Source organism: Rhodococcus sp. MS13, assembly GCF_013277835.1.
GTDB classification, from domain to species: domain Bacteria; phylum Actinomycetota; class Actinomycetes; order Mycobacteriales; family Mycobacteriaceae; genus Rhodococcus_F; species Rhodococcus_F erythropolis.
In genome coordinates, this window is record NZ_VBTL01000012.1 from 1 (window position 1) to 164870 (window position 164870).

Here is a 164870-nt window from a genome sequence, read left to right on the forward strand (position 1 = left end):
ATGTGTTAAGCACGCCGCCAGCGTTCGTCCTGAGCCAGGATCAAACTCTCCGTTGAAGACTCTAGATTTCACAGCCGAAACTGCTAATCAGTCATAGACAAAAAGAGTCAAATCACTAGCAAAAAAACTCAACTAGCAAAAAATGTGTCGGCAACCATTCAGACGGAAGAATGAACAATCACCGACGAAAAATACTCACACCACACACAAACCAACCAAACCCCAAGAGGCGGTTGATCATTCGCGGATGTGAAGTACCAAAAAATATTTGGCACTGACATTCATCGACACACTGTTGAGTTCTCAAAGAACACGCACACACCATCACCACGACCCTATGGCCGCCGCTCCGGGGCAACTTTTCCAGCCTATCCCATCATGATCATCGGCGCAAACCGCTGAACATTCGAGGAAGAACTGGAGGTGAAGCATAACCATACACGATGGAAACTACTTCGAAATTTGGTCAGGCACTTCGTACAACCTCGTGTCACTCGCCGTGAAGGCGGGAGTCGGTGTCCGTGTCGCTCTGACTTGGAATAAGTTACGCGAACCTTCAATCAATTCACAAATCGCCTGGTCACAACACCGATTCACTAGCCAAGGCCAGGTCAGACAGTTAAGCCTTTCCGCCAATCGCGAATAGGCCCGAGTGTGACGCCGAGCACCGAACCTATTCGGAGCCCACCCGCTCGATCACTCCCCCGAGTCCACGAAGATTCTCGACGAAACGCGGGTACCCACGGTCGATGTGGAAGATGTCGTGGACTTCGGTGGTTCCGTCCGCGACCAACCCGGCAAGCACGAGCCCGGCGCCTGCCCGAATGTCCGAAGACCACACCGGCGCACTCGACAGCACTGGAACTCCGCGGATCACCGCGTGGTGACCGTCAGTACGAGCGTCGGCGCCGAGTCGGATCATTTCCTCGACAAATCGGAAACGCGATTCGAATACGTTCTCGGTGATCATCGACGTGCCCTCGGCAACCGCAGCCAAGCCGATTGCCATCGGCTGCAGGTCGGTGGGGAATCCGGGGTAAGGCAAGGTTGCGAAATTGACCGCCTTAGGCCGTTCACGCTGGATGACACGGAAACCGTCTACCTCGGGAGTCACCTCCGCGCCGGCTGTCCGAAGCTTGTCGAGGACCAACCCGAGATGCTTGTGGTTCACCCCGCGAACGCGGACGTCACCCCTGGTCATGGAGGCAGCGACACCCCATGTTGCGGCAACGATGCGGTCACCGATGACACGGTGCGTAGTCGGTTCCAACTTGCGGACGCCTTGAATGGTGAGCGTCGAAGTTCCGCCGCCCGATACCTTGGCGCCCATTTCGTTGAGCATGTTGCAGAGATCCACGATCTCGGGCTCACGTGCAGCGTTGTCGATCACCGTTTCACCTCGGGCGAGCACTGCTGCCATCAAGATGTTCTCGGTTGCACCCACAGACGGGAAAACCAGGCGAATGTTCGCGCCGTGAAGGTCGTCTGCCTCGGCAACGACACATCCGTGTTCGATTTCGCTACGCGCGCCCAACAGGCGGAGCCCGGATTGGTGCATGTCGAGTGGCCTCGAACCGATCGCATCGCCGCCAGGAAGTGCGACAACAGCGCGTCGACAACGCGCAACCAGCGGACCAAGCACACACACCGACGCCCGAAACTGCTTCACCGCGTCAAAATCAGCGTGATATTTCGGCTCGGCCGGCGTCGTGATCCGCACTTCGGAGTCTTCGAGTTCGACCTCGCAGCCCAGCCCTCGCAAGACGTCCGCCATCAGGGGCACGTCGAGAATGTCCGGGCAGTTGGTCACCACAGTGGTGCCTTCGGCCAACAGTGCAGCGGCCATCAGCTTCAGCACACTGTTCTTGGCCCCTCCCACCAGTACTTCACCTTCGAGGCGGTTACCCCCGGTCACAAGAAAGTGCTCACTCACGGTTCACAGCCTAGAGCCACAACCTCGTCGGCCCCGCGCCGGTACCGTAGCCCTATGTCTGTTCACCTGACGAAGATCTACACCCGGACCGGCGACGACGGGACCACCGGCCTCAGTGATTTTTCGCGAGTCTCCAAGAACGATCCGCGTCTGATCGCCTACGCGGATTGCGACGAGACCAACGCGGCGATCGGTGTGGCCGTTGCCCTCGGCACACCCCCGGAGAATCTGCTCGCGATGCTGCGCCAGATCCAGAACGACCTCTTCGACGCGGGGGCCGACCTGTCCACCCCTGTCGTCGAGAACCCGAAGTACCCACCGCTGCGAGTGACTCAGGCCTATATCGATCGACTCGAAGGATGGTGCGATGAGCTCAATGAGCAACTGGCACCGTTGAATTCGTTCATTCTGCCCGGCGGAACTGCCCTGGGTGCCCTGCTTCACGTAGCAAGAACCGTCTCGCGGCGTGCGGAGCGTGCGGCCTGGTCCGCCATCGATGCGAACCCGGAAGACACCAGCGTCCTCCCCGCGAAATATCTCAACAGATTGTCGGATCTGCTCTTCATCATGGGAAGAGTGGCAAATCCTGAAGGCGATGTGCTCTGGAAGCCCGGCGCCGGGGCTTGAGCGGGACCGGTCAGGCGGTGCGTCGCCTACGGGCGCGCCCGTCCGGCCGTGATTCGACCCAGGACAGGAATGCTGTCAATGCTCCACTGTCCAAGGCGATTTCGTAGGCCGACGATCCGTCGTTGACCTTGACCACGACGATGTCGTCGCTCATGATGTCGAATTCGGTACCCGAGGGAGAGCGACGGCTCTCGACCTCGATTCCTTGACGATCAATCCTGGAGTCCGGGCCCGGCCGCAGACTCGACAGTTTGAAAAAGACGAAGGTGCTTTCGCCGTAGCGAATGATTCCGTGACGCCACCCGCTGTCCCCCGGGGATGGCAGAACACGAAGCAGTGCAGCGGTACCGCCGCGACGTAGAACCAGCAGACGATACAGAAAAGCCGCGACGAGAACCGCGAGCAGCACAACCAGAATGATCAACACAGTCATTCCGAATGTCACTGTTCGTCGGCTCCCGTCGCGGCTTTACTCGAGTAACTTACGCGCGCTCGACGGCCCGGAGCTGACCCTTGGCGACCGCAATCGCTTCGAGGTCGCCCGAGTTCTCGGCCAAGACAGCCTTGGCTGCCTCGACGTCGATGTCCTGTGCCATGTCCGCGGACTCGGCAAGAATCGTCACCGTCGTCGCAGTGACGGAGAGGAACCCTCCGTGTACTGCAGCAACGATACGCTCGCCGTCGACCGGGGTGATCGACACGGTTCCGCCCTCGATCAGCTGGCCGAGGACCGGCTCATGCCCGGGCATGATGCCGATTTCGCCCTCAGTGGTCTGAGCGCTGACCAGCGTCGCCGAACCAGACCACAAGCGCTGCTCGACGGCAACGAGTTCTACGGTCATCTCAGCCATCGTGGACTACTTCCCGGCCATCTTCTTGGCTGCAGCCTCGACGTCGTCGAGTCCACCGCAGCTGTTGAATGCCTGCTCGGGCAGGTGATCGAACTCGCCCTTGCAGACGCGGTCGAAGGCTTCGATCGTGTCGCGGAGCGGCACGACGGAGCCGGGCTCACCGGTGAACTTCTCGGCAACGATGAAGTTCTGGCCGAGGAACTTCTGGATACGACGGGCGCGGCCGACGAGGACCTTGTCCTCTTCCTGAAGCTCGTCCATACCGAGGATGGCGATGATGTCCTGCAGTTCCTTGTACTTCTGCAGGATGCGCTTGACCTCGTTGGCAACGCGGAAGTGCTCGGCACCGACGATGCCGGGCTCCAGGATGCGGGAGGTCGAGCTCAGCGGATCCACAGCGGGGTAGATACCCATCTGCGAAATCGGGCGCGAGAGCTCGGTGGTGGCATCGAGGTGCGCGAACGTCGTAGCCGGCGCGGGGTCGGTGTAGTCGTCGGCGGGCACGTAAATAGCCTGCAGCGAGGTGATCGAGCGACCGCGGGTCGAGGTGATGCGCTCCTGGAGCTCACCCATCTCGTCCGCCAGCGTGGGCTGGTAGCCCACTGCCGAAGGCATACGGCCGAGGAGGGTGGAAACCTCGGAACCTGCCTGCGTGAAGCGGAAGATGTTGTCGATGAACAACAGGACGTCCTGGCCCTGAACGTCGCGGAAGTACTCCGCCATCGTCAGTGCGGACAGGGCGACGCGCATACGCGTTCCGGGCGGCTCGTCCATCTGGCCGAAGACAAGGGCGGTGTCCTGGAGGACGCCCATCTCTTCCATTTCCAGGTGGAGGTCGGTGCCCTCACGGGTACGCTCACCGACGCCTGCGAACACCGAGGTGCCCGAGAACTCGCGAGCGATACGCGTGATCATTTCCTGGATCAGAACGGTCTTGCCGACGCCGGCGCCACCGAACAGGCCGATCTTTCCACCCTTGACGTACGGGGTGAGAAGGTCGATGACCTTGATGCCGGTCTCGAGGATCTCGGTCTTACCTTCGAGCTGATCGAAGGCTGGTGGCTTGCGGTGGATGCCCCACTGCTCGCCGTCGCGGCCGAGGCCGGGGGTGTCGAGACAATCGCCCAGGGCGTTGAACACGTGGCCCTTGACGACGTCACCGACGGGAACCGAGATCGGCTTGCCCGAGTCGGTCACTGCAGTGCCGCGGACGAGGCCGTCGGTGGGCTGCATGGAGACGGTGCGGACCAGGTTGTCACCGAGGTGCTGTGCAACCTCGAGCGTCAGCGTCTTGGCGACCGAGGGAAGCGTGATCTCGGCGTTCAGGGCGTTGAACAGTTCAGGAACAGCGCCACGCGGGAATTCAACGTCCACGACGGGACCGATGACCCGCACGACGCGGCCGGCTACGGCCGAAGCCGAACCTGCCCCGTTGTTTTCGGTTACTGCTGCGGTCATGTGCTAGTCACTTCCTGCGCTCGAGGCGAGCGCGTTGGCGCCGCCGACGATCTCGCTGATTTCCTGGGTGATCTGGGCCTGGCGAGCCTGGTTGGCCTGACGGCTCAACGTGTTCACCAGTTCGTTTGCGTTGTCCGTCGCGGCCTTCATGGCGGTACGACGGGCTGCCGACTCCGATGCCGCAGCATCGAGAAGCGACGAGAAGATACGAGTGCTGACGTACTTCGGGAGAAGAGCACCGAGAAGCTTCTCGGGCTCGGGCTCGAAGCTGAAGTCCGCGACGGGGCCATTGTCATGGTCGTCGTCGTGGCCGTTGGTCAGCATGTCGTCACCGAGTTCGATGCGCTCTTCCGACACGAAGACCTCGAGAGGAGCCATACGGCGAACCTCGGGAGTCTGCGTCAGCATCGACACGAAGCGGGTGTAGACGATATGGAGTTCGTCGACGCCCTCGATCGTGCCTTCACCGTTCGGAGCGGCAACCTGGTTACCCGAACCAGCCATGAACAGCTCCACCAGGTGGCGGCTGGCCTTCGCTGCATCCGAGTAACCCGGATCCTGCGAGAAGCCCGTCCACGCAGCACCGATGTCGCGGCCGCGGAACGTGTAGTAGCCGAGTCCCTTGGAACCGAGCACGTACACGACCGGCTCCTTGCCCTCGCTGCGGAGGAGAGCCATGAGCTCTTCTGCCTGCTTGAGGACGTTGGAGTTGTAGCCACCACACATGCCGCGGTCACTGGTGACAACGAGGACCGCAGCCCGCTTGGGCTCCGGGCGCTCGTTGAGCAACGGGTGATCGAGCGAAGCAGACGCACTCGCCAATTCGGTGAGTACCTTCGTGATCTCCTCGGCATACGGCTTGGACGCGGCGACGCGAATCTGAGCCTTGGTGATACGCGAAGTCGCGATCAGTTCCTGTGCCTTGGTGATCTTCTTGGTCGAGTTGACCGACTTGATACGAGACCGCAATTCGAGAATGCTCGCCATCGATCAATCACTCTCCCTTCGGAATTCGCAGTGTCATGGGCGCGTACGTCACTTGCTGACGGTCTTGCGCTTGACGTTGATCTGCTCGTTCTCGACCTCGTCGGCGCCCAAAGCGTCAGCCTCGGCCTCGTTCACGACCCGGCTTCCGTCGGATGCGATGAAGCCTTCCTTGAACTTGTTCGTTGCAGCGATCAGCGCAGCAGCGTTGTCGGCATCGAGTGCCTTACCGCCGTTGATGCTGGAGTAGACGCCAGCAGCCGAGTGCTTGAGGTCTTCGAGCAGTTCCTTCTCGAAGCGACGGACGTCACCGATCGGAACGCTGTCGAAGATGCCTTCGCCGGCGAGGTAGATCGAGACGATCTGGTCCTCGACAGGGATCGGGCTGTACTGATCCTGCTTGAGCAGCTCGACCAGACGGGCACCGCGCTCGAGCTGAGCCTTGGAGGCAGCGTCGAGGTCGGATGCGAAAGCGGAGAACGCTTCGAGCTCACGGAACTGAGCCAGTTCCAGACGCAGCGAACCGGAAACCTTCTTCATGCCCTTGGTCTGTGCAGCGCCACCGACGCGGGAGACCGAGATACCGACGTTGATCGCGGGGCGAACGCCCTTGTTGAACAGGTCGGACTCGAGGAACACCTGACCGTCGGTGATGGAGATGACGTTGGTCGGGATGTACGCCGAGACGTCATTCGCCTTGGTCTCGATGATCGGCAGAGCCGTCAGCGAGCCGCCGCCGAGTGCGTCGGACAGCTTCGCCGAACGCTCCAGCAGACGGGAGTGCAAGTAGAAGACGTCACCGGGGTAAGCCTCGCGTCCCGGCGGGCGACGCAGCAGCAGCGAGATGGCGCGGTACGCCTCTGCCTGCTTGGTCAGGTCGTCGAACACGACCAGAACGTGCTTGCCCTGGTACATCCAGTGCTGGCCGATGGCCGAGCCGGTGTACGGTGCGAGCCACTTGAAGCCTGCGGAATCAGAGGCCGGAGCAGCAACGATGGTGGTGTACTCCATCGCGCCCTTCTCCTCGAGGGCAGCCTTGACGCCCGCGATGGTGGAACCCTTCTGACCGATGGCAACGTAGATGCAGCGCACCTGCTTGTTGACATCGCCGGAATCCCAGTTGGCCTTCTGGTTCAGGATGGCGTCGATGCAGACCGCGGTCTTGCCGGTCTTGCGGTCGCCGATGATGAGCTGGCGCTGGCCGCGGCCGATCGGGGTCATGGCGTCGATAGCCTTGATACCGGTCTGGAGCGGCTCTTCGACCGGCTGGCGCTCGAGCACCGAAGCGGCCTGGAGCTCGAGTGCACGATTCTCGGTGCTCTCGATCTCGCCGAGGCCGTCGATAGGCGCACCCAGCGGGTCGATGACGCGGCCGAGGAAAGCATCGCCGACGGGAACCGACAGAACGTCGCCCGTGCGCTTTACTTCCTGGCCTTCTTGAATGTTCTGGTAATCGCCAAGGATGACGGCACCGATTTCGGTGGCATCCAGGTTGAGCGCGACGCCGACGATTCCACCGGGGAACTCCAACAGCTCGTTGGACATAGCCGAAGGCAGGCCAGAGACGTGCGCAATGCCGTCACTGGTGTCGGTCACTGTGCCGACCTCCTCACGGGAGGCCTCCGGGGAGTAGCTCGCGGTGTAGTTGTCGATCGCGCTACGGATCTCGTCGGAGGAGATCGTCAGCTCCGCCATGTTTTTCCTGCTCTCGGTGTCTGGTCTTCGAAAAGATCTGGAGTATGTGTTCGGCTGAAGGACTACTTGAGGTTCTTCCGCAGTGCTGCGAGTCGACCCGCTGCGCTGCCGTCGATAACCTCGTCGCCCACCCGGACGACCAAGCCGCTGAGGAGTTCTGGATCAACCTCGACGTGTACTGCTACCGGCTTCCCGTAGGTGCGGGTAAGAGTGCTGGCCAAGCGATCCGACTGCTCCGAGCTCAACGCCGAGGCGCTGCGAACGTGAGCAACGGTGGTATCGCGCTGCGCTGCGGCAAGATTCGACAGCTGATCGAAAGTGTCTGCGGGTGCAGACTTCAACCGGCCGACGGCCTGTCCGGCGAGTGCCTCGGTGACCGCAGTGACCTTGCCGTAGAGCAAGCGGGAGAGGAACTCACGCTTGCGGGCTGCGGGAACCGACAGATCCGAGAGCGTCTGCTCCAGGCTGGGATCCCCTGCCACGATGCGACCGAGACGGAAGAGCTCGTCCTCAACGGTGTCCAACTGGCTCTGATCGGCTGCGGCGCGGAGCAGAGCTTCGCGTCCGAGCAGTTCGAGCGAGTTGACCAAGTCGCGGGCCGCAGACCAGTCCTGGCCTGCAGCTGCCTTCACGGTGGCGAGCGCCTCGGCGCCGACCTTTCCGGAGAACAACTGCTCTGCCAAAGCCTGGCGACCAGCGGCCGGTGCCGAAGCGTCAGCCAGCGCGCTGCGAAGAGCGCGCTGGCCGTCGAGTACCTCGACCACCGAGAAGAGCTCGGACCCAGCCTGAGCAGAAGCAGCAGTTGCGGCTCCTGCAGAGACGGCGCCCAGGGCACTGCTCAGCGCAGAACGAGTCTGCGCCAAGGCTTCACGGCTCGCTGCGTACATGTTGCTCACTTCCTGGCTGAATCAGCGCTGACGGTGTCGAGCTCGTTGAGGAAACGATCAACCGTTCCGGCGCGCTTCACGTCGTCGGCGAGAGACTCCCCGATGACCTTCTCGGCCAGGTCTACAGCGGTCTTGCCGAGATCCGAGCGGAGCTCAGCGACGATCTGCTGACGCTGGGCGACGAGCTGGCTGTGGCCTGCGGCCACGATGCGGTCGCTCTCGTCCTGCGCCTGAACCTTCATGTCAGCGATGATCTGCTGACCCTGGGTACGCGCTTCCTCACGGATCTGCGCTGCCTCGGTACGAGCTTCGGCGAGCTGCGCGCGGTACTGCTCGAGCGCGGCCGCTGCCTCTGCCTGTGCGTCTTCGGCCTTCTTGATGCCGCCCTCGATCTGCTCGGTGCGTTCGGCCAAGACCTTCTGGAACTTCGGAAGAACGAGCTTCCAGAAGACAAAACCGACTACGACGAGCGCAACCGCGGACCACACGATGTCGTATGTCTCGGGCAAGAGAGGATTGTGTGTCTCCTCTGTTGCCGCGAGCACTGCGAAGGTGGCTCCCATGTCTGTCTTAGAAAATGAAACCGGCGACAAGGCCGATCAATGCGAGGGCCTCGGTGAATGCAATACCGAGGAACATGGTGGTACGAACCTGGCCGGCCATCTCGGGCTGGCGGACCATGCCTTCGATTGCCTTGCCCACAACGATGCCCACGCCGATGCCGGGGCCGATTGCTGCGAGGCCGTAGCCGATGGCTCCGTAGCCGCGCGACTTGGTCTCGACAACTTCCTGAGCGAGGTAAGCGATGCTCATGGTGTTCCATTCCCTTTCTGTTGACCTCTGCCGGATTCGGCAAGAGGCTCAGTTCTTGGTGTAGCTGGTGAGGAGGTAAAAGGTCAGTGCTCGTCGGCGTGGAGCGCCAATTCGATGTACACCGCGGTCAGCAACGCGAACACGTAAGCCTGCAGGAAGATGACCAGCAGCTCGAAGAACGTGAATGCGATACCGGCGATGATCGACGGAACGCCGAAGATCGCCTGGAATCCGCCGGACACGAAGAAGAAGTAGTTCGTCGCGCTGAAGAACAGCACCAGCAGGATGTGGCCGGCCAACATGTTGGCCATGAGACGAACCATCAGCGTGAACGGGCGCAGGATGAAGGTCGAGATGAACTCGATGGGCACCAACAAGAAGTGCAGGGGCAGCGGAACGCCGGGAACGACGATGCTGCTCTTGACGTACTTGAAGAAGCCGTACTTCTTGATTCCGACGTAGTTGAACACGATGTAGGCGAGCGCCGCGAGTACCAGGGGCATACCGATTCGTGCGTTCGGCGAGATGTTCAGGAAAGGAATGATGCTGGCCATGTTGCTGGCGACCACGATGAAGAAGATCGTCGTGATGACCGGCAGGAAGCGCTTGCCCTGTTCCTTGCCCAGGATCTCCTCGGCGATGTTGATACGAACGAAGTCGAGCGCAAGCTCAGCGGCGTTCTGCATCCCACGGGGAACCAATCGAGGGCTGCGCATCGCGATCACGAAGAAGGCTGCGACCAGCACCGACATCAGCAGACGAATCAGCATCAGACGGTCGAGCTCGAAGGGGCCCGCGTGAATCAACACGGAGGGCGGGAAAAAATCGTCTAGTGACGGCGCATGGAATTCATCCGCGGCCAGGGTGGTGACGCTCAGCGTTCTCTCCCGTAGTCGGTCCGCAGCCATCATTGACTGCGGTTCGATCGGACATTGACGATCTACAAGTCGACAAGTTCGACTCGCGCATTCGTCAGCAGCTGGAGAACCCTAGAGGGGCCTGGCGTCTGTCGGTGTCGGCGACTCTCGTCGACTCAGTGGTCAGAATTTCGACCACCTGCGAGCACATGGCATCGTCGGCTGAGTGTTACTCGGCCCACCATTGCTCTCGCTTGAACCGAACCTTATCAAGTCATCTACGACATTGTGTAGATGGGGTACCTGGAAGTCCGATTAGTTACCTCTTGTAGTACTACTCGTCGTCGTCGACGTTGCTGCTGGGAGTGGGATCGACGTACGGAGTTTTGGTTCCGAGAACGCCGTATGTCTCCGCGCCGAGCACGACGACCAGCGACATGATGATGACCAGGACGAGAGCGGTCTTGTTGTAGAAATCCATGTCCGAGAGGACAAAGAGAACAACCATCGCGAGAATCATCTTCAGCAGCCACGTGCCGAGAAGAACTGCGCCGGCCGTGAGCGCAGGCAACTTCGCTGTGAGTAGCACGCCCAGCGCCGTGAACAGGATGAACCCGCCGCCGACGGCTGCGCCTATCAGGGCTCCGTAGACGCCTTCCTTGCCGGCGAAGAGCCCGCCCAGGAGCGCGCCGACCACGGCCAGCGCGATCAGCCCCATCACACCCCACTTCACGGCCGACTTCATGGCGGCGGTCGAATCAGGGATGGGTTGCGAGGCAGGTACAGGCTGCGGCGTGTTCGTCACGATGCCCAAGGGTAATGGATCGGGAAACTTGGCTAGCGACGCTGTTGCTTGCGATCGATCAGGGACGGCACCGCCGTGAAGAACAAGGCAATGACCAACCCGGCCGCAACCAGTACGACAACCAGCTGTCGATTGAGCAGCGAGGATCCGACGGCACCGAAAGCCAGAACGCTGACCCACAGGTAGATGACCAGCACAACCCGTCGGTGCGTGTGTCCGATTTGCAGGAGGCGATGATGCAGGTGCATCTTGTCCGGACTGAACGGACTGACGCCCGCTTTAGTCCGGCGGATCACGGCCAGGAGCATGTCCAGCATCGGGATGAACATCACAGCACCGACCAGCAACAACGGCGCGAGGAGGCCGACCAGGTCGCGGGTTCCGTAAGCAGTGAGCGGAATACGACCGGATGCACTGGTGGAGATCGCGGCAAGCATGAGACCGATCAACATCGACCCGGAATCGCCCATGAAAATGCGCGCTGGATTGAAGTTATGCGGAAGAAAACCGAGACAAGCGCCTGCCAAGGCCGCCGCGATCATCGCCGGCGGGTAGACACTCGCGTCGCCGCCCTGATCGTGGAGCAGACCGATCGAGAAGATGAGGATCGCCAAGGCCGCGATGAGGCCCAAACCGGCGGCCAATCCGTCGAGACCGTCGACGAAGTTCATCGCGTTGATGGTCGCCACGGCGATAGCCACCGTGAACAGTCCCGATTGAATCTGATCGAGGATGATCGTGGACCCACCGTCACCACCGAAAGGGTTGTAGATGATGAACCAACTGACGCCCATCACCACAAGCACTCCGGCAGCAGTCACCTGACCCACGAACTTGGTGAGAGCGTCGAGGCCCCACCTGTCGTCGATCACGCCCACGAGGACGATGACGGCGCCCGCTACGAGCGCAGCGTGTACATCTGGACTACCGAAGCCGAAACCTCTTGTGAGCGCCGGTAATTGCTGCGCAAACAGCAGACCGACAACCATGCCGATATACATTCCGACGCCACCGAGGCGCGGAATCGGCTCGACGTGAACGTCCCGATCACGAGGAATCGCGACTGCGCCGAACCGCAGCGCCAACAACCGGACTGCGCCAGTCGCCAGGTATGTCACTACCGCCGCCGTACACAGCACGAGCAACAGTTCACGGATGGGCACACCCGCTCCCCCGCCACCCTGTGCCAGATATGTGGTCGCCTCGTACGAAGTGATCACTGCGCGAGATCACCCGTCCGGCGGGGATAGGCAGGTTTTGCCCGTACCAGTTCGCGAACGCCGTCGGCAACCGATGCCAACTCGGCCTCCCCTGACGTGGTGGCTGGATCCGCTACGACTGCACGCGCGATCAACTCCCCCACGACGCTCATGTCGGAACTGTTGAACCCCTGGGTCGTCACGGCCGCGGATCCGACGCGGATTCCGGACGTGACGGCCGGCGACTGCGGATCGAACGGAATCGCGTTCTTGTTGAGCGTGATCGAAGCCAGTCCGCACCTACGCTCGGCGTCGACGCCGGTGACACCGCTTGCGCGCAGATCGAGAAGCGCCAGATGCGTGTCGGTTCCACCGGACACGGTGCGCAGGCCGCGAGCTTCCAACGACTGCGCGAGCGCCGACGCATTGGCAACCACTTCCTGTGCATACCAACGATATTCCGGCGTCGACGCTTCTTTGAAGGCAACCGCCTTCGCAGCGATCGCATGCATCATCGGGCCGCCTTGAATGAAGGGGAACACCGCGCGATCGACAGCCGTGGCATGCTCGCTGCGGCACAAGATCATTCCGCCGCGCGGGCCTCTGAGGACCTTGTGCGTCGTCGCGGAGACCACGTCGGCATACGGAACACACGACGGTATCGCCCGGCCTGCCACGAGTCCGATGAAGTGGGCGGCATCGACCCACAGGATCGCACCGACCTCGTCCGCGATCGACCGGAAGGCTGCGAAGTCGATGGTTCGGGAGTACGCGGTCGCGCCGGCGATGATGATTTTCGGTTTGCGCGCCAGAGCCAGGGTGCGAACCTCGTCGTAGTCGATCAATTCGGTGGCCGAATCGACGTGATAGGGAACGGTGGTGAACCACTGCCCCGAAAAGCTGACCCGAGACCCGTGAGTCAGATGCCCACCGTGCGGCAAACTCATCGCCAATACGGTGTCGCCGGGCTTGGCGAATGCGGCGTACACCGCGAGATTCGCGGTGGCCCCCGAATGCGGCTGGACGTTGACGTGCTCGGCGCCGAACAGTGCCTTTGCCCGGTCGATCGCCAGATTCTCGGCTACGTCGACGTACTCGCACCCGCCGTAGTAACGCCGACCCGGATAGCCCTCGGCGTACTTGTTGCTCAGGGTCGAACCCAAGGCAGCCAGTACCGAGGGGCTGGTGAAGTTCTCGCTCGCGATGAGTTGAAGCCCGCCGCGCTGACGCTCGAGTTCGGCCAGCGCAACAGCCGCGATCTCGGGGTCCGCCGTGGCAAGCTCACCGAAATCCGGTCCCCAATACGTGGATTCCCCCGCGCGCTCGCCGCCGGCGCCGACCATCGTTACGAAACTCCCTCTACGAGGCTTTCCGGACTGGTGCCCAATACCTCGGCGATGGATTCTGCCGAGACGGCACCCACTCGCAAGATACGCGGTGAATTGCCGGTCAGGTCGACGATCGTGGAAGCAACGGCGTGTTCGGCCTTGCCTCCGTCGAGATACACGCTGGCAGATCCGCCGAGCTGATCTCGGGCTTCCTCGACGGTAGTTGCCGGCGGACGCCCCGAAATGTTGGCGCTCGAGACGGCAAGCGGTCCGACATCGCGCAACAGTTCGAGGGCAACCGGGTGCAGCGGCATGCGGAGCATGACGGTTCCGCGGGTATCACCGAGGTCCCAGGCAAGTGAAGGCGCCTGCTCGACGACCAAGCTCAGTCCGCCGGGCCAGAACGCGCGGATCAGATCCCGCGCCTGGGGGCGCACGCTGTAGACGAGCCCGTCGATGGTGTTCCACGATCCGACCAGTACCGGGACGGGCATGTCTCGCCCGCGTCCCTTGGCGCGCAACAGACTCGTGACAGCTTCGCTGTCGAACGCGTCCGCGGCGAGTCCGTAAAGGGTGTCGGTAGGGAGAACTACGAGTCGGCCGGCCTTGAGCGCGTTCTTCGCGGCGGCCAAGCCTGCGGTTCGGGAATCTGTCTGACTGCAGTCGTACACGGTGCTCACTCAGCCATCCTTTCACTCTGCACTTCGGGCGTTCGATTCCGCTGCGCTTCCACGTCGGTGGCGACACGTCTCGCGACGACGAAACGCGGACGACCGGCAAGATCGGGATGCTGTGCAACGTCGCCGAATACCCGGCGCGCCGAGAACAGCGCAGCGACGCCGTCGCCGTTGGTGTCGTCGTGCTCGATGCCTGCCGCGCCGCCGATTCGAAGCCACCTCGCGATGTTGCTGATCATGGGTTTGATGACGGACAGACCGTCGGCGCCACCGAACAACGCGGTGTGCGGGTCGTAATCCATGACCTCAGGCTGCAATTGCGCGCCTTCGGGGATGTACGGCGGATTGGACACGACCAGATCGACGCCGCCCTCGAGCCCTGGCAACAGGTTCCGATCAGTGACATCGCCCTGATGCAGATGGATCGGTGTATCACCGGCGGCCTCGCGGTCGGCAGCATTACGACGCGCCCACGCCAACGCGGCGGGCTCTTTCTCCACGGCGTGAACGACGGCGTCTGGACGGGCCTCGGCGATGGACAGCGCGAGTACACCCGATCCCGTGCACAGGTCCAGAACTACCGGCGGCTTGCTTCCGCAACCTTCGAGGAACGAGAGCGCCCAACCCATGAGCAATTCGGTTTCGGGCCGCGGAATGAAGACACCCGGACCGACAGCGACGTCGATGTTGCCCATCGATGCGACTCCGATGATGTGCTGCAACGGAATCCGCTTCACGCGTTGCGCAACCAACTCGTCGAACGCCGCGATGACCTCGGGATCGACCAACGGAATCAGCCCGAGACGCGTGCGTTCGACGCCGAGCAGGTGGGATGCCAACAACTCGGCGTCGGTGCGTGGGCTGGGCACACCTGCGGCGTCGAGCTGTTTTGCAGCTTCGATCAGCGCCAAACGAAGTGGAAGTCGACTCACGGGTACAGCCTGCCACGCTCGACCGACACGCGGTTCACCGAGTTCCCGGCGGGATGGAGGTCAGTCATGGTCTGCATCTACTCGGCCGCGAGACGCGCCTCTCGGTCCGCCTTGCCCAATGCGTCGAGAAGTGCGTCGAGCTCACCGTCGAGCACTGCGTCGAGGTTGTGCGACTTGAATCCGATGCGGTGATCGGTGATGCGGTTCTCAGGGAAGTTGTAGGTGCGGATGCGCTCCGAACGGTCCACCGTCCGAACCTGACTCTGGCGACCTGCCGACGCTTCTGCGTCCGCGGCTTCCTCGGCGACTACCTGCAAACGGGCTGCAAGCACCTGCATGGCACGCGCCTTGTTCTGGAGCTGCGAGCGCTCGTTCTGGCAGGTGACGACGATGCCGGTCGGAAGGTGCGTGATTCGAACCGCGGAGTCGGTGGTGTTGACGCCCTGACCGCCCTTGCCGGACGAACGGTAGACGTCGATACGCAGGTCACTCTCGTCGATCTGGACCTGCTCGACCTCTTCGGGCTCCGGGTAGACCAGAACGCCGGCGGCCGAAGTGTGAACGCGTCCCTGGGATTCGGTGACGGGCACTCGCTGGACGCGGTGAACCCCGCCCTCGAACTTGAGCCTCGCCCACACTCCGTCCGGGGTGTCTGACTTGCTCTTGATCGACAGCGTGGCTTCCTTGTATCCGCCGAGATCGGAGACCGTCGCGTCGAGGATCTCGACGCGCCAGCCGTGCCGTTCCGCGTAGCGGACGTACATGCGGGCCAGGTCCGAGGCGAAGAGCGCGGATTCTTCGCCGCCCTCACCGGACTTCACTTCGAGGACGATGTCGTCGCCGTCATGCGGATCACGCGGCGCCAACTGATCGGTCAGCGTCTGCTCGAGCTGCGCGACCTCGGCTTCGAGATCGGGGATCTCGGCGGCGAAGCTGGAATCGTCGGCGGCGAGTTCGCGCGCAGCTTCCAGATCGTCCTGCGCAGCCGTGAGCTTGTTGTACGTCGACATGATCGGCGAGAGCTCGGAGAACCGCTTACCGACGCGCCTGGCAGCGGCAGGGTCGTTGTGCAGCGCCGGATCGGACATCTGCGCTTCGAGACCGGCGTGCTCCGCCAAGATGTCGTCGATGGCCGAGGGCTGGGTTGCGCCTGCCATGGTTCGCTCCGCTCTGAGTTTCGATTCCTACGGTGCGCGCTTGAAGGTATTTCGACGCCGGGACCCGGGAAACGCGCAAACCGAGTGCAGGCACAAAAAAGCCGACGCCCGATCTGCGCATGGCAGATCGGGCGTCGGCGGAACAGCTAGGACTCGGTGGCCGGGACCTTGCTGTCTGCGCGCTTGCCGTAGCGAGCCTCGAAGCGAGCGACGCGTCCACCGGTGTCGAGAATCTTCTGCTTGCCCGTGTAGAACGGGTGGCACTGCGAGCAAACCTCGACGTTGATGCGTCCGGACTCCTTGGTGCTGTGGGTCTCGAACGTGTTACCGCAACCGCAGACGACGGTGGTCGCTACGTAGGTTGGGTGGATTCCTGCCTTCATGGTGTCCCTTTCAATGGTCGCCGGGTCGACGTCGCCAATCGACATCGTGAACCGGAACCGGACTCGGCCGTTCAGTATGCCAGATGCGGTACCTCACCAGATAATCCGCGTCTCGCACGCCTCGGGGTGGCTGTACGAAGTTGTCAACGCACTGCCCCTCGGTTTTGTTCCGCCCACGCAAAAGGCCCACAACCAGCTGGTTGTGGGCCTTTTTACGTCGAGTCGATCAGTCGTCGATCGCACCCGGTGCGGTCTTGGAGACCTGCATCAGGAACTCGAGGTTGTTCTTGCTCTTCTTCAGTCGATCGATCAGCAGATCGATGGCCTGATGCGAGTCCAGACCGGACAGGACGCGGCGGAGCTTGTGCAGCACAGCAGCTTCGTCCGGGCTCAGGAGCAGCTCGTCCTTACGCGTGCTGGACGGGTTGACGTCCACGGCCGGGAACACGCGGCGTTCGGCGATCTTGCGATCGAGCTTGAGCTCGGCGTTGCCGGTGCCCTTGAACTCTTCGAAGATCACGGTGTCGCCGGTGGATCCGGTCTCGACCATCGCGGTGGCGATGATGGTGAGCGATCCGCCGTTCTCGATGTTGCGGGCAGCGCCGAGGAAACGCTTCGGCGGGTAGAGCGCCGTCGAGTCGACACCACCGGAGAGGATGCGTCCGGACGCCGGCGAGGAGTTGTTGTACGCACGACCCAGACGCGTGATGGAGTCGAGCAATACGACGACGTCCTTACCCATCTCGACCAGGCGCTTCGCACGCTCGATTGCCAGCTCGGCAACTGCGGTGTGATCTCCCGGCGGGCGGTCGAAGGTGGAGGAAATGACCTCACCCTTCACGCTGCGCTGCATGTCGGTCACTTCCTCGGGACGCTCGTCCACGAGGATGACCATCAGGTAGCACTCAGGATTGTTGGTGGCGACGGCATTCGCGATCGCCTGCAACACGCTGGTCTTACCGGCCTTGGGCGGGCTCACGATGAGGGCGCGCTGGCCCTTACCGATGGGCATCACCAGGTCGATGACACGCGTGGTGAGAATGTGCTGCTCGGTCTCGAGGCGCAGACGCTGGTTCGGGTACAGCGGCGTGAGCTTGTTGAACTCGGGGCGCTTCTTCGCGGCCTCGACGTCGCCGCCGTTGACCGTGTCGATGCGGACCAGCGGGTTGAACTTCTGACGCTGGCTGCCCTGCTCACCGTCACGCGAGACGCGGACGGCACCGGTGATGGCGTCGCCACGGCGAAGGCCGTTCTTGCGGATCAGGTTCATGGAGACGTAGACGTCGTTGGGACCGGCGAGGTACCCGGACGTACGCACGAAGGCGTAATTGTCGAGCACGTCGAGGATGCCGGCGACCGGCTGAAGGACGTCGTCCTCGCGGATTTCGGTCTCACGCGAATCGTTGGGTGCGCCACCCTCACCGCGGTCGCGACCACGGCCACGGCGCTCGCGGAAACGGCGTCCGCGGCGTCCGCGTCCACCCTCTTCGTCGTCGTCCGGTCCGTTGTTGCGGTTGTCCGTACGCGGACCGGCGTTGTTCTGGCCGGCGTTGTTCTGATTGCCGCGATCCTGACGGTCCTGGCGATCCTGGTTACCCCGGTTGCCCTGGTTCTCGCGCTGGCCCTGGTTCTCGCGCTGGCCCTGATTGTCGCGCTGGCCCTGATTGTCCCGGTTGCGCTCGCGGCGGGGACGCTCGTTGCCCTGCTCGGCGGGAGCCTGATCAGCGTCGGACTTGCCCTCGGTGCGCGCAGAACGCTCGGCCGGGGCCTCAACCTTGGCGGTCTCGGCGACCTTCGAGGTATCGACAGCCTTCGAGGTGTCCGCGTCGGACTTTGCCGAAGGAGTGTCCTGCTCGATGCTCAGTTCACCCTGGTCGGGTGAACCTGCACGACGAGCGGCGCCGCGACGCTGACGTCCACGACGGGGTGCGCTCTGATCGGAATCCTCGGCGGATTCGGTACGCGCAGGCGCTGCCTCGGCAGGAGCGGATTCTGCCGCGGGAGCCGTTTCGGCTGCGGGGGTTTCGGTGCGTGCGGCGCGGGCGCTCTTGGCACGAGTGCGCGCAACGGGTGCGTCGTCGAGAGTGAGTTCGCTCTGTGCGGGTGCAGCCTTTGCGCTGCCGCCCTGGCGCTCCTTGATGGCTGCGATCAGGTCGCCCTTGCGCATGCCGGAAGTGCCTTTGATGCCCAGTTCACCCGCAAGAGTGCGGAGTTCGGTGAGCACCATGCCGGAGAGTCCGGCACCACGGCGCGTCTCGGCACGCTTCGTGGAGGTCGCCACCGCACCGTTCGATGCTGAAGATGACGCCTGAGAATTGTCGCCTGATTCCGACCCGGCGGGTGCAGAAGTGGCGATGAGGTCCGTATCGGTCACGGAGGTCCTTTCCTTCCCTCACTCGCACTGCGCAGAGTCGAGGGTTCGTCCCGCAGTTCGATTGAATACCGAACTCGGTGGTGCCGTACGTGGTTGCTGTCCAGAACTGCCGGCTTGTCCGCCGTCACATGATTGTCGGAAACTCTCGCCTCAAACTTTTCATGCGCTCGCAAACCTGCCCAACGCGCCTTCGTCGACGATTCACTCCCCCGTGTGTTGAACCCCAGAGATATGGAACCTCTGAGTGTTCGATCCGCGGAGGATTCAAACCTTCGGAGAAGGTACAAGCGTGAGGATCATGCCTGCGAGAATCATGCCAAGGACTGTGGACCCCGATTGGGAAGGAGTTTTGCCCCCTGGTGATGCACCGGCGACTGACGCGCACGATGTACGGACATAGCCCAGGATAGCGTCCAAACCTGAGTCCGGCAAGAATTTGGACGACTGGGTGTGTCAGTTCACTACCGATCGGTAGTGGGCGATCACCAGGACCAAGGCAGGGATCAGACCGTCGTCGTGGATACTTCGACGCCGTCGGCGATGTCCAATTCGAGCACACGTAGTCCGTCTGCCCGCGCCGCTTCGGCGAGCTCGACGGGGAAAGGCTCTGTGCTGAGCGCCAACACGGTGGGGCCTGCTCCCGAAACGGTCGCGGCAATGCCCGCCTCGCGCAGGATCCCGATCCATCGCGTCGTGAGCGGCAGTGCGGGTGCGCGCTGCGCCTGATGCAGGCGATCCTCGGTGGCTGCCATCAACAGATCGGGCCGAGCAGTGAGCGCAACGACAGCCAGCGCGCTGCGGCTCGCGTTGAACGAGGCATCCTGGTGCGGAACCAATTCGGGCAGGAGGCCACGAGTGTGTGCGGTGGACGACCGCTCCTCGGGAACCAGTGCCACAGCACGGATGTCGGGATGGACATCGAGTTTCGCCGCGGAGTAGATCGGCTCGTCGCCTTCGACGGCCGGTGGGCAACTCCACGAGACGACTGCGCCACCGAGAACACTGGCAGACGCGTTGTCCGGGTGACCTTCGAACTCGGACGAGAGCTGAACCAACTGCTCTTCCGTCAAACCGATCTCGGCATCGAGTGCGCGCGCAAGACCGTTGGCTGCTGCCAGTCCGCCGACAGCCGCAGAAGCCGAGGATCCCAACCCGCGCGAGTGCGGGATCGCGTTGCGGCACAACACGTCCAGGCCACTGGCCCACACCCCGGCCGCTTCGAGACCGCGCTCGATAGCGCGAACCACGAGATGCGAAGGACCCCAAGGTACGTCGGCAGCGCCTTCACCTTCGACGCGAATCTGAAGGCCCGAATCCGTTGTGGTGACCACGATTTCGTCGTACAACCCCAACGCCAGACCGAGGGTGTCGAACCCCGGCCCCAAGTTTGCACTCGAGGCCGGGACGCGAGCAGTCACCGAAAGGCCGATAGGCAGGGTTATAGTCATGTCAGACACCGGATTCCGCGGAGTGGTCGATGAATCCACGGACACTATGCAAGCTCGAGGGCAGCCGCAACGGCAACGGGATCGACACCGATCGGCTCGACGTTCGGCATACCCTTCAAAGCCGTGTCAGGATCCTTGAGACCGTTACCGGTCACCGTGCACACGACGGTCAGGCCCGGCTCGAGCCAGCCCTCTGCACGTGCGGCGAGCAGGCCGGCGACACTGGCTGCCGACGCCGGTTCGACGAAGACGCCCTCGGTGGCGGCGATCAGACGGTAAGCCTCGAGGATCTTCTCGTCGGTGGCGGCACGGAACGCACCGTTCGACTCTTCCTTCGCGGCGACAGCGCCGTTCCAGGAAGCGGGGGAACCGATTCGGATTGCGGTAGCGATGGTTTCGGGATCCTTGACGGGTGCGCCGTTGACCAGCGGAGCCGCACCGGCTGCCTGGACGCCGAGCATGCGGGGCTTGACCGTGGTCAGACCGTCCGCGTAGTACTCGGAGTATCCGCGCCAGTACGCGGTGATGTTTCCTGCGTTTCCGACCGGGAGAGCGTGCACGTCGGGAGCCTTGCCGAGCACGTCCATGATCTCGAATGCCGCGGTCTTCTGACCTTCGATGCGCACCGGGTTGACGGAGTTGACCAGACCGATGGTGGGGAATTCCGCCGTGGTCTTGCGAGCCAGTTCGAGGCAGTCGTCGAAGTTGCCCTGGACCTGAATGATCTTGGCGCCGTGCATGACTGCCTGCGCAAGCTTGCCCATGGCGATCTTGCCCTGCGGGATGAGCACGGCGCAGGTCATGCCTGCCTTGGCTGCATACGCAGCGGCCGAGGCGGAGGTGTTGCCGGTGGACGCGCACAGAACTGCGCGCTGGCCACGGGCCAAGGCGTCGGTGACGGCCATCGTCATGCCGCGGTCCTTGAAGGAACCGGTGGGGTTGAGACCCTCGACCTTGAGGTAGACGTCGCAGCCGGTGATCTCGGAGAGGTGGCCGGCCGGCAGGAGCGGGGTGCCGCCTTCGCGCAGGGTGACGGTCTTCCAGTTGTCACCGATCGCGAGACGGTCCCGGTATGCCTCGATGAGACCCGGCCATGCCTTGTGGACGGGGTTGACGATGCCGGTCATTGTTCAGTGCCTTCCAGTCGCAGCACGCTGGTCACAGCGGTGACGAATTCGAGTTCGTTGAGGGCCGCCACGGTCTCGGAGAGTGCCGCGTCGGTTGCTACATGAGTGACGACCACCAGACGCGCGCCGGCGCCGGCGCCCTCCTGGCGGACGACGGAGATGCTCACGCCGTGCTTGGCGAACTCGGCGGCGACTGCGGACAGCACACCTTCCTTGTCCGCGACCTCCATGTTCACGTAGTAGCGCGTGAGGATGTCGCCCATCGGGGCGACCTTGAGCTTGGCGTACTTGGACTCGCGGGGGCCGCGGCCGCCGTGAACCTTGTTGCGCGCCGCCATCACCAGGTCACCCATCACCGCGGAAGCGGTGGGGGCGCCGCCAGCGCCCTGGCCGTAGAACATGAGCCGGCCGGCGTTCTCTGCTTCCACGACAACGGCGTTGAACGCGCCGTTGACCGAGGCCAGCGGATGGCTGAGCGGAACCAGCGCCGGGTACACGCGAGCGGAAATCCGCTCCTTGCCCTTGGGCGTGACGATGCGCTCGCAGATCGAGAGCAACTTGATCGTGCAGTCGAGTGCCTTCGCCGACGCCAGGTCGGCGGAGGTGATCGTGGAGATTCCTTCGCGGTACACGTCCGCGGCTGTGACGCGGGTGTGGAACGCAATCGACGCGAGGATCGCAGCCTTCGCCGCGGCGTCGTAGCCTTCGACGTCCGCGGTCGGGTCGGCTTCCGCGTATCCGAGGCGTCCGGCTTCGGCGAGGGTCTCCTCGTAGTCGGCGCCGGTCTCGTCCATCGCGGAGAGGATGAAGTTGGTGGTGCCGTTCACGATTCCGGCGACCTTGTTGACACGGTCTCCGGCCAACGACTGTGTGAGCGGGCGGATCACGGGGATCGCACCGGCAACAGCGGCCTCGAAGTACAGGTCGACAGAGTTGGCCTCTGCAGCCTCCGCCAATTCACCGGTGTGGTCCGCGAGCAGCGCCTTGTTGGCGGTCACGACCGACTTACCGGAGTTGAGGGAAGAGAGAATCAGCTTGCGAGGGAGCTCGATTCCGCCGATCACCTCGACCACGATGTCGACGTCGTCACGACCGACCAGGGACTCGGCGTCCGTCGTCTGCAGTTCCTCGGGAATTCCGCGGTCCGAGCCGATACGGCGGACGGCAACTCCCCGCAGTTCCAACGGGGCGCCGACGCGAGCTTCGAGTTCCTCGGCCTGCTCACGAATGATCCGGACGACCTCGCTCCCGACGTTGCCGAGGCCGAGAACGGCCACACCGATAGCGCGATGCGCCGATTCGCTCGTCACTGCGATACCTCCAAGCTGAGCAGATCTTCCACTGTTTCCCTCCGCAGAATCACGCGTGAGACTCCGTCACGCACCGCCACCACGGCTGGGCGGGTGAGCAGGTTGTACCTGCTCGACATCGAATAGCAGTATGCACCGGTCGCTGCTACCGCTAGTAAATCACCGGGCCCGACGTCCTCGGGCATCCAGGTGTCCCGAATGACCACGTCACCGGACTCGCAGTGCTTACCGACGATACGTGCAACGACGGGATCAGCCTCGGAAGTTCGCGAAACCAACTTGGCTTCGTACTCCGCACCGTAGAGGGACGTGCGGATGTTGTCGCTCATCCCGCCGTCGACGCTGATGTAGCGGCGTGTCAGCGAGCTACCCACCGTGACGTCCTTGATGGTGCCGACCTCGTAGAGCGTCACCGTGCCAGGTCCGGCGATGGCGCGGCCGGGTTCGACGGCAAGCGTCGGCTCCGGCAACCCGGCCAGGGCGGACTCGTTGCGCACGATGTGGCCGAGCTTTGCCGCCAGTTCGTCGACGGGCGGCGGGTCGTCGGAGGGGATGTACGAGATCCCCATGCCGCCGCCGAGGTCGATGATCGAAATCTGCTTGGTCTTCTCGACTCCGAACTCGGTGACGACGTCGCGGAGCAAACCGATCACGCGGTGCGCTGCCACCTCGAAACCGTCGACGTCGAAGATCTGCGAACCGATGTGGCTGTGCAGGCCGACCAGTCGCAAGTTGTCGGCAGCGAAGACGCGACGGACCGCGTCGATCGCCGCTCCCCCGGCCAGCGAGAAACCGAACTTCTGGTCCTCGTGTGCGGTGGAGATGAATTCGTGGGTATGCGCTTCGACGCCGACGGTCAGTCGGATCAACACGTCCTGAACGACACCGGCCTCACCGGCGACACGATCGAGTCGGTCGATCTCGATCGCCGAGTCGAGCACGACGTGTCCGACGCCCGCGGCGACACCGGCGGCCAGTTCGGCGACTGACTTGTTGTTGCCGTGCATGGCAATTCGCTCGGCCGGGAAGTCCGCGTGCAACGCGATCGCCAGTTCGCCGCCGGAGCAGACGTCGAGCGAGAGGCCTTCGTCGGCGACCCAGCGTGCGATCTCGCCACAGAGGAATGCCTTGGATGCGTAGTGCACCTTGGCATCCGGGCCGAAGGCGCGGGCCATGTCGCGGCAGCGCGAGCGGAAGTCGTCCTCGTCGATGACGAACAGCGGGGTGCCGTACTTCTCGGCAAGTTCACCGACCTTGACACCCGCGAGGGTCACTTCACCGTCGTCGCCGCGAGAAGCGTTGCGCGGCCACACCTGCGGTGAGAGTTCACCGAAGGCTTCGGGGCTGGCAGGACGGTCGGGCAAGCCGGGGGCCTGCAACTGCTCGGCATGCTTGGGGCCGGCGGGGTGCGCGTTCACATTTGCTCCGGTGCGGTGACGCCGAGCAGTTCGAGGCCGTTGGCCAGGACCTGTCGGGTGGCGGCGCAGAGAGCCAGACGCGCGCGGTGCACGTCGGTGGCGTCTTCGTCGCCTTGCGGAAGGATGCGGCACGCGCCGTAGAAGCGGTGGTACGCACCCGCGAGTTCTTCGAGGTAGCGGGCAATACGGTGCGGCTCACGCAGATTCGCCGCGCTCGACACGACGCGTGGGTACTCGCCGATCGTGCGGATGAGGTCACCCTCCTGCTCGACGGTGAGCAGGGCGAGGTTGCTCGCGTCGGCGGACAGACCGAGGTCTGCGGCGTTGCGAGCGATCGCCGAGAGGCGTGCATGCGCGTACTGGACGTAGTAGACGGGGTTCTCGCTGCTGGTCTTGGTCCACAGGTCGAGATCGATGTCGATGCTCGAGTCGACCGACGAGCGGATCATGACGTAACGCGAGGCGTCGACGCCGATTGCCTCGACGAGGTCGTCGAGGGTGATGACGGTGCCTGCGCGCTTGCTCATCTTGACGGCAGTGCCGTCCTTGACGAGGTTGACCATCTGGCCGATCAGCACCTCGACGGTGTCCGGATCGTCGCCGAATGCGGCCGCGGCAGCCTTGAGACGGCCGATGTATCCGTGATGGTCGGCACCGAGCATGTAGATGCAGAGGTCGAACCCGCGGGCGCGCTTGTTCTGGAAGTAGGCGATGTCACCGGCGATGTAGGCGGCGTTGCCGTCGCTCTTGATGACGACGCGGTCCTTGTCGTCGCCGTAGTCGGTGCTCTTGAGCCACCACGCACCGTCTTCGTGGAAGAGGTTGCCCGAACCCTTGAGGGATTCGACGGCCTTCTCGACCGCACCGGATTCGAAGAGCGAGTTCTCGTGGAAGTAGACGTCGAAGTCGACGCCGAAGTCGTGGAGGGTCTGCTTGATGTGCGTGAACATCAATTCGACGCCGATGGCGCGGAAGGTTTCCTGCTGCTCGTCGGCGGGCAGCTCCATGACGTCGGGACGCTGCTTCAGAACCGAGGCGGCGATGTCGGCGATGTATGCACCGGCGTAACCGTCTTCCGGAGCAGGTTCACCCTTCGCTGCAGCGATCAGCGAACGCGAGAAGCGGTCGATCTGGGCACCGTGATCGTTGAAGTAGTACTCACGTGTGACCAATCCACCCTGCGCGGACAGAATGCGTCCGAGCGCGTCTCCGACTGCAGCCCAACGGGTTCCACCGAGGTGAATCGGTCCGGTGGGGTTGGCCGAGACGAATTCGAGGTTGATCTTCTTGCCGGCGAGGGAGTCACCCGAGCCGTACGACGCACCGGCTTCGAGAACCGACACGACGATCGCGCCCTGGGCGTCCTTGTCCAGCCGGATGTTGAGGAAGCCGGGTCCGGCGATCTCGGCGGATTCGATTCCGTCGGCAGCGGTGAGGGCTTCGGCGATCCAGCCCGCCAGCTCGCGGGGATTGGTGCCGACCTTCTTGGCTACCTGCATGGCAATGTTGGTGGCGTAATCGCCGTGCTCGGGGTTGCGTGGTCGCTCGACGGTTAGGGTTTCGGGCAGCACGGATACGTCGAGGCCACGATCGGCAAGGACGCTCGCTGCGGTTCCGCGGAGCAGTTCGGCAAGGTCAGCTGGAGTCACAGGTATTCATCCTATTGCCTGCACACCGGAAGTGGAGACTCGCCTCACGCCTTGCTCTCCGTGAACGTGCGCGGGGCCGCTGTGGCGTGTCGCACGCCACTCTCAAAGTTTGCCCTCAGACTCGGAAAGTACAGTGGTAATGCCCGAGCTACCACCGCGTACCTTCATGCGCGGGCGCGCCACACCTCAAGCCCACACACCGAAAGAGCCCAATCGATGCCAAGCGGTTCCGATAGTCGCGGTCCCAACAAGAACTCCGGGGCCAAATCAGCCAAGGCCATCAAGGCCGCCAACAAGAACAGTCGGCCGGCCAAGAAGGGCAAGGGCGGCGTCCCCGCTCCCCGCCAGATCCCCTGGCTGTCGATCGGCGCCGGTGTGGCTGTGCTCGCACTCATCGCCGTGCTCGGTATCAATCTGTGGCCCAAGGTCGAGGAGCGGCAGGCCCTCGAGCCGTACAAGTACAGCTCCGAGAACAAGGATCCGTCCGACAAGATCGACGGCGTCCTCAAGATCGAGTACCCGGCCGGCCAGCACGTCGATTCCACTCAGCGCGTGGCGTACGACCAGACCCCGCCGTTCGGCGGCCCGCACGACGCCACCTGGGCGAACTGCACCGGAACCGTGTACGCCGACCCGATCCGCACCGAGAACGCCGTCCACTCGCTCGAGCACGGCGCCATCTGGATCACGTACAACCCCGATCTCGTCGACCAGGACCAGATCGACAGCCTCGCCGCGCGCGTCAACGGCAAGTCCTACATGCTGATGTCGCCGTACCCCGGTCAGAGCAGCCCCATTTCTCTGCAGTCGTGGGGCCATCGCCTCGAGATCGACAAGGCCGACGACGATCGCATCGATCAGTTCATCACCGCGTTGAACCAGAACCCGAACGTCTACCCCGAGGTCGGCGCGAGCTGCACCAACCCGCTGTTCACCCCGTCGACGTCGCCGTTCGATCCGACACCTCCGGGCGCCGACGCCATCCAGATGGACGGCACGGGCGCTACCCCGGCCACCGACGAGCAGGTTCCCGCCGGTGGATAGTTCGCAGAGCATCGATCAGCCTTCGAAGCCGAGCCAGCGCACCGCACTGCTGATCATCGGTCTGATCGGCGCGATCGCCGTCGGTTTTGCCCTCGGCGCACTGACCAACCTCCTCGGACCCGATGCGAAGTCGTCACTGACCGTTCCGGCCTCGGATTCGGTGGACGTGGGCTTCGCGCAGGACATGAGCGTGCATCACAGCCAGGCCGTCGACATGGCGTCCATCGCCCTGACGAAGTCCACCGACAACGACGTACGCACGCTCGCGTTCGACATCTTGACCACGCAGCAGAACCAGCTCGGCCAGATGCAGGCGTGGCTGACCATGTGGGATCAGCCGCTGTCCAAGGTGGGCCCGTACATGGAGTGGATGTCGTCCGATTCGGGCTCTGGCCACGGATCGCACGGGACTTCGGCCACGATGGACATGAGTCATTCCGGGCCGGTCGACACCATGCCCGGCATGGCGTCCCCCGAGGACCTTGCGGCTCTCCGCGCGGCGGAAGGCCTGCAACTCGACACCTTGTTCCTGCAGTTGATGCTTCGTCACCACGAAGGTGGGCTTCCGATGATGGAGTACGCAGCTGCCGACGCCACCGAGGGTCCGGTGCGCAGCCTGGCGCAGACCATGGTCAACACGCAGCAGAGCGAGTCCAAGCTGATGACCGACATGTTGGCAGCTCGCGGCGCAGTGCCGCTGCCCATGAACTGAACTGCACTGCACTGCACTGAACTGAGCTGAACCGAGAATGTTCAGACCCAACTGGGCCTGGTCCTGAATTTCAGGACCAGGTCCAGTTTTCTACCTCCGGCATGTCTTCGAGGTGCTCGACGATGTAACGCGAGTGCTTTTCGAGCTGTGTCCGGCAGAACTCCGCCAACTCGGACGCCCCGGCCGGCCGACGCTTGGAGCGTCGTAGCGCCTCGATCACCAGGTGGTAGCGGCTCATCTTGTTGAGGACAACCATGTCGAACGGTGTTGTGGTTGTTCCCTGTTCACTGAATCCGCGAACGTGGAAGCGTTCGGGACTCGGACGCCCGTGAATCAGTTCGTGCACCGCACGCGAGTACCCGTGGAATGCGAACACTACGTCGGTCTGCGCGGTGAACAGGTCGAGGAAGACCCGCTCCCCAAATCCGTGGGGATGTTCGGTTGGCGTCAGCAGGGCCATCAGATCGACGACGTTGACGACGCGGGTGATCAGTTCGGGCGTGTGATCGCGCAGCAACTGTGCAGCAGCCAGGATCTCCTGCGTCGGCACATCTCCCGCAGCGGCCAGGACCACGTCCGGTTCCTGTCCGCGAGCCTCGGTTCCGGCCCATTCCCAGACCGAAGCGCCCGCCGCACAGTGCTCGTGCGCTTGCTCGAGCGTGAGGTACTGCAGATGCGGTTGCTTGTCCACGACTATCAAGTTGACGTGGTCGGTACTACGCAGGCAGTGATCCGAGATCGAGAGCAAGGTGTTGGAATCCGGCGGCAGCCACACGCGGATCACACTGGGTGCCAAGGGAATAACGGCGTCGATCATGCCGGGGCCCTGATGACTGAATCCGTTGTGATCGTTGCGCCAGCATGTACTGGTCAGCAGCACGTTGAGCGAAGCGACGGACGCCCGCCACGGCAGGTCGACGGCATGTTGGAGCCACTTGGCGTGCTGGATGAGCATCGACACACTCACCATCGCAAATGCTTCGTAGCTCGCGAACATCCCGTGTCGACCGGACAACAGATAACCCTCGAGCCACCCCTCGCAGAGGTGCTCGCTGAGGACCTCCATGACACGACCGTCCGCGGACAGCCCGTCGTCGTAGTCGGTGATCGGCAGTTGCCAGCAGCGGTCGGTTGTCTCGAACACGGCGCCGAGGCGATTGCTCGACGTCTCGTCCGGACAGAAGAGTCGGAAGATCCCGCCGCTGTCCTCGGTTTCCGTGGCGGCGTAGATGTCGCGCAGAAGCTCGCCGAGCACTCGCGTCGTCTCGTGGAAGGTCGAACCCGGGGATTGGATGGGAAGCGCATACTTTTCGAGCGGCGGCATCGGGAGATCGACTCGAAGTCGTCCACCGTTCGCGTAGGGAGTGCTCCCCATGCGCTTGTCCCCCGCCGGCGAGAGCGCCGCCAGGTCCGCGACGAGTGATCCGTTGGCGTCGAACAACTCGTCCGGACGGTACGACCGCATCCACTCTTCGAGTTGCCGCAGATGCGATTCGTTGGTTCGCACGCCGGACAACGGCACCTGGTGCGCACGATGTGTGCCCTCGACCAAGATTCCGTCGACGGTGTGTGGACCGGTCCATCCTTTCGGCGTTCGCAAGACGATTGCCGGCCACGAACCCGTCCACTCCTCGCCGCGGCGTGCGGCACCCTGCATCTCGCGGATCTTCTCGTGTGCCTGCGAGATCGCTTGATACAACTGAGGAAACACGACGTCGGGGTCGTCACCGGAGACGACGATCGGCGCCCACCCCTGGCCGCCGAGGTAGGCCTGAATGTCTTCGTCGCTGCTGCGCCCGTACACGGTCGGGCCCGCGATCTTGGCGCCGTTCACGTGCAGGATCGGCAACACCGCGCCGTCGCGTCGTGGATTCAAGAACGCCGGGAGCTTCCACGAGCCGGACAACGGCCCGGTCTCCGCTTCGCCGTCGCCGATCACACAGGCCACCACGAGGTTCGGATGATCGAAGGCAGCGCCGGCCGCATGCGCAAGGGCGTAGCCGAGCTCGCCTCCTTCGTGGATGCTTCCGGGTGTCTGCACACTCACATGGCTGGGCACTCCGCCGGGAGCCGAGAATCGCCGACACATCCGGTGGATACCCTCGGCGTCGTCCGAGACTTCCGGATAGATCTCCGAATACGTTCCCTCGAGATACGTCGACGCGACCAGCGCCGGGCCGCCGTGCCCCGGGCCGGTGACGTACAGCCAGTCAGCATCAGTGGTGACGATGTGCCGATTGAGGAGCGTGTAGATCATCGACAGGCCGGGGCTGGTCCCCCAGTGCCCGAGCAGTCGAGGCTTGATGTGCTCGGCTCGCAACGGTTCCCGCAGAAGCGTGTTGTCTTTCAGATAGATCTGCGCAACGGTCAGGTAGTTGGCCGCTGCCCACCACTTCAGGTCGAGCGCGAGCTGGTCTTCGGAATAGTGGTGATCGGTCATCAACGACTCCCGTACCTCACGAGGGTGCCCGAGCAGTCCGCCCGAGCCTGTGCTCAGAGCCGAGCCTAGGCGTAAAAAGCATCCGAGTCAGTCGGTACAGATGATTCGACGACCATGGTCCCCGGCCGCATCCTCGACTGCCTCCCGCGACGACGCCATGCCGAGACGGGTGCCGGTTTGGTCTTGTCCCCCCGTGATGCGCTACGCTAACGCAGCCCAATCGGCACACCGAGTATTCGGTGCGCCCCCGTAGCTCAGGGGATAGAGCGTTCGCCTCCGGAGCGAAAGGTCGCAGGTTCGAATCCTGCCGGGGGCACCACGAAGACGCAGGTCAGCGATTGATCTTCGACTTCTCCACGGTGCCGCACCAAAATAATCAGGGCAATCTATCCGACTACTGTCGATCTCATGCCTCGCATCGATCCTGCTCCCACGTACACGATGCGTCAGCTGGCTGCGTTTGTGGCGGTAGCCGAGACCGGGACGATCAGCGGCGCGGCCGAGCGCTTGCACCTCTCCCCCTCCGCCCTGTCCGCGTCGCTCACCGAACTCGAACGCGCGCTCAAAGTTCAACTGTGCGTTCGCCGTCGCTCATTCGGCATTCAACTGACCCGCACGGGTGAATCCGTTCTGGTGCGCGCCCGGGCGCTACTTCAGCAAGCCGGGGAGCTCGAATCCGATGCGCTCGGAACCGGCGGAAGCGTGTCGGGGCCCATCGCGATCGGTTGCTATCCCGCTCTGGGGCCGACGGTATTGCCGTCGATGATCGCCGGGTTCACCCGTGAGAATCCCGACGCGCAGGTGGAGTTCCGCGAGGACACTCAGAATCGGCTCCAGACACATCTCGAGAACGGCGAGTTGGACCTCGCGATCGCTTACGACCTGGACCTGTCTCCACAATTGCGCACAGTTCCGTTGGCCATCCGCGAACCCTTGATCGTCCTGGGTGCAGAACACCCACTCGCGCGGTCCGAGCGACCGATCCATCTTCCGGACCTCGCGGACCACCCGATGGTTCTCCTCGACGCGCCGCCGAGCACCAAACACGCGCTCGACGTCTGCCGCGCAGGCGGATTCATCCCGAAGGTTGCATACAGAACCGCGAACTTCGAGACGGCGCGGGCATTTGTCGGACGCGGACTCGGCTGGACGCTGTTACTCCAGCGCCCCAAGATGGACGTCACGTACGAGGGGCTCGAGGTAGTCGTCAAGACCATCGCTTCCCCTGTCGTGCCGTCGGTGCACGTAGTTCTCGCGTGGCACCAGAACACTCGCCTCAGCCGCGTCGCACGCGCTTTCATAGAATTCGTTTCACCCTCGGAACCTGCCCAATAGTCCCACTACCAGGCAGCGGAGCTGATTCCACGCATTTTCCGTGCAAGAACCTCCAATTCTTTCGCTTTTCAATTGTTGTGGCGCACGTCATTGTTTCTTCAAGCCACATTCATCTCGAAAGGCACTTCATGACCTCCATCGCCTCACCGACCGCTACGCGCACCGCCGCGACGGTCAAGGCGCGCAAGGCCGCCCTCGGCAGCTTTGTCGGCACCGCCATCGAGTGGTACGACTTCTTCATCTACGGCACCGCCGCCGCGCTCGTGCTCGGCAAGCAGTTCTTCCCCGGCACGTCCGATCTGGCCGGCACCCTGGCCGCCTTCGCCACCCTCGCCGTCGGATTCGTCGCGCGTCCCATCGGCGGAATCGTGATGGGCCACTTCGGCGACCGCATCGGACGCAAATCCATGTTGGTCACCTCGTTGATGCTGATGGGCTGCGCCACCGTTGCCATCGGCCTGCTACCCAACTACGCCGCCATCGGCGTCTTCGCCCCCATACTCCTGGTGACCTTGCGATTCGTTCAGGGACTCGGTGTCGGCGGCGAGTGGGGCGGCGCAGTTCTGGTCGCCACCGAAAACGCACCGGAGGGCAAGAAGGGGCTGTACGGCAGCGCACCACAAATCGGTGTTCCCGCAGGCGTACTGGTGGCCAATCTCGTCTATCTCCCCCTCGCCGCCTTCATGGACGACGATGCATTCAACTCCTGGGGATGGCGAATCCCGTTCCTGCTCAGCGCAGTTCTTGTGGGCGTTGCGATGTGGATCCGTCTCGGCCTCGAGGAAAGTGACGAGTTCACCGCTTCGAAGTCCGAAGCACCGGCGGAGTCCATGCCGATTCTCGAGGTTCTCACCAGACACTGGAAGACAGTGCTCCTCGCCGGTGGAACCTTCATTGCCACCAACGGAATTGCGTACGCGTACATGGTTTACGTGCTCAAATACGGCGAGACCGAACTCGGCTTCAGCAAAACCACGATGCTCTTCCTCCTCATCGCATCCTGCCCGTTCTGGATGGCGGGAATGGCTTTCAGCGCTCACAAGTCGGACACTCTCGGACGCCGAACCGTCTACATCCGCAGTTCGATCACCCTGGTAGTGGCGGCAGCGGTGTTCTTTCCGCTGATCGACACGGCGATCGTCCCGGTGATGCTCGTATCGATGATCGCCCTCGGCTTCACGCTCGGCTGCTGCGCCGGCCCACAAGCGGCGCTGTTCGCCGAATTGTTCCCCGCACACATCCGCTACAGCGGAGCGTCACTCGGCTACCAGATCGGCGCAATCCTCGGCGGCGGTCTGGCCCCGATGATCGCCACCGCGCTCTACGCCGCCTTCGACACCTCGTTCGCCATCACCGTCTACTTCGCGATCATTGCCGTGATCAGCCTGGTTTCCATCCTGCTACTCCCGGAACCTCAACTGATCCCGAAAAACACTGCCGCACAGAAAGCCTCGTGACCATGTCGACCTACTTTCATCCGAAGAAGTACGCACCCGAGGACTTCGCTTCCATGGCGCCTTCGGCCGACGCACTTCCCGTCGTGATCGTCGGAGCCGGCCCAGTCGGCATGGGCGTAGCCATGGGCTTGGCCCAGCGCGGCATTCCCGTCACGATTCTCGAAGCGGCCGATCAGGTCTCGTTCGGCAGTCGCGCGATCTGCGTGTCACGGCACAGCCTCGAAGTTGCCGAACGCCTTGGTTTCGGTGCCGAGCTGGACGACATCGTTCTGCCGTGGGTGGGTGGTCGGAGTTACTACCGCGATCAGGAAGTACTGCAGTTCCGGATGGCATCCGCCGAGCACGACGCGCGCGGACCCATGGTCAACGTCTCGCAATCCGAGTTCGAACAGATCATGACCGACAAATTGCTCGCCCACCCACTGGTGAACTTCCACTGGTCGTCGTCGATCGCCGGCATCTCCGGCGGTGACGACGAGGTAACTCTGACCGTCGACACCGCGTTCGGAACCCGCGAACTGCGTGCGGCGTGGGTCGTGGCTGCCGACGGTGGACGCAGCAAGATGCGCGAACTCAGCGGAATCCGCTTGCAGGGCAACAGCTACGAGGGCAACTACGTCATTGCCGACATTCATTGGGAATCGGAACTCCCGGCCGAGCGTCTGGTGTGGTTCGACGCACCCAGCAACCCGGGCTCCACGATCATCATGCACCGCCAACCACGGGACATCTGGCGCATCGACTACCAGCTCGACGCGTCGGACGATCCGGAAGCGGAGACGCAAGAAGATCGCATCCGTGACCGCATCACGCGTCACCTCGAATGGCTCCAGAGCGACATCCCCTGGACCCTGGAATGGTTCGGCTTCTACCGCGCCCATGCACTCGCCCTGGAAGATTTCACTCACGGCCGTGTGCTCTTTGCCGGCGACGCCGCGCATCTCGTTCCGATCTTCGGTGTTCGTGGCCTCAACTCTGGCATGGAAGATGCCGAGACCCTGGTGTGGCAACTGGCGGCCGTCATCAACGGAGCTGCCGATACCGCCATCCTCGACGCGTATTCGAAGGAACGTCGCAGCGCGTGGCAGCAGAACGTCGACAATGCAGGCAAGTCGACGCTCATCATGTCGCCCGGCAGTCACGGCTACCGGACCACCCGCGACGCCGTACTCGAACTCGCCACCAAGCGAAGCGAATTCGCGCACCTCATCAACCCGCGCCAGTCGAGTGCAACGCACGCCCGTCTCTCGCCGCTGACGTGGCCCACAGCTGCGGGCACCGAGGGCGTACTGCCCGGGGATCCGTTGGAAGACAGAGTCGTCCAGGTCTCGGTCGACGGTTCGGCATCCTCCTTGAACAGTCTGCGCGGTACTGGATTCGGCCTGCTGGCTTTCGGACTGTCAGCTGAGCTGGTATCCGAACTCGACACGCAAGCCGAAATCCTTGCTCAGGCCCTTGCACCGGAAACCGTACGGGTGATCACCGCGGGAACTACCGACTCCACGATTCCCGATGCCGAAGGCAATCTCGCATCTGCCCTCGGTGCTCGTGTCGGCGAGATCTTCGTGATTCGGCCCGACGGATTGGCGCTCTGCCGCATCAGCGATCCCACGCAATTGAACGACGTGGCCAAGCACCTCACCGCCGGCACTGCGCCGACGCACTTCGATACGGCACAGTCGGCGACAACTGCGGTGATCGACGACGAGGGCCACCGCGAGCACGTCTGGTTGGCACTGTCGAATGCACTGGATCAGGCTGATCCGTCCGACCGCGAAGCCATGTTGGTGCGTCTTGCCTTGATTCTCGGTTCGCAAGCTACGTCGACGAGTTTCGACGCAGCCCTGAAAGACGCAGCCCCGAAAGACGCAGCCCCGAAATCTGCCACCCGATAGTTCAGACACAGCAACTCGGCCGCGCAGGATTGTCTCCTACGCGGCCGAGCGCATTCGCGGATGAAGCAAGTATTCAGTTGACCTCGGCCAATTCCTTTTCTTCCTCAGCGCGCCTTTCACGCACGGATCTTCCCCGCAGCGACCTTCCACGTACCAGCGGCGAGACGGTGATCGCCAAGCCCACCAGCGCGACTCCGGTAACCAGGATCAGTCCGGGATGGAACTGTTCGAATCCGGCGGTACCGGCACCGGACGCGGTGTGCGATCCGGCGGTCACGAGGGCGGTAGTCAGAGCGAGTACGAGCGCCGCACCGACCTGAGCGGAGGTGTTCACCAGCCCGGACGCCAAACCCTGTTCCGAGTCGTCGACGCCCGAGGTGGCCTGGGCCATGATCGAGGTGTAGCCCAACGCGAATCCGAGTCCGAGCAGGATGACGCTCGGCAGAATCGCCACGACGTACGACGGTGAATCGCTGCCCGCGAAGAGGAACCAGAGGTACCCGACGCTGAGCGAGGTCAGTGCCGCGATGATCAGCTTGGCACTGCCGTACAGGTCGACCAGCCGTCCGACGAACGGCGATCCGAAGGCGACGATGATGCCCGCGGGGAGCAGTGCCATCGCCATCTTCAGGGGCGACCAGCCGAGGGCCGACTGCAGGAAGATCGTCATCATGAACTGGAAGCTCAGGTAGGAACCGAAGAGCGCGATGATGGCCAGATTCGCACGAACGATGGTGCCGACGCGCAGAAGCCCAAGTCGCACAAGCGGATGCGCCACCTTCTTCTCCACGAAGAAGAACGTCGCCAGAAGCACGGCAGCGACGGCGAACGAACCCAGCGTCATCGGGTGTGCCCACCCACGGGTCGGAGCCGAAACCATCGTGTACACCGTCAGAAGCATTCCCGTCACCAGGGTGACGGCGCCGACGAGGTCGTGTCCCCCGGCATCTGCGGGACGGTCCCGCGGAATGAGGAAGTACCCACCGATCAGCGCGATGACGGCAAACGGAACCGGCATCAGGAACGTGAATCGCCAACCGGCACTGGTCAACAGCCCACCCAGGATCAGGCCCGACGAGTAACCACTGGCGCCGAACACGGAGAACACGGACAGCGCACGGTTACGAGCCGGGCCCTCTTTGAACGTCGTGGTGAGAATGGACATTGCAGTCGGCGCAGTGAAGGCCGCCGCCAGTCCCTTCACGAATCGTGATGCGATCAGCAGTGTTCCGTTGTCGACAAGGCCACCGACCAGCGAAGCGATTGCGAACACGGTCAGCGCGATCAGGAAGACCTTCCTGCGCCCGAGAAGATCGGCGGTACGTCCACCGAGTAGCAACAAGCCGCCGAATCCCAGGACGTAGCCGTTGATGATCCACTGCAGCGAAGTAGTGGACAGGCCCAGTTCATTGCCGATGGACGGTAGAGCGACGCCCACCATCGACACATCGAGACCGTCGAGGAACAACACGAGGCAGAGCACCGCGAGGATGCCCCACAGCTTGAGGGACCAGCCCTCTCCTGTGGCCGGATCCGTGGATTCCGTAGAACCCGGGGATTCCGGCGAATCGAATGGTTTGAGTGTCGAGTCTGTGCAAGTCACGTCAGCGAGAATAGATGCACATGCACTTAATGCACAAGCATTTAATGCAATTGCACGTAATCGAGTCTTCAACTAGAATGCGGTCGTGACGTCGGAATCGGAATTGCGCAACACCTGGCGCTCGTTGTCGACCAGCTACAACGACATCGCGTGCGAACTCGATCGCCAGATGCAGTCGGCGCATGGGCTGAGCATGAGCGACTTCGAGGCTCTCGACCGGCTCATGGACGCCACGTGCGAACGTCCACGCATGCAGGAGCTTGCCTCGGAGATGTACCTGAGTCCCAGTGCGCTCTCCCGTAGCGTGGCCCGTCTCGAGAAGGCCGGACTGGTTCAGCGAGCACTGTGCGAAGCCGACCGGCGCGGAGTCTTCATCGACGTCACCGACAAAGGTCGTCAAGTACACACGGAAGCCAGCAAAATTCAACTGGCCGTGCTGGATTCACGCCTGCGCGAGCAGTAGCCCTACGTCGGAGCAGCACCGCACCTCGCCCGGCCGCCGGGCGAGGACCGTTCAGGACTAGACTGAGCACATACCGGCGCGCCTTTCTGTTGCCGTCGGCGATCGACAGCAGCGCAGCCGGCACGCCTTCACGCGATCCTGGCCGAGGCAATCTGCCAGCGTTCCTGCGGCTTCTGCTAGTCCCTCAGGCGCCTGCCTGACATCTCTACCTGCTCCTATCGAGAGATACACAATTGAACAACGCACGCACCCTTGGAGTCATCGGACAGTCGAGCAAACCGGCAGAACGCCGGTTGCCGATCCATCCTGCGCATTTCGATCGCATCGATGCCGAACTACGTTCTCGGATCTACCTCGAAGAGGGTTACGGCCACCCCTTCGGCTACTCCGACGACTACCTCTCGCGTCTGGTGGCCGGAATCCGCACGCGCAAGCAGATTTTGGCGGAAACCGATGTGGTTCTGCTACCGAAGCCGTTGGCGGCCGACCTCGCCGAACTACGGTCGGGGCAGGTTCTCTGGGGCTGGCCGCACTGTGTCCAGGACACCGAGCTGACACAGATCGCGATCGACAAGAAACTGACTCTCATCGCCTTCGAAGCGATGAACTTCTGGCACAGCGACGGATCGTTCAATCTGCATGTGTTCCACAAGAACAACGAGTTGGCCGGCTATTGCTCGGTACTGCACGCCCTGCAGTTGATCGGTTCCACCGGAGACTACGGCCGCCGTCTCACTGCTGCCGTGATCGGTTTCGGTGCCACTGCACGCGGCGCTGTCACTGCACTCAAGGCGCACGGTATCCACGAAGTGGACGTACTGACTCAGCGCGGCGTCACCGCCGTCAGCTCCCCCATCCACTCGGCGCGAATGGTCTCGTTCGACAACAACAACGGCGACGTCCGCGGCAGCCATGTCATGCTCGACAACCACAGCGTGCCGGTACCGGGCTTCCTGGCCGAGCACGACATCGTCGTCAACTGCGTACTGCAGAACACGGATGCCCCGCTGACGTTCCTGACCGAGGAAGATCTCATGGACTTCCAACCCGGAAGCCTCATCGTCGACGTCTCGTGCGACGAAGGCATGGGGTTCAGCTGGGCTCGTCCAACCTCGTTCGCGGATCCGACCTTCATCGTCGGCGACAACATCACTTACTACGGCGTCGATCACAGCCCGTCGTACCTGTGGAACTCCGCGTCGTGGGAGATCAGCGAATCACTTCTTCCCTACCTGCCCACTGTGATGGCAGGAGAGACGGCCTGGAAGGCAGACGAGACCGTCGACCGCGCCATCGAAATCCGTGACGGCGTCATCGTGAATCCCGCCATTACGCGTTTCCAGCACCGTTCGGCGGACTACCCGCACGCTGTCATCGCGGAATAGGCGCCCCGATCAGGCCTGGCCGGCTGCCGCGTTGATCGGTGCCATGTCGAAATAGTCGCGCCAGGCTTTGATCTTTCCGTCCTCGACTTCGAATACCCCCATGACCGGGAGCGCTACCTCGGCGCCGTTGATGGTGAAGACGTCGACGCGCTCGTTCATGACGGTGTTGCCGTCCGCGACCTGACGCTTGATCTGAAAGTCGATGTTGCCGAAGGCACCGACAAACTGCTCGATGAACGCCCGGACGGCCTCGCGACCGACCACGGGCTCCATCGGAATGTTGTGATAAACGACGTCATCGGTGAAGTAGTCGACGATCTTTGCAACATCGGCGTCCGCCCACAGCGCACAGAAATCGGTGATCAGCTTATCCGATGTCATTGTGTTCCAGCCTCTTTCGAATCGTTTTCGTAGGGTTCGATGATTGCCAGGATGCTTTCGATCTCGCCTGCCGGTATCCCGAAGTACTCGGTGACGAAAACTGTGACGGCCGGTGCCTGGCCAGGTGTTCCGAGGTCGAGCAGATACCGCGCGACGACGCTCTCGCCCCACTCACGCAGCGCGAGTTCACGTATCGCCACGATTCCGCGATATTGCTGCCCCTGTTCGAGCTCGTTGCTGATGAACGCGCCGGTGTCACCGGTTCGCTGACCGTTCTCGACCCGCCAGGCGTCAGCGGCGAATCGGACCTTCGTTGCGTCGTGAGTGAGCAATGCGTTCACGTATTCACGCGCCATGGCGACGCGCCCACTGACCGCAGACTCCGTGGAGTGCTTGGCAATTGCACCCAGGATCGACTCAGCCAACTCCGGTCGGCAGATCACGAGATCCGGAAGGTAGGGGTGAGATTCGTTGTAGAGCAGCGGTGAACCGTCGATGCGGCTGCAATGCAGCCCGGCCGCCTGTGCGACGCCGACGGGTGCAGCCGAATCCCATTCCCACTGCCCACCGGCGTGCAGGTAGGCGTCGACCTCGCCTCGCACCACCGCCATCGCCTTGGCGCCGGCCGATCCCATGTGCACCACGTCGGCGCCGAGTTCGGCTGCCACCGCTTCGGTGAATGCGGGTGGTCGCGATCCGCTGACTACTACGCGGAGCGGCGAACCCGCGGGAACCGAATCGGCCTCGTCGCCACTGGAGTACACCGCTGCGAGCGCCGGCTGAGCAACCGCGGCTGCGGTAATTCCGCTACCGCGCTCCCAAAGCGCCACGTGCACTGCCCAATCCGCGTGATCCGGCAAGCCGTATTCCTTGGAGCCGTCCAGCGGATCGATGATCCAAACCCGGGATGCGTCCAGACGATTGCGATCATCGGCAGACTCCTCCGAGAGCACGGAATCCTCCGGCCGCTCGGCGGCCAACCGGTCGAGGATGTAGGAATCGGCGGCCTTGTCGCCCCGGCGACCAAGCTCACGACCGTCGTCGACACCCAGGCCCTCGGCTCGGATCCCCAGGAGGATCGCACCAGCGGCCTGAGCCAATTCCGCCGCGAGTGCCTCGTCGGCGATTCTGCTGTGTGTGGATTCGCTCACCGGTCCAACACTTCCATAATTCGCAGCGCAAGTTCGGTAGGCGTTCCGTCTTCGGGTCTGATCACCAGCTCGGCACTGGCTGGAGCCTCGTACGGATCGTCGACTCCGGTGAAACCCTTGATTTCCCCGGCCCTGGCCTTGGCGTACATACCCTTGGGGTCTCGGGCTTCACATTGCTCGATCGGGGTGTCGACGTAAACCTCGACGAACTTCAGCCCGGCGGCCTCGTGCGCCGCCCGCACTCGATCACGATCTTCGCGGTACGGGCTGATCAGGCAGGCCACTGCCACTGCACCTGAATCAGCGAACAACTGCGCCACCGAGCCGACTCGGCGGACGTTCTCGGCTCGGTCCTCGGCACTGAATCCCAGATCCGCGTTCAATCCGTGCCGGAGGTTGTCGCCGTCGAGGCGGTACGCCGGGATACCAGCGGCCACCAAGCGGCGTTCGAGTTCGACCGCGATCGTCGACTTACCCGAGGCCGAGAGACCGGTGAGCCAGACGGTGGCGCCGGCGGTCGCACGTTCCTCGCGAGAAACCTCCGAACTGTGCCAGACGACGCGCGATTCCTTGAGTGTCGGACCGTTGATCATTCCGGCCGCGACGGTATTGCCCGTGGTCTCGTCCACGAGGATGAAGCTGCCTGTCACGCGGTTGCGGCGGTAGGGATCGAACATCAACGGCTGCTGCGTCTTGATCGAGATGCGACCGATCTCGTTGAGGGACAGAGATTCTGCTTTCTCGTCGCGGTGCAGAGAATTGACGTCCAGGCGATAGTCGAGCTTGACGATCTGCACTTTCGTGGAGCGCGTGGTGTGCAGCAACGAGTAGCGGTTGTTCTCCGACAGGGTGGTCTGTTCAGTCAACCAACAGACCATCGCATCGATTTCCTGCCCGACCTGCGGCCGGTTGTTGAGCCGACACAATTGGTCCCCTCGGCTGACGTCGAGATCGTCGGCCAGCTCGATGCAGACGGCCGAGGGCGCAAACGCCTCGTCGATCACGTCACCGCCCGGCCCGTGGACTGCCTTCACCGTCGAGGTGAATCCTGAAGGCAAAGCCACGATTTCGTCGCCGGGTTTGAAGACGCCACTGGCAACCGTTCCGGCGTATCCCCGGAAATCGTGGAGGTCGGCATCCGTTTGCTTCTGCGGACGGATCACGTACTGCACCGGGAAACGCGCGTCGATCAAGTTGCGATCCGAAGCGATGTGCACCTGCTCGAGATGGTGCAGCAGCGAAGGCCCGTCGTACCAGGACATGTTCTCGGTCCGGGCAACGATGTTGTCCCCCAACAGCGCCGACACCGGAATGAACGTCAGATCGTGGACGTCCAGTTTGATCGCGAATTGCCGGAATTCTTCCTTGATCTCCTCGAACCGTTCCTGAGACCAGCCCACGAGGTCCATTTTGTTCACACACAGCACGAGGTGGGGTATCCCCAGGAGAGTCGACAAGAAAGCGTGCCGTCGCGTCTGTTCGAGCACACCTTTGCGTGCGTCCACCAGGATCAGGGCAAGGTCGGCCGTCGAAGCGCCGGTCACCATGTTGCGGGTGTACTGCTCGTGCCCGGGTGTGTCCGCGATGATGAACTTCCGGTGAGGGGTCGCGAAATACCTGTGGGCCACGTCGATCGTGATGCCCTGTTCACGCTCGGCGCGCAATCCGTCGGTCAGTAGCGCGAGGTTGGCGTACTCGTCGCCGCGTTCTCGACTGCTCCGCTCCACGGCCTCGAGTTGGTCCTCGAAGATCGACTTGGAGTCGTAGAGCAACCGGCCGATGAGTGTCGACTTTCCGTCGTCGACACTCCCCGCTGTAGCGACTCTCAGCAGTTGCGGCATCAGAAGTACCCCTCTTTCTTACGATCTTCCATGCCAGCTTCGGAAATCCGGTCATCAGCTCTGGTTGCGCCGCGCTCCGTGATACGGCTCGCCGCAACTTCTTCCACGACAGCGGCCGGTGTTTCGGCCGACGATTCGACGCATCCGGTACACGTTGCGTCGCCGACCGTACGGAAGCGCACCAACGCCTCGTAGGACTCCTCGCCGGCGCGAAGCTCGAGGAAGCGGGTGCGTGCCAACAACATTCCGTCGCGCGGAACGACTTCGCGACGATGGGCGTAGTAGATGCCGGGAAGGTCGATCCGTTCCTTCTCGATGTACTGCCAGATGTCGAGCTCTGTCCAGTTGGAGAGCGGGAAGATCCGAATGTGTTCACCCTTACGGTGTTTGCCGTTGTACAGGTTCCACAGTTCAGGTCGCTGCACCTTGGGATCCCACTGCCCGAACTCGTCCCGGAAGCTGAACACCCTCTCTTTGGCGCGCGCCTTCTCCTCGTCTCGGCGAGCACCACCGAACACGGCGTCGAACTTGTTGTCGCGAATTCCGCGCAGCAACGCGTGCGTCTGCAGGCGATTGCGACTGGAACCGACTCCGGTGTCCTCGATGACGCGTCCGGCGTCGATGTCGTCCTGCACGCTGGAGACGACAAGACGCAGGTTGAAGCGATCGACCGTGTGGTCGCGGAACTCGATCACCTCGTCGAAATTGTGACCGGTGTCGACGTGCATCACGGCGAACGGCAATGGAGCAGGCCAGAATGCCTTGGCCGCTACGTGCAGCATCACGACGGAATCCTTACCTCCGGAGAACAGGAGGACCGGCTTTTCGAAAGTCGCTGCGACTTCGCGGAAAATATGGACCGCCTCCGCTTCGAGTGCCCGCAAATGCGACAACTCGTAGGCGGGCGGGGTCTGGAGTGTTGCCATGTCTTTCGCTCCTGAGCATCACGTACTCCGTGCGGAACACCATTTCCGCATCGGTACATTTATGTACCGGACTGGTTCTAAATTGAACGCAATCACAGAATAGAACTCGTTCTACCCAAAGGTCAATGACCGGCAATCAGACGTCACAAACCGCGAACCGGACTCCGGCCACCAACTTCCGCCGTCACCGCATCCGCCGCCGAAACCAGCGCCGCTGCCCTTCGCTCGATCTCGGCGCCCGTAATCGCCCCGCCCACATAAAGTGTCAGCACAAGGGCCTGATGTCCCTCGGCGTCGTAGGTCGGGGCCGCGATGAGACTGACGGGATGCTCGTCGTCAGAGCTGATGTCGCGCCCGAGGTACACCCTCTCGCCCAGGCTCGACACCATCTCACCGAGCAGTTCACGCACCTCTGGCGGAAGATCGTGCGTCGCAACGCCCGCCATCAACGTGTGCAGTCGCTGCCCGACTGGATCCAGACTCTCGACCAGATACCCCGCAGCGCGACACTCGCGGACCACGTTCCACAGACGCTCGCGATCCAAGCGCACCGGCAGGCTCGGCTCTTTGCTCAGCCAACTGTCCATGTCGTGATCCGAACCCCAGAGGACGTACATCAGTCCGACCGGTGGTGCGAACGGGTACACCTGACCGACCTTGGCAGCGCGACGCGCTCCGATCGGTCCGGTCACTTCGAGAACGCTGATCTGATCACCGATCACACCGGACGCCGTGCACGTCGTTCCGAACTCCGTGCTCACTTTCTCCAGATGGGTGCGGGCAATGGGTCCGACGGCAAATCCTCGCTGAGCTGCACGTCCGGCTGCGATCAAGGCCGGACCGAGCCCATAGGTCTTCGACACCTCGTCCCGAGTCAGGTATCCACGATCAGCCAGCGCCGTGAGGATTCCCAAGCAGGTGGGCTTGCTGATCTCGAGCGCGCGGGCCAGTTCCGACAGACCGAACCGCTGATCAGGGCGGCCGACGAGGTAGTCGAGCACCTGAACCACCCGTTCGGTGGGAGGCGACTGCCTCCCCCGCGGGCGTCCCTCTTCAGGCGTCTTCTCCGGTCCACCCATTGACCACTCCCTAGAACGCGTTCTATTGTCGAAATACCCAACATCTACCAAATAGGTACATATTTGTACCATGACGCTCTGGACCGGCGACATAGTCGGAACTGTGAGGAGCCAGCGTGCTGACGGACCCGTTTGCCGAGGCGATCGCCGAAGCCGAGAAATTGATCGAGACTGCGCCGCACATCAGATCCGAACAGGATCTACTGGAGGGATACCAATATCTGGCCGGCGGAATCATCGCGACGACGCATGCCGCCTGGGCCAGCGAAAAGACCCATCCGAGTTTCATCCAGGGCACCGGACCATTCACCAAGATGGGTCTCGACAACCCGGACACCCTCTACTTCGGCGCCCGTATCAACGACGACAAGGAATACAAGGTCACCGGAAAGCGCGGCACCACAGCCGATCTCAGCTTCCAGGTGTTGAGTGGGAACTACACCAACTCGAACGTTCCCGGCAGCGAAATCGCCTTCGACGACCGCGAGCTGGAGATAGACGACGACGGCAACTTCGTCGCTTGGTTCGGCCCCGGCCCCGCCGACGGACGAGCCAACTACTACACCCTGGCGCCCGGATCCTCGCAGCTGGTCGTTCGCGAGGTCTACAGCGACTGGAGTCAGCAGCGCGGCGTGATCCGCATCGAGCGCACCGATTCGATCGGGATCGCGCCGCCACCTCTCACCGCCGAAGAGACCGAGAAGCGTTACGCCCGGGCTGGGAAGGCACTGGTCACGCGGGTCAAGACGTGGCTCCAGTTCCCGGAGTGGTTCTACCTCAAGCTCACGGTCAACACCATGACCGAACCACGCCTGACACCGGGCGGGCTGGCAACGCAGTACTCGTCGGTGGGACATTACGAACTCACCGACGAGCAGGCGATGATCATCACCGTTCCCGCCTCCGACGCACCGTATCTCGGCTTCCAACTCGGGAGCCTCTGGTACATCTCACTGGACTACGTCAATCATCAGACCTCCCTCAACAACGGCCAGGCACAGGTCGATCCGGACGGGATGGTCCGAATGGTGGTCAGCGAGAAGAACCCCGGTGTCACCAACTGGATCGAAACCGTCGGACATCCGCGCGGCATTCTGCAGTTCCGTTGGCAGCGCGTGTCCCGCGAGCTGACGCCGCAGGACGGTCCCGCCGTCGAAATTGTCGCCGTCGCAGATATTGCGAAGCACCTGCCGCATTTCGACACCAACACCATCACCGCCGAGGACTGGGCAGCGCGCATTGCCCAGCGCCAGGCCGCCATCGACAACCGAATGCTGGGGTAATCATGACCGCCTTGCTCGAAGACCGTGTAGTAGTCATCTCCGGAGTCGGCCCGGCACTCGGCCGCGCTCTGGCCCTTCGATGTGCGTCGGCCGGCGCGAGTCTTGTTCTCGCAGCACGTACGCAATCGCGACTCGACGACGTTGCGAAAGAAATAGTCGATGCCGGTGGGCGCGCCGTCACCGTTGCCACCGACATCACCGACCAGGCTTCCGCCGAGAATCTGGTGGCCGAGTCCATTGCCGCCTACGGCAAAGTCGACACTCTGATCAACAATGCATTCTCGATTCCGTCGATGAAACCGTTGGCTCGCACCGATTACCAGCACATCCGCGACAGCATCGAACTGACCGTTCTCGGGGCGTTGCGCCTGACTCAGCTGTTCACGCCGGCACTTGCCGAGTCGGACGGCTCCGTGGTGAACATCAATTCGATGGTGTTGCGGCATTCGCAAGAGCGTTACGGCAGCTACAAGATGGCGAAGTCGGCCCTGCTCGCCATGTCGCAGTCCCTGGCCACCGAACTCGGCCCGCAGGGAATTCGTGTCAATTCGATTGCACCCGGCTATATCTGGGGTGACACCCTCAAGGGATACTTCGCGCACCAGGCGGAGAAGTTCGGCATGACTGTCGAGCAGATCTACGAGCACACTGCGTCGAACACCGACCTCAAGCGCCTGCCGACGACGGATGAAGTATCCGATGCGGCGATCTTCCTGGCGTCCCCGATGGCCAGCGCGATCACCGGCCAATGCATCGACGTCAACTGCGGCGAATTCCATCACTAGGAGCACCATGACTGAACGCACTCACGTCGGCACCGTCGAGGATCTCCACGCCTCGGCGACGCGGATGACCGGCCTGACGGACTTCGGCGTCGACGATTACACCGAGGCTCTGTCGGTTCTCCTCGAGTCTTACGACCGCGACGAGGATCTGACGCCCTTCGGCAGCAAGATCTCTCGGGTATTCCTTCGCGGCGCCCTGGTGGCCCGTCTCCTCAGCGAATCGGCGTGGAAGGAGCATCCGGAACACGCCGACGTCAAGATCGAGCGGCCGATCTTCGTCACCGGATTGCCACGCACGGGCACCACTGCCTTACACCGCCTCCTCACGGTCGACCCGGCTCACCAGGGCCTCGAGATGTGGCTGACCGAGTTCCCTCAGCCTCGCCCGCCTCGCGATACGTGGGAATCGAACCCGGTCTTCGCCAAGATCGAGGAGACATTCGGTCAACACCACGTCGAGCATCCCGAATTCATGGGCGTGCACTACATGTCGGCCAGCGAAGTCGAAGAATGTTGGCAACTCTTGCGTCAGACGTTCAAGTCCGTGTCGTACGAGTGCCTGGCAAATCTACCCACGTACTCCGCATGGCTGAAGGACCAGGAGTGGTCGAACGCCTATGCACGACACAAGAAGAACCTGCAGCTGATCGGTCTGCCCGATCAGGATCGACGGTGGGTCCTCAAGAACCCGAGCCACCTGTTTGCGCTCGACGAATTGATGGAGGCGTACCCCGACGCTCTCGTCATCCAGACTCACCGCTCCCCTACGACGATCATTCCGTCGGTGTGCAGCCTGGCCGCCCAGGCGACAGAGGGTTGGTCGAACACGTTCACCGACAAGGTGATCGGCGAAAGTCAGCTCGAATTGTGGGCCAGGGGGCTCGAGCAGTTCGACAGTGCACGCGCACACCACAATCCCGCGCAGTTCATCGACGTCGACTATCAGGACTTCGTCACCGATCCACTGGGAACCGTCGAGAACATCTACACGCACTTCGACATCCCGTTGACATCTACCGCCCAGCAGTCGATGGAGGCCATGCACGAGGAAAGCCGCTCGGGTGCTCGCAAACCGTCGCACAAGTACACGCTCGAGGAGTTCGGCCTGACGAAGGAACAGGTGGAGGAGCGATTCGGAACTCGCTGACCACCGTTGGTCGACGACCTCGCTGACGACCTTGCTGACGACTGAAGCCCCCGCCGGACGGCGGGGGCTTCAGTACGCAACTCGGTCAGCTGCTGAAATGCTCGCCGAGCAACCGGTCCAACTCCGTCGGCGCCTCGTCGGGAATCCAGTGGCTCACACCCCGGAGAACTTCGAACCGATACGGACCGTCGACAAACGCGGGAGTGAGGGCAGAACCCTTGGGCCCGATGGCGGCGTCGCCGTCACTCCAGACGTGCAGGGTCGGCACGGTGACCCGGGCAGCTGCCGGGTTCGGCTTGGTCATCCACATCGCGCGGTACCAGTTCAGACCGCCGCGCAGTCTGCCGGGAGCGAGCATGGCGTTCAGATCGCGCCGCGCATTCTCCGGCGTCTGCCCACTCGAAACCAGGAACTTCTCGCCCAGCGATGACGAGGCCAGAATCTTCTCAGGAACGAAGGGCAATTGGAACGCCCCCATGTACCACGATTTCAGTCCCTGAGTGCTGGTCACCATCGCCTTGATGAAGGCCAGCGGGTGCGGAACCGACACCGTGGTAACGGTATCGAGCAAATCCGGCCGTTCGGCAGCCACCTGCCATGCGACCGCGGCACCCCAGTCGTGGCCGACCAGGTGCACCTTCCCCACACCGAGTGCGTCGATCAGCGCGACAGTGTCGGCGGCGAGTTCGGACCCGCGGTAGGCCCAGCGCGCTTTCGGCCGGGCACCGGGTGAGTATCCTCGCTGGTCCGGCGCCACGGTGCGGAAGCCGCGGGCGTGCAGTAACGGCGCGAGATGATCCCATGAGCGGGAATCCTGCGGAAATCCGTGCAAGAGGACCACGACCGGACCGTCTGCCGGTCCTTCGTCGCGTACGTCGAAGGTCAGCCCGGACCGGGAGTACGAGGTGAGGCGATCCGCCGGCGTAGTCATAGCGCCACGCTAGTCTTCGCGGCCCGTGTAATCGGAGCCTTTTCACCTGCGCGCAGGAACTGGCCTGTCTTTTCGATGCCGAATCCCGGGGCAAATTCACCTTCGCGGTAGACGAGTCGGCCGTTGATCACTGTCGCGACGGCCGCATCGTCGCTGCGGTTGACCATTCGACTGATCCCGCCGTACTCGGGAACGGTTGCATCGAACAAGCCGTCGACCGACTCGTCGAGCCCGGCTGGATCGATGACAACGAAGTCCGCGCGGTCGCCCTGGCGTAGATGTCCGGCGTCGATGCCGTACCAGTCCGCCAGTTCACCGGTCAGGCGGTGGATTGCGCGCTCGATGGTGAGGAACGGCTTGCGGTCACTCTGAGCGTCCTTGACGCGCTTGAGGAGTCGCACCGGGTAGTTGTAGAACGCCATGTTGCGCAGATGTGCGCCGGCATCGCCGAAGCCCATCTGCACACCGGAACTCGCGGCGAGTTTCTTCGCGAACTTGGGCCGGTGATTGGCAATGGTGGTGCGCCAGCGAAGATCTCGCCCGTACTTCACCACCAGGTCGAGGTACGCGTCCACCGGGTGCACTCCGCGGATGTCACCGACCTGACCGAAGTTCTTGCCGATCAACGTCTCGTCCGGGCATCCCACGATGACCGCATCGTAGAAATTGCGATGCCAGATGCGGGGTGAGAACTTGTTGTCGTAGTCCTTACGGAATGCGCGACGGTACGACTCGTCCTGGAGCAGTTCGTTGCGCTCCACCTGGTCCTTGAGATGCAAAGCGGCGGCGCCGGCACCGAACTCCTCGAACACGACGAGGTCAATTCCATCCGCGTAGACGGTGAAGGGAACCGGAAGGTGCTGCCACTTGAAATCGGTCTTCGCGAAGCGATTGAGCAGTGGGGCCGCAGCGAGCATGAAGTACACGATCACCGGGTAGGCCTTCGAATCCGCACCGGAGAGCAGCGACGTCTTGAGCGGCTTCTTGCGTCCGATGGCGGAGCTTTCGGCGAAGAACGCCGCGACGTTCGGATGCAGGTTGATGGTCGGAGCGCTCTGCAAGATCTTTCCGCGATCACGAAGGATGCGGTTGAGGAATCGGAACTCTTTCCACCGTGCATACGTCGACGGCAAAGAGCGAGAACGGTATTCGTCGCCGTCGATCTTGTCGAGGGCATTGGTCATCGACGACAGGCCAAGCATCCCCGCATCAATGGCGTCCTCGAGCATCGAGCCCATCCGGCCGAGTTCCGAGCGGGTCGGCTTGACCTTCTTGTCGGTGCCGCGCCCCAATCCGAGTACGTGCGTGCGGATGTCGGAGTGGCCGATGAATGCCGCGACATTGGGTCCGAGGGGAAGGGCTTCGAGTGCGGCGGTGTAGGCCGCGGGACCGGTCCAGGTCTTGTTCGCTTCGAGGATGCGCAGCACAGCGTCGTGGGGAACTGCTTCGACCCGGCTGAACAGGTCAGCGATTTCACGCGGGGTCGAATACACCGTCGACAGTGAGCAATTGCCGAGCACGACCGTAGTGACGCCGTGGCGAACCGATTCCGGAAGGCCTGGACTGACCAAGGCTTCGGCGTCGTAGTGCGTGTGGACGTCGACAAAGCCCGGGAGAACCCACTTGCCGGCCGCGTCGATCACCTCGGTGTCCGGCCCGATCTCCAGGCGCGTCGTGGACACCTCCGCGACCACGCCGTCTCGAATTCCGAGATTTCGACGCAGACCAGGAGCCCCCGTCCCGTCGAACCACAACCCGTCGTTGACCACGATGTCGAAAGCAGACACTGTCGGACTCCTCGCCTCACGTATGTGTTACCTCACGTTATAGACAGCGTTGAGTAAAAGTCAATGAACCTTCCGAACCAATACATAAGATGTCGGAATGGCCGCAGTCCCCCGCTCCCCCGAAGACCGTCAGAGGCAAATCCTCGAGGTAGCAGTACACATGTTGCGGACCGAGCCTTTCGACCAACTGTCGATGGATCGTGTCGCAGCCGAGGCCGGTGTCTCGCCGCCACTGCTGTTTCACTACTTCAAGAACAAGAAGGGTTTCCAGAACGCCATCCTCGAGGCCGCCTCGGCCGATCTCGAAGATCGAATGCGACCGGATCCCGAACTACCGATCACGTCCCAGCTGCGTTCAGGTATCGAAACATTCGTCGATGCCGTTATCGAGCACCCCACCATTTACCTCGCCGTGATGCGTATGGCCGGCAGTGGCGACGTCCGGATGCGCACGATCTACCGCGGGATGCGCCGAACGTTCACCACGTGGATCGTCGCGGCGCTCACAAATCTGGGCATCGAATCGAATGCGACCGTCGAGGCGACCATCGCCGGGTGGCAGGCATTCATGGAGGAAATAGTCGTCAACTGGATCGACGAGCCGACCCTCGAACGAGGCGAGATGGTCGACCTCTGCGAACGAATTTTCTACCACTGCCTACCGGCGGCGGGCATCAGCGTGGAACAAATAGTGGCGGCCACCATGGCTGCGACGGCCAGTGAGTCCGGCGCAACAAAACTGTGATCTTCGCGCCGGGGTTTCACAGGTGGTCACGATTGGGTATCTTGCTTGCAGTGGCGCTGGACCACGACCCCAACACATGAAGGATCCAACATGGAGTCTGTCGAAAACGTATTGCCCGAGGGTGTCAAGCTCGAAGACGTCTTGAGTGTCCTCAAGGTCGCAGTTGCGGGCATCGGCCTCATCAGCGCACTTTCGGCATTCAGCTGATCGCAAAGCGTCATCGACAGGCCGGACTTCGGGGAGTCCGGCCTGTTTTTTGTTTCCGCTCCTGAACAATCCGTGAACTTTTCAGCAACTTCAGCGCAAAGTGGTCATTTCGACCAAAACAAGCGTCCAGTTTGCTAACTTGTGTCTGCGACACAAGGTCGTACAGAAACACCACGCAGACACAACCTTGTACATACAAACCTGTACATACGACACGGAGGACCGAAACATGGGTTCCATCAACACCCTCAGCGCCGTCATCGACATCATCAAGGTCGTCCAGCCGTTGATCGCCAAGCTCAACCTCAGCTGATTCGCTTGCACCACACCCCTGCCAGGGCGTAACTCGAAATGGGGCCGACATTGTCGGCCCCATTTTCCGTAGGTGCTCTATCTCAGCCGAGTGCCTTCTTGATCTCTCCTGCCAGTACCGACGCCAGCTGCGGCGGCACCGCATTGCCGATCATCGTTCGCACCGCTCCCCACTTACCCTCGAAGACGTAGTCGTCGGGAAAGGTCTGGAGGCGAGCAGCTTCTCGAACGGTCAACGATCGCGTGTGTTTCGGATGCACGTTGCGTGAAGCCGAGATCATCCCGAAAGTGGTTCCGACCGTGGACGCCGGCTCGTCCCACCGGAGGCGCTTGTACGTCGTGTTGTACCCGGACGACGGTCGCATGGCCGGATCTTCGTTGTCGTGCGCCGACATTCCTTCCGGTACATCACGCAGCCACCGCAAGACGTGCTCGGGATGCTCGACGGCCCAGTGCAGCGGGTCCATCTCGCAAGCCTGCCCGGATTCCAGCGGGGCCAGGTCGACGGTGGCATCGCGAAAAGTCCTCAGCGGCGCAACACCATTCACGCCGTGAGTCTTCGGCGGAAAACGCAGCGGCCCGATACTACTGTCGCGGCGGGTCGCCACGATGAACACTCGTTCCCGGAACTGCGGGACGCCGTAATCCTGCGCATTGACCGTGTTGACCGACGCGTCGTAACCGCATGCAGCCATCTCGCCGAGAATCCGGTCGACGACCATCCCACCGTCCGGGTCCTTCATGCTGAGCAGCAGTCGCACGTTTTCCATCACCAAGACCTTCGGCTTCACCAATTCGGCGAGCTGCAGCAGGTTCCGGAAGAGATGGTTGCGCGGATCGTCGCGGTCTCGCCGGCCGGCGAGGCTGAACCCCTGACACGGCGGTCCCCCAGCCAACACATCGATGTCCACTTGTGCCAGAAGATCTTTCACCCGTGCTTCGTCGATCGCCCGAATGTCCTCGCCGAGGCACCTCGCGCCGGGGAAGTTCCGATCGAAGGTCGCACGCGCCTCCGGCACGACTTCGATGTATCCCTCCACCGAAAACCCCGCCATCCGAAAGCCTTCGGCCATACCGCCACAACCCGAGAACGCTGTCAATACGGTGGGGCCGCCGCTTCCTGCCCCCGCGACGGCACGCCGGGCCACCGAGGCGGGGTCGTTGACCGGTGTCACTCGACGCGCACGGGTACTGCCGCTCGATCGCTTCCGGGGGGCCGCGTACGTACCCTCACGCTTGGCCGCTTCCAGCGCGGAGAGGGCCGTGAGAACTGCTCGTTCCGCCGGTGGCTTCGGATACGCCTTGTCGAGTTCCCACGCGGAGACGACGGCTGACGAGACTCCCGCTTGACGGGCGAACTGGAACTGACTGATCCCCACGTCCAAGCGCCGTGATCGCAGGTCCTGTCCCGAAATCAATTCAGTGCCTCACTCATGTGGTCCGCTCGCTCCGGCAGCCCAGACTATCGCAGCCGACCCCGTGAACCGGGACCTCACAAGGAAGACCGGCAGGCGGTATGCCTGCCGGTCTCCGACACGAGCGGATGACGGGACTCGAACCCGTGTGAACGGCTTTGCAGGCCGGTGCCTAGCCACTCGGCCACACCCACGAGTCCTGCATCTATGCAGGTTGGATGGCTACGGTTCCGCCAAGTCGCCAGTGCGACAGGTTGTCGTACCTCCCAATACCCCAAACAAAGTCGTGTCTGCAAAATTTCAACTGGTTGGTATGCGAAGATCCGTAGCAACAGAGCAAGCATTCTGCGCATTCGGAGGCACAACAGTTGATACCGGTTTACATGACGCGCGAGGTTTTCGTTGCCGGAGGGACGCCGAAGCAGACCTACAATCCGCGGCAGGCGAGTCGCATCGAACAGGAACTAGACCGATACCTTGAGGGCAGCGGGAAAGCTCTCACAATCTACGGCCCCAGCAAGAGTGGAAAAACCAGCCTGGTCGAGCGTAAGCTCCCAAAAGAAAATCACATTTGGGTGCAAGGTCAGGACATACAAACACTTGAAGATTTCTGGAAGCAAATCGCCGCGCAGATTCGTGTGGCCAACTCCGAAATCGAGGGTGCATCCAAAGAACGCGGCACCGAGGAATCAATCGGCGGCGGTATAGGTATACCGAAGATAATACACGCCGAAACCTCATCTAAGGATGTTGAACGATCAAGCGAAAAAGCAGAAAGTACTTTCGAAATACATCTGGCAGAGAAAGTTCGAAAGAGCTTATCCAAAAATAAATATCCAGTAATTGTCGACGATTTCCACTACATTCCCGACGGCGTCAAAAAATCAATTTCCCGTGCAATAAAATCGATAATTCGAGATAGCCCACTCATCCTTATTGCAGTCCCATCGGAAGCATTCGAAGTCGTTTCCTCAGAGCCTGAAATGAACCTCAGAGTCTGGAGCGTACCAATACCCCACTGGGAAGAAGAAGAGCTCCGCCAGATCGCCATCCGCGGATTCGAGCTTCTCAATATCGATGATTCGGTGAACAACATCGCCTCTCTCCTTGCCTCGTACAGTTACTCGTCGCCATACATCATGCAGCAACTCTGCTTGGATCTCATACGATGGGAACACCAGATAGAGGAGACATTGAGCGCCGAAAAACCACTGTCTCTAGCGGGCCCATCGGATCTGAAGACGTTTCTGTCAGAGTCAGCCGAACGCGCAAGATGGGGAATCCTGCCTAAACTCTTAGCTGGCCCCGCTGGTAGTAATCGGGTAGACCTCACTATTCGCGATGGACACACGAATACTGACATTTACGGCGCAGTTCTCGTTGCACTCAAAAATTTAACTCCACCACTGAACCACACGGAACGAGAAGTGTATCAAGAGGTAAATAGAATTTGCACCAAATCAGTGCAGACCGTACAGGTTTCAAATGCGCTTGAAGGAATGCATAAAATCGCGGACAGAGAAAAAGGTGATAGCGATCCGGTCCTGAGGCGACGGGACAAGATGGTGTTCATTGAAGACTCCGGATTCGCGTTTTACCTGAATCATGGATCGTGGTCACCGCTAAAGAAAAGTAACGGCTCGAACCCTTAGCCGTACACTTTTCAATTTGACTGCGGTTCTGAATTAGCCGGTTGGGAACACATCAATAAGACACTAAGTCAGGAGCGCTCCTGTTGAAGTAATCCGACGCAGTGTCGCCCTGGCTCAACCAAGGCGAACGCCGTACCTCCGTGGTACCTCCGCAGCAGATGCGCAATAGGTAATCCGACAGTAGGCAACCACTCTCCGCAACTACGCAACGGTGCAAGAAATAGCACTCTCACCTGCGAATACGAATCGGGGCTGACCGTGTTGGCCAGCCCCGACGCCCGAGCGGATGACGGGATTCGAACCCGTGTGAACGGCTTTGCAGGCCGGTGCCTAGCCACTCAGCCACACCCGCGTCAGTGAGTAACTCTGCCCTGAGTGACGATCTCGAACCACAGTTCCGCTCAGCATGACTCGAGTGCATTCTCACCAAGCGTTCCAGTCTCTGGGAAAAGTGCGGGCCCTTCGGGAACAAATCGGTCAGTCTCGATGCTGACTCCCTCGGTGGGCGCAGGTCTTCGATTGCGGCCCGAATTTCGCCCGAACGACCGAGCAGTTCGCCAGACCCAGACAACCCAGAAGGTTTCATGAGCGCCGAGAACACCGCCGTTGCCCCGCCCGTGAAGGCAGCCCCGCCCTTGGAGGCAGCCCCGCCCGCGGAGGCAGCCCCGCCCGCGGAGGCTACATCGCTGGATACGAGCAGTGTCGACCGCAAGCCGAGCGTCGGGAAGATTCTTGCCCTCGGTTCCATGACTGCGCTCGGGCCCTTCACCATCGACATGTACCTGCCCGCGCTGCCGGATATCGGCGCCGATCTCGGGGTCTCGTCGTCAACGGTTCAGCTGACGATCACCGGAACTCTCATCGGCCTCGCACTCGGACAGCTGTTGGTCGGGCCGCTCTCGGACACTCTCGGCCGCAAGAAGCCGCTGCTCGCCGGGATCGGTGTGCACATCCTGGCTTCGCTGCTGGCGGTCTTCGCACCGAGCATCGCGGTCCTCGGCATCCTGCGGGTTTTCCAGGGCATGGGCGCGGCGGCCGCGGCAGTGGTCACCATGGCGATCGTCCGCGACCTCTACAGCGGTAACACCGTTGCCGTCGTGATGAGCCGGCTGATGCTCGTGCTCGGCGTTGCGCCGATCCTGGCGCCCAGCATCGGTGGCGCCCTCCTCGTCGCCCTCGACTGGCGCGGGATCTTCGTCGTCCTGGCACTGATCGGCGTCGGAACGGCGATGATCGGTGCTTTCGGACTGTCCGAAACACTGCCGAAGGAAAAGCGTCGCCCGAGCGGATTGAAGTCGGTTCTCCGCACCTACGGTTCGCTGCTCGGCGACCGCACGTTCATGGTCCTTACGCTCGTCTCCAGCGTCGGTATGGCGTCGTTGTTCGCGTATGTCTCCGGCGCGTCGTTTGTCTATCAGGATCAGTACGGCCTCAATCAGCAAGAGTTCGCACTGCTCTTCAGTGCGGGCGCGATTGCGTTGATCGGTGCTTCGCAGGTCAACGTCCGACTGCTCGATCGCTGGACTCCCCAGCAGATCACCAAGTGGGCCCTCGTGGCTGCGGTTGTCTCCGGGGCCGTCGTCATTGCCGTCGCGGTCCTGGAACTGGGCGGGCTCGCCGGATTCGTGATCGCACTGTGGGTCATGGCCGGCGCCATCGGGTTCGTTCTGCCCAACGCCCCGGCACTGGCGCTCGCTCGTCACGGCGAAGCGGCCGGTACTGCCGCGGCAATGCTCGGTGCATTCCAGTTCGGCGTCGGTGCGGCCATCGCGCCGGCCGTCGGCCTGCTGGGAAACACGAGCACAGCCCTGGCCGTCACGATGACGGCGTGTGTGTCGCTCGGTCTGATCGCTCTTCTGGCTACGACCCGAAAGAGTGATACGACCCAAACGAGTGAATCGGTCTAACCGGCAGCGGAGAACCACTCGCTGTAGAAGGTGGCAAGTCCCAGGACGCACGAGATCGCGACGAAGATCCAGAATCTTGCGATCACGACGGTTTCCGGCCAACCGAGTAACTCGAAGTGATGATGGATCGGGGCCATCTTGAATACGCGTCGGCCGGACGATCGGAAGACCAGAACCTGGATGATCACCGACAGGATCTCAGCCACGAACAGGGCGCCGATGATGACCATCAGCAACTCGGTGTGCGTCGTGACGGACAGGCCGACCACCAGGCCGCCCAGCGCCAAGGAGCCGGTGTCACCCATGAAGATCTGAGCCGGGGCGGCATTCCACCAGAGGAAGCCGAGGCACGCCCCGCCTGCCGCGGCAGCGACGATAGCGAGATCCAGGGGGTCACGAACGTCGTAGCAACCGGCGGCAGGCTCGAGGACACACGAGTTCCGGTACTGCCAACCGGCGATGACGACGTAGGTCCCCAGGATCATGCCCATCGAACCGGCCGCGAGACCGTCGAGACCGTCGGTGAAATTGACGGCGTTGGACCAGGCAAACACCAGAATGCAGAAGAAGACCACAAAGCCGATGGCACCCATGGAGAACACCGAGATATCTCGCACATGGGACAGGTACTGGCTTCCGGGGGTGACTCCGTTGTTGTTGGAGAACTGCAGGAAGAGAATGCCGAAGATGATGGCGCTCGCGAGCTGACCGACGGTCTTCGCTGTCTTGTTGAGCCCGAGATTGCGCTTCTTACGGATCTTGATGAAGTCGTCGAGAAAACCGACGATTCCCAGTGACGTCGCCAGCGCGAGAACCAACCAACCGGATGCAGACAGCCGCGGTAGCCGCGAGCCGAAACCGATGATGTGTGCCGCCAGGTAGCCCGCCCACATGCCGGCGATGATCGCGATCCCGCCCATCGACGGGGTGCCACGCTTGCCCTGATGACTCTGCGGACCCTCGATCCGAATCTCGTGCCCGAGCCCCTGCCGCGAAAGCACACGAATGAGAAACGGAGTCAGGAAGAGCGCGACGAACAACGAGACGCCACCCGCTACGAGGATTGAAATCACCCGTGGGACTCTACAGACGTAAGCGGCTGCGACACACAATCAGACAAGGCACCCGACCGCTTGCCAGCATGGGATGATCGAAGTTATGTCTCCCCCCGCGCCGCTCCCCCTCGACCCCATCGAAGAGGCGCATCGTCAGTGGACGAAGCACGGTTGGAGCGATGTCGCCGACGGTATGGCTGCGGTCACGTCGGTGATGCGTGCGCAGCAGATCATGATGGCGCGGGTCGAAGAGGTACTCAAGCCTCTCGGGCTGACCTTCGCCCGCTACGAACTGCTGACGCTTCTCACCTTCACCAGGTCGGGCGCCCTCCCGATGGCCAAGGCAAGCGCCCGACTCCAGGTTCACCCCACCAGCGTCACCAATGCCGTCGACCGTTTGGAGAAAGCGGAGCTGGTCAGACGGGTCCCGCATCCCAGCGATCGACGTGCGACGCTCATCGAGATCTCCGACGCGGGTCGCGCGCTGGCCCTCGAAGCCACTGAAATGCTCAACAGCAAAGTGTTCGCACACCCCGGACTCCAGCAGGACAAGCTCGAGCAATTGGTGACGATCCTCACTGAACTTCGCAAGACTGCGGGTGACTTCGACACCGGCGGCGCGCCCACCAAGTGGTGAACCGACGACCCGTACACGCAAAGAAACTGCCCTCACACTCTCGACGAGTGTGAGGGCAGTTTCAGCTGTTCGAAAGTTCAGCGCTAACGAATTTCAGCGGTGCTTGAACTCGGCGGACCGCTTCTCCACGAACGCGGTCATGCCTTCCTTCTGATCCTCCGTCGCGAAGGTCGAGTGGAACACCCGACGCTCGAAGCGGACGCCCTCGGCGAGTGTGGTCTCGAAGGAACGGTTGACCGCTTCCTTGGCCATCATCGCAATCGGCAGCGACATCTCGGCGATGGTGGTTGCGGTCTTCAATGCGTCGTCGAGCAGATCGGCGGCCGGAACGATCCGGGCAACCAGGCCTGCGCGCTCGGCCTCTTCTGCGTCCATGTTGCGGCCGGTCAGGCACAGCTCCATGGCCTTGGCCTTACCCACGGCGCGCGTAAGGCGCTGTGAGCCACCGATACCCGGAATGACACCGAGCTTGATCTCGGGCTGGCCGAACTTCGCGGTATCCGAAGCGATGATGAAATCGCAGAGCATCGCCAGTTCGCAGCCACCACCGAGCGCGTACCCGGAAACTGCGGCGATCAGCGGCTTACGAGCGGCTGCGACGCGGTCCCACGGGGTGAAGAAATCTTCGACGTATGCGTCCATGTACGTCTTGGACTGCATTTCCTTGATGTCGGCGCCGGCGGCGAAGGCGCGCTCGGAACCGGTGATCAGGATGGCTCCGATGCCGTTGTCCGCTTCGAGGTCGGCAACCGCGGCGACGACCTCGTTCATCAGCTCGGAGTTCAGGGCGTTGAGTGTCTTCGGGCGGTTGAGCGTGATGACGCCGACGCGACCCTTACGCTCGAGGATGATGGTGTTGAAGTCGGTCACTACTGTCCTTCGGTCGAACGGTCACGGATGTCGTTGATGATGGCAGAGAAGTCCTGACCGCCACCGCCCGCGGCGTGGAAGCGACTGTAGAGTTCCGCGGCCTTGAGCCCGATCTCGGCATCGACGCCGTTGTTGCGCAGCGCATTTGCAGCCAGACCGAGGTCCTTGTCCATCAGCGCGACAGCAAAGCCGGGCTGGTAGTCGTTGTTGGCCGGGCTGGTGGGCACCGGTCCCGGTACCGGGCAGTTGGTGGTCAGTGCCCAGCACTGCCCCGAGGCGTTGGACGCCACGTCGAAGAGCGCCTGGTTGCTCAGGCCGAGCTTCTCGCCGAGCACGAATGCCTCGCTGATCGCGATCATCGAAATGCCGAGGATCATGTTGTTGCAGATCTTGGCAGCCTGGCCGACACCGGCGTCGCCGCAGTGAACGACCTTGCGGCCCATCACGTCCAGCAACGGTGACGCGGCCTGGAAGTCAGCCTCGGAACCGCCGACCATGAATGCCAGCGTGCCTGCGGTAGCCCCGACGACTCCACCGGAGACCGGTGCGTCGACGCTGCGGTGACCGGCCGCTTCGGCCTTGTCGTGTGCCTCGCGGGCGTCTGCGACGTCGATGGTGGAACAGTCGATGAACAGCGTGCCCGGTGTTGCCACCGGCAGCAGCTCTTCGTACAGACCCAGAACATGCTTACCGCTCGGCAGCATCGTGATCACGACGTCGGCACCGAGAACGGCGTCGACCGCCGAATCCGCTACCGATGCACCGTCTTTGACTGCCTGCTCCAGCGCCGCGGGTGCCAGATCGAAACCGACGACCTTGTGTCCGGCCTTGACGAGATTGGCCGCCATCGGGCCACCCATGTGACCGAGTCCGATAAATCCAATGGTGCTCATTAGTGATGCTCCTTCGGCGGTGATCAGTTGCCTTGCGGTTGAGGGGTGAGTCCGAGCTCGTTGTCGCCCAGCGGGGCGAAGTAGGCATCGACGGATTCAGCCGTGACATCTTCGAGGGTTGCCGGCAACCACTTCGGGTTTCGGTCCTTCTCGACTACCTGGGCGCGAATACCCTCGACCAGGTCGTGTGAGGCGAGCGCTGCCGTCGAGACCCGGAACTCCTCGTTGAGGACTTCTTCCAAGCTTGCTGCTTCCTTGGCATGTCGCAGGGATCGCAGGGTCACCGACAGTGCAATCGGAGACTTGCCGAGAATCTGCTCCGCTGCCTTCTCCGCCTCGGGGATTCCACTCGCTCGAAGACGCTCGACGATGGTGGAGACGTCGTCGGCAGAGTACGCGGCGTCGATCCAGCTCTGCTGGGCCAACAGTTCCGACACCGGAGCCGGCTCCGCGTACTGCGCCACGGCGTCGGCAACCGAAGACGACGCGAGTGCGGCGATGAACGTCTCGATGTTCTCCGACGGGATGAAGTGATCCGCGAAGCCTGCTGCGATGGCATCGCCGGCGCTCAGTCGCGCCGTGGTGAGCGCGATGTGCGTTCCGAGTTCACCGGGAGCACGCGAGAGCAGGTAAGTTCCGCCCACGTCAGGGATGAAACCGATTCCGGTCTCGGGCATTCCGATCATCGAGCGCTCGGTCACGATGCGAATGTCGCCGTGTGCGGACACTCCGACGCCGCCGCCCATGACGATCCCGTCCATGATTGCGACGTACGGCTTCGGGTAGTTCGCGATCTCGGAATTGAGGATGTACTCCTCACGCCAGAAATCGAGCGAACCGGTCTTGCCGTCCTTGGCGTCGTGGTAGATCGAGACGATGTCGCCGCCGGCGCACAGACCACGCTCGCCGGCGCCCGTGAGTACGACCGCCTTGACGTGGTCGTCGGACTTCCATTCCGCGAGTGCCTTGGCCATCGCCTTGACCATCGAGTGGTTGAGGGCGTTGATCGCCTTGGGCCGGTTGAGGGTGATGAGCCCCAGTCCGTCACGCTTTTCGATCAATACCTCGAGCTCGTCGCTCATGCTGCTCCTTGCTTTCCCTGACCTGATGCGACCACGCTTCGCGCGATGACCACCCTCATGATCTCGTTGCTGCCTTCGAGGATCTGATGAACCCGAAGATCGCGGACGATCTTCTCGATCCCGTACTCAGCAAGATAGCCGTACCCACCGTGAAGCTGGAGAGCCTTGTTGGCTACGTCGAACCCGGTGTCGGTGGCAAAGCGCTTGGCCATCGCACACAACTCCACGACGTCGGACGCTCCGTCTTCGAGTGCGGCAGCGGCGCGCCACAGCAACGTCCTGGCCGCTTCGAGTTCGGTACGCATGTCGGCGAGCTGGAACTGCAGGGCCGGCGACTCGATCAGTGCCGAACCGAAAGCTTTGCGGTCCACCAGATATGCGACTGCCTTCTCCAGCGCTGCCTGGGCCCCACCGACCGAGCAGGCGGCGATGTTCAGCCGGCCGCCGTTGAGACCCTTCATAGCGATGCGGAAGCCGCTGCCCTCTTCACCGAGCATGTTGGCCGCAGGAACTCGCACGTCTTCGAAGATCACCTGACGGGTGGGCTGCGCGTTCCAGCCCATCTTGACCTCGTTGGCACCGAACGACAGTCCGGGCGAATCCTTGGGCACGATGAACGCCGAGATCCCCTTGGCACCGGCAGATCCGGTGCGTGCCATCACGACGTACACGTCGGAAGTGCCTGCGCCGGAAATGAACTGCTTGACGCCGTTGAGGATGTAGTCGTCGCCGTCACGAACGGCCTTGGTGCTCAAGCCCGCAGCATCGGAGCCAGCGCCGGGTTCGGTGAGGCAGTAGCTGCCCAGTTGATCCATCGAGCAGAGTCCGGGGACCCACTTGTGGCGCTGTTCGTCGTTGCCGAACTGGTCGATCATCCACGTGACCATGTTGTGGATGGAGATGTACGCGGCGATCGACGGATCGCCCTTGGCCAGCTCTTCGAAGATCCGGGCAGCGTCGACGCGGGTCAGTTCACTGCCACCGACATCCTCGCGAATGTAGATCCCGCCCATCCCCAGGGACGCCGCCTTGCGGAGAACGTCCACCGGGAAATGCTTGGTCTGATCCCACTCCACCGCATTCGGTGCCAGATGCTCGGCCGCGAAGTCGCGGGCAGTGTCACGAATCGCCCGCTCGTCATCGGTCAGAGTAAACATGGAAGGTAGTCCGATCAGTTCATCGTGGGGATGACGAAGTGATTGGTCTCTTCCTTCTTGCCGGAAGGCCAACGCTGCGTCACCGTCTTGGTCTTGGTGTAGAAGCGGAAGGAGTCGGGACCGTGCTGGTTCAGGTCACCGAAGCCGGAGCGCTTCCAGCCACCGAAGGTGTGGTACGCGATCGGGACCGGGATCGGCACGTTGACGCCGACCATGCCGACGTTGACGCGAGCGGTGAAGTCACGCGCGGTGTCGCCGTCGCGGGTGAAGATGGAGACGCCGTTGCCGTACTCGTGTTCGGTCGGAAGACGCAGCGCCTCTTCGTAATCGGCAGCGCGAACCACCTGAAGGACAGGTCCGAAGATCTCTTCCTTGTAGATGCGCATGTCCGAGGTGACGTTGTCGAACAGGGTTGCGCCGGCGAAGAATCCACCTTCGTGGCCTTCGAGGGTGAAGCCGCGGCCGTCGACGACTGCCGTTGCGCCCTCGTCGATGCCGATCTGCACGTAGTTGTTGACGCGGTCGAGGGCATCCTGGCAAACGAGCGGTCCGAAATCGACGCCTTCGTCGTCACTGCGACCGATCTTGAGCTTCGCGACGCGCTCCTTCAGCTTCGCGACAAGAGCGTCCGCGGTCTCCTCGCCGACGGGAACGGCAACCGAGATGGCCATGCAACGCTCACCGGCACTGCCGTAGCCTGCACCGATCAGGGCGTCGGCAACCTCGTCGAGGTCGGCGTCCGGCATGACGATGGCGTGGTTCTTGGCGCCACCGAAGCACTGTGCGCGCTTGCCGTGAGCTGCGGCCGTCTCGTAGATGTACTGAGCGATCGGCGTGGAGCCGACGAAGCCGACAGCCTTGATGCGATCGTCGGTGAGCAGGACGTCGACAACTTCCTTGTCACCGTTGACCACGTTGAACACACCCGCAGGCAGTCCGGCTTCGAGGAACAGCTCAGCCAGTCGCAGCGGGACGGAGGGGTCACGCTCGGAGGGCTTGAGGATGAAGGCGTTACCGGCGGCGAGGGCGGGGCCGGCCTTCCACAGCGGGATCATCGCGGGGAAGTTGAAGGGCGTGATGCCTGCGACGACGCCGAGCGGCTGACGCATGGAGTACACGTCGATGCCGGTGCCGGCACTCTCGGTGAATTCACCCTTGAGCAGGTGCGGAGCGCCGACGGCGAACTCGATGACCTCGAGGCCACGCTGGATGTCACCCTTGGCGTCGGCGACGGTCTTGCCGTGCTCGGACGAGAGGAGGCGGGCCAGAGAATCCATCTCGGCCTGAGCGAGCTGCAGGAACTTCATCAGCACGCGGGCGCGCTTCTGCGGGTTGAATGCTGCCCACACCTGCTGCGCCTCTTCGGCATTGGCGATGATGGCTTCGGTCTCGGCCTTGCTCGCGAGGGGGACGCGGGCCTGCACCTTGCCGGTGTTGGGATCGAACACGTCCGCAAATCGATCAGATGTCCCGGGAACACGCTTGCCACCGACGAAGTGCGTCAACTCGTGAACCGTCGCATTTTCAACCATTGTGCTAACCCGTTCCTTGCTCGTATGGACCGCCCAGGAGGCAGCAGTGAATATGTCTACCATCCTATAGTTGGATGTCCATGTATGTCTAGAGCCCAAGGGCTGTGCGCCTTTATTAACCGCGGGGGGTTAATAAAGGCGCACAGCGCGGAGCGCGGCTGCCGCTTCCTGCGCGACTACTGCATCGGTGACGTCGTATCCGTCCGATCCCCCGCCCGGGCCACCGGACACCGCGACAACCTTGCGTGCCGAGAGATGCACCGCATCGACGCCGACGGCGACGATTGCCGGGATGTCGTCGACGGTTATTCCGCCACCGGCCATGATCTGGATCCGGCCCGCGGCATGTTCGACCATGCGACCGATCTCGTCGAGACCCTCGCTGCAGGTATCCGCACCCCCGGACGTCAGCACGCGGGTCACGCCCAGGTCGATCAGTTCGTCCAGCGCGGTCAGTCGGTCGGCCACCACGTCCATCGCACGATGTACCGTCACCTCGACCCTCGCACGGTCCACGCATCCGATGACGCGACGCAGCACGACGGTGTCGATCGTATTGTCTTCTGTCAGCGCGCCGACCACGATGCCGGAAGCTCCACCGGCCACGGCCGCACGTACGTCGTGCTCCATCACCCACACTTCGTCGGGTGAGAACACAAAACCTCCGGCGCGCGGACGGATCAGCGGGTGAACCGCGATCCCCACTTCCGACGCTGCCTCGATCACTCCGATGCTTGGCGTCAATCCCCCCGTCGGACCGAGCGCCGCACACAACTCGACTCGAGTCGCTCCTACCGAACGTGCGATCCTCGCCCCCCGCACGTCCTGCACCGCCAGCTCCAGAACCGTCATGTCAGAAGGACTGCCACGACGGCTTGTGCTCGAGCGCATACCGGTAGTAGTCGGCAAGTTTGAGCGAACTGGCCGCAGCTTCGTCGATCACGACGGTGACATGGCGATGCAATTGCATCACCGAAGCCGGGCAGAACGCAGACAACGGACCTTCGACGGCAGCGGCGATCGCATCGGCCTTACCTTCTCCGGTCGCGATCATCACCAGATGCCTTGCATCGCTGATGGTTCCGAGACCCTGGGTCAGCACGTGGTGTGGGACGTCGTCCACCCCGTCGAAAAAGCGTGCGTTGTCGATCCGGGTCTGCTCGGTCAGCGTCTTCACGCGAGTTCTCGAGGTCAACGACGACCCTGGCTCGTTGAAGCCGATGTGACCGTCGGTGCCGATGCCGAGCAACTGCACGTCCACTCCCCCGGCCGCCGCGATGCTCTGGTCGTATCGCGCGATCTCTTTCTCCGGGCACGGGGCTTCACCGTTGGGACTCGACACCATCGCCGGATCCAGATTGACGTGATCGACGAACTCCGACCGAATCACCGAGTAGTACGACTGCGGATGGCGTTTCGGCAATCCCAGGTACTCGTCGAGCAGAAACGCCCGAGCCAGCGAGAAGTCGAGTTCGGCATCGCGATGCCTCGCTGCCAGTTCACGATAGGTTCCGATCGGCGACGACCCCGTTGCAAGCCCGAGCGTCGTCGCCCCGGCTCTGACGTAGCCTTCGACGATGTCCGCGACGGTCGAGTCGACCTCCGCGGGCGTCGGCTGAATTACGATTTCCATGATTTTTCCTTTCCGGCGGCTTTTCCGCCGAGTAGTACACGCCCCAGGCGCAAGTGACGATCGGTGACCACGATGTCGGCTCGGCAGCCCACGGCCAGCGATCCGATCAGGTCGCCAAGTCCCAGCAGGCGCGCTGGGCTCCGAGTTGCCGCTGCGACAGCGTCTTCCAGCGCGACGCCGCCGTCGAAGACAGTGCTGCGAAGCACGTCGAGCAATCTTGCAGTCCCTCCGGCGATGGCACCGGAACTGCCGTCAGTGGTCGCGAGTCTTGCTACTCCGTCGGCAACCGTGACATCGAGCGCACCGAGTTGATAGTCGCCGTCGTCCATCCCGGCCGCCGCCATCGAATCGCTGACCAAGGCGATCTGGTCCGGTCCGACAGCGTCGAAGACCATCGACACGGTCTCGGGTGCAAGATGCACGCCGTCTGCGATCAGTTCCACCACCATCTCGCCTCTCGCGGCAGCCGCCAGGCACGCCGCGACGGGACCCGGAGATCGATGGTGCAGGGGCGGCATCCCGTTGAAGAGGTGGGTTGCGCTGATCTGACCGGCCCAATCCCCTTGCACCGCAGCATCGATGCGCGCCGATGTCGTTGCCGCGTCCGCATCGGTATGACCGAAACTCGGCACGATATTGCGATGACGCATGATCGCGAGCAACTCTTCGAAGTTCTCGGTCTCGGGCGCCAAGGTCATGGACCGCACGGTCCCCCGCGCAGCGTCACAGACGGCTTCGAGAAGGTCCGGATCGCCGGGCACGATCGCCGCCGGATCCTGGGCACCGCAGCGAACGCCGTTGATGAACGGCCCCTCGAGGTGGATACCCAGAAGTTCTCCGCGTTCGACCAGATCGGCGAGCATCGTTGCTTGTCGCACCAGATCTGCGCGCGGTGCAGAGACCAGGCTGGCCAGCATTCCGGTCGTGCCGTGCTCACGATGGTGCGCCGCAGCGCGGCTCGCACCATCGGCGTCGGTGTTCGGGAAACCAGCACCAGCTGCGCCGTGGCTGTGGACATCGATCAGGCCGGGCATGATCACCGTGTCCGTGCGATCCGGGATGACGACGACCGGTGCGGACGCCACGTAGTCCGCAGCCGAGCCGACCCAGCTGATCTTCTCACCGTCCGCGACCACAACTCCGTCGTGAATCTTGCCGATCGGAGATCCGATTACCGTTCCCCGCAGTACGAGCGGATCGCCGACAGCAGCCGAGCCTGATGTACTCATGCTGACTCGCGAATCCGCGCGACAGCTGCTCTACCCTCGAGCGGGTTTCGCGCGCCCCGCGCCGCAGCGGCCATGTCCTTGCACACCGCCAGATCGAGAGAGGCCAGTTTCGCGCGAACTGCACCCAATGCCGGGACCGACATCGACAGACTCGTCACGCCCAAACCGACCAGAACCGGAGCCAACAGCGGGTCCGACGCGGATTCTCCGCACACACCAACAGGTTTCCCGGCGTCGGCGCCCGCCTGACCGACCATCGCGATCAGATCGAGGACCGCCGGCTGCCACGGATCGAGCAGTTGCGCCAGGCCTCCGGCCATACGATCCACGGCGCAGGTGTACTGGCTCAGATCGTTGGTGCCGATACTGACGAAATCGAGGTGCTCGAGGATGTCCTTCGCTCGCAACGCGGCAGCCGGAATCTCGATCATTGCTCCGACCTTGCCGATCCCCCGCGAACGCGCAAGTTCTGCAAAGTCTTTCGCCTCGTCGGCAGTGGCTACCATCGGCGCCATCACCCACAGGTCGGCGCCCGTCGCGTTGCCTGCAGCCGCAAGAGCGTCGAGCTGACTGATGAGTGTGTCGGGATAGACCGTGCCGACACGGAGCCCGCGGATACCAAGGGCCGGATTCTCCTCGACCCCGAGATCGAGAAACGGCAACGGCTTGTCCGAACCCGAATCGAGAGTGCGGACCACCACCTTCTGTCCGGCGAAGTGCCCGAGCACCGACGCATACGTCTGCGCTTGCTCCTCCACCGAAGGTGCGTCGTGGCGCCCGAGATACGAGAATTCGGTACGGAACAGTCCGACGCCCTCACAATCCGCCGCCCCGGCCCGCGCGGCGTCCTCGAGGGTTCCGATGTTGGCCGACAACCTCACCGCGAACCCGTCACGCGTGCGTCCTGGACCATGGGCCGAAGCCGACTGCTCTGCCACGAACGATGCTTCGAGAACAGCGCGCTCGCGCATTTCTGCCGAGGGATCGATGGTGACCGTCCCGGTGGTGCCGTCGAGGATGAGGAGTTTTCCCTCCGCCAGCAGATCGGTTCCCGAGCAGTTGACCACGGCCGGGATTCCGAGCGATTTCGCCAAGATTGCGGTGTGGCTGGTCGGACCTCCTTCGGCAGTCAACAATCCGACCACGTCACTGTTGCCCAGCGTCGCTGTATCCGCCGGAGCGAGGTCGCGCGCCACCAGGATGTACGGATGACCGGGAGCGGGGATTCCTGGCATCGGTTCCCCGCGAAGAACGGCCACGGCTCGCTGCCCGAGATCGCGCAAATCCGTTGCCCGCTCGGCCATGTACCCACCGAGCGCCGTGAGCTTTTCACAGAATGCGTCGAAGGTAACTGCGACGGCGTGTGCGGTCGGCAGCCCCGATTCCAGGTTCGCCTTGGCCGCCTTCACGATGCCCGCATCGCGCGCCATCGCAGCCGACGTCGTCAGGATCTCCGCCGATACGCCCTCGACTGTCTTTGCACGCGAGAGCAGTTCCTCCGCGACGGCGTCCAGTGCCTCACGGATCCTGATCAGCTCCGCCTCGGGACTGCCGGTGATCGGGTCCGACGCCGAAGTCGGCTCAGGCGTGGAGAATCGCAACCACGGCGCACAGACCGAACCCGCGCTCACTCCGATACCTGCGATGCGGTTGTCCACACTCGCCGTCATCAGGCTTCGTCCAGTTCGGAGGCGAGAAGCTCTGCGAGCGAACCGACCGCAGCATCGGCGCCGTCACCGTCAGCACGCAACGTCACCGAATCCCCGAATGCGGCTCCGAGAGTCATGACAGACAACATGCTGGAGGCGTCGACGGGTTCGCCGTCGCCCAGCGAGATGGTGACGTCGACCGGCAGGTCGGCCGCGGCGCGCGCGAAGAGCGCTGCGGGTCGTGCGTGGAGTCCGACACGGGATCCGATTGTCGTGGTTGCGATCGCCATGGTCAGCGTCCTCCCAGTTCCTTGTCGAGCTTGTTTTCCAGTTCGGCGACGAGCGGGGCGTCGGTGCGGCTGTCACCTTCGGCAGCCAGTGCCAGTTCGGCCTCGAGCAGCGCGGCGTCGGGCTCACCTGCGGCCACCTCGACCTCTTCTTCTCGTCCCGGCGTGCGCAGATTCCACTTCTTGATGACGAAGCTGAAAAGGAAGTAGTAGATCACGGCGTAACCGAGTCCGATCGGGATCAACATCCATGCGTTGGTTGCCTTGCCGAAGTTCAACACGTAGTCGAAGAAGCCTGCGGAGAACGTGAATCCGTCGTGAATCCCCAGTGCATTGACCAAGGCCATCGACGTTCCGGTCAGGAGCGAGTGGATGACGTACAGCGGCCACGCGACGAACATGAAGGAGAATTCGAGGGGCTCGGTGATACCGGTGAGGAATGCGGTCAGGCCGGTGGAGAGCATGATGCCGCCGACGAGCTTCTTCTGAGAAGGCTTGGCGTTGCGCCAGATTGCGAAGGCTGCAGCGGGGAGGGCGAACATCATGATCGGGAAGAAGCCGGTCATGAACGTGCCGGCAGATGGGTCGCCGGCGAAGAACCGGTTGAGGTCACCGCGAACGATCTGACCGCTCGCGTCCTGGTAGTCGCCGATCAGGAACCACACGGCGGAGTTCAAGATGTGATGCAAGCCGGTGGGGATCAGGAGGCGGTTCGCTGCGCCGTAAATGCCGCCGCCCACAACGGTATTGGAAGCAACTGCTTCACCGACCCAGTTCAATCCGGAGTTGAACAACGGGTAGACAAATGCCATCAGGACACCGACGACAAGACCGGTGATCGCGGTCAGAATGGGAACGAGCCTGCGCCCGTTGAAGAATCCGAGATAATCGGGAAGTTTCGTTCGATAGAACCGCTGCCACAAGATCGCCGACAGCAAGCCCATCACGATACCGGCGAGCACACCGTAGTTGATCAGTGATTGATCCCCGTTCGGGTCGGTCTTCCCTTCGAGGACGATGGGCGACATCGCCTTGAACACTCCGTCGATCACCATGTAACCGACGACGGCTGCCAAGGCAGTCGAGCCGTCGGCCTTCTTGGCCCAGCCGATCGCGATACCGACGGCGAAGATCAGCGGCAGCCACGTGAAGACTGCTTGCCCTGCCGCAGAGATCACTGCCGCGGCACTGTGCATCGAACTGAATCGCCCGAGCAGGTCGTCCTGGCCGAGGCGGAGCAAGATTCCCGCAGCCGGCAGAACGGCGATCGGAAGCATCAAGCTTCGGCCGAGGCGTTGAACCCCGGCGAACACTTTCGATTCCTTCTTCGGGGTGTCTTCGAGAGTCATCAAGGACCTTCTTCGTTCGCCGGGCCGCGTCGCGATCGGCCGCTGGTTCTGGAAATTCGGGTGTCGTGCACGTGCAGGTTTCGTGAAAATGCAGGTCACGGTTCATGCTCGGAAGTGAGGGCAAAACCGTTTTGTCGAAACTGTTGTGGAGCCGGACTTCCAACGGGTACTGTCCGGTCATAACCAGTTGTAGTTTTACCTGGTGGAGGCGAGTTGTCAACACCCAAATGTGACATACGTAACCGGGATAGCCTTGACCAGCAACTAGTCAGCCCACCTGTACGACCGTTCAACGATCACGACCAACCCGACAATCAGGAGCAGCAAATGTCGAAAGCGGAAGCAATCATCAAGGGCCTCGGCGGCGCAGAGAACATCGTCGAGATCGAGGCTTGCATCACCCGCCTGCGTACCGAGGTCAAGGACGGAGCGAAGGTGAACGAGTCCGCCCTCAAGGCTGCCGGCGCACACGGCGTACTCAAGGCCGGAACGGTTGTCCAGGTCATCGTCGGGCCCGAAGCCGACACCCTTGCCGAGGACATCGAGGACATCCTGTGACGGTCGTCCTCGCCCCGCTGCCCGGCCGGGTCGTCGCACTCGCGGACGTCCCGGACCCGGTGTTCGCACAGCAGATGGTCGGCTCGGGCGTCGCGATCGAACCCGCCCGCGGTCAAGGCCCGCTCACGGTCGTGGCGCCGATCAGCGGAAAGATCCTGAAACTTCACCCCCACGCGTTTGTGATCTTCGGCGAGAAGGCCACCGGTGTGCTGGTCCATATCGGCATCGACACGGTCAAGCTGGAAGGCGACGGATTCACGCTCATCGCCGCCGAGGGTGACACCGTCGATGCGGGCGATCCCATTGTCAGCTTCGATCCAGCGCACATCGACACGACCGGTTACTCGGCGATCTGCCCGGTTGTCGTAATGGATTCCAAACCGGACACCGTCGAATCCCCTTCCGTCGGTGGGGACGTCGCCACAGGCGACACTCTGTTCGACTGGTCGGCGTAACGCAAAGGGCGAGCACACCGGAAGGTGTGCTCGCCCTTTCGTTTCGAACGATGGCTATTGGTCGCCGCGCGTTTTGGGCCGCGCCTGGCCCTGCACTTCCATCTGCAACTGGTAGCGGTCGGATCGGTACCAACTGCGAGTGTGTTCGACCGGTGCTATCTCGCTGAACGACACTCGATCGAAGTACAGGACCGGAGCGCCTTTACGAGTGCCGAGGAGAGTCGCGATCTCCGTACTGGCACCATCTGCACTGACAGTCTGCTCTGCCCGGTCGATCGGCTTGTCGTACTTGTCAGCGGTCGCCCGGTAGATCGAACCCGTCAAGTCCATGTCGAGTAGACCAGGCAACAGTTCCGGATTGAACCAGCCGTCGTCCACACTCACCGGCTCGCCGTCGGCGAGGCGCAAGCGCTTGACGTGATAACCCTCGGAACCCGGTCTCATATTCAGTGCGGCAGCAGTGCTTTCGGGGACCGGCCCCTGCTCACTGACCAGGACCACTGTGGTGGGGTGATGCCCCTGGGCCCTCATCTCCTCGGTGAACGACGCAAGGTGCAGCTTGGACTGGACAGCGCGGTGCGCGACAAAGGTGCCCTTGCCACGCACGCGAACGAGGTGTCCGTCATTGACCAACTGGCCGATGGCCTCGCGAACAGTGATCCGACTGACGCCGTAGTCCTGCATCAGGTTTCGCTCGCTGGTCATCAAGTCGCCAGGCTGGAGTTCTTGGGTGCACTTGCGCAGGAGAATGGTGCGCAACTGCTCATGTTTGGGTATTGCGCTGTCGCGCAAATGAACGGGCATCACAGCGACTGTCCCTCCGAGAAATGAATAGTCGTCTATTCGCCGACGATAACGATCTGAAATCGCGGGCAGGTCCCGACCGGACCGGTCCAATTAACGATACTGGAATTCACGGTAGGAAACTAGCATCAGTCCGGAGTTGTCCGATTTCAACCGTCCAACCGTCGGTAGATGGACCGTATTTCGTCCAAGGCGACGTTCTGCTGAGCCATGTCCAATCCCAGTGCCGCCACCGCCTCACGCAGACGGCGGATATCGAGATCGTCTATCGCCGGTCGAAATTGCACCTTCGGTAGCGCGGGGAGGGCAGCCGCGATTCCGAACCAATTCTCGACGTCTACCGGAACAGTCGACTCGTCCTCCACTCCCCCGATCAACTGCTCCAGGTCGACCCCGCGAAGTCTCAGCAACCTCAGCGGATCGGTGTCGATCCGCTCGGCAGTCAAGAACGCCACGGCCGCAGCGTGTTTGCACGGCCAGCCGACATCGGGGCAGGTGCAGTCGAAACGGAAAGCCGACGGGCCGTCCGGTATCAGTTGGGCAGCAAGCATGTCCGGGACAGTGCCGGACACCAGCGCGGCAAGGCTTCCCGGCACTCGGCGGATCTTGGTGATGATGTCGTCGATATCCGATTGATCAAGAGTGTCGATCGACAGCGTGGAAACAAAAGGTTGAAGTTGGCTGCCCTGAACCTCGGCCGTCACCACTCCCGGTTCGATGTCGAGCGCCAAAACCTGACCCGAACGCGCATACGTTCGCCCGCGCGTGACACGAGGTTTGTCGCCGATCTCTTCGACGACGCGGACAAAAGCCTTGCCCCAGAACGTTCTCCCGAACGCTGGACGAGGCTTGACCGGCGCAGGTGCTCGCCGCCGGGGCCCGGTGTACTCGCTGAAATCGGGGCCTTTACCGCGCGGACTCATTCGCCCACCGCGTCGTCGCCGAGTCGCAACAACTCGTCCAATTGCTCGACGCTCATCTCCGTCACCCAGTTCTCACCGGTCCCGACTGCAAGTTCGGCGAGTTCACTTTTACTCGCGATCATCGTGTCGATTCGCTCTTCCAAAGTTCCGACACACACCATCTTGCGGACCTGCACGTTCTTTCTCTGACCGATGCGGAAGACACGGTCCGTCGCCTGGTTCTCAACCGCCGGGTTCCACCATCTGTCGAGGTGAACCACATGGTTGGCCGCTGTGAGATTCAGGCCCGTGCCGCCGGCCTTGAGCGAGAGCACCATGATGGGCGGACCGTCTGCGCCTTGGAATGCCTCGACCATCGCGTCGCGTCCAGCCTTGGACACTCCGCCATGGAGAAACGGAACCTCGGTGGTGAACCGGTCGGCCAGGTACGGCACCACTAATTCCCCGAACTCACGAAACTGTGTGAAGAACAGAACCTTCTCGTCGTCGGCCGTGACCGACTCGACGATATCTTCGACCAGGCCAAGTTTTCCCGAACGGTGTTGCCCGCGGCGCATCACCGGCGAACCGTCGCGCAGGAAGTGCGCCGGATGATTGCACACCTGTTTGAGTTTGGTCAGCGCAGACAGGACGGCGCCTTTGCGCTTCATCCCTTCCGTTCCCTTGATCTGCGCCATCATCTCGTCCACCACGGCGCGGTACAACGCCGCCTGTTCCTCACTGAGATTCGCTCGAACAGTCATCTCCAACTTCTCCGGGAGATCCGCGATCACGGAGGGATCGGTCTTGACCCGTCGCAGCACAAAGGGTGACGTGACGGCTCGCAGTCTCGAGACGGCAAGTTGATCTTTTTCCCGCTCGATCGGCACGACAAACCGTTTGCGGAACATCTGCTCAGAGCCGAGTACCCCGCGATTGGCAAAATCGAGGATGGACCGCAGCTCGTCCAGCCGGTTCTCCACCGGTGTTCCGGTCAGAGCAACGCGATGGTCCGCAGGAATGCTGCGAGCAGCGCGGGCCTGAGATGTCTTGGCGTTCTTGATGTGTTGAGCTTCGTCAAGCACCACGCGCCGCCAGTCGAGATCCTTGAGCGCCGCGACGTCGCGGGTCATGAGCGCGTAGGTGGTGATCACCAGATCACTCTCACGAACTGCCTGTTCCAACTCCGCCCCGGTAGCGCGATCCGAACCGTGATGAATGTAGACGCGCAGGCTCGGCACAAATCGCGCCGCTTCACGCTGCCAGTTTCCCACGACCGACATCGGGCACACCAAAAGTGTTGCTGTCTTGGACTTCTCGTGCGCAAGTAACGCCAACAGTTGCAGCGTCTTACCCAGACCCATGTCGTCGGCCAGTACCGCGCCGAGCCCGAGAGCACTCATGTACGCCAACCAGTCGAGACCGCGTCGTTGATACGGACGCAAAGTCGCGTTGACCGTCGACGGTACCGCGACCTGCCGCGGAGCCACCGACTGGTCGAGCAGTGCCGAAGCCCATCCGGTTGCCTTCACTTCCTCGACCGGCAGGTCGTTGAGGTCGTCGGCGATCAAATCCTTGATCAGATCGACAATCGCTCGGTCCCCGCTCGAATGCCGCTGACTGACAAAACGAGCCGCGCGGGCCAGTACGTCTTTGTCTGCCTGCACCCACTCGCCGCGCAACTGGACCAGATCGGACTTCGCGTCGACGAGTCGGGTCATTTCCTCGGCGGTCAGTACCTTGTCTCCGAGCGCCAATTCCCAATCGTATTCCAGCAATTGATCCATACCGACCGTGCGATTCTCCGCAACGATCGGAGACGACGCCGAGGTCACCCGCACACGCAGCGAAGGAGACACCACGTTCCAGGCGCGGGGAAGCAGCAGCGTGATTCCCCGCTCTCGCAAGACAATCGCGCCGTGTCCGACCAGGTCCATCACGACCGGCGTGGGCAGCAACAGATCGAGACTGTCTTCGTCGCGCGGCACGTCGCGAAAACGTGGGTACGCCTTGATCGCCTCTTCGAGCTTCCGACTGCCGAGCTGGATGCGTTTAGGGTCGGCCCGGTGCAGTCGAACACGCTCGGGCGCTTCGCCTTCGGGACGCAGGCACACCTGCAGACGCCACAGCGCATCGTCGTCCGGATCGGAATTGTCGTCGAGTTCCGGCTCGATCAGCCGCAGAACCAGGTCCGGCTCTCCGGCGGTGAACGTGGATCCCCATTCGGCGAGTCCCTCGGCCGCTCGTACCGACACGTCGTCGAAAGCGTCCCCGGACAACACGGCCTGCCACAGCGGGGTCTGCACCACCGGATGCGAGTCACCGAGAACACGACGGACGATCGGGTCCGTGAGTTCGTTCGTGATGTCTTCGATCGTCGCCCTCGGCGAGCCGACCGCCCGCTGCACCGGCGGCATGGCCACTACCAATTCGCCGATCCAGGCGCGCTGGCGTTCCCCCACCGACAACTGCCACCGCGGCCACCAACTACCCTCGGCTCGCGTCAGCGCCGGCACCACCCGGCCGGCGCGCACCCAACGGTCGATTCCTCGCGCCACGTGCACGAGAAAGTGCAGGTCTCCCGCGATTCGCTGATCGTCGGCCTTGAACCGCAGCAGGAGAGCGACTGCGTCCGGCGGCGCCAACGCAACAGCTGCGTACTCACTCTGCAAAGGCCCGCCAGGCACGGGCGGCATAGCGACATTCACACGATGACGGAACTTACGATGCAGGACAGCACTGACCGGATCTCGCGGATCGTCGGTTCCGGCACCGTCGTGCCCGTCGACCCACAGTTTGAGCCCCGATCCCGGTGACCAGAGTCCATGCAGCATCCGACCATCCAATCAGGTGCCACCGACACCGCTCTTCGTCACCACCCTTCCGGACCGTCCTTCCGATCTGGCTGGGCAATAGGCTGGCAGTCATGACGACGGCATACGGCTTCACCGAGTACGGCGGACCCGACACACAGTCCTACTTCGACGTCACCCTGCCCCCACCGGGTGCCGGCCAACTGCTGGTGTCGGTCCGAGCGGCGGGCGTCAACCCAGCTGACTGGAAAGTTCGCGCGGGTACTCGAAAAGATACTGTCCCGGTGACGCTGCCTGCGGTTCTGGGCCGCGAAGTGTCCGGTGTTGTCATCGGAGTAGGTCCGCGGGTCACCGAGTTCGAGGTCGGCGACGAAGTGTTCGGCGCTACCGCTACCGGCTTCGGCGGCTACGCCGCGTCGACATTGCTCAACGTCTCCTCGACAGCACACAAGCCGCCGACCGTGTCCTGGGCCGATGCCGCGGTGCTGACAGTTGCGGCGGGAACGGCTTACGACGCTCTCCACGGTCTGGATCTGAAACCCGGGGCAACACTCCTGCTCCTCGGTGCCGGCGGCGGCGTTGGTCGAAGCACGACCGCGCTTGCGGTGTCTCGCGGCATCGACGTCATCGGCGTCGCGAGTGAGTCCAAGCGAACCGCGATCGAGGGAGCGGGAGCACGGTGGGTTGCGTCGGGGGACGCCTTCGCAGGCAAAGTGTCCGCGTTGTCCCCAGACGGAGTGGACGCGGTTTTCGACCTGGTCGGCGGGGACACTCTCACTCGCGGCGCTGAGGTCGCCCGACCGGACGCGCCGATCCTGAGCATCGCCGATCCTCTGGCGGCAAGCCGGCTCGGCGGCGGTGGTGTCGAACGCCGAAGAACTACAGCAGTATTCACGGAGGTCGCGGCGCTCGTGGCCGACGGGACCCTCGACCCGTCCGTGTCCGGCCGTTACCCATTCTCCCGCGCTGGGGAAGCGCTCGCTGCAGTCGAAGACGGCCATGCACCCGGCAAAGTGGTGATCGAGTTCGGCTGATTCCTGTCGGCCCGCGATGGTTCAATCACGGTCGACGACGGGCGGCGTTGAATCACCGTCTACAACGGACGGGGGCACAGGTGGTTGCACGGTTATCTGCGATCCTGTCGACGCTCGCGCTCGTATGTCTCGTCGCGTCCTGCGGATGGTTCGGGGACGAGCGTCTCGATTCGGCCCCGGGCAGCCCGACACGATCGGAGCTCGAATCGCTGCTGTCCCGGACCGCGATTGTCGACAACCGACCACATCCGGGTGGATACGAGCGCGGCTGCGGTAACGGCGAGGCTTGCGTCTTCGGCCCCGCTTGGTCCGACGACCAGGACGCACCTGGTGGCCACGACGGGTGCGATACCCGCAACAACGTTCTGGCCAATGATCTCTCGGACGTGGTGTTCAAACCGGGAACACGTGACTGCGTCGTACTGTCGGGCGCGATGACCGACCCGTACTCCGGTGATCGCATCGAATTCGAACGCAGCCAGGCCGAGTCCGTCCAGATCGACCACGTCTTCCCACTCGCCGCGGCTTGGGACTTCGGCGCGAACTCCTGGACGCCCGCGCTTCGGATGAGGTTCGCGAACGACACGTCACTGAACCTGTTGGCCGTCAACGGCCCCGACAACCAGTCGAAAGGCGACAGCACGCCCAGTGAGTGGTTGCCGCCCAATCCGGCATACCAATGCTTTTACGCCGGCAAGTACTTGACCGTCGCGATTTCCTACGACTTACCGGTCAGCCGGGCGGATCACTCGGCGTTGACAGAACTCGCCACTCGCTGTTGAGCTACCGGCCGTCCTTCACCACTCGACCGCTCTGAATGACGAGTGCGATGCGCTCACGATCGGCGAAGATGGACGGATCAGTCAACGGATTGCCGCGGAATGCAACGAAGTCGGCGAACTTGCCGACTTCGATGGTGCCGACCTCGTCGGCGATGCCGAGAATGTCGGCGTTGATCCGGGTAGCGGAAACCAATGCGTCCATCGGGGTTTCGACCTTGGCGCGCAGGACTAGCTCCATTCCCCGGCCCGTTTGATCGGTACCGATGAGGTCCGATCCCAATCCCACTCTGACGCCGGCATTTCGAGCAGCAAGAAGCCCGTCGATCTGACCCTGCATCATCTGGCCGATCCGAGCCGAAATCGATTCGGGTAGACCTGCTGACGCCGCACTGTCCGAGAGCGCCTGCACCACAGCCAACGTCGGCACCAACGCGACGTCGTGCTCGGCCATCAACTTGGCAGTCTCGTCGTCGATACCTGAGCCGTGCTCGACGCATTTCGCGCCGGCAGTGACAGCGTTTCGGATTCCCTCGTTGTTGTGGGCATGCACCGTGACATAGGTACCGCGCGCATTGGCTTCCTCGACGGCAACTTCGATCTCGTCGACCGTGAACTGGGTATCGGTGAGCTTGTCATGAGTGGATACCACTCCCCCGGTGACACACAGTTTGAGGAAGTCCGCACCCCTGCGGAACGTCTCGCGAACGTTCTTTCGCATTTCGTGCGGACCGTCGGAAAGCAGAGACATACAACGTAATCCGGGGATGTCATGATCGGACCAGTCCGAAGTCGGCTCCCACTCGGCCGCCAGGTGTCCGTGTCCACCGGTCTGGCACTGGATCGGGCCGCACTGAATGATCCGCGGACCCGGAATCTTGCCCGAGGCTACAACTCCGGCGAGTCCACCGTCGATTCCGCCGCAGTCACGAACAGTGGTGAATCCCCCGTCGAGGGTCGATGCGCAGGTCGCGAACATGTCTGCAGCGAGCTCGGCTACCGAGATCTGACGCCGCAGGCTCGGTGCGAGATCGCTCGATCCACCGAGATGAACGTGTGCGTCGATGAGGCCGGGAGTGATTGTCAGCCCGGTGCAGTCCAGCACCTCCGCCCCCGCAGGCGGCGTGCCACCGAGTGCACTGATGCGGCCATCTTCCACGGCAACAGCGCAGTTCTCGATCGGGTCCGCGCCCGTGCCGTCGATGATCGTTGCACCGGTCAGCCATACGACAGACATATTGAATGTTCCTCCGACGTGTACCGATCGCCGGAAGATTCCGCCGACATACCGAATAGGGTTCGGTTAGTATGATGCATACCGGCTCCCGAAATCAAGGAGTTGTCATCAATCGATCAAGTCCGAGATTGCCGACGAATCCCTCACCAGGAGAATCGATGCCGCGTCCCACTCAGCCGATACTGTCCACGGGAAACATCACCGACGCGGCTCTGGATGCTGTCGACGCAACCGGCGACTTCACCATGCCCGGGATCGCCAAGCAACTGAACGTGACTCCGTCTTCGCTCTACACACATATTTCGGGTCGATCCGAGATCGTCGAACTCATGCGCATCCGCGTGATGTCGTCGATCTCCGTCCCCCACCCACCCGCAGGATGGAGCGAACGGATCAGCGCGTGGGGGTGGGCATATCGCCGAGCTGCCGTCGAACATTGGCGCCTCATCCCGCTACTCATGACACGCAGCGTCCGCACCGAGGTGACTTTTGATATCGATACTGCACTGGTTCAAGCATTTTCGGACGGGGGTTTCGATTCGACCGATACGCGTCACGCAATTTCCACGCTGGACAGTCTGGTTCTCGGATCCGTCGTGAAACTCTCGACGCCGGATGTCGCGTGGACTCAATCCTCCAACCCGAGCGAGGTCACGCGTGAGGCCGCGAACCCACTGCGAACCGACGACACCTTCGACTTCGGCCTGCGAACGCTGATCGCTGGATGGATGGCCCAGTGCGTCGTCCGCCTGTATACCGAATCCCATTCGGATCTACCTGTCACTTCACGGTGAACGACCTCGTATGCCATCCAGTGGCTCCACCGGGAATCGGCGGAGTGCGCTCTTCCACCTGAACGTTCCCGTCCAAATCCGTCGCTCTGACCTGCACGGTGTGCAAACCTGAGCCTGCATCCCACATCCACGACCATTGACGCCAGGTGTCGATCGAGTACTCCTGCGCCAGTGTCGCCGGTTGCCATTCGCCGTTGTCGACGCGAACCTCGACCTTCTCGATCCCGCGATGCTGCGCCCAGGCCGTTCCCGCAACCAGCACCTGGCCCGGCTCGATCGGCGCCAAAGCCGCCGGCACCTCGATACGCGACGACGTCTTGATCGGTGCCTGCGCACCCCAACCGCGCTGGGTCCAATAGGCCTCGACCTTGTCGAAACGCGTGAGTTCCCACTCCGTCACCCACTTGGTAGCGGAGACGAAACCGTACAGGCCGGGAACTACCTGCCGAACGGGATAACCGTGCTCGAACGGCAACGGCTCACCGTTCATCGCCACGGCGAGAATCGCGTCACGGCCGTCGGTGACTATCTCGACCGGGGTGCCGACTGTGAAGCCGTCGACGCTGGTCGACAGGAGCATGTCGGCGTCGGGATGGACACCGACTTCGTCGAGCAGGTCCTTCATGGGATAACCGATCCACTTCGCGTTCCCGGCCAGAACGCCGCCCACCTCGTTGGAAACACACGTCAGCGTGATGACTCGCTCGATGGGCGTTCTCGCCACCAGATCGTCGAACGACAACGTCATCTCGCGGTCCACCATTCCGTGAATCCGCAGTTCCCACGAATCCGTCGTCAATTGCGGAACGAGGAGTGCAGTGTCGATTCGATAGAAGTCGTCGTTGGGCGTGATGTACGTCGACGCACCCGCAATCGCGATGTCCGCACCCGCTGGAATCGGCGGCGCCGGGTCAGCGGCAGTGGGCACGACAAAGTCTTCACGATTCGCTACTGCTCCGGCGATTCTCTGCCCCACGAACTTCCCGGCGGCACCCGCTGCCGCAGCCACTGCCAACGCCGCACCTGCCAGCAGAAGGAACTGACGACGAGGCAACCACGAGTCGGCGACGCCAGGCGAGAGCGGCACCTCCAACTGTGTGATCAGCAGCCGCAAGGTTGCGACGCCCGCCACCACACCGACCAGGGTCGGGAACACGTACATCGCATCGGCAGTCGGGCGCTGCATCGCCGCATACACACCAACCGCGCCCAGAAGGACAAGGATGACACTGCCGATCGGGCGGCGGCGCCGTTCCAACAGCCCGGCCACCGCACCGAGCAGAACGATCAATATCGACATTCCGATGAACAGCGCCGGCTTGTCGTTGGTGCCGAAGGTGTCGATTGCGAACTCGCGAGCCCACGCCGGGGTTCGGTCGACGGTCGTTGCCCCGACGGCGTAGAAGGGCGACGCGTCCGGGTTGATCGGCAGCGCCACCAGTTCACCGACGCCCAGGACGACAGCCGCGGCCAAGACCCCGGAGATCGCGTGAGCAGCCCATCTACGACGCGGTGGACGAGATTCGGTGCTCGGATGCTCGTCGATGTTCTGTGTGACCATGTCGTCTCGGCTCTGTCGGTGCGAGTGGTGCTTCGATCGGATACCCGATATTCGGCGCTGCGGGACATCCGGATGGGTGCACTCCTTTATCAAGAACTACGCCGAACTCGCGATTAGAGTGGGGACAATGACCGTCGACCTCAACAAGGACACGCTCCTGTGCATGTCGCTCTCCGGGCGACCGAGCAACATCGGCACGAGGTTTCACAATTACCTCTACGAGGAATTGGGCCTGAACTTCGTCTACAAAGCCTTCACCACCGAAGACGTGCCAGCCGCGATCGGCGGCATCCGAGCACTCGGGATTCGAGGCTGCGGGGTGTCGATGCCGTTCAAGGAACAGGTCATCGAGCACATCGACGTCATGCATGATTCGGCCAGCGCCATCGACTCCGTGAACACGATCGTCAACGAGTCCGGAGTGCTGCACGCCTACAACACCGACTATCAGGCGGTGGCCGATCTACTGCGTGACAACGACGTCGACACGAGCCTGTCCGTCGCAGTCGCCGGCAGCGGCGGCATGGCAAAAGCAGTCGTCGCCGCGGTGCGCGACACCGGATTCACCGACGTCACCGTGATCGCCCGCAACCAGCAAGTGGGGTCGTCGCTCGCGAAGCAGTACGGCTTCGACTGGCAGGCCGAACTCGGCGAGCTTCGTCCCGGTGTGCTGATCAACGCCACTCCGATCGGTATGTCCGGCGGCGCAGAAGCAGATGCACTGTCGTTCCCCGAACAAGCAGTGCGCGACGCCGATGTCGTCTTCGACGTCGTCGCGATGCCTGCGAACACGCCACTGATCGCGTTGGCGACCGAACTCGGCAAGACGGCGATCACGGGAGCGTCGGTCATTGCCCTTCAGGCCGCCGAACAGTTCGTGCTCTACACCGGCGTGCGTCCGAGCGCGGAGCAGATCCAGCGAGCGTCGGAATACTCACGGGCGTAGGAACCACGTCGCCGTGAACGAGACCGGGGAGACTCCACCTCAACAACTCGCGCGGAACTTCAACGAGTTGTTGCAAGAACTGCGCGTCGCGCTCTCTGGCGTTCAGATCCTGTTTGCCTTCTTGCTGGCCGTGGCATTCACCGAACGCTACGAGGAAGCGTCGGCGTACATCCGCGGCATCCACTTGGTGACGGTGATACTTGTTGCCATCTCGTTCGGGTTCCTGATGGCACCCGCGGTCTGGCATCGCATGCTCTTCCGCCGTGGGCACCGCGAGAACATATTGCCCGTGGCCAACCGATTCGCCCTGTGCGGCATAGCCTTTCTCGCCGCCTCCATGACCGGCACGGTCCTGTTGATCGCCGAGGTCGCCGTCGGCGGAGTTGCTGCGAAGGTCTTGGCAGCGTGCGCTGCGATCATGTTCACGGCACTGTGGTTTCTCGTGCCGTCATTCATCGATCGCACCAAGAGCTGACTCAGGCTCCGGTGTCGACGGCGCGAGTGCTGTCGTTCGACCACTGTGACCACGAGCCCGGGAACAGCGTCGCGTCGTAACCGGCGATCGCGAGTGCCGCAATCTCATGCGCTGCAGTTACTCCGGATCCGCAGTACACCGCGACACTGTCTCCGGCGCCCAGTCCGGCGAACCGCTCACGCAGGCGGGTCGCGTCCAGGAACCGACCGTCGCCGGTGATGTTCTCCGCGGTCGGCGCGCTCACCGCACCGGGGATGTGCCCTGCGACGGGATCCATCGGCTCGACCTCGCCGCGGTACCGCTCCCCTGCTCGGGCGTCGAGAAGCACACCGCCCGCACGCGTCCAGTCGCCGACGCCGTCGATGTCGACCGTCGGCATGTTGCCGCCGGCGAAAGTCACATTGCCCGGAGTGGCTGACTCACCGATACCGGCCGCCAACGGCAGTCTCGCGGACTCCCAGGCCTGTAGTCCGCCGTCGAGCAGTCGGACATCCGAGAGCCCGGCCCACCGCAGCAGCCACCAACCACGGGCAGCGGCCGTGTTGCCGGTGGCGTCGTAAAGCACCACCGAATCACCGTCGTCGATTCCCCAACGACGCGCAGCGTCCTGCAGGTCTTCGAGACTCGGCAGCGGATGCCTTCCCTTGTCCGGCGACGGCGGCGAGGCAAGTTCCTCGTCGAGGTTCACGAAGACCGCGCCGGGAATATGGCCGTCGCGAAAATGCTGCTCGCCGTTCGAATCACCCAGCGCCCATCGGACATCGAGCAATCGCGGCGCAGCGCCGGCCTCGATGAGAGCGGACAGTTCTTCGACGTCGATCAGCACGGGAAGTGTCATGAGCCCATCCTGACACGACCACTCATGCAACCCCGAAGAAGGCACCGAGACCCACCAACAACACTCCCGTCACCACGTCGATTCGCTTGCCGACGCCAGGACGACGCAGCTTCTTGCCGGCTCCGGCCGCCAGCACCACCACGATCGCCCACCACAGTGCCGCGGCGACCACCGTCGCGCCCGCCAACATCAACGTGCGCAGCCCTGCGCCTTCACCCGGCTCGATGAATTGCGGGAGTAACCCGAGAAAGAACAACAGCGCCTTCGGGTTCAGCAAGTTCGAGAGGAAGCCGTAGCGAAATGCCGTGGTGACCGCGATCGGTTCTTTCGCTGCCGGAATTCCTTCGTCCGAGGCTCGGGCCTTGAAAGCACTTCGAATCGCGGAGATGCCGAGCCAGGTCAGATATGCCGCCCCGGCGTATGTGAGCGCGGAGAGCAACTGTGGCCGTGTCGCCACAAGTGCGGAGAGACCCAGTGACGCGGCAGCGGTGTGAACGAAGAGCCCGGAAATCACGCCGGCGGCCACCACCGCGCCGGTCCGACGATCTGCCAGGGAATGACGCAGGATCAGGACAAAATCCGGTCCCGGCGTGAACAAGACGATGGATAGCAGGGAGCCGAAAGCGAGCCATTGACCGACACTCATCCGAAATACCTCACACCCGAGCTGATTCGAGACACATGTTCATGCCAGGAGTGTGCAACTGGATCCGGGAAGTTCAAAACGACTCCGGATATAGTTCGGCAGATGACGAAGAATGAGCCTCTGGATCCGGTGGACTGGAAGATTTTGGCCGAATTGCAGAACGACGCGTCGATCACCAACAAGGTGTTGGCCGATCGAGTCGGTTTGGCGACGTCCTCGTGCCACGAGCGCGTACGACGCCTACGTGCCAACGGAACGATCAGCGGTATCCACGCGGTTGTCGATCCGGCAGCCGTTGGCCGGTCGATGCAGGCGATCATCGCCGTTCAACTGCGACCACACCGCCGCGACCTCGTCGACCGGTTCACCGCCGACGCCCTAGCACTGCCGGAAACGCTTGCGCTCTTCAACGTCTCGGGGCCTGAGGATTTCTTCCTCCACGTCGCGGTCCGTGACAGTGCTCATCTACAGCGAGTATTGATCGACCACCTCGCCGCACATCCCGAGGTCTGGCACGCCCAAACGCACCTCATCTACGGCAAAGCGGTCACCTCACCCATCCGACCGGACAGGTAAATCGGGTCTGGGGCGGGTCGGGCAGAATCACTGACCATGTCGGACTCCACAGATACCACCGAACCGGAAGCCGTTCGCAGCAACTCGCAACCGATGAGCGCAGGCATCGTCACGGCCCTCGTCGGCTTCACCAGTTCGTTCGCGGTGGTGCTCACCGGCCTCGCGGCTGTCGGTGCGGATGCGACCGAGGCGGCGTCCGGACTGCTGGTTCTGTGTGTGACCCAAGCGTTGGGAATGCTCTGGCTCTCACGCCGGTATCGGATGCCGATCACCCTGGCCTGGTCGACGCCCGGTGCCGCTCTGCTCGCCGGCGCCGGAGCGGTCGCGGGTGGGTGGCCGGCCGCGGTCGGAGCATTCATCGTCGTCGGAATCGCGATCGTGCTGACCGGACTGTGGCCGACGCTCGGAAGGATCATCTCGGCAATCCCGACGCCCCTCGCGCAAGCGATGCTCGCCGGGGTTCTGATGCCGTTGTGCCTGGCGCCGATCATCGCCGTCCGGGACGCACCGGCAGCGGTCGCGCCCGTCATCCTGGTTTGGCTTGCCGCGCAGCGCTTCTCCAAGCGATGGGCGGTTCCGCTCGCGTTTCTCACAGCAGCGGTCGTGATCGGGATCAGCCTCGTCACGTCGGATCGAGTGCTCGACGCCGGCGCCATGATTCCCCGCATCGATCTCACCGCGCCGTCGTGGACCTGGCAGGCAATGATCGGCATTGCGATTCCCCTCTACATCGTCACGATGGCTTCGCAGAACATTCCCGGTGTGGCCGTGATGAATTCGTTCGGCTACACCGTTCCCTGGCGGCCGTCGATGATCGTGACGGGTATCGGCACCATCGTCGGCGCACCGGCCGGTGGCCATGCGATCAACCTCGCGGCGATCAGCGCGGCCCTGGCCGCCGCCCCCACCGCACATCCGGATCCCAAACGTCGATGGATCGCTGCCTTCACCGCAGGCTGGGCGTATCTCGTTCTCGCTGCCGGCGCGGCCGCGGTGGCCGCTCTGGTAGCCGCCGCACCGGCCGGAGTCGTGGAAACTGTTGCCGGACTGGCGCTCCTGGCAACGCTTGCCGGCGCCCTCACGTCGGCGCTGAGCGAGGCGAGTGAACGTGAAGGCGCCGTGGTCACGTTTCTGATCGCCGCATCCGGGGTCAGTATCCTGGGAATCGGTTCGGCATTCTGGGCGCTGTTAGTGGGGCTGATCGTGCGTGCAGTCCTACAGGGCACCACCCTGCCCTCACTCTCGCGAAAGTCCTCACTACAGTCGAAGCCGTGAGCACAGCGCAGACGCCCCCGTCGATCAGCGAGTTTCCCGTTCTCTGGCCCGTCCCGACGCGGTGGGACGACAACGATCACTACGGCCACGTCAACAACGTGACCTACTACTCGTACTTCGACACCGCGGTCAACGCCTGGCTGATGTCTTCCACTGGAACCGACATCCGCAATCTGCCTGCCATCGGCGTCGTCGCCGAGACGTCGTGCCGGTACCTGAGCGAACTGTCGTTCCCCGAGCAGTTGCAGGTGGGTATCTCCGTCGAGAAGCTGGGCACCAAGAGCATCGTCTACGCCCTGGCGATATTCCACGAGGTCGAAAACGGCCATTGGGAACCTGCCGCGACTGGTCGCTTCGTGCACGTCTACGTCGATGCCGACACCCGTAAGCCGGTGGAGATCCCGGCTGCGATCAGATCAGCAGCCGAGACCTTGACCGAAAACTAGCTCAGACCGAGCTGACCTGCCGTCAAGACGGCGCGTGCAACGATTCCGTCGATCAGCGCGACCGTCGGGCCGCCGTGCTCGGCCTTGTTACGCGGATCGTCGAGAATGCGTCGCAGCACACCCTCGGCGATGATCGAGAGCTTCCACAGAGCGAGTACGTGCCAATATCCGACCGCTGACACGTCGCGGCCGGTCGCCTCGACGTAGGCAGCGACCAACTCGTCGCGGTTCGGGAAGCCTTCCAGCGTGGACGCCATGAACGGACCGGCAACTTTGTCACCGGCTTCCGGCCAGTACGCGAGTAGCGCACCGAGATCCGCGAGCGGCTCCCCCAATGTGCACAACTCCCAGTCGACGACGGCAACGATGCGCCCCTCGACCGGGTCGGTGATGACGTTGTTGAGGTGGAAGTCGCCGTGAACCAAGGTCACTTCGTTCTGTTCCGGAATGTTTCGGTGCAGAATCTCGGCCAACCTGTCGACGTCCGGAACATCGCGGGTCTTCGACTTCTCCCACTGCGCCGACCACCGTTTGAGCTGACGCTCGGCAAAGGGCTTGCGGCTGGCCAGATCGTCGAGGCCGGTCTCTTCGAGGTCGACCCCGTGGATGCTTGCGAGGGTTTTCGGCATCGCCAATCCAACCGCGCGACGCTCGTCCTCGGTCAACTTCTGAGCCACTGGAACGCCGTCGATCACAACGCCGTCGATGTAGCTCATGAGGACCAGCGGAGCGTCCGTGATCTCCGGATCTTCCGTGATGCCGAGGATCTTCGGAACCGGCACTTTGGTTCCCTGGAGCGAGGACAGGATGCGGTGCTCGCGAACGACGTCGTGCGCGGACGCCAACAACGTGCCGAGTGGAGGTCTGCGCAGTACCCACCGTCCTCCGCCCGCATCCGTCACGGAGTAGGTCAGGTTCGATTGCCCGTTACCGATCCTCTCGAAAGTCAGTGGTGTCGTAGCGCCGACCCCCAGTTCGGCGATCCACGCGGAAACAGCTTCTTCGTTCAAACCGACTGCAGTCACCGCACCGATGCTAGCGGTTGAATTCCGATCGGTTGGCCGTACCGACACGTTTGTTACTCGCCAGTTCGCAGTTCGGGTCTTGATACGGCAGTGAAAATACTTGCGGATTTCCCAATCAGGGGGATCCTGATGGTAGAGCGACAACTGCATACAACACATCGGGATTGTGCGGCGTACTCACGAGGCGCGCCGGGCATGAGCAGAAACCGAGGTGAGCGAAGATGATCGACAACCTCGATTATCCGGTCCAACTCATCCAACCGAACGGCGCACGAGTGTGCCGTCCCGAATTCGACCGTCTGATAACAGACATCGGGCCTGACGAACTGCTGTCGTTGTATCGCGATCTCGTCGTGAGTCGCCGAATCGACACCGAAGCTGTTGCCCTGCAGCGTCAAGGCGAAATAGGTTTGTGGGCTCCGATGCTGGGCCAGGAAGCCGCCCAGGTCGGTTCCGCGAGAGCGCTCGCCCCAGACGACTTCGCGTTCACCAGCTACCGCGAACATGCCGTCGCGTACTGCCGGGGAGTTCCCCCCGAATTGCTGACCACCATGTGGCGAGGAATCTCCCATTCCGGTTGGGATCCAGAACAATTCAACGTCACCAATCCGGCGATCGTCGTCGGCTCCCAAGGGCTGCACGCCACCGGATACGCACTCGGCGCACACCTGGACGGCGCCGAGATCGCAACGATCGCGTACTTCGGCGACGGCGCCACAAGTCAGGGCGACATCGCCGAGGCGATGGGATTTGCCGCCAGTTTCCGTGTCGGCGTTGTCTTCTTCTGCCAGAACAACCAGTGGGCCATCAGTGAACCGGTATCCCTCCAGTCACGCACGCCCATCTCACATCGGGCGATCGGTTACGGCATCCCCGCGATCCGCGTCGACGGCAACGACGTCCTCGCCGTTCTCGCAGTCACGCGCTCGGCGCTCAATCGCGCACGCGAAGGCAGCGGCCCGACGTTCATCGAGGCGATCACCTGCCGAATGGGCCCGCACACGACGTCCGACGATCCGAGCAGGTACCGCGCCGATACCGACATGTCGGAGTGGAGAAGCCGCGATCCGCTCGAGCGATTGCGTCTGTTCCTCGGCCGTCGCGATCTTCTCGGAGAAAACGAACTCAGCACCATCGCGGCGGCGGCCGACGACGTCGCAGCTGGACTGCGACGCGCAACCATCGCGCTTGCCGATCCACCCCCGTCAGCGCTCTTCGATCACGTCTACGCCGAGGCACACCCACTGATCGACGTTGAACGCGAAGAGCATCGCGCGTATCTCCGCAGCATGGAAGGGGCTTCGTCATGACCGTCATGAATCTGGTGACCGCGCTCAACACCGGCCTGCGACGCGCACTCGAAGACGATCGTCGCGTTGTCATCATGGGAGAGGACGTGGGCCGTCTCGGCGGCGCATTCCGGGTTACCGATGCCCTGCAGAAGGACTTCGGCGACACTCGGGTGATCGACATGCCCCTCGCCGAATCAGGGATCGTGGGAACAGCTTTCGGTCTTGCCTTGCGCGGATATCGGCCTGTCTGCGAAATCCAGTTCGACGGGTTTGTCTACCCGGCTTTCGATCAGATCGTCTCGCAGGTGGCCAAGATCCACTACCGCACCCGAGGCGCTGCCTCTGCGCCACTGACGATTCGCATTCCCAGTGGCGGCGGAATCGGTGCGGTGGAACATCATTCGGAGTCGCCGGAAGCGTACTTCGCTCACACCGCGGGACTGCGGGTGGTGTACCCGAGCAATCCGATCGACGGCTTTCACATGATCCGCCAATCCATTGCGGCCGACGACCCGGTGATATTCCTCGAACCCAAACGGCGCTACTGGGATACCGCCGACGTGAATACCGATGCCGCGCCCGAGCTTCCGCTCCACCGTGCCCGAGTCGCTCGCTCGGGGAACGACGCGACAGTAGTTGCGTACGGATCCATGGTCGCCACCGCGCTCGACGCCGCGCGGATCGCCGAAGAAGAAGGCCACGATCTGGAGGTCGTGGATCTGCGTTCACTCTCCCCCATCGACTTCGACACGATCGAGGCGTCGGTGAACAAGACAGGACGGCTGGTCGTCGTCCACGAGGCGCCGAAGTTTCTCGGCATCGGCGCCGAAATCGCAGCACACGTCGCGGAACACTGCTTCTATCAGCTCGAGTCACCGATCCTGCGGGTCACCGGATTCGACATCCCCTACCCACCCGCCAAGCTCGAGCGATTTCACCTTCCGGACGCCGACCGGATCCTCGCAGCACTCGACCGGACGCTGGCAGCATGAGTACCGGGCACGAATTCCGGTTGCCGGATCTCGGCGAGGGCCTGACGTCCGCCGATCTGGTCGAATGGACGGTCGGCGTCGGCGACACGGTGGCACTCAATCAAGTTCTCGCCCAGGTAGAGACAGCCAAAGCTCTTGTCGAACTGCCGTCGCCCTACGTCGGCGTTGTCAGAGAACTCCTCGTCGAACCTGGCACTACCGTTCCGGTGGGTACTCCGATCATCCGTATCGAGGAGCCTGCAGATTCACCGTCTCCAAGTGATTCACAGTCTCCGAGCGTGCTGGTCGGATACGGACCCGCGGCGGAGAGACCGAGCCGACGACGGAACAGGATCACGCCACACTCGCAATCCGCGGCGAGTACCGAGCGTCGGCCCGCAACACCCTCGGCGCGGCGCGCGGCCCGCGAAGCCGGCATCGATCTGAGCGAAATCGCCGGAAGTGGATTCGACGGTGCCGTCACGGCAGCGGACGTCGCAGACGCGCTTCGCGTGAAGGCCGCGTCGAATGAAGCTCCGCGGCCGGCCGGATCCGGTATGCAGAAACAGCCGGTCTCGTCCGGCATGCGGAAACAGATGGCGTCGGCGATGGTCGCCAGTACCCGTGCCCCTCAGGCCAGCGTCTTCCTCACCGCCGATGTCACGCCTTCGATGGAACTACTCGGCAGGCTCCGTCCCTCGGACGCATTCACCGGACTTTCTCTCACTCCGCTGACTCTCGCGGCCAAGGCCTTGGTTACGGCGATCTCGTCGCACCCGATGGTGAACGCGCACTGGGACGAGGCCCGCGGCGACGCCGTCATCGACGATCACGTGAATCTCGGCATCGCCGTCGCCTCCGAACGTGGACTGTCCGTGCCCAACATCAAAAGCGCCGAGACGCTGAGCCTGGTCCAACTTGCACGCGCGGTGACCGAACTGACCGTCGCTGCCCGCGCGGGAGTGACCGATGTCCATCACCTGACCGGTGGCACCGTCACGATCACCAATGTCGGAGTCTTCGGCGTCGACGGGGGCATTCCGCTCCTCAATCCGGGAGAAGCCGTCATCCTTTGCCTGGGCACAGTGAGCGAGCGTCCCTGGGTAATCGAGCGCAAGATCGAAGCGCGGAGCGTCGCGACACTGACGTTGACGTTCGACCACCGGATACTCGATGGTGAGCAGGCCGCGAGATTCCTCTCATTTGTCGCACAGATGCTCGCGGACCCGGACCTGTTGCTGTCTCACCTGTAAAAAGGAACGAGTGAGCGTCAACCCCACCGACCGAGTAGTCCCCACCTCCGCCCTGGTACGCGCCCGGGCCGGCATCTTCGGCATCTTCGGCATCAACGGATTTCTGCTCGCGATGTGGGTCGTCCACATTCCGTCCATCGAACACCGTGTGGGAATCAGTCACTCGACGCTCGGCTCACTGCTTCTCCTTCTTGCTGTCGGAGCCATTGCCGGTATGCAATTGAGCGGTCCGCTCGCCGATCGATACGGCAGCAGGCGCATGGTCATCCTGGCGGGTAGCGGGCTGGCATTCGCCACTCTCGGCCCGGGATTTGCCACGAACACCTGGCAACTGGGCGCTGCACTTGTTGTATTCGGCTTCGCGAACGGCGCGTTGGACGTGTCGATGAACTCGCAGGCTGTCGAGGCCGAACAGTTGTACCGGCGCCCGATCATGGCGGCCTTTCACGGCATGTTCTCGGTCGGCGGCGTATTAGGGTCCGTCATCGGATTCGGCACTCTCGCACTGGATCTTCCGCCGTACGTCACGCTCAGCATCGCGTCGGCAATCGGCTTGCTCGCGGTCTGGTTGTGCTCGCGACCCCTGCTCCCTCACGTCGACGTGCATGCCGAAACCGCGTCGACTACCGGAAAGACACACGGCAGATTCTCGGCTCGCGTACTTGCCCTCGGAACCCTCGCCTTTGTTCTGATGCTGGCCGAGGGAGTGGCAAACGACTGGAGCGCACTGCAGGTCAAGGAAGATCTGGGTGTCTCGAATGCCGTTGCTGCACTGTCGTTCGGTGCATTCTCCGCCATGATGACCGTCGGCCGATTCACCGCGGATCGGATCAGCGCGGCAGTCGGCCCGGTGGCAGTGGTTCGCTACGGTGCGTTGCTCTCGTCCATCGGAATGCTGACCGTCGTGGTGTCGGGCTGGCTACCACTGACGTTGCTCGGTTGGGCCCTGTTCGGCGCCGGCCTGTCGGGATGCATTCCGCAGATCTTCACCACGGCGGGAAATCTGGGCTCAGGTTCGGCCGGCACCAACATGTCTCGCGTCGTCGGCATGGGATACATCGGATTCCTCGCCGGTCCGGCAACCATCGGCTGGGTCACCACGCTTGTGCCTCTCACCACAGCAATGTTGATCCCGTTTGCATGCGTCCTGGTCGCAGCGGCTTGTGCGGGTGTCGTTCGGCGCGATTCTCCGACCGCCTACAGACCTCACAGCTGATCCTCACGATCGGCACAGACTCAACAGGGATGCTGGTACTCGTGACCGTCTCGACCTCCACCCAGCACCCCGCTCCCTCCACAACCACTCGTTTCCTCGTCCTTGCTGCGATCGCCGTCGTAGCGCTGGGCGTCTTGTATTTCGTGCGACCCACCTCGCCTGGGGTGAGCGTCCCCGAACAGGTGCGCGCACTTGCCGAGTGGACGGTAGGCCGATTCGACGTCACCGCTGTACTCGCAGCCACTACTGCTCTGGCCGTCGTCTCGATGGTCCGCGGACTGCCATACGGCATCGGCGCGATCCTGCTCCTCGGAATGGGCGCCAATCTCACCAACGCGGCATTCGGTTCCTGGCTCCCCGATGTGCCCCAGGACCTGTTGCCCAGCGGTCACGTGGCAGCGGCGACCGCGCTGTACTGCTCGGCGATCTTGATCTCCGCCCCGCAGTGGCGTCCGGTAGTCGCCGGTCTCGGATTCGTGGGGGTTGCTGCGATCGGTGCCAGCGCACTGGCCGCCGAGTTGAGCGGCCTTTTCGGAGTGATAGCTGGCGTTCTGATCGCTCTGGTATGGGCCTGTGCTGCAGCCATTTTGATGGCGCGATCGCCCATCGCCGCGAAACGTGAAGCGCTACGCCCGGATACGGCAGCAATCGCGTTCTCAAGGCACCGGAGCATCCGACTTTAGTCCTAAATCTTTGTGATTCAGAGATTCTCGCCGTTAAGCCCTCCCGCGACCGCGGGGCATGACGTATGTTCTGAAATGTCCGAATCAAGTAGTTCCACAGCGAAGGAGTCTTTACCGTGAGCCTCGAAGATCTGAACCCGCTCGAACTGATCCAGAAGTTGATCGAACTACTTTCCGGCTTCTCTTCCGACCCCGAAACCCCCGAGGTCCCGTAAAACGTCGCCAGAGGCGCCTGTTCCGAGTTTCGTCTCGGACCAGGCGCCTTTGTCGTTTCAAGAAGTCGTTTCAGCACAAGAAGCCGTTTCAGCACAGGGACACGAAAAAGGCGCCCACTCGCGGTTACGAGTGGACGCCCCTTCCGAACTCGCGCGCTACAGCGCCTTGAGCTCCTCGGTTACTTCGGAGACCGACTTCTTGGCATCACCGAAGAGCATCGAGGTGCCCTCCGCGAAGAAGAGCGGGTTCTCGATACCGGCGAAACCGGAGTTCATCGAACGCTTGAGCACGATGACCGACTTCGACTGGTCGACGTTGAGGATCGGCATTCCGTGAATCGGTGAGCTCGGATCGTTGCGCGCCGCCGGGTTGGTGACGTCGTTCGCGCCGATCACCAAGGTGACATCGGTACGAGAGAACTCGTCGTTGATGTCGTCCATTTCCTTCATCGCGTCGTACGAGACATCCGCCTCTGCGAGAAGAACGTTCATGTGACCGGGCATACGGCCGGCGACCGGGTGAATGGCGTACTTGACCTCGACGCCCTTCGACTCGAGCAATTTCGCCATGTCCTTGACCGCGTGCTGAGCCTGCGCGACGGCAAGTCCGTATCCGGGTACGACGATGACCTGGTTGGCGTAGGCCATCTGGATAGCCGCGTCGGCGGCCGAGGTCGCCTTTGCCGTGCGCACGACGCCGTCGGAGGACGGCGCTTCGCCGCCGCCACCGAAGCCGCCGGCAACGATGGCCGGGATGGACCGGTTCATGGCCTTGGCCATGAGGTTGGTCAAGATGGTGCCCGAAGCACCCACGATCATGCCGGCGACGATCATCGCCTGGTTGTTGAGCGCCAAACCTGCAGCAGCAGCTGACAAACCGGTCAGAGCGTTGAGCAGCGAGATGACGACGGGCATGTCCGCGCCGCCGATGGGCAGCACGACCATCAGTCCGAGGATGCCCGAGAGTACGAGCACGCCGACGATCCACAGTGAGCTGGTTGGGCCTTCCGGTGAGATCGCCTTGATACCGATGATTACCGAGAATGCGACGGCGGCAATGAGCAGCAGCGCATTGAGCGGCTGCTGGAGCTTACCGATTCCGATCGGACGACCAGGCAGAGTTTCCTGCAGCTTCAGGAACGCGATCACGCTGCCCCAGAAGGAGATCGATCCGATCACCGCAGCAAAGAGCGAAGCGATGACGATGTGCACCGTCGGCGACTCGCCGTGCTGGAAAGCGGTGAACCCGTCCGAGTCCAGGAATTCCGCGTACGCGATCAACGCGACCGTGCCGCCGCCGACACCGTTGAACAGTGCCACCAACTGCGGCATGGCCGTCATCTTCGTGCGCAGCGCCGGCGGGACGCCGAGCACGACACCGATGACAAGGCCGGCAGCGATGAGGATCCAGTTCCCCATTTCCGCATCACGAATGGAGATCAGAGTTGCAACGACGGCGATGAGCATGCCGACCGCGGCGATCTGGTTGCCGCGGACTGCGGTCTTCGGGCCGGTAAGGCCCATGAGGCCGTAGATGAACATCGAGAACGCGACAATGTAGAGCGCATTGACCAGGTATTCCATTACTGGTCACCATCCTTCGACACAGACTTGGCGGCCGGCTTGGCCTTGAACATCGCCAACATGCGGTCCGTGACCACAAAACCACCGACAACGTTCACGGTTCCGAAGACGAGCGCGACGAACAAGATGATCTGCAACCCGATCGAGGGATCGTGCACCTTGCCCAGGACGACCAACGCACCCAGGACGACGATGCCGTGGATGGCGTTCGTGCCGGACATCAACGGGGTGTGCAGGGTGTTCGGAACTTTGGAGATCACAGCGAAACCGACGAACCCGGACAACACCAGGATCGCGATGTTCGCCAGTAGTGATGTGTACATCAGGCGCCCTTCTCTTCACGGGTGACGCACGCACCGGCCAGAACCTCGTCGGAGAAATCAGGCGCCAATGCACCTTCCACCAACATCAGTTCGATCAGCGCGGAAATGTTCTTCGAGTACAACTCGGACGCATGCTCAGGCATGGACGCCGGCAAATTCAGCGGAGAGCAAATGGTCACGCCGTGCTTGACGACGGTTTGACCCGGCTCGGTCAGCTCGCAGTTACCACCGGTTTCACCCGCGAGGTCGACCACGACACTGCCCGGCTTCATGCCTTCGACCGCGGCAGCGGTGACCAGGCGCGGCGCCGGACGACCCGGAACCAGAGCAGTGGTGATCACAACGTCGAAGCCCTTGATCGCATCTTCGAGTGCCTGCTGCTGCTTCGCTCGCTCGTCGTCGGTCAACTCGCGGGCGTATCCACCCTCACCCGCCGCATCGATTCCGAGGTCGAGCCACTGTGCACCCACCGAACGCACCTGGTCGGCGACCTCAGGACGCACGTCGTACCCGGTAGCGCGGCCACCGAGGCGCTTGGCTGTCGCCAGCGCCTGCAGACCTGCCACACCCACTCCGAGCACCAGAACGGTCGCAGGCTTCACCGTGCCTGCAGCGGTGGTGAGCATCGGGAAGAACCGCGTCGACTCCGATGCTGCCAACAGAACAGCCTTGTACCCCGACACGTTCGCCTGCGAGGACAACGCGTCCATCACCTGCGCGCGGGAGATACGAGGAATCGCCTCCACTGCGTATCCCTCGATGCCGGCGGCCTTCAACTCGGCGATGCGGTTGTCCGCATTACGCGGATTCAGGAAACCGATGAGCTTCGCGCCGGTACTGATCCGGGCGATCTCTTCTGTCGACGGGGGCGCAACCTTGACCACTACGTCAGCAGTCCACGGATCGCCGATCTTCGCGCCGGCAGCGGTGTACAACTCGTCGGGAATCAACGCCCCGAGACCGGCCCCGGACTCGACGACCACGTCGACGCCCTTGCCGATCAAAGCGGACACAATTTTCGGCACCAATGCGACCCGACGCTCACCATCACTCGATTCTCGAGGGACGCCGACCGTCGGACGCACTTGTGCGCTCTTCGATGTTTCCATTTTCCATTACCTTCTGCGGTTGGTGGTTCGCCTGCTGCGACGAGCGGCAACCAGCATGTGATGAGCGGAAGATGACCCGCTTTTGGGTGAATGGTGACTGATAGTAGCCAGAGTTACCGCGGCGTAGGGAAACCGACGACGCACTTTCTCCATCTGAATCGAGTCCGAACAGTATGTTTGGACATACCTTGAGAAGCCTACTGTGAGGCCGATCACACTCGAATGGCGGGCTATTCCACTATTTGAAACGGCCGAAAGACGAAAAGGCATGAGAATGACGCGCCGAATAATCACCGTCGAGCGAGTTTACGAACCGGCTTCCGAATGTAACGCCGTCCGTCTCCTCGTCGACCGACTCCGGCCGCGCGGCGTCAAACGCGAAAACCTGCAGTACGCATTGCACCGGCATCGGATTCTCGACCCGTTGTTCTACTGACAGCAAGCAAGGACCTGCGATACAGCCACGCGCAGGTCCTTGCCGACTATCTCGCAGAATTACTCTGATGTCCTAGTATTTCACCGGAGGATCAACTGCTCACATATTGAGACCGCAACTTGTGCTTTACGAGCTTTCCTGTCGCGGTCCTAGGCAATTCGTCGGCAAAGTCGATGCTTCTCGGAGCTTTGAAATGTGCAACCTGGCTGCGAACGTATTCCAGCAATTCCTCGGCGACATGGACACTCGGCTCGACTCCCTCCGCCAGTTGGACAACCGCCTTGACCTGTTCGCCCATTTCTTCATCGGGAACACCGATGACCGCCACGTCGAACACTTTCGGATGCAAGGTAAGGATGTTCTCGGACTCCTGCGGATAGATATTGACGCCACCAGAGATAATCGTGAATGCCGCACGATCGGTCAGATAAAGGAAACGCTCGGAGTCGATATAGCCGATATCTCCACTCGTCGTCCACGTCGGATGATCCGGATGCTGCGCGGCAGCCGTTTTCTCGGGGTCGTTGTGGTACCGGAATGGCAGAGTCTCCCGCTCCCAGAACACGGTACCGACCTCGCCGACCGGAAGATCACGCCCGGCGTCGTCACAGATGTGCACGATCCCCATCACTCCGTCACGACCGACGGAACCCGGATGCGCCAAGGCCTGCTCGCTGTTGATGAAGGTGGCGCCCGAACCCTCGGTCGAGGCGTAGTACTCGTGGATCACCGGCCCCCACCAGTCGATCATTGCCGTCTTCACTTCAGGCGGGCAGGGAGCAGCAGCGTGAATGGCGACCTTCACCGTCGAGACGTCGTAACGATCGCGGGTCTCCTTCGGAAGTTTCAACATTCGAACGAACATCGTCGGCACCCACTGGCTGTGCGTCACAGCGTGTTTACCGATCAACTCCAGCGCGGTTTCGGCTTCGAATGCATCCATCAAGATCACGGTTCCGCCGACCGAATTGATCACGCCACAAAAGCGCAGGGGCGCCGCGTGATAGACCGGAGCCGGGCACAAATAGACTGTGTCGGAATCGAACCCGTACATCGGCGCGAACACCGCGGTGTACGGATCCATGGTGGTGTCCACCTCGCCCTCCGGAAGGTCTCCCTTGATCCCCTTCGGCCTCCCCGTGGTTCCGGACGAATACAGCATGTCAGCCCCACGTGGCTGCGAGTCGAGTGGATCGGCGGACTGAGCATCGACCGCATCCTCGTAGTCGTCGAAACCCTCGAGGGCGCCGCCGTACACCAATCGGTGACGCACGCGCGGAATCAGCTTCTCGTCCAACGGAACTGCTGTCGACGCCTGACCCGACGCCACCAGAATTGTCGCCTCGCAGTCGTCGACGATGTAGGCGGTCTCCGCAGCCGTGAGATGCCAGTTCACCGCAGTGATGTAGAGACCTGATCTCAATGCTGCCCAGTACACCTCGAACGCCCGGAGATCGTTGTTCGAGATGAGAGCGACGTGGTCCCCAGGCTTGGCACCGACACTTCGGAAGTATCGCGCCAACTGCGTCGACCGTTCGTCGAGTTCCCGATAGGTGATGGACTCACCCGTCGCCGGGCGAATGACGGCGGGCTTGTCCGGCGTGGACTGGACAAAATTTCCTGGAAACACGAAGACTCCTCTGTCGGTGACGACAACGCCGCGTGAGCCTGCTTCGGCGTCGACAATCCTGGTCTACCACAGGAACTCTGCCTCCCTCGGATGTTTGGCGACACCGACTCGAAGCATGGGAATGCCCGCTCACTTATCCGGCGCGACATACAGTGAGGAGAACCGCACCGTCCGAAACAGGAGATGTCCGCATGAGTGGTTGGCCCCAGGACGCAGTAGTCGACGCGTTGACCGAGGAATGGAGAGTCATCGACGCACTGCTTGCCGAACTCGACGGTGACCAGTGGTTGGCACCGTCCAACCTTCCGGGGTGGACGGTTCATGACATCGTGTCCCACCTGATCGGTACGGAATCACTGCTCTCCGGTATCGAACCACCGTCGATCGACCTCGACGTCCACGCATTGCCCCACGTCCGCAACGAGATTGCTGCATTCAACGAGCGCTGGGTCGAAGGCCTGAGGCGGACACCGCACGCGGACCTGTTGGCGCACTACCGCGATATCACCGCCAGCCGAACCGAGGCACTTCGCTCGATGACGGGCGCCGACTGGGACGCCGAGACACAGACACCGGTCGGTCTTGCGCCCTATGGCCGGTTCATGCGTATTCGGACCTTCGACTGTTGGATGCACGAACTCGATATCAGAGATGCTGTCGGCATTCCGGGCGAGGAAGGCGGATTGCGCGCGGAGACTGCCTTCGGCGAAATCACCAGCGCGCTCGGTTTCGTCGTCGGAAAACGAGGAAAGGCGCCCGAGGGAGCACGGATCACTTTCGAACTCGAAGGGCCACTTGCCCGTTCACTTCACGTCTCGGTCGATGCGCGTGCAACGCTCGTCCCGGAGCTGGACGGCCCGGCGACCACGACCATCTCGATGAGCTCACCGCTCTTCACCCGGATTGCCGGTGGCCGCGTCCAGGCGTCCGATCACCGAACCGACATCTCGCTTCGCGGTGACACCACGGTGGGCGCACGCGTCGTCGACAATCTGGCGTTCACGATTTGAGAGCTGGGCGGGTAGGTCGCGAAGGTACTGAGAAGTGAAACTGTTTCTCTCGTCCTACCGTTTCGGCGACCACCGCGAGGCTTTTGTCGATCTTGTAGGCCGCGGCGCACGCATAGCGGTGATCGCCGCGGCTGCAGATTCGTGGCCCGTCAATGCCCGCAGTTCGGCAGTGACAAGCGAATTGACTCCACTACGGGCCGCGGGCTTCACGGCAGAGGAAGTTGACGTCCGAGACTTCCTGGGTGCAACGGAAGCACTCGAAGTCCGACTTCGCGAATTCGACTGTCTGTGGGTTCGCGGCGGAAACACGTTTGTCCTGCGAGCTCAGCTAGCCCGAAGCGGCGCAGATCGGGTCATAGAGATGCTGGTTCGTTCGGGCCTCGTGGCCTATGCGGGATACAGCGCGGGAGCGTGCCTGGCGACTCCGACTCTGATCGGGCTCGACGCGTCGGACGACCCCGCTGAAGTCACGCCTACGTGCGGTATCGACCCGATCTGGTCCGGGCTCGCGCTGGTCGACTTCGCGATAGTGCCGCACGGCGGCGATTCGTTACTCGAAGATCCGCAGGTGACCGCGCGGACGGTCGCAGCGCTGACCACTGCTGGCGCGCAATTCACCGTGCTTACTGATCAAGAGGTGATAGTCGTCGACCGCTGATCTGACGCAGACGGTTGATCTTGACGCAGACTGGGGAGTCGACTCGGCCCGACTGGATCAGCCGTGCTCTGCAACCGCGGTTCCGGCTGCCGGCGACTGACGCTCCAGCCTCGTCCACGCAATCTCCCAGCGCTTGACCGAGACCTCGTCGGCGTCCTCGAGAAGGGCGTCGAGGAGCAGGCGCGGATTTTCGCGCCATGCTAGTTCGGCGGCATGGACCTCCGCAGCCGAGAACAACCCGGACGCCTCGAGATCGCGAATCCACTCGCAGATCTCGCCCCGGTGGATCCGTGCGATGGTCTCGTATCCCAGACCTTCGTCAAGGAAGTCGTACGAAAAAATTGCGGCAAAGTAACTGTTCGACTCACGCTGCCCGAAAATCATGTGCGTTCCTTCCTCGAAGTTGTCCGACGAAGACTCGAAATCGAACCGTTGCGAAGCCGCGCCAAAGTTTTTTTGGCGAAGTTGTAACGCTTCTTCTATCCCCGACGATTCAAACGCTAACCCCCCAAGCGGGTCTTTGGGATCACGTCCGAGAAACGATCTGATGACCAAGGCAATACCCCTGGGGTTTCCGGGCGCTCGCACCCTCCGCCGGCACGCAATCAGCGCCCCGCTGACCTGCAATTTGCCCGTTTCAGGCCCTCCACTTAATCCATCCGAACAGATGACAAAAAACTTTGTGACGAGTCCCACATATTGGGATGTTTACGATCGCGATGCATATGTATCACCCAATGTGGGCACAAAAGTGCGGGCAAATCGGCACGTACAGACCAGTTTCCTTCCCAATCCGACACGACCAAGGTCCCTTGAACGGTCGTCCAGTTGTAGTTGCGCTAAGTAACGGAACTCACGTCGGCAAGCGATATTGCGGACCGCCTGCCAGGTAGCGTGGCTCCACAGAACGCAGACGCGGCGCGCCGCAACCGGCCGCCCTTTCGAAACGGAGCCCGAAGATGACCGAGACAGTGGCGCACAACTCCGCGGAAACGCGCTTCGAGATCCGTGTCGACGGCGAACTGGCCGGTTTTGCCGAGTACTCGGACCATTCCGGTGTCCGTGATTTCCACCACACTGTGACGTACCCACAGTTTCGCGGGCGCGGGCTTGCCGCCATCGTGGTGCGTGAAGCGCTCGATCAGACCCGGAACGAGGGATTGAAGATCCTTCCGACGTGCTCGTACGTCGAGAAGTTTGTTGCAGAGAACCCCGTTTACCAGGCATAACCGAACGAGGACGGTCCGCGAAAAATCACTCGCGGACCTGCAACCCCCGCTGCTAGCGTCGATGGTGCCGTCGTCGAAACTCTCGAAATCCTGGTCGGCACCATCTCGGGGAAGGAAAGAACGTGGTCGCCTCAGCAGATCGGCGCCCACCTGCATCCGAGGACGTAGCTACCCCCAGCTATCTCCCTCTCGTCCTCGTCAATCTCGCGACGCTGTTCTCGGCGATCGGCAACGGTATCGCCATCGTCGTACTCCCCTGGCTTGTTCTCGAACGAACCGGCAGGGCTACCGACGCGGCGATAGTTGCCGGCGCAGCAGCCATTCCGCTACTCGTGTCGAGCCTGTTCTCGGGGACATTCGTCGACAAATTCGGACGCCGTCGAACGTCGATGATTTCCGACGCTCTTTCGGCGATGTCCGTAGCGGCGATCCCGATCATCGCGGCCACCGCGGGCTTGACGATCCCGGTGATCGCGGCGTTGGCCGCGCTCGGTGCGGTGTTCGACCCCGCCGGAATGGCGGCGAGGGAGTCCATGCTGCCTGCAGCAACTCGGACCGCCAAGTGGAAGCTCGATCGCACCAACAGCGTGTACGAGGCCAATTTCAACGTCGCATATCTGATCGGCCCTGGCATCGGCGGTGTCCTGATCGCAACGATCGGGGCGGTGAACACGCTCTGGGTGACGGCGGCAGGTTTTGTGTTCTCGATCGTCGTGGTTGCCTTCATCCGCCTTCCTGGCGCCGGAGTCCCCGAACACGAACATCGTCCGAAATCGATCTGGCACGGCACACTCGACGGTCTTCGGTTCGTCTGGAACAACAAACTGCTGCGCACTCTGGCGCTGATCGACATGGCCGTCGTCGCGCTCTACATGCCGGTGGAGAGCGTCGTGTTCCCGGTGTACTTCACAGAGTTAGATCAACCGGCGCAACTCGGATCGGTGCTGATGGCATTGGCGATCGGCGGCATCATCGGCTCTCTCGCCTACGCTCCGCTGGCACCGATCATGTCCCGGCGGCTGATCATGATTTTTGCCGTCGCCGTTCTCGGCATAGCGATGCTTGCCATGGCGCTTCTGCCTCCGCTGTGGGTGATCCTCGTGCTCGCCGGACTGCAGGGTCTCGTCTACGGACCAGTCGGCCCGATCGCCAACTACGCCATGCAGACCCACAGCCCGGAGCACATGCGCGGACGCGTCGTCGGTGTCATGACGTCGACGGCCTACGCCGCCGGCCCGCTGGGTTACCTCGCGGTCGGCCCTCTGCTCGATCAACTCGGAATCGCGTCGACCTTTGTGGCCCTGTCGATTCCGATCATCCTGATCGCCGCAGTCTGTGCCTCCCTGCCGGTGCTTCGCGAACTGGATCGTCCGCGACACTCGACCGACGTCAGTTGAACCCCATCACGTCGTTGCCCCAGGCGACGCGCAGTCCGTGATCGGGGTCGCTGACGAGGGTGTCGGCCGAGTCGATCAACAACGTCGACCGCTTCTCTTCCTCGTACGGCGCCCAGTGCTTCGAACCGTCGAGAGCTGCCGGCACGGCATGCCGCGCGAAGGCCAGCCATCGCCGTTGAATACGGCCGGCTACCTCCATCGCAGCCTTCCGTCCACCCAGCCAGAACGTGGGGTCGACGTTCAGTGTTCCGAAATTGCCGAATACATAGGGTAATTCGGTCGCGTGGCCCGCGCCGATCCGTGCGGCCTTGAGCATCGGCGTCGCGTGATCGAAGCGGTACACCCACGTAGGGGAATGCCTGCAGTGGGCGTCGGCGATCCACAGAGTCGGCATGCGAAACGCCGCGTCCCGCGACAGTGCCAGCGCGCCACTCGGTTTCGCGTGATCAGGGTAAGCCGACATGATCTCGGCAAGTTTGGTCGCGGAGATGTCTGGGTGATCATCCGCCAGCAGTTGCAGCATGGCCTCGACCGACTGCGCGCTCACCGGCATCAGCGGAGACTTCATGAACTTGAAGATCGACGCCTCGTCCTTGTTGGAACCGATGATCAGTGGGATTCGGTGCGCGTAACCCTTCTGGAAAGCCGCAACCGGGTAGTGCGGCACCAGATCACGATCGACAACGGGTGCCATCGCCAAAGTTCCCGGAATCCGGGTCGGAATTTCGTTGACCAGGTCATCGCTTGCCTTGACGAGCAGTTCCAGATCCGTGGTCAGCAGATCGCCTGCGTCTTCAGGGTCGATCGAGAGCAGTTCGAGAAACCGCTCCGCCACAGTCTTGGCGCGCTCGGCCCCGTAGACGGAGGTCGCGGGAGGACTCTGGGCAATCGCACGATGGAACAGACCTTCGGCGCTCGGACAGGTCATCAGCGTCGTGATGGATCCTGCGCCGGAGGACTCACCGAACACGGTCACCGCACTCGGGTCACCCCCGAAGGCGTCGATGTTGTCTCGAACCCATTCGAGTGCCGCAATCTGGTCTCGCAGACCACAGTTCGATTCGAAAACGGTATCCGCGGTGGAGAATCCAGACAGGTCCAGGAATCCGAGGGCACCGACGCGATAGTTGAAGGAGACGAGAACGACGTCACCGGTTTCAGCCAGATGACGGCCGTCGTAGATCGTTTGGGCGGCGGACCCGAGGCAGTAGGCGCCGCCGTGAATCCACACCATCACCGGTCGCGGCGTGCCATCGGGGCGCGGGGCCCACACGTTGATCGACAAGCAGTCTTCGTCGATTTTGAAGGCCCGGTCGATCGGAACCGCCGGGCTCTGGCCCTGCGGCGCGATCGGCCCGAACTCACGACAGTCGCGCACCCCGTCCCACGGCTCAGCGGGTTGCGGCGCGCGGAATCTCCGTTCACCCACCGGCGCTGCTGCGTAAGGCATGCCCTTCCACGCGAACACTCCGCCATCCGGATACCCGCGGGCTTCTCCGCCGCGGGCACGGATCACCAGAGTTCCGTCCTCGCCGAGATTCGGTCCAACGTCGGTCTCCATGTCTGAATCCCCTCCCGACCCGCGCGTGTGGCAAACAAGACCAAACGTACCAACATAAGGCCGATGTGCGCCGACTACTCAACTGCCAGGTAGGCGCCGACGAAGCAGAGGCTCGGTGTTAAGGTCGCCTAGTTCTGACACGGGGTGCTCCGCATGGGCGGGGCTGAGAACACACCCGGGAACCTGATCAGGTAATGCTGACGAAGGGATGTCATGGCTACTACGCAGCCTGCATACAATTCTGCCGAAAACTCGGTGGCCACAGCGCCGTCGACGGATCGGTTCACCGATCGGCTCTGGGCCGAGACGAAAGTCCTCCGCGAGTCGATCGACTCACTGGAGTTCCTCAAACGCCTCGGCGACGGAACCTTGCCTCTCGACGCGTTCCGCACGTACATCGAGCAGGACAAGCTTTATCTCGAGGGGTATTCGAAAGCGTTGTCCCTGGTCGCGGCCCACGCCCCGGATCCGCAGTCGGCGGGCTTCTGGTCGAATTCCGCGTCCACGGCAGCGACAGTGGAATCTGCGCTTCACGACGGACTTCTCACCGGTGGAATTCTTCCAGCGGGATCGGGAAGGCTCGAGCATTCGCAGGCCTGCCTGGGATACGTCTCGTATCTGACGGCGACTGCGGCAACTGCGCCTTACCCGGTCTCCGCAGCGGCAGCACTCCCCTGCTTCTGGATCTACGCCGAGGTCGGCCGCGATCTTGCCGCTTCAGCGCGCGAGGTACTCGACGCCGATCCGTCGCATCCGTACGCGCAGTGGGTCACGACGTACGACGCACCCGAATTCCACGAGTCGGTGGCGCAGGCCCGCGTACTGGTCGATGCTGCGGCCGAAGCAGCCACCGAGACAGAGCGTGAGGCGATGAGTGAAGCATTCCGCATCGCCAGTCGCTATGAGTTGATGTTCTGGGATTCCGCACTCCACCAGCAGCCTTGGCCGGCGTCGTGATGTCGTTTGCGGCGCTGCGCCGCACACTTGCCACGTCTGCCGCGATCGCAGCCGCATTCACAGTTCTGACCGGATGCGCCGCTGACACCGGCTCTTCCGACGGGACCATTCGGTTCGCACTCGACTGGACCCCGAACACGAACCACACCGGTTTGTACGTTGCACTCCAAGAGGGCTACTTCGAGGACGCCGGTCTGGACGTCTCGATCCTGCCGTACAACAACACCTCGCCCGACACCCTGGTCGACGCCGGCAACGCGGAGTTCGGCATCAGCACACAGAGTCAGGCCACGTTCGCCCGAGCGGCCGGCGCCGCCACGACGTCCGTCATCGCGCCACTTCAGCACCGCGCCACCGGCATCGGCGTGAAGGCGGATCGTGCGGACATCACGCGCCCACGTGATCTCGACGGGAAGACGTACGCCGGGTTCGGCGATCCCGGCGAAGTCGAGACACTGCAGCAGATCATCCGCAACGACGGCGGGACCGGGAACTTCACGACGGTCACGCTCGGTACGTCCGCGTACGAAGCCGTGTACTCGGGCCAGGCCGATTTCACGGTCTCCTACTTTGCGTGGGAAGGCCTCGAAGCGGAGCGAAACGGAACTCCGATGCGGTACTTCCAGTACACCGATTACGGCTTCCCCGATGCGTATTCGATCGTGATCAACGGCAACCAGCAGTGGTTGAAGGACCATCCCGACGAGGCACGCAAGTTCGTCAAGGCCGTTCAACGCGGATATCAGACTGCTGCCGACAACCCGGACCAGGCCGCGCAGGATCTCATCGACGCGAACCCCGGAGCTTTCACCGACGAAGACCTCGTCCGTGACAGTCAGCGGATGCTTGCCGCCGACTACATGAAAGACGCCAACGGCGTCGTCGGTACGCAGAATCTCGAAACCTGGTCGGGTTATTCGGGATTCCTCTTCGAGAACGGATTGCTCGCCGGACCGGACGGGAAGCCGTTGACCCAGAAGCCGGACTGGTCGGAGTACTTCACCAATGAGTATCTCGACGCGTCCTGACGTGAGCGGACGGCTGGTCTCGGCCATGCGACGGGCGCTTCCCGCGCTCGCCGTGGTGGTGCTCCTCGTGGCGGCGTGGCAGATCTACGTCGAGATCAGTGGGATTCGGCCGCAAGTACTTCCGTCTCCGGGGCGCGTTCTGTCCCAGGGGTGGGACAACCGCGAGATCATCTCCGGCCACGCCTGGTCGACATTGCAGGTCACGTTGGTCGGCTTCACTGTTTCACTGGTGTTGGCCTGGATTCTTGCTGTGGTCGTGGACTTTTCGCCGTGGTTGTCACGCGCGCTGGTACCACTTTTTGTCGTCTCGCAGACGCTGCCGATCATCGCCATCGCGCCGCTGATGATCATCTGGTTCGGCTTCGGGTTGTTGCCGAAGGTGTTGGTGATCGCGCTTGCGACGTTCTTCCCCATGACCATCGGACTCATCGAGGGATTTGCCGCGGCCGACCGTGAAGCGGGCGCTCTGCTGCGCAGTATGGGCAGCACTCGCTGGCAGGAGTTCCGATACGTCCGCCTTCCTTCGGCGATTCCGCGATTCTTCACCGCCCTGCGTATCGGTATCACCTACGCGGTCGTGGGCGCGGTGTTCTCCGAATACGTCGGCGCTACTTCCGGTTTGGGCATTTACATGAGCACCCAGAAGAACTCCTTCCGCACCGACCTGGTGTTGGCGGCCGTACTGGTGACCGCGTTGATCAGCGTCACTCTGTACTTGCTGACGTTCGCCATCGAGCGCATCGTTGCACCATGGGCGATGAACGAAAGGTCGCGGACATGACTGACCCGATGGTCGAGGATGCAATGGTCGAAATTCAGGACCTGACCAAGAGGTTCGACACGGCCGGAGATTCGCGTCTCGTGCTCGATTCGGTGTCCTTCCGCGCCGACGCGGGCGAATTCGTGTCGGTGATCGGGCCGAGCGGCTGCGGCAAGAGCACGATCTTCAACGTCCTGGCCGGGCTCGAATCCCCGACCTCGGGTTCGGTCCGTGTGGGCACGCGCGCAACTGAATCCGAAGCAGCCGCCGAGGTGCACACCGCATACATGCCGCAGAAGGATCTTCTGTTCCCTTGGCGCTCGGTACTGGACAACACGGCCCTCGGTTTGGAAGTGCAGGGAGTCGGCAAGAAGGAAGCACGCGAGCGCGCTCGTGAGTTGTTCCCCGCGTTCGGCCTGTCCGGATTCGAGGACGCCCGGCCGTCACAGCTGTCGGGCGGTATGCGCCAGCGAGCGGCGATGCTGCGCACCGTTGTTCAGGGCAAACCTGTCCTGCTGCTCGACGAGCCGTTCGGCGCACTGGACTCGTTGACCCGCACCGAGATGCAGGCTTGGCTGCAAGACGTGTGGCAGCAGTACCGGTGGACCGTGCTGATGATCACCCACGATATTCGTGAAGCGATCTATCTGTCCGACCGCGTGGTCGTTCTGTCTGCGCGTCCGGCAACGGTCAGGTGCGTAGTCGACGTTCCCTTGCCGAGACCACGCGAGCTGGACATGATCACCACGCCCGAGTTCGCCGACGTCGAGCGTGAACTGCTTGCCGTTCTCCACGACGAGACGCGCAAGTCGCTACGCCCCTAGCGGTTACTGAAAATGCAGTAGTTACTGATAATGCAGTAGTTACTGATAATGCGCTGAGAGAGTTTCGAGTTCACCTGGAGTTCAGGAGAATGCGCACCGAAACCTGACGAGGTCACGTACCATGATCCGGCACTTTCACCCAAAACGCCTTAATATCAGCAAGATCCGAACGCTCGACACGCAGTCCGTCAACGCTGCACAATTCTCCGTACTCTTCGGTAACGTACACTCGGTCGCCTACGAGACCAACGGCCAGAAGGTAACTGGACGGTAAAGCGGAATCGTGGAGGCACAGTCATCGCAACAGATTTGGAAAGGGACAGCGTGAGCACACTGCAGTCAGGTCAGAGCCTCGGAGTCGGCCAGGAACTCAAGTCCGACAACGGCGCATACACCCTCACCTTGCAGGACGACGGCAACCTGGTTCTGTCCGAGGGCGGACAGGCTGTTTGGGCCGCAGGCACCAACGGATCCGGCGCCAACCGCGCCGAGGTGCAGGCTGACGGAAACTTCGTCATCTACAAGGACTCCGACGCCGTGTGGGCATCGCAGACCGCAGGCAACGACGGTGCCTCCCTCTCGGTTCAGGACGATCGCAACGTCGTTCTGTCCGCCGGTGGAAATGCTCTGTGGTCTTCGGACACTGCAATCGAGGCTCCGGCCGCCGAGGCTGCCCCGGAGCCCGCTCCGGCACCGGAGCCCGAGCCTGCACCCGCCGCTCCGGCAGCGCAGAGCTACACCGTCGAAAGCGGCGACACCCTGTGGGCAATCGCCGAGCGTTTCTACGGTGACGGCAACCAGTACCAGCGCATCGCGGATGCAAACGGCATCCCGAACCCGGATCTCATCAACGCCGGTCAGGTACTGACGATCCCCGCCTGATTCACTGCTTGACCTGGCCCTGGGTGCCGACGTCCGCGTCGACGCCCGGGGCCTTTTGTGTTCTACGCCACACAGATTCGCGTCCCGCCCAGCAGGCCCTGATACTCCATTGCGGCATCTTTTCGCCTACAGTACTTCCGTACTGCTCCCGAAGGACAGGTGTGCATGAAAGACAGAACAGTCATGATCGGCGCTGTCGCAGTGGCCGCTCTCTCTCTGACATCAGGCCTCGTTTTCGGCGGAGCAGCCGGCGCATTCGGTTCCGGCGGCCCTGTGGTGAAGCCTCCCGCTCTGGTCTCGTCGGTTTCCGTGGAGTCCGTCGCCGGGATCGAACCGGCCGCGTTCTACAGCTCGGTTGCAGTTCCCACGGTTGTCATCCCGCCGACGCCGACCTGGCGAATCGCCGACGAGACGACTGCTCCTCGTAATCAGCCGCTGGTGGTGACCGCGACAAGCACGAGCTCCGCTACGTCCACTACGACTGCAACGAGTACGACAACACCGGTCTCGTCCACGACCACCGCGTCGGCTACCGCGACCTCGTCACCGACCGCGACAGCCACGACCACCAAGACCAGCACCACCCCAGTTGTCACGACCGGGTCCACGCCGCCCGTCATCGAGGTCTCGCCCGTTCTCGCCGGATAGTCCTCGCTCTTTCGCCTGCATACCGCCTGGCGTGACGGCGGTTACAGGCACACTTCAGTCGCCGCTCTCAAATACCCGATCTACCTGCGACAACCTTCCTAGTCGTCACGGTTCGTGGCCCGCTGCAATCCGGTCGACCGGAAAAGGACAGCAGCATTGTCGGGAGCTCGCGATACCGTATAGGTCTGAGCTTTTGCGGAAGGAGGTGGCTGATGAGCGCAATGGGCTTCGATCTCGATGTCAGTGTCGACCGGGCATGGGCAGAATTTCAACGTCGCCTCGGCGATCACATTTCCATCATGGTCGACGGCGACGTGCTTGCCGTGGAATCGTCCACCGGCGACTTCGATCCAGCTGACGGCGCAGCGCCATGCGTTCAGTTCCTCGTGTGGGACGAGAACACAGTCCGCTGCGAGGTTCCTTCCAACGACTTCCTTCATCCGCGCTATCGACTCGAAGATGCCGACGAACAAAAGTTGATCGCACTCGGCTGGAATCCGCCTTCCGAGAATCTCGACGATCCGAACAACTCCCCCGCCTTCTGCGTCGACAAGGCGCAGAACTGGGCCGATCAGCTCGCAGCGATGACTGTCGCTGCGTTCCGTGATGTGTTCGGTGTGCAGCACCCGGCTTTTCTATCCAGCGATCTCACCGGCAACGAGCAGACTCCGGATTTCGATCCGTCGGTTGTCGAGTCGACAGAACTTCCGACACTCGACCCCACCGCGGCCTACATGCCCAACGACGTCGACCACCTCAAGGAGTTGGTCACTCTCGCTTTGCTTCCCATGCTCGGCACGCTTCCCGAGCGGGACAGCGACGGCGACATACCAATTCGGGTCGGTTCGACGGTCATGTTCGTCGGTCCGCTTTCCGAGTCCATGGACGTGCAGTTGTTCTCCCCGCTCGTTCAGGACATCAGCAACCGCACTCGTGCAGCCGAGGTCATCGCCGATCTCAACCGCAAGTGGTCGCGCATCAAGTTCGTCTTGATCGACGACCGTCTGTCGGTGTTCCTCGAGGTGGCGGGCTCACCATTCGTTCCCAAACAACTCACCGATACATGCGCAGCCTTGACGTCGTTCCTGCGTACCGTGGACGACGAGTTCGCCGCACGCGTCGGCGGAGACCTCTTCTTCGCGAACAAGAGCGGTGACTCCTCCTCGCTGCAGCCCGATCTGACGGCCGAGGACCTGCCTCCCGAACTCGAGACCCTGCTGCATCTCGATCTGGACGTGGCCGAGGATCTCGACGCGGTAGCCGATGTCTGCGGGCGCGATCGCGATCTGATTCTTCAGCTCCTCCACATCAGTAACGAATGGCAGATTCAGCTCCGCAGTCAGGCGGTGGACGCCCACAGTCGCGGGGACGCCGAAGAGGCTGCAGGATACGAGGATCAGGTCGGCGGGTGGGAACTCATGGTCGACCGTCTGCGCGGGGCTTTGCGACTGGTGGTCCTGCCCAATTCTCGAACCGAGACGCCGGCAAAGCCGCAACCTGAGCAGATGGGCCTGTTTGCCGATCCCTTGCAACAGAGTCTCTTCGACGATCCGTCCTGACACGACGGATCGCCTTCCCTCTATTCGAAGTGGGATTTGAAGATCTGTCCGTGGACGCCCACGGTTCGATCGACTACCTGCGAGACCGTGAAATCCGCTGCGGCAGAAAGATAGGCGTAGGCCGTCGCTCGATCCATTCCGCGATCATGCTCGAGGAAGTCGAGCGCGTTGACCACCGCGCGCCGCATGGCGCCGTTGAGGTCAATGTTCTGCCCATCGACCGAACCGTTGGGGTCGGACAGGCCGATCGGAATCCAGGCCTCCTCGGTCTCGGCGAACGGGTATCCGAATGCCACCAATGGGGCGTCACCGGAGTTCTTCTTGCACACGCTCAGTCGGAACGTGCCGCGCAGCGATCCTTCCATCGCCGTCAGCGCCGCCTCACCGTCGCCCATGGCCATGTGTGGGTCACCGACGTAGAAGAGGGCGCCTTCAGCGAATACCGGCAAATAGAAGGTTGATCCGACACCGAGATGCCTGATGTCGATGTTTCCGCCGCCCAGGGTCGGAGGAATGGAGTTCGACGACGGGGACGTCGGGTCGGCATCCGAGGAATAGGCAACTCCCATCATTCCCATGAAGGGCCGCAGGGGAAACCGCACCTTCGACTGTCCGAAAGGCATCACGCCCTTGCCGTCTTCGATCGCCGTGAAAGTGGAAACACCGCCGTACTTCAGCGGGTCCTTTGTTGCGCGCCCGTCTGTGGCGACCGGCGGCATGACTTCGTCCAGAGTGATTCCCGCTGGAGCGGTTCCGTCTGCTGTGACGGCGAGAGCGCCCTTGCCGTGTCTGCTCGACACAACGCCGTACGGCACGCGGGGAATGGCTTCGAGAGTCTCGATCTTGAGTACGTCTCCAGGCTGGGCGCCTTCGATGAAGACCGGGCCGGTGACGACGTGCGGTCCGTCCTTGTCGAAGTTTCGTTCGGTTCGGTTGTATTCGGCCGCAACGGCAATCGCATCTTCGAGCACGTCCTTCTCGGAAACGCCTTTGCTACCGAAGTATTCGAGAGGATTGCGCCCTTGATCCTCGAGAATTCCCTCGTGCGAGAGGGCGTCGATCGTGACGGTCTGACCCGACTTCATCCGCATCACCTCGCGGGTGTGGATGTTGGGCACACAACCCCACATGACGTCCGACGGATCCGAACTCAGATAGTGATCGCCACTGACGTTTCCGCTGCCCGGTTGCAGAATCGGCACACCATCGGCGAACGGCAGCGCAGAGGAGGATGATCCAGCCGGCGATGCGTTCGAGTGCGCGCATCCCGAAGCCACACCCGCAACGCCTACTCCCGCACCGAGAGCCGCGACTGCCCTCATGAATCCGCGTCGGCCAAGACCTTTCGCCAGATCTTCGGCTGCGTTGCGGGCAAGAGTGTTTTCCATCGAGATTCCTCCGGAGTGCGTGACGATGTGCGACTGCGAAGAAAGCTAGACCCGATTTGTTACTCGTTCATTACCATTTCATGGCAGGGAAATACCGTTGACTGAGAATGAATTCAGCGACGGCGAAGCCGCCAGAGCGAGGTCGTCTCTCGTGCCCGGGCAGCGTGAAGCGCATCGGTTCGGTCACTGACCTTTGCGTGCGTCGGCTTGACGTCCATGCGATCGACAACAGTGAGCCCACCGGCCGCAATCAGGTCGTGTAGTTCGGATCGCGTTCGGAGACCGAGGTGTTCGGCAATGTCCGAGAGGATCAGCCACGCTTCTCCCCCGTCGTCCAGATGCGCTGCGACACCAGTCAGGAAGCCCTTCAGCATCGCTCCAGCGGGGTCGTAGACGGCGTATTCGATGGGCGAGGTGGCCTTGGCCGGAATCCAGGGAGGATTGCAGACCACGAACGGAGCGGTGCCTTCGGGAAAGAGGTCTGCTTCCACCACGTTCACCTGATCGCCGTAGCCAAGCCGCGACAGGTTGGTGCGCGCGCATTGCAATGCCCGGGGGTCCTGGTCGGTGGCCGTCACTGTCTGAACTCCACGCCGCGCCAGGACGGCAGCAAGAACGCCGGTACCTGTTCCGATATCGAAAGCAGATTCCGTCGACGGTAGCGGAGCAGACGCGACAAGATCGACATACTCCCCGCGGACGGGTGAGAACACTCCGAAGGCGGGATGCACTCGTGCGTCGAGAGCCTCGATGAAAACACCTTTGCGGTGCCACTCGTGAGCGCCGATCGCGCCGAGGATGTCACGCAACGAGCGGACCGAAGGTTCACCGGTAATCCCGAAGGCTTCGGTCAACGCTACTTGCGCGTCCGGGGCTCGCCGGAGTGGAATCGACAGATCTGCATCCAAGGGAATGAGCAGCATGCCGAGGATCTGCGCGCGGCGTCCTTGGGTCTGCCGGTGGAGATGGAAGGCTTTGGCTGGGTCGTCGGACGCTCGGCGCGGCTTGCGGTCGATGCGCGACGCGACGGCCTTGGTCAGTTGGCGAGCGTTCTGAAAATCTCCGCGCCACAACAACGCCGTGCCTTCGCAAGCCAAGCGATAGGCGTCGTCGGCCTTCATCGTGTCGTCGGCGACGACAATGCGCTTAGGCACCGGGGCGTTGCTCGTCGAACCCCAACGGGCCGATTGCTCGGCGTCGTTCTCGGTCCACACTGCGAATTGTTCAGTCATGTAAGCCCTTCCGGCGTCCGACGCATAGCGGCCGGTCTACCGGCTGATGTGGTCCAGATCTGCAAAATCTGCTCGTCTGGTGTCCACACTAGTCGGGACCGGCCGCGCTACATGACTGCGAGAGGGATGTCAGCCCTTGGCGACGCGAGCTGCCTCGGCGATCCGAGCCTCGGCGACCGCGTCAGCAGCCTCGCCGGCGAGGATTCCGTCGTTCTTCGACTTCGCGAAGATCTCGGTGACCGTGTCGAAGATCTTCTCGACCTTGAGCTTGACCTCTTCGGCCGAGTTGCCCTTCAGCTCGCCGGCAACCTGGATGAGGCCGCCGCCGTTGGCGACGTAGTCGGGGGTCCAGGTGATGCCGCGGTCGCGGAGGATGTTCTCGACCTCGGGCACGGTGAGCTGGTTGTTGGCAGCGCCGCAGACAACCTCGGCCTTGATCGAGCGTGCGGTCGTGTCGGTGAGGGTTGCGCCCATCGCACACGGTGCGTAGACGTCGAGATCGGCGTCGATGATGCTGTCGACGATGCTCACCTGCGGGAAGTCAGCCTTGACGCGGTCGAGTGCTCCGGCGTTGACGTCGGTCGCCAACACGGTTGCGCCGTCTGCGAGGAGAAGCTTGATGAGTTCGTAGCCGACCTTGCCTGTGCCCTCGACACCAACAGTCTTGCCTGCGAGCGACGGAGTGCCCCAATGCGACTGTGCCGCGGCGCGCATCGACTGGAATACGCCGAGGGCCGTCATCGGAGCGCTGTCGCCGGAACCGCCGACTGTAGCGTTGCGGCCGACGACGAAGTCGGTGTTACGACCGATGATGTCAAGATCGTTGGAGTTGGTTCCGACATCACCAGCGGTGATGTAGCGGCCGCCGAGGGTCTGGACGAATTTTGCGTAGGCGCCGAGCAATTCGTCGGTCTTGGCCGTTGCGGGGTCGCCGATGATGACTGCCTTGCCGCCGCCGAGGTCCACGCCGGCAACCGCAGCCTTGTAGGTCATTCCGCGCGAGAGACGCAAAACGTCTGTGACTGCGGCGGATTCGTCGGAGTACGGGTAGAAGCGCGTTCCGCCGAGCGCGGGGCCGAGCGTCGTGGAGTGGATGGCGACGATGGCCTTGAGGCCGGTCGCGGGATCCTGGAAGAAGCTCACCTGCTCGTGGGGGTAATCGCGCAGGTAGTCGGCGCGATCGAACACGCCCGCAGTGTCGTCATGGGAAACAACAGAGTTCACGGGCTCGGCGGTGAGAGTCATTGTGGGATAGACCTTTCCGAAGGATAAACGGGGTGCAGTCGAAACATTGGGACGAAATGGCCGTTGGGTACTATTGGGGACAAATAACCCAAAGAGAATCCCGCTGAGCAATTCGTGGAACCAATGCTCTGCCTGAGCTACGATTTGGTCAATGCAAATCTCTTGAACTAGTCAATTCGATCATCCAGTGACCCATATCACTGAGGAGAGGTTCACAAAGTGCTCAGCATCGACAAGCTCGACGTCCAGTTGCTCGGACTGCTCAGCAAGGACTCGAGGATGAGTGTGGCCGAGTTGGCCAACTCGTTGGGCGTCGCCCGCAACACCGTCCAGTCGCGAATGAAGCGCATGGAATCCAACGGACTTCTCACCGGGTTTCGGCCGAATCTCAATCTCCCCGAGGTCGGTATCCCAATTCAGGCATTTGTCGGTCTGGAACTCGAGCAGGGCAAGATCAGCGCAGTCGCTCGGAGTCTGACCGAGTTGCCCGAGGTGATCGAAATTCACGCCACAACCGGTCGCGAGGATTTGCTCGTTCGCGTCGCCACCTCGACGCACGCGGCGCTGCAGAAGTTGGCCGAGCAGATCGTGTCACTTCCAGGCGTCACGCATTCGACCACGACCATCGCTCTGACCAATCCCCTTCCGTATCGAATTCAGCCTCTCCTCGAGCACCTCACCAATGACGCCGGATGGGGTCGCTCGACCGCCTTCCCCCGTCAGCAGGACTAGGACGGGTGGTCGCGTCGATGCTTCCAAGTGCGCTAGTTTCATGGTTATGAGTGAGATCCAGGGACAGCGCATCGCGTTCATTCAGGCGACGTGGCATCGCAACATCGTCGACCGTGCACGCGACGGATTCACCGACGCGATCGTCGAGCTCGGCTACCCCAAGGACACGGTTGATTTCTTCGAGGTACCGGGAGCTTTCGAAATCCCGCTGCATGCTCGACGCTTGGCCAAGACCGGCCGCTACCAGGCGATCGTCGCCGCAGGTCTGGTCGTCGACGGCGGAATCTATCGGCATGACTTCGTGGCGACGGCTGTCATCGACGGTCTGATGCGCGTGCAGCTCGACACCGACGTTCCGGTTTTCTCGGTGGTCTTGACGCCGCATCACTTCCACGAGCACGCCGAGCACGTCGACTACTTCAGCACGCATTTCGTGAAGAAGGGCGCCGAGGCTGCGCGCGCGGTCGACGCCACCGTCAAGTCGTTGAAGGCCCTGCCCACCAACTAGTCGTTACCCAAGTCTCGCTGAGTCGAATGCCATCGGCTCAGCGAGATTTTTTGTGTCTATCGAGGGGTCTCGACGCTTGCCAGTGCGGAGGCATTCGAGTCGTCGACTTCGCCGTAGCGGTCGACGCATTGCTGGAAGAAGTCCCGCATCTCGGTGACCACTTGGATGTGGCTGGTCAATGACTTCTCCAACGAATCTTCACCATCCTTAGCTTTCTTGGAGAACTTCTCGGCCAGGTTGATTCCAGATTGGAGCGTTCCCATTCCAGAAACATTCGCAATCACGAACAGATTTCTGCGCATCTGATCGAGTTCGCCAAGAAACCCTTCGCATGCCGCAACCACATCACGTGCGATGTCTGGCTCAACTTCCAGTCGCGAGTCGTCAGACCCATTGCTTCGATCAGACCCACTCACCGAGACCTCATTTCGGTAGCGTCGGTTCAAGATTGACCGACAGACGCTGCACAACAACACAACTGGACTCTTGCCGAGCCTCAGACAGCTTTCGTTCTACGTTGAACCAGATTGAGCCGTGTTCGACCGAGAAAGCAAGGTAGCAACCATTGTTGTCCTCGTCGTCGACGCGCTGATACTCGATACCACGCCGCCCACCGACAGTGAGTTCCTCGAACCCTCGGAAATCAGGATTCCGTCGAACATCGTCGACGGTGTACGACGATGAATACACGGTCAAGAAATACCAGGACCCGCTCCACCCACAGATCTTCCATCCTGGCTGCTCCACGCCCGCCGCACCAGCTTCCTCGGTAGCCGGATCAAGCCCCACTTCCTCCAGAACCGAGTCCGGAATGTCCTTGCACGGATCGAACAAACCCTTTTGGCCGGATGCAGGCTCAGCCGCCCCCTCCACGACTGAGCTGCATCCTGCCGCAGCCCACACCACCACCCCAGCCATGAGCAGTCGCCCAACCCCCACCGACCCCCGCATGGCACCCCCTGTTGATGTGGACCCACTGTATTGGATGCACCGGAGGCTCGATCGGTTCCCGCAATCCTGAAATTCCCAGGTCACGATTCCTGGTTCACTCAGAGCGCATCTCCAGCGATTGACGCTCAGCTCAGCAGTCGCATACTGGAGAGGTTGACTACGACTTCGGGAAGGCACCGAGTGAGCGCACCGAAAGCCCCGGCCAAACCAGCGATCCTCAGCGTCGACGACGATCCTGGTGTTTCGCGTGCCGTCGTTCGAGACCTCCGCAAACGGTACGGAGAGAAGTACCGAATCATTCGTGCGGAGTCCGGCGACCAGGCTCTCGAGACCTTGCGTGAAATGAAACTTCGCGGCGATGCAGTCGCTGTCATCGTCGCCGATTACCGCATGCCTGGTTTGAGTGGAATCGAGTTCCTCGAACAGGCAATGGACCTGTATCCCGTAGCTCGGCGCGTTCTACTGACCGCCTACGCCGATACTGATGCTGCGATCGACGCCATCAACGTCGTCGATCTCGACCACTACCTCCTCAAGCCTTGGGATCCGCCGGAGGAGAAACTGTACCCCGTCATCGATGCGCTGCTCGATGCCTGGGCAAGCTCGAGTCATCACCCCGCCGAGGAAACAAAGGTGATCGGCCATCGTTGGTCCGAGCGATCCTCCGACGTTCGAGAGTTCTTGGCACGCAACCAACTTGCCTATCGCTGGTACATGTCGGACGAGCCGGAAGGCCAACGACTGCTCTCGGCTGCCGGTACCGACGAACTGCGGCTTCCCGTCGTCATCGCATCCAATGGGGATGTCCTCGTCGAGCCCACTGACGCCGAACTCGCCGACAAACTCGGGTTGAATACCACCCTCTCCGAAGACTTTTACGATCTCGTTGTCATCGGCGGCGGCCCTGCGGGTCTGGGCGCTGCTCTGTACGGCGCTTCGGAGGGACTTCGGACGGTTCTCATCGAACGGCGGGCGACCGGCGGTCAGGCCGGCCAGAGTTCACGAATCGAGAACTACCTCGGCTTCCCCGACGGAGTGTCCGGCGCACAGTTGGCCGATCGGGCGAGGCGCCAGGCAACCAAGTTCGGCGCCGAGGTCATCACCGCGCGAGACGTCACCGGTTTGGAAATCAACGGCTCGGCCCGCACAGTGCGTTTCGACGACGGTTCGTCGGTCGACGCCCATTCGGTCATCTTGGCGACCGGTGTTTCCTATCGCCAGCTTTCGGCGCCGGGACTCGATACATACACCGGCCGAGGGGTCTACTACGGATCGGCCGTCACCGAAGCCGCTCGGTGCAGCGAGCAGGATGTGTACATAGTCGGCGGCGCCAATTCGGCAGGGCAAGCTGCGGTCTATCTCTCCCGCGGAGCTAGGTCCGTCACCATTCTCATTCGCGGCAACTCGCTCGAAGCCTCGATGTCCTACTACCTGATTCAGCAGATCGAAAAGAATCCGAAGATCACCGTGCGCACGTGCACGGAGGTAGTCGGCGCTGAGGGTGACGATCACCTCGAACGAATTACACTGCGTAACAGAGCCACCGGAGAAGAAGACACTGTCGATGCTCAGTGGTTGTTCATCTTCATCGGTGCCGCTCCCCTGACCGACTGGCTCGGAGACGTGGTGGTCCGCGACGGAAATGGCTTCGTTCTTGCCGGCCCGGACCTTCCGTCCGAAGGCGTCACACCGGACGGGTGGCCGCTCGACCGCGCACCACATCATCTCGAAACCAGTGTCCCCGGAGTGTTTGTCGCCGGGGACGTACACGCCGAATCGGCCAAGCGCGTCGCGTCGGCCGTCGGAGAGGGCGCGATGGCCGTGATGTTCGTCCACCGCTATCTCGCTCAACAATAGGGAGATTCGATGTCCATTCCTGAATGCAGCCCAGACTTGCTCCGCACCCTGTTCCTGTTCGAGAAGCTCACCGACGATCAGCTCGAATCACTCTGCCAGGCAGGCCATATCACCGAGATCGATCGAGGTCAGGTCTACCTCGAAGGTGAGCCTGCCACCTGCTTCTACGTCCTTATCGAGGGCGAGGTGGTGCTGTCCAAGCTGTCGGGCGGCGAAGACATCGAGATCAACAGGACCACCCAGCGCGGCGTCTACTCGGGAGGCTGGACGGCGTATCTCGGCGATCGTGTACCGCAGGTCTACGCGGGGTCGATGCGAGTGACGACTCCTTCGACGTTTTTCGTCCTGGACGCCGACAAGTTCGGCAACGCGATGCGCGAGTGGTTCCCGATGGCCGTCCATCTACTCGAAGGTGTCTTCTTCGGCAAGAAGAACACCCAACAGATCATCGACCAACGAGAACGACTGCTGGCACTCGGATCACTGTCGGCCGGGTTGACTCACGAGCTCAATAACCCTGCAGCCGCGGCGGTTCGAGCGACAGCCTCTTTGCGCGAGCGTGTCGCAGGCATGCGTCACAAACTGGGAATGGTCGCATCGGGCACCTACGACCGCGATGCCCTCGTCACTCTCATGCGACTTCAAGAGGAAGTTGCAGAGGTTGTCGCCAAGGCGCCGACGCTCACTCCCCTCGAAGCCTCCGATCGGGAGGATTCGTTGGGTGAATGGTTCGAGGATCATTCGATTCGAGAAGGTTGGGACCTGGCTCCGACCTTCGTGCAGGCTGGACTCGACACCGCTTGGCTCGAGAACGTTGCTGCAGCCGTTGACGAGTCCGTACTCGAAGGCGCAATTCGCTGGCTGAATTACACCATCGAATCCGAACTCCTGATGAACGAGATCGCCGACTCCACAACGAGGATCTCGACGCTCGTCGGTGCGGCCAAACAGTATTCACAGATGGATCGCGCTCCCTTCCAGACCATCGATGTCCACGAATTGCTCGACAGCACGTTGATCATGTTGGGGCAAAAGATCGGAAGCGGAATCGAAGTCGTCAAGGAGTACGACCTTGCGTTGCCTCCGATCGACGCCTACGCCGCCGAACTCAATCAGGTGTGGACCAACCTGATCGACAATGCGGTGTCTGCCATGGACGGATCGGGAACACTCACCGTTCGGACAAGCCGCGATGGCGACCGCGTGTGCATCGAGATCTGCGACACCGGCGCCGGGATTCCCGATGACGTCATCGACAGGATCTTCGAACCCTTCTTCACGACTAAGCCTGTTGGTGAGGGAACCGGTCTCGGCCTTGATATTTCGTGGCGAATTGTGGTCGGCAAGCATCGTGGTGAGCTTCGGGTCACGTCGGAGCCCGGTAACACCCGGTTCAGAGTTTTGCTGCCCATCGCGGGCCCACCGCGGGATACGCGCGACGACTAGCCACCTTGCACGGCCGGTAGGCAAAGCGCACGATGAAATGACCGACTTCAGTCAGCGAGAGGGTGGACCATGACCGACGGACTTCCAGCGGGGATCGATCCGAGTGTGCCGCCCAGTGGCGCGGGATGCGTTGAATGCGATGCGAGCGGCGGTTGGTGGGTGCACCTGCGTCGATGCGCGCAATGCGGTCACGTGGGGTGTTGCGACTCCTCACCGTCACAGCACGCGAGCAAGCATGCGGCCTCGACAAAGCATCCGTTCATGCAGAGCTACGAACCCGGTGAGGATTGGTTCTGGAGCTTCGAAACCAACGAGGCGTACGACGGACCTGAATTGGCGGCGCCCACTTCACATCCCGTAGATCAGCCGACGCCGGGACCTAAGGGTCGTGTCCCAGCCGATTGGCAGCAACACATCCACTGACTCAGTTCGGTTGGTCGATCGACCTCAAAGTCGAGACGTTCGACGACTCCTGATCCAATGCGTTGTCGATGCAGGCTTGAAACTGAGCCTGCATTGCCTCCACGACCGCGATATGACTCGCCAACACATCGACGAGCGCATCCGGGCCGCCAACCGCCTTTTCCTCGAACTTAGCCTGTAGCGCCTGTGCGGATCCTAGGGTTCCAAACCCTGTCAATTGACCGAGTAGTGCGGCGGAGTTCAGTGCTGCCTCGAACTGCGCGCGGAGTTCAGCGCAAGCCGCGATCAGCTCGCCGGCGACTTTGGCATCGAGATACAAATTCGACATGTGACTCCTGTGTTCGAGGGTGTAGCTGCAATCAGGACCGCTGTCACGGGAGCAATGGAATCACTGTCTCGGCAATTCGTTCCACCAGCGTGCACGGCGTCTCGGCGCGCGCCGCACCGACCTTGGCGCCGACGCGGATCATCGCAGTGGATTGAGAGGTCGCGAACGCGACGTTGCAAGCAGAATCTGTTTTGTCATTGCGTTCCTGGTATATCAGGACTTCGCGCCCGGCGATTTGGGCTCGATGAAGGTCGCGCATGACTAGATTCTGTTCGACCTCTACGAGCGAATGATCGGTCGATGTCAGAGACAAGAAGTACCACTCACCGTTCCACGAGCAAATGTTGAAACCATCGATATGCGTGTCAACGATGTCAACCTCTTTTGTTGCCGGGTCGACTCCGAGTTTCTCCAATTCCTGATTGCCGAGAACCTCACACGGATCAAACATCCCAATCACATCGACAGGGAAAGCCTCGCCCTCGACCGTCGACGAACACCCCCCAACCAACAACGCGGCCGCGACCAAGACCGCTGCACCCCTCACTCCCACAGCACTCCCCCTCATTCGCGGCCCGCTCACAGTATTGGACGCTCGCCAGCACCGATCGGTTCCACCCCATTGCATTCCGTTGCAACCCTTCACCCACGCCGATAATCGGCCTAGCGTCGATCTACCAGGGGATTCACAACGAAGTGAGGTGCGGATCAATGAAGGCAGCACGGTTCCACGGGCAGAAAGACATCCGGATCGAAGAGATCCCTGAGCCCGAATTGCGGCCAGGAACAGTCAAGCTGAAGGTCGCATGGTGCGGAATCTGCGGCACCGATCTCCACGAGTACCTCGAGGGACCGATCTTCATCTCCGCACCGGGCCACCCGCATCCACTCTCACACGAGAATGCGCCGGTCACGATGGGCCACGAGTTCTCCGGCACCGTCGAAGAGGTCGGCGAAGGTGTCACGGACGTCGAGGTCGGTGAAAATGTTGTCGTCGAGCCGTACTTCGTCTGCAACGAGTGCGCCCCGTGCAAGGCGGGCAACTACCACCTGTGTACGAAGATGGGGTTCATCGGCTTGGCCGGCGGCGGTGGCGGACTCAGCGAGAAGGTCGTCGTCGACCGTCGCTGGATCCACAAGATCGGCAACATCCCGCTCGACGAGGCAGCTCTCATCGAACCGTTGAGCGTCGCCCATCACGCCGTCGTACGCAGTGGAGCCGAAAGCGGCAACGTCGCCATCGTGGGCGGAGCCGGACCGATCGGACTCCTCGTTGCGGCAGTCCTCAAGGGTCTGGGTGTCACGACGATCGTCACCGAACTCAGCGAGGCCCGCAAAGCCAAGGCCCTCTCCAGTGGAGTCGCCGACTACGTCATCGATCCCACCACCGAAGACGTCAAAGCGCGCGTCCTCGAACTCAGCGGAGGCATCGGCGCAGACATCGGTTTCGAGTGCGCAGGCGTCAACGCAGTACTCGACACCATGCTCGACACGGTCAGGCCTGCTGGAGTTGTTGTCAACGTGTCGATTTGGGGCAAGCCCGCGACCATTGACATGCAGAAGCTGGTCCTCAAGGAAATCGACCTACGCGGAACCATCGCGTACGTACGCGACCATGAAGCGGTCATCAAGATGGTCCAGGACGGTGTCGTCGATCTGGCGCCATTCATCACCGGTCGTATTCAGCTCGAAGAATTGATCTCCGAAGGATTCACCACTCTGATCGAGCACAACGACACTGCAGTCAAGATTCTCGTCAGGTCGTAACCGGACGGGGCACCTCCGGGCCCACCGCAGTCAGGGACCCAGGTGCCCGCCCTTTGCCCCATCCGATCTTCTCTCGGTAGCGGCCGATGTGATCGCCCTCGATCACATCGGCCGTTTCCAACGGCGTGGATTGCGGATGCACATACAGCGCATCCGTCGGGCAATATGCCTCACACATGAAGCAGGTCTGGCAATCCGATTGGCGCGCAATCACCGGGACGCCCGACGGCGTCCGATCGAAAACATCTGTAGGACAAACGTCTACGCACTTGTCGCAGCCGATGCAGTCAGGCGCAGAAACCAGCTCGATCATGACGCCACCAGTGCAAACCCGACAGATTCAGAAGTCCGGGTCCACACCGAATCCAAACCGCCGGTGAGGACGTGATGGTGCTGCGTCACATCGAGTTCGGGATAATCGTCCCGCTTGCTCATTCCCCGAGTCTCGGTCCGCGCCAACGTCGAGTGGTACATCCAGCGACCGACGGCCGTGATCGCGGCAGCCTGCCGCGCCGCCATCCGACCTGCTGGATCCGCGCCCAGATCCGCACTCACTGCACCCCACAGCGATTCGAGCTCACCGAGCGCTGCGGATACTCGATCACCGCTGCGGAGGTAGTTCTTGTCGAAGGGAATCAGCTGCGCCTGAGCAGCTTTCACCACATCGTCGGCAGCAAACCCGGTTCGTACCGGATTACGCAATCCGACGGTTCCGGCTCCGCGAAGACCACTGGTAGACCCACGTCCGACCGACAGCGCATAGCGCGCAGCACCGGTTCCCGCCCACGAACCAGAAGACATCGCCCACGCGGCGTTGTGACTTCCCCCGCCGGTAAACCCTCCGCAGATTCGCTCTCGGGTCGCGGCGTCCCCGGCGGCAAACAGTCCTGGAACGGATGACGCGCAATCGTCATCGACGACGTTGATTCCCCCAGTGCCGCGCACCGTGCCTTCAGCGAGCATGCCGACCTCGAATTTGTCGGTGAAGGGATCGATTCCGCGGCGATCGAATTGCAGGAAGAAGTTGGGTTGCCCCAGCCTCATTCGACGCTGTACATCAGCGTCGGCCCGATCGATCTGCGCGAAGACCGGCTCGTTCTGCAACGTGCTGGCGATGACGGACCTCCCCTTCGCCGAACCGGCCCCTTCGAGCACGCTTCCGTCTGCGTGAAAGAACGTCGCGTACGCGTAGTAAGCCGTCTTGGTGATCGTCGATCCGGCCGCCGCGATCCCGTACGCGTTCGAGAACTCCATCCCGGAGAACTCGGCTCCGACTTCCGCTGCCATCAATGCACCGTCACCGGTATCGACGTTGGTACCCAGCGCACCGGACAGAAACGCACAACCTCCGCTGGCGACCACTACCGCGCCTGCCGAGACGCGGTAGTCCTGATGTTCGTGACGCTGGTAGCCCGCAGCTCCGCGAACTCGGCCCTCACCGTCCACCAACAACTCCAGTGCCGGCGAATGGTCGAGGATCCGCACCCCGGCTCGACGAATCCAGGTGCGCATCCGTCGCATGTACTCAGGTCCCTGCAAGCCGGTACGGATCTGCTTGCCCGTGCTGGAGTCGACGGGGAACGGATATCTGCCCTCCACCGCGAGGAGATCCATGTTGGAGTAGGTCTGCTCGAGGACGCGGTCCATCCAATGGTGGTCGGCAAGATATCCGCCGAGCGCCTCACGACCGGCCTTCGCCCGCTCACGGGCAGTCGTATCCGGTTCGACGTACCAAACACCCGTTCCGGAGGGGGCCGTTGCGCCGCTCGTTCCGCAGTAGCCCTTGTCGACCAGGACGACGTCTGCACCGGCCTTGGCCGCGCGCAACGCTGCCCATGCGCCGGCGGGGCCACCACCGATCACCAATACATCGGTGGAGAGTTCGAGGACGTCCGTCACTGGCCAGCTCCTGTCAGAGGTCTACGCAACACTTCTGTTGCCGCAATATTCCTCGAACGAACTACGCAGCGCCACAGTCAGAATCACTGTGAACTCAACCGGTCACCATCGCATCGACAGATGTGCTATGACGCTTCCCGCTCCTCGTCGGTGCACAACGCGGAGTACTTGGCGAAGGCTTCCTGCAAGGTCAGCGATTTGCGTCGCTCGGCGATGTCGCGGGGCTTTCCCTGTGCAACACATCGACGAGCATGCTCGATCACAGCTTCACGAATGACGCTGGAAATGTCCGCGCCCGTGAGCTCTTGGAGGGCCTCTAGGGCCCTCAGTTCCTCTACGTCGAATCTCACCGTTACCGATCGTCTAGCCACGCTCAGGATGTTACTTGCGGGTACACCAAATTTGGTGAGTTACATATGCGTCGAGTCGAATATCTTTGGGCGCCAAAACCTTCGAATTCCGATCTACGTGGGTAAATAGTTTTCCACTCACGGCACTCATGTAATGCAACGCACACGGCGCTAGCCAGCGTGCCGACGGACACTGTCGATGTCTATGCTTGCGAAACACTGCCTTCGATCGGAGATATACCGCGTGAGCATCGACCACATCGTTTCCGCAGTCGACGGCGATGCTGCCGAGCGAATCAAAACGGCCCTGGCCGAGAGAGCCGCAACCTCGACGGACACGACCACGCTGGTGTTCGACGGCGTGAGCATCGAGATTCCGCCATCGGTCGGCGACGCCGTCGTGCAGCTCCTGACCTACCTCGCTGCCGGCGACAGCGTCGCCCTCGGGCCCGTCGCAGAACTCCTCACCACCTCGCAGGCAGCAGAGATCCTCGGCGTTTCGGACACGTATGTGCGCAAACTCGCCGACGCCGGGAAACTCCCGATCGAACTACGCGGCACCCACCGCAGGTTCCGCCTCGATGACGTGATGGCTTACCGCGAGCAGTTCCCCAAACGCGCCTAGCTCTTCGCGTACATTCCTTCGATCTCCTTCGAGAACCGATCGACGACGACATTGCGCTTGATCTTGAGCGTCGCTGTCATCTCACCGTCTTCCTCGGTCAGATCGCGATCGAGAATGACGAACTTCTTGATCGACTCTGCATGCGAGACAGCAGCATTGGCGTCGTCGACAGCCTTCTGCAGCTCCGCTCGAAGGCCCTTGTCGTCACGTAGTTCGGCGACGGTGGCACCAGAAGGCTTGCCGTTCTCCGCCTTCCACTTCTCGAACACCTCGGGGTCGACGGTCAGCAACGCCGTGATGTAGGTCTTCCCGTCGCCGACGACGACTGCTTGCGAGACGATGGAATGCGAACGGATACGGTCTTCCATCGGGCCGGGCGAGACGTTCTTGCCACCCGCTGTCACCAGAAGGTCCTTCTTGCGTCCGGTGATGGAAAGGTAACCTTCGCTGTCGAGTTCACCGAGATCACCGGTCCGCATCCAGCCGTTGACGAATGTCTCTTCGGTGGCCTTGTCGTTCTTCCAGTAGCCCTTGAAGACAACCCCGCCGTTGAGTTCGATCTCGCCGTCCTCGGCGATGCGAACCCCGTTGCCGCCCATGGGCTGTCCGACGGTTCCGATCTTCTGAGCACCTGGGACGTTGACACAGTGCGCCGCAGTAGTTTCGGTGAGACCGTAGCCCTCGTAGATCGGAACTCCCAGCCCGCGGAAGAAGTGCCCCAACTCAGGAGTGAGGGCGCCGCCGCCGGAGATCGCGAACCAGCATTCGCCGCCGAGAGCTTCACGAAGCTTCGAGTACACGAGCTTGTCTGCCACTGCGTGCTTCGCCTTCAAGATCAGCGAGGGACCACCTTTGTCGAGCGCTTCGCTGTATTCCTTTGCAGTGGTTTCTGCGAAAGCGAAGATCGCGCCCGGAATCTTTCCACCGGACTCCGCCTTCCGTGCTGCGCCGTCACGGACTTTTTCGAAGACACGCGGAACACCGAGGATGGTGTTGGGCTTGTACCGCTCGAATTGAGTTGTAATGGTGGCAAAGTCGGACCAGTGCGCCTGCGACGCGCCAGCTTCGAACGTCGCGAGGGACACCGCGCGAGCCAGCACGTGAGCGAGCGGCAGGAAGGTCAGGACTCGGTTTCCCGGAACCGCCACCTTGCCGATCGATGCCGTGAGAATCCCGCGCACCTCGGACAGGAAGTTGCGATGCGTGAGGATGCATCCTTTGGGGCGGCCTGTGGTGCCGGAGGTGTAGACGAGTGACGCCAGATCGTCGACCTTGATGCCCGCGAGTCGCTTCTTCAACTCGGTGCCGTCAACGTCGGCGCCCTGTGCGGTCAGCTTTTCGACTGCTCCGTCGTCGATCTGCATGACGGCCTTGAGAGAGCTTGGCGCGTCCTGGAACAGCTGCTCGTGCGCGCCGGTTTCGACGATCGCGATGACGGCCTCGGAGTCTTCGAGGATCCAGCTGACCTGCCCCTGAGACGACGAGTCGTAGATCGGAACGGTAGCGGCGCCGGCAGCCCAGATGGCGAAGTCGAAGAGCGTCCACTCGTATCGGGTCGCGGAGAGGAGTGCGACGCGGTCGCCTGCCTGCACGCCAGCGGCGATGAGACCGTTTGCGACGCCGGTGACCTGCTCGGCGAACTCTTTAGCCGTTACATCTACCCAACCCTCTCCCTTGGGGCGGGAGAACACCGTCAGTTCGGGCGTGCGCTCGGCGTGAGTGAAGACGGTGTGCACCACGGACTCATTGTCGGAGATGGTGAACTGGGCTTTGGCGCTGTACTCACTCACAGGGTGTCATCTCCGTTGGTCTGCGATTCGATGCTGATTCTGAAGCGGTGGAGTGCGCGGGCGAAGTCTGCGACCTCGGACTCGGTCCAATCGTGCAGCCTGCCGGCGACTTGGTCGAGCCGACGCGCGTCGGCGGCGTCGAGGTATTTGCGGCCAGCCTCCGTGAGGTGCAGCGGATTGCCCTGACGAACGGATCCCGGATCGGCATACACCCAGCCAGCCTCGATGCACCCGCGCACTTGGCGCGAGATGGTCGAGCGGTTGACGCCGAAGACTTCGGAGATCTCCGTGGCCTTGCATCCGTCATTGCGGCCGATGAAGGAGAGGAACGAATGCTGGGCGATCGACGGGTGGTCATCGGAATGCCGATCCCCCGTCATCAACTGCCGCGTCAGGTGCACCAGCTCGTCATGAACGGCTGGTGGACCGGTGAGCGCCATTGCTCCGTCGTGTTGCACTGGGCAACTATAACGCTGCCCCCAGTCCCGATTGCAATATGACCGCCGCCACCGACAAGAAGTCCGTCGGTGGCGGCGTGAAAAGTTAGACCAGATCCTCACCGTTGCGGCGAGCAGTTGCCCAATCCTTGAAGAATCCCTTGCTGATGACTCCCAGCACGACCAAGACCAACGCCGGCCAGATCAGAACATAAATGGTCAGTAGAGCTGTACTCATTCGTAGCCCTTCCACTTGTCTCGACGGTTACTTTCCGGACGCTCCCACGGCAGGAAGCTCGTCATCGTCGAAGTCTCCCGTCCGCTGCTTGATCAGTTCGAAATCGAACGTCTCACGCTGATTGACGGACATCGCAAAGCACACGACGGTACTGACGGCATAGGCCACCAAAGAACCGCTGAGCGTTGGGTAGTCGTGCAGGAAGCCGATTGCGAACGGCGCGGACAGCACGATCGCCAGGCCACCGACGATCTGCGCAACCTTCAGGCCGAAGAATCCAAATGCCATGAGCCCCAGCACCACTCCGATACCGACAACGGCAACGATGTCGGAGAAGATCCCGAACATCCCATCCATCGGCACCCAACTGAATCGGACGGGCAAGAAGGCGGCAAGCGCCACCAGAACCGACACAGTGAAGGCCTTGTTGGTGACCTTTCCCCAATAGAAGCTCGCGATAACCGGGAACACCAGCGCGCCCCACAGCGCGCCGACGAACACCAACAGATCAAGAATGCTCAGTTGCAGACTTGCCAAGGAGATAGCCGCCGCCGTGGCAACTATCATCGTTACTCGGCCGATGAGCAGCATCCGTCGAGGGTTCGCATTGGCCTTGCCTGCGACGGCTTGGCCGTAAACGTCGGTCATCACGATGGACGAGAGCGCAGCAAGGTCCGAGTCCGCCGTCGATGACAGCGCGCCGATGATCATGACAAAGAAGACAGCCAGCAAAATTCCGGGCAGGTACGACGCGGCCATCTGCGGAATCAGATTGTTGACGTCACCATCCATCGGCTCGATTCCGAGGTATAGAGCGAGAACACCCAGCATTCCGACACCAATGACCGTTGCGCCGTATCCGACGGTTGCGGTGATGAAGGTGGGCTTGATCAGGTCTTCGCGGACCGCGAACAGACGTTGGGCAATGGTCTGGTTGCCGATTGCGTAGGCAAGAACTGCTGCGATGTACGGCGCGCCCTGCTCGAAGAAGGCAACGCTCGAGAAGAAGTTGCCCTGCTCAGCAGTGAGGTTGCCTGCCCCGGATTCGAAGGCTGCCGGGAACCCTGCCGCAAAGAAGATGAACGGCACCAAAACCGCTACCGCACCGAGCATTCCGATCAGCTGAACGAAGTCGGTCAACACCGAAGCGCGGAAGCCCGACCACAGTGTGTACAGCAAAACGCCCAGCGCAACGATGAACACACCCTGGATGAAGTTGAACGGCGAAAGTAACGCGATCAGCAGACCACCAGCGAGGAAGTTCGACATCAAACTGATGAGACTGCCGACGATATTGGAACCCGCGAGCATCAGCTGACTCGAGCGTCCGTGCCGCGCGTACATGACCTCAGCCAGCGTGTGGGCTTTCGGTGCCACTTTACGAATTCGCTGGCCGAACGGATAAATGAAGAGAATCATCAACGCGCCCCACAAACCGTAGTGAATGGGGCCGGAGATTCCGTAGGTGTAGCCAGAAGTGGCAGATGCGTACATCGACGACGCCCAAATCCAGGTGGCCGTCATACTCGCGGCCGAAACACCAAATCCTAATTTGTTTCCGGCGGTCATAAAACCGTCGGCATTTTCCTGTTTCTTACCAATACGAAGAGAAATCAGAAATGTTCCACCATAAAAAGCAACAAGCAGTGAAACAATTACCAAGGTACTGAACTGGACCATGTCGGACCCCGTCACATGCCACATCCTTCGCACATAATCGGCAGAGCAAAGCACAAAACCCCTGTTCAGGATCTTTGCGCTTCGTTTCTGCACGCCCTAGGAGCGACCGCAATACCAACACCGGTCACATATTCAATTGACTAGCAACACGCACTTCGTCTTTTCGGAAACCCAACCTCCACAAAATAAATCTTCTGCGCAAGCTTTTGGCTCGACCACGCAATTCAACAACTGAGAATCGACCATAGCATGATGGCAATTTCGAACAAAAACTCCGATATTTTCCCACCCGAAAATATTCATGTTTCCGCCGCAGTAAAATCGTGCGCTTCCAGCGCATATAACAACTCCGCATCGATTGAAATCGATGCTCGATTCGATCGCATACCTACATCGACAGGACCATCCTGGCAAACCGTCGGCCCCACTCGGGATCGGCGGAAACATGCTGGTCCAGCGGATTGGAGACAATCGCCCCGATCATTCGCAAGTACACGAGAGTGTCTCGCACCATCCACGTCCAATCGTCGTCCCCGAGTCGTGTTCCGTCTGTTGTCGACCAACCCAATGCCGTGAGGCCTTCGATCATCAGTTCACTACGTTCGGACTCCGACAAGCCGGCAGCCAACGTAAGGAACAGAATTCGGCCGGCTTCCTGCGCCAACTCACCCTTTCCCAACGGCATGGCCGACACGATGTGACGCCACAGCTCGCCTTCATATGCAAGCACTGACGCGCCGAGTCGAGTCAGAAGCAATGTGCCTCGGAGTTTCCGGACAAATCTCAGTGTCTTTGCGACTTCAACGAGTACTGCTAATTGCGAGTCACTCCCTGCCGTGACACCGATCCAGTCGCTGCCCCAATCGAGTTCGTCTCGGGCGGCCGCAACATGGCCCGAAGGAAGTGCCCCGGACGCCGTCAAAACAATCCCACCACCTCGCGCGGAGTTCAGCAGCCACAGCAGTTGGCGGGTTGCTCCCTCACGCATCACCTCGAAATAGTTGTCATATCCGCCACGAAGCTCCGATTTGGCAACTGCGGCAAACAATTTCGGCGCGGAATGAACCGACAGGCGGCGCAAGAACTTCTCGAACACCGAGCTTCCCACAGGTGGTGACTTATGCAGTGCCACTGCAATGGTGACTGCTGCATTGGACTCTGCAGGAACAAAACGTTCGGGATCGAACAGTCCGGTACTCGCCTGCACGTTCAGGAACTCGCGATACCCGATCGGACCGCCAGAATCCTCCGGCGGGCACGCTCTCTCGCCGTCGAGACAGGATGGCTCAGAAATCGGCTGGTCTTCGACAATCTGCGCGAGAACCAACGTGTGACTCCACCTTGCGCGGGCGTTGTACTCATAACGGACGTACTCCCCGACCGCGGTAACTGCCTCGTCGATCCGGACTTCGTCCTCACCAAACTCGTCTTCCTGGTATCCGTCGCGCTCGATCACCTCTGGCGCGATATACCGATCTGGGCCGTTGTCCGTTGAATGATGGACACTCACCCACTGATGAGCGTGTTGATCTCCCCACCCCATCACCGCCTGCACAATCGAATGAAGTTGGTCCAGTTCGATATTCGACGGGACCGAAAACCGTCTCCAAATAGGCGGCGTGATGCAATCGAGTTCGATCCGCATGACAAAGTTCGCCACCTCCGGCCGTCGACGCTGATTCCGCATCTGCCTCGGCGTAAGGACCTTCATCTGGCTTTGCGCCGCTCGATATGCAGCTACCAAACGAAGATGTGAAGCTCGCCGAACTCGCTGACCCGTCATGTATGGAGGCTAGATCTACCTACCGACAGCCGAGATACTCACTGCCACAAGGCTGCCCGATTTGTCGGAGCTCGCATCACGTCGCTGGTCGGCTGTCAAGTCCAGATCAACACGGACCTACCCAGGCATCTTTGATCATCCACTGCGCGGACAACAGTGTGCGCCGATTACCGTAGACCTGACAGCTACCGTACGAAAACAGTGCCCAGCGCCTGCTCGGACTGGCACAGAACATGAGGATCCATGAGCGACCAAGACACGACCGCCGACCAGCCCCTCCACATCAACGGCGCAATTGCCTTGGTGACGGATGAGCGCGACGAGTTGGTTCGCCTGTGCGTCCAGACCCTCGCCGAACTACTGGGCAGTGAGCCTGCCACCGATGACGACGGCGACATTGTCGTGCCGGTTCACGGGTTTGTCGTCTACGTAACTGTTGCGGATGACGGCCCTCAGATCAACGTCTGGTCCTCGGTCCTGACGGGCCTCGGCAATCCCTCGCACGCTGCGACTCGACTGATCGAACTCGCGCAGGAATGGCCACGCCTGCGCTTCGCCTTCAGCGGCGACCACCTACTGGTCTCCACGATGCTCGACGCCGATCCCTTCGCTCCGCAGCATCTGCTGAACCTGATCGACGAGGTTCACGACTTCACTCACGAACTCGACGACGATTTTGCTGAATCCTTCGGCGGAGACCTCGACTGCGACGCCGATGACGACAGCTACGCCGGAGACTGCAATCCCGGCGGTTGCGGCGGAGACTGTGACTGTGCGTGCGGCGATGATGCAGACGGCGTCGACGGTGATCTTGGTATTACACAAGTTAAGTAGTCTGGCTCATCTTCGATCTGCTCCGCAGAGCGCTCGCTGGCGAAGTCACGAAGCGACATAGATCTGCGTGCGGTGCCAGTCCAGATAGACAACATCCGGACGCTCCGCCTTGTCCGGCAAGATCAATCGGTCTCTCAGAGGTGGCTTCCCGAGTGCGGCGCGAAGCGGACCTTCGATCTCCATATCGCTCTCGACGCCGGGCGCGAAATGGAGGTTCAAGTCCTCATCGACGGTGATGAGCCCCGTATCGAAGGCAATGTCATGTGTCGGACACGCGGTGAAGCCGTTGCGACGGTCAAGTCGCTCTTTGTCAGTGCTGTCTCGCCAGGGCTTGATATGGCTTGCAGTAAGGAGGCGCGGCCGGCGTCGGCCACCGATGTTCGCGCTAAGGCCACAGAACACGCAGCGGTGCTCGTGATTGCTGAGTACGCCAGCGGCGAACCGATGCTGGCCGATCCGAACCCTCGAGGTCAGCAATCGCTGGGTGGTCGCGATGGGGATATCTTTACGCTCGCTAGACCACTTTTCGAGCGACTGCTCCAAGGATCTCTCGATCTCACTTTGGACTAACTCTTCTTGTCCCGCCAACCACAGCGTTTCGCCGTTTTCCAATTCGAGGAAGTCTGGCAACGCATGTTCGTCAATTCCGTGGGAACGCGCCGACCGCAGAATTCGAAGGTATACGTCCTGCATCAACACGCTGTCCGAAAGCATCAACGACGCGACTTCGACCTCATATCGCCCGCCATGACTACGTGTTCCATCCAGGTTCGCCATCTTTGCGATAAAGCTCGTGGGCGGACGCTTGAACAAACTCGCAAGATGCTGGACCGGCATTCCCGCTCGATGTGCAGAAGAGCTACCGAACCGGCGATGGTCAACCAACAGCGATGCGCAGAGCGACAACACGACCTCGCTCGGAACGAACGGCACCTGTCGGCTTCCCTTCGGTACCTCCTGACGTGCGAGTACCGATTTCCACTGCGCCTCCAGCGCGGCGGGCGGCGGGTCAAGAAACTCGGAGATCACCGAAGGTGCCACTATGCGCCTTCCTGGTAAGCGTCCAACCCGCAAGTTCACACACTAGCCGGCGCCGCGCGGAATCATTCGAAGCCACTCGTGTGGTATCGCCATCCACTGATGAAGGAGTCCGGCGAACCAGTGCGCCAATCTGGCGGCCCCAAGGACCACAACGGCGCGCTGAGAGGAGGAGCCCCTACCGGAACGCACTGCCCTTCGAGGTCAGTGCCTTCACCCGCTCGACGGTCCAGACTGCAAGCACATCCACTTTGCGCTTGCGGCCCGTCTCCTTGTGGGTATCCATTTCCTGTTCCGCGATGATGTCCTTGATCCCGTCGGCATCGAGGGACGAAAGACGCTCCAAGAGAGCCTCTTCCCCATCGAGCTTGAAGACCTCGAACGGGTCGAAAGCCCCCGGCTCCCGTTTCACCTTCGGGGCAGCAGCACGACGACGCGGCGCCGGCGCAGCAGCAGGCAACGCAACCGTCGCTCCATCCGATGGAACCGCAAAAGCCTCTTCGATTGCCTTCGCAAAACGCGGAGTGCGGGCGGCTTCCTCCGCCACGACCTGAACGAGCTTGGCCAGTAACACCGATGCTGAGGCGTTGGTTGCTCCCAGTTTCAGGAGCGCTGCACCGGTTTCCTGCACCTGCACGCGACGACGCGCCTCATCGATACCCGCACTCATAGCTTCGCCTGCGCTTCCGTGAGAATGTTCTGCGTGATCGCACGCATCTGATCGAACTGACCTGCATTGCCGTACTTCACCTTCAAAGTGCTGTACGGGTGAAACTCCGCCGACGCGGCAATCTGATTCGACTCCGCGAGATATTCCGGCAATACGTGTGGGACGTTGGGATCGCGCCGAAGATTTCGCACAGTCGTGCGGTGCACCGCCGAGTTGGACTTGTACTTGGTGATCACCAACCCGAGTTCGAAGAGTTCACGGCCGAGTTCTTTGCCGAACTTCGCGATGTGCGTCTGGATCTGCGGAATGCCGTACGTGGAGAGTACATCCGGGATCGTGGGGATCACGTAGCCGTCAGCCATGGCCAATCCGTTGAGTGTGATCGGCCCGAGATTCGGCGGGCAATCGATCAGAACATAGTCGTAGTACGGCATCACCGGGGCGACGGCATCCCTCAACAATTCAACCGGCTTGGTGGAGTTCCGATCAGCAACCCGAAGGGCACTGATCTCCTCCTGCAGCTCGATCAAATCGAGAGATGAGGGAAGCAGATCCACACCCGTCACTCGCTTGACCGGCGAGACTCCGCGCTGAATCGAAGCTTCGAGATCGAAGTTCGACGTGCCATCGACAGCGTCACGGAAAATGGTTGCGCTGGTCAGCCCTTGCTTGTTGAGTTCGAGCCAGTGATCCTCGCTGATCATCATCGTCGTGAGATTGATCTGCGCATCGAGGTCGATCAGCAGCACGCGCTGACCGAATTCGAGCGACATGAACTCGGCCAACCCCGCGGTGATCGTCGTCTTACCGACGCCGCCCTTGAGGTTGATCGTCGCAATCGTCTTAGCCATCAGAACCCATTCCTGTCTCCCACCACAACACACCTAGTTCGCATCGACGATCGCCCCTGTCCCTGACTGCTTCACCCGAAAACCGATTCGCCCCAACGGCTCCGCCGCGTGCGGAAGCGCGTACGAGAACAACGTCGCAAAATCGCGCGAGTCCACGGGACCAGCCTGTGCCCGTTTCAACTGACGAGGAGCCGGATCGTTCGCCAATACCAGAATCAATGCACCGCGAGTCTTCCGATGAAGAGCACCCGCAAGCGGTCCACCGTTCTTCTTCGGGCTGCCCGCAATGTGCTCGATCGCATCGCGCTCACGGACGGCCGTACCGGTGAAACCTGTTCGGTACTCGCGTTCCTGACGCTTGCGATTGACGATCGGAAGTTTCTCGTGCCAACCCTTGATCTCGATCGGCTCCCGGGTCTTGGGGTACGGCAGCAGAACTGCAAAATCCTCGAGCAATCCGGATGCGATTGCGGTCGAAAGCGCTTCGCGGTGGGGACCGAAATCCCACCCGTTCGCCCACTCGAACTGGTCGACGGCCTCCAACACCACATGGGCAGGGACAATGCCGTATCGCGCAGTGAACGATCGCGAAACATCATCCTTGTCAACGAAATTGAAGGACCCTGTTTCGCCCAACGACTTCAATAATGGTGCAACCGCGTCGAAGTGCCGAGCGTTGATCGAACCGTCGCCTCGCGGGGGCTGCATCGTGAAGCTGAAACTTTCACCGCCCATGCCTCGATAAACCAGATCGGCGTTGAACATCTTGTTTCGAGCCGTTGGCCTCAGCCACGGCAGCTGCTGAAACACCATCGGCGGCACATCGCGTGGAGTGACCCACGGTTCGCCCTTCTCGTTCACGCCGCTGAACCGAGTGAGCTCGTTCCGGAACTCCTGCTCGTCCCGAACGATCGCCTCGAACGCCTTGTACATGTCGTAGTCCGCGCCGGCGGGTCCGCCAACCGTGCGGCCGATGAACAGGCGCACCAAGTCTCGGTACCCGGGGCGGAATCCGAACCATCGTCCCATCTGCATCAATGTGTCAGCTTGGCCCGTTCGACGCGTATAATAAGTGATGGTCAGGCCCTCGACCGTGAAGCCGCGACTCAGCTTCGTGCCGCCGACCAGAATCTTCCACACGCCGCGTTCCTGGAAATCGAGGGAATCCTGTTTGTAGTCCTTCTCGGCCGCACCGTTGACCACGATAACGGGGCTGGTTCCCTCGGAAATCTTGTCGTAGGCAGCGCCGATGAATTCCTCCAACTCGGCAAACGAACCAGGATTCTCCAGTTCACTGCCCCGAGCCGCACTCACCACCGCAAAGTCTTCGGCCCAGAGCTTGTCCAGCCGGGAAAGACTCTTGGCCTGGCTGTATCCGGCCGATTTCCACAAGGCCTTGAAGTCGTCGGCTACGGCGTCATGCTCGGCCTGCTTCACCGATTCGTGCACCAGCATCGTGTGGTGCCGATACGGCTTGGCGCCCTTCGATTCCCGGAATAGCTTGATCGCCCCGGTCAGGACAAACGAGTCGAGCGCTCGCAACTGCTCGGCTGAGCGATCCTCGTCGCACTCGGCCCGGAGATCCCGTACGTACGCTTTCTGGTTCGAATTGGCCGGAGTCTTGTCGTCGTCTTCGAGATCGTCTAGATCGTGGAAGTCCGCACCACCCATGTACGGGCCGGGCCGCTCGAGACTGACGATGAAGTCCGAAGGAAAGACGTTGACGCTGTCTTCCGGATCGACAAACACATTGGCAAAAGGTGTTGCGGTGTAACCGATGTACTGGGCACGCTCGAGTAGACCGAGGATCTCGGCAATCTGACCGTTGATCGCCGTCCGCTCGACCTGCTCGGTTTTCATCTTCTTCGGATCGATCGTGTTCACCGATGCCTGATCGGCTTCGTCGTCGATGATCAGGGCAGGAATCTGATCGAGTTCGGTCGGCACTTTCTTCAGATCGGCCACCAGCTTCTTGAGGCTGGAGACGTTCTTCTTCACGACCGCGATGCGAATATTGCTGGGGTACAGATTCTTCGGATCATTCAGCGGAAGGGAGTGATCCACGGTTTCGAAGTGCAGTGCGCTCAGGCCCGCGAGCAGGCTCTTGTAGTCAAAGGTCGAGGTGGTGAGTCGACGGATAGCCGGGATTTCATTGGTCTTGTTCGGATCGATTTCGTGTTCGAGAAAGTTCCCGTCCCGCCAGTCCTCGTCGTTGGCGTAGTCGTCGTCCACACCGGCACTGATGTTTTGACGACCGACCAATTCCATGTCGAGGCGTCGCTGAGTCTGGCTCCGGAGAATCTCGATCGTGCCGGTCAACACGATGACCAAGCGGTACCCAGCGTCGATCGCCTTGGCCACCACGCCGCTGAAATTCGCCGTCTTCCCGCTCTGGACGTAGCCGACCACCAAACCTTTGGACTGATACGGCTCGGGCCGCGTCGGATCCGCAAGCCGGTGCACAACCTCAGTGGTTGCAATGTCCAGCTTTCCGATTGTCGCCTCGTCCCAGTTCTTGTCGGCTAGACCTCGCTTGTAAGCGCGCCAATAGAAGTCGTGCTCGCGGCGGCGTTCGGAGGTGTACCAGGGGTCCCACGGCTGCTGAGCCGCAATGACAACGGGCCCACCTTCGCGAGGGAAGTGCGCATCCATCTCGGCGTGGGCGTCGACCGGCAATCCCAACAAGTCGTAGATCCGAGCCCGCCGTTCCGGACTTTGCGGAACAGTCGAGCCTACCCACGTCTCGACACTTTCCGCATCCCACTGCCGTAGACGCGAGGTGAGCGCCGTTCGTACACCGACAGCACTCTCATCGAGGAACACATCGATGATGTCCGCGATGGTCAGGCCATCCGGATAGCTCGCTCGCAGGCGCGCGTTGACCGGGTAGAGCACGTTCTCGGGCGGAAACCCGTCACCGAGTTCACGCGCAACCGCACGGAATACTTCATCACTCACTGCACTACCTGCTCCCGGTGCGCTGCCACTGCGGAAATCAACACTTCCTGCCACGCCTGCATCTTTTCCCTCTGACGAGCGCCGATTCTCGTTCCTTCGAACATCTCACTCACCAACAGGAAGACAAGCGTCTTGAGCACCGGAGCATCAGCCGGGTCGAGACTGCGACGTCCGAGCAGATCACGCCGAAAACGCGCATTGATCCACAAAGTCCGAGTCTTGAGGTCAACTTCGAAGAACTGATCACGCGCCAAGGCTCGCCAACCCACAGCAACAGGATCATCACCGACGCTGAATTCGAAGGCGTCGCTGAAGGAATCGAGCACGTCTTCCGGAAAGCCGGATGCCGGCTCGATGACGCTGATCGGCCGAGGTGCAGAACTTCGGGCTGCCCGCACGACGCGCTCGGCATCGGTCAGATACGAACGGAATCCACCGTTGCAATCCGTGAAGACGGCCCCGTCGACGGCAGCCGACGCAGTGGCGTCGAGCGTCACCCCCGATTTCTCGGGATTGATGGTGATGTGCTGCAGCAGAGAATCGTTCAGATCGACAGCAATTCGTGCCAATCCGTAGTCCGGTCGGCCCCGCACTATCGCGTTCCAGCCGCCGATCTGCAGGAGTCGATCGTGCCGATAGAAGTAGAGCCCCTGCTGGTCGCGGCCGGGGGCGCCGTGGATGCGAAATTCCGGTGCATTGCTCCGGGCGGGCCACATGTGAGCTTCGGCGGTTACTGTGGCACCGGCGATCGACACGGTAAGTGTCCGAGGGTAGTTGGGGTCGCCGGTGCGCGGATACCGGAACGGGTCGATGGCACTGACTGTGCGCAGCGCGCCGGCGCGTCCCGCTTCGACGTCGAAGACATCCACAGTCAGAGCGATCCGGCCGGATTCGATGAGACGGTGAAATACGACGCCGAGGTGACTGCGCACGTCGTTGATGGTCTGTTCGAGCCAGCTGGTCTGCTCGTCCGCGTGCGCGGACATGAGAAATGTTGTGATGCCGCGCCATTCGACAACAGTTCCGGTGTCGAAGGGAAAGCGGGGCGTGACTGCGTCGAAGAATTCTTCGGCTTGCCGGTCCTCGATCACCGAAACTGACTGACGCCCCTGCACTGAGGCCGAGTCGATCTCGCGGCCCTGCGTCGGGTGCCCGGACTTTCGAGACCACACTCGGAGCAACCGAGCCTGACTCAACGACGCCGCCTTCATCCCTACACCGAAATGACCCAGGTCCCCGGCGGCATAGTCGCGTCGGCGGCCGTAGGTCATCGCGGAATCAATGGTGTCACTGTCCATGCCGGAGCCGTTGTCGATCACCATCATCGACACGATCCGTGTGCCGTCCTGAACGAACCTGATCAGCACGTGGGAGGCCTCGGCGTCGAGGCTGTTGTCGATCAGATCGGCGAGCGCTGTCGCGATGGTGTGGTGCAAGCCGATGGCGCCGGCGAGGGACTCGTCCGCAGCAAGGATCTTGGTGCCCACTATGCGGGTGTCCGCGACGTCAGTCATGGGATGCATCCTTACCCTCTACCTCGTCGATTTCGGATGCTTCGCCGCGCCTCCATGCCGCCTCCAGGAAGTCCAAAACCACGTCTTCACCACGATCTTCGTACGCGCGCAGTATCTTTCGTGGACGGTCTTCGCCGTCCAGACACACGGCTTCGGCGAGAATCCGCACCACATGTCTCTCGGCAGTTCGCAATGGCTCGCGATTGCCAACCTCTGCAAGTGCCTGACGTAGTGGGTCGATGTCAGAGTGAACGATCGCCGGTCGGACCACGCGGAAGGTTCCGTCTTGCCACAGCTCGAGCAACACGTCTTCGCCCTCCACAGCGGAGAGTTCACGCAGGAATCGGCGGATAGTGCCGAACGTCGGCTGCGCTCCGGTCCACCGAACTGCTTGAACGCCGAGGTGGCTCTCCAACTCGATGGTCTCACCGCGCACACAGCCGGCAGCGACTGCAACACCGGCGGGTACAGCAAATCCGGAGCCCCGCAGATGATCTGCGGTCACAGTCAGTCGATACCGCCACGTACTACCTGACCGGTACAGGCGGCGAGTCAACTCTGGCGTCTTCGCAGTGTTGCGTGTCCGCTTGCGCCGGACTATCCCGTCACCACCAATGTTGAACTCACTGGCTTCTTCAGCCTCTCCCGAAGAAACCGGTTCCTCCCCAACGGAATCCGCGCTTCCCCAGGCGTGCAGCCGCCACACTGCGCCGTCGAGCGCCACGCGATCGTCGGCCTCGAGCGCGCGCTCGATCGACCGCTCACTGCGATCGGACTTCAGCAAGTCCACTAGCTCGACGACGGACTTCGGCGATCCGACGGCTTCGAGCGCGCCGACTGCCAGATCGGAGATCCGACGCGCACGCGTCAGCGCAGACTCCGCCACAACGACAACGCCGCACCACGCAAGCCACTTCTCCAGTTCGCCGCGTGACATCGACACCACTTCGGCGACGTCGTCGAGTGCAACCACACCGTTCGGGGACTCAAAGTCCTCGAGCAAGGTCTGAGTCCGTTTCTTGGCCTCCGCGACGCCCGGAGCGGCAGCCCAACCGTCAGTCACCTCGAAGTAGTCGTCGAGACGGTCCAGAACCAACCACAGCGGAACTCCGTAACCAGGCACCTCCGCCGCGATGCTCGGATGCACGTCGAGGAGGCGATCAAGCGAAGCTACCGGCTGAATCTCGACCCGCAGGCTGGCAAGCAGGTTCCCCACCGCCGTCCCGAATCCGCACGCCGCGTTGAGCTTGGCTTTCACGTCGGCCTCGATCTGCCCGACTCGCCCCGAGCCCACACCGAGCTTGGCTCCGATCGCTCCCCTGCGCTGCGGAACTCGCGCCACGATCCGCTCACGCAACACCAACGACTCCCGCTCATCCAGCTGCGAGAAGAGATTGTCGATCTCGTCCATCGCGTCAGTACGGTCCGTGTCGGGCAAGTCGTTCGGCGTCAGAGCCGAGATCCGGGCGGCAACTTCCTGAATCGAGGCCGGAGATTCATCGTCGATCTCGACGGTGACGAGTGGTCTGCTGTCCTGGCCTCGGACCCGTCGCCACATTGCCAGCTGAGCGAGATCGTCGAGCAGCGCTGTGATCGCGGGTGGGGCAACTGATTCCTCAGCGGTCTCGACGCGGGCGAGCGGAGTCGTCATGACCGCACAGACCAACAGGTTGAGCACTATGTCGTGCACCGTCTGTTCGCTCGTTCCGCGCACGCCGAAGATCTCAGCGGTCGTATGCGTCAGTAGACCGCCGATTGCTTTGTCGGTGGTGAGCCGTGACAACGCCGTCACTGCGCGAGTATCGAGACTCAACACCTCCAGCGGGAGATCTTCACCAAGGAGCGGAAAGCTCTCTTGTAATACCGCTGCCGCGTGGTGAGCGATGTAGAGGGACGCCAGCTCGGAGAGAACCTTCTCGAGATCGACCTCGAGAACAGTGAACGACGGCGCTTCGCTGAACCACCAATCAGGCGACGGGGCCAGCGGCTCGAGCAGCGCAGCACGATCGGATACGTAGTCGTCCAGCCAAGGAAACAGATCGACCCACAGCGTCTGACTCAGCTCGTTCGCGGGAAGCGAGTTCACACCCAACGTCAACGCACTACTCCCACTCACGGATACCTTCATTGCAGTCAAAACCGACCGCGATGTCGGTAACAAGTTACTGCAGCTTGTGAGCGGTCGCAGCGCCGGACCTGCTTACCCGACAGTCAGACTTTCTCCGCTCAGTCGACGGCGGTGAAACCCTTCGCCCGATCTTTGTCGACCGACGTCCACAGCGTCGTCGACAGTTCGGCCTTCACCAGCGGGATGACCTCCTCGGCAAAGCGGCGCAGAGTGTCCTTCTGCTGCTCGAAGTCGAGCACGTGATTGACCGACACCGATTGGAAATCGTGGCCGTAGCTCTGGTGGTAATCGAGGATCTTCTCGGCGACTCGCTCCGAAGACCCGACCAACGCCGGCCCGCGGTCGACGGCTTCCTCGATCGTCCGGAAGCTCGTCGACTTTCCGACCGCTTTGGGGTCGTGCGTGCGTTTGTCAGCTTGTGCAACGGCGCCCTCGTAGATCGGACGGAACTCTTCGATGGCCTGCTCGGTCGTGTCGGCGAGGAACAATCCGCCCGAACCCGAACCGACATACGCCTTGGCCGGGTCATGTCCGTACGCCAGGTACTGCTCGCGGTAGTGGTCGATCAGCACTTTGTAGTTCTCACGAGGCTGGAAGGCGTTGGCGGTGACGATGGGGTCGCCCCACTTCGCCGCGAGTTCGACGGCCTCGAACGAGGTAGCCGATCCGTGCCAGATACGGAACGGGCCGTCGAAAGGACGCGGTAGCGTCGTCGCGTCCTCGAGCGAAGGCCGGTGCGTTCCCACCCACTTGACGTTTTCCTCGCTGATCAGCAGTTTGAGGAGTTCGTAGTTCTCGGTGAGGTACTCGTACTGCTTGGCGATGTCCAGACCGAGGAGCGGGTATTGAAGAACCTCGTTGCCCTTGCCGATCACGATCTCGAGGCGTCCCCGGCTGAGTTGATCGATGGTTCCGAAATCTTCGGCGACTCGGATCGGGTCGAGTAGCGACAGGACGGTGACACCTGTCGACAGCAGGATTCTGTCCGTGGCCTGCGCAATCGCGCCCAAAACGACGGTTGGCGCCGACGAAAGAACCGGCCCGGCGTGGCGCTCACCCACCGAGAACGAATCGATACCCAGTTCTTCGGCGAGAACCGCCAGTTCGACGACGCGGTTGAGCCGGTCGGGCGGGGCAACTTCCTCGCCGGTCACTGGATGGGGTGGGTTGAAAATGATGTCCAGAACCTGAAAACGCATGACCCGTCTTTCTCGATAACCGCACAGCGCGCCTGTCCCTCGGAGGCTAGTGCGTGACTGCTCGACGGATCAGCCAACCGACGACGCTCCCAACGCAACCAACGTGTGAAATCTTTTAATCAGCAACATCTTTCGACCCAAAGAGACGACTCGGTCGATAAAACTCTCCCCGATCCGAAGTCGCCCGAAAACATGCCGAACTCCCGCCAGGCAGGACCTGTGTCACCAACCAAACGAGCGCACGGTAAACATGAAGTACTAAGAGTGCGTTCCCTTATCGTTAAGAGGTACTTGATATGAACGGTGCGGCAGCCATCGGTGATGGCATATTTCAGATTCCTGTCCCGATCACGGACAACCCGCTCGGGCACACGCTCGTCTACGCCATGGAATCCCCCGGCGGACTGATCTTGGTCGACGCTGGCTGGGGTGACGACAATGGCTGGCAGGGCCTCAACGCGGGGCTCGCCGAGATCGGACATTCGGTGACCGACATCGAGGGCGTTGTGGTCACGCACTTCCATCCGGACCACACCGGACTGTGCGGACGGGTCCGCGAGGCGTCCGGCGCCTGGATCGCCATGCACGAGGACGACCACTACCTGTTCGATCAGATGGCCACTGCGCGTAACGAGGAGTGGATGGCGTACCAGCTCGACAACATGGAACGTGCCGGAGCGCCCGCAGCTGACCGTGATGCCTTCCGACTGGCTGCCGCGGGTGAGTCTCCGGTGGGCCCCGAGTCGGCTCCCGACCGCCTTCTCGCGGACGACGAGATCATCGCGCTCACCGGCCGCGGCCTCCGCGTTGTCTACACCCCCGGCCACACGCCTGGTCACGTCTGCTTCTACCTCGACGACGCCGACGTCATGTTCACTGGCGACCACGTCCTGCAGAAGACGACACCACACGTCGGCAACTTCGTGTACCCACTCGACGAGCGTGACGCCCTCGCCGATTTCCTCGACTCGCTCGCACGGGTGCAGAACATGAACATCACCCGCGGTCTCGGCGCTCACGGCATTCCGATCGACGACGTCGGAGGTCGCGCCGGTGAGCTGATCGAGCATCACCAGGAGCGACTCGATCACCTGCTCCAGGAGTTCGCCGACGACAAGCTCACCGTGTGGGACGTCGCGGCAAAGATGAAGTGGTACAAGCCGTGGGCCGAGATCTCCCCGATGGGAAAGACGATGGCGTTGTCCGAAGGTGCAGCTCACCTTCGCCATCTGGTTGCCCGAGAGCAGGTCTCTCAGGTTCCCGGCTCCGAGCCCGCGCTCTTCGCTCGCTCCGTCTGAAAGATCAGGGCCGACAAGCACTCCGCTCGTCGGCCCTGATCTCTATTCCGCTTCGGCCTGATCGACTATTCGGGTCGACGCCGATCGCGGGACCACCACTACCGGAACCGGTGAGTACCGCACGATCTTCGCTGCCCGACTGCCGAGGAACACCCGCGCCAGTGGACCTGCCTTGCTCGAGCCGACAGTCAGAACGTCACCTCGGTCCCACTCGACGCCCTCGAGCGCCTCGGCCCAGTTACGACCATGGCTGATAACCGATTCCATGACGTCGGGTATTTCGGGCAGTGCACGCACGCGCTCGAAGGCAGCGTTGGTCTCGCGCTCGACCACCTCGGCCCACTCAGAGATGATCGGTGAATCCCCCTCGGTCCCGAGCGTGGTCGTGTACTGCGCGTTCGCACGAACTGCAAACGCCGCCAGTCTGAGTCCAGCATCGACACGCGCAGCCACGGTCGCGGCGGCGAGCACCAGATCGTCTTGATCGGGTGTGCCCGAGTATGCGGCGGTGACGCGGCGAACCACCTCACCGGGCTTGGTTCGAAATCCCCTCGGCGCCAGGGCGACCGGAACGTCGGAGCTGTGCAGCAAGCGTGAGGTGACACTGCCGAGAGCCACGTGACCGAACACCCCGGCCGTAGACGAATCCAGGACGATCATCTTGGCTTCGTGCTCGTGAACGAGATCGAGCAGGCCACTCGACGTCGACTGAGCCTCATGCACGACATAGGTCACGTCGACGTCGGAGGGCATGTCTGCCCGCGCTTTCGCCAGTGCCGCTTCGGCTTCGGCTCGCAACTGCTGGTGGTATTCGGCGTCGACCCGCGCCATTCCGGGCGGTGGCGGCGAGGGAATCACCGCGCAGATCACCAACGGTTCACCGGACGAGCGCGCCAACAGCGTTGCCAGATGGACGGTTCCGGAACTGTCACCGTCGGGTGCGTATCCCGCGAGCAGCGTCATGAGTCGGACTCCGATCCCAATTCGGCGCGGTTCTTCGCACCGAGCCGCGAGTGCTTCATACCGTAGGCGAAGTACCAGATGATCGCGACGGTCACCCAGACGAGGAACACGTAGATCGTGACGGTTCGGAGGTCCTTGATGATCCACAGGCAACCCAGGATCGAGAGGATCGGCGTCACCGGATAGCCGGGAACTTTGAAGCTGCGCGGCAGGTCCGGGTCACTGCGCCGCAGGATGATGACCCCGATCGAGACAACGAGGAAGGCCACCAGGGTTCCGATACTGGTCATTTCGGCGAGGAAGTTGATGGGAATGAAACCGGCCAGAATGCTGATGACGACGCAGACGATAATGGTGTTGGGCACCGGCGTCAGAGTCCGCGGGTTCACCTTGTGGAAGATCGACGGAATCATGCCGTCGCGTGACATCGCGAACAGAATGCGGGTCTGACCGTAGATGACCACGAGCGTGACGCTGCAGATCGAGATCACCGCACCGGCGGCCAGAAGTGTTCCCGGCCAGGTAGATCCGGTCACCTGTTCGAGGATGGCGGACAGCCCGGCTTCCTGACCTTCGAACGATGCGGAATCCTGTGCACCGATCGCCACGGCGACAACGGCGATGTAGATCGCGGTGACAGACACGAGCGCAATGAGGATCGCGAGAGGGAGATTGCGACGAGGGTTCTTCACTTCTTCGCCGGCGGTGGACACGGCGTCGAGGCCGATGTACGAGAAGAAGATGATTCCGGCGGCGGACATGACGCCACTGAATCCGAACGGTGCGAAGTCGGCGAAGTGATTGCTGTTCCATCCGGCGATGCCGACCACGATGAAGAGCAGCAGAATTGCGAGTTTGATCGAGACCATGATGGCGTTGGCCTTGGCCGATTCACTGGCGCCGCGAATGAGCAGAACACCGCACAGGCACACCAGGATCACTGCGGGCAGATTGATGATGCCGCCCTGCTCCGGCGCTTGTGACAGCGCGTTGGGGATCTGGAACCCGAAGAGGTTGCCAAGTAGCTGGTTCAAGTACTGCGACCATCCGACGGACACCGCCGCGGCCGAGACTCCGTACTCGAGAAGCAGACACGCGCCGACGGCCATGGCCGGAAGCTCTCCGAGCGTCGCGTAAGCGTAGGAATACGACGAGCCCGACGCCGGGACAGCTCCGGCCAACTCCGCGTAACAAATCGCTGTGAGTCCCGCGACGACACCGGCAACAACGAAGGAGATGATCACTGCCGGACCCGCAACCGGGACTGCCTGCGAGAGGACGAAGAAGATGCCGGTGCCGATCGTGGCGCCGATGCCGAACATGGACAACTGCGCCAAACCGATACTGCGGGTCAGCTCGCCGCCGTTGGTATCTGCGCCGGTCTCCTGGTCTATCTGCAAAGCCGGCTTGCGCCGAAGTACGTGTTTGACGAGAGTAGCCATCGACGCTCCTCTAGAGTGCCTGGTAGGAAACTGTTGTATCCTCATACTGCACGTAAGTGTCCTGCGACACAACAGTTGGAGCAAAGTTGCCCAGCTCACGCCAACCGTCCGGTCTGGAATGCCCGGATCGTGAACCGCCTTCGGAGAAAACGGGGAGATCATGACCGGACCGACCATCACCGTCGACCTGCGTCGTATCGAACAGAATGCGCGCGTCCTCGTCGAAGCGTCCAATGCCAAGGGTATTGCGGTGGCGGGCGTCAGCAAATCTACATGTGGCTCCCCCAAGGTGGCGCGAGCAATGGTCCGCGGCGGCGTCACGCAGATCGCCGACTCCCGCCTGGACAACCTGGCCCGCATTCGCCGCGACGGCATCACCGTTCCCCTGATGCTGATCCGCGCACCGTCGCTGAACGAGATCGACGACACGATCCGCTACGCGGACATCAGCCTCAACTCCGAGTTGACGACGATTGCTGCTCTGGGCAGAGCAGCACAAACGCGAGGAGTCGTCCACGACATCGTGCTGATGATCGACCTCGGAGATCTCCGCGAAGGGATCCTGCCGGCGGAGGCGTTGGACGTAGTCGCTGAAATCCTTCCCATCGAGGGCATCAGACTGATCGGAATCGGCGCGAACCTCGCCTGCGTCGGCGGCATCCAACCGACCGTCGACAACCTGTCGAATCTGGTCTACCTAGCCGACGAAATCACGAAGCGGTTCTCGATCGAACTGCCGATCGTTTCCGGCGGCAATACGTTCTCGCTGCCACTACTCGAGACGGGCACGATGCCCGAGGGGATCAACCATCTGCGTTTGGGCGCCAGCATCGTACTGGCCGAATCACCTACTCCCCCAGGACTGTACGAACTGCTGAACAACGATGCCTTCACTCTCACCGCGGACATCATCGAGGCCAAGGTCAAGCCGTCGCGGCCGTATGGAGTCTCAGGCGAAGACGCATTCGGCCGACGCCCCGTCTTCGACAACGAGGACAAGCCGAGCCGACGCCTGATCTTGTCCATCGGCCGCGAAGACATCTCGCCGGAAGGCTTGACCCCGATCGATCCGCGCCTGAAGGTGATCAGCGCCAGTAGCGATCACCTCCTCGTCGACGCCGGAGAAACAGGTGACGAATACCGACTGGGTGGCACCGTCGACTTCACGATCGATTACGGCGCGCTCTTGATGGCGATGACATCGCCCTACGTCGAAAAGCGATACGTTCTGGGCACCGAACCGATCGATGCCAATGCGACCGTCGAATTGATCGACCTCGAAACTACCGGCCTGGCAAGCCATCTCCTCGATCACGGTCTACGTGAGGACATGTCCGGAATCGGTTTCGACTGCATTCAAGCAGAGAATGCCGCTGCGGATCTCACAACGCTGCCGCTGTGGCTCACTGCCGAAGCCTGGCAGAACACCAGAATTCCGATCGCCACCGAACCTGGAACCGATTTGGGTGCAATCATTTTCGCTTCACACGGTGACATCGAACAATTGCTGTCGTCGGCGGCGGATCTGCACGGCCCCAGTTTGGAGAACACCGTCTTGGTGGGCGTCAAGAACGCCACGGTCGATCACAAGCGCGCACTCGACGAGTACGGGGTATTGCTGGTGACGATCGACGAGATCGATCGCCATGGCATGGCGGCCTTGATGCCTCGCGTCCTCGCCGCGGCGGGCCAGGGTGTGAACGGCGTCCACGTCCATTTCGACATGGACATCATCGACGGACGTGTTCTCGGAGTCGACGACACGACACATCTGGGCGGCCTCACATTCCGAGAAGCGCACCTCGCCGCCGAATTCATCAGCGAGACCGGCCTGACGAGATCGATTTCGATCGGCAGCGTCGCGGCAGCGGATTCCGATCCCCTCGGACGGCAAGCGACCTTCGTCGACGGACTGGTTGCATCGCTGCTCGGGCGCAAGGTGGTCAAAGCCTGACGCTGTCGGCAGCCCTTGCGAGAATCGTCCGATGATCACGCGGAGCTCCGGTCAGCACGTATTCATCGCACTCGGCACGCCATGGATCGATGCCGTGGTCGCGTTTCTCGAACCCCGGGCCCGTGTCGATCCCTGGATCATGCACGGAAAGATGGCCATCGGTGACCTGCTGGTCACGGTTCTCGACACCACTCCTCGCACGCTGCTCTGCATCGAGACCGTGGCTGCGCCCTTCGACGGCACGTCGCCGATGGAAGTCGATGAACGCCCGTACGAACTCCACGGTTTGCCCACCGTTCCAGAACTCGAACAACGATGGTCCATCACGTTTCCCACGGATCCTGGGCCGGTCGACGACGCACTGGCCGACCGGATTCTCACGGCCGGCCAGTCACACTATGCGCACTACTTCGGCGACATCGACACGCTGGATCCGACGTCCACAGCTGCCCACGCCCGAACGTTGATGAACGAGCGGGGCAACTGCACAGGTTGCGGCTCACCGATGCCGTTGCGAAAGTTCAACAGCAGCGATCGCCTTCACTTTCATTCCGCATCACGGATCTTCAGGCAGGCTGAACCTGGTGACGACTACCCAGCCGTCCTGTGCCGCAAGTGCACCGGAAGGATGGCCACGTCTGGGCACACCAACTTCATCGACTACATGCTGGCGAAAAATCCACCGTGCCCACACTGCGGTGCACACAGAACCGCTCAGTGTGCCCCGGGGATGCCGGTCCATCCGTTCGATCACCTACCGTGGCTCGCCGTAACTGGCTGCGTCGTGGGACCGGACACCCCGGAATGGACGTGCCGAGCGTGCAGTCACTCATGGGGACAGATGTTCCCGCCGGATCACCCGCAGCACGACTGATCAGTTCGCGGCGAAGCCGGGAAGCCGATCGATGTCCGCGATGATCGAATACTCCGCGGCGTCACCCTGGAGGATTCGACTCTGCTCGCCGTGGACGTCGACGGGGACGTCGCCGGCCAATGTCACTCGGTGCACACTGCGCGCCTGAGTCCCGTAGTCGGCGATACCGTAATGCTGAGTCGCCTGGTTGTCCCAGATCGCCAGGTCGCCGGCCGACCAGTTCCATCGAACAGTGTTTTCCAACTTGATGATTCGTGCCTGCAGGATCTGGTAAAGAGCGACCGACTCCGACGGCTTGAGCCCGACGAACTCCTTGAAGAAGTGACCGAGCAGGAGGGTCTTCTCCCCCGTCGCCGGATGGATACGCACCACCGGGTGTTCGGTCTCGTAGATCTCACGGGTGAATTCGGCGTAGTAGGCCTGGCGCTGCGCGTCTACCGGGTTCGCCTGATCGACAACCTCGGCATAGTCGTAGGCATTGGTGTGAACGGCCCGCAAATTCTCGACCAAGACCTTGAGTGAAGACGGCAGTTGGTCGTACGCGGCGGTGGTCGACGCCCACGTGGTCGCTCCGCCGTACTCGGGAATGGTCGTCGCTCGCAGAATCGAGGCTTTCGGGATGCGGTCGACGAACGTCACGTCCGTGTGCCAACTGTTGGCGGCGCGGTCGAGCACCAACAGCTTGTCGCCCCTGGACTTCACCGTCGGGTGCGGGGTGGTCTGGGTGCCGAGGGTTCCGGCGAATTCGTACTGCGACGTGTCGTCGAGATGCTGCTGCCCACGGAAGAACACAACCTTGTGCGCTGCCAGCGCATAGTTGATCGCGTAGGCGGTCTCTTCGGACAAGTCTCCGGAGAGATGGACGCCGTCGATGCGGGCGCCGATCAGCTCGCCTACTTTGTGGACGGTGATTCCGCCGGCAGCGTAGATCTGCTCCGGGGTCTGGGTGACACGTTCGAGTTCGGTGACGGACATGGCGATCTCCTGTGAGTCGGTCAAGCCTACGGGCGCGGCAGTCGTCATGGCGCTGCCTACTGTGAACACTCAATCATTTACGCTGCGCGCCCGAATACGGTTGAACTCGAGGTGATCTCAAAGTTCGCCGCTCCCTCGCCGGAGAATCTTGCCGCTCACTGGGACGAGGTCGTCGTCGTTGTCGTCATGAGCTGTAGCGTGCGATCTGCCGCACCCACGTCTACGGAGGACAGCATGCAACCCGAGGGCCCTGCCGAACAGATTCGTTCAACGCTCGCTCGCATCGCGCATCTTGCCGATACCGGCTCGGTCGAGGATTACGTGGAGCAGTTCACCCGCGAGGCCGAATGGAACATGCCGGCCAATCCCGATCGCGGTATCCCCGCACAGGTACGACGTGGCCGTGAAGAAATTGCCGCTGGAGTAGTCGAGCGCCGGGCCGCCGGCATTCAAGGTCCGGGCACATTCACACGCCACGTCACCACGGCGATCGCCGTGGACGTGACCTCGGAAACTACAGCCCGCGCGGATGCGGTGTGGATGTTCTACGTCGACACGACCACCTCGCCCAAGCTCAGCGGCGTCGGGAGCTACGCCGATGAGTTCGAACTCGAAGACGGGCGGTGGCGACTGTCGCGACGAGTGATCTCGCGCGGCTGACGGTCAGTCTTCTTCGCCGGTGATCAACTCACACCAGTCTTCGACCTGATCGATCCCCTCTTCCGTCCATTCCGGGCTCATGTCTTCGAGTGCATCGAAGACCACCTCGCAGGTCAGCATCTCCGGTGAACCCTCCGACCCCGCCGTCTCGGCGCCTTCAGCAGAAGCTGTGGCTACTGGGCCGGCGGCCAGCGCAACAGCCATCGCGCCTGTTCCGACCATCGCTTTCACACGCATCGGTTCTCCTCCTTCACTCTCGCTTCGGTCCTCGGGGTACCCGACTCGCCCCGCCCTACCCATCGCCGTCACTCATGTCCGACTTTCGGCGCCGACGGCATAGACTGAGCTCGTCGCCACCACGCTCTCGCAGCGTCGGGGCGACAGATACACAGCTGGATCAGAATCGGAAGGCATCCCATTACAGAATCTCCCGCTCCGCACGACATCTACTTCGTACCCCCGGAGCAGGACAGCCCCAATCCTGTGGAACCGGCGTCGGCCGCGTCACGCGCACGGATGGGCGAGCTACCCGAGACCGTCCGATTCAAGAATCGTTTTGCCCTCGCGATCACGACCACCACGCCGCTCGAAGCGATGGTCGAAGATCTCCTCTTCATCCGCGACATCCTCGACGCCGCAGGAATCGAGTATCTACTCGTCCGCGGAAACGACGAGCGCCCCGTGATCGCGGTGAGCTGGACCGAGCGCAAGAACCTGCGGCAGGCACTTGTCGAGGGATGCGCAAACGCACCCTTCTATTCCAAAACCGTCGACGCGAAGAAGAGCCCAGCGCTCCTTGTCGCGGACGGTGCCCTGTCGAAAACCAACAAGTCACGGATCTTCCGCTTGTTCCGTCCGCGGGTTCACGTCGCAAGCGGCATGAACTACGGCGCGAACATCGGCGTTCAAATCGAATTGTGGTCGATTTCCGACGAAGAAATCGTCCTACCCGTCGAGAACTCACTGACACGACGAACCGTCCTCCCTGAAGAAGCGGTCCGAGGAACCGTCGAGCGATTCGGCCGGATCTGGCCGACCATCGAGAACATGTTCGCCGATCATGCCTCCGATATCAGCTTCGATATCGATCTGGTCTTTTCCTGGGTCGACGGCTCTTCCAAAGAGTTTCAGGCTCAGCGCGCCAAGCGGATGCAGAACTACATCGTCGGCGAGGGGGACGAATCAGAGGCGCGTTTCCGTCAGATCGACGAGCTCAAGTACGCGCTACGGTCCATCCACATGTACGCGCCGTGGATCCGACGGATCTTCGTCGCAACCGATTCCGATCGTCCGGACTGGCTTGCGGACGATCCGCGAGTCACGTTCATGCCCAGCGAAAAGTTCTTCGCCGATCCAAGTGTGTTGCCCACCCATAATTCTCAAGCTGTCGAGTGCCAGCTGCACCATATTCCGGGTCTGGCGGAGCATTTCCTCTACTCCAACGACGACATGTTCTTCGGTCGCCCCGTCGGCCCCGATATGTTCTTCTCCCCCGGCGGGATCAGCATGTTCATCGAGGCCGACACCAGAATCGGTTTGGGACACAACGACAACGACCGCAGCGGGTTCGAGAATGCGGCTCGCGTCAACCGCCGTCTGCTACAGGACCGCTTCGGTCTGATGACCACCAGACATCTGGAGCACGCAGCGACGCCACTACGCAAGAGCGTGATGGCCGAGATGGAACGCGAGTTCGCCGAAGACTTCGCGGCCACTGCAGCAAGCACCTTCCGCGCGAGTTCCAATATCTCGGTGACCAATTCGCTGTACCACTACTACACGCTCATGAGTGGACGGTCGGTGGTGCAGAAGTCCGCGGCCGTCAAATACGTCGATACGACGGTCAAGGCCGGTTTGCGCGACATGGACTCACTGCTCGCCAAGCGCTCCATGGACTTCTTCTGCCTCAACGACGGCAGCGCTCCGGAGATCGATCTGGAACTTCGCACACGCAAGATCACGGAGTTCCTGGAGAGCTACTACCCCATCCCGGCGCCCTGGGAAGCCTAGACGAAACAAGGGCCCAGCCGATTTCGGCTGGGCCCTTGCTACTTCGGTCGATCAGCGTGCTGTCACATGCTCCCGTTGCACCGGAATGGGCAGTCCGAGATTGTCACGCAACGTCGTTCCTTCGTAGTCACTGCGGAGGACACCTCGATCTTGCAACAGCGGCACCACGTCGTCGACGAACTCGTCGAGGCCGGTCGGCACGAGGTGCGATCCGAGGATGAATCCGTCCGAACCGTCGTTGCGGACAAACGAATCTATTTTCTCGGCAACCTGCTGCGGTGTACCCACGATCGGTCCACGCTCGAACTGATCGATCACCACTTCGCGCAGATTCAACTTCTTGCTCTCGGCGACCGCGCGCAATTTTGCCACGGTCGCGAAACGATCCTGGTGAATGAAGGCGCGCCCCTGGATGATCGGCGGAGCCTCGGGGTCTGGTGCGATATCGGGTAGTGGTCCTTCGGGGTCGTACTTCGACAGATCGAGATTCCAGATCTGTTCGAGCAGAACCAAAGCGGTCTGGCCGGTGACCTGCTGGTCGCGAATCTCTCGATACTTCTCGATTGCGTCCGCCTCGGACGTGCCGAGAACAAAACTCGCCGACGGCAAGATCTTGATGTCACCCGGGTCGCGTCCGGCCGCAACGGCACGAGCCTTGATGTCACGATAGAAGTCGGCTGCCTCGGGCAATTGACCATACGGTGAGAAGATCGCGTCGGCATTACCAGCAGCAAAATCGCGCCCCTGCGGCGACACCCCGGCCTGCAGAATAACCGGGCGCCCTTGCGGACTGCGCGGCACCGTGAATCGGCCGTTCACGTCGAAATGTGATCCATGAAAAGCGAATTCACCGGCATCCGGTCGCGCGAGAAAGCGCCCTGATGCCTTGTCGGCCACGATGTCGTCATTGCGCCACGAATCCCAGAGTTGACGCACCAGCGCTACGGTCTCCTCCGCACGCTCGTATCGTTGCGCACGATCCAGGTATCCGCCGCGACGAAAGTTCTGGCCGGTGAATGCGTCGAACGAGGTGACGACGTTCCAGGCGGCACGTCCTCCGGACAACTGATCGAGCGTCGCGAATTGTCTTGCCAGCTCGTAAGGCTCGTTGAACGTGGCGTTGATGGTGCCTGCCAAACCGAGGTGTTCGGTCACTGCTGCCAACGATGCGAGCACGGTGAAGGTGTCCGGCCTACCGATGATGTCTTGGTCGAAAATCTGTCCCGCACGCTCACGAAGGGCGAGGCCTTCGGCGAGGAAGAAGAAGTCGAACTTCCCACGCTCGGCGGTTCGAGCGGTGTGCTCGAAAGAATCGAACTCTATCTGGCTGCCCGCCTGCGGATCCCACCATGCAGTGTGATGGTTGACGCCGCCGAGGTAGGCACCCAGGATGACCTGCTTACGCTTCTGAGAACTCATGAAAATCTATTCCTCGTCTGTCAGGCGGCCGGAGTGCCGGCGGCGTAGCGGTTGGGAACGTCGATGGGTAGACCAAGGAGTCCGCGAAGATTCGTCTGCGGATATTCGGTGCGGAATACGCTGCGTCGCTGCAGTTCAGGCACCAGCTCACCTGCGATGGCGTCGAGGTCGTCCACGAGGACGCCCGGCCGCAACCGGAAGCCTTCGATTCCCAACTGCTGCCACCGGAGCAGGAGATCCGCCAACTCCGCAGCAGAGCCGGTGAAGGTCAGCGCGTCCGAACGGTATTCGGCGCCGGCCTGCGCGTCGAGGCGAGCGAGCCGTTCCTTTCCGGTTTCTTCCGGCGCATCGAAGAAGACGACGATGTCGGTGAAGACCCGAAGAGGTTCGCCGGTGCGCTGCACGTGTTCTTCGGCGGCTCGCACTTCACCCAGGATTGCCGTGACCTGCTCGTCGTCGAACGGCGTCACGAACACCAGATCGGCCGTCCGCGCCGCCAGCTCGTACGCGACCCGCTGATGTGCCAACGCGGTAACGACGGGATGCCCCTGCGGCGGGCGCGGAGTCACCGACGGTCCACGGACCGAGAGGTACTTTCCCTCGAAGTCGATGTAGTGCAACTTGTCTCGGTCGATGAACCGGCGCTGCTCCACATTGCGGATCTCGGCGCCGTCCTCCCAGCTGTCCCAGAGTCGCCGGATTACGTCAGCCGCCTCCGCAGCTTCGTCGAACAGGTCGCGCACGAAGTCCGGGAGGACGCCTGAAACGATCGACTGACGGTCGGCATCGGTGAGCGCTGGGATGTCGCGACGCCCGAACTGTGCTGCCTCGGATTCCGACGCCGAAACCTTCACCTGCCATCCGGCGCGACCGCGCGAGGTGTAATCCAGCGTGGCAACGGCTTTGGACACGTGAGACGGCTCGGTGTGAATGGTGGTGATGGTCGGGATCAAGCCGATGTTGCTCGTGATCGGTGCCAGTCGGGCGGCCACGAGATGTGCGTCGAGCCGAGCGCGCACCCGATCAACCGCGTCGTCGACGGGCTCGAGTGGGTTGGCCGGCACCGAGAGACTGTCCTCGATGGTGACGAAATCGAGCAGACCACGCTCGGCGGACGTCACCACGTCAGTCCAATACGACGCGCTGAACAGCTCACTCGGGCGCGAGTGTGGCTCTCGCCAGGCTGCAGGGTGCCAACCGGCACCGTCCAGCGCTACGGCGAGATGCAACGGAGCAAGATGAGAGGAGGGGGTGGAGGTCATCGGCGCATACTCCTGTTCGAGAACTACTCGGGAGCGCACAGTGCCGACCGCAGAAACCGTCAGCACCCGACTGACGGTTCTCGTGGCGACTGCCGCTTGCGACACGCACCACGCGTATCGCCAGGTGTGATTCCGGGGCACCCCATCGGCATGAAGGGTTGCCGTCCAGCTAGCCGGTCCTTGTTGCTGGAGCTCTGCACCTACCTCGACGGTAGTGAGTACGCGACAGCCCGGCAATCGCCCAGAACTGCGCCGGAGTGCCGGAAACCGCCTGCCACCTCAGATGATCGAGCGTGCAGCCTTTTCGCTCTCGAGGATTCGAATACCGGCAGCGCTGAGCCTCCGGGTTCCCTCGGCCGCGTCGACAGGCTCACCGACCGTCACGTGCGCGCCGAGTGGAACGACCGAATGAACAATTGTCTCGTCGTAGACGTGCACCAGGTTGCACCCCTGAGCCCCGTCACGACCACGCTGACCACCGACTTCCACGTTCAAGTCCTGGGTGTAACACGTCGACGACGCCACGGACACCGGAATGCCGGCGAACGTCGCCGTCGTCGAATAGTGCAGATGCCCGGCAAGAATCGCCCGGACGTCGCTGCCACGCAAGACGTCTGCCAACCGGGACTGATCGCGCAACTCCACCAGAACCGCGAGATCCTGAATGCACGGAACCGGCGGATGATGCAGCGCCAGAATTGTTCCGTCGGGCGCGGGCACCGCCAATTCTGAGCGTAGCCAATCCAATTGACGATCCGAGATCTCACCGTAGTGGTGACCGGGAACCGACGAATCCAGGGTGATCACCCGCAGTCCGTCAAGGTCGTAGACGTTGTCGACGGGATGATCGGTGGCGTCCTCGCCCAACAGCAGAGACCTGAAAGTAGAGCGGTCGTCGTGGTTGCCCATCGCCCAGATGACCTGCGCATCGATCTCGGCCGCCACGGGTTCCACGATGGCTTTCAATTCCGCGTATGCGTCGGGGTGTCCCTGGTCGGTCAGGTCGCCGGTGAATATCAGTGCATCCGGGCGTGCGCCCGAGGCCACGATCCCGCTGAGCACTTCCCGCAATCTCGTCGACGCATCCACGGCGTCGTACAACTCCCCCTGAGCCACCAGATGCGTGTCACTGAGGTGCACCAGGAAATGCTTCGGACGCGGGTACTCGGCATTCCGAACGCTCATCGGTCTCTCGCTTCCGCTTGCCGACGCTTAGGCGCCGGTGCGGCACCTACTGATCGTCGAGACTAGTCAACCGACCAACAGTGACTGATCGGGGCACGCCCGACGAACACGAAGCGAACTCCCGCGGCGACCCTCGGGATCGAGTAGTTGAAGCTGCGAGTAGTGTGTGGACAGTGTTGTTCCTGACCAGTCGGCGTTACGTCGACCTTCGCCTGCAGGCGAGCGCAATGTGTACGCGCTCGCTCTGACCTGACGCGTACCAGGAAACATTTCTTCGAATCTGCCCGGCCTCTGGTGCCGCGCTGCGTTTCGCTCCCTTGATTTTCGAAAGGCATAGTCATGCCCAGCTCCACCTCCACCGGCGTGCCGGAAAAGTCCACGTCCCGTTTTCCGTCCTGGGCGACGGCATTCGGACCGCAGATCGTCGCCGGTCTCGTACTCGGCGTCATCATCGGTCTCGTCGCCCGGGCAATGCCTGATGCAGCCGACGGCAACGTCAACTGGTTGGTCGGCACCGTGCAGACCATCGGTTCGAGTTACGTCAAGCTGCTCACCGTGGCGGTGATCCCGCTGGTGTTCACCGCCATTGTCAGCTCCATCGCCAACCTGCGCCAGGTCGCCAATGCAGCTCGCCTGGCCGTGCAGACCTTGCTCTGGTTCGCGATCACCGCTTTCATTGCTGTGATCATCGGCATCATCGTCGGCCTGATCACCGATCCCGGTTCACGGACCGACGTCGCCGCCGAAGCAGCGAAGGAACCCAAGAGCTCCGGCTCGTGGTGGGCGTTCATCACCGGACTGGTTCCGAACAACTTCCTGGGGTTGGGTGCAAAGACTTCCGTCGCCGAAGGCGTGGCGACTACATCGCTGAGCTTCAACGTCCTGCAGCTGCTCGTCATCGCCGGCGCAATCGGCATTGCTGCACTCAAGATCGGTCCCAAGGCTGCGCCGTTCCTCGAGTTCAACGCTTCGCTGCTCGCGATCGTCCAGAAGGTCCTGTGGTGGATCATCCGCCTCGCCCCGATCGGCACCGCCGCGCTGATCGCCAACGCTGTCGCCACCTACGGCTGGGATGCGATCGGCTCGCTGGGCGTCTTCACCGCCGCCATCTACATCGGTCTGGCCATTGTCTTCTTCGTGGTCTACCCGATCCTGATTGCCGCACAAGGTCTCTCGGTTCGAAGCTTCTTCTCCGGTGTCTGGCCCGCGACTCAGCTCGGATTCGTCTCGCGCTCGTCGATCGGCACCCTGCCGCTGACCGAACGCGTCACCGAACGCAACCTCGGCGTTCCTCGTGAGTACGCCTCGTTCGCAGTTCCGCTCGGTGCCACCACGAAGATGGACGGTTGCGCCGCAATCTATCCCGCGATCGCGGCAATCTTCGTCGCCGGCTTCTACGACGTTCCGCTGACCTTCACCGATTACCTGCTGATCGTCGTCGTTTCGGTCATCGGCTCGGCAGCAACGGCCGGAACTACGGGTGCGACAGTCATGCTCACACTCACACTCTCCACCCTGGGTCTTCCCCTGGCCGGCGTCGGACTGCTCCTCGCAGTCGAACCGATCGTCGACATGGGCCGTACCGCAGTCAACGTCACCGGCCAGGCTCTGGTTCCGGTCATCGTCGCAAAGCGTGAGGGCATTCTCGACAAGGAACGCTTCGACGCTCCCCGCAACGGTGATCCCTTCGCCGAGGAACTTGTCGACGCGTAACCCTCGCTGACAGCAGCAGCGTCCCCGCACCCGAGCAATACGGTGCGGGGACGCTGCTTTTCACCCCAGGTTTCACCCTTACCGAAATAGACCATTTGGTCGTTATGGCCAGTATGCTCAGCCGGCACAGCCCTCCGAAGTGGAAGGGCTGCCCAGTTGAACACGAGGTCACATGAAGCTCCGCCGTCTGGCATTCAGCATCGCAGGTTGCGCCGCAATCACTCTGGTTGCCGCACCCGCCGCTCAGGCATCCACGGTTTTCGATTTCCTACCGATCGAGATCGCACGCATGATTCCGACTGGCTCTGCCGACGCAGTCCAGCCGTTCCTTCCCCCGGTCTTCGCACCGCCTGCACCGCCCGCTCCGCAAGCGCCCCAGAACCAGCCGGCGCCGCAGAACACTCCCGCACCGGCGCGGTATTACCAGAACTGCACTGCCGTGCGTAACGCCGGCGCAGCTCCGTTGTACCGGGGCCAGAACGGATATGCCCCGCATCTCGACCGGGACAACGACGGCATCGCCTGCGAGTGATCCAACGCTCGGGTTGTGGTGCACCCACAACCCGAGCACTGTTGTCGAACCGTCAGACGCCCAACGCCCGGGACAAAGTCGGCCACGCCTTGGGTAGTCGTTCACGCCAATATGCCCACGCGTGTGTGCCGTTCGGCTCGTAATCTACCTGCGCCGGAATCTTCAGCTCCTGCAACCGCGCGTCGAACATCTTGGTGCAGGCATGCGCAGCAACCTCGATGCCGCCGCCGATCACCAGACGCTCGAGTAGTTCCGGAGTCTGCAGCGTCTCGTCGGATCCGGGACGACCATTTGCCGTCGACACGTAGATTTCCTTGCCACGCAGCTTCTCTGCGTTGATCAACGAATCGTGTGCCTCCCACTCGGGGCCTCCTGGCACACCCCAGATGTTGGCCGGATCTCCGCTTCGCGAAGAAATCGTGGCCTGGACGGCAGTTCGGCCGAGCGGATCCATCGTGGAGTAGCAGCCACTGAAAACCGCGACGCCACGATACATGTCCGGAAAGCGTTGGGCGAGCATCATTGCGCCCATCGCGCCCATGGAATTGCCGGCAATCGCGTTGATGCCGTTGGTCTTCAACCGTGCGTCGATCAGCGGTGGCAACTCTTCGGTGATGAAGGTTTCCCACTTGTGCAGTCCCAGCCGCGGATCCGGATTCTCCCAGTCCGAGTACAGGCTCGCGATACCACCGTTGAGCATCACGACGTTGACGTTCTTGTCGGCGAAGAACGCCGGAGCGCCGCCGATCGTCATCCATCCGCTGCTCTTCTCACCGGCGTCGACACCCTCGAGCATGTACAGCGCCGGGCGCGGAACCGAATTGTCCGCGGGTAGCAAGATCTCGACGCCGACCTCGCGTCGAAGTGCAGGCGACGCCACCGTCAGCCTGATTGCCTGCGGTGCGGTCACCTTCTCGCCGACGATGGCCGGGACGACGATGTCGTCGCGCAGCTCCGGCTTGGGGCCCGGATCCTCCTGAAGCGGTCCTGGGATCGTCGACCCCGAACTCACGCTGCCCTCGACGCTGCCCAGACTTCCCGAGCTTCCCGAGCTCCCGGAACTCGGCGCTGCCGTCGACAGTCCGCCCAACTGCAAAGAAAGTGCACAAACGGCCAAACACACCGCACCTGTGCGCGCAGATCGGATCCACGCTCGCCGCTCAGTCCTCATGAAACTCCCAAACCAGTCAAAGATGTTTCCGTGAACATACCGTGCAGTTCGGACTTTCTTGGACAAACGACCACGACAAGATCTGTCGGTCACCGCTACTAGGCTGGCCCCGTGCAACCGGATTCAGTCAGGGCCCTCGACCTCGACCGAATTCGCGCTGTCGTGGGCACAACCACCTACGAACGCGGACTTACCTACCTGCGGCAGAATGCAGTCGAATCCATCGCATGGAACGACACCGCTGACACCTTGACCGGCGCTGTATCGGGAACTGCGCGAGAGCCGTACACCTGCACGATTTCGGTAAGTCGCAGCGCGGCCGGTACAGCAACGTTCACGCGTGGCCTCTGCACGTGTCCCGTGCGGATGAACTGCAAGCACGTAGTCGCGTTGGTGCTCGCAGCGGTGGCCGAGGCGAACAAGACTCCACAACACCTCGGATGGGACAGCGCGCTCGAGGAGTTGCTCCGACCAGACCCGGCCGGCCGCACTACACGTGGACTTGGCATTCAATTCACCACCCGAACCAAGGGCGCATCGACAAGGCTCATCATCAAACCCGTGCAACCAGGAGCGAGAGGGTGGATCTCCGGCGGGCTCGCCTGGAACAAACTCGGAAGCACTTTTCAGTTCCCCGCAGATCACCTCCGGGTTCTACGCGACATACATCTCCTCCACAGCGCCGGCAACTACTACCGAAATCAAAATGCCGCGGAAATCGATCTTGCCGGGTTCGCGAGCCCGCAACTCTGGTCTCTTCTTCGTGAGGCGATCACCGTGGGCGTTTCACTCGTTCACTCGAAGGCCGGCCTCGGCAACATCTCCCTACTCGACGATGCCAGCATCTGCCTCGACGTCCACGGTGCAGAAGACAACAACCTCCGCCTGACGCCCCGAATTCAGGCCGGTGGGCACATCGTCACCCATACCGACTGGGGACTCGTCGGCACGCCGGCACATGGCGTCTTCGCGCTCGACGCCGCCAACGCGATCACTCTCGCACCACTGCACACGCCGATAACCCACCAACTGAGGCAGTTGATCGACTCCGGAAAATCGGTCGACATACCCGCCGAGCATCGGGATGCATTCACTTCGCGGTTCGTGTTCAAACTCGGAAACCTCGCTCCCGTCATATCTTCCGACGGCGCCTACAACCCACCGACTGTGTCCGGTCCTCGGCTACAACTGGTCGCCACGTACGCGGACAACCACCGCATCGACATCGAATCGGCATGGAAGTACACAGTCGATGCCGACGAACTGATCATTTCTACCGCAGACACAACCACCGACGAGTCCGAGATCCGCAACCACGTTGCCGAAGATGCCATTGCCAAGAGCCTCGGTGCGGCCGCGGCGAAGGCCACTCTCGCGGGAACGTTGGCCGGCCTCGATTCCATGCAGTTCACACTCGACCTCCTCCCCCAACTCGCATCGCACGACGAAGTAGACCTCACCGTCGCGGGCACTCCCGCCGACTATCGGCCCGCAGACGACGCTGTCGTGATCGGCCTCAGCACGTCAGCCCCCGACGGGAGCAGCGGATCCGACTGGTTCGACCTCGACGTCACCGTCGACGTTGCGGGACAAAGCGTTCCGTTCACCACGCTGTTCTCCGCCCTGAGCAAGGGTGAGACTCACATACTGCTGCCGGACGGCGCCTTCTTCCGACTCGACGCACCTGACCTTCTCGGTCTACACCGACTCATCACCGAAGCGCGGTCGCTGCTCGATCGACCAACCGGCAAACTCGCGATCAGCAAGTTTCAAGCCGGGCTGTGGGAAGAATTGACGACACTGGGAAGAGTCGAACATCAGGCAGCAGCTTGGAAGAAGCAGATCGCAGGATTGCTCGGCGGTTCCGGGATCGATCCCGTCGACGTCCCCGCCACGTTGACGGCAACACTGCGCCCCTATCAGGTCGACGGATTCCGCTGGCTCAACTTCCTCCGGCAGCACAGCCTGGGCGGCATACTCGCCGACGACATGGGCCTGGGCAAGACCCTGCAAACTCTCGCAATGATCTGCACTGCACGGCAATCGAATCCAGCGGCGCCGCCCTTTCTGATCGTTGCTCCCACCAGCGTGGTCTCCAATTGGAAATCCGAGGTGGCCAAGTTTGCACCAACCCTCCACACCGCTGTCATCACGGATACTCTGCGGCGCAGAAGAACCGACCTGGCAACACTCGTCGACGGGGCGGACATCGTCGTGACGTCGTACGCTCTCTTTCGCCTCGACACCGATGCGTATTCGGCGGGCGTCTGGTCCGGACTGGTACTCGACGAAGCCCAATTCGCCAAGAACCACAAGTCCAAGGTCCACAAGTGTGCGACGGCAGTGAACGCACCGTTCAAACTCGCGATCACCGGCACTCCCATGGAAAACAATCTCATGGAGTTGTGGTCGCTCCTCGCGATCACTGCACCAGGACTGTTCCCCAGTCCCACCACCTTCACCGACGTCTACCGCAACCCGATCGAAAAGGAAGGCGACACAGAGCGATTGGCGCAACTTCGGCGGCGCGTCAAACCGCTGATGGTTCGGCGCACCAAGGAACAGGTGGCTGCAGACTTGCCGCCGAAGCAGGAACAGATACTCGAGATCGAGTTGCATCCGAGCCATCGCGCGATCTACGACACCCATCTGCAACGCGAACGGCAGAAGATTCTCGGACTGCTCGACGACGTCGACAAGAACCGATTCACGATCCTGCAATCGCTGACGGTGCTACGCCAACTCAGTCTCGACGTCTCGCTGGTCGACGAGGAAAGCGGACCTGTCCCCTCAGCCAAGGTCGACGCTCTCGTCGAGCAATTGGACGACGTCATTGCGGGCGGACACCGTGCGTTGATCTTCAGCCAATTCACCGGGTTCCTCGGTTCTGTCCGCAAACGACTCGAAGCGGAAAAAATTCCGTACAGCTATCTCGACGGTTCGACGCGCAATCGCGGTGAAGTGTTGGAGGAGTTCAAGTCTGGCGTAGCCCCCGTATTCATGATCAGCCTCAAGGCTGGTGGCTTCGGCCTCAACCTCACCGAGGCCGACTACTGCTTCATTCTCGACCCTTGGTGGAACCCGGCCGCCGAGGCACAAGCGGTCGATCGCACTCACCGCATCGGGCAGACACGAAACGTCATGGTCTACCGTCTCATTGCCAAAGACACGATCGAAGAGAAGGTCATGGCGCTCAAAGCCAAGAAGTCGGCATTGTTCTCGAATGTCATGGACGCCGAAGGGACACTCGGCACCGGACTCGACGCCGAGGATCTTCGCGCGCTGTTCGAGTGAGGTAGCTATTCGGTCGAACCGCACCTACCCGCTCACGGTAATGTGAGTCGAGAACGGACAACACAGAACTCCCGAACGAAGAAATCCACTTCGTTCGAACGAGAGGAACCTGAATGGGCGTCACACTTGCCAAGGGCGGCAACGTATCTCTGTCGAAAGCCGCACCCAACCTCACCAAGGTCGCAGTCGGTCTCGGCTGGGATGCACGCAGCACCAGTGGTGCCGACTTCGACCTCGACGCCAGCGCGTTGGTCACCGGCCCGGAACGCAAGGTTCTTTCCGACCTGCACTTCGTCTTCTACAACAACCTTCGCTCGCCCGACGGATCCATCGAGCACACCGGCGACAACCTCACCGGTGAAGGTGACGGCGACGACGAAGTCATCAACGTCGACCTCCCGGCTGTACCGCCCAACGTCACCAACATCTTCTTCCCCGTCTCGATTCACGACGCCGATGCCCGACTCCAGTCCTTCGGGCAGGTCACCAACGCCTACATCCGCGTCGTAGATCTGTCGAATGGATCCGAGCTGGCACGATACGACCTCTCGGAAGACGCTTCCACCGAGACCGCCATGCTTTTCGGTGAGCTCTACCGCCACAACGGCGAGTGGAAGTTCCGCGCAGTCGGACAGGGCTACGCATCCGGACTCGCCGGCATCGCCCGCGACTACGGCGTCAACATCTGATCTCTAACCAGGACACGAAACGGGGTTCGATTCGGCATTGCCGGATCGAACCCCGTTTCGGTTGTCTGCATCGAACGCGCGAGTTAACGCTGCAGGATCGCCCTCGCGAGGTGAACAGCCCAGGGAGAGTCCTCTTTGGTGCCGAACTTCCCCAGCTCGTACCCCGTAGCGCCGATCAGGCCGAGCACCTCTACGGTGCTCCCGGACGTATCACGTTTGGAAGTCTGAGCGCCGGACATGAGGACACTCGACGACCGAATCGACTCCAGTGCTCCCGCGACGAAGCGATGACGATCTGCCGGCGACAAACCAGCGGCTACGGCGAGGAGGACAAGAAGTTCCACTGCTCTCTGCGAGCCGCCCGGCGCGACCGGAACGCTGTCGACGATCACCGACCACATGATTGATGCGTCCCGCTGCGCTGACTGTCCCCGCTTCGTCAGCACAATCTGCCCTTTGCGCTTTCGCACCAGGCCAAACCTCTTGAGTACTGCGAAGAGTGATCGCCCCTTGGGAAGGTTGACAGGTCCTAGTTCGGGTTCGTCGAGCATCGCGTCGACCGTCGTGAAGAAGTCATCAGCGTCGACCCCTTCGACACCGATCAGCGTCAAGACCGCTTGAAGGCGTTGGCCCGCCTCGACGTGGACCAACTCTCCGATTGCCGACTCATCGTCAATGCCGGCTCGGGCGAGGACCGCGCGCAGTTCCGGGACTCGCGACGGTTCCAGGCATTCGACGAGCATTGCGGTGTCGTACGGCGCAACGATCTCGTCCGGTCGAGGTATATGAAGCCGATTGTTGACCTCAGCGATCTCGAATCGTGTCGGCTCGAATTCGGTTTGCGGCCATTCGAGGGTCCATTCGTGGGAGCGCAACTTCTCCGAAGCGAGGACACCGAGGAGCTGCTCGTACTCGTCAGGCCCGACGCATTCCTCCGGCGGACACGCACCGCGACCCGCGGCACACACAATTTGGAATCCGTCGGGCAGTACTTCCGAAGATTCCAGTGTCAGCGTGTGACTCCAGTTTCCGAAGCGTCCATAGCGATATCTAAGTTCATCGCCGGGCGAGGCCATGACCTCGTCCAGACGTACCGCAGACTCTACGATCGCCACTCGTCCGGCGAGGCGCTGCTCGGCGTTGCTTCCGGAAGCTACATACTCTTCGACCTCGCCGGGAAATCGGGTTCCTGACTTGGACCACGCGTGCGAATGACGGTCACTCCACCCCATTGCCCGTTGAACGACCGAATGCAGGTCATCCAGATTCAGATCCGACGCGACGAGGATTCGTCGCCAGATCTGAGTGGAAACATTGTCGACGCTGATACGTATCGCGTATTGCGCCGGTACCGCGCGCCTCTTCGAACGTAACGATCGCGCAATCTGAATGCCCCCACGCACTCCGCCAGCTTCTTGTACAAACCTTTGCAGTTCTTCAGGTTCCGTCGGAACGAGTCGCAAATGCGACACCCGCGAGCTGCTCAACCCCACCATGACACTCAGCCTAGGCCAAAGTACTAGGGACAAAGGCACAAAATCGGAGAGTACTTCGCACCTATGAGAGGGTTCACAATCTGTACCTTGGCTAACCAGTCGCTACGTGCGTCGGCGCTGGCATCTTCCTCACCCAATTCCTGCCCTGATCGTGCCCTGATCGTGCGAACGGTACGTTCGGTCGATCTGAGGCGACGAAAGTGTCGTTCGCTCGATCCCGGACGCGGTGGTCAGTCGGCGGCGTGCCCGCCCCTTGATCGTGCGAACGGTACGCTGGGTCGGTCTGAGGCGACGAAAGTACCGTTCGCTCGAAGTCGGGGGTGCCGGCGGGGGTGCTTTCGGGGGGTGTTTTGGTTGGGTGTTTTGGGTACGAGAAAGCCCCCCAACCATCACTGGTTGGGGGGCTTCTCGTAATTTGTGTTCGGCGGTGTCCTACTCTCCCACACCCTGTCGAGTGCAGTACCATCGGCGCTGAAGGGCTTAGCTTCCGGGTTCGGAATGGCAC

General features: G+C 62.0%; 150 protein-coding genes, 3 tRNA genes and 2 riboswitches. Of the genes, 61 read left to right on the forward strand and 92 right to left on the reverse strand.

Annotated elements, in window-relative coordinates; genetic code table 11:
• Window positions 1-673: 673 nt before the first annotated feature.
• Window positions 674-1933: a UDP-N-acetylglucosamine 1-carboxyvinyltransferase gene (murA, locus tag FEZ59_RS24885; protein ID WP_172933351.1), complete on the reverse strand. Its 1260-nt coding sequence runs from the start codon at window positions 1931-1933 to the stop codon at window positions 674-676.
• Window positions 1934-1987: 54 nt separating this feature from the next.
• Here murA and FEZ59_RS24890 point away from each other — a divergent pair, with 54 nt between their 5' ends.
• The gene (locus FEZ59_RS24890; RefSeq protein ID WP_019749169.1) at window positions 1988-2560 is read left to right on the forward strand and encodes a cob(I)yrinic acid a,c-diamide adenosyltransferase; all 573 of its coding nucleotides are present in this window, start codon (window positions 1988-1990) and stop codon (window positions 2558-2560) included.
• A 10-nt stretch (window positions 2561-2570) separates the two neighbouring features.
• Here the strand turns inward: FEZ59_RS24890 and FEZ59_RS24895 are convergent, their stop codons facing one another.
• The 22 genes from FEZ59_RS24895 to argS all read right to left on the reverse strand — a co-directional run bounded on the left by FEZ59_RS24895 (window position 2571) and on the right by argS (window position 25912).
• Window positions 2571-2993 carry a DUF2550 domain-containing protein gene (locus FEZ59_RS24895; protein WP_029255703.1) on the reverse strand — a complete coding sequence of 141 codons (423 nt, stop codon included), beginning with the start codon at window positions 2991-2993 and terminating at the stop codon, window positions 2571-2573.
• 49 nt (window positions 2994-3042) lie between these two features.
• Window positions 3043-3411, reverse strand: coding sequence for a F0F1 ATP synthase subunit epsilon (locus FEZ59_RS24900; RefSeq protein WP_019749170.1), 369 nt, complete (start codon window positions 3409-3411; stop codon window positions 3043-3045).
• Window positions 3412-3417: 6 nt separating this feature from the next.
• Complete coding sequence (gene atpD / locus FEZ59_RS24905) at window positions 3418-4869, reverse strand: F0F1 ATP synthase subunit beta (RefSeq protein ID WP_003941349.1); 1452 nt, start codon at window positions 4867-4869, stop codon at window positions 3418-3420.
• 3 nt (window positions 4870-4872) lie between these two features.
• Entirely contained in the window at window positions 4873-5856 is a 984-nt protein-coding gene (locus FEZ59_RS24910) for a F0F1 ATP synthase subunit gamma (protein ID WP_003941320.1), read from the reverse strand.
• A gap of 48 nt (window positions 5857-5904) precedes the next feature.
• Window positions 5905-7548: a F0F1 ATP synthase subunit alpha gene (atpA, locus tag FEZ59_RS24915; RefSeq protein WP_019749171.1), complete on the reverse strand. Its 1644-nt coding sequence runs from the start codon at window positions 7546-7548 to the stop codon at window positions 5905-5907.
• Window positions 7549-7610: 62 nt separating this feature from the next.
• Window positions 7611-8435 (reverse strand): F0F1 ATP synthase subunit delta, encoded by an 825-nt coding sequence (locus tag FEZ59_RS24920; protein WP_003941304.1) that lies wholly within the window; start codon window positions 8433-8435, stop codon window positions 7611-7613.
• 5 nt (window positions 8436-8440) lie between these two features.
• Complete coding sequence (locus FEZ59_RS24925) at window positions 8441-8998, reverse strand: F0F1 ATP synthase subunit B (protein WP_019749173.1); 558 nt, start codon at window positions 8996-8998, stop codon at window positions 8441-8443.
• A gap of 7 nt (window positions 8999-9005) precedes the next feature.
• The gene (locus FEZ59_RS24930; RefSeq protein WP_003941327.1) at window positions 9006-9248 is read right to left on the reverse strand and encodes an ATP synthase F0 subunit C; all 243 of its coding nucleotides are present in this window, start codon (window positions 9246-9248) and stop codon (window positions 9006-9008) included.
• An 83-nt stretch (window positions 9249-9331) separates the two neighbouring features.
• On the reverse strand, window positions 9332-10159 hold the full coding sequence (gene atpB / locus FEZ59_RS24935) for a F0F1 ATP synthase subunit A (protein WP_019749174.1): 828 nt from the start codon (window positions 10157-10159) through the stop codon (window positions 9332-9334).
• Between the two features lie 280 nt (window positions 10160-10439).
• A complete protein-coding gene (locus tag FEZ59_RS24940; RefSeq protein ID WP_020970050.1) occupies window positions 10440-10850 on the reverse strand; it encodes a hypothetical protein in 411 nt (136 codons plus the stop codon).
• Between the two features lie 92 nt (window positions 10851-10942).
• The gene (locus FEZ59_RS24945; RefSeq protein WP_019749176.1) at window positions 10943-12130 is read right to left on the reverse strand and encodes an MraY family glycosyltransferase; all 1188 of its coding nucleotides are present in this window, start codon (window positions 12128-12130) and stop codon (window positions 10943-10945) included.
• Complete coding sequence (gene glyA / locus FEZ59_RS24950) at window positions 12127-13452, reverse strand: serine hydroxymethyltransferase (RefSeq protein ID WP_097387200.1); 1326 nt, start codon at window positions 13450-13452, stop codon at window positions 12127-12129. The genes FEZ59_RS24945 and glyA overlap by 4 nt, the downstream gene beginning before the upstream one ends.
• 2 nt (window positions 13453-13454) lie before the next feature.
• Window positions 13455-14117, reverse strand: a complete 663-nt coding sequence (locus FEZ59_RS24955) for an L-threonylcarbamoyladenylate synthase (protein ID WP_003941345.1) — start codon at window positions 14115-14117, stop codon at window positions 13455-13457.
• Entirely contained in the window at window positions 14114-15046 is a 933-nt protein-coding gene (prmC, locus tag FEZ59_RS24960) for a peptide chain release factor N(5)-glutamine methyltransferase (protein WP_019749178.1), read from the reverse strand. The genes FEZ59_RS24955 and prmC overlap by 4 nt, the downstream gene beginning before the upstream one ends.
• 77 nt (window positions 15047-15123) lie before the next feature.
• Complete coding sequence (gene prfA / locus FEZ59_RS24965) at window positions 15124-16203, reverse strand: peptide chain release factor 1 (RefSeq protein ID WP_003941341.1); 1080 nt, start codon at window positions 16201-16203, stop codon at window positions 15124-15126.
• Window positions 16204-16349: 146 nt separating this feature from the next.
• Window positions 16350-16586, reverse strand: a complete 237-nt coding sequence (gene rpmE / locus FEZ59_RS24970; protein WP_003941310.1) for a 50S ribosomal protein L31 — start codon at window positions 16584-16586, stop codon at window positions 16350-16352.
• A 226-nt stretch (window positions 16587-16812) separates the two neighbouring features.
• Complete coding sequence (gene rho, locus FEZ59_RS24975; RefSeq protein ID WP_172933352.1) at window positions 16813-18960, reverse strand: transcription termination factor Rho; 2148 nt, start codon at window positions 18958-18960, stop codon at window positions 16813-16815.
• Window positions 18961-19463: 503 nt separating this feature from the next.
• Entirely contained in the window at window positions 19464-20408 is a 945-nt protein-coding gene (thrB, locus tag FEZ59_RS24980; RefSeq protein ID WP_007726194.1) for a homoserine kinase, read from the reverse strand.
• A 44-nt stretch (window positions 20409-20452) separates the two neighbouring features.
• Window positions 20453-21535 carry a threonine synthase gene (thrC, locus tag FEZ59_RS24985; protein WP_003941280.1) on the reverse strand — a complete coding sequence of 361 codons (1083 nt, stop codon included), beginning with the start codon at window positions 21533-21535 and terminating at the stop codon, window positions 20453-20455.
• On the reverse strand, window positions 21532-22845 hold the full coding sequence (locus FEZ59_RS24990) for a homoserine dehydrogenase (RefSeq protein WP_007726192.1): 1314 nt from the start codon (window positions 22843-22845) through the stop codon (window positions 21532-21534). The genes thrC and FEZ59_RS24990 overlap by 4 nt, the downstream gene beginning before the upstream one ends.
• Window positions 22842-24263 carry a diaminopimelate decarboxylase gene (lysA, locus tag FEZ59_RS24995; RefSeq protein ID WP_019749182.1) on the reverse strand — a complete coding sequence of 474 codons (1422 nt, stop codon included), beginning with the start codon at window positions 24261-24263 and terminating at the stop codon, window positions 22842-22844. The genes FEZ59_RS24990 and lysA overlap by 4 nt, the downstream gene beginning before the upstream one ends.
• Window positions 24260-25912: an arginine--tRNA ligase gene (argS, locus tag FEZ59_RS25000; protein ID WP_019749183.1), complete on the reverse strand. Its 1653-nt coding sequence runs from the start codon at window positions 25910-25912 to the stop codon at window positions 24260-24262. The genes lysA and argS overlap by 4 nt, the downstream gene beginning before the upstream one ends.
• 216 nt (window positions 25913-26128) lie before the next feature.
• Here argS and FEZ59_RS25005 point away from each other — a divergent pair, with 216 nt between their 5' ends.
• Window positions 26129-26956: a DUF3105 domain-containing protein gene (locus FEZ59_RS25005; protein WP_172933353.1), complete on the forward strand. Its 828-nt coding sequence runs from the start codon at window positions 26129-26131 to the stop codon at window positions 26954-26956.
• Window positions 26949-27668, forward strand: a complete 720-nt coding sequence (locus FEZ59_RS25010) for a DUF305 domain-containing protein (RefSeq protein ID WP_172933354.1) — start codon at window positions 26949-26951, stop codon at window positions 27666-27668. Before FEZ59_RS25005 ends, FEZ59_RS25010 begins: the two co-directional genes overlap by 8 nt.
• A gap of 70 nt (window positions 27669-27738) precedes the next feature.
• Here the strand turns inward: FEZ59_RS25010 and FEZ59_RS25015 are convergent, their stop codons facing one another.
• Complete coding sequence (locus FEZ59_RS25015) at window positions 27739-30108, reverse strand: phosphoketolase family protein (protein ID WP_133729319.1); 2370 nt, start codon at window positions 30106-30108, stop codon at window positions 27739-27741.
• A 243-nt stretch (window positions 30109-30351) separates the two neighbouring features.
• Here FEZ59_RS25015 and FEZ59_RS25020 point away from each other — a divergent pair.
• The 4 genes from FEZ59_RS25020 to FEZ59_RS25035 all read left to right on the forward strand — a co-directional run bounded on the left by FEZ59_RS25020 (window position 30352) and on the right by FEZ59_RS25035 (window position 34795).
• Window positions 30352-30427, forward strand: a tRNA-Arg gene (locus FEZ59_RS25020).
• Window positions 30428-30516: 89 nt separating this feature from the next.
• Entirely contained in the window at window positions 30517-31443 is a 927-nt protein-coding gene (locus tag FEZ59_RS25025) for a LysR family transcriptional regulator (RefSeq protein WP_172933355.1), read from the forward strand.
• A gap of 128 nt (window positions 31444-31571) precedes the next feature.
• The gene (locus FEZ59_RS25030; RefSeq protein ID WP_172933356.1) at window positions 31572-32900 is read left to right on the forward strand and encodes an MFS transporter; all 1329 of its coding nucleotides are present in this window, start codon (window positions 31572-31574) and stop codon (window positions 32898-32900) included.
• 2 nt (window positions 32901-32902) lie between these two features.
• Complete coding sequence (locus FEZ59_RS25035) at window positions 32903-34795, forward strand: FAD-dependent monooxygenase (RefSeq protein WP_172933396.1); 1893 nt, start codon at window positions 32903-32905, stop codon at window positions 34793-34795.
• Window positions 34796-34868: 73 nt separating this feature from the next.
• Here the strand turns inward: FEZ59_RS25035 and FEZ59_RS25040 are convergent, their stop codons facing one another.
• Window positions 34869-36398, reverse strand: coding sequence for an MFS transporter (locus FEZ59_RS25040; protein WP_020908302.1), 1530 nt, complete (start codon window positions 36396-36398; stop codon window positions 34869-34871).
• An 85-nt stretch (window positions 36399-36483) separates the two neighbouring features.
• Here FEZ59_RS25040 and FEZ59_RS25045 point away from each other — a divergent pair, with 85 nt between their 5' ends.
• Window positions 36484-36861, forward strand: coding sequence for a MarR family transcriptional regulator (locus FEZ59_RS25045; RefSeq protein ID WP_172933357.1), 378 nt, complete (start codon window positions 36484-36486; stop codon window positions 36859-36861).
• 233 nt (window positions 36862-37094) lie between these two features.
• Entirely contained in the window at window positions 37095-38246 is a 1152-nt protein-coding gene (locus FEZ59_RS25050; RefSeq protein WP_172933358.1) for a N(5)-(carboxyethyl)ornithine synthase, read from the forward strand.
• 9 nt (window positions 38247-38255) lie between these two features.
• On the opposite strand, the gene FEZ59_RS25055 is transcribed toward FEZ59_RS25050, so the two are convergent.
• The 5 genes from FEZ59_RS25055 to FEZ59_RS25075 all read right to left on the reverse strand — a co-directional run bounded on the left by FEZ59_RS25055 (window position 38256) and on the right by FEZ59_RS25075 (window position 43624).
• A complete protein-coding gene (locus tag FEZ59_RS25055) occupies window positions 38256-38627 on the reverse strand; it encodes a limonene-1,2-epoxide hydrolase family protein (RefSeq protein WP_007726173.1) in 372 nt (123 codons plus the stop codon).
• Window positions 38624-39778, reverse strand: coding sequence for a 3'(2'),5'-bisphosphate nucleotidase CysQ (locus tag FEZ59_RS25060; RefSeq protein ID WP_172933359.1), 1155 nt, complete (start codon window positions 39776-39778; stop codon window positions 38624-38626). Before FEZ59_RS25060 ends, FEZ59_RS25055 begins: the two co-directional genes overlap by 4 nt.
• Window positions 39775-41619, reverse strand: coding sequence for an adenylyl-sulfate kinase (gene cysC, locus FEZ59_RS25065; protein ID WP_134999595.1), 1845 nt, complete (start codon window positions 41617-41619; stop codon window positions 39775-39777). The genes FEZ59_RS25060 and cysC overlap by 4 nt, the downstream gene beginning before the upstream one ends.
• Window positions 41619-42545, reverse strand: a complete 927-nt coding sequence (gene cysD, locus FEZ59_RS25070; RefSeq protein WP_172933360.1) for a sulfate adenylyltransferase subunit CysD — start codon at window positions 42543-42545, stop codon at window positions 41619-41621. Before cysD ends, cysC begins: the two co-directional genes overlap by 1 nt.
• Before the next feature lie 143 nt (window positions 42546-42688).
• Window positions 42689-43624 (reverse strand): helix-turn-helix domain-containing protein, encoded by a 936-nt coding sequence (locus FEZ59_RS25075; RefSeq protein WP_172933361.1) that lies wholly within the window; start codon window positions 43622-43624, stop codon window positions 42689-42691.
• Window positions 43625-43740: 116 nt separating this feature from the next.
• On the opposite strand from FEZ59_RS25075, the gene FEZ59_RS25080 reads away from it, so the two are divergent.
• From FEZ59_RS25080 to FEZ59_RS25090, 3 genes are read left to right on the forward strand one after another with little or no spacing between them, the layout of a single operon-like run.
• Complete coding sequence (locus FEZ59_RS25080) at window positions 43741-44907, forward strand: hypothetical protein (protein WP_021344867.1); 1167 nt, start codon at window positions 43741-43743, stop codon at window positions 44905-44907.
• 2 nt (window positions 44908-44909) lie between these two features.
• Window positions 44910-45692: an SDR family oxidoreductase gene (locus FEZ59_RS25085; RefSeq protein ID WP_007726165.1), complete on the forward strand. Its 783-nt coding sequence runs from the start codon at window positions 44910-44912 to the stop codon at window positions 45690-45692.
• 7 nt (window positions 45693-45699) lie between these two features.
• Window positions 45700-46839: a sulfotransferase gene (locus FEZ59_RS25090; RefSeq protein WP_020908307.1), complete on the forward strand. Its 1140-nt coding sequence runs from the start codon at window positions 45700-45702 to the stop codon at window positions 46837-46839.
• Between the two features lie 85 nt (window positions 46840-46924).
• Here the strand turns inward: FEZ59_RS25090 and FEZ59_RS25095 are convergent, their stop codons facing one another.
• Together FEZ59_RS25095 and FEZ59_RS25100 are read right to left on the reverse strand one after the other, a co-directional pair.
• Window positions 46925-47770: an alpha/beta fold hydrolase gene (locus FEZ59_RS25095; RefSeq protein ID WP_172933362.1), complete on the reverse strand. Its 846-nt coding sequence runs from the start codon at window positions 47768-47770 to the stop codon at window positions 46925-46927.
• Window positions 47767-49557: an amidohydrolase family protein gene (locus tag FEZ59_RS25100; RefSeq protein ID WP_172933363.1), complete on the reverse strand. Its 1791-nt coding sequence runs from the start codon at window positions 49555-49557 to the stop codon at window positions 47767-47769. Before FEZ59_RS25100 ends, FEZ59_RS25095 begins: the two co-directional genes overlap by 4 nt.
• Before the next feature lie 97 nt (window positions 49558-49654).
• Between FEZ59_RS25100 and FEZ59_RS25105 the strand changes: the two genes are divergently transcribed.
• Window positions 49655-50302, forward strand: coding sequence for a TetR/AcrR family transcriptional regulator (locus FEZ59_RS25105; RefSeq protein ID WP_019749202.1), 648 nt, complete (start codon window positions 49655-49657; stop codon window positions 50300-50302).
• 394 nt (window positions 50303-50696) lie between these two features.
• A complete protein-coding gene (locus tag FEZ59_RS30335; RefSeq protein WP_255246884.1) occupies window positions 50697-50822 on the forward strand; it encodes a hypothetical protein in 126 nt (41 codons plus the stop codon).
• 82 nt (window positions 50823-50904) lie between these two features.
• Here FEZ59_RS30335 and FEZ59_RS25110 read toward each other — a convergent pair whose 3' ends face one another.
• Entirely contained in the window at window positions 50905-52200 is a 1296-nt protein-coding gene (locus FEZ59_RS25110; protein WP_172933364.1) for a DNA (cytosine-5-)-methyltransferase, read from the reverse strand.
• Between the two features lie 159 nt (window positions 52201-52359).
• Window positions 52360-52430 (reverse strand) — tRNA-Cys (locus tag FEZ59_RS25115).
• A gap of 189 nt (window positions 52431-52619) precedes the next feature.
• Here FEZ59_RS25115 and FEZ59_RS25120 point away from each other — a divergent pair.
• On the forward strand, window positions 52620-53888 hold the full coding sequence (locus FEZ59_RS25120) for an ATP-binding protein (RefSeq protein ID WP_172933365.1): 1269 nt from the start codon (window positions 52620-52622) through the stop codon (window positions 53886-53888).
• 281 nt (window positions 53889-54169) lie between these two features.
• Here the strand turns inward: FEZ59_RS25120 and FEZ59_RS25125 are convergent.
• Window positions 54170-54240 (reverse strand) — tRNA-Cys (locus FEZ59_RS25125).
• Window positions 54241-54472: 232 nt separating this feature from the next.
• On the opposite strand from FEZ59_RS25125, the gene FEZ59_RS25130 reads away from it, so the two are divergent.
• Complete coding sequence (locus FEZ59_RS25130; RefSeq protein WP_172933366.1) at window positions 54473-55795, forward strand: multidrug effflux MFS transporter; 1323 nt, start codon at window positions 54473-54475, stop codon at window positions 55793-55795.
• Here the strand turns inward: FEZ59_RS25130 and mraY are convergent.
• Entirely contained in the window at window positions 55792-56868 is a 1077-nt protein-coding gene (gene mraY, locus FEZ59_RS25135; protein WP_003941316.1) for a phospho-N-acetylmuramoyl-pentapeptide-transferase, read from the reverse strand. The two genes, FEZ59_RS25130 and mraY, sit on opposite strands and share 4 nt — an antisense overlap.
• Window positions 56869-56953: 85 nt before the next feature.
• Here mraY and FEZ59_RS25140 point away from each other — a divergent pair, with 85 nt between their 5' ends.
• A complete protein-coding gene (locus tag FEZ59_RS25140) occupies window positions 56954-57487 on the forward strand; it encodes a MarR family transcriptional regulator (protein ID WP_020970065.1) in 534 nt (177 codons plus the stop codon).
• 93 nt (window positions 57488-57580) lie between these two features.
• Here FEZ59_RS25140 and FEZ59_RS25145 read toward each other — a convergent pair whose 3' ends face one another.
• The 11 genes from FEZ59_RS25145 to FEZ59_RS25195 form a co-directional block, all read right to left on the reverse strand.
• Complete coding sequence (locus FEZ59_RS25145; protein WP_172933367.1) at window positions 57581-58357, reverse strand: enoyl-CoA hydratase; 777 nt, start codon at window positions 58355-58357, stop codon at window positions 57581-57583.
• Entirely contained in the window at window positions 58357-59250 is an 894-nt protein-coding gene (mmsB, locus tag FEZ59_RS25150) for a 3-hydroxyisobutyrate dehydrogenase (protein ID WP_083059479.1), read from the reverse strand. Before mmsB ends, FEZ59_RS25145 begins: the two co-directional genes overlap by 1 nt.
• Before the next feature lie 23 nt (window positions 59251-59273).
• The gene (locus tag FEZ59_RS25155) at window positions 59274-60332 is read right to left on the reverse strand and encodes an enoyl-CoA hydratase/isomerase family protein (RefSeq protein ID WP_172933368.1); all 1059 of its coding nucleotides are present in this window, start codon (window positions 60330-60332) and stop codon (window positions 59274-59276) included.
• Window positions 60329-61489 carry an isobutyryl-CoA dehydrogenase gene (locus FEZ59_RS25160; RefSeq protein WP_172933369.1) on the reverse strand — a complete coding sequence of 387 codons (1161 nt, stop codon included), beginning with the start codon at window positions 61487-61489 and terminating at the stop codon, window positions 60329-60331. The genes FEZ59_RS25155 and FEZ59_RS25160 overlap by 4 nt, the downstream gene beginning before the upstream one ends.
• Before the next feature lie 14 nt (window positions 61490-61503).
• Entirely contained in the window at window positions 61504-63021 is a 1518-nt protein-coding gene (locus tag FEZ59_RS25165; protein ID WP_003941275.1) for a CoA-acylating methylmalonate-semialdehyde dehydrogenase, read from the reverse strand.
• A 129-nt stretch (window positions 63022-63150) separates the two neighbouring features.
• Window positions 63151-63873, reverse strand: a complete 723-nt coding sequence (locus FEZ59_RS25170; protein WP_172933370.1) for a copper homeostasis protein CutC — start codon at window positions 63871-63873, stop codon at window positions 63151-63153.
• Between the two features lies 1 nt (window position 63874).
• On the reverse strand, window positions 63875-64654 hold the full coding sequence (gene nagB / locus FEZ59_RS25175) for a glucosamine-6-phosphate deaminase (protein ID WP_021334281.1): 780 nt from the start codon (window positions 64652-64654) through the stop codon (window positions 63875-63877).
• Window positions 64642-65883 carry an N-acetylglucosamine-6-phosphate deacetylase gene (locus tag FEZ59_RS25180; protein WP_172933371.1) on the reverse strand — a complete coding sequence of 414 codons (1242 nt, stop codon included), beginning with the start codon at window positions 65881-65883 and terminating at the stop codon, window positions 64642-64644. The genes nagB and FEZ59_RS25180 overlap by 13 nt, the downstream gene beginning before the upstream one ends.
• Complete coding sequence (gene ptsP / locus FEZ59_RS25185; protein WP_172933372.1) at window positions 65880-67553, reverse strand: phosphoenolpyruvate--protein phosphotransferase; 1674 nt, start codon at window positions 67551-67553, stop codon at window positions 65880-65882. Before ptsP ends, FEZ59_RS25180 begins: the two co-directional genes overlap by 4 nt.
• Window positions 67553-67822 carry an HPr family phosphocarrier protein gene (locus FEZ59_RS25190; RefSeq protein WP_019749212.1) on the reverse strand — a complete coding sequence of 90 codons (270 nt, stop codon included), beginning with the start codon at window positions 67820-67822 and terminating at the stop codon, window positions 67553-67555. The genes ptsP and FEZ59_RS25190 overlap by 1 nt, the downstream gene beginning before the upstream one ends.
• Before the next feature lie 2 nt (window positions 67823-67824).
• Window positions 67825-69168, reverse strand: a complete 1344-nt coding sequence (locus FEZ59_RS25195; protein WP_019749213.1) for a PTS transporter subunit EIIC — start codon at window positions 69166-69168, stop codon at window positions 67825-67827.
• Window positions 69169-69495: 327 nt separating this feature from the next.
• Here FEZ59_RS25195 and FEZ59_RS25200 point away from each other — a divergent pair, with 327 nt between their 5' ends.
• Window positions 69496-69726 (forward strand): PTS glucose/sucrose transporter subunit IIB, encoded by a 231-nt coding sequence (locus FEZ59_RS25200; protein WP_003941324.1) that lies wholly within the window; start codon window positions 69496-69498, stop codon window positions 69724-69726.
• Window positions 69723-70181, forward strand: a complete 459-nt coding sequence (locus FEZ59_RS25205; protein ID WP_019749215.1) for a glucose PTS transporter subunit IIA — start codon at window positions 69723-69725, stop codon at window positions 70179-70181. Before FEZ59_RS25200 ends, FEZ59_RS25205 begins: the two co-directional genes overlap by 4 nt.
• A 54-nt stretch (window positions 70182-70235) precedes the next feature.
• On the opposite strand, the gene FEZ59_RS25210 is transcribed toward FEZ59_RS25205, so the two are convergent.
• The 3 genes from FEZ59_RS25210 to FEZ59_RS25220 all read right to left on the reverse strand — a co-directional run bounded on the left by FEZ59_RS25210 (window position 70236) and on the right by FEZ59_RS25220 (window position 74721).
• Entirely contained in the window at window positions 70236-70985 is a 750-nt protein-coding gene (locus tag FEZ59_RS25210) for a GntR family transcriptional regulator (RefSeq protein ID WP_019749216.1), read from the reverse strand.
• Window positions 70986-71134: 149 nt separating this feature from the next.
• Window positions 71135-71908, reverse strand: a complete 774-nt coding sequence (locus FEZ59_RS25215) for an SWIM zinc finger family protein (protein WP_007726128.1) — start codon at window positions 71906-71908, stop codon at window positions 71135-71137.
• Window positions 71905-74721 (reverse strand): DEAD/DEAH box helicase, encoded by a 2817-nt coding sequence (locus FEZ59_RS25220; RefSeq protein WP_172933373.1) that lies wholly within the window; start codon window positions 74719-74721, stop codon window positions 71905-71907. Before FEZ59_RS25220 ends, FEZ59_RS25215 begins: the two co-directional genes overlap by 4 nt.
• A gap of 92 nt (window positions 74722-74813) precedes the next feature.
• Between FEZ59_RS25220 and FEZ59_RS25225 the strand changes: the two genes are divergently transcribed.
• Window positions 74814-75734: an NADP-dependent oxidoreductase gene (locus tag FEZ59_RS25225; protein WP_172933374.1), complete on the forward strand. Its 921-nt coding sequence runs from the start codon at window positions 74814-74816 to the stop codon at window positions 75732-75734.
• An 80-nt stretch (window positions 75735-75814) separates the two neighbouring features.
• On the forward strand, window positions 75815-76516 hold the full coding sequence (locus FEZ59_RS25230; protein ID WP_172933375.1) for a DUF1524 domain-containing protein: 702 nt from the start codon (window positions 75815-75817) through the stop codon (window positions 76514-76516).
• Window position 76517: 1 nt separating this feature from the next.
• Here FEZ59_RS25230 and FEZ59_RS25235 read toward each other — a convergent pair whose 3' ends face one another.
• Window positions 76518-77750 (reverse strand): amidohydrolase family protein, encoded by a 1233-nt coding sequence (locus FEZ59_RS25235; protein WP_172933376.1) that lies wholly within the window; start codon window positions 77748-77750, stop codon window positions 76518-76520.
• 158 nt (window positions 77751-77908) lie between these two features.
• Between FEZ59_RS25235 and FEZ59_RS25240 the strand changes: the two genes are divergently transcribed.
• Window positions 77909-78544 (forward strand): TetR/AcrR family transcriptional regulator C-terminal domain-containing protein, encoded by a 636-nt coding sequence (locus tag FEZ59_RS25240; protein WP_172933377.1) that lies wholly within the window; start codon window positions 77909-77911, stop codon window positions 78542-78544.
• On the opposite strand, the gene FEZ59_RS25245 is transcribed toward FEZ59_RS25240, so the two are convergent.
• The gene (locus tag FEZ59_RS25245) at window positions 78531-80105 is read right to left on the reverse strand and encodes a molybdopterin-dependent oxidoreductase (RefSeq protein ID WP_020908339.1); all 1575 of its coding nucleotides are present in this window, start codon (window positions 80103-80105) and stop codon (window positions 78531-78533) included. The genes FEZ59_RS25240 and FEZ59_RS25245 overlap by 14 nt on opposite strands.
• A gap of 127 nt (window positions 80106-80232) precedes the next feature.
• Between FEZ59_RS25245 and FEZ59_RS25250 the strand changes: the two genes are divergently transcribed.
• Window positions 80233-81051, forward strand: coding sequence for a shikimate 5-dehydrogenase (locus tag FEZ59_RS25250; protein ID WP_060938998.1), 819 nt, complete (start codon window positions 80233-80235; stop codon window positions 81049-81051).
• A 13-nt stretch (window positions 81052-81064) separates the two neighbouring features.
• Window positions 81065-81526 (forward strand): DUF6328 family protein, encoded by a 462-nt coding sequence (locus tag FEZ59_RS25255; RefSeq protein ID WP_003941357.1) that lies wholly within the window; start codon window positions 81065-81067, stop codon window positions 81524-81526.
• Window position 81527: 1 nt separating this feature from the next.
• Here FEZ59_RS25255 and FEZ59_RS25260 read toward each other — a convergent pair whose 3' ends face one another.
• Window positions 81528-82364, reverse strand: a complete 837-nt coding sequence (locus FEZ59_RS25260) for a sulfurtransferase (protein ID WP_172933378.1) — start codon at window positions 82362-82364, stop codon at window positions 81528-81530.
• A gap of 22 nt (window positions 82365-82386) precedes the next feature.
• Window positions 82387-83010 carry a LysE family translocator gene (locus FEZ59_RS25265; protein ID WP_003941342.1) on the reverse strand — a complete coding sequence of 208 codons (624 nt, stop codon included), beginning with the start codon at window positions 83008-83010 and terminating at the stop codon, window positions 82387-82389.
• Between the two features lie 102 nt (window positions 83011-83112).
• Between FEZ59_RS25265 and FEZ59_RS25270 the strand changes: the two genes are divergently transcribed.
• The 3 genes from FEZ59_RS25270 to FEZ59_RS25280 are packed head-to-tail and all read left to right on the forward strand — an operon-like array spanning window position 83113 to window position 85307.
• A complete protein-coding gene (locus FEZ59_RS25270; protein WP_003941284.1) occupies window positions 83113-83586 on the forward strand; it encodes an Lrp/AsnC family transcriptional regulator in 474 nt (157 codons plus the stop codon).
• A gap of 36 nt (window positions 83587-83622) precedes the next feature.
• The gene (locus tag FEZ59_RS25275; protein ID WP_172933379.1) at window positions 83623-84861 is read left to right on the forward strand and encodes a benzoate/H(+) symporter BenE family transporter; all 1239 of its coding nucleotides are present in this window, start codon (window positions 83623-83625) and stop codon (window positions 84859-84861) included.
• Complete coding sequence (locus tag FEZ59_RS25280) at window positions 84858-85307, forward strand: thioesterase family protein (protein WP_172933380.1); 450 nt, start codon at window positions 84858-84860, stop codon at window positions 85305-85307. Before FEZ59_RS25275 ends, FEZ59_RS25280 begins: the two co-directional genes overlap by 4 nt.
• Here the strand turns inward: FEZ59_RS25280 and FEZ59_RS25285 are convergent.
• A complete protein-coding gene (locus FEZ59_RS25285) occupies window positions 85304-86332 on the reverse strand; it encodes a phosphotransferase (protein ID WP_172933381.1) in 1029 nt (342 codons plus the stop codon). The two genes, FEZ59_RS25280 and FEZ59_RS25285, sit on opposite strands and share 4 nt — an antisense overlap.
• A 221-nt stretch (window positions 86333-86553) precedes the next feature.
• Here FEZ59_RS25285 and pdhA point away from each other — a divergent pair, with 221 nt between their 5' ends.
• From pdhA to FEZ59_RS25310, 5 genes are read left to right on the forward strand one after another with little or no spacing between them, the layout of a single operon-like run.
• Window positions 86554-87642 carry a pyruvate dehydrogenase (acetyl-transferring) E1 component subunit alpha gene (gene pdhA, locus FEZ59_RS25290; protein ID WP_172933382.1) on the forward strand — a complete coding sequence of 363 codons (1089 nt, stop codon included), beginning with the start codon at window positions 86554-86556 and terminating at the stop codon, window positions 87640-87642.
• The gene (locus tag FEZ59_RS25295; RefSeq protein ID WP_172933383.1) at window positions 87639-88616 is read left to right on the forward strand and encodes an alpha-ketoacid dehydrogenase subunit beta; all 978 of its coding nucleotides are present in this window, start codon (window positions 87639-87641) and stop codon (window positions 88614-88616) included. Before pdhA ends, FEZ59_RS25295 begins: the two co-directional genes overlap by 4 nt.
• The gene (locus tag FEZ59_RS25300; RefSeq protein WP_172933384.1) at window positions 88613-89848 is read left to right on the forward strand and encodes a dihydrolipoamide acetyltransferase family protein; all 1236 of its coding nucleotides are present in this window, start codon (window positions 88613-88615) and stop codon (window positions 89846-89848) included. Before FEZ59_RS25295 ends, FEZ59_RS25300 begins: the two co-directional genes overlap by 4 nt.
• Before the next feature lie 10 nt (window positions 89849-89858).
• Window positions 89859-91064 carry an MFS transporter gene (locus FEZ59_RS25305; RefSeq protein WP_019749231.1) on the forward strand — a complete coding sequence of 402 codons (1206 nt, stop codon included), beginning with the start codon at window positions 89859-89861 and terminating at the stop codon, window positions 91062-91064.
• Between the two features lie 29 nt (window positions 91065-91093).
• Complete coding sequence (locus FEZ59_RS25310) at window positions 91094-91747, forward strand: hypothetical protein (protein ID WP_020908349.1); 654 nt, start codon at window positions 91094-91096, stop codon at window positions 91745-91747.
• Window positions 91748-92118: 371 nt separating this feature from the next.
• On the opposite strand, the gene FEZ59_RS25315 is transcribed toward FEZ59_RS25310, so the two are convergent.
• From FEZ59_RS25315 to FEZ59_RS25325, 3 genes are read right to left on the reverse strand one after another with little or no spacing between them, the layout of a single operon-like run.
• Window positions 92119-93546 (reverse strand): NAD(P)(+) transhydrogenase (Re/Si-specific) subunit beta, encoded by a 1428-nt coding sequence (locus tag FEZ59_RS25315; protein WP_020970092.1) that lies wholly within the window; start codon window positions 93544-93546, stop codon window positions 92119-92121.
• A complete protein-coding gene (locus tag FEZ59_RS25320; protein ID WP_003941319.1) occupies window positions 93546-93869 on the reverse strand; it encodes an NAD(P) transhydrogenase subunit alpha in 324 nt (107 codons plus the stop codon). The genes FEZ59_RS25315 and FEZ59_RS25320 overlap by 1 nt, the downstream gene beginning before the upstream one ends.
• Window positions 93869-94978, reverse strand: a complete 1110-nt coding sequence (locus FEZ59_RS25325; protein WP_047889211.1) for a Re/Si-specific NAD(P)(+) transhydrogenase subunit alpha — start codon at window positions 94976-94978, stop codon at window positions 93869-93871. The genes FEZ59_RS25320 and FEZ59_RS25325 overlap by 1 nt, the downstream gene beginning before the upstream one ends.
• Window positions 94979-95252: 274 nt before the next feature.
• Between FEZ59_RS25325 and FEZ59_RS25330 the strand changes: the two genes are divergently transcribed.
• Entirely contained in the window at window positions 95253-95414 is a 162-nt protein-coding gene (locus FEZ59_RS25330; RefSeq protein WP_242459931.1) for a DUF488 family protein, read from the forward strand.
• A 91-nt stretch (window positions 95415-95505) separates the two neighbouring features.
• Here FEZ59_RS25330 and FEZ59_RS25335 read toward each other — a convergent pair whose 3' ends face one another.
• Complete coding sequence (locus FEZ59_RS25335) at window positions 95506-97044, reverse strand: AMP-binding protein (protein WP_172933385.1); 1539 nt, start codon at window positions 97042-97044, stop codon at window positions 95506-95508.
• A 191-nt stretch (window positions 97045-97235) separates the two neighbouring features.
• Here FEZ59_RS25335 and FEZ59_RS25340 point away from each other — a divergent pair, with 191 nt between their 5' ends.
• Both FEZ59_RS25340 and FEZ59_RS25345 read left to right on the forward strand, forming a co-directional pair.
• On the forward strand, window positions 97236-98054 hold the full coding sequence (locus FEZ59_RS25340; protein ID WP_172933386.1) for a maleylpyruvate isomerase family mycothiol-dependent enzyme: 819 nt from the start codon (window positions 97236-97238) through the stop codon (window positions 98052-98054).
• Window positions 98055-98088: 34 nt separating this feature from the next.
• Window positions 98089-98712 carry a Type 1 glutamine amidotransferase-like domain-containing protein gene (locus FEZ59_RS25345; protein ID WP_092765276.1) on the forward strand — a complete coding sequence of 208 codons (624 nt, stop codon included), beginning with the start codon at window positions 98089-98091 and terminating at the stop codon, window positions 98710-98712.
• Window positions 98713-98769: 57 nt separating this feature from the next.
• Here FEZ59_RS25345 and FEZ59_RS25350 read toward each other — a convergent pair whose 3' ends face one another.
• Complete coding sequence (locus FEZ59_RS25350; protein ID WP_003941297.1) at window positions 98770-99096, reverse strand: hypothetical protein; 327 nt, start codon at window positions 99094-99096, stop codon at window positions 98770-98772.
• Window positions 99097-99671: 575 nt separating this feature from the next.
• Here FEZ59_RS25350 and FEZ59_RS25355 point away from each other — a divergent pair.
• Window positions 99672-99941, forward strand: a complete 270-nt coding sequence (locus tag FEZ59_RS25355) for a GNAT family N-acetyltransferase (RefSeq protein WP_020908356.1) — start codon at window positions 99672-99674, stop codon at window positions 99939-99941.
• A 212-nt stretch (window positions 99942-100153) separates the two neighbouring features.
• Window positions 100154-101338, forward strand: a complete 1185-nt coding sequence (locus FEZ59_RS25360) for an MFS transporter (protein WP_153211270.1) — start codon at window positions 100154-100156, stop codon at window positions 101336-101338.
• Here FEZ59_RS25360 and FEZ59_RS25365 read toward each other — a convergent pair.
• A complete protein-coding gene (locus FEZ59_RS25365; RefSeq protein WP_172933388.1) occupies window positions 101331-102899 on the reverse strand; it encodes a carboxylesterase/lipase family protein in 1569 nt (522 codons plus the stop codon). The two genes, FEZ59_RS25360 and FEZ59_RS25365, sit on opposite strands and share 8 nt — an antisense overlap.
• Window positions 102900-103029: 130 nt before the next feature.
• Window positions 103030-103125: riboswitch (TPP riboswitch) on the forward strand.
• Between FEZ59_RS25365 and FEZ59_RS25370 the strand changes: the two genes are divergently transcribed.
• The 7 genes from FEZ59_RS25370 (at window position 103113) to FEZ59_RS25400 (ending at window position 109557) form a co-directional block, all read left to right on the forward strand.
• The gene (locus tag FEZ59_RS25370; RefSeq protein WP_141489188.1) at window positions 103113-103856 is read left to right on the forward strand and encodes a TenA family protein; all 744 of its coding nucleotides are present in this window, start codon (window positions 103113-103115) and stop codon (window positions 103854-103856) included. (Overlaps the previous riboswitch by 13 nt.)
• The gene (locus tag FEZ59_RS25375; RefSeq protein WP_141489187.1) at window positions 103856-104884 is read left to right on the forward strand and encodes an ABC transporter substrate-binding protein; all 1029 of its coding nucleotides are present in this window, start codon (window positions 103856-103858) and stop codon (window positions 104882-104884) included. The genes FEZ59_RS25370 and FEZ59_RS25375 overlap by 1 nt, the downstream gene beginning before the upstream one ends.
• A complete protein-coding gene (locus FEZ59_RS25380; protein WP_041815060.1) occupies window positions 104862-105665 on the forward strand; it encodes an ABC transporter permease in 804 nt (267 codons plus the stop codon). Before FEZ59_RS25375 ends, FEZ59_RS25380 begins: the two co-directional genes overlap by 23 nt.
• 8 nt (window positions 105666-105673) lie before the next feature.
• Window positions 105674-106468 (forward strand): ABC transporter ATP-binding protein, encoded by a 795-nt coding sequence (locus tag FEZ59_RS25385; RefSeq protein ID WP_141489208.1) that lies wholly within the window; start codon window positions 105674-105676, stop codon window positions 106466-106468.
• Between the two features lie 324 nt (window positions 106469-106792).
• Window positions 106793-107350 (forward strand): LysM peptidoglycan-binding domain-containing protein, encoded by a 558-nt coding sequence (locus tag FEZ59_RS25390; protein ID WP_020908363.1) that lies wholly within the window; start codon window positions 106793-106795, stop codon window positions 107348-107350.
• Between the two features lie 165 nt (window positions 107351-107515).
• Complete coding sequence (locus FEZ59_RS25395; protein WP_141489186.1) at window positions 107516-107998, forward strand: hypothetical protein; 483 nt, start codon at window positions 107516-107518, stop codon at window positions 107996-107998.
• A gap of 212 nt (window positions 107999-108210) precedes the next feature.
• Window positions 108211-109557: a hypothetical protein gene (locus FEZ59_RS25400; protein ID WP_070385708.1), complete on the forward strand. Its 1347-nt coding sequence runs from the start codon at window positions 108211-108213 to the stop codon at window positions 109555-109557.
• A 20-nt stretch (window positions 109558-109577) separates the two neighbouring features.
• Here FEZ59_RS25400 and FEZ59_RS25405 read toward each other — a convergent pair whose 3' ends face one another.
• From FEZ59_RS25405 to FEZ59_RS25415, 3 genes are all read right to left on the reverse strand, one after another.
• Window positions 109578-110945: an acetamidase/formamidase family protein gene (locus tag FEZ59_RS25405; RefSeq protein ID WP_172933389.1), complete on the reverse strand. Its 1368-nt coding sequence runs from the start codon at window positions 110943-110945 to the stop codon at window positions 109578-109580.
• A gap of 113 nt (window positions 110946-111058) precedes the next feature.
• A complete protein-coding gene (locus FEZ59_RS25410) occupies window positions 111059-112177 on the reverse strand; it encodes a class I SAM-dependent methyltransferase (RefSeq protein WP_172933390.1) in 1119 nt (372 codons plus the stop codon).
• A gap of 129 nt (window positions 112178-112306) precedes the next feature.
• Window positions 112307-113422, reverse strand: a complete 1116-nt coding sequence (locus tag FEZ59_RS25415) for a Glu/Leu/Phe/Val dehydrogenase (RefSeq protein WP_172933391.1) — start codon at window positions 113420-113422, stop codon at window positions 112307-112309.
• A 219-nt stretch (window positions 113423-113641) separates the two neighbouring features.
• Here FEZ59_RS25415 and FEZ59_RS25420 point away from each other — a divergent pair, with 219 nt between their 5' ends.
• Both FEZ59_RS25420 and FEZ59_RS25425 read left to right on the forward strand, forming a co-directional pair.
• Window positions 113642-114154: an Lrp/AsnC family transcriptional regulator gene (locus FEZ59_RS25420; protein WP_003941343.1), complete on the forward strand. Its 513-nt coding sequence runs from the start codon at window positions 113642-113644 to the stop codon at window positions 114152-114154.
• Window positions 114155-114200: 46 nt separating this feature from the next.
• On the forward strand, window positions 114201-114662 hold the full coding sequence (locus tag FEZ59_RS25425) for a 6,7-dimethyl-8-ribityllumazine synthase (protein WP_007726074.1): 462 nt from the start codon (window positions 114201-114203) through the stop codon (window positions 114660-114662).
• 56 nt (window positions 114663-114718) lie between these two features.
• On the opposite strand, the gene FEZ59_RS25430 is transcribed toward FEZ59_RS25425, so the two are convergent.
• Together FEZ59_RS25430 and FEZ59_RS25435 are read right to left on the reverse strand one after the other, a co-directional pair.
• Window positions 114719-114925: a hypothetical protein gene (locus tag FEZ59_RS25430; protein WP_240952927.1), complete on the reverse strand. Its 207-nt coding sequence runs from the start codon at window positions 114923-114925 to the stop codon at window positions 114719-114721.
• A gap of 160 nt (window positions 114926-115085) precedes the next feature.
• Complete coding sequence (locus tag FEZ59_RS25435; protein ID WP_283383829.1) at window positions 115086-115613, reverse strand: DUF3558 domain-containing protein; 528 nt, start codon at window positions 115611-115613, stop codon at window positions 115086-115088.
• 180 nt (window positions 115614-115793) lie between these two features.
• Here FEZ59_RS25435 and FEZ59_RS25440 point away from each other — a divergent pair, with 180 nt between their 5' ends.
• The 3 genes from FEZ59_RS25440 to FEZ59_RS25450 all read left to right on the forward strand — a co-directional run bounded on the left by FEZ59_RS25440 (window position 115794) and on the right by FEZ59_RS25450 (window position 119339).
• Entirely contained in the window at window positions 115794-117470 is a 1677-nt protein-coding gene (locus tag FEZ59_RS25440; RefSeq protein ID WP_141489183.1) for an FAD-dependent oxidoreductase, read from the forward strand.
• A 9-nt stretch (window positions 117471-117479) separates the two neighbouring features.
• On the forward strand, window positions 117480-118916 hold the full coding sequence (locus FEZ59_RS25445; protein ID WP_003941311.1) for an ATP-binding protein: 1437 nt from the start codon (window positions 117480-117482) through the stop codon (window positions 118914-118916).
• Window positions 118917-118985: 69 nt separating this feature from the next.
• Window positions 118986-119339 carry a UBP-type zinc finger domain-containing protein gene (locus tag FEZ59_RS25450; RefSeq protein WP_003941317.1) on the forward strand — a complete coding sequence of 118 codons (354 nt, stop codon included), beginning with the start codon at window positions 118986-118988 and terminating at the stop codon, window positions 119337-119339.
• A 1-nt stretch (window position 119340) separates the two neighbouring features.
• On the opposite strand, the gene FEZ59_RS25455 is transcribed toward FEZ59_RS25450, so the two are convergent.
• Together FEZ59_RS25455 and FEZ59_RS25460 are read right to left on the reverse strand one after the other, a co-directional pair.
• Entirely contained in the window at window positions 119341-119667 is a 327-nt protein-coding gene (locus FEZ59_RS25455; protein ID WP_141489182.1) for a hypothetical protein, read from the reverse strand.
• Between the two features lie 43 nt (window positions 119668-119710).
• Window positions 119711-120214, reverse strand: a complete 504-nt coding sequence (locus FEZ59_RS25460) for a DUF3558 domain-containing protein (protein WP_258537557.1) — start codon at window positions 120212-120214, stop codon at window positions 119711-119713.
• 164 nt (window positions 120215-120378) lie between these two features.
• On the opposite strand from FEZ59_RS25460, the gene FEZ59_RS25465 reads away from it, so the two are divergent.
• Complete coding sequence (locus FEZ59_RS25465) at window positions 120379-121434, forward strand: 2,3-butanediol dehydrogenase (protein ID WP_003941279.1); 1056 nt, start codon at window positions 120379-120381, stop codon at window positions 121432-121434.
• Here the strand turns inward: FEZ59_RS25465 and FEZ59_RS25470 are convergent.
• The 3 genes from FEZ59_RS25470 to FEZ59_RS25480 all read right to left on the reverse strand — a co-directional run bounded on the left by FEZ59_RS25470 (window position 121424) and on the right by FEZ59_RS25480 (window position 123704).
• Window positions 121424-121747, reverse strand: coding sequence for a ferredoxin family protein (locus FEZ59_RS25470; RefSeq protein ID WP_080712758.1), 324 nt, complete (start codon window positions 121745-121747; stop codon window positions 121424-121426). The two genes, FEZ59_RS25465 and FEZ59_RS25470, sit on opposite strands and share 11 nt — an antisense overlap.
• Entirely contained in the window at window positions 121744-123333 is a 1590-nt protein-coding gene (locus tag FEZ59_RS25475) for an FAD-binding protein (RefSeq protein ID WP_172933392.1), read from the reverse strand. The genes FEZ59_RS25470 and FEZ59_RS25475 overlap by 4 nt, the downstream gene beginning before the upstream one ends.
• A 125-nt stretch (window positions 123334-123458) precedes the next feature.
• A complete protein-coding gene (locus FEZ59_RS25480) occupies window positions 123459-123704 on the reverse strand; it encodes a hypothetical protein (protein WP_258537558.1) in 246 nt (81 codons plus the stop codon).
• A 223-nt stretch (window positions 123705-123927) separates the two neighbouring features.
• Here FEZ59_RS25480 and FEZ59_RS25485 point away from each other — a divergent pair, with 223 nt between their 5' ends.
• Window positions 123928-124308 (forward strand): helix-turn-helix domain-containing protein, encoded by a 381-nt coding sequence (locus FEZ59_RS25485; protein WP_003941392.1) that lies wholly within the window; start codon window positions 123928-123930, stop codon window positions 124306-124308.
• Here FEZ59_RS25485 and FEZ59_RS25490 read toward each other — a convergent pair.
• The 5 genes from FEZ59_RS25490 to FEZ59_RS25505 all read right to left on the reverse strand — a co-directional run bounded on the left by FEZ59_RS25490 (window position 124305) and on the right by FEZ59_RS25505 (window position 130140).
• Window positions 124305-126098, reverse strand: a complete 1794-nt coding sequence (locus tag FEZ59_RS25490) for a long-chain fatty acid--CoA ligase (RefSeq protein ID WP_141489180.1) — start codon at window positions 126096-126098, stop codon at window positions 124305-124307. The genes FEZ59_RS25485 and FEZ59_RS25490 overlap by 4 nt on opposite strands.
• Window positions 126095-126538 carry a MarR family winged helix-turn-helix transcriptional regulator gene (locus FEZ59_RS25495; RefSeq protein ID WP_007726042.1) on the reverse strand — a complete coding sequence of 148 codons (444 nt, stop codon included), beginning with the start codon at window positions 126536-126538 and terminating at the stop codon, window positions 126095-126097. Before FEZ59_RS25495 ends, FEZ59_RS25490 begins: the two co-directional genes overlap by 4 nt.
• A 103-nt stretch (window positions 126539-126641) precedes the next feature.
• On the reverse strand, window positions 126642-126773 hold the full coding sequence (locus tag FEZ59_RS30170; RefSeq protein WP_003941363.1) for a putative transporter small subunit: 132 nt from the start codon (window positions 126771-126773) through the stop codon (window positions 126642-126644).
• Window positions 126774-126800: 27 nt separating this feature from the next.
• Complete coding sequence (locus FEZ59_RS25500) at window positions 126801-128453, reverse strand: sodium:solute symporter family protein (RefSeq protein ID WP_172436616.1); 1653 nt, start codon at window positions 128451-128453, stop codon at window positions 126801-126803.
• Window positions 128454-128841: 388 nt separating this feature from the next.
• Entirely contained in the window at window positions 128842-130140 is a 1299-nt protein-coding gene (locus tag FEZ59_RS25505) for a plasmid pRiA4b ORF-3 family protein (protein WP_346343250.1), read from the reverse strand.
• 339 nt (window positions 130141-130479) lie between these two features.
• On the opposite strand from FEZ59_RS25505, the gene FEZ59_RS25510 reads away from it, so the two are divergent.
• Window positions 130480-131070, forward strand: a complete 591-nt coding sequence (locus FEZ59_RS25510) for a hypothetical protein (RefSeq protein WP_054831766.1) — start codon at window positions 130480-130482, stop codon at window positions 131068-131070.
• Between the two features lie 45 nt (window positions 131071-131115).
• Here FEZ59_RS25510 and FEZ59_RS25515 read toward each other — a convergent pair whose 3' ends face one another.
• The 7 genes from FEZ59_RS25515 to FEZ59_RS25545 form a co-directional block, all read right to left on the reverse strand.
• The gene (locus tag FEZ59_RS25515; RefSeq protein WP_172933393.1) at window positions 131116-132111 is read right to left on the reverse strand and encodes an HNH endonuclease; all 996 of its coding nucleotides are present in this window, start codon (window positions 132109-132111) and stop codon (window positions 131116-131118) included.
• A gap of 175 nt (window positions 132112-132286) precedes the next feature.
• Window positions 132287-132778, reverse strand: a complete 492-nt coding sequence (locus FEZ59_RS25520; protein ID WP_045071457.1) for a hypothetical protein — start codon at window positions 132776-132778, stop codon at window positions 132287-132289.
• Complete coding sequence (locus FEZ59_RS25525; RefSeq protein ID WP_003940667.1) at window positions 132775-133629, reverse strand: ParA family protein; 855 nt, start codon at window positions 133627-133629, stop codon at window positions 132775-132777. The genes FEZ59_RS25520 and FEZ59_RS25525 overlap by 4 nt, the downstream gene beginning before the upstream one ends.
• A gap of 33 nt (window positions 133630-133662) precedes the next feature.
• Window positions 133663-136587: a Z1 domain-containing protein gene (locus FEZ59_RS25530; protein ID WP_141489177.1), complete on the reverse strand. Its 2925-nt coding sequence runs from the start codon at window positions 136585-136587 to the stop codon at window positions 133663-133665.
• Complete coding sequence (locus FEZ59_RS25535) at window positions 136584-138101, reverse strand: ATP-binding protein (protein WP_007729274.1); 1518 nt, start codon at window positions 138099-138101, stop codon at window positions 136584-136586. The genes FEZ59_RS25530 and FEZ59_RS25535 overlap by 4 nt, the downstream gene beginning before the upstream one ends.
• Complete coding sequence (locus FEZ59_RS25540) at window positions 138094-140217, reverse strand: hypothetical protein (protein WP_258537559.1); 2124 nt, start codon at window positions 140215-140217, stop codon at window positions 138094-138096. Before FEZ59_RS25540 ends, FEZ59_RS25535 begins: the two co-directional genes overlap by 8 nt.
• 110 nt (window positions 140218-140327) lie before the next feature.
• Complete coding sequence (locus FEZ59_RS25545; RefSeq protein ID WP_134999871.1) at window positions 140328-141428, reverse strand: LLM class flavin-dependent oxidoreductase; 1101 nt, start codon at window positions 141426-141428, stop codon at window positions 140328-140330.
• Window positions 141429-141724: 296 nt separating this feature from the next.
• Between FEZ59_RS25545 and FEZ59_RS25550 the strand changes: the two genes are divergently transcribed.
• Window positions 141725-142726: an MBL fold metallo-hydrolase gene (locus tag FEZ59_RS25550; RefSeq protein ID WP_058037188.1), complete on the forward strand. Its 1002-nt coding sequence runs from the start codon at window positions 141725-141727 to the stop codon at window positions 142724-142726.
• A 42-nt stretch (window positions 142727-142768) separates the two neighbouring features.
• Here the strand turns inward: FEZ59_RS25550 and FEZ59_RS25555 are convergent, their stop codons facing one another.
• Together FEZ59_RS25555 and FEZ59_RS25560 are read right to left on the reverse strand one after the other, a co-directional pair.
• Window positions 142769-143689 carry a universal stress protein gene (locus FEZ59_RS25555; RefSeq protein WP_003940649.1) on the reverse strand — a complete coding sequence of 307 codons (921 nt, stop codon included), beginning with the start codon at window positions 143687-143689 and terminating at the stop codon, window positions 142769-142771.
• Window positions 143686-145131: an amino acid permease gene (locus FEZ59_RS25560; protein WP_134999872.1), complete on the reverse strand. Its 1446-nt coding sequence runs from the start codon at window positions 145129-145131 to the stop codon at window positions 143686-143688. The genes FEZ59_RS25555 and FEZ59_RS25560 overlap by 4 nt, the downstream gene beginning before the upstream one ends.
• Window positions 145132-145291: 160 nt before the next feature.
• On the opposite strand from FEZ59_RS25560, the gene FEZ59_RS25565 reads away from it, so the two are divergent.
• Window positions 145292-147085, forward strand: a complete 1794-nt coding sequence (locus FEZ59_RS25565) for an alanine racemase (protein ID WP_134999873.1) — start codon at window positions 145292-145294, stop codon at window positions 147083-147085.
• Between the two features lie 31 nt (window positions 147086-147116).
• Complete coding sequence (locus FEZ59_RS25570) at window positions 147117-147959, forward strand: hypothetical protein (RefSeq protein WP_134999874.1); 843 nt, start codon at window positions 147117-147119, stop codon at window positions 147957-147959.
• Here FEZ59_RS25570 and FEZ59_RS25575 read toward each other — a convergent pair whose 3' ends face one another.
• Window positions 147960-148934, reverse strand: coding sequence for a TauD/TfdA family dioxygenase (locus tag FEZ59_RS25575; protein WP_134999875.1), 975 nt, complete (start codon window positions 148932-148934; stop codon window positions 147960-147962).
• A 111-nt stretch (window positions 148935-149045) separates the two neighbouring features.
• On the opposite strand from FEZ59_RS25575, the gene FEZ59_RS25580 reads away from it, so the two are divergent.
• A complete protein-coding gene (locus FEZ59_RS25580) occupies window positions 149046-149594 on the forward strand; it encodes a nuclear transport factor 2 family protein (RefSeq protein WP_258537560.1) in 549 nt (182 codons plus the stop codon).
• Window positions 149595-149597: 3 nt separating this feature from the next.
• On the opposite strand, the gene FEZ59_RS25585 is transcribed toward FEZ59_RS25580, so the two are convergent.
• The gene (locus tag FEZ59_RS25585; protein WP_080910610.1) at window positions 149598-149831 is read right to left on the reverse strand and encodes a hypothetical protein; all 234 of its coding nucleotides are present in this window, start codon (window positions 149829-149831) and stop codon (window positions 149598-149600) included.
• Window positions 149832-150110: 279 nt separating this feature from the next.
• Between FEZ59_RS25585 and FEZ59_RS25590 the strand changes: the two genes are divergently transcribed.
• Complete coding sequence (locus tag FEZ59_RS25590; RefSeq protein ID WP_020970156.1) at window positions 150111-151604, forward strand: stealth family protein; 1494 nt, start codon at window positions 150111-150113, stop codon at window positions 151602-151604.
• 51 nt (window positions 151605-151655) lie between these two features.
• Here FEZ59_RS25590 and FEZ59_RS25595 read toward each other — a convergent pair whose 3' ends face one another.
• The 3 genes from FEZ59_RS25595 to FEZ59_RS25605 all read right to left on the reverse strand — a co-directional run bounded on the left by FEZ59_RS25595 (window position 151656) and on the right by FEZ59_RS25605 (window position 155470).
• On the reverse strand, window positions 151656-153023 hold the full coding sequence (locus tag FEZ59_RS25595; protein ID WP_134999877.1) for an NtaA/DmoA family FMN-dependent monooxygenase: 1368 nt from the start codon (window positions 153021-153023) through the stop codon (window positions 151656-151658).
• Between the two features lie 20 nt (window positions 153024-153043).
• Window positions 153044-154390 (reverse strand): LLM class flavin-dependent oxidoreductase, encoded by a 1347-nt coding sequence (locus FEZ59_RS25600; RefSeq protein WP_172933395.1) that lies wholly within the window; start codon window positions 154388-154390, stop codon window positions 153044-153046.
• Window positions 154373-154486, reverse strand: a riboswitch (SAM riboswitch). It overlaps the preceding gene by 18 nt.
• 78 nt (window positions 154487-154564) lie before the next feature.
• Window positions 154565-155470 (reverse strand): phosphodiesterase, encoded by a 906-nt coding sequence (locus FEZ59_RS25605; RefSeq protein ID WP_134999879.1) that lies wholly within the window; start codon window positions 155468-155470, stop codon window positions 154565-154567.
• Window positions 155471-155809: 339 nt separating this feature from the next.
• On the opposite strand from FEZ59_RS25605, the gene FEZ59_RS25610 reads away from it, so the two are divergent.
• Together FEZ59_RS25610 and FEZ59_RS25615 are read left to right on the forward strand one after the other, a co-directional pair.
• A complete protein-coding gene (locus tag FEZ59_RS25610; RefSeq protein ID WP_134999880.1) occupies window positions 155810-157183 on the forward strand; it encodes a dicarboxylate/amino acid:cation symporter in 1374 nt (457 codons plus the stop codon).
• A 172-nt stretch (window positions 157184-157355) separates the two neighbouring features.
• On the forward strand, window positions 157356-157715 hold the full coding sequence (locus FEZ59_RS25615) for an excalibur calcium-binding domain-containing protein (RefSeq protein WP_020970160.1): 360 nt from the start codon (window positions 157356-157358) through the stop codon (window positions 157713-157715).
• A gap of 52 nt (window positions 157716-157767) precedes the next feature.
• Here the strand turns inward: FEZ59_RS25615 and FEZ59_RS25620 are convergent, their stop codons facing one another.
• Window positions 157768-158886, reverse strand: coding sequence for an alpha/beta hydrolase family protein (locus FEZ59_RS25620; RefSeq protein ID WP_113684019.1), 1119 nt, complete (start codon window positions 158884-158886; stop codon window positions 157768-157770).
• Window positions 158887-158997: 111 nt separating this feature from the next.
• On the opposite strand from FEZ59_RS25620, the gene FEZ59_RS25625 reads away from it, so the two are divergent.
• Window positions 158998-162180 (forward strand): DEAD/DEAH box helicase, encoded by a 3183-nt coding sequence (locus FEZ59_RS25625; protein ID WP_134999881.1) that lies wholly within the window; start codon window positions 158998-159000, stop codon window positions 162178-162180.
• Window positions 162181-162293: 113 nt separating this feature from the next.
• Entirely contained in the window at window positions 162294-162869 is a 576-nt protein-coding gene (locus tag FEZ59_RS25630) for a TerD family protein (protein WP_003940660.1), read from the forward strand.
• An 83-nt stretch (window positions 162870-162952) separates the two neighbouring features.
• Here the strand turns inward: FEZ59_RS25630 and FEZ59_RS25635 are convergent, their stop codons facing one another.
• Window positions 162953-164272 (reverse strand): plasmid pRiA4b ORF-3 family protein, encoded by a 1320-nt coding sequence (locus FEZ59_RS25635; RefSeq protein WP_279219601.1) that lies wholly within the window; start codon window positions 164270-164272, stop codon window positions 162953-162955.
• Window positions 164273-164870: the final 598 nt, after the last annotated feature.

What these genes read in the sequence shown, in the direction of transcription:
- FEZ59_RS24890 (WP_019749169.1), top strand. Translation starts at nt 1,988, where the DNA reads ATGTCTGTTCACCTGACGAAGATCTACACCCGGACCGGCGACGACGGG.
- FEZ59_RS24895 (WP_029255703.1), bottom strand. Translation starts at nt 2,993, where the DNA reads ATGACTGTGTTGATCATTCTGGTTGTGCTGCTCGCGGTTCTCGTCGCG.
- FEZ59_RS24900 (WP_019749170.1), bottom strand. Translation starts at nt 3,411, where the DNA reads ATGGCTGAGATGACCGTAGAACTCGTTGCCGTCGAGCAGCGCTTGTGG.
- atpD (WP_003941349.1), bottom strand. Translation starts at nt 4,869, where the DNA reads ATGACCGCAGCAGTAACCGAAAACAACGGGGCAGGTTCGGCTTCGGCC.
- FEZ59_RS24910 (WP_003941320.1), bottom strand. Translation starts at nt 5,856, where the DNA reads ATGGCGAGCATTCTCGAATTGCGGTCTCGTATCAAGTCGGTCAACTCG.
- atpA (WP_019749171.1), bottom strand. Translation starts at nt 7,548, where the DNA reads ATGGCGGAGCTGACGATCTCCTCCGACGAGATCCGTAGCGCGATCGAC.
- FEZ59_RS24920 (WP_003941304.1), bottom strand. Translation starts at nt 8,435, where the DNA reads ATGTACGCAGCGAGCCGTGAAGCCTTGGCGCAGACTCGTTCTGCGCTG.
- FEZ59_RS24925 (WP_019749173.1), bottom strand. Translation starts at nt 8,998, where the DNA reads ATGGGAGCCACCTTCGCAGTGCTCGCGGCAACAGAGGAGACACACAAT.
- FEZ59_RS24930 (WP_003941327.1), bottom strand. Translation starts at nt 9,248, where the DNA reads ATGAGCATCGCTTACCTCGCTCAGGAAGTTGTCGAGACCAAGTCGCGC.
- atpB (WP_019749174.1), bottom strand. Translation starts at nt 10,159, where the DNA reads ATGATGGCTGCGGACCGACTACGGGAGAGAACGCTGAGCGTCACCACC.
- FEZ59_RS24940 (WP_020970050.1), bottom strand. Translation starts at nt 10,850, where the DNA reads ATGAAGTCGGCCGTGAAGTGGGGTGTGATGGGGCTGATCGCGCTGGCC.
- glyA (WP_097387200.1), bottom strand. Translation starts at nt 13,452, where the DNA reads ATGGTCGGCGCCGGCGGCGAGCGCGCGGGGGAATCCACGTATTGGGGA.
- prfA (WP_003941341.1), bottom strand. Translation starts at nt 16,203, where the DNA reads ATGGCAGGCGCAACCCAGCCCTCGGCCATCGACGACATCTTGGCGGAG.
- rpmE (WP_003941310.1), bottom strand. Translation starts at nt 16,586, where the DNA reads ATGAAGGCAGGAATCCACCCAACCTACGTAGCGACCACCGTCGTCTGC.
- thrB (WP_007726194.1), bottom strand. Translation starts at nt 20,408, where the DNA reads ATGACTATAACCCTGCCTATCGGCCTTTCGGTGACTGCTCGCGTCCCG.
- thrC (WP_003941280.1), bottom strand. Translation starts at nt 21,535, where the DNA reads ATGACCGGCATCGTCAACCCCGTCCACAAGGCATGGCCGGGTCTCATC.
- FEZ59_RS25005 (WP_172933353.1), top strand. Translation starts at nt 26,129, where the DNA reads ATGCCAAGCGGTTCCGATAGTCGCGGTCCCAACAAGAACTCCGGGGCC.
- FEZ59_RS25015 (WP_133729319.1), bottom strand. Translation starts at nt 30,108, where the DNA reads ATGACCGATCACCACTATTCCGAAGACCAGCTCGCGCTCGACCTGAAG.
- FEZ59_RS25025 (WP_172933355.1), top strand. Translation starts at nt 30,517, where the DNA reads ATGCCTCGCATCGATCCTGCTCCCACGTACACGATGCGTCAGCTGGCT.
- FEZ59_RS25030 (WP_172933356.1), top strand. Translation starts at nt 31,572, where the DNA reads ATGACCTCCATCGCCTCACCGACCGCTACGCGCACCGCCGCGACGGTC.
- FEZ59_RS25035 (WP_172933396.1), top strand. Translation starts at nt 32,903, where the DNA reads ATGTCGACCTACTTTCATCCGAAGAAGTACGCACCCGAGGACTTCGCT.
- FEZ59_RS25055 (WP_007726173.1), bottom strand. Translation starts at nt 38,627, where the DNA reads ATGACATCGGATAAGCTGATCACCGATTTCTGTGCGCTGTGGGCGGAC.
- cysC (WP_134999595.1), bottom strand. Translation starts at nt 41,619, where the DNA reads ATGCCGCAACTGCTGAGAGTCGCTACAGCGGGGAGTGTCGACGACGGA.
- cysD (WP_172933360.1), bottom strand. Translation starts at nt 42,545, where the DNA reads ATGGCAACACTCCAGACCCCGCCCGCCTACGAGTTGTCGCATTTGCGG.
- FEZ59_RS25075 (WP_172933361.1), bottom strand. Translation starts at nt 43,624, where the DNA reads ATGGGTGGACCGGAGAAGACGCCTGAAGAGGGACGCCCGCGGGGGAGG.
- FEZ59_RS25085 (WP_007726165.1), top strand. Translation starts at nt 44,910, where the DNA reads ATGACCGCCTTGCTCGAAGACCGTGTAGTAGTCATCTCCGGAGTCGGC.
- FEZ59_RS25090 (WP_020908307.1), top strand. Translation starts at nt 45,700, where the DNA reads ATGACTGAACGCACTCACGTCGGCACCGTCGAGGATCTCCACGCCTCG.
- FEZ59_RS25095 (WP_172933362.1), bottom strand. Translation starts at nt 47,770, where the DNA reads ATGACTACGCCGGCGGATCGCCTCACCTCGTACTCCCGGTCCGGGCTG.
- FEZ59_RS25105 (WP_019749202.1), top strand. Translation starts at nt 49,655, where the DNA reads ATGGCCGCAGTCCCCCGCTCCCCCGAAGACCGTCAGAGGCAAATCCTC.
- FEZ59_RS25120 (WP_172933365.1), top strand. Translation starts at nt 52,620, where the DNA reads ATGACGCGCGAGGTTTTCGTTGCCGGAGGGACGCCGAAGCAGACCTAC.
- FEZ59_RS25130 (WP_172933366.1), top strand. Translation starts at nt 54,473, where the DNA reads ATGAGCGCCGAGAACACCGCCGTTGCCCCGCCCGTGAAGGCAGCCCCG.
- FEZ59_RS25140 (WP_020970065.1), top strand. Translation starts at nt 56,954, where the DNA reads ATGTCTCCCCCCGCGCCGCTCCCCCTCGACCCCATCGAAGAGGCGCAT.
- mmsB (WP_083059479.1), bottom strand. Translation starts at nt 59,250, where the DNA reads ATGAGCACCATTGGATTTATCGGACTCGGTCACATGGGTGGCCCGATG.
- FEZ59_RS25155 (WP_172933368.1), bottom strand. Translation starts at nt 60,332, where the DNA reads ATGAGCGACGAGCTCGAGGTATTGATCGAAAAGCGTGACGGACTGGGG.
- FEZ59_RS25160 (WP_172933369.1), bottom strand. Translation starts at nt 61,489, where the DNA reads ATGTTTACTCTGACCGATGACGAGCGGGCGATTCGTGACACTGCCCGC.
- FEZ59_RS25165 (WP_003941275.1), bottom strand. Translation starts at nt 63,021, where the DNA reads ATGGTTGAAAATGCGACGGTTCACGAGTTGACGCACTTCGTCGGTGGC.
- FEZ59_RS25170 (WP_172933370.1), bottom strand. Translation starts at nt 63,873, where the DNA reads ATGACGGTTCTGGAGCTGGCGGTGCAGGACGTGCGGGGGGCGAGGATC.
- nagB (WP_021334281.1), bottom strand. Translation starts at nt 64,654, where the DNA reads ATGGAAATCGTAATTCAGCCGACGCCCGCGGAGGTCGACTCGACCGTC.
- FEZ59_RS25180 (WP_172933371.1), bottom strand. Translation starts at nt 65,883, where the DNA reads ATGAGTACATCAGGCTCGGCTGCTGTCGGCGATCCGCTCGTACTGCGG.
- ptsP (WP_172933372.1), bottom strand. Translation starts at nt 67,553, where the DNA reads ATGACGGCGAGTGTGGACAACCGCATCGCAGGTATCGGAGTGAGCGCG.
- FEZ59_RS25190 (WP_019749212.1), bottom strand. Translation starts at nt 67,822, where the DNA reads ATGGCGATCGCAACCACGACAATCGGATCCCGTGTCGGACTCCACGCA.
- FEZ59_RS25195 (WP_019749213.1), bottom strand. Translation starts at nt 69,168, where the DNA reads ATGACTCTCGAAGACACCCCGAAGAAGGAATCGAAAGTGTTCGCCGGG.
- FEZ59_RS25200 (WP_003941324.1), top strand. Translation starts at nt 69,496, where the DNA reads ATGTCGAAAGCGGAAGCAATCATCAAGGGCCTCGGCGGCGCAGAGAAC.
- FEZ59_RS25210 (WP_019749216.1), bottom strand. Translation starts at nt 70,985, where the DNA reads ATGCCCGTTCATTTGCGCGACAGCGCAATACCCAAACATGAGCAGTTG.
- FEZ59_RS25215 (WP_007726128.1), bottom strand. Translation starts at nt 71,908, where the DNA reads ATGAGTCCGCGCGGTAAAGGCCCCGATTTCAGCGAGTACACCGGGCCC.
- FEZ59_RS25220 (WP_172933373.1), bottom strand. Translation starts at nt 74,721, where the DNA reads ATGCTGCATGGACTCTGGTCACCGGGATCGGGGCTCAAACTGTGGGTC.
- FEZ59_RS25225 (WP_172933374.1), top strand. Translation starts at nt 74,814, where the DNA reads ATGACGACGGCATACGGCTTCACCGAGTACGGCGGACCCGACACACAG.
- FEZ59_RS25235 (WP_172933376.1), bottom strand. Translation starts at nt 77,750, where the DNA reads ATGTCTGTCGTATGGCTGACCGGTGCAACGATCATCGACGGCACGGGC.
- FEZ59_RS25240 (WP_172933377.1), top strand. Translation starts at nt 77,909, where the DNA reads ATGCCGCGTCCCACTCAGCCGATACTGTCCACGGGAAACATCACCGAC.
- FEZ59_RS25245 (WP_020908339.1), bottom strand. Translation starts at nt 80,105, where the DNA reads ATGGTCACACAGAACATCGACGAGCATCCGAGCACCGAATCTCGTCCA.
- FEZ59_RS25250 (WP_060938998.1), top strand. Translation starts at nt 80,233, where the DNA reads ATGACCGTCGACCTCAACAAGGACACGCTCCTGTGCATGTCGCTCTCC.
- FEZ59_RS25260 (WP_172933378.1), bottom strand. Translation starts at nt 82,364, where the DNA reads ATGACACTTCCCGTGCTGATCGACGTCGAAGAACTGTCCGCTCTCATC.
- FEZ59_RS25265 (WP_003941342.1), bottom strand. Translation starts at nt 83,010, where the DNA reads ATGAGTGTCGGTCAATGGCTCGCTTTCGGCTCCCTGCTATCCATCGTC.
- FEZ59_RS25270 (WP_003941284.1), top strand. Translation starts at nt 83,113, where the DNA reads ATGACGAAGAATGAGCCTCTGGATCCGGTGGACTGGAAGATTTTGGCC.
- FEZ59_RS25275 (WP_172933379.1), top strand. Translation starts at nt 83,623, where the DNA reads ATGTCGGACTCCACAGATACCACCGAACCGGAAGCCGTTCGCAGCAAC.
- pdhA (WP_172933382.1), top strand. Translation starts at nt 86,554, where the DNA reads ATGATCGACAACCTCGATTATCCGGTCCAACTCATCCAACCGAACGGC.
- FEZ59_RS25295 (WP_172933383.1), top strand. Translation starts at nt 87,639, where the DNA reads ATGACCGTCATGAATCTGGTGACCGCGCTCAACACCGGCCTGCGACGC.
- FEZ59_RS25300 (WP_172933384.1), top strand. Translation starts at nt 88,613, where the DNA reads ATGAGTACCGGGCACGAATTCCGGTTGCCGGATCTCGGCGAGGGCCTG.
- FEZ59_RS25310 (WP_020908349.1), top strand. Translation starts at nt 91,094, where the DNA reads ATGCTGGTACTCGTGACCGTCTCGACCTCCACCCAGCACCCCGCTCCC.
- FEZ59_RS25315 (WP_020970092.1), bottom strand. Translation starts at nt 93,546, where the DNA reads ATGGAATACCTGGTCAATGCGCTCTACATTGTCGCGTTCTCGATGTTC.
- FEZ59_RS25320 (WP_003941319.1), bottom strand. Translation starts at nt 93,869, where the DNA reads ATGTACACATCACTACTGGCGAACATCGCGATCCTGGTGTTGTCCGGG.
- FEZ59_RS25325 (WP_047889211.1), bottom strand. Translation starts at nt 94,978, where the DNA reads ATGGAAACATCGAAGAGCGCACAAGTGCGTCCGACGGTCGGCGTCCCT.
- FEZ59_RS25330 (WP_242459931.1), top strand. Translation starts at nt 95,253, where the DNA reads ATGACGCGCCGAATAATCACCGTCGAGCGAGTTTACGAACCGGCTTCC.
- FEZ59_RS25340 (WP_172933386.1), top strand. Translation starts at nt 97,236, where the DNA reads ATGAGTGGTTGGCCCCAGGACGCAGTAGTCGACGCGTTGACCGAGGAA.
- FEZ59_RS25350 (WP_003941297.1), bottom strand. Translation starts at nt 99,096, where the DNA reads ATGATTTTCGGGCAGCGTGAGTCGAACAGTTACTTTGCCGCAATTTTT.
- FEZ59_RS25355 (WP_020908356.1), top strand. Translation starts at nt 99,672, where the DNA reads ATGACCGAGACAGTGGCGCACAACTCCGCGGAAACGCGCTTCGAGATC.
- FEZ59_RS25365 (WP_172933388.1), bottom strand. Translation starts at nt 102,899, where the DNA reads ATGGAGACCGACGTTGGACCGAATCTCGGCGAGGACGGAACTCTGGTG.
- FEZ59_RS25370 (WP_141489188.1), top strand. Translation starts at nt 103,113, where the DNA reads ATGGCTACTACGCAGCCTGCATACAATTCTGCCGAAAACTCGGTGGCC.
- FEZ59_RS25375 (WP_141489187.1), top strand. Translation starts at nt 103,856, where the DNA reads ATGTCGTTTGCGGCGCTGCGCCGCACACTTGCCACGTCTGCCGCGATC.
- FEZ59_RS25380 (WP_041815060.1), top strand. Translation starts at nt 104,862, where the DNA reads ATGAGTATCTCGACGCGTCCTGACGTGAGCGGACGGCTGGTCTCGGCC.
- FEZ59_RS25385 (WP_141489208.1), top strand. Translation starts at nt 105,674, where the DNA reads ATGGTCGAGGATGCAATGGTCGAAATTCAGGACCTGACCAAGAGGTTC.
- FEZ59_RS25395 (WP_141489186.1), top strand. Translation starts at nt 107,516, where the DNA reads ATGAAAGACAGAACAGTCATGATCGGCGCTGTCGCAGTGGCCGCTCTC.
- FEZ59_RS25400 (WP_070385708.1), top strand. Translation starts at nt 108,211, where the DNA reads ATGAGCGCAATGGGCTTCGATCTCGATGTCAGTGTCGACCGGGCATGG.
- FEZ59_RS25405 (WP_172933389.1), bottom strand. Translation starts at nt 110,945, where the DNA reads ATGGAAAACACTCTTGCCCGCAACGCAGCCGAAGATCTGGCGAAAGGT.
- FEZ59_RS25410 (WP_172933390.1), bottom strand. Translation starts at nt 112,177, where the DNA reads ATGACTGAACAATTCGCAGTGTGGACCGAGAACGACGCCGAGCAATCG.
- FEZ59_RS25415 (WP_172933391.1), bottom strand. Translation starts at nt 113,422, where the DNA reads ATGACTCTCACCGCCGAGCCCGTGAACTCTGTTGTTTCCCATGACGAC.
- FEZ59_RS25425 (WP_007726074.1), top strand. Translation starts at nt 114,201, where the DNA reads ATGAGTGAGATCCAGGGACAGCGCATCGCGTTCATTCAGGCGACGTGG.
- FEZ59_RS25430 (WP_240952927.1), bottom strand. Translation starts at nt 114,925, where the DNA reads ATGGGAACGCTCCAATCTGGAATCAACCTGGCCGAGAAGTTCTCCAAG.
- FEZ59_RS25435 (WP_283383829.1), bottom strand. Translation starts at nt 115,613, where the DNA reads ATGCGGGGGTCGGTGGGGGTTGGGCGACTGCTCATGGCTGGGGTGGTG.
- FEZ59_RS25445 (WP_003941311.1), top strand. Translation starts at nt 117,480, where the DNA reads ATGTCCATTCCTGAATGCAGCCCAGACTTGCTCCGCACCCTGTTCCTG.
- FEZ59_RS25450 (WP_003941317.1), top strand. Translation starts at nt 118,986, where the DNA reads ATGACCGACGGACTTCCAGCGGGGATCGATCCGAGTGTGCCGCCCAGT.
- FEZ59_RS25455 (WP_141489182.1), bottom strand. Translation starts at nt 119,667, where the DNA reads ATGTCGAATTTGTATCTCGATGCCAAAGTCGCCGGCGAGCTGATCGCG.
- FEZ59_RS25465 (WP_003941279.1), top strand. Translation starts at nt 120,379, where the DNA reads ATGAAGGCAGCACGGTTCCACGGGCAGAAAGACATCCGGATCGAAGAG.
- FEZ59_RS25470 (WP_080712758.1), bottom strand. Translation starts at nt 121,747, where the DNA reads ATGATCGAGCTGGTTTCTGCGCCTGACTGCATCGGCTGCGACAAGTGC.
- FEZ59_RS25495 (WP_007726042.1), bottom strand. Translation starts at nt 126,538, where the DNA reads ATGGCGCTCACCGGTCCACCAGCCGTTCATGACGAGCTGGTGCACCTG.
- FEZ59_RS30170 (WP_003941363.1), bottom strand. Translation starts at nt 126,773, where the DNA reads ATGAGTACAGCTCTACTGACCATTTATGTTCTGATCTGGCCGGCGTTG.
- FEZ59_RS25500 (WP_172436616.1), bottom strand. Translation starts at nt 128,453, where the DNA reads ATGGTCCAGTTCAGTACCTTGGTAATTGTTTCACTGCTTGTTGCTTTT.
- FEZ59_RS25505 (WP_346343250.1), bottom strand. Translation starts at nt 130,140, where the DNA reads ATGCGGAATCAGCGTCGACGGCCGGAGGTGGCGAACTTTGTCATGCGG.
- FEZ59_RS25510 (WP_054831766.1), top strand. Translation starts at nt 130,480, where the DNA reads ATGAGCGACCAAGACACGACCGCCGACCAGCCCCTCCACATCAACGGC.
- FEZ59_RS25520 (WP_045071457.1), bottom strand. Translation starts at nt 132,778, where the DNA reads ATGAGTGCGGGTATCGATGAGGCGCGTCGTCGCGTGCAGGTGCAGGAA.
- FEZ59_RS25525 (WP_003940667.1), bottom strand. Translation starts at nt 133,629, where the DNA reads ATGGCTAAGACGATTGCGACGATCAACCTCAAGGGCGGCGTCGGTAAG.
- FEZ59_RS25535 (WP_007729274.1), bottom strand. Translation starts at nt 138,101, where the DNA reads ATGACTGACGTCGCGGACACCCGCATAGTGGGCACCAAGATCCTTGCT.
- FEZ59_RS25545 (WP_134999871.1), bottom strand. Translation starts at nt 141,428, where the DNA reads ATGCGTTTTCAGGTTCTGGACATCATTTTCAACCCACCCCATCCAGTG.
- FEZ59_RS25550 (WP_058037188.1), top strand. Translation starts at nt 141,725, where the DNA reads ATGAACGGTGCGGCAGCCATCGGTGATGGCATATTTCAGATTCCTGTC.
- FEZ59_RS25555 (WP_003940649.1), bottom strand. Translation starts at nt 143,689, where the DNA reads ATGACGCTGCTCGCGGGATACGCACCCGACGGTGACAGTTCCGGAACC.
- FEZ59_RS25560 (WP_134999872.1), bottom strand. Translation starts at nt 145,131, where the DNA reads ATGGCTACTCTCGTCAAACACGTACTTCGGCGCAAGCCGGCTTTGCAG.
- FEZ59_RS25565 (WP_134999873.1), top strand. Translation starts at nt 145,292, where the DNA reads ATGACCGGACCGACCATCACCGTCGACCTGCGTCGTATCGAACAGAAT.
- FEZ59_RS25570 (WP_134999874.1), top strand. Translation starts at nt 147,117, where the DNA reads ATGATCACGCGGAGCTCCGGTCAGCACGTATTCATCGCACTCGGCACG.
- FEZ59_RS25575 (WP_134999875.1), bottom strand. Translation starts at nt 148,934, where the DNA reads ATGTCCGTCACCGAACTCGAACGTGTCACCCAGACCCCGGAGCAGATC.
- FEZ59_RS25585 (WP_080910610.1), bottom strand. Translation starts at nt 149,831, where the DNA reads ATGCGTGTGAAAGCGATGGTCGGAACAGGCGCGATGGCTGTTGCGCTG.
- FEZ59_RS25590 (WP_020970156.1), top strand. Translation starts at nt 150,111, where the DNA reads ATGGGCGAGCTACCCGAGACCGTCCGATTCAAGAATCGTTTTGCCCTC.
- FEZ59_RS25595 (WP_134999877.1), bottom strand. Translation starts at nt 153,023, where the DNA reads ATGAGTTCTCAGAAGCGTAAGCAGGTCATCCTGGGTGCCTACCTCGGC.
- FEZ59_RS25605 (WP_134999879.1), bottom strand. Translation starts at nt 155,470, where the DNA reads ATGAGCGTTCGGAATGCCGAGTACCCGCGTCCGAAGCATTTCCTGGTG.
- FEZ59_RS25610 (WP_134999880.1), top strand. Translation starts at nt 155,810, where the DNA reads ATGCCCAGCTCCACCTCCACCGGCGTGCCGGAAAAGTCCACGTCCCGT.
- FEZ59_RS25615 (WP_020970160.1), top strand. Translation starts at nt 157,356, where the DNA reads ATGAAGCTCCGCCGTCTGGCATTCAGCATCGCAGGTTGCGCCGCAATC.
- FEZ59_RS25620 (WP_113684019.1), bottom strand. Translation starts at nt 158,886, where the DNA reads ATGAGGACTGAGCGGCGAGCGTGGATCCGATCTGCGCGCACAGGTGCG.
- FEZ59_RS25630 (WP_003940660.1), top strand. Translation starts at nt 162,294, where the DNA reads ATGGGCGTCACACTTGCCAAGGGCGGCAACGTATCTCTGTCGAAAGCC.